Source organism: Chryseobacterium shigense, assembly GCF_014207845.1.
GTDB lineage: Bacteria > Bacteroidota > Bacteroidia > Flavobacteriales > Weeksellaceae > Chryseobacterium > Chryseobacterium shigense_A.
Window position 1 is genome coordinate 461,371 of record NZ_JACHLC010000002.1, and the last position, 184,262, is coordinate 645,632.

The 184,262-nt window shown below is 37.5% G+C and carries 177 protein-coding genes (1 of these 177 running past the window's edge); 71 read left to right on the forward strand and 106 right to left on the reverse strand.

Features of this window, described 5'->3' with window-relative positions; all coding sequences use genetic code 11:
• Together HNP36_RS11930 and HNP36_RS11935 are read right to left on the reverse strand one after the other, a co-directional pair.
• A protein-coding gene (locus tag HNP36_RS11930) for a helix-turn-helix domain-containing protein (RefSeq protein WP_184163578.1) crosses the window boundary here: on the reverse strand, nt 1–148 show its beginning. It extends 617 nt beyond the left edge of the window; the window shows 148 of its 765 coding nt (coding positions 1–148); its start codon is at nt 146–148; its stop codon lies off the left edge, out of view.
• A 9-nt stretch (nt 149–157) separates the two neighbouring features.
• Nucleotides 158–1,954 carry a DUF885 domain-containing protein gene (locus HNP36_RS11935; RefSeq protein ID WP_184163581.1) on the reverse strand — a complete coding sequence of 599 codons (1,797 nt, stop codon included), beginning with the start codon at nt 1,952–1,954 and terminating at the stop codon, nt 158–160.
• 362 nt (nt 1,955–2,316) lie between these two features.
• Here HNP36_RS11935 and HNP36_RS11940 point away from each other — a divergent pair, with 362 nt between their 5' ends.
• The 5 genes from HNP36_RS11940 (at nt 2,317) to HNP36_RS11960 (ending at nt 7,340) form a co-directional block, all read left to right on the forward strand.
• On the forward strand, nt 2,317–4,467 hold the full coding sequence (locus HNP36_RS11940) for a hypothetical protein (RefSeq protein WP_184163584.1): 2,151 nt from the start codon (nt 2,317–2,319) through the stop codon (nt 4,465–4,467).
• A 202-nt stretch (nt 4,468–4,669) separates the two neighbouring features.
• Complete coding sequence (locus tag HNP36_RS11945) at nt 4,670–5,131, forward strand: hypothetical protein (RefSeq protein ID WP_184163587.1); 462 nt, start codon at nt 4,670–4,672, stop codon at nt 5,129–5,131.
• 172 nt (nt 5,132–5,303) lie between these two features.
• Nucleotides 5,304–6,008: a MotA/TolQ/ExbB proton channel family protein gene (locus HNP36_RS11950; protein ID WP_184163590.1), complete on the forward strand. Its 705-nt coding sequence runs from the start codon at nt 5,304–5,306 to the stop codon at nt 6,006–6,008.
• 12 nt (nt 6,009–6,020) lie between these two features.
• Nucleotides 6,021–6,419 (forward strand): ExbD/TolR family protein, encoded by a 399-nt coding sequence (locus HNP36_RS11955; RefSeq protein ID WP_184163593.1) that lies wholly within the window; start codon nt 6,021–6,023, stop codon nt 6,417–6,419.
• 33 nt (nt 6,420–6,452) lie between these two features.
• Complete coding sequence (locus HNP36_RS11960; RefSeq protein WP_184163596.1) at nt 6,453–7,340, forward strand: ferric siderophore ABC transporter substrate-binding protein; 888 nt, start codon at nt 6,453–6,455, stop codon at nt 7,338–7,340.
• A 14-nt stretch (nt 7,341–7,354) separates the two neighbouring features.
• Here HNP36_RS11960 and HNP36_RS11965 read toward each other — a convergent pair whose 3' ends face one another.
• The 10 genes from HNP36_RS11965 to HNP36_RS12010 form a co-directional block, all read right to left on the reverse strand.
• Nucleotides 7,355–7,747 (reverse strand): hypothetical protein, encoded by a 393-nt coding sequence (locus HNP36_RS11965; protein ID WP_184163599.1) that lies wholly within the window; start codon nt 7,745–7,747, stop codon nt 7,355–7,357.
• 52 nt (nt 7,748–7,799) lie between these two features.
• Nucleotides 7,800–8,348, reverse strand: a complete 549-nt coding sequence (locus HNP36_RS11970) for a hypothetical protein (RefSeq protein WP_184163602.1) — start codon at nt 8,346–8,348, stop codon at nt 7,800–7,802.
• A gap of 1 nt (nt 8,349) precedes the next feature.
• Nucleotides 8,350–9,756 (reverse strand): nucleoside recognition domain-containing protein, encoded by a 1,407-nt coding sequence (locus HNP36_RS11975; protein WP_184163605.1) that lies wholly within the window; start codon nt 9,754–9,756, stop codon nt 8,350–8,352.
• Nucleotides 9,757–9,934: 178 nt separating this feature from the next.
• A complete protein-coding gene (locus HNP36_RS11980) occupies nt 9,935–12,097 on the reverse strand; it encodes a peptidase domain-containing ABC transporter (protein WP_184163608.1) in 2,163 nt (720 codons plus the stop codon).
• A 54-nt stretch (nt 12,098–12,151) separates the two neighbouring features.
• Nucleotides 12,152–12,373 carry a hypothetical protein gene (locus HNP36_RS11985; RefSeq protein WP_184163611.1) on the reverse strand — a complete coding sequence of 74 codons (222 nt, stop codon included), beginning with the start codon at nt 12,371–12,373 and terminating at the stop codon, nt 12,152–12,154.
• A gap of 11 nt (nt 12,374–12,384) precedes the next feature.
• The gene (locus tag HNP36_RS11990; RefSeq protein WP_184163614.1) at nt 12,385–12,738 is read right to left on the reverse strand and encodes a hypothetical protein; all 354 of its coding nucleotides are present in this window, start codon (nt 12,736–12,738) and stop codon (nt 12,385–12,387) included.
• Between the two features lie 39 nt (nt 12,739–12,777).
• Entirely contained in the window at nt 12,778–14,013 is a 1,236-nt protein-coding gene (locus HNP36_RS11995; protein ID WP_184163617.1) for a radical SAM protein, read from the reverse strand.
• Nucleotides 14,014–14,082: 69 nt separating this feature from the next.
• A complete protein-coding gene (locus HNP36_RS12000) occupies nt 14,083–14,289 on the reverse strand; it encodes a hypothetical protein (RefSeq protein ID WP_184163620.1) in 207 nt (68 codons plus the stop codon).
• A gap of 141 nt (nt 14,290–14,430) precedes the next feature.
• Nucleotides 14,431–16,809, reverse strand: coding sequence for a TonB-dependent receptor domain-containing protein (locus tag HNP36_RS12005; protein ID WP_184163623.1), 2,379 nt, complete (start codon nt 16,807–16,809; stop codon nt 14,431–14,433).
• A 39-nt stretch (nt 16,810–16,848) separates the two neighbouring features.
• Nucleotides 16,849–17,514 (reverse strand): hypothetical protein, encoded by a 666-nt coding sequence (locus HNP36_RS12010; RefSeq protein ID WP_184163626.1) that lies wholly within the window; start codon nt 17,512–17,514, stop codon nt 16,849–16,851.
• Nucleotides 17,515–17,642: 128 nt separating this feature from the next.
• Here HNP36_RS12010 and HNP36_RS12015 point away from each other — a divergent pair, with 128 nt between their 5' ends.
• A complete protein-coding gene (locus tag HNP36_RS12015; RefSeq protein ID WP_184165206.1) occupies nt 17,643–18,401 on the forward strand; it encodes a response regulator transcription factor in 759 nt (252 codons plus the stop codon).
• A 2-nt stretch (nt 18,402–18,403) separates the two neighbouring features.
• On the opposite strand, the gene HNP36_RS12020 is transcribed toward HNP36_RS12015, so the two are convergent.
• From HNP36_RS12020 to HNP36_RS12055, 8 genes are all read right to left on the reverse strand, one after another.
• Complete coding sequence (locus HNP36_RS12020; RefSeq protein ID WP_184163629.1) at nt 18,404–19,153, reverse strand: ThiF family adenylyltransferase; 750 nt, start codon at nt 19,151–19,153, stop codon at nt 18,404–18,406.
• A gap of 95 nt (nt 19,154–19,248) precedes the next feature.
• Nucleotides 19,249–19,755: a DUF6973 domain-containing protein gene (locus HNP36_RS12025; protein WP_184163632.1), complete on the reverse strand. Its 507-nt coding sequence runs from the start codon at nt 19,753–19,755 to the stop codon at nt 19,249–19,251.
• Nucleotides 19,756–19,808: 53 nt separating this feature from the next.
• On the reverse strand, nt 19,809–20,663 hold the full coding sequence (gene accD, locus HNP36_RS12030) for an acetyl-CoA carboxylase, carboxyltransferase subunit beta (RefSeq protein WP_184163635.1): 855 nt from the start codon (nt 20,661–20,663) through the stop codon (nt 19,809–19,811).
• Between the two features lie 89 nt (nt 20,664–20,752).
• Nucleotides 20,753–21,823 (reverse strand): class II fructose-bisphosphate aldolase, encoded by a 1,071-nt coding sequence (fbaA, locus tag HNP36_RS12035; RefSeq protein ID WP_184163638.1) that lies wholly within the window; start codon nt 21,821–21,823, stop codon nt 20,753–20,755.
• A 72-nt stretch (nt 21,824–21,895) separates the two neighbouring features.
• Entirely contained in the window at nt 21,896–22,762 is an 867-nt protein-coding gene (locus HNP36_RS12040) for an NAD kinase (RefSeq protein ID WP_184163641.1), read from the reverse strand.
• Between the two features lies 1 nt (nt 22,763).
• A complete protein-coding gene (locus HNP36_RS12045; RefSeq protein ID WP_184163644.1) occupies nt 22,764–23,414 on the reverse strand; it encodes a CBS domain-containing protein in 651 nt (216 codons plus the stop codon).
• A 187-nt stretch (nt 23,415–23,601) separates the two neighbouring features.
• The gene (locus HNP36_RS12050) at nt 23,602–24,132 is read right to left on the reverse strand and encodes an RNA methyltransferase (RefSeq protein WP_184163648.1); all 531 of its coding nucleotides are present in this window, start codon (nt 24,130–24,132) and stop codon (nt 23,602–23,604) included.
• A 5-nt stretch (nt 24,133–24,137) separates the two neighbouring features.
• On the reverse strand, nt 24,138–24,758 hold the full coding sequence (locus HNP36_RS12055) for a toxin-antitoxin system YwqK family antitoxin (RefSeq protein WP_184163651.1): 621 nt from the start codon (nt 24,756–24,758) through the stop codon (nt 24,138–24,140).
• Nucleotides 24,759–24,813: 55 nt separating this feature from the next.
• On the opposite strand from HNP36_RS12055, the gene HNP36_RS12060 reads away from it, so the two are divergent.
• Entirely contained in the window at nt 24,814–25,413 is a 600-nt protein-coding gene (locus tag HNP36_RS12060) for a hypothetical protein (protein ID WP_184163654.1), read from the forward strand.
• A 9-nt stretch (nt 25,414–25,422) separates the two neighbouring features.
• On the opposite strand, the gene HNP36_RS12065 is transcribed toward HNP36_RS12060, so the two are convergent.
• Entirely contained in the window at nt 25,423–26,304 is an 882-nt protein-coding gene (locus HNP36_RS12065; RefSeq protein ID WP_184163657.1) for a bestrophin family protein, read from the reverse strand.
• 102 nt (nt 26,305–26,406) lie between these two features.
• Here HNP36_RS12065 and HNP36_RS12070 point away from each other — a divergent pair, with 102 nt between their 5' ends.
• Together HNP36_RS12070 and HNP36_RS12075 are read left to right on the forward strand one after the other, a co-directional pair.
• On the forward strand, nt 26,407–26,568 hold the full coding sequence (locus HNP36_RS12070; RefSeq protein WP_184163660.1) for a hypothetical protein: 162 nt from the start codon (nt 26,407–26,409) through the stop codon (nt 26,566–26,568).
• A gap of 103 nt (nt 26,569–26,671) precedes the next feature.
• Nucleotides 26,672–27,550: a cupin-like domain-containing protein gene (locus HNP36_RS12075; RefSeq protein ID WP_184163663.1), complete on the forward strand. Its 879-nt coding sequence runs from the start codon at nt 26,672–26,674 to the stop codon at nt 27,548–27,550.
• A 166-nt stretch (nt 27,551–27,716) separates the two neighbouring features.
• Here the strand turns inward: HNP36_RS12075 and HNP36_RS12080 are convergent, their stop codons facing one another.
• Nucleotides 27,717–28,247, reverse strand: coding sequence for a GNAT family N-acetyltransferase (locus tag HNP36_RS12080; protein ID WP_184163666.1), 531 nt, complete (start codon nt 28,245–28,247; stop codon nt 27,717–27,719).
• Nucleotides 28,248–28,391: 144 nt separating this feature from the next.
• On the opposite strand from HNP36_RS12080, the gene mutS reads away from it, so the two are divergent.
• The gene (gene mutS / locus HNP36_RS12085) at nt 28,392–30,983 is read left to right on the forward strand and encodes a DNA mismatch repair protein MutS (protein ID WP_184163669.1); all 2,592 of its coding nucleotides are present in this window, start codon (nt 28,392–28,394) and stop codon (nt 30,981–30,983) included.
• 83 nt (nt 30,984–31,066) lie between these two features.
• Here mutS and HNP36_RS12090 read toward each other — a convergent pair whose 3' ends face one another.
• Together HNP36_RS12090 and HNP36_RS12095 are read right to left on the reverse strand one after the other, a co-directional pair.
• The gene (locus HNP36_RS12090; RefSeq protein WP_184163672.1) at nt 31,067–31,219 is read right to left on the reverse strand and encodes a bacteriocin-like protein; all 153 of its coding nucleotides are present in this window, start codon (nt 31,217–31,219) and stop codon (nt 31,067–31,069) included.
• Nucleotides 31,220–31,250: 31 nt separating this feature from the next.
• Nucleotides 31,251–31,547 (reverse strand): hypothetical protein, encoded by a 297-nt coding sequence (locus HNP36_RS12095; RefSeq protein ID WP_184163675.1) that lies wholly within the window; start codon nt 31,545–31,547, stop codon nt 31,251–31,253.
• A gap of 15 nt (nt 31,548–31,562) precedes the next feature.
• On the opposite strand from HNP36_RS12095, the gene HNP36_RS12100 reads away from it, so the two are divergent.
• The 3 genes from HNP36_RS12100 (at nt 31,563) to HNP36_RS12110 (ending at nt 33,270) form a co-directional block, all read left to right on the forward strand.
• Nucleotides 31,563–32,051 carry a TlpA family protein disulfide reductase gene (locus tag HNP36_RS12100; protein ID WP_184163678.1) on the forward strand — a complete coding sequence of 163 codons (489 nt, stop codon included), beginning with the start codon at nt 31,563–31,565 and terminating at the stop codon, nt 32,049–32,051.
• Between the two features lie 10 nt (nt 32,052–32,061).
• Complete coding sequence (locus HNP36_RS12105) at nt 32,062–32,721, forward strand: thioredoxin family protein (RefSeq protein WP_184163680.1); 660 nt, start codon at nt 32,062–32,064, stop codon at nt 32,719–32,721.
• A 150-nt stretch (nt 32,722–32,871) separates the two neighbouring features.
• Complete coding sequence (locus HNP36_RS12110; RefSeq protein WP_184163683.1) at nt 32,872–33,270, forward strand: DUF2809 domain-containing protein; 399 nt, start codon at nt 32,872–32,874, stop codon at nt 33,268–33,270.
• Here the strand turns inward: HNP36_RS12110 and HNP36_RS12115 are convergent.
• Genes HNP36_RS12115 through HNP36_RS12135 form a run of 5 tightly spaced genes read right to left on the reverse strand, consistent with a single transcriptional unit; the run spans nt 33,257 to nt 36,859 of the window.
• Complete coding sequence (locus tag HNP36_RS12115) at nt 33,257–33,670, reverse strand: hypothetical protein (RefSeq protein WP_184163686.1); 414 nt, start codon at nt 33,668–33,670, stop codon at nt 33,257–33,259. The two genes, HNP36_RS12110 and HNP36_RS12115, sit on opposite strands and share 14 nt — an antisense overlap.
• A 10-nt stretch (nt 33,671–33,680) precedes the next feature.
• Entirely contained in the window at nt 33,681–34,598 is a 918-nt protein-coding gene (locus HNP36_RS12120) for a YARHG domain-containing protein (protein WP_184163689.1), read from the reverse strand.
• Nucleotides 34,595–35,233: a DUF2306 domain-containing protein gene (locus HNP36_RS12125; protein WP_184163692.1), complete on the reverse strand. Its 639-nt coding sequence runs from the start codon at nt 35,231–35,233 to the stop codon at nt 34,595–34,597. The genes HNP36_RS12120 and HNP36_RS12125 overlap by 4 nt, the downstream gene beginning before the upstream one ends.
• 4 nt (nt 35,234–35,237) lie before the next feature.
• Nucleotides 35,238–35,657 (reverse strand): energy transducer TonB, encoded by a 420-nt coding sequence (locus HNP36_RS12130; protein WP_184163696.1) that lies wholly within the window; start codon nt 35,655–35,657, stop codon nt 35,238–35,240.
• Nucleotides 35,654–36,859 carry an NAD(P)/FAD-dependent oxidoreductase gene (locus HNP36_RS12135; RefSeq protein ID WP_184163699.1) on the reverse strand — a complete coding sequence of 402 codons (1,206 nt, stop codon included), beginning with the start codon at nt 36,857–36,859 and terminating at the stop codon, nt 35,654–35,656. Before HNP36_RS12135 ends, HNP36_RS12130 begins: the two co-directional genes overlap by 4 nt.
• Before the next feature lie 113 nt (nt 36,860–36,972).
• On the opposite strand from HNP36_RS12135, the gene HNP36_RS12140 reads away from it, so the two are divergent.
• Complete coding sequence (locus HNP36_RS12140; protein ID WP_184163702.1) at nt 36,973–37,464, forward strand: acyl-CoA thioesterase; 492 nt, start codon at nt 36,973–36,975, stop codon at nt 37,462–37,464.
• A gap of 60 nt (nt 37,465–37,524) precedes the next feature.
• Nucleotides 37,525–38,589, forward strand: a complete 1,065-nt coding sequence (gene thiL / locus HNP36_RS12145) for a thiamine-phosphate kinase (RefSeq protein WP_184163705.1) — start codon at nt 37,525–37,527, stop codon at nt 38,587–38,589.
• Between the two features lie 65 nt (nt 38,590–38,654).
• Here the strand turns inward: thiL and HNP36_RS12150 are convergent, their stop codons facing one another.
• The 3 genes from HNP36_RS12150 to pepT form a co-directional block, all read right to left on the reverse strand.
• Complete coding sequence (locus tag HNP36_RS12150) at nt 38,655–38,900, reverse strand: hypothetical protein (RefSeq protein WP_184163708.1); 246 nt, start codon at nt 38,898–38,900, stop codon at nt 38,655–38,657.
• Nucleotides 38,901–39,189: 289 nt separating this feature from the next.
• On the reverse strand, nt 39,190–39,759 hold the full coding sequence (locus tag HNP36_RS12155) for a hypothetical protein (RefSeq protein ID WP_184163711.1): 570 nt from the start codon (nt 39,757–39,759) through the stop codon (nt 39,190–39,192).
• Between the two features lie 5 nt (nt 39,760–39,764).
• Complete coding sequence (gene pepT, locus HNP36_RS12160) at nt 39,765–41,012, reverse strand: peptidase T (protein WP_184163714.1); 1,248 nt, start codon at nt 41,010–41,012, stop codon at nt 39,765–39,767.
• 143 nt (nt 41,013–41,155) lie between these two features.
• Between pepT and HNP36_RS12165 the strand changes: the two genes are divergently transcribed.
• From HNP36_RS12165 to HNP36_RS12185, 5 genes are all read left to right on the forward strand, one after another.
• Complete coding sequence (locus HNP36_RS12165) at nt 41,156–41,572, forward strand: RrF2 family transcriptional regulator (RefSeq protein ID WP_184163717.1); 417 nt, start codon at nt 41,156–41,158, stop codon at nt 41,570–41,572.
• A gap of 82 nt (nt 41,573–41,654) precedes the next feature.
• A complete protein-coding gene (locus HNP36_RS12170; RefSeq protein ID WP_184163720.1) occupies nt 41,655–42,368 on the forward strand; it encodes a phosphoadenylyl-sulfate reductase in 714 nt (237 codons plus the stop codon).
• 12 nt (nt 42,369–42,380) lie between these two features.
• Entirely contained in the window at nt 42,381–43,289 is a 909-nt protein-coding gene (gene cysD, locus HNP36_RS12175) for a sulfate adenylyltransferase subunit CysD (protein WP_184163724.1), read from the forward strand.
• Between the two features lie 115 nt (nt 43,290–43,404).
• A complete protein-coding gene (locus tag HNP36_RS12180) occupies nt 43,405–44,643 on the forward strand; it encodes a sulfate adenylyltransferase subunit 1 (protein ID WP_184163727.1) in 1,239 nt (412 codons plus the stop codon).
• Nucleotides 44,644–44,868: 225 nt separating this feature from the next.
• Nucleotides 44,869–45,717, forward strand: a complete 849-nt coding sequence (locus tag HNP36_RS12185) for a hydroxymethylglutaryl-CoA lyase (protein ID WP_184163730.1) — start codon at nt 44,869–44,871, stop codon at nt 45,715–45,717.
• Between the two features lie 18 nt (nt 45,718–45,735).
• Here the strand turns inward: HNP36_RS12185 and HNP36_RS12190 are convergent, their stop codons facing one another.
• Nucleotides 45,736–46,476, reverse strand: a complete 741-nt coding sequence (locus HNP36_RS12190) for a hypothetical protein (protein ID WP_184163733.1) — start codon at nt 46,474–46,476, stop codon at nt 45,736–45,738.
• Between the two features lie 83 nt (nt 46,477–46,559).
• Here HNP36_RS12190 and HNP36_RS12195 point away from each other — a divergent pair, with 83 nt between their 5' ends.
• Nucleotides 46,560–47,390 carry a sulfurtransferase gene (locus HNP36_RS12195; protein ID WP_184163736.1) on the forward strand — a complete coding sequence of 277 codons (831 nt, stop codon included), beginning with the start codon at nt 46,560–46,562 and terminating at the stop codon, nt 47,388–47,390.
• A 103-nt stretch (nt 47,391–47,493) separates the two neighbouring features.
• Here HNP36_RS12195 and HNP36_RS12200 read toward each other — a convergent pair whose 3' ends face one another.
• The 11 genes from HNP36_RS12200 to HNP36_RS12250 form a co-directional block, all read right to left on the reverse strand.
• The gene (locus tag HNP36_RS12200; RefSeq protein WP_184163740.1) at nt 47,494–47,820 is read right to left on the reverse strand and encodes an SUF system Fe-S cluster assembly protein; all 327 of its coding nucleotides are present in this window, start codon (nt 47,818–47,820) and stop codon (nt 47,494–47,496) included.
• A gap of 3 nt (nt 47,821–47,823) precedes the next feature.
• Complete coding sequence (locus tag HNP36_RS12205; protein WP_184163743.1) at nt 47,824–48,525, reverse strand: 3'-5' exonuclease; 702 nt, start codon at nt 48,523–48,525, stop codon at nt 47,824–47,826.
• Nucleotides 48,526–48,538: 13 nt separating this feature from the next.
• The gene (locus tag HNP36_RS12210) at nt 48,539–48,886 is read right to left on the reverse strand and encodes a tRNA-binding protein (RefSeq protein WP_184163746.1); all 348 of its coding nucleotides are present in this window, start codon (nt 48,884–48,886) and stop codon (nt 48,539–48,541) included.
• On the reverse strand, nt 48,883–49,392 hold the full coding sequence (locus HNP36_RS12215) for a hypothetical protein (RefSeq protein WP_184163748.1): 510 nt from the start codon (nt 49,390–49,392) through the stop codon (nt 48,883–48,885). The genes HNP36_RS12210 and HNP36_RS12215 overlap by 4 nt, the downstream gene beginning before the upstream one ends.
• Nucleotides 49,393–49,504: 112 nt before the next feature.
• The gene (locus HNP36_RS12220) at nt 49,505–50,590 is read right to left on the reverse strand and encodes an alpha/beta fold hydrolase (RefSeq protein WP_184163751.1); all 1,086 of its coding nucleotides are present in this window, start codon (nt 50,588–50,590) and stop codon (nt 49,505–49,507) included.
• Between the two features lie 143 nt (nt 50,591–50,733).
• Nucleotides 50,734–51,744, reverse strand: coding sequence for a trypsin-like serine peptidase (locus HNP36_RS12225; protein ID WP_184163754.1), 1,011 nt, complete (start codon nt 51,742–51,744; stop codon nt 50,734–50,736).
• A gap of 63 nt (nt 51,745–51,807) precedes the next feature.
• A complete protein-coding gene (locus HNP36_RS12230; RefSeq protein WP_184163757.1) occupies nt 51,808–52,653 on the reverse strand; it encodes a caspase domain-containing protein in 846 nt (281 codons plus the stop codon).
• Nucleotides 52,654–52,933: 280 nt separating this feature from the next.
• Complete coding sequence (locus HNP36_RS12235; protein WP_184163760.1) at nt 52,934–53,578, reverse strand: response regulator transcription factor; 645 nt, start codon at nt 53,576–53,578, stop codon at nt 52,934–52,936.
• Nucleotides 53,575–54,345 carry a sensor histidine kinase gene (locus HNP36_RS12240; protein ID WP_184163763.1) on the reverse strand — a complete coding sequence of 257 codons (771 nt, stop codon included), beginning with the start codon at nt 54,343–54,345 and terminating at the stop codon, nt 53,575–53,577. Before HNP36_RS12240 ends, HNP36_RS12235 begins: the two co-directional genes overlap by 4 nt.
• A gap of 15 nt (nt 54,346–54,360) precedes the next feature.
• Complete coding sequence (locus HNP36_RS12245; protein ID WP_184163766.1) at nt 54,361–55,005, reverse strand: hypothetical protein; 645 nt, start codon at nt 55,003–55,005, stop codon at nt 54,361–54,363.
• Between the two features lie 11 nt (nt 55,006–55,016).
• The gene (locus tag HNP36_RS12250; RefSeq protein WP_184163769.1) at nt 55,017–55,553 is read right to left on the reverse strand and encodes a hypothetical protein; all 537 of its coding nucleotides are present in this window, start codon (nt 55,551–55,553) and stop codon (nt 55,017–55,019) included.
• Between the two features lie 458 nt (nt 55,554–56,011).
• Here HNP36_RS12250 and HNP36_RS12255 point away from each other — a divergent pair, with 458 nt between their 5' ends.
• The 6 genes from HNP36_RS12255 (at nt 56,012) to HNP36_RS12280 (ending at nt 63,177) form a co-directional block, all read left to right on the forward strand.
• Nucleotides 56,012–56,593 carry a DUF4840 domain-containing protein gene (locus HNP36_RS12255; protein ID WP_184163773.1) on the forward strand — a complete coding sequence of 194 codons (582 nt, stop codon included), beginning with the start codon at nt 56,012–56,014 and terminating at the stop codon, nt 56,591–56,593.
• A gap of 97 nt (nt 56,594–56,690) precedes the next feature.
• Nucleotides 56,691–57,257, forward strand: a complete 567-nt coding sequence (locus HNP36_RS12260) for an RNA polymerase sigma factor (protein WP_184163776.1) — start codon at nt 56,691–56,693, stop codon at nt 57,255–57,257.
• On the forward strand, nt 57,250–58,644 hold the full coding sequence (locus tag HNP36_RS12265; protein ID WP_184163780.1) for an outer membrane beta-barrel protein: 1,395 nt from the start codon (nt 57,250–57,252) through the stop codon (nt 58,642–58,644). The genes HNP36_RS12260 and HNP36_RS12265 overlap by 8 nt, the downstream gene beginning before the upstream one ends.
• A gap of 38 nt (nt 58,645–58,682) precedes the next feature.
• Nucleotides 58,683–59,645 (forward strand): T9SS type A sorting domain-containing protein, encoded by a 963-nt coding sequence (locus HNP36_RS12270; protein WP_184163783.1) that lies wholly within the window; start codon nt 58,683–58,685, stop codon nt 59,643–59,645.
• Between the two features lie 183 nt (nt 59,646–59,828).
• Nucleotides 59,829–61,364 carry a YifB family Mg chelatase-like AAA ATPase gene (locus HNP36_RS12275; protein WP_184163786.1) on the forward strand — a complete coding sequence of 512 codons (1,536 nt, stop codon included), beginning with the start codon at nt 59,829–59,831 and terminating at the stop codon, nt 61,362–61,364.
• Between the two features lie 382 nt (nt 61,365–61,746).
• Complete coding sequence (locus tag HNP36_RS12280; RefSeq protein WP_184163789.1) at nt 61,747–63,177, forward strand: T9SS type A sorting domain-containing protein; 1,431 nt, start codon at nt 61,747–61,749, stop codon at nt 63,175–63,177.
• Nucleotides 63,178–63,295: 118 nt separating this feature from the next.
• On the opposite strand, the gene HNP36_RS12285 is transcribed toward HNP36_RS12280, so the two are convergent.
• Nucleotides 63,296–63,769, reverse strand: a complete 474-nt coding sequence (locus tag HNP36_RS12285; protein WP_410494183.1) for a DUF1905 domain-containing protein — start codon at nt 63,767–63,769, stop codon at nt 63,296–63,298.
• A gap of 75 nt (nt 63,770–63,844) precedes the next feature.
• Nucleotides 63,845–66,055 carry a S46 family peptidase gene (locus HNP36_RS12290; protein WP_184163795.1) on the reverse strand — a complete coding sequence of 737 codons (2,211 nt, stop codon included), beginning with the start codon at nt 66,053–66,055 and terminating at the stop codon, nt 63,845–63,847.
• 85 nt (nt 66,056–66,140) lie between these two features.
• Between HNP36_RS12290 and HNP36_RS12295 the strand changes: the two genes are divergently transcribed.
• A complete protein-coding gene (locus HNP36_RS12295) occupies nt 66,141–66,575 on the forward strand; it encodes an META domain-containing protein (protein ID WP_184163798.1) in 435 nt (144 codons plus the stop codon).
• Nucleotides 66,576–66,684: 109 nt separating this feature from the next.
• On the opposite strand, the gene HNP36_RS12300 is transcribed toward HNP36_RS12295, so the two are convergent.
• From HNP36_RS12300 to HNP36_RS12315, 4 genes are all read right to left on the reverse strand, one after another.
• A complete protein-coding gene (locus HNP36_RS12300) occupies nt 66,685–67,110 on the reverse strand; it encodes a hypothetical protein (protein ID WP_184163801.1) in 426 nt (141 codons plus the stop codon).
• 6 nt (nt 67,111–67,116) lie between these two features.
• Nucleotides 67,117–69,666 carry a beta strand repeat-containing protein gene (locus HNP36_RS12305; protein WP_184163804.1) on the reverse strand — a complete coding sequence of 850 codons (2,550 nt, stop codon included), beginning with the start codon at nt 69,664–69,666 and terminating at the stop codon, nt 67,117–67,119.
• A gap of 4 nt (nt 69,667–69,670) precedes the next feature.
• Nucleotides 69,671–70,153: a T9SS type A sorting domain-containing protein gene (locus HNP36_RS12310; protein ID WP_184163807.1), complete on the reverse strand. Its 483-nt coding sequence runs from the start codon at nt 70,151–70,153 to the stop codon at nt 69,671–69,673.
• A gap of 161 nt (nt 70,154–70,314) precedes the next feature.
• Nucleotides 70,315–71,022 carry a LytR/AlgR family response regulator transcription factor gene (locus tag HNP36_RS12315; protein ID WP_184163810.1) on the reverse strand — a complete coding sequence of 236 codons (708 nt, stop codon included), beginning with the start codon at nt 71,020–71,022 and terminating at the stop codon, nt 70,315–70,317.
• Nucleotides 71,023–71,226: 204 nt separating this feature from the next.
• Between HNP36_RS12315 and hflX the strand changes: the two genes are divergently transcribed.
• The 9 genes from hflX (at nt 71,227) to HNP36_RS12360 (ending at nt 80,834) form a co-directional block, all read left to right on the forward strand.
• The gene (hflX, locus tag HNP36_RS12320) at nt 71,227–72,453 is read left to right on the forward strand and encodes a GTPase HflX (RefSeq protein WP_184163814.1); all 1,227 of its coding nucleotides are present in this window, start codon (nt 71,227–71,229) and stop codon (nt 72,451–72,453) included.
• Complete coding sequence (locus tag HNP36_RS12325; protein WP_184163817.1) at nt 72,453–73,082, forward strand: DUF4919 domain-containing protein; 630 nt, start codon at nt 72,453–72,455, stop codon at nt 73,080–73,082. The genes hflX and HNP36_RS12325 overlap by 1 nt, the downstream gene beginning before the upstream one ends.
• Nucleotides 73,083–73,104: 22 nt before the next feature.
• Nucleotides 73,105–74,388 carry a cation:proton antiporter gene (locus HNP36_RS12330; protein WP_184163820.1) on the forward strand — a complete coding sequence of 428 codons (1,284 nt, stop codon included), beginning with the start codon at nt 73,105–73,107 and terminating at the stop codon, nt 74,386–74,388.
• Nucleotides 74,389–74,444: 56 nt separating this feature from the next.
• Nucleotides 74,445–75,164 (forward strand): DNA alkylation repair protein, encoded by a 720-nt coding sequence (locus tag HNP36_RS12335; RefSeq protein WP_184163825.1) that lies wholly within the window; start codon nt 74,445–74,447, stop codon nt 75,162–75,164.
• 92 nt (nt 75,165–75,256) lie between these two features.
• Entirely contained in the window at nt 75,257–75,925 is a 669-nt protein-coding gene (locus tag HNP36_RS12340) for a hypothetical protein (RefSeq protein ID WP_184163828.1), read from the forward strand.
• Nucleotides 75,926–75,939: 14 nt separating this feature from the next.
• On the forward strand, nt 75,940–77,967 hold the full coding sequence (locus HNP36_RS12345) for a hypothetical protein (RefSeq protein WP_184163831.1): 2,028 nt from the start codon (nt 75,940–75,942) through the stop codon (nt 77,965–77,967).
• Nucleotides 77,968–79,203, forward strand: a complete 1,236-nt coding sequence (locus tag HNP36_RS12350) for a hypothetical protein (RefSeq protein ID WP_184163834.1) — start codon at nt 77,968–77,970, stop codon at nt 79,201–79,203.
• 25 nt (nt 79,204–79,228) lie between these two features.
• A complete protein-coding gene (locus HNP36_RS12355; protein ID WP_184163837.1) occupies nt 79,229–79,564 on the forward strand; it encodes a DUF6122 family protein in 336 nt (111 codons plus the stop codon).
• A 199-nt stretch (nt 79,565–79,763) separates the two neighbouring features.
• The gene (locus tag HNP36_RS12360; protein ID WP_184163840.1) at nt 79,764–80,834 is read left to right on the forward strand and encodes a calcium:proton antiporter; all 1,071 of its coding nucleotides are present in this window, start codon (nt 79,764–79,766) and stop codon (nt 80,832–80,834) included.
• A 28-nt stretch (nt 80,835–80,862) separates the two neighbouring features.
• On the opposite strand, the gene HNP36_RS12365 is transcribed toward HNP36_RS12360, so the two are convergent.
• On the reverse strand, nt 80,863–81,243 hold the full coding sequence (locus tag HNP36_RS12365; protein ID WP_184163843.1) for a group III truncated hemoglobin: 381 nt from the start codon (nt 81,241–81,243) through the stop codon (nt 80,863–80,865).
• Nucleotides 81,244–81,560: 317 nt separating this feature from the next.
• Here HNP36_RS12365 and HNP36_RS12370 point away from each other — a divergent pair, with 317 nt between their 5' ends.
• From HNP36_RS12370 to HNP36_RS12385, 4 genes are all read left to right on the forward strand, one after another.
• Nucleotides 81,561–83,084 carry a glycosyl hydrolase family 28-related protein gene (locus HNP36_RS12370; protein ID WP_184163846.1) on the forward strand — a complete coding sequence of 508 codons (1,524 nt, stop codon included), beginning with the start codon at nt 81,561–81,563 and terminating at the stop codon, nt 83,082–83,084.
• 463 nt (nt 83,085–83,547) lie between these two features.
• Nucleotides 83,548–84,519: an ion channel gene (locus HNP36_RS12375; RefSeq protein WP_184163849.1), complete on the forward strand. Its 972-nt coding sequence runs from the start codon at nt 83,548–83,550 to the stop codon at nt 84,517–84,519.
• Nucleotides 84,520–85,008 (forward strand): YkgJ family cysteine cluster protein, encoded by a 489-nt coding sequence (locus HNP36_RS12380; protein ID WP_184163852.1) that lies wholly within the window; start codon nt 84,520–84,522, stop codon nt 85,006–85,008. It begins immediately after the preceding gene.
• A 114-nt stretch (nt 85,009–85,122) separates the two neighbouring features.
• Nucleotides 85,123–85,446, forward strand: a complete 324-nt coding sequence (locus HNP36_RS12385) for a hypothetical protein (RefSeq protein ID WP_184163856.1) — start codon at nt 85,123–85,125, stop codon at nt 85,444–85,446.
• Nucleotides 85,447–85,487: 41 nt separating this feature from the next.
• Here HNP36_RS12385 and HNP36_RS12390 read toward each other — a convergent pair whose 3' ends face one another.
• The 4 genes from HNP36_RS12390 to HNP36_RS12405 form a co-directional block, all read right to left on the reverse strand.
• Nucleotides 85,488–85,856 carry an iron chaperone gene (locus tag HNP36_RS12390; RefSeq protein WP_184163859.1) on the reverse strand — a complete coding sequence of 123 codons (369 nt, stop codon included), beginning with the start codon at nt 85,854–85,856 and terminating at the stop codon, nt 85,488–85,490.
• Between the two features lie 129 nt (nt 85,857–85,985).
• The gene (gene gdhA, locus HNP36_RS12395) at nt 85,986–87,344 is read right to left on the reverse strand and encodes an NADP-specific glutamate dehydrogenase (protein ID WP_184163862.1); all 1,359 of its coding nucleotides are present in this window, start codon (nt 87,342–87,344) and stop codon (nt 85,986–85,988) included.
• Between the two features lie 190 nt (nt 87,345–87,534).
• Nucleotides 87,535–88,644: a DNA-processing protein DprA gene (dprA, locus tag HNP36_RS12400; protein ID WP_184163865.1), complete on the reverse strand. Its 1,110-nt coding sequence runs from the start codon at nt 88,642–88,644 to the stop codon at nt 87,535–87,537.
• Between the two features lie 34 nt (nt 88,645–88,678).
• On the reverse strand, nt 88,679–89,446 hold the full coding sequence (locus tag HNP36_RS12405) for a rhomboid family intramembrane serine protease (protein ID WP_184163869.1): 768 nt from the start codon (nt 89,444–89,446) through the stop codon (nt 88,679–88,681).
• A gap of 255 nt (nt 89,447–89,701) precedes the next feature.
• Between HNP36_RS12405 and HNP36_RS12410 the strand changes: the two genes are divergently transcribed.
• Together HNP36_RS12410 and HNP36_RS12415 are read left to right on the forward strand one after the other, a co-directional pair.
• Complete coding sequence (locus HNP36_RS12410; RefSeq protein WP_184163872.1) at nt 89,702–90,628, forward strand: DUF3078 domain-containing protein; 927 nt, start codon at nt 89,702–89,704, stop codon at nt 90,626–90,628.
• A gap of 174 nt (nt 90,629–90,802) precedes the next feature.
• A complete protein-coding gene (locus tag HNP36_RS12415; RefSeq protein WP_184163875.1) occupies nt 90,803–91,723 on the forward strand; it encodes a DUF3078 domain-containing protein in 921 nt (306 codons plus the stop codon).
• A gap of 70 nt (nt 91,724–91,793) precedes the next feature.
• Here the strand turns inward: HNP36_RS12415 and sufD are convergent, their stop codons facing one another.
• From sufD to HNP36_RS12440, 5 genes are all read right to left on the reverse strand, one after another.
• The gene (gene sufD / locus HNP36_RS12420; protein WP_184165208.1) at nt 91,794–93,101 is read right to left on the reverse strand and encodes a Fe-S cluster assembly protein SufD; all 1,308 of its coding nucleotides are present in this window, start codon (nt 93,099–93,101) and stop codon (nt 91,794–91,796) included.
• Nucleotides 93,102–93,215: 114 nt separating this feature from the next.
• The gene (gene sufC / locus HNP36_RS12425; protein WP_184163878.1) at nt 93,216–93,959 is read right to left on the reverse strand and encodes a Fe-S cluster assembly ATPase SufC; all 744 of its coding nucleotides are present in this window, start codon (nt 93,957–93,959) and stop codon (nt 93,216–93,218) included.
• Between the two features lie 18 nt (nt 93,960–93,977).
• Nucleotides 93,978–94,481: a GNAT family N-acetyltransferase gene (locus HNP36_RS12430; RefSeq protein ID WP_184163880.1), complete on the reverse strand. Its 504-nt coding sequence runs from the start codon at nt 94,479–94,481 to the stop codon at nt 93,978–93,980.
• A gap of 8 nt (nt 94,482–94,489) precedes the next feature.
• The gene (sufB, locus tag HNP36_RS12435) at nt 94,490–95,938 is read right to left on the reverse strand and encodes a Fe-S cluster assembly protein SufB (protein WP_184163882.1); all 1,449 of its coding nucleotides are present in this window, start codon (nt 95,936–95,938) and stop codon (nt 94,490–94,492) included.
• A gap of 71 nt (nt 95,939–96,009) precedes the next feature.
• A complete protein-coding gene (locus tag HNP36_RS12440; RefSeq protein WP_184163884.1) occupies nt 96,010–96,339 on the reverse strand; it encodes a HesB/IscA family protein in 330 nt (109 codons plus the stop codon).
• Nucleotides 96,340–96,551: 212 nt separating this feature from the next.
• On the opposite strand from HNP36_RS12440, the gene HNP36_RS12445 reads away from it, so the two are divergent.
• Together HNP36_RS12445 and HNP36_RS12450 are read left to right on the forward strand one after the other, a co-directional pair.
• A complete protein-coding gene (locus HNP36_RS12445) occupies nt 96,552–97,502 on the forward strand; it encodes a GLPGLI family protein (RefSeq protein ID WP_184163886.1) in 951 nt (316 codons plus the stop codon).
• 9 nt (nt 97,503–97,511) lie between these two features.
• Nucleotides 97,512–98,366: a GLPGLI family protein gene (locus HNP36_RS12450; protein ID WP_184163888.1), complete on the forward strand. Its 855-nt coding sequence runs from the start codon at nt 97,512–97,514 to the stop codon at nt 98,364–98,366.
• Between the two features lie 52 nt (nt 98,367–98,418).
• Here HNP36_RS12450 and HNP36_RS12455 read toward each other — a convergent pair whose 3' ends face one another.
• A complete protein-coding gene (locus tag HNP36_RS12455; protein WP_184163890.1) occupies nt 98,419–99,273 on the reverse strand; it encodes a neutral zinc metallopeptidase in 855 nt (284 codons plus the stop codon).
• 76 nt (nt 99,274–99,349) lie between these two features.
• Here HNP36_RS12455 and HNP36_RS12460 point away from each other — a divergent pair, with 76 nt between their 5' ends.
• Genes HNP36_RS12460 through HNP36_RS12470 form a run of 3 tightly spaced genes read left to right on the forward strand, consistent with a single transcriptional unit; the run spans nt 99,350 to nt 101,127 of the window.
• Nucleotides 99,350–99,670, forward strand: coding sequence for a hypothetical protein (locus tag HNP36_RS12460; protein ID WP_184163893.1), 321 nt, complete (start codon nt 99,350–99,352; stop codon nt 99,668–99,670).
• Nucleotides 99,670–99,996, forward strand: a complete 327-nt coding sequence (locus tag HNP36_RS12465; protein ID WP_184163896.1) for a hypothetical protein — start codon at nt 99,670–99,672, stop codon at nt 99,994–99,996. The genes HNP36_RS12460 and HNP36_RS12465 overlap by 1 nt, the downstream gene beginning before the upstream one ends.
• A 3-nt stretch (nt 99,997–99,999) precedes the next feature.
• Entirely contained in the window at nt 100,000–101,127 is a 1,128-nt protein-coding gene (locus HNP36_RS12470; RefSeq protein WP_184163899.1) for a glutathionylspermidine synthase family protein, read from the forward strand.
• Here the strand turns inward: HNP36_RS12470 and HNP36_RS12475 are convergent.
• From HNP36_RS12475 to HNP36_RS12530, 12 genes are all read right to left on the reverse strand, one after another.
• On the reverse strand, nt 101,117–103,195 hold the full coding sequence (locus HNP36_RS12475; RefSeq protein WP_184163903.1) for an LTA synthase family protein: 2,079 nt from the start codon (nt 103,193–103,195) through the stop codon (nt 101,117–101,119). The genes HNP36_RS12470 and HNP36_RS12475 overlap by 11 nt on opposite strands.
• 228 nt (nt 103,196–103,423) lie before the next feature.
• Nucleotides 103,424–103,942 (reverse strand): 6,7-dimethyl-8-ribityllumazine synthase, encoded by a 519-nt coding sequence (gene ribH / locus HNP36_RS12480; protein WP_184163906.1) that lies wholly within the window; start codon nt 103,940–103,942, stop codon nt 103,424–103,426.
• A 3-nt stretch (nt 103,943–103,945) separates the two neighbouring features.
• Nucleotides 103,946–104,653 (reverse strand): tetratricopeptide repeat protein, encoded by a 708-nt coding sequence (locus HNP36_RS12485; RefSeq protein WP_184163909.1) that lies wholly within the window; start codon nt 104,651–104,653, stop codon nt 103,946–103,948.
• Between the two features lie 216 nt (nt 104,654–104,869).
• Entirely contained in the window at nt 104,870–105,406 is a 537-nt protein-coding gene (locus tag HNP36_RS12490) for an adenine phosphoribosyltransferase (RefSeq protein ID WP_184163912.1), read from the reverse strand.
• A complete protein-coding gene (locus HNP36_RS12495) occupies nt 105,406–106,605 on the reverse strand; it encodes a hypothetical protein (RefSeq protein ID WP_184163915.1) in 1,200 nt (399 codons plus the stop codon). The genes HNP36_RS12490 and HNP36_RS12495 overlap by 1 nt, the downstream gene beginning before the upstream one ends.
• A gap of 132 nt (nt 106,606–106,737) precedes the next feature.
• On the reverse strand, nt 106,738–107,757 hold the full coding sequence (locus HNP36_RS12500; RefSeq protein WP_184163918.1) for a hypothetical protein: 1,020 nt from the start codon (nt 107,755–107,757) through the stop codon (nt 106,738–106,740).
• 168 nt (nt 107,758–107,925) lie between these two features.
• Nucleotides 107,926–109,257: a quinol:cytochrome C oxidoreductase gene (locus tag HNP36_RS12505; protein ID WP_184163921.1), complete on the reverse strand. Its 1,332-nt coding sequence runs from the start codon at nt 109,255–109,257 to the stop codon at nt 107,926–107,928.
• Nucleotides 109,258–109,265: 8 nt separating this feature from the next.
• Complete coding sequence (locus HNP36_RS12510) at nt 109,266–109,955, reverse strand: c-type cytochrome (protein ID WP_184163924.1); 690 nt, start codon at nt 109,953–109,955, stop codon at nt 109,266–109,268.
• 1 nt (nt 109,956) lies between these two features.
• On the reverse strand, nt 109,957–110,478 hold the full coding sequence (locus HNP36_RS12515; protein ID WP_184163928.1) for a DUF3341 domain-containing protein: 522 nt from the start codon (nt 110,476–110,478) through the stop codon (nt 109,957–109,959).
• The gene (gene nrfD / locus HNP36_RS12520; protein WP_048501388.1) at nt 110,465–111,862 is read right to left on the reverse strand and encodes an NrfD/PsrC family molybdoenzyme membrane anchor subunit; all 1,398 of its coding nucleotides are present in this window, start codon (nt 111,860–111,862) and stop codon (nt 110,465–110,467) included. Before nrfD ends, HNP36_RS12515 begins: the two co-directional genes overlap by 14 nt.
• 25 nt (nt 111,863–111,887) lie before the next feature.
• Nucleotides 111,888–114,959, reverse strand: a complete 3,072-nt coding sequence (locus tag HNP36_RS12525) for a TAT-variant-translocated molybdopterin oxidoreductase (protein ID WP_184163931.1) — start codon at nt 114,957–114,959, stop codon at nt 111,888–111,890.
• A 23-nt stretch (nt 114,960–114,982) separates the two neighbouring features.
• A complete protein-coding gene (locus HNP36_RS12530; RefSeq protein WP_184163934.1) occupies nt 114,983–116,347 on the reverse strand; it encodes a c-type cytochrome in 1,365 nt (454 codons plus the stop codon).
• A gap of 182 nt (nt 116,348–116,529) precedes the next feature.
• Between HNP36_RS12530 and HNP36_RS12535 the strand changes: the two genes are divergently transcribed.
• Nucleotides 116,530–117,078 (forward strand): SPOR domain-containing protein, encoded by a 549-nt coding sequence (locus tag HNP36_RS12535; protein ID WP_184163938.1) that lies wholly within the window; start codon nt 116,530–116,532, stop codon nt 117,076–117,078.
• Nucleotides 117,079–117,128: 50 nt separating this feature from the next.
• Here HNP36_RS12535 and HNP36_RS12540 read toward each other — a convergent pair whose 3' ends face one another.
• The 5 genes from HNP36_RS12540 to HNP36_RS12560 form a co-directional block, all read right to left on the reverse strand.
• Nucleotides 117,129–118,406, reverse strand: coding sequence for a DUF6080 domain-containing protein (locus HNP36_RS12540; RefSeq protein ID WP_317168970.1), 1,278 nt, complete (start codon nt 118,404–118,406; stop codon nt 117,129–117,131).
• Between the two features lie 86 nt (nt 118,407–118,492).
• Nucleotides 118,493–120,034: a protein adenylyltransferase SelO gene (locus tag HNP36_RS12545; RefSeq protein ID WP_184163941.1), complete on the reverse strand. Its 1,542-nt coding sequence runs from the start codon at nt 120,032–120,034 to the stop codon at nt 118,493–118,495.
• A gap of 85 nt (nt 120,035–120,119) precedes the next feature.
• A complete protein-coding gene (locus HNP36_RS12550) occupies nt 120,120–122,498 on the reverse strand; it encodes a penicillin-binding protein 1A (protein ID WP_184163944.1) in 2,379 nt (792 codons plus the stop codon).
• Between the two features lie 6 nt (nt 122,499–122,504).
• Complete coding sequence (locus tag HNP36_RS12555; RefSeq protein ID WP_184163948.1) at nt 122,505–122,969, reverse strand: gliding motility lipoprotein GldH; 465 nt, start codon at nt 122,967–122,969, stop codon at nt 122,505–122,507.
• Nucleotides 122,962–124,368 (reverse strand): stage 0 sporulation family protein, encoded by a 1,407-nt coding sequence (locus tag HNP36_RS12560; protein WP_184163951.1) that lies wholly within the window; start codon nt 124,366–124,368, stop codon nt 122,962–122,964. The genes HNP36_RS12555 and HNP36_RS12560 overlap by 8 nt, the downstream gene beginning before the upstream one ends.
• Before the next feature lie 278 nt (nt 124,369–124,646).
• Between HNP36_RS12560 and HNP36_RS12565 the strand changes: the two genes are divergently transcribed.
• The 6 genes from HNP36_RS12565 to HNP36_RS12590 all read left to right on the forward strand — a co-directional run bounded on the left by HNP36_RS12565 (nt 124,647) and on the right by HNP36_RS12590 (nt 131,483).
• The gene (locus HNP36_RS12565; protein WP_184163954.1) at nt 124,647–125,885 is read left to right on the forward strand and encodes an OmpP1/FadL family transporter; all 1,239 of its coding nucleotides are present in this window, start codon (nt 124,647–124,649) and stop codon (nt 125,883–125,885) included.
• Between the two features lie 10 nt (nt 125,886–125,895).
• The gene (locus tag HNP36_RS12570; protein WP_184163957.1) at nt 125,896–127,458 is read left to right on the forward strand and encodes a G-D-S-L family lipolytic protein; all 1,563 of its coding nucleotides are present in this window, start codon (nt 125,896–125,898) and stop codon (nt 127,456–127,458) included.
• 85 nt (nt 127,459–127,543) lie between these two features.
• Nucleotides 127,544–128,482 (forward strand): ribose-phosphate pyrophosphokinase, encoded by a 939-nt coding sequence (locus HNP36_RS12575; RefSeq protein WP_184163960.1) that lies wholly within the window; start codon nt 127,544–127,546, stop codon nt 128,480–128,482.
• Nucleotides 128,483–128,537: 55 nt separating this feature from the next.
• A complete protein-coding gene (locus HNP36_RS12580) occupies nt 128,538–129,185 on the forward strand; it encodes a 50S ribosomal protein L25/general stress protein Ctc (protein ID WP_184163963.1) in 648 nt (215 codons plus the stop codon).
• A gap of 285 nt (nt 129,186–129,470) precedes the next feature.
• Nucleotides 129,471–130,691, forward strand: a complete 1,221-nt coding sequence (locus HNP36_RS12585; protein ID WP_184163966.1) for a cysteine desulfurase — start codon at nt 129,471–129,473, stop codon at nt 130,689–130,691.
• A 159-nt stretch (nt 130,692–130,850) separates the two neighbouring features.
• Nucleotides 130,851–131,483: an NAD(P)H-dependent oxidoreductase gene (locus tag HNP36_RS12590; protein WP_184163969.1), complete on the forward strand. Its 633-nt coding sequence runs from the start codon at nt 130,851–130,853 to the stop codon at nt 131,481–131,483.
• Nucleotides 131,484–131,555: 72 nt separating this feature from the next.
• Here HNP36_RS12590 and hemE read toward each other — a convergent pair whose 3' ends face one another.
• The 6 genes from hemE to hemA all read right to left on the reverse strand — a co-directional run bounded on the left by hemE (nt 131,556) and on the right by hemA (nt 136,790).
• Complete coding sequence (hemE, locus tag HNP36_RS12595; RefSeq protein WP_184163972.1) at nt 131,556–132,587, reverse strand: uroporphyrinogen decarboxylase; 1,032 nt, start codon at nt 132,585–132,587, stop codon at nt 131,556–131,558.
• A 66-nt stretch (nt 132,588–132,653) separates the two neighbouring features.
• Nucleotides 132,654–133,325: a uroporphyrinogen-III synthase gene (locus tag HNP36_RS12600; RefSeq protein WP_184163975.1), complete on the reverse strand. Its 672-nt coding sequence runs from the start codon at nt 133,323–133,325 to the stop codon at nt 132,654–132,656.
• 4 nt (nt 133,326–133,329) lie between these two features.
• Entirely contained in the window at nt 133,330–133,986 is a 657-nt protein-coding gene (locus HNP36_RS12605; protein WP_184163979.1) for an N-acetylmuramoyl-L-alanine amidase, read from the reverse strand.
• A gap of 7 nt (nt 133,987–133,993) precedes the next feature.
• Complete coding sequence (locus tag HNP36_RS12610; RefSeq protein ID WP_184163982.1) at nt 133,994–134,575, reverse strand: DUF1287 domain-containing protein; 582 nt, start codon at nt 134,573–134,575, stop codon at nt 133,994–133,996.
• Between the two features lie 45 nt (nt 134,576–134,620).
• Nucleotides 134,621–135,529, reverse strand: coding sequence for a hydroxymethylbilane synthase (gene hemC / locus HNP36_RS12615; protein WP_184163985.1), 909 nt, complete (start codon nt 135,527–135,529; stop codon nt 134,621–134,623).
• Nucleotides 135,516–136,790 (reverse strand): glutamyl-tRNA reductase, encoded by a 1,275-nt coding sequence (hemA, locus tag HNP36_RS12620; protein ID WP_184163988.1) that lies wholly within the window; start codon nt 136,788–136,790, stop codon nt 135,516–135,518. The genes hemC and hemA overlap by 14 nt, the downstream gene beginning before the upstream one ends.
• A 403-nt stretch (nt 136,791–137,193) precedes the next feature.
• Here hemA and HNP36_RS12625 point away from each other — a divergent pair, with 403 nt between their 5' ends.
• The 6 genes from HNP36_RS12625 to HNP36_RS12650 all read left to right on the forward strand — a co-directional run bounded on the left by HNP36_RS12625 (nt 137,194) and on the right by HNP36_RS12650 (nt 143,471).
• Entirely contained in the window at nt 137,194–138,219 is a 1,026-nt protein-coding gene (locus tag HNP36_RS12625; protein WP_034700899.1) for a rod shape-determining protein, read from the forward strand.
• 28 nt (nt 138,220–138,247) lie between these two features.
• Nucleotides 138,248–139,102 (forward strand): rod shape-determining protein MreC, encoded by an 855-nt coding sequence (gene mreC, locus HNP36_RS12630; RefSeq protein ID WP_184163991.1) that lies wholly within the window; start codon nt 138,248–138,250, stop codon nt 139,100–139,102.
• Nucleotides 139,095–139,601, forward strand: coding sequence for a rod shape-determining protein MreD (locus HNP36_RS12635; RefSeq protein WP_184163994.1), 507 nt, complete (start codon nt 139,095–139,097; stop codon nt 139,599–139,601). Before mreC ends, HNP36_RS12635 begins: the two co-directional genes overlap by 8 nt.
• On the forward strand, nt 139,598–141,604 hold the full coding sequence (locus HNP36_RS12640) for a penicillin-binding transpeptidase domain-containing protein (RefSeq protein WP_184163997.1): 2,007 nt from the start codon (nt 139,598–139,600) through the stop codon (nt 141,602–141,604). The genes HNP36_RS12635 and HNP36_RS12640 overlap by 4 nt, the downstream gene beginning before the upstream one ends.
• The gene (gene rodA / locus HNP36_RS12645) at nt 141,601–142,830 is read left to right on the forward strand and encodes a rod shape-determining protein RodA (RefSeq protein WP_184164000.1); all 1,230 of its coding nucleotides are present in this window, start codon (nt 141,601–141,603) and stop codon (nt 142,828–142,830) included. Before HNP36_RS12640 ends, rodA begins: the two co-directional genes overlap by 4 nt.
• Nucleotides 142,831–142,898: 68 nt before the next feature.
• A complete protein-coding gene (locus HNP36_RS12650) occupies nt 142,899–143,471 on the forward strand; it encodes a pentapeptide repeat-containing protein (RefSeq protein WP_184164003.1) in 573 nt (190 codons plus the stop codon).
• Between the two features lie 78 nt (nt 143,472–143,549).
• On the opposite strand, the gene HNP36_RS12655 is transcribed toward HNP36_RS12650, so the two are convergent.
• Both HNP36_RS12655 and HNP36_RS12660 read right to left on the reverse strand, forming a co-directional pair.
• Nucleotides 143,550–144,260, reverse strand: a complete 711-nt coding sequence (locus HNP36_RS12655; protein ID WP_184164006.1) for a C40 family peptidase — start codon at nt 144,258–144,260, stop codon at nt 143,550–143,552.
• Nucleotides 144,261–144,596: 336 nt separating this feature from the next.
• Nucleotides 144,597–146,792 (reverse strand): glutamine synthetase III, encoded by a 2,196-nt coding sequence (locus HNP36_RS12660; protein WP_184164009.1) that lies wholly within the window; start codon nt 146,790–146,792, stop codon nt 144,597–144,599.
• Nucleotides 146,793–147,086: 294 nt separating this feature from the next.
• Here HNP36_RS12660 and HNP36_RS12665 point away from each other — a divergent pair, with 294 nt between their 5' ends.
• The 4 genes from HNP36_RS12665 (at nt 147,087) to HNP36_RS12680 (ending at nt 152,139) form a co-directional block, all read left to right on the forward strand.
• A complete protein-coding gene (locus HNP36_RS12665; protein ID WP_184164012.1) occupies nt 147,087–148,778 on the forward strand; it encodes a DUF6909 family protein in 1,692 nt (563 codons plus the stop codon).
• A gap of 198 nt (nt 148,779–148,976) precedes the next feature.
• Nucleotides 148,977–149,447, forward strand: coding sequence for a DinB family protein (locus tag HNP36_RS12670; protein WP_184164015.1), 471 nt, complete (start codon nt 148,977–148,979; stop codon nt 149,445–149,447).
• A gap of 10 nt (nt 149,448–149,457) precedes the next feature.
• Nucleotides 149,458–150,090, forward strand: coding sequence for a hypothetical protein (locus HNP36_RS12675; protein WP_184164018.1), 633 nt, complete (start codon nt 149,458–149,460; stop codon nt 150,088–150,090).
• A 207-nt stretch (nt 150,091–150,297) separates the two neighbouring features.
• Nucleotides 150,298–152,139 (forward strand): M1 family metallopeptidase, encoded by a 1,842-nt coding sequence (locus HNP36_RS12680; protein ID WP_184164022.1) that lies wholly within the window; start codon nt 150,298–150,300, stop codon nt 152,137–152,139.
• An 89-nt stretch (nt 152,140–152,228) separates the two neighbouring features.
• Here the strand turns inward: HNP36_RS12680 and HNP36_RS12685 are convergent, their stop codons facing one another.
• Nucleotides 152,229–152,831: a hypothetical protein gene (locus HNP36_RS12685; RefSeq protein WP_184164025.1), complete on the reverse strand. Its 603-nt coding sequence runs from the start codon at nt 152,829–152,831 to the stop codon at nt 152,229–152,231.
• A gap of 211 nt (nt 152,832–153,042) precedes the next feature.
• On the opposite strand from HNP36_RS12685, the gene HNP36_RS12690 reads away from it, so the two are divergent.
• From HNP36_RS12690 to HNP36_RS12705, 4 genes are read left to right on the forward strand one after another with little or no spacing between them, the layout of a single operon-like run.
• Nucleotides 153,043–153,801: a type III pantothenate kinase gene (locus HNP36_RS12690; RefSeq protein ID WP_184164028.1), complete on the forward strand. Its 759-nt coding sequence runs from the start codon at nt 153,043–153,045 to the stop codon at nt 153,799–153,801.
• Between the two features lie 19 nt (nt 153,802–153,820).
• A complete protein-coding gene (locus tag HNP36_RS12695; RefSeq protein ID WP_184164031.1) occupies nt 153,821–154,360 on the forward strand; it encodes a GNAT family N-acetyltransferase in 540 nt (179 codons plus the stop codon).
• 47 nt (nt 154,361–154,407) lie between these two features.
• The gene (locus HNP36_RS12700) at nt 154,408–154,983 is read left to right on the forward strand and encodes a hypothetical protein (protein ID WP_184164034.1); all 576 of its coding nucleotides are present in this window, start codon (nt 154,408–154,410) and stop codon (nt 154,981–154,983) included.
• Entirely contained in the window at nt 154,973–156,124 is a 1,152-nt protein-coding gene (locus HNP36_RS12705; RefSeq protein ID WP_184164037.1) for a hypothetical protein, read from the forward strand. Before HNP36_RS12700 ends, HNP36_RS12705 begins: the two co-directional genes overlap by 11 nt.
• A 2-nt stretch (nt 156,125–156,126) precedes the next feature.
• On the opposite strand, the gene HNP36_RS12710 is transcribed toward HNP36_RS12705, so the two are convergent.
• The 13 genes from HNP36_RS12710 to HNP36_RS12770 form a co-directional block, all read right to left on the reverse strand.
• Nucleotides 156,127–156,558, reverse strand: coding sequence for a nucleoside deaminase (locus tag HNP36_RS12710; RefSeq protein WP_184164041.1), 432 nt, complete (start codon nt 156,556–156,558; stop codon nt 156,127–156,129).
• Between the two features lie 2 nt (nt 156,559–156,560).
• Entirely contained in the window at nt 156,561–157,076 is a 516-nt protein-coding gene (locus tag HNP36_RS12715) for an energy transducer TonB (protein ID WP_184164044.1), read from the reverse strand.
• 163 nt (nt 157,077–157,239) lie between these two features.
• Nucleotides 157,240–158,160 carry a helix-turn-helix transcriptional regulator gene (locus HNP36_RS12720; RefSeq protein WP_184164047.1) on the reverse strand — a complete coding sequence of 307 codons (921 nt, stop codon included), beginning with the start codon at nt 158,158–158,160 and terminating at the stop codon, nt 157,240–157,242.
• 284 nt (nt 158,161–158,444) lie between these two features.
• Nucleotides 158,445–158,903 carry a hypothetical protein gene (locus HNP36_RS12725; protein WP_184164050.1) on the reverse strand — a complete coding sequence of 153 codons (459 nt, stop codon included), beginning with the start codon at nt 158,901–158,903 and terminating at the stop codon, nt 158,445–158,447.
• Nucleotides 158,900–161,251 carry a hypothetical protein gene (locus HNP36_RS12730; RefSeq protein ID WP_184164053.1) on the reverse strand — a complete coding sequence of 784 codons (2,352 nt, stop codon included), beginning with the start codon at nt 161,249–161,251 and terminating at the stop codon, nt 158,900–158,902. The genes HNP36_RS12725 and HNP36_RS12730 overlap by 4 nt, the downstream gene beginning before the upstream one ends.
• Nucleotides 161,252–161,322: 71 nt before the next feature.
• Nucleotides 161,323–165,177 (reverse strand): hypothetical protein, encoded by a 3,855-nt coding sequence (locus HNP36_RS12735; protein WP_184164057.1) that lies wholly within the window; start codon nt 165,175–165,177, stop codon nt 161,323–161,325.
• A 24-nt stretch (nt 165,178–165,201) separates the two neighbouring features.
• Nucleotides 165,202–167,502 (reverse strand): hypothetical protein, encoded by a 2,301-nt coding sequence (locus HNP36_RS12740; RefSeq protein ID WP_184164060.1) that lies wholly within the window; start codon nt 167,500–167,502, stop codon nt 165,202–165,204.
• A gap of 15 nt (nt 167,503–167,517) precedes the next feature.
• Nucleotides 167,518–168,876: a leucine-rich repeat domain-containing protein gene (locus tag HNP36_RS12745; RefSeq protein ID WP_184164063.1), complete on the reverse strand. Its 1,359-nt coding sequence runs from the start codon at nt 168,874–168,876 to the stop codon at nt 167,518–167,520.
• Nucleotides 168,877–168,883: 7 nt separating this feature from the next.
• Nucleotides 168,884–169,516 (reverse strand): leucine-rich repeat domain-containing protein, encoded by a 633-nt coding sequence (locus tag HNP36_RS12750; protein ID WP_184164066.1) that lies wholly within the window; start codon nt 169,514–169,516, stop codon nt 168,884–168,886.
• Between the two features lie 9 nt (nt 169,517–169,525).
• Nucleotides 169,526–170,161, reverse strand: a complete 636-nt coding sequence (locus HNP36_RS12755; protein ID WP_184164069.1) for a leucine-rich repeat domain-containing protein — start codon at nt 170,159–170,161, stop codon at nt 169,526–169,528.
• 284 nt (nt 170,162–170,445) lie between these two features.
• Nucleotides 170,446–170,616 carry a hypothetical protein gene (locus HNP36_RS12760; protein ID WP_184164072.1) on the reverse strand — a complete coding sequence of 57 codons (171 nt, stop codon included), beginning with the start codon at nt 170,614–170,616 and terminating at the stop codon, nt 170,446–170,448.
• 233 nt (nt 170,617–170,849) lie between these two features.
• The gene (locus HNP36_RS12765) at nt 170,850–171,887 is read right to left on the reverse strand and encodes a patatin-like phospholipase family protein (RefSeq protein WP_184164075.1); all 1,038 of its coding nucleotides are present in this window, start codon (nt 171,885–171,887) and stop codon (nt 170,850–170,852) included.
• A gap of 190 nt (nt 171,888–172,077) precedes the next feature.
• Nucleotides 172,078–172,578, reverse strand: a complete 501-nt coding sequence (locus tag HNP36_RS12770) for a M15 family metallopeptidase (protein ID WP_184164077.1) — start codon at nt 172,576–172,578, stop codon at nt 172,078–172,080.
• A gap of 273 nt (nt 172,579–172,851) precedes the next feature.
• Here HNP36_RS12770 and HNP36_RS12775 point away from each other — a divergent pair, with 273 nt between their 5' ends.
• Complete coding sequence (locus tag HNP36_RS12775; protein ID WP_184164080.1) at nt 172,852–174,435, forward strand: Na+/H+ antiporter; 1,584 nt, start codon at nt 172,852–172,854, stop codon at nt 174,433–174,435.
• A 173-nt stretch (nt 174,436–174,608) separates the two neighbouring features.
• Nucleotides 174,609–175,880: a Y-family DNA polymerase gene (locus HNP36_RS12780; RefSeq protein WP_184164083.1), complete on the forward strand. Its 1,272-nt coding sequence runs from the start codon at nt 174,609–174,611 to the stop codon at nt 175,878–175,880.
• Nucleotides 175,881–175,948: 68 nt separating this feature from the next.
• Here HNP36_RS12780 and HNP36_RS12785 read toward each other — a convergent pair whose 3' ends face one another.
• From HNP36_RS12785 to HNP36_RS12810, 6 genes are read right to left on the reverse strand one after another with little or no spacing between them, the layout of a single operon-like run.
• Nucleotides 175,949–177,094, reverse strand: a complete 1,146-nt coding sequence (locus tag HNP36_RS12785; RefSeq protein WP_317168971.1) for a DUF6625 family protein — start codon at nt 177,092–177,094, stop codon at nt 175,949–175,951.
• A 40-nt stretch (nt 177,095–177,134) separates the two neighbouring features.
• On the reverse strand, nt 177,135–178,448 hold the full coding sequence (locus HNP36_RS12790) for an HlyD family secretion protein (protein WP_184164089.1): 1,314 nt from the start codon (nt 178,446–178,448) through the stop codon (nt 177,135–177,137).
• Nucleotides 178,438–180,633: a peptidase domain-containing ABC transporter gene (locus HNP36_RS12795; RefSeq protein WP_184164093.1), complete on the reverse strand. Its 2,196-nt coding sequence runs from the start codon at nt 180,631–180,633 to the stop codon at nt 178,438–178,440. The genes HNP36_RS12790 and HNP36_RS12795 overlap by 11 nt, the downstream gene beginning before the upstream one ends.
• A 58-nt stretch (nt 180,634–180,691) precedes the next feature.
• A complete protein-coding gene (locus HNP36_RS12800; RefSeq protein WP_184164096.1) occupies nt 180,692–182,032 on the reverse strand; it encodes a DUF6734 family protein in 1,341 nt (446 codons plus the stop codon).
• Nucleotides 182,033–182,038: 6 nt separating this feature from the next.
• Nucleotides 182,039–182,863 carry a GLPGLI family protein gene (locus tag HNP36_RS12805; protein WP_184164099.1) on the reverse strand — a complete coding sequence of 275 codons (825 nt, stop codon included), beginning with the start codon at nt 182,861–182,863 and terminating at the stop codon, nt 182,039–182,041.
• A 3-nt stretch (nt 182,864–182,866) separates the two neighbouring features.
• Entirely contained in the window at nt 182,867–184,141 is a 1,275-nt protein-coding gene (locus tag HNP36_RS12810) for a vitamin K epoxide reductase family protein (RefSeq protein WP_184429268.1), read from the reverse strand.
• Nucleotides 184,142–184,262 lie beyond the last annotated feature (121 nt).

The window sequence follows — 184,262 nt, forward strand, 5'->3', positions numbered from 1 at the left end:
CAGATAATTTGCCCTTATATTGAAAGCCAATTACAATTCCCGCAGATGGAAACACTTTGTACTCGGACTCAAATTCATTTTCTGAAAGTACGAAGTATTTCACATAAGGCTTAAGCCTGTCTGACGGTGTAAATGTATCGAAACGCATTGCCCGTGACTATTTCTGTTTCTTCGCCCAAAGTTCCATTTTTCTGTTCAGAACATCAAGGGGAAGGCATCCCTGGTTTAATATCTCGTCGTGGAAGCTTGCCAGATTAAACTTATTTCCAAGCTGCTTCTGGTACTGATTTCTAAGTTCACGGATTCTTAAAGACCCGATTTTATAGCCCAAAGCCTGTCCCGGCATTGCCATATATCTTTCCACCTCTGCGGTAGCGCCAGCTTCATCATAAGAGATATTGCTCAGGAAATATTTTATGGCTTCTTCTCTGGTCATGGTTCCCGTATGAATTCCTGTATCTACAACCAGTCTTACAGCTCTCAGCATCTGGTCGCTCAGGTAACCCATTTTCTGATAAGGATCCGTATACAGTCCGAATTCAGGGCCCAGCGTTTCGCAGTAATGTGCCCAGCCTTCACCATAAGCTCCAAACCAGCCAAATCTCATAAACTTTGGAAGCTTGGTATTTTCCTGTTGCAGAGAAACTTGATAATGGTGTCCCGGAATCGCTTCATGAAGGAAAAGAGATTCCATTCCGGAAGTTACATTGAATTTGGAAGGATCGGGAAGGGGAACATAAAATATTCCCGGTCTTTTTCCGTCAGGAGTTCCCTGAATGTATTCTGCGCTGGCACTTGCTTCCCTGAACTTTTCTGTCTGTCTGATCTCAAATTTCGTTTTGGGAGTTACACTGAACATTGTTTTCAGTTTGGGAGTGATCTTTGCTAAAATTCCGTTAAATCCATCCAAAACTTCCTTAGATGTTTTGTAAGGCATTGCTTTAGGGTCTGTTTTCACGAAATTGATGAATTCTTCCAGGGTTCCGGAAAATCCTACCTGCTGTTTTACCTTTTCCATTTCTGCTCGGAGCATAGCCACCTGCTGTAATCCGATTTTATTAATTTCTTCCGGCGTTTTCTTTGTGGTCGTCCAGCTTTTGGCGTAGTATCTGTAAATTTCATTCCCGTTCGGAAGACTGTTGTAGCCGTCCGTATCTCTTGCTTTCGGAAGATATTCCTTCTCCAGGAATGTTCCCATTTTAGTATATGCAGGAATAATTTTCTTGGTAATTGCATCAGCATAAAGAGCCGAAAATTTATCTTTCTGGGCTTTTGTAAAGTCTTTCGGGAAATTTTTAACAGGCCCGTAAAAGATATTTTTATCCATATCTGTTGTGGTAATCTCCTCGGCTTTCATTTGAGGGATCATTTTGACAACCAGTTTTTTAGGAAGAACAAATTTATTGTTGATTCCTTCACGGAAGTTTTCAGTTGCGGCGTTCATCCAGTCCGGGAATTTTTCCATTCTTTTCAGCCAGTCACTATAATCTTTTTCAGTTTTGAAAGGCTGGCTGCCCTGTCCGCTTCCATACAGCGGAAAACTCAGGGGAAGGCCTCCGAACTGTGTAAACGGGATGTATTCCGGATGATAGGCATATGCTTCAATTCTATCTTTTAAAGTATAATCCAGAACATCATAAACTACTTTTTCTTCATCTGAAAGACCTTTATAATTAACATTTTCCAGCTGTTTCTGAACGGAATTGTAGAAAGAAATCTCTCCGGAAATAAAATCCCTGTCGATATTAATAGGAAGCTGGTCATTATATCTTGTATCTCCCTGAGAAGTAGCCTCTAAAGGATACAATTTAAGATACTGCTCATAATAATTGGATGCAATGGAATCCATATTTGTGGGAGTCACTTTCGTTAACGGAGAATCAGCTTTTTTACAGGATGCCAGGCCGATCACCAGCCCCAGTCCTAAAATGCTTTTTAATAAAATGTTTTTCATGTTCGGAAACTTTATTGAGCAAAAGTAAATATTAATTGTTTTAAACGGGTTAAAAGCAATCATTAAAACTACGGAACCCAAAAACTTTTATTTCCACAAAATACTCTTTATGAAAACAGGGTTGAAAAAAAATATTTTTCACACTATTGTTGAGTAATTGAAAAATTTTATATATTAAACAATTGCTAATCAGTAATTTTAAGTGTTGATCGCAATCTGATTTGATAAAATTTGCTAGTGATTTTTGTTCGTAAAAAATCATTTTTGATGGAATTATTTTATCTTAAATCTTTAAAAGAAATTAAATATGAAACAAAAAAATTACAATTAATTAAAAGTCAAATTATTAAAAGCTAATACCTATGAAAAAAAAATTATCAAGTTTGGTAGCAGCAGTTGCTACTTTTTCAACAATTTACGCTCAAATTGGTGTGAACATAGCTTCACCTAATGCCACGTTCGACATCACACCTAAGACCACAGGCTCACAGCCTGAAGGAATATTGATTCCGCGGTTAACAGGAGATCAGATCAAATCAATGGAGGCACAGTTGGGGATCAACCAAAACTCAATGATGATCTATGCTACAAGTGCGGCGACAGTACTGTCGTTAAGCACTATTGATCTTACATCTCCCGGATTTTATTACTATAATTCCGGCTTAACAAAATGGGTAGCGGTAAACAATGGTGGAGTTGCAGCTAAAATACCTATTTCCGGGCTTATTGACGGAACGGCTGTTAACGCTCTTGACAGTAAAAATTTCGCCCAGACCTGGAACTGGACAACTGCAAGTACACAAACACCTTTAACATTAAGGGCAAATGCATTAACAACCGGAACTTTGCTGGATATAGCAACCGCCAGTACAGCTTTAAATTCCACTAACGGGTTGGTAAGAATTATCAACAATGCGGCACCTTCCACAACAACCGGAATTTTTGCAAGATTACAGCCCAACAGTACCTCGGGCAGCGGAATTTCACTTTTAAATAATGGTAATTCCGGGTTTGGAATATTGCTTCCCACAGCAAAAATTCATGCATCGGAATCCGGAACAACAAATCAGCCTGCTGCTATTTTAAGCCAGACAAGCAGTGCTGCAGATGCGGGAAGTATTACAGGCACGGGATCTAAAGGAATGTATATCGATATGGGAGCGGCTACTCTGGACAGAGCTTTGGCAATTAATCAGAATGGGGTGGCCGCCAACTCAAGGGGATTAAATATTACGATGGCTTCTGCCAATAATGCTTTTGCCGGATTTATAAACCACACAGGTACGGGCGAGGGATTTAGAATTCAAAACAATAATGCAGCAAATAATAGTGATGGTATTTTAATCATACATGACGGAAATTCCACCGGAAACGGAATCAGGATACAAATGGAAGCAACCGGCAATACAGGGAATGGCGTAAATGTACTGGAATCAGGTGCGGCCACTTCCATATATGCCACTTCGAGTATTACAGGATCAGTGGATCCCACTACTGCAGTCTCTACAAAAAGAGCTGGTGTATGGGCGGATAGAACCATTGGAAGTGCTGCCGGTAACAATGCCGGAAGTGGTTATTCGGGACCTGCTTCAACGGCGACTACTTCAGCCCACACTTCGCTCTATGGTGTTATGGGAAATGCAACAACGTCCTCAACAACAGATTCTTATATTTTCGGAGTAATAGGTGAAGTATTGTCATCCGGAGGAGCGGCAGCTGTTGACCGCTCCGGAGGAGTGTTAGGAAACGGACAGGTGTCAGGAACCTTTGGTATTTTGGGATATAAAACATCTGGTTCTGCGAGTGTTGGTGTTTATGGAAATGCTGCAATGGCTACAGGTACAGGTAAATCAGCAACCGGTACAACGGCAACAGGATTTGGGGTGATGGGTGTAGGAGATCTTATGGGAGCTGCTTTTAAAGGTGATGTATATGGAATGAATGTAAGCGGGAGCCGTTACGGAATGTACATTGACGGTGCTGCATATACCAATAATGTAATTGCCAACGTAAGCAATACGGAGAGTATGGAAAGAATTGCGACCTATGTTCCCACTTCAACAACTGTAGACGTATATACAAGAGGTACGGCAACGATTGATGCCAATGGAAGAGTGGATGTAAGGTTTGACAAAAATTTCTCAAACTTAGCAGCAGAAAACTCTGTTGTTGTAACCATCACACCTATTGGAAAAAGCTCTCAGATATACCTGGAAAAAGAGCCTACAGCTTCGGGTTTCAGTGCAAAAACAGATGATAATAATCTTGTGAAGTTCTCATATATCGCAGTAGGAACCAGAAGAGGATTCGAAAATGTTTCAGTGCCAAAAGAAATTTTAGCAGGAGATTATGACGAAAAAATGTCTAAAGTTCTGCATAACGAGGGCGATATCAATTCAGAAGGAAAACCTGTACACTGGAATGGGAATGAATTGAAATTTGAAGAATCAGAGAATTTAAAAAGCAATACAAAATTAGATATTCTGCATAAAGCTGCGAAAAAAACAGAATAAATCATTGATATGCAGTTTTATAAGCTTTAAGGAGTGCCGCAGATTTATCTGTGGCATTTTTTATTCTAATATATCCTGTGTGGGAAAATTTAAGCTGATTTTTTAAAAATAATTTTCAAAAAATTTTTCACATTCAATCAATTTTTTATCTTTGTTGAAAACGTTTAACAATCATATTATTACAGTTCTTTTTTAAGAAATAATGAAAGGGATTTTAAAAATTTACCATCCGGAAGAGACGCTAAAATACAATATCAGAAATACTTATTGTAAAGCAGTCTATAGCAACCAGCAACATTTTTTAGAGGTTGAAATCATAACGGATGACAGTTTGGATCATGTAGATGATGATTCATTACAGTACAACTTTCCACAGCTTTCACTTGAAGTTTTTGATTTTCCTATCGAATCTAAGGAGATCGAGGGAAAAACAATCAAAATCAGTGATTCTGATGAAGAAACCTACACAGAGGTAGATTTATTTGATGATGAAGAAGCCTTTATCTACGATAATGAACTTCAGTTTGAGAAAAATGAAGAAGGCGAGCTTCAGGTTATATGGAAAGGAACTATTGACGATTTCTATACAGGGTCAGATACGCCGATCCCATTCCGTTTAAAATGCGAATTTAAGGAGGATGATATTAACGTAGACGAGGACTAACCTTTTTCTCTTCTTTTTATAATAACAAATTTCTTTTCAAAATCTCTTTTGGAAAGAAATTTGCTGTCTCTGAACCATAACAAATTTTAAGTTGTTTTTAAGCAATTTTTAAGAGAGCAATTCATAATATTCCACTACATTTGTCGTTAAATTTTTATAAAAATTCACATTAATGCTGTTAACGGAACTTACTCAGATTTTATTTGCACAGATTACTGCCCCGGCAGTTGCAACAGACGATTTAGAATTTTCATTTTGGAAGATCATGTTCCACGGAGGGGCTTTCGCTAAAATAGTGATGGTTACCGTTTTGGCGTTGGGTGTATTTTCAGTGTATCTGTTTTTTGAACGCTTTTTCTTTATTAAAAGGCTGACTTCAAAAACAGATGCCAATTTTATGGACAATATCGAAGACTTTATTAAAGAAGGAAAGATAGAATCGGCGGCAGATTACTGCAAAAGACAGAATTCTCCGGAAGGAAGAATCCTGGAAAAAGGAATTTCAAGACTGGGGCGCCCGGTTTCAGATATTGTAAGTGCTATGGAGTCTCAGGCACAGGTGGAAGTTGCCAATATGGAGAAAAACCTGAACCTTTTGGCTGTAGTACCAAGTATTGCTCCGATGTTGGGGCTTTTGGGAACGGTTATCGGGATGATCATTGCATTCTTTAACCTTTCGCATGCAACAGGATCTTTCTCACCAAAAACACTTTCTGAGGGTATTTATACAGCATTGGGACAAACTGCGGTAGGTTTGGCCGTTGCAATTCCTGCCAACTTTTTCTACAATATTCTTTTAACAAGAATTGATAAGTTTGTATTGAAGGCACAGAATATGTCGGGAGAGTTTTTAGACCTTATCAACAAACCTTTATAAATCTTTCTTACGATGAAAATTCAGAGAAGAAATAAAGCAAATCCGGAATTCAGTTTAGCAGCGATGACAGACGTTATCCTATTGATGCTGATATTCTTTATGATAACCTCTTCAGCAGCAAACCAAAGTGCTATTGATGTGAAGCTGCCAAAAGCGGGTGCGGTAGAAGATAATATTCCCAATCCTTTAACGGTAAGCATTAAACCGGACGGATCTTATTTTGTAGATGACAGTCCTGTGACAAGAGATCAGTTAGAGCCTTTGATTATCAGTAAATTAAATGGTCAGGCTAACAAATCTTTTACCATCCGGGCAGACGAAAATACGATGCATAAAGATGTTGTTTTTGTAATGGAAATTGCAGAAAAGAATAAATTTAATATTGCTATTGCAACGGTTAAAGATAAATAATGTCTCCGGAACTGCCGGAAAGAATCCTTTAAGATGAGAAGTTACACCGTAAACAAAGATGAGCAGAATAAAGACAGGATAAAAAGTGCTATACTTTCTATCCTTATCTGGTCTGCAATTTTACTTTTTGTTTTTCTATATAAACTGAAGCCGGAACTGGATAAACAGCCGGATGAGGTAATTACAACAATGCTTGTTAACTTCGGGGACAACAGAAATGGAAAAGGCATTGAAGAACCGGCAGACCAGCCGGGGAGCCTAGCTGCAGCTAAAGAAGAAGTAACTCCTGAACCGGTTGAAACACCCGTGCCGGAAACGAAAACAGTGGTAAAACCTGAACCCGCTCCCGAACCAAAGAAAACAGAGGTTAAGGAAAAGGTAATCACAGGAAATAATTCTAAAACAAGCGTTCCTAAGAAAGAAGAATCAAAAAAAACAAATAATAAAGCAGCAACAAGCGCAAGTGCTTCAAAGAGTACTAAAAAAGCAGGGGCAACTACTGCCAATTCCAAAACTGGAAACGGGGATGGAAAAGGAAATGCTGCCATCGGAAACCTGATCAGGGGTAGAGGAACAAAAGCCGGAAGCCAGGGTACAGGTGATGGAATAGGAAATGCAGGAGATCCTTTAGGTGGGGACGGAAATGGTGACAGTAAAGTGGGAATTGACAGAAAACTTATTGGGTACATTCCCGGAACTATGGGAAGAGGAGGTTCCCAGCCTTCACACAGCTGTACAGCAGGAGGATCCATTACTATTGCTTATACAGTGGATAAAGCAGGAAATGTGGTGTCCGCAAGAAGGGCCGGAGGAACTTCAGATCCGTGTGTGTCTTCCACATCAGTAGCATGGGTCAAAAAGTACGTTAAAGCAGAAAAGGCAAGTACCTCTTCTACCGGAACCTATAAAATTACATTCTAAAATACAAAAGCACTTTATTCAAGTGCTTTTTTCATTTCGTTGATTCTGTTGATGACAGGAAGGGCAAAAATTCCGCTGGTCTGGAGATAAAGCTCATAGAATGTCTTTGACTTGTCTAAAAAGTCTTTATTATCTTCCAGTTTGCCCTTATAATAAAAAAGGTTTCCCAGCATCTCATAATAATCTTTATGATCTCTTTCCTGTCTTTCACTGACGATTTCAATGATTTCTTCTTTCGCTTTTGAAGAAATTTCGGTAAAATCTATCTTGAAAATATCTTTCATTAAAGAATCGAAGTCTAGTTCTTTCTGCATTAAACTTTCTTCAGGTTTGTCTAAAATCAGTTTTTCCAATGCTTGAGTTAACTGGCGTATTAATCTTAATGTGAATTCTTTATCTGTGATCATGATCGTTTACTATTTAAAGTTTAAGGTTTTCGCTATACCAACTATTCTATTGTCACTTCTTTTTATGCATCAGCTGAATGGAATCATAATATGCTGAATGCTCGATAGGGTTGTCAAATACTTTTAAGCCTAAAGAATTAAAAAAATCCCGGAAGTTTTTCATGCTTGCCAATGATGGCTTGCTTCCTTTAATTCGATTACATTCAAAACAAACCACAATGTGATTAACCAGCTTATTTTTATTTAGAAATATAATGTTATGTCTTGGGTAAAAACAGTCGGCTATTGCAGCAACAGAATATATTTTCTGATTTTTTCTTCCACTCAGAATATCATTGAGTTCCCTTATCTGAGCCGGATTCAACTTCCTGCTGACAGTATCCTTAAATTTTTTTACATTTAATTCTCTATCGAAATCACCATCATAGTAATCCATTGGGTTTACACTTGCAAAGGCAATCACTTCATCATATTCAAAATCAATATAATCTTTCAGATTTTTATTTTGGGTGATCTTAGTTTTTACAACCTTATTTTCACTGTCTTTTTTACAACCGGCTATTAATAAGCATAAAACGATAAGAGAAAACAACTTTATCATACTATTTCGCAAAAAACAAATATGCCAGTGCAATAGCAGTAATAACACCCACTAAATCCGCAAGAAGCATAGCAATAACCGTATATCTCGTATTCTTTACAGCTACGGCTCCAAAATAAACCGCAATCACGTAGAATGTCGTATCTGAGCTTCCCTGAAGAACTGCTGCCAATTTTCCCTGGAAACTGTCTGCTCCGAAAGTTGACATAGTATCTACCATCATTCCTCTGGCGCCGGATCCGGAAAGAGGCTTAATTAATGCAGTCGGAAGACCGTCTACAAATCTCGGGTCAAATCCGGCTGTATTGGCGACCCATTTCATTCCGTCTATGATAACATCAAAAACACCTGAAGTTCTTAAAAGGGATATGGCAATCAGCATTCCTACCAGGTAAGGAATAATTTTGACGCAGGTGGTAAAACCTTCTTTTGCCCCTTCAATAAACGCATCAAAAACATTGATCTTTTTATAGACGGCTCCAAGAACGATTGCGAGGAAAATAAAGAGAATCAGGCCATTACTTAAAACTTTACTGAAAGTGTCTAATTCATCTTTACTTAACTGAACCAAATAGACCACCAAAAGAGCTATAACAGCTGAAATTCCTCCTACGTACGCAATTACTACCGGACGAAGAAGATTGATCTTTTGATAAAGAGAAACAATAATCATGGCTGCCAGTGTCGCTGCAAAAGTAGCGATCATGCAGGGAAGGAAAATATCGGTTGGGGTTTTTGATCCCATTGAGGCCCTGATAGCGATAATAGAAACCGGAATAAGCGTCATTCCGCCCGCATGAAGACACAGGAACATGATCTGTGAATTGCTTGCGGTATCTTTATTGGGGTTTAAGGTCTGTAAACTTTCCATCGCTTTTAAACCAAACGGCGTAGCGGCATTGTCGAGCCCCAGAAGATTGGCGCTGAAATTCATGAGCATATGTCCGAAGGCAGGATGGTTTTTGGGGATTTCAGGAAATAATTTCGAGAAGAAAGGCTGAATAAAACGGCTTAAAAGATTAATTCCACCTGCTTTTTCAGCAATACTCATGAATCCCATAAACAAAGTCATAATCCCAATCAGGCCAATACAGATCTTTACTGCGGTTTCGGAAGTTCCGATAACGCCATCTGCTTCCTGAACCCTGTAGACCTTGACATTCTGTTTTAAAGAATCTGTCTTGTAATGAATCCTGCTGTCCGCAAAATCATTCTTTTTCATCAGGCTGTCCCTGACAACCGGGGTTAGCATGTTCATGGGCTGTGAAGCGATCTGAACTGTATCGCCACCTTTTCCTACAACCATATCATTATAGATGGTTTTGTAGTGGCTTGATGAAATGTATTTTATACTTGCAATCCCGATAGCAATGATAATAAATGCTGACCAAATTCTGCTGAGAACCATTTGAATTTATTTTGGTCTTAAATGTAGTGAAATTTGATAAATTTGGATAAACCTTTACCAGAAAAATAAAACTTTAAAAGCCAGTATTAATGCAAGGATACTCAGAATAATAATAATAATTCCTAAGCCAGTAAAATAACTGGGAATTTTTCCCATTAGATCTTTTTTGTTTTTCATATTATAATCCCAATTCTAATTGATTCTGTATCAGTTCAAAATATTTCCCTCTTATCATGATTAATTCATCATGTGTGCCTTGCTCAGAAATGACCCCATTGTCTAATACAACGATCTGGTCTGCGTTTTTTACGGTAGACAGGCGGTGCGCAACCACAATCATTGTTTTGTTTTTAAAAAAGTTATCGATATTTTGAACAATGATCCGTTCATTTTTTGCATCTAATGAGTTGGTTGCTTCATCAAAAAACAGGTAATCCGGATCTTTATAGATTGCACGGGCTATGAGTATGCGTTGTTTTTGTCCCTGGCTTATTCCTATACCTTCAGAACCGATAATGGTATTGTTTTTCAATGGAAGACTGTTGATAAAGTTACTGATATTAGAAAGTGAAATAGCAATTTGCAGTTTTTCTTCATCCGGATTTTCTTCAAGAGATATATTGTAGGCAATAGTATCTGAAAATATATAACTGTCCTGGAGTATAACACCACATTTTTGCCTCCAAATAGTATTCTCTACTTCTTCTAAGGGGATGTTTCCAAGAAAAATAGTGCCCTGCTGCGGTTTATAAAATTTTAAGATTAATTTTAAAAGAGAGGTTTTTCCACTACCGCTTGCCCCTACTATTGCTGTGGTTTTGCCGCTTGGGATATTTAAGTTTATATTATTTAAAATATAATTTGAATCGTCATATGCAAAGCTCACATTTTGAACAGAAATATCAGATATTTCATTCAATGAGTCAACTTTACTGATATTTTCTTCGTCATTTTTATTGTGAATTTCATTAAGTCTTTCAAAACTAATTTTAACTAGGTGATAACGCAGGAAGAATGTTATTAATTGGGAAATAGGGTTGTTCATACCACCGATAATGTACATAATGGAAAGCATTGTCCCGATTGTCATGTTCTGATTCATTACAGCGATCGATGATGTGAAGACCACTAAAATATTTTGAAAGAAATTTATAAATTTATAGCTTTCATATTTCTGATTAACTTTAAGTTTTTCGATGTTATTGAGGTAAATGTTAGATTGAATTTCCCCCCATTCATGGCGCTTATAATCTTCGAGATTATTAAGTTTGATTTCCTGCATAGAATTGATGATTTCATAGATCTTGTTTTGATCAGTAGACTGCAGAGAAAATGTTTTTTGATCAAGGATTTTAATTTTTTTGAAAAAATTAAATATCCATGAAAGTTCAAGAGTTGTTCCAATTAAAACAATCAGAAATACAGTGGTATTAAAATAAAATAATACGAAAGAATATATTATAATACTAAATAAAGAGAATACAGTTTGAATCAAATCTTGTGATAAAAACTCTTCGATCCTTTTGTGGTCCTGAATTCTCTGTATCAAATCTCCCGTATTTTTACTGTTGAAAAACTTCAACGGAAGCTTCATAAGCTTTGCTAAAAAATCAGAAATAATAGACAAACTGATTCTGCTGCTGATGTGAATAAATAGCCAGGAGCGGTAATATTCTAACCCTATTTTACTTATAAATAGAACGATTTGGGCAATTAAAATTAGATATATAAGATTGACCTGCTTTAAAGCAACTCCTTTGTCTAGAATTTTTTGGGTAAAAAAAGGAAAAACCAACTCAATGCAAGACGATACTAATAATGTGAGTGCTATGAGAATAAATTGAGTTTTGTGTTTTTTTATATATTGAATGACGTATTCAATGTTCTTGGCTGATTTCTTCTGGTTTTTAACTGATTTCTCATATAATTTTTCCGTAGGATTTAATATTAGAATGACTCCTTCTTCTTTATCCTGTGTCCAGCCTTTTAAGAATTCTTGCTTTGTATATGTGGTTTTGCCAAAAGCAGGATCCGCTACATACACTTTATCTTTAGTAATCTTATATACAACAAGAAAATGATTTTGATTCCAGTAAAATATAGAGGGTAAAGAAATATTTTGAAGGGCATTTTCATAAGTTAGTTTAACGGGTAGTGTTTCAAAACCGAGCTCTTGTGCTGTATGATTGAGATCGGAAATAGTGATTCCTCTTTTTGAAAGATTGATGTCAGAAAAAATAGAATTAGATAGCAAAACACCATAGTACTTACTTATCATTTTGAGGCAGGCTAAGCTGCAGTCTTGGCTATCTAATTGTTTTATAAAAGGAAATTTTTTCATTGATCAGTACAGCAATTTTATAGATTCAATATTTTAGAGTAGGAAATAAAGAAGCTACATGTTGATAACTTTTGAGAAGCCTATTCTGTCAAATACAACCTGGGTATATACTAGTTGGCCATAAAGCGGAGTTTGATTGATATATGAATTGTTTTCTAAAAAATATTGCCTTTCAATTACATTTTGTAGAACAACAGGAAGTTTTTCAATTTCTTTTTTTTCCTTAATTAGATGGATAATTGGTGTCTTTAGATAAAAAAGGTTATTAGTTCTCATATATTTTAATTTTATGGTGTTAGGGTTTCATTTTGAAAGTTAATTGAGGGACATTTTTTACAAATTTCAAGTCCGTCCTGATGATACCATCTACAGTCTTTTCTGATGGGACAGTTTTCTGCCAGATGCATGAAATTCTGATGTATCTTCGTCAATATTTTTTCTGGGACATTACATTTTTTTCCAGTCCAATTGTAACAAGATTTTGTTTCACAAGCGTTTATACTTCTGTAATGTTTTTTATTTCCGCCAAATACTTCATCAATAGAGACCGGAGTACCTAAAAAATTTAATAATCCGTTTTCATAAAATCCAATTATTTGGTCTTTATCATCCCCAAGCTCACTATTAGGACAAATTTTCATAGCTGCAGTTTTTGAATAATTCTTAAAAGATAAAAGAAATTAGTTACTTAAAGCGAAACTCTCTAATTTTTTTGCATAAGCAGGTTCTGGAATGGTAGGAAGTTTCTCTTCAATCAGTTTTACGGCGTCTTGGTATGTCAGTTTTTGTATTCCTGTCTCTTCAATAAGGTTTTCTGGAAGGCTGTCAATAACCCTATTCTGAATGTGAGTAATAAGCATTAATAAATCATCACAGTAGACCGAAGGGTTATTAAATCCATTCTTTGAACTGTATCTGTGAGGTAAATATCCGCCTCCGCACACCTCATTTACAGGGCAGGCCAAACATTTTTTGCACAGCATCTGCTTACTGTTATAATATACATCTATCAGGTCACTTTGGAAGATATCGTCAAATTCATTTGTATGAAGATTAAATTTATGCTTGGTGAAGCTCTCTCCACAGATCTTCAATACATCAAGAGATTCAATATCGCCGTTTGTTTCTATGACAGCTAGCTTATTATAGCCTTTTCCTGCGCTCTCAGAACTTGATTCTGATCCAAAAATAAGATTGATAAAGTCTTCAAATTTAATTATGGATGTTTTTTTATTTCCTTCAAGGTCATACCAATAATTAAACAGTTCAATTAGCCAGTCGGCATTTTTGAGCCTTGGTACCTGATCTATACTATCATAATTTTCATCCAATAATAAGAGATTAATGGTGGAAAAGCCTAAAGACCTGTAAGCTTCATAGAGATCAATCGGGGAGGATTGGAAATTTATAACAGACAGACAGCCTAAGGGAAATTCCATGTGCTCCTTTGCCACATTGATGCCTTGTTTTACTCTCTCGAACGTTCCGTTGCCTTTTTTGTCTATCCGGTACATATCGTTCACCTCTTTGTCGCCATCAAGGCTTATTCCTACACCTACATTATATTTATTAAATAGTTCACAGTGCTGCTTGCTGATCAGCATTCCATTGGTCTGCATTGCAAAAATTATGTTTATTCCATCTTCATGCAAAGAGTGCAGGGTTTCTAAAAAGAAAGCCAGATCTTTTACGCTGGAAAGCAGAGGTTCTCCTCCATGCAGAACGACAAAGAAACTGTTTAAATTATGGGATAAGCAATGGTTTTTGATTTTTTCTTTCAGCGCCTCTACAGTACTTTTCGACATAAACTTGGGCTGGACCAGATAAGATTGATCGGCATGATTATACATATAGCAATATGTACAATTAATATTACATCGGCTGGCAACTTTTACTACTAATGCCTGTATATTCATGGGTATAAGTTTTAATGAGATAATGTAAATTAGAGAGGTATAAATTTTATACCTCTCATAATTTATTTGTTACTCAGAGATAGTAGCTCCTGTAACGTGTCTTGTATATATGATTCTATCATATACTACTTGCGAATAGCCTACTAGGTCACGAGAAGTACCTCCTATTCCGTTTTCTGCTTCAAGCTGTAAAACAGCTTTTTTTAGAACATCATTTTTGATTAAACCTGAATGCTTCGCTAAATTTTTAGCTTCTTTTTTGTTAAATGTAAACATGTTAAATAGTTTTTAAATTAAACGATAGAATCATTGTTTAGAGAGTATAATTCTGTGAGTTTCACTCTTGCTTGCAAGCGTTTTATTTAGTTGCCGCTTATGCTATATGTGCACTATAGTATTTGCGGAAATCAAATCAAATTAATTGACTCTTTTCTTTTCTTCGTCATTACTTAGCTTTCTAGACTGAATCTTTAAGGATTTTCCAAAATTCCAACTTAATGATAATCTTATTTTTTGGGTATCACGGTAATCATAATTCTCCTGCTTTATATTATTAACGATTTGGGTAAATGTCATTTTGTTGGTTTTGAAAATGTCCATTGCATTGAGCGCTATCTGAAGTTTTTTTTCTAATAATGATAGCTTTATACCTGCATTGAAATAATAAAAAGATGATATTTTATAGCTGTTGGCAATTGAAGGAGATTGGTAAGTGAAACCAAGTTCTGCTCTAAGTGTTTTTGAAGAATTCAAAACAAAACTGTTATTTGAGCTTACAGAAACGGTCCAGGCTTCAATATCATTTAATGTATTCGTGAGATCAGATATTGTTTTAGAATAGAAAATATTTGCCTGATTATTGCTTTCCCACCAGCTCCATTGATTCAAAACATAACTTTCCAATATACCCCAGTTTGCCTGTTTAAAAAAATTAGTAGGAATTACAGCCTGAACAGGATTGCTGCTGGAAACATAGGTTACTTGGTCAAACCCATTCGTGATATAGCTCGTATAGACTGCGGTATAATAATTTTTATAGCTATAGGACAATTCAAGATTGTCCGTAAAATAAGGCTGTAAAAAAGGGTTTCCTTCTCCATAATTGTATTTCGTGGTGTAAAATCTGAAAGGATTTAAATCCCCATACGTTGGGCGGTCTATCCGTCTGTTGTAGTTAAGGCCCAATACACTATTCTCACTGATTAAATAATTTAAGTAAAATGTTGGAAAAAGTTTTATATAATTGTTTTTATTCGTTTGATGAAGAGTTTCTGAAAACCCTTTGGTCTGGGTGCTTTCCCATCTTAGCCCCAATTGTGTCTCCCATTTTGAAGATAATTTTTTGTTACCCGAAATATACACGGACTGTGTGTTTTCTTTATAATTAAACCCGTTGCTCTTCCCCAAATCTAAACTGGAATTTCCATTACTTGTATCATAATAGAACACCTTGCTGTCATTATTGATAAAGGATAGTTTTGCCCCAAATGATAGATTAATCCATTTCAGCGGCGTTTCAATATCTATTTTTGATGAGTATATATCAATGTCCTGGCTGCTGAGATTATTTGCTGATAAAAATTGGCTAGGTGTGCTTTCATTAGGTAGAAAGCTGGATGACGAAAACTTATTATCGGCATTAGAGTCAAATTTAAAATAATCTAGATCAAAGGATATCTGTCTTCCTAAAGTATCCAATTTTGTTATTGAATGGAAATTCAGTGCATGATTTTTTTTATTTACTTTTAGGTATGACGGAGTGTAAACCAGAGAATCTAAAACATTCTTTGAACTTCTAATGTAAGATGTATTTGTTCCTTTGCGCATAGGGTTATTTATTCCTCCGAGGTACTGTATACCTATTGTTGTTTTATTAGTGAGAGCATAGTCTAAAGAAAGCCTGCCACTTAAATTATTTCTAAAGTTTCTTGAGTTATTGATTTCAAACCATGTGTAATTTGGATAATGTAAGGTATATTCCTGGTAGGGAGCAATACTTCCATTTTCATAATCTAAGCTCGATGTCAGCGTTACTTTTTTCTTCTGATAATTAATCCCAAGACCGTAATTCCCCAATGAATATTTGGCTTGAGTATAACTAGATTTTATTGTTCCGCTAAGATAATTTTGCTTGGCTTTTTTCAGCTTGATATTTATGATTCCACTATTGCCTTCCGATTCATATTTTGCCGGAGGGTTATTAATGATTTCAATACTTTTAATATCTTCAGACCTTATGCTTTTTAAAAAACTTATTAAATCTGCATCTGAAAGCTGAATAAGCCTGTCATCTACCATAATGGACACTTTATTTTTCCCGACTATACCTATTTGGTCGTTAAGTATTTTTACACCCGGTGTTATACCTAAAGCTTCATATGCGTCTGCGCCTGTGGCAGATACGGAATTCTCTACATTAAATACAAGTCTGTCAATTTTTCTTTCAATTAATTTTTTCCTTACAGAAATAACTACATCCTGAATCTTTGTTTCCTTTAGATCTATGATAATATCCTTTTTCGTTTGATTTAAAATACTGATGTTTTTTTCATAAATCATTCTTCCATCCTTCAGTACAGATATTTTATAATCTCCGTTATGTGGCAATTGCATAAAAAAATTTCCATGCTCGTCACCTATTGCGGAGACTTTTATTTTGTCCTGACTTAAAGAGACTTCTGCATAGCTGATTTCTTCTTGATGGGGGGTTAATAACTTTCCTGTTATGCTCTGCCCGCTTACAGCTGCTCCGGCCAAAAGAATAATTATTTTGAAAAGAATTACAATATTTTTCATCAATGAAATCAAAGGTATAGAATAGGGTTTTTATAGGCACTACACAAAAGTGTAGTATTGATGAGGGGTTGATAAAACTACACTTTTGTGTAGATTTTCTTCATGACAGCTTAGAAAATGGAGATTGTAATCAAGGAAATTTTTTAAAGTCTTATAGGTTAAGATAACGGGTACTGTTTCAGATCCTAAATAATGGATAGAATTTGTAATGGCTGTTGTTTCTATGCCTAGTGCTTTCAGTATTCTTAACAGCTTAACGTCGCATTCTGCTATGGCTAAAGAATTCGTATTAGTGCAGACATCATTAATAGCATGGACCATTAATGTTTTAAACAGACTGAATCCAGATCCTTCAGCTCCTTTTTTTATTGCAAACCTTCCGATGTGCCAGATATCTGTTTTTTTCGTTTCTAGTATGTTTTTAAGATCAATGGCAAACATTTTTTCTATAGGCAGGATATCCAGTGTATTCCACTTTAATGTTCTTATAGATCCTATGATTTTGTTCTCACTGTTTGTTGCTACTAAAACTTTTGAATTGGAAAATTTTGATTCTTCTTCATAAATATATTCAATTTCTTTTTCTATAAAGGCTTGATTATGTGCGGGTTTTTCAACATGGTGTGATAAATTTTCTTCTACTACAAACTTTGCAAGGTGTTTTAAGTCTGATTTTTTTAAAATAGATAATTTGATTGTTTTCATTATTTTGGTTTAGTTTTGATAAATTTATTATGATTTTAATAGTATTTTGCTACACTTTTGTGTAGATTTGATGTAAAATGCTTAAAAATACAAACGGGTGTGGAGGGCGTTTATATAACTGGAATTATATGGAGGAAATCAACAAATTTTTTTCAGAGAAAAATACGGTGCATAATTTATCACAAAATGAATTGATGCAGACGTTTAACTATCTGGAACCTATAAAAGCATTTGCGAGGATCACTTACAAAAGCATATATGTTATAGATTATCAAAAGAAAACGTTTGAATACGTGTCAGATAATCCGTTATTTTTATGTGGCCATAGCCCGGATGAAGTGAAAGAATTGGGGTATGCTTTCTATTTCAAGCACGTAAAAGAAGAAGATTTAGAACTTCTGATCACTATAAATGAAATTGGATTCAATTTTTATGAAAGCATTCCTATAGAAGAAAGAAAGCAACATACCATATCATATGATTTTCATTTGGTGAAAAAGAATAAAAAAAGTATTTTAGTAAATCACAAACTTACCCCTCTGTTCTTAACAGAAGATGGAAAGATCTGGAAAGCAATATGTATTGTATCACTTTCTCAAAATAATTCTTCAGGGAATATCCAAATTTTTAAAGATGGAAGCGATACTATCTGGAAGTTTAATCTTTCTGAAAATGAATGGATAAAAAAGACCAAAATAAAACTTACAGATCGGGAAATAGAAATTTTACTGCTTTATGCACAGGGCTTGACTATCAATGACATTGCAGAAAAAATTTATCTTACGGCTGATACAATTAAATTCCATAGGAGAAAGCTTTTTGACAAGATCGGTGTACAAAATATCACAGAAGCGCTATCTTACGCTACAAATAATAAGCTCATTTAAGACTATTCCATGATGGTATTAAAATAAAAATCGGGGAACTGCTTGACCTTTTTATTGGTAATAATATTATACATTATAGTTGTACAGATCCCTGCGATGATCCAAGAACCAATAGCAAGCTGGGGAGGAGGGAGGGTTTCTTTCTCATCCTTGTAGCTTTTAAGTATTTTCTCAAGCCATAAGTTGGGTTCCATTATATGTTTTAATTGTTCAGCAAAAAATTCAACAACACTCAATTCATTGATACGGGTGCTGCTGTTCAGGCTTTCTAAGGACAAGCCGTCGGGAGTAATGACCATTACCAATCCGCCCCAACCCAGATTGTAAGGGTGTAAAACGGGTATTCTTTTTTCTTTGCAAAGAGTATCGAAATGTAAAGGAATATCAGAAGTAAAATCTAAAGCATTAATAGCAATTGAATGGCCTTCAATTATTTCTCTGATATTTTTTTCTGTTATAAATTCATTGATGTATTTGATTTCAGCTCCAGGATTAATACTTTTTAATCTGTTGTATAACGTTTCGGCTTTAGGCTTTTCTACGTCGTAATAAGTGAAATTTTGGCGGTTAAGGTTTGAAATTTCTATTTTGTCCCCATCTATGACGGTGATGTTTTCAAATCCAAAACGAAGAGCACATTCTGCAATATTGCTTCCGATCCCGCTTCCGGCAATTAATATAGGGTGTTTTTTAATTAAATCCTGTTCATCATTATTTACATATAATCTATTTCTTGAGTATCTTTCTTCCATGGGTTAGTTTATAATGTAAAATTATAATTAGATAACTAGAAATACCCTACACTCAGGTTTAAATTTTATATATAAATAAAATAATCTTAGAATATTTATTTTAGAAATACTAAATGACCTGCAAAATCGTCGTCTAGATTCTGCAACACCTTTGCATCGTCCATTTTTTTTGCCAGATTATCAATAAAAAATCCTTTTTCAAAAAACTGCCGGTGGATTCCCGGAAGGAGTTCCATAAAGTAATCCATACCGATTTTGTTGTTATGAAGATCCATTTTGGTTTCCAGTGGCTCGTTGGGAAAAAGCTCTTCATGCATATCTGTTATTCTTTTACAGAAATCCAATGCTTTTTGGGGAGAGGATACTTTGCAACAGTACATCATAATGAAACTACACCATAAAGCATGTCTGTAGGCATTTCCAATCCCATTGTTAGATGCGGTTTCAGGATACTTTTTCTGGGCAATAGTGAAAGCCTGCACGGTTGCATATAAACTTAATAATGCAAAAACAGGGTGGGGAAGAAGGAGCGATAAAAGACGCATGATCTTTTTCAGGCTCATGCTTTTGATGGTATTAAAAAATATCTTAAAGGTCCTCATAAAAAAAATCTCTCCCTAATTAGAGAGAGACTGTATAATGTTTGTTACAGATCTTAAGCTTTAACGGCTAATAAATTTACTGTTTTGGCTATTGTATCTTTAATTTCAGTTCTTTTTACGATGAAATCCACGAACCCTTTTTCCTGTAGGAATTCAGAGGTCTGGAAGCCTTCCGGAAGATCTCTTCCGATGGTTTCACGGATTACTCTTGGACCTGCAAAACCGATCAGTGCTCCCGGTTCAGCCATAATAATATCTGCTGTCATAGCGAAAGAAGCGGTAATTCCTCCAAAAGTAGGGTCGCAAAGGTAAGCAATGTATAAAAGTCCTGCTTCAGAAAGCTGGGCAAGCTTGGCCTGTACTTTGGCAAGCTGCATCAGTGAATAGGTTGCTTCCTGCATTCTTGCTCCTCCGGACTGGCAGATGATCATGTAAGGAAGTTTGTTGGCAATGCAATAATCTATTGCTCTTCTGATCTTTTCTCCCATTACAGAACCCAGAGATCCGCCGATAAATGCAAAATCCATACAGGAAACTACCATTTCGGTCCCTTTTACGGTTCCTACTGCATTTCTGATGGAATCTGTAAGCTTTGTCTTAGCTTTTACTTCTTTCAAACGGTCTTTATAAGGTTTTGTATCCTTGAAATTTAAGATGTCAATACTTTCAACATTGGCATCCAGTTCTGTAAACTTACCTTCGTCAAAAAGGATGTCAAAAAATTCTGCACTTCCTATTCTTACATGAAATCCGTCTTCAGGAGAAACGTAATTGTTTCTTCTCAGTTCATCATGTTCCACGACTTTTCCTGACGGGGTCTGATGCCATAGGCCTTTGGGAACATCCTTCTTTTCATCAGTAGAGGTTGTAATGTTTTTTGCCTGTCTTTTAAACCACTCGAATGCCATATTGTCTGTATTAGTGTATAATGTAAAATGTATCAGTGTAAACGGTATCCCTGAAGAATATTATTTACACTGATACAAATGTACAGTTCTTATTTTAAAGTATTTACGTTGTTTAAGTCTTCAAACGCTTTAACCAGTCTTGTAGAGAAAGTTTCTTCACCTTTTCTTACCCAAACTCTCGGATCGTAGAATTTCTTGTTCGGTTTTTCTTCACCTTCAGGATTTCCGATCTGAGCTCTTAAATAATCAATATTGTTAACCATATAATCTCTTACGCCTTCTGTGTAAGCGAACTGAAGATCAGTATCAATGTTCATTTTGATAACTCCATAGTCAATCGCTTCTCTGATTTCTTCCAAAGTAGATCCGGAACCTCCGTGGAATACAAAGTTTACCGGCTTGGCAGCTGTTCCGAATTTCTCCTGAACATATTTCTGAGAGTTGTCAAGGATTTTTGGGGTAAGAACCACATTTCCTGGCTTATAAACTCCGTGTACGTTGCCAAATGCTGCTGCAATAGTGAAGTTTTCAGAAATAGCTTTTAATTTTTCGTAAGTATAAGCGATGTCTTCAGGCTGGGTGTATAATTTGGAATTATCTACATCAGAGTTATCTACACCATCTTCTTCACCACCTGTAACACCAATCTCAACTTCTAAAGTCATCTGCATTTTAGCCATTCTTTCGAAATATTTAGCAGAGATTTCTAAGTTTTCTTCTAAAGATTCTTCAGACAGATCCAGCATGTGGGAAGAATAAAGAGACTTTCCTGTCTGCTTGTAATGTTCTTCACTTGCATCTAATAATCCGTCAATCCAGGGCAATAATTTCTTTGCGCAGTGGTCTGTATGTAAAATTACAGTAGCTCCGTAAGCTTCTGCAAGGGTATGAATGTGTTTAGCGCCGGCAATAGAACCTAAAACTGCAGCTCTCTGACCGTCATTGTTTAATCCTTTTCCTGCATTGAACGCAGCTCCACCGTTTGAAAACTGGATAATTACAGGAGAGTTTAATTTCGCTGCAGTTTCCATCACAGCATTTACATTGCTTGAACCAATTACATTTACTGCAGGCAGTGCGAATTTGTTTTCTTTAGCATACTGAAAAATATCGGTAACCAATTGACCTGTGGCAACTCCTGCCGGAAAAATTCTGCTCATGTTTTACTTTGTTATTTTAAATTATTAGGCGTTTTTAAAATTCCTGTAAAGGTAATCATTTTTGAGGAATTACTAATTTCTTTTGTCTCTGCCCCAAAGCAGCTTCTGACGGATCGTTTCGTAGAAGCTCAAATGGTTTGGCTGTACCAGAAGGATTTGAAAATCTGCCTTTTTGATGATAATTTCTTTGTCGGTTTCTATATGGACCAGTCTTGAGTCCAGGGAAAGGGAGTACTGTGGCACTCTGCTTTCCACTTTAAATTTTATTTCCACCCTGTCATTTACAACCAGAGGTCTTACGTTCAGATTGTGTGGAGCAATAGGGGTAATGACAAAATTTTCGTTGTTCGGAGAAATAATCGGTCCGCCACAGCTTAAAGAATAAGCTGTAGATCCTGTAGGGGTGGAAACAATTACCCCGTCTCCCCAGAATACATTTAAAAATTCGTTATTGATATATGAATCTACCGTGATCATGGATGTTGTTTCTTTCCTTGAAACGGTAACATCATTCAACGCATACGGGAAAAAATCATCAGATTCCGGAGAAACCACTTGAATAACTGCACGGCGGCTTGTTTTTACATCACCTTTTAAAATAGCATCAAGTTCTTTGAATGCTTCTTCTTTTGTAAAGCTGGCCAGAAACCCCAGTCGTCCGGTATTTACACCTACAATCGGGATTTCAAGGTCTTCAATAAAGGTTAATGAATTTACAATGGTTCCGTCACCTCCAAAGGTAAAGAAAAGATCTACTTTCTTGTCCAGAAGATCCTGTTTGCTGTTGAATGTTTCAAATATCTTTGAGAACTGAAGCGCTTCAGCCATTTCATCATACAGAACAGATTTTACGCCTCTGGTTTCAAGTTCTGAGATAAACTTGCTTAAATATAAAAAAGTATCGAGGTCTTTTTTCTGAGAATATATGGCTGCCTTCATGTTATATTTCTATGAATTTTTGGAAAAACCCGAATCTGTCCTTAAACAGATCTGATTTTTCGTCAGAATAGTATTTTTCAACAATTCTATAGTCGTAACGGTCAAAAGTGGCGTCTATCGAAGACAGGTTTTCATTGCTGATCTTAATGGTTACATGGATTACCTCATCAGACATAAAGGTGATGAATCCGCCGTAGAACTTCGAGTTGTTGCTTTCCACAATATTGGCAATCTCCGTCATTGAATACTTTCTGGCCGGGGTTTCAATCGTGAGAATGGCCCCGCTTTCTGAAAACAGGGGATAACGGGAAAAATTCTGAAAAATATCATCGCAGGTAATATATCCTAGGTATTTTTCATTTTTATTGATCACCGGAATCACATTGGCATTGAAAGTATAGAAAAGACGGATACTATCCATAATATTATTGTCATCCAGAATAGCAAAACGCTCGATCTGATGTTCAAGATCTTTTAATATCCCATCACCTTCATAAAGGAAATCCTCTGCGATGGCCCCATAAAAGTGGTGAGATTTTTTTATAAAAACATGGGAATAGCCAAAATCCTCTAACATATTCCTTGCTGATTCTATTGAGTCAGTCAGGCTAAAACATGGAAAGTCTTTTGAGATATAATCCTTGATAAACATTGTGCTAATTTATAAAAAATTAAATGAAACTTTTTCTCAAAACATCACTTTTTTTCATGAAAAATAAAAAAAATGATATTAAAATTTGTTTGTAAGGAAAAAAAAGGTACCTTTGTCGCCTTTCATTTTTACTTTTTATTAGATTTATTTCAAACTGCACTGTCTACTAAAGACATATGCAGTTTTTTTATTTTAGGGCTTTTGCAAACTCCCACATCACAATTCCACCGCATACGCTTACATTCAGGGAGTGCTTTGTTCCAAGCTGGGGAATTTCCAGAAAGGTATCAATATTCGGAAGAGCCTCATCACTTATTCCTTCCACTTCATTTCCCAGGATCAGCGCATATTTTTTTGATTTGTCGATGCTGAAGTCTGTTATCATTTGGCTGTCTGTAGTCTGTTCGATCCCTATAATTTCATATCCTCGGCTTTTATAATCGCTGATGGCAGTGTTGATATCACTTTCATGGCTCCATTCTACACTTTCTGTAGCTCCGAGAGCTGCTTTATGGATCTCGCGGTGTGGTGGCTTCGGAGTAATGCCGCAAAGGATTATTTTTTCGATCAGAAAAGCATCTGCCGTTCTGAAAGATGCCCCTACATTATGCATGCTCCTTAGATTATCTAAAATAATGACCAATGGAATTTTCTCAACTTTCTTAAATGTTTCCACATCTATCCTGTTAAGCTCTTCCAGTTTTAGTTTCTGTACCAATTGTTTTATTTTGTTGAGATTAATTTTCCGTCTTTGTAGATTTCCGTTTTTTCAACGCTTCCGTCTTCACGGTAATGAATACGGGTTCCGTTCCATTTATCGTTGGCAAACTCTGTTTCGCGCTGTATTTTTCCTGACGGGTAAAGTGCTTTCCATTTTCCTACGGCAATTCCGTTTTCGTACTGGCCGATCTGCTTTACAGATTTTCCGTCCTCATGGAAAAGTCTGGTTTCACCATTCAGTTTTCCTAATCTGTAGTTGGAAATTTCAGTTATTTTTCCGCCTGGAGAATAAAACGTAGCGAGAGAACTGTCATCATACACATTTTTTTCGCCGTTTCTGAAAACTTCTTTGGATGTAAGAACACCATTTTTGTCGTAGTAAGACCATTCTTTTGCTTTATAACCTTTCTTATTTTCTCCTTTGGCCTGTACTTTTCCGTTATCGTAATAATAAACGGCTTCACCGTCTATTTTACCTTTTTTCCATTCCACTACCTGTTTTACCTGTCCGTTTTCGTAGAAATCTTTACAGGACCCTTCCTGCAGCCCGTCTTTAAATCCGCATGGTTTTTGAGCTATAACCCACGATGATGTGGTTATCAATAGCAGAAAAAAGTATTTCATAGATATTTTTATTTCAAAAATAGCAAATTACTTATATTTGATTTAAATTATTATCATGAAAAAAATATCCGTTTTACTGTTGTTGGTATTCACCTTTATATTTTCACAGGCGCAGAACACGTATTATCCACAGGCTTTTTTTGATAAAAAGATGGCCCGTGAAATGCTCAGCTTCGGAAACTCTACCATAGAAGGAGTAGCTTCCACAAAACAGAAGAACAATTGGGGGATCAAGCCTTTACTGGGGCAAAAGCATTATGCTCCCAAAGGAACTGTAGTGATGCTTTTTCCTGTAACACCTTATTTTGATGAGTTTTACAGAATGAGGAGAAAGTATGAGAATAAGAAAACAACCGTATATATGTCTGAAGAAGCTTTTAAATACAGATTGGAAGCTTTAACGGATGATTACGGAAGATTTAAGTTTGAAAAGCTGAAGCCCGGGAAATATTACCTGGAAACCATTGTTAATTTTACAGCAACAGCAAGTTACCAGCAGCAAACAGGAACATCGGATGCCTATAATGGATATGGGGGATATCTGTATTCCACCCCGATATATCAGACTTTTTTCTACGGATATTCTACAGCAAACCGCGAAAGCAAGTTTGTAGAAGTAAAAGAAGATGGCGAACTCAAAGAAATCAATCTCTAAGGTTGATTTTTATTTTTTCAACCCCATGATCTGATGAACGCTTCTTTCAATATTTTGTGCCAGAGCTTCCATAGGAATATCATTTTCATCATTATTGAACGGGTCTTCAATTTCCTCGGCAATCAGCTCCAGGCTCATCAGGACATAATAAACAAATACGGTAAGCGGAATCATCAGAAGCCCGATTGTAATGACATAGGCAACAGGAAGCGCCAGTACATATAAGATGATGAACTTTTTCACAAACGAAGAATAAGAATAGGGAATAGGGGTATTTTTAATTCTCTCACAGCCACCACAAACGTCCAGGAAACCGGAAAGCTGGGTATCCAGATACAGCAATTCAATATCTGAGATTTTTCCTTCTTTTTTAAGCTGGTTCAGTTTATGGGTTAGCAGAATAACAATTTCACTTGGGCCATGATGCTTCAGTGATTTTTCAATTTCGGAATAATCTTCATCCAATGCCAGCCTTGTAGATTCCTTAGAAAGGTGTTTGGCAAGGAAATGAGGAAAATATTTTAAATACCTTGAAATCTGTTCTGCATTCTGGCGGTCATCTCCTAAAATTGTACTGATTTTTACAGCAAAATTCCGGGTATCATTCACCAGTTTTCCCCAGAGTTTTCTGCCTTCCCACCATCTGTCGTAGGCCGTATTCGTTCTGAAAACAAGCAGTAGAGAAAGTACAAAGCCCAACAAGGAGTGAATCATTCCAACATTACTTACCCCCGATTTTGTGGTAAGGTGGAGATATTCCACTTCCAGATACTGAATTCCCCACGAATAAAGCCCCACAAGAATCATTGTAGGGAAAAGGATCTTCATGGTGTCACTTTTGTGCATGCTGAAAAGAATCTTCAGGAAATGTTTGGTATTGTAAACTCTCATAAATTCGCTTGGTCTTACAAAGATAATTTTTTTCGTTTTAACTGCTCTTTTACGGAAAACCATAAGATTAATAAAGGTAGAGGTAATTTCTTTACGGAAAAAATGAGTTACTACAGAAAAGGACATTTCAGGAACGGAAAATGGGTAAGCGGGCATCGTGTAAATACTTTTGGGAGAAAAAGAAAAAGAGCAAACAGTCCGCAGGGATGTGCTGTCTTGATCTTTGGAGGAATCATTTCTGTTTTGCTTTATTTGCTGGACTAAATGACGTGTAATAGAATTATCAGACTTGTTTTTGCTTTGCATATTTTTACAGATTTTAAAAAAAAGCACTATTTTTATTTCATATTAAATAACAAAAAACAAGATGATCCTCGAAAACGTAGATGTAGTCAGCGATATCAGTAAAGAAGATTTTCAGAAGAATTATTTCAAAAAACATAAACCGCTTCTGATCAAAAATTTCGCCAGCAGATGGGAAGCTTTTGACAAATGGAATCTTGCCTATATCCGGGAAAAAGCGGGTGATCAGGAAGTTCCTTTATATGATAATAAACCTGCTGATGCTTCCAAAAGTTCAGATGCACCTGTGACGCATATGAAAATGAAGGATTATATTGATACCATAAAAAGTAAACCTTCAGATCTGCGGATCTTCTTTTATATTATTACAGACAGGCTTCCTGAACTGCTGAAAAACTTCACGTATCCTGATATGGGAATCAAGTTTTTCAAAAGACTGCCAACCCTTTTCTTCGGAGGAAGTGAAGCTCATGTACTGATGCATTATGATGTGGATCTGGGAGATTTTCTTCATATTCATTTCGAGGGTAAGAAGAGAATATTGTTATTTGACCAGAAACAATCTGAATTCCTATATAAAGTGCCACTTTCGGTACACACAGTATACGACATAGATTATGAAAATCCTGATTATGAGAAGTTTCCGGCTTTACAATATGCCAAAGGCTACGAAATTTTGATGGAACATGGTGATGCGCTTTTTATTCCCGGAGCATTCTGGCATTTCAACAGGTATCTGGAACCGGGCTTTTCCATGTCGCTCAGGGCACTTCCCAATAAACCGGGTGTTTTTGCCAATATGATGTATCACGTTTTCATCATGAGGTATACGGATAAGCTTCTTCGTAAAGTTTTTAAAGCTAAGTGGGTGAATTACAAGCAGAAGTGGGCCTGTAAAAATGGGGCAGCGGCTTTTGAAAAGAAGAGGAATATAAAGAGTTAAAAGAGGGAAGTTTGAAGAAAGAAGATGGGAAAACTAAATCTCACTGTACTTCTGGCAGTAATATTTAATAAATTATAATTAAAAGACATTGAAGATTAATTAAAGCAGACATCAATGATTTCTGTGAACTTCAGAAACCTTCATCTTCCGGCATCCTTTCTTCCATCTACTCATTAATAAGCCCGAAAATTTTTGCATCTACAAATCTTCCTTTTTCGAAGAAATAATCCCGGAGAATTCCCTCATCTTTAAAATTTAAAGAATGTAAAAGTTTTTCTGAAGCAATATTGGCAGGATCTGTGAAAGCATCTATGCGGTGAAGCCTCATGCTTTCGAAACCGAAAGTGAGAATAGGAAGAACAGCTTCTTTCATATAAGAATTTCTCCAGAATTTAGGATTGAGCTCATAGCCGATTTCTGCCCGGAAATGTTCCTGGTGCCAGTTATGATAGCCGCATGTTCCAATAACCTTTTTCTCAGATTTTAATTCCAGTGCCCATCGGAATCCCTTTCCTTTTTCGAATTCACTGTTGAAATGATGGATGATATTGTGGGCATCTTCCAATGTTTTAAAAGTTTCCAGATCATAATATTCCATGACTTCATCCTGGGAAAAATATTCGAAAAGGTCTTCCGCATCACCAGGGGTCAGCTGCCTTAAAAGAAGTCTTTCTGTTTCTAAAACAGGATACATCATAGAATTTTATTTTACTGAAAATTACAATAAATATTTTGTTCCGAAACAGATAAGCGGAAATTTTGATCCCCAGAAAGAGATTAATTGTTCACGAATTTCAATCCCTGAATTTATTTTATTTAAATTTGGGGCTCATTTTTTATTATGGCAAAAGCAGCGAAGAAAGAAACCCCATTAATGACGCAATATAATACCATCAAGGCAAAATACCCTGATGCATTATTGTTGTTCAGGGTTGGTGACTTTTATGAAACGTTCGGGCAGGATGCAGTGAGAACCTCCCAGATTTTAGGTATTGTTCTTACCAAAAGAGCCAATGGGGATGGGCATATAGAGCTGGCAGGATTTCCGCACCACTCGGTAGATTCTTATCTTCCAAAACTGGTAAGGGCTGGGATGAGAGTGGCTATCTGCGATCAGCTGGAAGACCCGAAAATGGTCAAAGGAATTGTAAAACGAGGAGTTACCGAGCTTGTGACGCCCGGAGTTACCTTTAATGATCAGGTATTAAATTCAAAAAAGAACAACTTCCTCCTTTCCCTGCATAAAGAAAAGGAAAAATACGGAATTGCGCTGGTAGATGTTTCTACCGGAGAGTTTCTGGTAAGTGAAGGAAACCTGGAAAAATTGCTGCATATTGTCAATACTTTTGATCCAAGCGAAATTATTTTTCAGAGAAGCGTTCAGCTGCCGGAACAGTTAAAAAACAAAAGTGCTTTTAAGCTTGAAGACTGGGCTTTCCAGTATAATTTTGCCTATGAAAAACTGACATCCCACTTTAAAACGAACTCTTTAAAAGGTTTCGGAGTTGAAAATCTTCCGCTTGCCATTACGGCTGCAGGCGCTATTTTCGCTTATCTTGTGGAAGATACCCATCATAACCTTCTTGCCCATATTACAAAACTTCAGATCATTCCACAGGAAGATTATCTGATGATGGATAACTTTACCCTACGGAATCTTGAAATTGTTTACCCAAGCAATCCACAGGGAAAATCGCTGCTGGATATCATTGATAAAACATCTACCCCGATGGGCGGAAGATTGTTGAGAAGAAGGATCATTCTTCCTTTAAAATCAGTGAATGAGATCATGAGAAGGCTTTCCCTTATTGATTTCCTGAATGAAAACGACCAGTTGAAATATGAAATCTGCCAGCTGCTGAAATCCATCTCCGATCTGGACAGACTGATGGGAAAACTGGCCGCAGAAAAAATATCACCAAAAGAATTGGGTTATCTTCGTCAGAGTCTTATCAATATTCATCATATCAAGGGATTACTCCACCCGCATGCTGATGTTCTGGCATGGCTGGAGCCATTGTTTGATATGGAAGAGCTGATTAAATTTTTACAGAATCACCTTAATGAAGAACTTCCTGTAAACCTTTCCAAAGGAAATATTATCAGAGAAAGCATCTCGGAAGAGCTTGACAGGCTGAGAGGGCTTCAAAGCAAAGGCCGTGGCTTCCTGGATGAAATGTGCCAGAGAGAAATAGAAAGAACAGGTATATCAAGCCTTAAAATAGATTTCAATAATGTTTTCGGATATTATATAGAAGTGAGAAATACCCATAAAGACAAAGTTCCGGCTGACTGGTTGAGAAAGCAGACATTGGTGAATGCAGAACGTTATATCACCGAGGAGCTGAAAGAATACGAAAACCAGATCTTAGGCGCAGAAGAAAAGATCAGTGTGCTGGAAAATGAGCTGTACCGAAATGTATGCTCCGAAACAATGGTGTATATGGATCAGATCCAGGGAAATTCCAATATCATTGCACAGCTTGATGTAGCGGTAGGGTTATCTGAACTTGCTGTTTCTGAGAGTTATACAAAGCCTGTTCTTAACGAAGGTTATGCCATTGATCTTAAAGAAGCAAGACACCCGATTATTGAAAATGCCCTTCCTTTGGGAGAAAAGTATATTCCAAACGATATCTTTTTAGATAAAGATTCCCAGCAGATTATTATGGTTACCGGACCGAACATGGCCGGTAAATCCGCAATTCTGCGTCAGACGGCTATTGTATGTCTTTTAGCCCAGATAGGAAGTTTCGTGCCTGCGAAACATGCCGAAATCGGAGTGCTGGATAAAATCTTCACAAGAGTAGGGGCAACCGACAATATTTCTGCCGGAGAATCTACTTTCATGGTGGAAATGAATGAAGCAGCTAATATTCTTAATAATATTTCGGACCGCAGCCTTATCCTTCTGGATGAAATAGGCCGTGGAACATCCACCTATGATGGGGTTTCCATTGCTTGGGCTATCGCAGAATACCTTCACCAGCATCCTACACAGGCAAAAACGCTCTTTGCAACCCATTACCACGAGCTGAATGAAATGACTGTAAATTTTGAAAGGGTAAAGAATTTCCATGTTTCCATCCAGGAGAATAAAGGGAATATCATCTTCTTAAGAAAGCTTATTCCGGGAGGAAGCGAGCACAGTTTCGGTATCCATGTGGCCAAGCTGGCGGGAATGCCTGCCAAAGTAGTCAACAGGGCTAATGAAATTCTGAAGACCCTTGAAGCAAGCCGCTCACAAACTACAAATACTTCCGAAAGTATTAAAAGGGTAACCGAAGAAAATATGCAGCTCTCTTTTTTCCAGCTGGATGATCCTGTTTTAGAGAATATCCGTGAAGAGCTTACGAAAATAGATATTAATACGCTCACCCCCATTGAAGCTTTAATGAAGTTGAATTCGATAAAAAAAATGATAGGAGGGTAGCTTTACCTTTAAATCAATATATAATTGCATAAAAAATGACCGGATAATTTCCGGTCATTCATATGTATATCGTACTGCAAAAACTAGCAGCAGTATCCGTCTTTACCTCTCGGGCCGATAATCATAAAATGACTGCCCACTCCTCTGAGTTTGCATGGTCCTTCCGTGCAGGCAGCTCCTCCGTTGATCTCTTTCAGTTCTTTTTTACTGAGCTTTTTGATGTTTGAATTTTTCATACAATTCTGGTTTAATATTGATCATCACGTTTTAACAGCAGTATCCATCCTGAACACCGGTAACACCGTATAATTCTACTCCGCTGTCAGGGTCAATACAGCTTATTACTCTTGGGCAGACAGGCCTTGCTCCCTTAATCTCTTTCAATTCCTTTTTTGAAAGTCTTTTTTTCTGAAAATTTAATTTTTTCATAATAATTTTAATTTGGTTGTAGGCTAATTTACATTTTATTTCATATAATTCAATTAAAAGTGATAAAATATTAATGAAAATTCCAATCCCATTAACAAAGTTTAACAGATTGATTCTTAAAGAAAAGGAAAGCATTTGCTACCTTTAAGCATGAAGAATTTGTTAAGCATATTTGCTCTTTTTATTTGCCTGTTAACAGTGAAAGCACAGCAGGCAGAAGTTGCTTCCGTGAAATATGAAGAGCTTGAAAAAAGAATACAAAAAGAAAATGATAAGCTGCTGGTAGTGAATTTCTGGGCTACAACCTGTGCTCCATGCGTAAAAGAACTGCCTCACTTTATGGAAGTTAACAACAAATACAAAGACAACCCGAAATTCAAAATGATCCTTGTTTCACTGGACAGGCTGGTAGATAAAGAACGCGTCATTAAATTTATCAAAAATAAAAATCTTACCGCTGAGGTCATTCTACTAGACGATATTAAAAGAATGAATACCTGGATTCCAAAATTTGAAAAAAACTGGGACGGGAATATTCCGGTGACCATTTTTTATAAAAACGGTGAAAAAGTACATTTTAACGATGGCGAAATGAGTAAGGAAGACCTTGAAAAGACCATCACCGAACATTTAAAATAAAAAATATCATATGAAAAATCTGAAAATTTTAATGGCAGTATTCATTGCAGGATTGGGACTGTTAAGCTTTACAACGCCGGATCATGAGAAAAACAATTCTCCAGAAATCAATTCAAAAACTCCCGTAAAAGGCTATGAAATAGGAGATGAAGCGGCTGATTTTAAACTGAAGAATATAGACGGGAAAATGGTGTCTTTAAGCGATTTTAAATCTGCAAAAGGATTTATAGTAGTTTTCACCTGCAACCATTGCCCCTATGCCAAAAAATATGAAGACAGGATCGTGGAGCTGGATAAAACATTTAAAGAGCAGGGTTACCCGGTGATTGCCATTAACCCCAATGACCCGAATGTACAGCCGGAAGACGGTTACAGCAAGATGATAGAAAGAGCCAGGCAAAAAAGCTTTACTTTTCCGTACCTGGTAGATGAAGGGCAAAAGATATACCCGCTTTACGGAGCTACTAAAACTCCCCATGTTTTTGTTCTGCAGAAAGAAAATGGAAAGAATATCGTAAAATATATCGGCGCTATCGACAATAACTACGAAAATCCTAAGGATGTCTCTGAATACTATGTTCAGGATGCGGTAAATGCACTGATTAAAGGAAATCCGGTAAGCATGACAAAAACAGTAGCAATAGGTTGCACAATAAAAGCAAAGAAATAATATATTTGCTTCATGGTTTACATAAAATCGGTGTTCTCTGAATACCGATTTTTTATGACCTTAATGCTGATTCAATAGGAGCGGGCTTTAGCCCGCTTAAACAAACAATAACCAATCCTCAAAAGGCTTTAGCCAAAACATACATTAGAAATGAAATTACAATTCAGCCTGAAATACCTTATTCTTACAATTATTATTTTCCTGATAGAAGTTTTAATTGCTACAAAACTGGCGCATATTTTCCTTGTAAGGGCCTATCTTGGTGATGTTATAGTTGTGATGCTCCTATACACATTTGTTAAAAGCTTTGTAAAAATAAATAATGAAAAACTTATTTTGGGGATTCTTTTCTTTTCATGTATTGTGGAATTTGCACAATATTTCACCATTGCAGAAAAACTGGGATTCCGTTCTGGAAGCCTGATGTATATTGTAATCGGAAATTCTTTTTCCTGGATAGATATTCTGTGTTATGCGGCAGGATGCTTACTGCTTTTTCTTTGGGTAAAGCTGAAGCCTTCGAAACATCAGCAGACTATTGCAGATTAAATACCAAAGGCTGCCTCATTACATTTCTGACCCTTTTACCATCCTGTTCTGCAGGAACCCATGGGGTTTTTATCATTTTCAGAGCTCTCAGAAATTCATCTTTTACCATTTCAGATTCATAGGATTCTATTTTAATGTTCACCATATTTCCATCCGTATCTACAATAAAACTAGCAACAGCCCTGGCACTCATGACCCCGGCTTTTACCAATGGAGAAGTCCGGAAATTCTTTAAAATTGCGGCAACAAAAGCCTGATGTCCACCGGGAAATTCAGCAGATTTAGTTGGTGCAGATTCAGCATAGACTGATGGCTTTACCGCAGGAACTACATCGGAATCTTTCTGGGCGGCAACAGCTGCAACCCAGAATATCAGAATAAAAACCAGATACTTTTTCATACTATAAAAATTACCTTCCGAAACTGTCATACTTATCTTCCGCATATTGGATAAAGCGGTTAAGCAAAGCCACATTTTCTTTTTCCATTGGGGTAAGATCCTTATCTACATTATTGGCAACGGGGATATACCAGTCAGTTTGTTCAAAGAAATACCTGTAGGTTTCTTTTTTGAAAGAATAGCCGTGCCTTGCGAAAACAGAATTCTTAATAATTTCAAGGTCTAATTTCCTTAAATTCTTCAATTCCTTTTCAGTTAATTTCTGTTTGGAAGCATTCAGGCTGAAAATAGCCTCGGAAGCCACTCTGTTTTTAGAGGTAGTATAGCTTTCGGTTTTTCCGGTTTCTTCATCCGTATATTTTTCTACAAAATCTTTTGGATTAGACCAGTCTACCAGGTCAGAATCCTTATCCAGCATAAAATTCGGGTTATATACGAACTCCTTTTTTGAAAGCTTAATGGTTTTTAAAGGTGATTTTACTGCTGTTTTGTTAAAAGCATTCCATTTTCCGGTGATGCTGTCACCATTTAATTTTATTTCAAACCTGCCATCTGTTTTATCATTTCCAGGTTCATCCAGCACAAAAGACTTTGTACTTTCATTGAAAATACCTCTGAACGGACGCTGGTTACCATTAACAATACTTTGTCCGTAAACACTGTCTTTGGTTATCCTGTTGATCTTCAGAGAAATTCTCTTATTGACATAATCCTCATATTCCTCACCATCTTCAGCTGTAATCTTTTCTTTTCCTGCAAAATTTCCCATGTAAATCCCGTAATATTCCTTATAAATTTCAGGAACAGCCACAGAATCCTTTTTTGCAACCACAGAATCCTTTCCTGTTTCGCTTATTTTTCCATCTTTTTTACAACTCAACAGGGAAACTGCGAGTAAAGAAGCAAGGGTGTAATTTAGAATTTTCATATATGTTTTTTTGTAATTAAATATTCAATCAAAAGGATATTGGGAATCCAGCCCAGCCATGCAATAATCTGGTAAACGTCCATAGGATTCGGGTGGAATAAATATACAATAATTACCTTCCAAATTCTTAAAGTGAGGGCAGATATTGTAAGGGCAAAGCTTCTCCACATCCATTGCTTGTGTTCCTTAAACTTTTTTTGTCTGGCAGCCTGGTATGCTTTATATGTAGAAAACCACCATAAAGAGCCCAGAATAACAAATGAAATTTTTGACAGAAAACCACCATTGGCAAAAAATCCCATATAAATTCCGGAAGGTGCGGCAAGGATCAGGATTAAAAAAATATAAACCTTACCCATATTCCTGTGAAAATTTTTTAAGCCGAAATCTTTCCTGAGAATAGCCAGAAATCCGGAAAGCAGAACAAAAATACTCGTATATACATGTGTATAGAAAAAGGTAAGATATTCCGGTCTTTCCACAACTTCCGTCTGTTTGATCATCAGGAAACTTACATTTGGGTTAAAAGGAATATATTCCAGTGTAATTTTAAGCATTAACCAAAAGAAATATCCGAACCCGGCAATTAGAAGGGTTTTTAATAAAATAGAAATATGTTTTTTAGTTGTAAGCATTTATCTAATCCATGCTTATAGTCATGGGCATTCGAAACGTTGATTCAACTGGTTGCCCATTGCGGGTTGCTGGCTTCCATTTCTTTTTAATTGTTCTCATAACCCGGGTCATTTCTTGATTCATAGCAGGACTATTTCCTGTTGTAGAAATAGCACTCATACTTCCATCGGGAAGAATCAAAAATTTGGTTACAGACTTAAATATTCCTGTGCCTTTAAGATTAGACGTCTTAAACTCATTACCAATATGATTTCTCAGGGCTGATAATCCACCAGGAAACTCAGCAGAAACCATTGTGTCACTAAGTTTTTGAATACCTGAGGCTGAATCTGTTTGTATCTGTGACTCTTCTTTTTGTAATGTCTGAGAAAAGGCAAGCTGAAGTCCTAAAAGTAAAATTAGTAGTAATGTTTTTTTCATCATGATAAGTTATTTAAATGTTGTGCAATGAGCCATCCTTCACTCCAGCATGCCTGAAAATTGAAACCTCCTGTTACGGCGTCTATATTTAAAACCTCACCGGCAATATAAAAATTAGGAAGCAATTTCGAAGACATGTTTTTGAAGTTAATTTCCTTTAAATCAATACCTCCGGCGGTTACAAACTCGTCTTTAAAAGTAGACTTACCTGTTACATTCAATTTCTTTCTGCATAGATTTTCAAGGATCTTCTGCATTTCCTTTCCTGAAATATTGGAGATCTGCTTATTCAGATCAATTTGTGAAACATCCAATATCTTCTGCCAGAACCTGTTGGTAATTTCAAAGATTTTCGACTGTCCGATAGTCTTTTTCGGGTTCAATTGTTTAAAGTTCTGGAAAGCCTGCTCGGCATCCTCTATGGATTTTGAGATAAAGTTCACCTCAATTTCAAAATTATATTTCGCTTTTGCAAGGCTTATGGCTTCCCAGGCTGAAATCTTCAAAACAGCTGGCCCTGAAAGGCCCCAATGGGTAATAAGCAAAGGTCCGTTTTCCTCTGTTTTTAATTTCGGAATTGAAATTTCAGCATTTTCAAAACTGGTTCCTGCCAGATCTTTGAGCAGTTCGTCTTTAATATTGAATGTAAAAAGTGACGGAACAAGATCAATGATTTTATGGCCCAGATTTTCAACAATTTTCAGTGACTTTGGAGAACTTCCGGTGGTATAAACAACATAATCTGCCTGGAAATCGCCCAAACTCGTTTTTACCACATACTTTTCACCCTGTTTTACAACTTCCTTAACGGAACATTTCGTTTTGACCTCTGCTTTTTTATTCTGAATTTCATTCAGTAAAGTATTGATAATGGTCTGTGAAGAATTGCTTTCGGGGAATACCCTGTTATCATTCTCAATTTTCAATGGAACATTACGTTGGTCAAACCATTCCATAGTATCTCCCGGTTGAAATTTAGTGAAAACACTCAGTAATTCCTTATTGCCTCTCGGGTAAAACTGTACCAGTTCTCTGGGATCAAAGCAGGCATGGGTCACATTGCAGCGCCCGCCTCCGGAAATTTTCACTTTCTGAAGTACATCCGAGTTCTGTTCCAGGATGGTAATATTATATTTTTTTTCGTCAATATTCGATGCGCAGAAAAAGCCTGCCGCACCGCCTCCGATAATGATGATCTGTTTCATGTATGGGTAATCCTATGCTGAAGATTATTTTTTCAAAAGTACAATTTTTATAAACCATCTTATTTGAGTAATTTTGAAGATTATAATTTAATCATACTAAAAACGACTTTTACATGATTTTTTACCATAAATTCGAAGTACGCTGGAGTGACCTTGATGCGAACAAGCACTTAGCCAATTCATCATACGTACAGTATTGTGCTCAGTCCAGAATGGCTTTTATGACCAAAGAAAAAATGGGAGTTACCCAGCTAAGCAGATGGGGAATTGGCCCCGTGATCCTACATGAAAGATATTCTTTCTTCAAAGAGATTTATGCGGACCAGACGGTTATCGTAAGCCTGGAGATTGATGGCTGCTCGGAAGATTCTTCCATCTACAGATTCGTGCATAAGTTTTACACACCGGATGGGGTTCACTGTGCTACAGCAGAAGCTACAGGAGTGTGGATCGATATGATGCTGAGAAAAATGACAACTCCGCCGGACGATGTGGTAGAAGCCATGAATAAATACAAAAGCCCGGAAACAGTGGTGATGAGCAAGGAAGATTTCAAAAAACTTCCTTTCCAGCCGAATAATGTGGATCCGGCAGAATTTAATTAATTCAAAGCTCAAAGCTTAATGTTATACATACATTTGCATTAGGCATTAATACAAAAAATTATGTTTGAAGATAAATCACAGGAACTGACCCCGATTTCCAAATTAGGAGAATTCGGCCTTATAAAGCATTTAACAGAAAATTTCCCCCTGTCTAACGAATCTTCGGAACTGGGAGTGGGAGATGATGCGGCAGTTATTAATCCCGGAAGTAAAAAAGTGGTCGTTACTACGGATGTTCTTGCAGAGGGAGTCCATTTTAATTTAGGTTATGTCCCCTTAAAACATTTAGGATACAAAGCAGTAGTGGTGAATCTTAGCGATATTGCTGCGATGAATGCTGTTCCAACGCAAATTCTTATTTCTCTGGCAGTTTCCAACCGTTTTCCGGTGGAAGCTTTGGAAGAAATTTATTCCGGTATCCAGGCTGCCTGTGGAAGATATAAAGTAGATCTTATAGGTGGAGATACTACAAGCTCCAACTCTGGTCTGGTAATGAGCATTACTGCGATAGGAATTGAGAATGAAGAGAATATTGTAAAAAGAAGCGGTGCCAAGCCCAACGATCTTCTGGTGGTAAGCGGTGATCTTGGTGGCGCCTACATGGGACTTCAGATCCTTGAAAGAGAGCACGCTGTTTTCCTTGCAGACCCAAATATGCAGCCGGAAATGGAAGGGTACGACTATATTCTGGAAAGACAGCTGAAACCGGAAGCCAGAACAGATGTTAAAGGCATTCTGAAAGAACTGGATATCCAACCTACATCCATGATCGATATTTCTGATGGCCTGGCTTCAGAGATCCTTCATCTTTCTGACCAGTCGAAAACAGGATTCAGGCTGTATGAGGAGAAAATACCAATGGACAGTCTTACCATTTCCACAGCGGACGAAATGAATCTTAATCCTGTAATGACTGCATTGAGCGGAGGTGAAGATTATGAGCTTCTGTTTACGATTTCACCTAATGATTTTGATAAGATTAAAAATCATCCGGATTTTACCATTATTGGACACGCTGTAGAACATGAAGAAGGAAATTACATGGTAGCAAGAGGTTCTAATCAGTTGGTTCCTCTTACAGCTCAAGGCTGGGATGCTTTTTTAGGCAATCAGCAGAATGGATAAAATTATACTAATTTTGAATATTGTGAAAAACCACAGCAGGAATGCTGTGGTTTTTGTTAGCTATATCAATAAGGCTGCTCTTCACAATTGGAAGGAGGATTACATCCGCCTCCGCCACCACCGGGGTTTCCGCCACCTACTGCAATGCAGGTTCCCGGATTTCCGTCATCAGCCATCTCGCAGGCCTTTCCGAATGTACATTCGCAGTCTGTCCAGCAATAGGCGGAATCACCGTTCATATGACAGCCTCCACTGCCTCCGCCAAGAATCAATGACAGTTCTTTTCTTGAAATTTTCTTGATTTTTTTCATAAAATTGATTTTCTAAAGTTAATGATCTGATGTTTAAGTAAATATAATAAAAAATATTTTCATCCTGAAGGGAAATATTATATGCCAAAACCAGAAAATGAATCAAAAAAATGATCGGAATTTATTTAAGAAGAAGAGTATAGAAAATAATTGATAATCAAATAATTAGTTAGCACACCGCTTAATCAAGGATTAATTCCTCTTTTGCAATTTTAAAATATTTGTGGTGAAAATTGAACTTTGTATTAAAAGGTCAAAAAAAACCGCTGCTCTCACAACGGTTTACTATTTATTTACTAAAATTCATTTGTAAAGGAAGATTAACCACGGATAAAACCGGCCTTCCATTAGATTCAGCAGGTTTCCATTTCCCCTTATCCTTAATTCTGTAGAAAGCAGCTTCTATGAATGTATTGACCGCTTCATTATTACCTTTTACTTTCGCATTGTATACATTTCCTTTAGAGTCTAAAGTAAATTTTAAATTGATCTTATAAGGATTAACCGCAAAATTTAAAAAAGAAAGGTCAACTGCTTCATTTAAAAGTGTTTGAAACGTAGCTTTTCCGGTTGCATACTCAGCTTCTTTGGTGATCTTCGGGGTTATCGGAGGCGGAACATCAGTTACCATTTTCTTTTCCTCCTCAGCTATTTTTTCCAGTGCATTTTGATAGGCTGAAATTTTTTCTTCAGTAAGCAGCCACTCCTGCTTCGTTCTTTCATCATTAGGTTTAGGATACTTCTTGTATAAAGATTTGATCTTTCTTTCATACTTAGAATCCGCTTTCTGAAATTCAGAGACCTGTGCGTTGCTGATACTAAAAATCAATATAAATGCTAATGCTGAAAGTCTTTTCATCCGTATTAAGCTTTTACGATATTAATAATGACTTCAGCTGCTTTTTCCATGCTTTCCAGCGCTACATACTCGTATGGCCCGTGGAAATTGATTCCCCCGGCAAAAATATTAGGACAAGGAAGTCCCATATAAGACAGCTGTGCACCGTCTGTTCCTCCTCTTATCGCTTTGATTTTCGGCTCAATACCAGCTTCTTTCATCGCTTTTGCAGCAAGATCTACAATATGCATTTTGCCTTCAAACTGCTGCTTCATATTTCTGTACTGCTCCTTAATTTCCACTTCAGCAGTGCCTTCGCCATGTTTTTGGTTGAATTCAGCTATTTTTTCCTCCATGAACTTCTTCCTTGCCTCAAATTTATCAGCATCATGGTCACGGATGATATATTGAAGTTTAGCCTCAGAAATATCAGCATTAATGTCCATTAGATGATAGAACCCGTCAAAACCTTTTGTAGTTGCCGGTGTTTCATTGGCAGGAAGCATTTGGGCAAATTCAGTTGCCAGAAGTGCCGCATTGATCATTTTTCCATACGCATAACCCGGATGAACACTTAGCCCGTGGATTTTTACTACAGCTCCTGCGGCATTGAAATTCTCGTATTCCAGCTCGCCAACTTCTCCACCATCCATAGTGTAAGCCCATTCAGCACCGAATTTGGCAACATCAAATTTATGAGCACCTCTTCCAATCTCTTCATCAGGGGTAAAACCTACGGCAATCCTTCCGTGCTTGATTTCCGGGTTGGCTATAAGATATTCGGCTGCTGTTACAATTTCTGCGCATCCTGCTTTGTCATCTGCCCCCAGAAGTGTATTTCCGTCAGTAGTGATCAGGGTTTGTCCAATATATTTCTTTAAACTTTCAAATTTTGAGGGAGAAAGAGTGAATCCTGTAGCCTTGTTCAGAACAAGATCATTTCCGTCATAATTTTCCCAAACCTGCGGTTTTACATTTTCACCACTGAAATCCGGGGAAGTATCATAATGTGAGATAAAACCAATTGTAGGTCTGTCATTATTATCTAAATTAGAAGGTACATATCCCATAATGTAACCGTTGTCATCAATAGAAACATCTTCCAGGCCTATTGTCTTCAACTCTTCGGTAATATATTTTGCAATATCCCATTGGCGGGGAGTAGAAGGTGTTGTTTCACTTTCTGCATCGCTGGTTGAATATATCTTTACATAGGCGAGAAAACGGTTCAGTAATTTCTCTTTCCACATCTGGTTAAATTCTATTGCACTCATCAATTTTAAATTTCAACAAATATACAATGTAAATTTTTCAAATTTGAATTTTAAACGCATTTTCAAAGGGTAATTTAGATTCATTTTTTTATCCGGTGAAGCAATTTCGTTAATCGGATAAATTGTTATAACTTGCATCAATTATGATGTCCAAACGTTGCAAATATGCTTTGAAAGCAATGGTTAGGCTGGCAAGAAACTACAATCAGGGATTTTTGTCAACCAATATTATTGCACAGGATGAGAATATTTCCAAAAAATTTTTAGAACAGATTCTTCTTGAGCTGAAGAGAGCCAAACTGGTTAACAGCAAACAGGGAAACGCAGGAGGATATTATCTTCTGAAGTCGCCTGATGAAATTTCACTGGCGGACATCTACCGTATTTTTGAAGGACCGATTGCCTTAACTCCCTGTATTTCATTGAATTTCTATGAACCCTGCGATGATTGTTTAGACGAAGAAACCTGTTATCTTAGAAATGAGCTTATTATTGTAAGAGAAAAAACAAGAAAGAGCATGATGGAAGCTACCCTTACTTCCTTCATAAAAAACAGCTGATTTTTTTTATATCTTATATCCTAGTAATTTGGTAGGATAAATAGGATTTATATATATTTGCAGGAATTAATTTCAACTCAAAATGGAAAATACGCTGGAAATAGAATTCGAAAATCTGTTGGGAAAGGCCTCTTCAGGTACTTTTGAACCCGATTTTCTGGAAAATCTTGCCAACAGGTTTTCCGGTGAAGTGATCTTTTCTACCAGCTTCAGCTATGAAGATCAGGTCGTAACTCATCTGGTAAAAAACCTGAATATTGATATTTTCACTCTGGATACAGGAAGGCTTTTCGAGCAGACCTATGAAACCTGGGCCTCATCCAGAGCTTTCTTCAAAAAAAATATCAAAGCCTATTATCCCGATCCTGAAGCGTTACAGGAATTCGTTTCGGAAAACGGTCCGGATTCTTTCTATCAATCCGTAGAAAAAAGAAAAGCATGCTGTAATATCCGGAAAGTTCAGCCATTAAAACAGGCTCTTCAGGGATATAAAGTCTGGATCACGGGATTACGCTCGGAACATTCGGCAGGCAGGGGACAAATGCCTCAGTTGGAATGGGACCCGGATCATCAGGTCATTAAATTTCATCCGATCCTTCACTGGACCACTCAGCAGGTTGCGGAATATGTTCAGAACCATCAGCTTCCATACAATTACCTTCATAAAAAAGGATTTGTAAGCATAGGTTGTGAACCCTGTACCAGAGCAATCAAAGAAGGGGAAGATTTCAGGGCAGGCCGCTGGTGGTGGGAAGACGCGGATAAAAAAGAATGCGGATTACATGTTCATCAATAAAGAAATACCAATATGTCATTATATCATTTAAATTATTTAGATCAGCTGGAATCAGAATCCATTTATATTTTAAGGGAAGTAGCAGGGCAGTTTGACCGTCCGGCCTTATTGTTCAGCGGAGGAAAAGACAGTATTGTTCTGGCTCACCTTGCAGCAAAAGCATTTCCCCACGGAAAAATTCCTTTCATATTTGTTCATGTAGATACCGGGCATAATTTTCCGGAAGTTCTAAATTTCAGAGACCAGCTGACTTCAAAACTGAATGTAGATCTTGTAGTAAGAAAAGTGGAAGATACCATTCGTCAGCGAAAACTGACGGAACCGAAAGGAAAATTCCCAAGCCGTAACTGGCTGCAGACCTTTACACTGCTTGATACCATTGAAGAATTCGAATTTGATGCATGCATAGGCGGAGCAAGAAGAGACGAAGAAAAGGCCCGTGCAAAAGAAAGAATTTTTTCCGTAAGGGATGAATTCGGACAATGGGACCCAAAACTGCAACGTCCTGAGCTTTGGAATATTTTCAACGGAAAGATCCACAAAGGAGAAAATGTAAGAGTATTTCCTATAAGCAACTGGACAGAACTCGATGTCTGGAACTACATCCGGAAAGAGAAGATAGAGCTGCCATCCATCTATTTTTCGCATGAAAGAGAAGTGGTAGACCTCAACGGACAGTGGATTGCGAATTCAGAATTTGCCGTACTGGAAGACAATGAAACTATAACAACCAAAAGAATACGCTACCGCACAGTAGGAGATATGACCTGTACCGCTGCCGTAGAATCTGAAGCCGCTACAGTAGACAAAGTAATTGAAGAAATTGTAGCCACCAGAATCTCAGAAAGGGGAGAAACCAGAATTGATGACCGCGTTACAGAAGCAGCTATGGAAGACCGGAAAAAAGGAGGCTATTTTTAATAAGTAATCAGCAATGAGTAATGAGCAATAATGCTGTGTTGGAAATAAAAACTTCTATCAATATTACTCATTATCAATTACTTATTACGCATATTTATCATTAAACTAAAAAAGTGTGGATATATTAAGATTAATAACAGCAGGAAGTGTAGATGACGGGAAAAGTACCCTCATCGGAAGACTGCTTTACGATAGCAAAAGCATTTTGCAGGATCAGCTGGAAGTGCTTGAGAAACATTCTAAAAATAAAAATGAAGACGGCGTGGACCTGGCTCTTTTAACAGACGGGCTTCGTGCTGAACGGGAGCAGGGAATTACCATAGATGTGGCTTACCGATACTTTTCTACATCAAAAAGAAAATTTATCATTGCAGATGCTCCGGGACACGTACAGTATACCAGGAACATGATCACCGGAGCTTCCAATTCAGACCTGATGATTATTCTTATCGATGCCCGAAAGGGAGTTATTGAACAGACGAGAAGGCACTCCATCATAGCTTCATTGCTTAAGCTGAAAAAAATAGCTGTTGCCATCAACAAAATGGATATGGTAGATTATTCAGAAGATGTTTTTGAAACCATCAAAGCAGACTATTCCAAAATTGCTCAAGAACTGGAGCTGAATGAAGTAACCTATTTCCCGATTTCCGCATTGAAAGGAGATAATATTGTTTCCTTATCATCTGCTACAAATTGGTACAGAGGCAGTTCCCTTCTGGAATACCTTGAGGAAGTACAGCTGGATCAGGAACAGAACATTGGAAGCCGTTTCCAGGTACAGTATGTGATCCGTCCGCAGACCGAAGAATTACATGATTACCGTGGTTATGCCGGGCAGGTGATAAGCGGAAGTTTTCAGAAAGGAAGTAAAATTGCCATTCTTCCCGCTGAAATTATAACAGAAATTACATCTATAGAAGTGAATGGTGCTGAAGTTCAGGAAGCTTTTGAAGGACAACCGGTCCTGATTCAGGTTAAAGAGGATATAGACATCAGCAGAGGAGATTTCTTTACATCGGCAGAAGAACTTCCGAACGTTGAAAAAGAAATTGAAGTTTTGTTGTGCTGGCTTGACCAGAAAGGGCTTCAGCCTGGGAATAAATATATTCTGCAACATCACAGCAGACAGCTAAAAGCCATAGTAAAACAGGTAGATTACAAAATCAACGTAAATACACTGGAAAAAGAACCTACAGAAGATGGAATAAAGCTTAATGAAATTGCGAAAGTAACAATAAAAACCGCGCAGCCTCTGGTGTTTGATGATTTTGTAAGCAATAAAAAAACAGGATCGGCCATTTTGGTAGATGAAACCTCCAATGCCACAGTTGCAGCATGTATCATTCAATAGGAAAAATATATATTGATGAGTGGAGCCATTATAGACTTTTTTATCATATTCTGAGTTGCAAAATCTCAGAATTGATGTACAGGACAGCTTATCAGGGTATACATATAAGTTATCGAAATTTTAAATGAGATATAAATTATTGAAAATCAAAATAATATTAGCTTTGTATAAAGCCTGTACAGAATAGTATAGTTTTATTATATTTGAGAAAATCAAAAAGTAAAAATGTTTCTAACAGAATGTCCCAGAGATGCCATGCAGGGTTGGGGAGAATTTATCCCTACCGGTAAAAAAATAGATTATATCAACTCACTGATGGAAGTCGGGTTTGATGTATTGGACTGCCTGAGTTTTGTTTCCCCGAAAGCAATTCCACAGATGGCTGATTCCGATGAGGTGGCTGAAAATATTGATAAATCTTTATCCGGAACAAAAGTTTCAGCAATCATCGGGAATTACAGAGGGGCGGAAAAAGCATTAAAGCACCAGTCGGTTGATATTTTAGGATTTCCGTTTTCTATTTCAGAAACATTCCAGCACAGGAATACCAACAAGAATCAGGAAGAAGCTTTTGACGAGATTCTCAAAATGCTCGAGCTGGTTAAAAGTGAAGGAAAACAGCTGAATATCTATTTTTCTATGGCCTTTGGTAATCCTTACGGCGAAATGTGGAAATGGGAAGATGTAGATTTCTGGGCGAAAAGATTTTCAGAAATAGGCATTAAAGACATCCTACTTTCTGATACTACAGGCGTTGCAACACCGGAAACTATCGCGCTTTTATTCGAAAAAATTCCGTCAAAATATCCTGAAATCAATTTTGGAGGACACTTCCATAACCGATATGAAGATTCCTATTCAAAACTTAAGGCTGCTTATGATCAAGGCTGCAGAAGATTCGATAGTGCGATCAAAGGAATTGGCGGATGTCCTATGGCAAAAGATGACCTGGTAGGAAATATGCCTACAGAACAGGTGATTAATTTTATGAGCGTTGAAAAGGTAGATCATAAACTGAATCTGCTGAACTTTGAAAGCTCCTACAACAAGGCAAAAGATATCTTTCACTTTTAAAATAAAGCCGTTTTAGCTTTACTGTATAGAATCATTTTCTGCATCTGAAGCATCTTCCTCATCATAATGCGGGTTTTTCATGTCGTTGAGTTCCTCTGCTGTGTATTGATGAAGTTCTTCAAAATTTTTAGTTCTTGTATCATAGACAAGAGCATTTTTCTGATATTTGAACTTGATAATCAGCCCGTCTTCAGGGGAAGGCTGTAATTCAGATGAGTCCATGAAAATTTTGCTGCCCTTTTCAAAAGAATTGATAACGGGCAATTCACCATCATATCTTTTCTTGAAAAGAAGGTCTCCGGTACTGGATATAATGAACAGAATGCTGCTGCTTGAGTCTTCATTTTCCACTAAAAATGCAAGGTCCGGTTTATTTTCTTCACTTTGTCCGGTAAAATTGCCAAAGGTAAATACCTTTTTTGCCCTGTCTTTAATATTCGTCAGGTGAAACTTTTCAGATACATCTTCAGGTTCATAAAACTTATTGTTGATGAATGTCTGAACAATTCCCCTCTTGTATTCATCAGGAATTTCATCATATTCTCTCACTTTGAAAGTTATTGTTTTCAGGTATTCAAAATTCTCAATAGCAATAATAGGAGTAGCGTATGCATCGGCCTGCATGGTTTCATCTTCAGCAAAATAACGCTGCCAGTTATATAAAAATGAAAATGCAATTAAAAGAAGAATGACTAGGGATATAGATATAATCACCCATTTTTTCTTTGATTTTTTGGGTAGCTCAGGGCTGGAATTCATGATTGTGTTTTTAAATGCGTAAATTTATGCAAAAATATTTCTCAGAAAAATAATTTTTACTTCAAAATTTATAATTATCCACTATGAAAACCAGTCCATTTACAAAGAATATTGAAATTTCGGAAAACATAATCATTTTAGATGCAAGAACCGGAAAAGAAGCAAAGCAGAACTATCTGGAAAAGCACATTAAAGGAGCGAGATTCATTGATCTGGATACACATCTTGCAGAAATAGGAGAAAATGCCGCCTTTGGAGGAAGGCATCCGCTTCCTTCTGTTGGAAAATTTGCGGAAACACTTTCAGATCTTGGAATTACAGAAGATTCAGATATTGTGGTGTATGATGATAAGAACGGATCCAATGCTGCAGCCAGGGCATGGTGGATGCTGAAATCTTTTGGATTTGATAAGGTTCAGGTTCTTGACGGCGGAATCCAGGCAGCAGAAAAGAATGGGATAGAATTTTTTTCGGGAGAAGAAACATTTGAAAAAGCGGCATTGATAAAAAAAGATCATTGGCTTTTACCTGTTTCAGGTCTGGAAGTGGTTGAAAATGAATTGATAAACGGTAATTCGACAGTAATCGATGTAAGAGATGCTTACCGTTACAGAGGAGAATCCGAGCCGATAGATCTTGTAGCCGGACATATCCCCGGAGCGATCAATATTCCTTTTTCGGAAAACCTTGATGAAAATGGAAATTTCCTTGACCCTGAAATCTTAAAAGAAAAGTATACGAAACTTTTAAAAGATAAACCTCAGCATCTTATTATCCATTGCGGTTCCGGTGTTACAGCCTGTCATACTATTCTGGCACTGGATTATGCTGGCTTCCCGATTCCTGATCTTTATGTAGGCTCATGGAGTGAGTGGAGCAGAAGAGAAGGAAAAGAGGTTGCAAAGGAAATTTAAAATATTTTGAACCGTTAAGCCCTGATTTAGGATCTTGGAATAGATGTTTATAAAGAATAAAAGGCTGCCAAAACTGGCAGCCTGATTTATTTCAGTGGAAATTTTAAAGCATTCCCAGTTCAAACTTAGCTTCTTCGCTCATCATATCCTTATTCCAGCTTGGTTCAAAGGTAAGCTCCAAATCTGTACTTTTTACACCTTCTACTTCGGATACCTTGTCTTTCACCTCCTGAGGAAGCGTTTCTGCAACCGGACAGTTTGGGGTAGTAAGGGTCATGATAATTTTTACATCACCTTCATCGGAGATCTGCACATCATATACAAGCCCCAACTCGTAAATATCCACCGGAATTTCAGGGTCATATACGGATTTCAGGACCTTAATGATTTCCTCACCAATGTCAGCAATTTGATCGTCTGTAAATTTCATTTTTTAATCTAGATTGATATTCCTTTTCAACAAATCTTCCTGACGCATACGCCGGAAAACATTTGCCAAAGTTAAGACATCTTTTTCACAATAGTCAACAATTCGCTGCAAGTCTTTCTCTATGTAGTAGATTGATGAAACCATTGAGCCGTCTATATCATCTTTGGGAGTAGGAATTCCGAAGACATGGGCCAGCAATTCCAGGGAAACAAAACTTTTATAATCCCCGAATTTCCAAAGCTCCATAGTATCGATATGTGGAATTTCCCAGGGCTTTTTCCCAAACATCTGAAACGGAACCGGAGGCTGTATTCCGTTGATGAGGTATCGTCTGGCAATCCAGGGAAAATCAAATTCTTTTCCGTTGTGGGCACACAGGATCACATTATTCAGTCTGGGACTGTTAAAAATTTCTCCGAACTCCTGAAGTATTTTTTTCTCATCGTGGCCGGAAAAGCTTTTGATTTTTAATGTATCATTCTTTTCTACCATTCCGATGGTAATGCAGATGATTTTACCAAACTCAGCCATAATGCCGGCACGTTCATAAAAATCTGCGGCACTAACGTCTTCTTTTCTCTGAAATTTTGTTTTCTTGTCCCAGAGTTTCTGTTCGGCTTTAGGTAATGTGTCCCATGATTCCGATCCCGGAACAGTCTCAATATCAATAAATAAAACTTTTTCTAATGGAATGTGTTGTATCATATGTGTTTGTGTTTTATCCTATCGGCATCCCGTTTTTTACAGGCAATGAAGGGGTTAAAAGGGTGACGTCTTTTTTGTCTTCACCATAAACTCCCATCACAAGGCATTCACTGAAAAAATTAGCGATTTGCTTTTTGGGAAAATTCACTACAGCCATTACCTGTTTTCCTATGAGTTCATCTTTTTGATAAAGGGAAGTAATCTGTGCTGAAGATTTTTTTATTCCGAGGTCTCCGAAATCTATTTCAAGCTGGTAAGAAGGGTTTCTTGCTTTTTCAAAATCATCTACTGAAACTATTGTTCCGCACCGTATGTCTATTTTTTCAAAATCAGCCCAGGATATTTCCGGTTTTATCATCATGGTAAAGAGTTGATTAAGTGTTCTACTTCTGCTTTTTCTGCTTCATATTTTTTCTGAAGCTCAGATCCTTCGCTCATTCTTCTGTAGTATTCCAGTGCCTGGCCTCCGAAGAATTTTTTATAATGATCCGAAACTTCCGGAATCTGTGGGAAAACTTTATGAAAAAGCATTTCATAATAGGCCTGAAATTCGCGCTCGTTTTTGTCTTCAATAACCTGTCCGGGAGCTTTCTGCCGAACATGGAGCATTTCATGGGCTACCATATTCAGGACAAGACTCAGGTCAAAATCAAATAAGTTCTTAGGAATCATTACGGTTTGTGGTCCGCCTAACACTCCTTCAGCCGTCAGGAGCATAGAAGTGGGAGACAGCTCTTCCCGGAATCCGAAACCGGCAAAGTTTTCATGTTCCAGGTCGAAGGAATGGATTAAAAATCTCGCGGCATCCAGAATCTGGTCGTGTTCCTTATAAGCCTCCAGATGTAAATTGATCTGCTCTAAATTCATTCAGAATATGTTTTAAACAAATGTATTAAAATATTTGTAGTGTTGTTTGTTTCCTAAACTATGTAGGTCGATACAAATTAAAATCTTATTTACCAGTTATTCAATAATAATATCAGGGGATAAGTTTATTTTGGGTCAGAAATGTTTTGATATCTTTCACAACCTCACTGGGTTTTTCGTCTTTCACGCCATGCCAGGTTTCTTCATAAATCTTGTGTGTAATATAAGGCTGATGAGTTTGTGCAAGTTCAGTATTTTCATTTTTAAAATCAAACCAGTCATTTTTACTGATCGGATCGAAAATAAGCAGGGGTTTATTGAGATTACGGTAAATAATTTTAGGATTTAACTGATGTGTGGTTGCTCCAAAACTATGTTTTGCTGTAAATGGAGTATAAATAATGGCAATATTCTGTTCTGCAGTATTCTCTCCTGTAAGCTCTTCTGCTCCCGGGTTAATTTCATACTTCCCGGTTGCATTTTTTTTAATTCTGGCATATGATGTGAAGATTTCTTTCTTCAGGCTTTCATTTTCTTTACCCTTTATCCCCCAATTATTATACATATACCAGTAAGCTTCAAATTCAGTGTCAAATACAAGTGTCTTCTTGCTTTTATAATATTGTTTTGTTTCCTCGATATCTTTTGTGATTTCAGATGATTTTGCATGAATATCCCAGGCTACAGAACCGCCATCTTCAAGAATGAGTGCCTGAACCATGTCTGGATAAGTATCATAAAATGCGGTGGTGATACTGCCTCCTCTTGACCAGCCTCCAATGATTGCCTTTCTGATTTTCATTTTATCTAAAAGAAACTTTATATCATCTGCAACATGATAAATAGAGACATCTTTATTGGGAATGGCGGTATTTCCATGACCATAATAATCAATGGCAACAACATGTAGATTCATCTTAACTAACTGGTCAATAATTTCATAAAGCTCATAAGCATTACTATAAGTGCCATGGATCCAGACAAGAGTAGGATGGGCATCGTTTCCCCATTCCAGATAATGCATTTTTGTATTATCGGTTTTTATATATTTTCCATGCTGCTTTTCATATTTTTCATATTCAGGTTTGAATTTATTGAATAGATTTACCTGATTTAATGAATCTTTTGAACCAATTGACTGCCCAAATATTGTATTGAAAATAGGCAATATTAGAAATAGAGTAATAATTCTTTTCATTTTTTAATTGATGGTATACTTAAATGTATCAGGCATAAAAATATATAAAATATTCTTTGATTTCATTATCCAATCAATTTAAATAAAGCATTAAAAGAGCCTGGCAAAAAAGCCAGGCTCTTCATGATTAGTATAAAAATTGGTTAAGGATGTTCGTTTCTCGCTCTTATCACGAGATTCACAAGATCTGAGCCGCCACTCGCAAAATTCTCGCTCGGATTATGGGCACTTTGTGTAGCAACAGCATAAGGGGCTCCATCCCAATAACCCCAGAATGGGCCGCCACTTTGTCCGGGCCAGATATCTGCTTTATGGCTCATGCTTTCATTATCATCGGCACTCCAGAAGTCTCCGTCCAATGCAATACCAGTCTGGTAAGTTGGCCTCTGCGTTCCGGTAAGGTCCCCGGGATAGCCTGCATGTGTCCAGTAGGCCCCGCCATCCCATGAATCAGAATATGATTTTGCACCCAGCCAGCCTGTACTGTTTCCGATAGGTCTGTCAAGGACAATAACTACATAATCATATTGAATTTCTGTTGAATCAATAGTAGGGCCTGCCACTTTGTATTTATAATAAGTTAAGGTACCCCATGCACTTCCGTAAGGAGCACTTCCGTTATAGTACATTGGGGTGAATTTTAGCCAGCCTGTGGTGTTATTAGGCTGCCAGTCTACAATATGGGCACAGGTAAGAAGATGTCTCGGACCAATCATTACTCCGCTGCCTGAGCCCAATGCGCTTTCCACTCTGCCCACGCATCGCCACGGGTAGGCAGTAGAATTATATACTTTTCTCTGATCAGGACCGAATATAGTTTTTACCCCTTCTGCGGTTAAGAAAGATTCTCTTTCAATGAATTTTGGTTTACGGTCTTTTTTTGCTTCCAGTTTAGGCTGGTATTCAAAATCTGAATAGGTAGGATAGAAGTGATCGGTTTCCAGTACTTTTCCGTCTGCGGCTTTTTCACCGGCAGGCATTCCGATTGATTTCATTCCTTTAGGGAAAGACCGTCCGTTAATGGTTTCCATGGCTGGTCTTTGGCTAGTTAGTTTTTCGGCATCCGCCGGTTTCTCAGTTGATTTTGCTTTAACGGTTCTAAGTCTTGATACTTCTTCTGCCGTCATTGGTTGATTACTTTCAGGTTTAGACATGATTGTTAGTTTTTATCAGTTTTTCCTACTCTTTGGATGGCTTTTCGGATTCCGCCAGTGGTTTTATGAAAATATTTTCTGAGAGAATTCTGCTGTGATACTTTCTGTCTGATTAATTTGGGCTGCCCCCATAGCTGCCAGTGCTATGGCAATCTGCCTGTCAAGTGTTTTTCTGATGATATTTCCATTGGTGGCCCGCAGTATTTTACAGAAATGATAAGTGAAATATCCTCTTATCTGGCCACTCATATTTCCTTCCATAGATACCTGATTGTCTTTGGATGCAGCCCATAAAGTATGGTTCATTCCCGCAACAGGAACCAGTGCTTTGGTCATGGTGATGGCTTTTTTAGAGCTTTTAGGCTCCTGCATTTCGCTTGCATAGGTCATATAAAACTCATCTTCAAGCATAGGCGGAATAAAACGGGGCGCTTCATATGATAGCTCTAAGTCGAGTCCGAGCTCCATTTTTCTTGTTCCCGTTCCAGAATGACAGCAGTCGAAAATAACTTCCAGATTAACACCTGCTTTCAGTTTACTGAAAACGGCTTTGAAATCATCATCCCTGATCACCCCGGCACTCGCATAATCGTGAGGGCAGATAGCTTCATCCAGGCCATCTATTTCCAGATCTGTTCCGATGTTGGCCACTCTGGTTCCGTGCCCGGAATAATAAAATACCAGTGAATCTCCTTTTACACTGCTGTTGACAAGTGATTTCAGGTAATTTAAGATGTTGGCTCTTGTTGCGTTCTGATTGGTCAGAATTTTAATCTTTGCAGGACTAAAACCACAAATGACAAGGGTATTGGCCATATCTCTGGCGTCATTTACACAGCCGTTTAAGTCCGGTCCTCCTGATCCTATTGGTGCATAGTCGTTAATTCCTACTATTAATGCTTTTTTCATTGCTATTAGTTTTTAATGGTCCCTACTCTGTTTGGGCTTTTCGGGTTCGGCCTTCATGGGTTATTTTTACAGGACAAAGTTCTGTTATTCAATAGTATAAAAACAGAGGGAAAGACCTAATTATGAGGCGGGAAAAACACCTTTTTTGATGAGTTTTATTAAGATAAAACCGGTGGAGATCACAAAATGGATAAGAGCAAAAAGAATCCGGCAGATTTGAAAAATCTGCCGGATCGTGAAGGCCGTAAATATCGTATTTTAATAATTTGATAATATCAATTTAGCATAAGTCATGCTTTAAAGCAAAAAGAACCAGGCCAACTCTGTTTTTTATTTCCAGTTTCATGAAAACAGAATCCCTGTAACCGTCAATGGTCTTGGGACTGAGAAACATTTTATCCGCTATTTCTTTATAAGTCAGTTCGCTGCAGGCCCATTTTATGAATTCTTTTTCCCTGTCTTTTAACTCGGAAAGGAGGGACGCATTTTTGATGTCTTCTGATTTTACCTTAAGTAATTTCTGGGCAACAAAATCTGTATAAAAGCTACCCTTATCGAATACAGTATCTATTGCCTGGAAAAGGATAGACGGCTGCATATCTTTCAACAGGTAGCCTTTTGCTCCCGCTTTCAGCATTTTGATGAGAACTTTTTCATCATCTTCCATAGTCAGGGCAATTACTTTTACATCGGGACGATGTTCGGTTAACCATTCGGTGGTCTCTATACCGTTTTTATAGGGCATATTGATGTCCATCAGCACAACTGCAGGTAATTCTGACGCTTTTTCTATGGCGGCAATAAAATCTTCACCATTGGGATGATTCATGATTACACTGTACTGAGGGTTTTCCATGATCATATTTTCCAATGCCTTAGACATCAAAGTATGATCATCAACGATAGCTATGGGAATAGTTTTCATGTTAAGTGTTTATAATAGGTTATTGAAGTCTGTGTTCCTTTATCAAGTTCCGACTGTATGGAAAATTCTGCATGGATTAGTTTTGCTCTCAGTTCCATATTCTTCAATCCGGAACCGTCCTGTATTTTGGAGGTATTAAAGCCTTTTCCGTTATCTGAAATACTGATCCGTAAAATTTCATGGTCATCTTCCAGCCGGATAGATACATTTTTGGCCCTGGAATGTTTTAAGATATTATTGATGCTTTCCTGGATAATCCTGAAGAGAATCAAGCCATGTTTGGGAGAAATATCAACATCCTGTTTCTGGGTAATGAATTCTATCTTTAATAATTTCAGCTTCTGTATCCTTTTTACCTCTCTTTCGATGGATTCCGTCAATCCGAAATGAATGATCTGTTCAGTAATTAATGTTTTGGATAAATTTCTGATGTCCTGAATACATTCTCCCAGAAGTTCACTAAGCTCATTCAGTTCTTCTTTTTCTGTATTTTTCAGCTTGGAAACAAGTTGGTTTTGCCGTAAACGGACCACAGAAAGCTTTTGTCCCACATCATCATGAAGCTCCTGCCCGATATAGTTTAATGTCTGCTCCTTTATTTCTACCTGCGAAGTGGCCAGTTCCTTTTCAAAGCGCATGTCTTTTTCTTTCTGTGCGATCAGTAGGGTTGTTTTCTTTTTGATAAAAACCACATAGATAAAGATCATCATCAAAACGACAATAAGTAAAGTAATTGTAAAGGTAATAACCAAATTATTTTCTTCCATACTTTAAAAGAATGTTTATCTGAGCCTGTCCTGTCTGTTCAAAAATAATCCTAACATAAGTATTCCGTTACTGATAAGGTTAAGCATAAATAAAATAAAAAAATAAATATGCTCTGAAACCGTTGTCCTGAAATATAAAATAGGAATACTTCCGATGAATAAAATCAGTAGGGAGACTGAAATCCAGAATGGCAGGTAATTATTGAGTCCCAGTATTTTATCCGAATTAAAGGTCTGATATAGAAATAAAATAATGGAAAACAGTAACAAGAGGATATCAACATACAGCATATTAAAGGAAAAATGATGCAGAAGATCATCCTCAGTATAAAACATTACAACAATATTGACGATAAAAAGGATCAATAAAAGAAGTTGTAATTTTCTAAGAACAGGCCAATACAATAACTGGAAATAATACAACAGGTACATGAAAAATACAATCATTAAAAAGCCAATCACATAAAACATCTCGGTAGACCTGTTGGTAGATTTAAAATGGAAATAACAAAAAATATCAATCAGGGAAGACAATATATAGGCTGTAATAAAAAATAAATTCTCTTTCCCGATTTTTCTGTATTTAATCATCATCAGGGCCATTACCACAACGTATATGACCATAGTTATCTGCTTTCCTGTTTCTATGTTCCAGTTCATGACTTTACCTTTTACTGCATCTCTGCTGTGGACACCTTAGGAGGAGGAGCCAGATTGGTCATATTCAGGGATTGCATAGACTGTACATCTGTATTCTCGTTTGATGATCTCATCATTCTGGACATTACTCTGGTACTGTCCTTTCCCTGGTTTTGAGAAGTAGGCACCAAAAATATAGTCTGATAGCCGGCGTATTCCGGTTTTGCCATTTTGTTTTTAGGATGATTTATAGGGTATTTTCCCATATAAATCCTGATCCCCGGATTTTTCAGGTTTTGCTTTTTGGCAGTTTCTTTTACATATTGAATATATCCTTCCAGATCCTCTACAGAAAACCAGTACCAGCGCGAATCCGGCTCTCCGTTTCTGTATTTGGTAAGAATCATGTTGTTAGTCCGGGAATATTCATCATAAAGAACCCTGCCTTCACGGTAGCTTATCAATCTCTTTTTATAACTGTCACTTACAGGTTCCTTAGGCGGTTCGGAGCAGCGCGTGCAGCTTAACATACAAAAACTTAAGATAAGCACAGCAAAAAGTGGGCTCATTGTTTTTAATAAAGTAGGAGTTTTCATTTTTATGGTATTTAATTTTATAAAACAAAATTAGGTAACAGCTTAACTTTATAAAAGGGGGAAAACACTGTTTTTACAAATACTAAATTTACGATAATTTGTTTTGAAATTCAGGAGAATACGAATTATTTATTGATGATGTTTATCTTTAAAAAGAAATATTATAGGCCTTAAGTTTTATATTCAGCTAAACTTTCCTCCATACTTTATTTTTTACAAGAAAAAATCCTTACTTCTACAAAAAAAGGCTTCATAAACTGATTGTTTCATCTTTTTACTCCAAATAAATATGAAATCTTATCCACAGAAAACCAGAACATTACAATAAAATTCCTTCCTTTTTCCAAAATCCCATGCAAGATTTCCAAAAAACCGGATTTTACAGATGAGTACTCACTACAATTAATGTTTAATGTTAAAAAAATAATGAAATGAAGAATTTAATAGTACTTAAAGTTATTACCGCTGTTTTGGTCATCTCGGTTATCTTCTCCCTGTTCTCATGTATGAATGAGGACAGGATAGAAGTACCGCCGGTAAAATTGGAAGATGTCAGCGGCAATTATAAAGGAAGACTGATTACAGTACGGGGAGAACTCAGATCAGAGAAGATTGTGGATTTCAAAGTGAAAAAAGATACCCTTGCATTTCCGGAATTTCCTCTGAAAGAAATAGTAACAGCAGTTGTAAAAGATCCGGTAAAAGTGCAGGATGCCCTTACAGCAATGGGAAAAGTAAAATATAATCTTAATTATAAATCTGTTTTAAACGCAGAAAAAAACTGGGTAGAACTTACTTTCTCACCTAAAGATCTTGAACTTCAGATCCCGGTAGACGGAGTGAATAAAAAAACAGTTGTCACCATTACCGCAATGCAGAAAGGTTATTTTATAGGACTGGATCATACATTAAGGTTTGTCCTTGCGGCAGAAAAGATCACTGTAAATGGGACGGTATTGAGTCCGTTTGAGCCTGTTTACTATAATTTTCCTTACTGTATAAAAACGAATTGATATACATAATAATATAAACAATAGATTGTGGTTTGCCGGATGCAGTCTATTTTTGCTTTAAAATTTTAATCGGTGTTACACCGGATCTCAGCCATACATGGAAGAAAACAAGGAGCAGATTTTGATAAAGCGTCTTCTCACAAAAGAAGAAGCTGCCTGGAAAGAACTTTTCGGAAACTATTCCGGAAATCTTGCCGGGGTCTGTTCCCGTTATCTTTCGGGGAAAGATGATATTCATGATGTTCTTCAGAACAGCTTTATTAAAATGTTCCGCTCTATAGAAACATTTGAATACAGAGGAAATGGCTCATTGAAGGCCTGGATGATCCGCATTACCGTAAACGAGGCTTTAAAGCATATCAGACAGCATTCCGGCATAACAATCAATGATGACCTCACGGAGTTTCCGGATATTCCCAATGATGAAGAGCCTGATCTTGATGAAATTCCACAGGCAGCCATTATGAAAATGATAAGATCGCTTCCGGATGGTTACAGAACTGTTTTTAATCTGTTTGTATTTGAGAAAAAAAGCCATAAGGAAATTGCCGGGCTTTTAGGAATAGCAGAGAATTCTTCCGCCTCTCAGCTGCATAGGGCAAAAGGACTGCTGATCCGGAAAATTAAAGAATTTAAAATGTCAAAAAAAGCACAATATGAATAATCAGTGGCTGAATGATCTGCACAGGAAAATGGAAGACCACGAAGAGGATATTCCGGATGGGCTGTGGGAAGATATTAAAGATGAACTTTTTTCCGGAGAGGAAGAAAACGGAATTGCCGGAAGTATGCCGCTTGGAACGGATGATGAAAAAGACGGTAAACCTGTTTCTGCAGATAAAAGAAATTCTCTCTGGTTTCGTGTCGGAGGAATTGCGGCGGCAATTGTTATGCTGTTCTTTACGGGAAAGCTTTTACAGGAAATGAATTCAGATAAACCAGGGGTTAAAATAACAAAAAACTCCGAAAATGGTAAAATTAAAGATAGAGACAAAAATATCACAGAATCACTGAAAATAAATACAGAAGAACAATTCAATACAGAAGAAAGTAAAAAATATAGTATTCAGGAAAAAATATGGAAAGATAAAAACAGTATCAATACTGTTCTAGAAAATGTATTTAGCAGAAAAATAACTGATCACGGAAAAGCATTATCAAAATTCATAGAAAAAGAAACCGGCTTAGAGCTTTTAACCAAAAAAGAACTGCCTTTTTATAGTCCACCTTCAGTTAATGAGAATCCGCTGCCGGAAAAAGAACAGGAATCCCGGGAAATTTTTGACGGAAATGAAAATAATCTTCCGGAAAAATATGCTGCTCATGATAAACCTAAAGCTTTAGTTCAACAGCCTGAAAAATGGATGCTGAGTATGCTTACAGGAAATGTTTCCCCGAACTCTTCAGATCAGAAATTCCCAGGTTATACCTCTATGAGCGGAAGTCCCATGACTTTTAGTGATGTGTTAATCGCCAGTACGGAAACTGATCCCGTTACAGAAGTTCTGCTGGCTAACCAGAGCAAAGAAGTTGAAGCAAGAATAAGACATAAAGTTCCCGTAACATTTGGAGTATCCATGTATTATAACATTGGAAAAAAATGGGGAATAGGTACAGGAATTAATTATACCAAACTTACCTCTGAGCTTCACTCAGGAAGCAATTCAAATTATATAAAAGGAGACCAGAGTGTTCATTATATAGGCATTCCGGTGCAGGTAAACTACAATGTAGTTCAAAAAGGACGCTTTACAGGATACGTTACCGGGGGAATACTTGCAGAAAAAGCAGTGGCAGGAAAGCTTAAGACACAATATATAATAAATGATGAGGTACAGGAAACACAGGAAGAACGCATTGATGTTAAACCAGTGCAGTTTTCAGTGAATTCAGCAGTAGGGCTGCAGGTGAAAATTATTGATAAGATCGGTATATATGCAGAGCCGGGGATTGGCTATCATTTCAAAAATGAAAGTCAGCTCAATACCATTTATAAAGAAAAACCTTTAAACTTCAATATGAAATTCGGGATCAGGATTTTGTTAGACTGATACCCTTTTAATACCGCCCAACCATTAAATATTTATATATGAAACCCAAACTTATTTTTTTGGCTCTCCTTTTCATGCCCTTACTGAATATGAAAGCACAGTGCAATCCTACTATTACAAGCCCCAGGCTAGGCGTACAGTTTCCGGATAAAATACTGTTCTGCAATACCGAAACAGAAATACTTTCTACCCAAACATCCGGAACATACCAGTGGTACAAACAGGAATGGACCTGGCAAACGCCTAATACCAATCCCTGGACTGCAATTCCCGGGGCAACTTCACAAACATTCGCGATCAATGGAAATGACGATCAGCTTTATTATTTTAAAGTAGTAGTTACACAGGGAGACTGTACCGCAGAAAGTCCTGTTGTAATGGCAGACGGGTTTGTGTATGCACTTCCTGCAATGATCAGCACAATGACGCCCGGAACTTTTGAGATTGTAGGAGCAGGAGAGCTCAATGTATGTACAGGTGCTTCCGTAAAATTTGATGATGCCTTTCCGGATCTGTACGGAACCCATGTCTGGTACAGGTGTATTCCCGGCAGTCCACCCCCTTCTGCCGGGGATCCATGTATCATTAATGGAGTAACGGGAGATTCTTACATTGCTACACAATCGGGAGAATATGGATTTTATGCCTGTACTGCGTATTGTCCGGATCAGTGTGAATTTTTGGGAACCGGAAACTTTGTAAAAGTCAATTTCGGGAGCTGGGAATTCTGCAGCCTGGGAACAGATGAAACGAAACGTAAGGAGAATAGCCTGAAAGTGTACCCCAATCCTACGGCACAGTTCCTTTATATTGGAAAAGAATCCGATAAGGTTTATAAAGAAATTTCGATTATTGATATGTCCGGAAAAATGGTTCTGCAGAAAAAAGAACACCGTTTTAATGATGCTGTTGATGTAAGCAGGCTCGTTCCCGGAAATTATATCATTATTTCAAAAGATTCAGGAGGACATACCTATAAGAACAAATTCATAAAGAAATAAATGGTTTATATTCCTTAGTTAGTTTTTTTTAATCACTGATAAGCCGGTGCAGAAACATTCTGTATCGGCTTGTCTCTTTTACGAATAATTTCTTCTAAAGTATATTTTAAACCGGAAAATTGTCCATATAAAAACCGATTTTTTAAAATAAGATATTATTTATTTTTACCAAAAACACCAATCATGTTAGTTAAAATTTATGGAAGTGCCATCCACGGAGTAGCTGCGCAAACCATTACCATTGAAGTGAATGTAGACACCGGAGGAGTGGGGTATCATCTTGTAGGGCTTCCCGATAATGCCATCAAAGAAAGCAGTTACAGGATCTCTGCTGCACTGAAGAATGTGGGTTACAAAATTCCCGGTAAAAAAATCACCATTAATATGGCTCCTGCAGATCTCAGGAAAGAGGGAGCTGCTTACGATCTTTCCATTGCTATAGGCATTCTTGCCGCATCAGATCAGATCCGTGCCGAAAATATCTACGATTATGTTATTATGGGAGAGCTTTCCCTTGATGGAAGCCTGCAGCCGATAAAAGGGGTACTGCCTATAGCCATTCAGGCACGGGAAGAAGGCTTCAAAGGAATTATACTTCCCATGCAGAATACCCGGGAAGCTGCTATTGTGGACAATCTGGATGTATATGGAATAGAAAATATCAAAGAAGTCATTGATTTTTTTAACGAAGGAAAACCTATCGAAAAAGTTATACTGGACACGAGAAAAGAATTTCAGGAGAAAATAAATGATTTTCCGTTTGATTTTTCTGAAGTTAAAGGCCAGGAAACAGCAAAAAGAGCAATGGAAATAGCAGCGGCGGGAGGACATAACATCATTTTAATCGGACCACCCGGAAGCGGAAAAACCATGCTTGCCAAAAGAATACCCGGCATTCTTCCTCCTTTGACATTGAAAGAAGCCCTGGAAACAACAAAAATACATTCTGTAGCAGGTAAAATGGGAGCGGAAACTTCTCTCATGACTGTCAGGCCTTTCAGATCACCACATCACACCATTTCGGATGTGGCATTGGTAGGTGGGGGAAGTTATCCCCAGCCCGGAGAAATTTCACTTGCACACAATGGTGTTTTATTCCTTGATGAAATGCCGGAATTTAAAAGAACAGTTCTGGAAGTAATGAGGCAGCCTCTTGAAGACCGGGAAGTAACAATTTCCAGGGCCAGATTCACCGTAAATTATCCTGCCAGTTTTATGCTGGTTGCCTCTATGAACCCAAGTCCCAGCGGTTTTTTTCCGGATGATCCGGGGAATACTTCATCTGTTTATGAAATGCAGAGATACATGAATAAACTTTCCGGGCCTCTATTAGACAGGATTGATATTCATATCGAAGTACAGAAAGTTGAATTTGAACAGTTGGCAGAAAAAAGAAAAGGAGAGAAAAGTTCAGATATAAGGCAGCGTGTTTTGAAAGCACGCAGTATTCAGAATGAGCGATATAAAAAACTCAATATCAGTTATAATGCTCAGATAGGTCCTAAAGAAATTGAAGCGTTTTGCAGTTTGGATGAAACCTCTATGAACCTCATCAAAATGGCAATGGAAAAACTGAATCTTTCAGCAAGAGCCTATGACCGTATCCTGAAAGTTGCCAGAACCGCTGCTGATTTGGAAGGAACAGAAAATATTCTTTCCCATCATATTTCAGAAGCCATACAGTATAGAAGCCTGGACAGGGAATTTTGGAATGTATAATTCTGATAACTCTTAAAAAAAACAATTATTGAGTATAAAGCCGGAAAATAAAACCTATCGAAAGAATTATACTGGACATGAGAAAAGAATTTCAGGAAAAAATGAATGATTTTCCATTTGATTTTTCCGAAGTTAAAGGCCAGGAAACAGCAAAAAGAGCGATGGGATAGTTATGTAGAGCGGTCACAGGTTCCAGGGCGTGGCAGAAGTCGAACCCCAAAGACAGAAAATCATTAAAAATCTATTATAAAGGCTTAAAAAAGGGAAGAAATAAAAGAATATTTTTTTCAACTGTTAAAATCGGCTTCGTAAGAAAAGGTTTTAGACACCTTTTGGTGACTTTAATTAAAAATACTATTTTTGCTACGAAAAACACATTTTTATGAAAAAAATTATCACAACAGGCTTCGCCTTTTTTTGTGCATTATGTTCCGCACAAATTACCCTCACAAAAGATTTAAGTTTCGGAAATAATGGTATTGTACAATTAAGTACAGGCAATCCTTCCTCTTATCAACTATTTCATTACAATACACCAACATTTCAAGGTGATAAACTGTTTATTAATCAACCAGTTTATGATGCTACTCGAAAATTTTCCAGACTTAACCATAATGGGAGCTTAGATACAACATTTGGAACTAATGGAGAGGTTACTTTCCCAACAACCCCAACAACAGATTATCGTTTTCTTAGTTTTTATGCAGACGCAAATCAATTTTATTTGGATTCGGGAGAAAAATATTTTTCTAATGGATTGCAAGATACAGGATTTGGAAATATTAATACTCCTTTAGCCGACAATTATTTATCGCATTATAAAATAATTCTTCCAGATGGTAAAATAATATCAAGAAATCCACAAAATATAAAAAAATATCTACCAACAGGAGCTCCAGATACAACTTATGGAAATAATGGAGTTGTAGCTCTTGATCCATCATTAGAGTTTACTTTAGATAAACATGGAGATCTTAAACATTTTGATCAAAATTTTTTGTATGAAGTTGTGTACAGTTCTTATAATCAACTCCCATACATTAGAAAAATAAATATAGCCACAGGTAATTTAGATTTGTCTTATGGACAAAACGGCTATTCATATTTTTTTGGTACATTAACACTTCCCCAAATTTATTATGGAAGTTCATTTGTTCCTCAAAGCAATAATTTATTTATACATAATACCTATAATTCTACAGATGGGCAAATTACCCGTACTAACGCTGCTGGTATTTTAGATAGTAGTTTTGGAATAAATGGGGAAATAAACTATCCTGCTTCTCATATACTTAATGGGGATCAATATGAGATTACGGAAAATAGTCCTATCTTATATGAGGATTATGTTTTTTTGGTTTTTCATTTTGTTGATACAAATGGAGTAGAAAAATTTGAGTTTAGGGGGTATGATTATTCAGGGAATCCAATTACAATTAATAATAATCTTCACTATATATTTCAAGATCTTGATCCATTTGAACAATTAATTTTTCTAATTAAAGATAATTATTTATATGCCTTTTTTGACAACAAAATTTCTAGATATATTATTGGTGAATCAACACTTTCTACCCAGGAAAATGTGGAAACAAAAGAATTGTTTCAGTTTATAAACCCTTTTCACGATGAGTTGAATTTTAAAACTTCAGAAAAAATAAAATCTATAGAGATTTACGACGAAAGTGGACGCTTGGTTTTGAAGGGTAAAGATTCAGCAATAAATACTTCTACACTACAAAAAGGAGTTTACCTCATTACAATTACCACACAATCCAATAAATTAATTTCTAAAAAAGGAATTAAAAATTAGATTTTTGATAAATTGCAGAGGCTGTACTAAAAGTTTAGATGTAGCCATTATAAATGATAATGCAGGTATGATGTAAACTATTATCTCAGAACTCTTTTATTTAGAGTTCTGAGTTTAACTAAACTCCCTTTTTCCCGTTCAAAATCATTTCAATCATCCTGATCTTTCTGTTTTCTCTGGTTTCAGGTTTCTTGGCTTCTTCGATCCAGCGGATGTATTCTTTCCTGTGGGTATAGCTCATTTTATCAAACAAAGACTTTGCTTCAAGGTTTTCATTAAATACAACAGCAATATCATCAGCAATTTCTACGGTTCTTTCCTCTTTATCTTCAGTAAGATTTACAGAAACCTCATCCCCGAAACTTTTTCCCAGTTGCTTTCGTATGTTCTGGGTTAAACCTAAAATATGACAGTCGGATTTCATTTTAGAAAGGCTGCCGCGATATTCCACTTTATCGTCAAATATAGCTTTAATTTTTACCTGTCCTTTTTTACCAAACAATTCTTCCGCAGAAAAAGGAAACTCTACAAAAGCAGCATTCATGTCTCCGTTTTGCTTTATAATTCCGGTAAATTCTATTTTCTGTTTCATCATAAAGAATTAATATTCAAAAATAAAAAAACCGTGAACGTAAATTCACGGTTTTAAAAAATATATCAGAAAAGATTATTTTACTTTTTTTGTTTTCTTAGGCATTTGAGTAGTTCCTGAATTTTTAGTTTTTGTATCAGGAGGTGTGTTTTCTCCTCTTACAAGCTTTAATTCATCAACCAGTCTTCTTGCTCCTGCATATTTGTCGATAGTCCAGAGAACAAAACGCACATCTACGTTGATTGTTTTCTGCCAATCCTGTTCAAATACGATATCACCGCTTAATGCTTCGCTGTTTCCGTCGAACGCAATACCGATAAGGTTTCCGTCCCCGTCAATTACCGGAGAACCGGAGTTACCTCCTGTAATATCGTTGTTGGAAAGGAAGTTTACAGGCATATATCCTGCAGCATCAGCATACTGTCCGAAATCTTTAAGGTTATAAAGATCAATCACTCTCTGAGGAAGATCGAATTCTTCATCACCTTTCTTGTATTTTCCTACAAGACCTGTCATATCAGTATAATAGTTGTCAGTAACACCAAAGTAGTTTCTGTCATTTCTAACAGGAAGTTTATCTACAGTTCCGTAAGTTAATCTCATGGTAGAGTTAGCATCCGGATAGAATTTTTTCTCAGGCATAGCTTTCATTAATCCGGCTAAGAACAAACGGTTGTTCTTGCTGAAGTTATCATCAACCTTCGAATATTTCTCTGTCATCATTTTCTGATCGGTAACAATTCCGTTTGCGATTTTCCAGAGCGGATCGGCATCAAGTTTCAATGCGTCCGGGCTTAGTAAGAAATTCGTAGCAGAAGTCTTGTTCGCGAAAATTGAAGAGTAAGCTACATTAGAAAGCGTTTTGGAGTCTAATTCTAAAATAGTAGGAGATGCCACTTCTTTATTTTTTACTCTTGACTGGTAAAGTCCGGCCATAGAAGCAAGCATTTCTCCTTCAAGAGACGGGTTGAAGTTTTCATAAGCAGCTTTGATGGCAGCTTCAGTTTTAGCTTTCATTGCCAGTCTTCCCTGCATATCCTGTGCAGCATAAGCTTTAAGTACAGATCCTACCTGTAGGGCAAGAGTGATGTATTTTGCATTTCTTGAGAATTGTGTAGCATAGTTTCTTTCAACATTTCTGTCTGAAACCTGCTTGTAATATGCTCCGATATCTTCTAAAACACCATCATATTCAGCATTCCCAGGTAGTGCAGACCATTTTCTGTAAGTATCCTCAATCTTTTGTTTGTCAGAGATGGTTCCGTTTTTGTCTACGGCATCAATAGTTCCCTGTCTGTTTTTCCAGTAGTTTGCTACAGAAGCATATTGGGAAGCATAGTTAAGCTGAGTTGCTTTATCCTTGTCCATATACTTTTTCATAACGTCCATAGCCAGTTTGGAAGCTTCTACCCAAGCCGGATAGTCTTTGTTTACCATTTGCTGGATTCCGTAAGAAGTAAGGTAACGGTTTGTTCTTCCAGGGTACCCTAAGATCATAGAAAAATCCCCAGGCTTGATTCCTTTAAGAGAAACCGGAAGGAAGTGCTTAGGCTTCAACGGAACATTGCTTGGAGCGTATTCTGCAGGGTTGCCTGCTGCATCTCCGTATACTCTGAATACTGTGAAATCCGCAGTATGTCTTGGCCATTCCCAGTTATCTGTATCACCCCCGAATTTACCCAATGATGAAGGAGGTGCACCTACCAATCTGATATCTTTGTAATCCTGGTATACGAAATAGTAAAATTCGTTTCCGTTGAAGAAATCTTTTACCACTACAGTATATTTCCCGTTTTCAGAGTTTTCAGTCTGGATTGCTTTTGTTTCAGCATCAATAACTGCTTTTCTCTCTGCCCCGGTCATATTGTTATTTAGCTTGGAATTGATTCTCTGTGTAGCATCATCCATTCTAACTAAAAATCTTACATAAAGATCTTTTGCATTGAATTCATCTTTCTGCTTCATAGCCCAGAATCCGTTTTTCAGATAATCTTTTTCCGGAGTGGAAGCTGCTGCAACAGCACCGTAACCACAGTGGTGGTTGGTAAAGATAAGTCCTTTATCAGAAACAATTTCTCCGGTACAGAAGCCTCCGAAGCTCACAATAGCGTCTTTTAAGCTTGAGTTGTTTACCGAATAAATTTCTTCAGGTGTCAAATGCAGTCCTTCTTTTTGCATATCGACCCCGTTAAGTCTTTTGATGAGCATTAACAGCCACATCCCCTCATCCGCCCTCATCTGAGCAAAGCCAAGTAAGAAAGTGAACAGTAGAAATAGTCTTTTCATTTTATAAAAAATTTTTGTGTCGCTAATTTACTAATTTTTACGATATTCTGTTCCGGAATGGTATGAAAATGGGAGGATAAACCGTATGAAAAAAATACTCCTGTCTTTTTTTGCAATTTTACTTTTAGGAACCGTAATCAGATGTTCTTCGGTTCCGGAAAAAAATCCGGGACTTCAGAGACAATGGATGCTTGTTTCTTTTGATGCATTTTCTAAAGATGAGCTGATTAAAAATAAGGCAGAAATTAATCTCACTGGCAATATGGAGAAAGGGAAAATTAAGGGTAAAGCTAATATGGGATGTAACAGTATATTTTTTACTTCCGGGTTTAAAAATGGAGGAAAAATAAAGATTTCAGGAGTTGGGAGCACATTGAAAGCCTGTCAGAATATGGATCTGGAAAATGCTTTTATTCAAAAATTTGACAAAATGAATCATTATTCTGTAGATGGGCATTTTCTTACATTATCCGATAACAGCGGAAATTCTATGAAATTTGTAGCTGCAGATTGGGACTAAAAAATACATTCTGGAACGAAAATTTAAAGATGTAAATAAGTTATTGAATCTTGAAAAAATAAAAAGTCCGCGCTGGAGCGGACTTTCTGTTTGAAATCTGGTTTTGTTATCAGTTTTTTGGAATAGTCTTCTTTATTTCTTCCAGGGTTGCCGTATTAGGAAGACCTACAACGTTGCTATTTGTGTTCCTAGAATGTACTGTGCCGGTTCTGGTTGCCTGTCTGTTGGGAATTGAAGCTTTCAGTTCAGCTAAAGTTGCCGTATTGGGCAGTAATTTTCCCGAAGCATTATTTGAAGTAGAAGCTGGAGCTTTTGTGTCCTGTTTTTTTACTTCAAGCCCCTGTTCTGAGGCTAATGTGGTTACAGTCTGCTTTTGGGGAGCATTTTCCTGTGCTGATTTTGCAAGTTGAGCCTCCCTCTCTCTGAGCTGTTTTACAACCTGTGCCTGATCTTCAGATTCCGGAGTTTTCTTGTTTTCCTGAGCATAAACAGATATGCTTACTGCTAAAAACGCGATGATATATAGTGATTTCATGATGATTTATTTAATGTTTACCAATACTTTAATTGTACCAATAGAGTTTTGGTCGTAGTCCTGAAGCGCTTTGCCAATCACTTGCCCTATTTTCACTTTTTTAGGATTGGCTCTCATGGCTGTTCCCGCTTTTGATGAAGTAACTAAAAGGTCTCCTCTTTTAATTTTACCGCCTTCAAGGCAAACTTTTGTAGGGATGACTCCAATAACGCCCATCGGAACTTTTCCTGTAAGCTCAGAATCTATATTCTCTTCAGTGAGAAGCACGCCTGGTTTTGTTGCATAAACTCCGGCTACGAGGTTAGAATAAGGTTTGGAAGACTTTTCTACTGTACGGTCTGAATCTGTTGAGATAATTAAAATATCTCCAGGCTCATATTCCGAAGTATTTCCTTCTACGTCAAAGGCTTCTGCAACGTCTGCACCACTGGTTTGGGTTCCGCCATTAAAGAAACCTCTTCCTGCTTTATTAATACGGGCTACGTTTACTGAAGCACTCTGAAATACTGAAATATTACCTGATGGCCCCTGATGGTTAATAAGCAGTGTAGAGCCTGTACCGGTAGTCGTTACATGTACTACAGGCTGCCCGTTGGCATTATTAAAGTTGGCAAATCTACCGGCTTTACCAGTCCCAAAATTAGGAATAAAGCCTGAGACCGCATTACCGGTTCCATCACATGATGCTTCAATACCATCACCACTACCTCCGGCATTGGCGGTAATACCATTTCCATTGCCTTCTGTAAGGGCCAGTAGGGCTGGCCCGTTGCCGCTGGCATTAGAGGAATAGAATAATCCTCCGTATCCTCCTGTACCAGATGAAAGACCAAACACCCCTGCAGTACCGAAGTTGGCAAACATAGAATTCACCTCACCCTTTACGGCAGGCGAAGTACCGGTAGTACGGTTAACTATGAAGTTACCTGCGGTACCGTTACCAATAGTTTTTACAGATATTACATCGCTTGTATTGTCTTCATTGAAAATCTCGAATCTGCCTGCGCGTCCGGTTGCAAAAGAAGGTACCCATGCATACAGGGCATTTCCTGCTCCGTCAATATTGGTTTCAACTCCGTTTCCGTCCTTACCGGCATTGGCAGTGATGGCATTTCCGTTTCCATCAGTTAAAGCAATTAATGCTGCTCCGTTTCCAGTAGGGTTTGATGCATAGAATAATCCTGCCCGTCCTCCTGTTCCTGATGAAATCCCAAAAATACCTGCTGCACCAAAATTTCCGAAAATAGTATTTACTTCACCTCTTACTGCTGCTCCCACACTATTTGTGTTGTCAACAAGGAAAGATGCTGCATTGCCCTGAGTGTTATCCGGAATATTTCCGTTACCGTTAGTCTCTACCTCAAATACATTATTGATCTCATTGGAGGCATTAAAATTTTCAAAACGTCCTGCACGTCCTTTGCTGTTATTTAATCCTACCTGGCCCAGAACACCTACGGCTGTTCCGGTTGTATTGGTGGCAACAAAGCCTCTTACACCATAACCGCCACCATCATTTCTCCCTACTACAGCTCCGGCAATATCACTGGTGGTTCTGCCCACTACTGCTTCACCAGCTCCGCTATTGTCACCAATAATACCTGCAGATGTCTGTGCAGAGGCAATCCCGTGTACAGCAAATCCGCTGCCTGTTGAGCTGAAAACACCTGCACCATTTCCGGAAGAAGAAACATTAATAACTGTTCCGTTTCCGACTGTATTGGCATTGAGGACATTATTACTGTTGGCATTATTGAAAATAGACATGCTTGCTGCAATTCCATTATTACTGGTAGCCGTAAGACCTGTTCCTGTATTGCTGTTTGCATAAACCCCGGTTCCGTTTGCAGATGAATTTCCATAAACTCCGAGGCCGTTAGGAGTAACCCCATAAACACCCCATCCGCTCCCGTTCTGGCTTCCCCAGGCGCCAATACCTAGGCCACCGGTTCCATTATTGATACCGCGAACGGCACTGGAAAATCCGCCCGGAGCTGTATTATTTACAATTCCGCGAACTGAGGCAATGCTGGAAGTAGTTGTATTGTTAACTCCTTCTACAGAAGTTCCGTCCCCGTCATTAATCAGAGAAAATAATGTAGAAGCATTGTTTACTGTGTTGGTATAAGGAACAACGAAGCTTCCGCCGGTTCCGCCTGCAGATTTGGCATACATGGCATAAGGAACACTTAGCAATTGGCTTGTTCCTGTTATAGTATAATTAGTCCCTCCGGCAGGGTCGGTTTCAGTTTTTAGATAGTAACTTCCTGTTGGCCAATTTATGGTGGAGAAAGTTCCTGAAAGGACGGTTCCTGTTCCTATTTCCATGCTGATCAGTCCATTAGGGTTTGTATTTCCGGTTAGCCTTTCAGAATAAACCAGTGTTCCGGCTGGTGAACCCTGGAGTATACTTACTCTAATAGCTATACTTTGGTTGGCCAGTAGTTGGCCGGATCCGTTTCTTATGATAGCCTGGTAGCTCATTTTTTCCGGGGCCTGTGCGTGCCCCATAAAGAGGCCCAGCATAATTCCCAGTGATAGTAATATTTTTTTCATGGCGTTATTTTTTTATGACTTTAAATGTTTTTAGATTTTCCCCATTCTGGTTAACGCGGATGATATAGACCGCTGACGGAAGAGAAGAAAGATTAAGTTCGGACTTTGGCTGTGAGATCATGTCTTTTTTGATCAGTTTGCCCTGAGCGTCGAACAATTGATATTCCGATCCTTTATACGGAACATCAGAGAAATCTATATACAGATAATCTCTGGTAGGATTCGGATAAAGTAAAATGCCTTCCTGCTTTGATGTGGTTTCGCTGGCAGAGAGTGTTGTAATTTCATAGCCTTGCTGTAGGCCTTCCAGTATTTCGGAATTTACTCCTTTGTACAGATAGGCTACCTGGCCTACACTGTAAGAAACCGAGCCGTTGCCTGCTGATGCATTCGTTCCCGTGGTCAGAATTGCCGACTGAGCATTCAGAAGGCTGACGGAAAAGGTAAACAGAATGAGAAAGAAGCAGTGAATAGATGTTCTTTTCATGTAAAATAATTTTGTGGTTATTAATTGGTTATACAAACTTTCGGGCGAAAATTTGTGAACACTAAATTACCACATATCGAAACCGGATTGAAGGAAAATAGACTAACGTCAAAAAAAATCGACCAACGACATTTTATTGCAAAAATGTTGGTATTCAATGATTAAGGGTCAAGAAAAGAAAGATTTCCTTTGTAGGTTCTGCCTATGGGAAGCTTGATCTTATGGATCAGTTCTATTTCATGCCGGTTTTTTCCGCGGATGAAGTGGCGGGGAACGGCATAGCTTCGGTGTATCCTTATAAAAGAGCCGAAAAAGCTTTTATGAAGAAGATTTCCCAGGGAATCCAGGATACAGTGTTTTTTTTCATGTGTAACAAGCCGTGTATAATCTTTTAAAGCTTCAAGATAAAGAATATCAGTGAGCCTGACCTGGGAGATATTGCCGTTTTCTTTTATTTTAAGACAGTTTTCGCCAAGAAGTGCGTCTAAACATTCACATTTCTCCTTCATTTCAAAAAAACTGAAGACTTTTTCCATAGAATACTGGAGGCGTTCAGGTTTAAGGGGTTTTGCGATAAAGTCCAGTACATCAAGTTCAAAAGCATCTGCAGCCAGTTCAGTATGAGAACTTATGAAAATACAGACCGGTATTTTTTGAGCTAGTTTCCTGAATTCCAATCCGTTTATTCCGCTTAGATCAGTCTCGCAAATAAGCAGGTCTATCGGAAATTCCAGGTAAGGGATAGCCTTTTCCGCCGAGTTAAAAGACGCAATAATTTCTATATTGTCATATTGTCTGATATGATGCTGAAGAACCAGCCTGTCCAGTTCATCCCCATCAATAATCATACATTTAATATGGGAATTCATGATCTTGGTGTTAGTTTTTTGCAGAATTTACAATTTTAATTGTTTATTATTTGAAAATCTGCTTTATAAAGATATTGATTTTTTACAAATGAACAGTATTGTAAACTTAAATTAACATTAAAATACCTCCGGATTAAAAAATGATTTTGTTTTTTTTCCTGAAAATTGGTATCTTGTGAAAATCACAAACATAGACAGAAATTAATGCTAGAAAAGAAACAACATAATTACGAAAAAGCAGTTTTAGTAGGGGTTATTACCCAGAATCAGGATGAAGATAAGCTTACGGAATATATGGATGAACTGGAGTTTTTAGCTTTTACAGCAGGCGCAACAGTTCAAAAACGATTTACTCAGAAATTAACCCAGCCGGATTCCAAAACCTTTATCGGAAGCGGAAAAGCGCAGGAAATAAAAGAATATGTAAAGGAACACGAGATCGGAACCATTATTTTTGATGATGAACTATCTCCTTCCCAGCTTAAAAACCTCGAAAGAGAAATAGAGGTAAAAATCCTGGACAGAACCAATCTTATCCTTGATATTTTTGCCCAGAGAGCCCAGACCTCTTATGCAAGAACACAGGTTGAACTGGCTCAGTATCAATATCTTTTGCCCCGTCTTACGAGGATGTGGACCCACCTTGAACGTCAGAAAGGGGGAATCGGGATGAGAGGGCCCGGAGAAACAGAGATTGAAACTGACCGTCGTATCATCCGGGACAGAATTTCCCTGTTAAAAGAAAAGCTGAAAACCATCGATAAACAGATGGCTACCCAACGTAACAACCGTGGAAAAGTAGTACGTGCTGCTTTGGTAGGCTACACCAACGTAGGAAAATCTACGCTGATGAATGCACTTTCCAAGTCTGAAGTTTTTGCAGAGAATAAATTGTTTGCAACCTTAGATACTACCGTGAGAAAAGTAGTTATTGGAAATTTACCGTTTTTACTTACGGATACTGTAGGATTTATCAGAAAACTTCCAACGCAGCTTGTAGAATCTTTTAAATCTACGCTGGATGAGGTTCGTGAAGCAGATCTACTGATTCATGTGGCGGATATTTCCCATGAAAGCTTTGAAGACCAGGTAGAATCTGTTAACCAGACATTAATGGAGATCAATGCCCATCAGAAACCAATGATCATGGTTTTTAACAAGATTGATGATTTCAGCTACGACAGAAAAGATGAAGATGATCTTACTCCGGCTACAAAAAAGAATATTTCCCTGGAAGAATGGAAAAAAACCTGGATGGCCAAATCCAAGTACCCGACTGTTTTCATTTCTGCCTTAACAAAAGAAAATTTCCCGGAAATGAAGAAAATGATCTATGATGAGGTAATGAAGATCCATATCTCCAGATTCCCGTACAATGATTTCCTTTTCGAGTATTTCGACAACGATGAGGAAGAAGAAAACAACGATTAATGAAATATCACTTTTTCCTGTTATTGGTTTTATTTTCGGTTTTTGGGTTCAGCCAGAAATCTAAGATTGATTTAAAAAACATTGAGAAAAGCCTTAAAAATTCAGATTCTCCTTACAATTACGAGAAACTGATCTTTAAATACAAAGGATATCCAAAATCCCTGGACAGTATTGAAGCTCAATACCTTTACTATGGAAGAAATTTCAGGGATGATAAGGTTTCAACGCTTGATGACGGTTTCAAAGGGCTGGCAGATGCTTTTAAACAAGGTAATTTTGAAGCATGCATCAAACTGGGCAAAGTTCTTTATGATAAAGACCCTACCAACCTGGATATTCTTCTCATCCTTCTCAGGGCCTATGATTCCCAGAAAGACGGAACCAATTTCATGCATCATCTGAACCAGTTCCGTTTACTTACTGAAAGAATAAAAAATTCCGGGGACGGAACCTCCGAGAAAACAGCCTATCTGGTGAATTCCGTCGGGGACGAGTATATTCTCCTGAACATCCTGAATATCGGGAAAGATTACACAAGAGGATCAAAACCCACCAAAGACGGCATGTTTGATATCTGGGAAAAAGAAGGGCGTAAGCTGTACATTAAAATACTTTATTTAAACCTATAAGATTAATTAAAAAAAACACTTAGTGGAGTTATATTATTCATTTTCAGCCTTAATAGTATTAGCATCGATTTTTGCCTATCTTAACTACAGATTTCTGAAACTTCCGAGTACCATCGGAATCATGGTAATTGCCATTGTAGTTTCCATTTTTCTGGTAATGTTTGGAGAAACGGTGCTCCCAAGAACTTTTGGACATCTTAACAAGCTGATGAACAGTATAGACTTCACTGAAGTTCTGATGGGCGCCATGCTTAATTTCCTTCTCTTTGCGGGTGGAATCCATATCAATATCAACGATCTCAAGGAGCAGTTCCGGCCTGTGCTTGTATTTTCAACAGCAGGGGTTGTTATTTCTACATTTATAGTGGGATTCGGGATGTTTTACCTGCTGCCTTTCCTGGGAATTCAGCTTCCGTTTATCTATTGTCTGGTTTTTGGAGCGCTTATTTCGCCTACCGATCCGGTTGCTGTTCTGAGTATCCTGAAACAGGCCAATGTTTCCAAATCACTGGAAACGAAAGTAGCCGGGGAATCTCTTTTCAATGACGGTATGGCTGTAGTGGTTTTTACAGTTGTGATGCAGCTTGCTATCGGGAAAGAAGTAGATCTGGGTGTTGAAAGCATCGGATTGCTTTTAATGAAAGAAGCCGGTGGAGGAATCCTGCTTGGTGTTCTGCTCGGATGGATAACTTCCAGGCTGATGCGCGAGGTAGATGATTATATTATTTCCGTTCTGGTAACCCTTTCTGTGGTAATGGGAGGCTATCTTATCGCAAGACAGCTGCATATTTCCGGACCGCTGACGATGGTTGCTGCAGGGTTATTCATGGGGAATTTCAATGTAAGATTTAAAATGAAATCCATTACCCAGGATTACCTCATCAAATTCTGGGAATTAATTGACGAAATCCTGAATGCCGTATTATTCCTTTTCATCGGATTTGAACTCCTGATGATCAAAGACCTGAAGCACTTCATGGTTCCCGGTTTACTGGCAATTGCAGTAGTTTTAATTGCCCGTTTTATTTCCATATGGGTCCCTACGAAATTCATGTCCTTAAGAACAAGATTCAGCCCGCAGACGGTGAAAGTGCTGGTTTGGGGAGGAATCCGCGGAGGGGTTTCTATTGCATTGGCGATGTCTATCCCTAAAAGTGAATACAGTGAAATTATTCTGAGTATAACCTACTGTGTAGTTGTATTCTCTATTATTGTTCAGGGACTTACCATTGCCAAGGTAGCCAATCCCAATGCGATTGCCAAAGAAGAAAAAGAGCAGGAGAGTATTGTGGACGAGCATGCTTAAAATGCCATCATAATTGGTTAAAAAAATCATTAAACTTCATAAAATAACACATCTGCATGAGCACTATAATTAAAGAAATACAAGAAGCACTGGCGGTACTTTCTATCCCTGAAAAAGCAGAGTTCTTTCCGAGATTTTTCAAAACGGGAAAAGGGGAATATGGAGAAGGAGACCTGTTCTTAGGTGTTAAAGTTCCGGACCAGAGGTCTGTAGCCAAAGAATATTATTCAAAAATAAGCCTGCAGGATTTAAGTACGCTGCTATCTTCAAAATACCACGAACACAGGCTTACCGCGCTTTTCATGCTGATCTCTAAATTCGAAAAAACGAAGGATAAAGCTGTAAAAGAAGAGATCATTCAGTTTTATCTGGATCATCTTCCACATGTGAATAACTGGGATCTGGTAGATTCAAGCTGTTATAAAATCTTAGGCAGGTATGCTTTCGAGAACGGAAAAGAGGAACTGCTGAGAAATCTTTCGGATTCTGAAGAAATGTGGCACAAAAGAATTGCTGTGGTAGGAACGATGCATTATGTGAAAAAAGGATCTTTTGAACTCACCAAGGAATTCGTGATCAAAAACCTGAAGCATACCCACGATCTGATGCATAAAGCAAACGGATGGCTGCTTCGTGAAATGGGGGAGAAGAATGAAACGGAACTGGTTAATTTTCTGAACAAGCATTATCAGGAAATGCCGAGAACAAGCCTGAGATATGCCATTGAAAAGCTCGATGAGGAAGTGAGACAGGATTACCTGAAGGGCAGGATTTGATAAAAAACAGGATTTTATTCGCTAAATAACTCAAAGCGTAGGGTATTTTAAGGCGGGAATTGAGTAATTTTGTCTTTCTTAAAAACTCAATTATGAAAAACCTTCTGAAACTGCTTGTCATGCTTTTTCCGTTACTGTTACTGACCAGCTGTTTTGATATTTTGGATAAAGTCAATGTCAAGGCTGATGGAAGCGGTGAATACACGATTATTCTTAATGCCAGTAAAAGTAAAACGAGGCTGGCTTCCATCTCTAAAATGGAGACCATTAACGGAAAAAAAGTCCCTAAGAAAGCTGAAATCGAGAATAAAATCAATGAAGCGGCAAAAATTTTCAAAGCAACTCCGGGAATCAGTAATGTAAAAACTTCCATGGATTTTGATAACTATATCATCAAACTGAGCTGTAATTTTAAAAGAATTGAAAATATCAATGCCGGACTGGAGCAGCTGAAAGCTAAAAATATCCTCGGGAAAATGGTTCCTACACAAATTTACAGTCAGAATCTTGAGAAAAAACTATTGACAAGAAACAAAGTCAATACTTTCAAAGCCGATTACGACAAAATGGGAAAGGCAGATAAAGAGATCTTTAACAATGCAAGATATACGTCCATCATGCAGTTTGAAAACACTGTAAAATCCCAGACCAACAGCTCTTATGCGCTGGCTCCGAACAGAAAGGCCATGAAGCTGGAAGCAGATATTTTAGACCTTATTTTTCAGAGAAAACAATTACAAAACACTATATTATTTCAATAATTCTACACTTAACCATGAAATCTATATCATTAAAAACGCAAACAATTATTTTCGTATTTTTTGGTTTTATGCTCACTTTTGCACAAAGAAGCATGAAGCTTCCTGCCGATGCCGTATTTTATATGGAAATCAACGGGAAGCAGCTCAACCAGAAGATCAACTGGCAGAAACTTAACCCTTTATTGCATGAACTGAGCAAAAACAGCAAAGAAAAACCTTCGTGGAATGATTATTCAAAGACGGGGATTAAATATGATGCCACACAGTATCATTATGCCAGCTTTAATGATTCTATACAAACCTATACCACCCATTTCATTGTAGATAATAAAGAGAAATTCCAGGAATTCATCAATTCTACCAAGAAAAAAGGGCTGGAAATCTCTAAAAAGAAGAACTATTCTTACGTTGACATCAATGATAATGTTTTTGTTGCCTGGAACAATGACCGTGCTGTTTTGAGTATGGTGAACTATACCAAACCCTATAAAGATATCTGGTCTGATGATGTTGTAATAGATAGTGCTGTGGCGGTGGCTGACAGTGCTGCCGTAGTTGTGGACAGTGCTTACATAGAACCGGAAAAGCCTTTCGACTACAAAGAAGAAATAATCAGTCTGAAAGAGGATATTAAATATCTGAAAGACAATGTCAGGGAAAGTAATAAAGAGATTGCCAGAATTCAGAAAGACATCAAATACCTGGAAAAGAATCACAAATATCCTAAGGAAAATGTAGATACCCAGCATCCGGGAGGTGAAAAAGAAATGTATCCAGAAGAGGAGGAGAATTGGGGGGACGCGGAGACTGAAATAGATTCAGCCTACCAGAAGGAGCTGGATTCCATGAAGATTGAGAATTTCAAGATCGTAAAGAAAATTGCAGAAGACCGTTTTGACCAGTATTTCAGTTCAAATTTGGAGATTGAAGTTTCGAAGGTTATGCTCAGCTTCAGGGATCCCAATGCTGATGCATATGTCTACACAGATTATGGAAGAATGGTAAATGACGGGATCTACGGAAAGATGATGAAGCGTTTTGAATTCGGACAGTTTTTTAGAAATGCATATAACTCGAATTCATATTACAACCTGTACTTTGATAAGGATAAAGTAAAGCTGGTCAATAATTATCAGCATAATAATCCGAACATTCAGAAAACGGTTGAATCTGTTTACAAAGGAAAGAAAAACAAAAAGCTTGCAGCGCTCATCAATGATAAAAGTGTTGGTTATTATGTAGTTAACCTGAATGGAGCAAAATGTTTTGACATGATGTATGACCTGCTTCAGGATTCCGGAGATGGTGAATATAAAAAAGAAATGGAGCTGATGATGGAAACCATGAAAATTGTCCTGGATGAAGAAGCTATCACCAAAGTTGCACCAGGAAACGGAATTTTTGTCCTTAATGAGCTAAAGTCCAAAAAAGTAGATTACACGGATTACGAATATGATGATGATTACAACGAAAAAGAAGTAAAGAAAACCAAAGATATAGCGGTTCCTGATTTTACATTTGCTTTTGCAACAGAGAATGAAGGGTACTGGAACCGTGTTTTTAATGCATTATCTGCCAATAAACATTTAGCCAAGAAATTTTCAAAAAAAGGAGACATCTACTCTTTCAAAAATGAAAAAGGAGATGGGTATATGGATGAACTTTATTTCATTGTAAAAGACGGCATTGTTTATCTTACCAGCTCTACGGAAAACCTTATACCACATGGCCAGTCCGATGTTTCCAAGCAATGGGCAAAAGATTCATCCAGATATCCGCTGTCCGGAAGACTGGATGTTCAGAAGCTTCTGATAGGTCTGGATAAAGAATTTAAAACACCTTCAGAAAGAAAATCCCTGGACCTGTTCAGAAAAAATGTAGGGGAAATGTATTACAAAACAGAAGTAAAAGGAAACAGCATTGAAACAGAAATAGATTATAAGATCAGGAATTCTTCGGAAAACAGTTTAATGTATTTCTTTGATCTGTTCGATGAAATTTATAAAATTAATGAAGCCGATAAAAAGCCTCAGATACTTTAAATGAAAAGAAAGAAACTTATTGTCCCGTTAATTCTTTTGCTCGCAGCAGCGTTCTATTTTGTATTTCTTTATAAAAACAAAACATTAAAGTTTGTTCCTGAGAATGCAGATGTCGTTGTTTTAATCGATGTGAAAAAATTAACGGGACAGTATATTTCAAGCTTAATAAGCCATCCTTCAAAATGGTCGGAAAGCAAAACAAAAGATAAAAAGAAGATTTCTTTAAAAAATTCAGGAATCAGAATCCCGGATTTCTTACAGATCTTCCACCTTAAAGACACTAAGTTTTCAGAATGGTACAGTGTAGTTGAGCTTAAAGATCCGCAAAAATTCTCAGCTTTCTTAAAAAGCAATCAATTTATCAGCAAAGGAAAAAATGTATTCCAAAAAGATCAGATTTTCATTAAAATAGAAGGTGAAAACTGCATTCTGGGAACCTCAGCTTTAGCTTTTGATCAATTAAACCAACAACTGCTGCAATCTCCGGGAAAAAATACATTCAGTGCAGACCGGTTAATCAATAATTCTTTGGGAAGCATTTCTTTTATTTCAGGTCAGAAAACCCGGAATTTTTCTATTGAATTAAAAGATGACCGGCTTGAAATAAAAAATACACCGCAAACAGCAAATTATACCCAGCTTATTTCTAATGCCGGCAAGGAAAATCATTTTTTTGAAGCAGAACTGGATGCAGCCAACATAAAAAACTACGCCCATTTTTTTGATAAAAGCTTTGCAGACTCATCACAGGTCAGCCATTTTAAAGCAACCATTGAATTAGAACAGGTAAATGACACCATCATCAGTTATGAGTACGATGACAATTTTAATGAGATTGAGAAAAAGACTTATCAGAAAATTGTTCAGCCCAGGTATATAATTAACCTTAAAAGCCAGACTCCGGAAAAAACATGGACTTATTTCCAGCATAAAAAATGGATCAATGCACAGGATCAGTTTACCGCGATTCCGTTTCAGCCTAACCGTATAGACAGAAATAATGGAGGGTTTATTGTGAAATCTACCACGAACCCAATTGCCCGATCAATAAACCAGGAACAGAACTATATCTTCATCAAGAATGATCTGCTGTTTTCTTATTTAAGTATTTTTACCCCGGAGGAAAAAAGAATTCTTTCTGAGATAGACTATATATTTTACGGGAACAGCGGAGACAATTACCTGGTAAAGATTCAGGCCAGAAAAGGTATATTGCCTTTAATTTTAAGATGGTAAATCTTCAATTCTAAATTAAGTAGTAATGAATTTTGATGTTGCTTTACTGAAAACATTCACCCATTATTTTTTACACCTGGTTTTCCCGGTTTTCATTGCCCTTCTCTTTTTTCGGGAGAACTGGAAAAAGGCTTACTTTATTATGCTGGCAACCATGCTGGTAGATCTGGATCATCTTTTTGCCAATCCTGTTTTTGATCCGTCAAGAAATAGTATTGGTTTTCATGTTTTTCATTCCTATTATGCCATTGCGGTGTATTTTTTGCTGCTCTTTTTTAAAGGAAATATCAGAATTATAGCTATTGGTCTTTTGTTTCATATGCTGACGGATTTTCTGGATTTTAACCTGTGGATACATTAAGTTGCCAAAGGCGGAAAAACGGACTGGAGTAATATCGCCTCTGAGAAGATAAAAATGATGTGATTGTTTTTCCGGTCCCAATAACTTCCCTCTTCCAACTTCCTGCTTTCTTACTAAAGGTAATTCAGATTAAAATGTGATTAATATTTTCTTTTGATATTTCAAATTCCATAGATTTTTTGTATTTTGTAGACACTTTATGAAATTAAAAGAACTTTTACATTATACCTATATTTTTCCTGTTCTTGCGGTTGGGTATTACTTTTCCGGATTAATGGGGACAGGAGTTTTCTATGATGTTATTGCAGGTTTACTGCTTACCGGAAGTGTCCTTTCCGCGGTACATCATGCAGAAGTAGTTGCACATAAAGTAGGGGAGCCTTTCGGAACCATTATTCTTGCGCTTTGTATCACTATTATTGAAGTTGCACTCATCATCTCACTGATGGTAGCCGGCGGAGATCAGGCGATCACTCTGGCCAGAGATACCGTTTTTGCCGCCGTAATGATCATTCTTAACGGAATTTTGGGGATTTGTATCCTGGTAGGGGGAGTAAAATACCATGAGCAATTCTTTGCAAGGACTTCTGCAACTACTTATCTCGTAAGTATTGTTTCCATTCTCGTGCTTACCCTTGTTCTTCCCAATTTTACTTCAAGTGTCAATGGTCCTTTCTATAATGAAGCTCAACTTATTTTCATTTCCATCGCCTGCCTTGTCATCTATGGCGTTTTCCTGATGGTGCAGACAGTACGCCACAGAAGCTATTTTATTGTTCCTGATGAGCATCCGGAAGAGCATTATATTCCTTCACTGAAAAAAACACTGATAAGCTTCGGATTTCTGGTGGTATGTCTGGTCATTGTTGTATTAATGGCAAAAGGTCTTTCCGGAACCATAGAAGGTATGGTACAGAGCATAGGAGCTCCAAAGTCTTTGGTAGGGGTAATTATTGCAGGTGTTGTTCTTCTTCCTGAAGGTGTGGCCGCTATACGTGCGGCAAGAAACAATCAGATACAGTCCAGCTTGAATCTGGCATTAGGATCTGCGCTGGCAAGTATTGGTCTTACGATCCCGGCAGTATCTACCGTTTGTATTGTTTATGATATTCCGTTGGTACTGGGGCTTGATAAAAAAGATATTATCCTTCTGTCCCTGTCCGTGTTTATTGTAATGCTGTCCTTAAGCCGCGGAAAAACAAATATTCTTTACGGAACTGTTTTATTGGTCAATCTTGCAGCTTATATTTTTACTGTAATCGTCCCGTAAACCCGCATCCCGATAACTTGAAACCCAATTAAAGCCTTCTCGCAAGCTCCATTTTAAAAGCCATCAGCTTGGCAATGTTTTCCGATTTGTAAACAGCCATGTCAGCATTTTCACCGACAAAATTTTCTTCAATTGTAGTTCTCCAGAGCTCGAGCCAGCGGTCAAAATGTTTCTGTTCCATTGCCTGGATCTCATTGATAGGAAAATGCACACCCATAGGATTTCCTTTATAGCTCATCTGTCCAAAAACAATTGATTCCCAGAACGAGTACATTTTAGGAAGATGCTTGTCCCAGTCTACTTTGGCTATATCATTAAAGAAAAAGCCAATTGTTTCATCTTTAACTACTTTCGAGTAAAATGAGTTGACAAGATGCTCAATATCCTCTCTTGATTCCAATTTTTTCATATTTCAAATGTACTGCAAAATCAAATTGAAAATTCAATCGGCGACGTGATAAATTTCATAATCAAAACTTATTTGTAATCAAAAGTGTAGATAATCTGATATATCACGTATAAATTGGAAAAGTCCAATATTTCAGCACATTCCTGCCATTCCGAAAACACTGAAGTACTTAATAATTTTTGAAAAATACATTAATCAGCAAAGCCGATTTATGCACAATAATACGACGAGTTTTGTCGCTTTCAGTCTATATTTTTGTTTCAATAAATTTCTTGCAAGAGTTTATACTGCTAATTATTAACATTTAAAAACAAATTATGATTTACACAAATGATTTCTTTAGTATAGGAAGTACTTTTCCTAGTGATGATTTTGTTCAATTAGTTGACAGTAATACTTTGGAAAATGTCAATTATATAAAAACAACAACCTGGATTGATGGAACTTCAATGGATGATAGTAAAAAAGATTCTGCTATTTATAGAAAGAAAGGCACGGAATATTATGTTCGTGATGTTATTTTTAGAGAAAACACTATCAACGTAAAATGGTTTGGCGCGAAAGGGAATCTTAACAAAGAAGATGTAGGTGATGATGATACAGCTGCTTTTTTAGAAGCGATAAAAACGGCAACGAAAATATTTCCTACAAGACATGATAGCAATGCTCAATTTGGAGGATTCACATTATATATCCCTAACGGAAAATATAAATTAACTGAAACTTTAGTACTTCCTCATAATACTACCCTATTGGGGGAAAGCAAAAAAGGGGTAATTATTCATCAACAAAACCCTAAAGCAAATGTTACCAACATTACGGGGAGAGATCCAATTACTCAGGTTGTATCTATGTCCGAATCTGTTATTATCAAAAATATTACATTTTCTCAAGGTGGTATTGTTTTGCAGGGCGCAAGTGATTCAATTATTGATGATGTTACCGTAACAAGGCTTTGGGGAGAAGTAACAGATTCTTATGGCAATATATCTAGTACTGGTTTAAGTATAAAACTACCTGTAAATTTAAAAATCTCAAATTTTATCGTTAAAAATTCTTCAGGAGTTGGGATTTTATATGAAGATTCCGCTGGAACTGGCCCAAGTACGACAGTCACTTTTAATAACATCTGGGTCAAAGGATGTAAAACAGGAATGTTAATTAATGGTTTGTTAACAGGCTCTCATGGTATTTTAACCTCTTGGATAAACAATTCTATTTTTGAATATAATGAGACTGGAGTTGAAATAAAAGGGATTACCAGAAATTTATCTTTTAGGGATATTCATTTCGAACAAAATAAAAAATATGCTTTGATAGCATCTGAAAGTGCATCATTCTCCTTAGAAAATATTTGGGCTGACGGATTAACCGCAGGCATGGCTAATACTAACGACTTTTTAATTAAATACAATGCTGGTTTAACTTCAAATAATATTGTACACTTAAAAAACCTTTTCATAGAATCCGGAATGCTAGTTGAAGATAATTATGAAGGCACTGTGTATGTAGATGGTTTTGTAAATGATTTTAAATATTACGATCAGAATATTAAAATTTATAAAACATTTGATGATATTGGACCTAATTATAAAAGACCGATTGCTCCAATATCCGGTTACCAGTTTTATAATTCCGGTCATAGCAAACCAGAATTCTTTGATGGCGGCTCATGGAGAAATGCTGATGGAATGAATGCAGATCTGAAGAGATACGGAACAACCTCGGAAAGACCTTCAAATAATTTAGATTATGGATTTACCTACTTTGATTTAACCATAGATAAACCAATCTATTGGCAAGGAACAAAATGGGTAAAAGCAGATGGAACTAATGCTTAATTAAAAATCACAGCCCTGTCAATTGACAGGGCTGTGATTGTATAGATATTTTACAAAAAGTAAATAAAGTTGCTACTTTAGATGTAAATTCCAGTGATATTGACCATCTCCATTTTTGAAAAATACATGAGTAGGCGAACCGACTTATGCGCAATTAATTAAAACTCTGCTTCTGTACTTGCTATTCCAGAGATTGACCAGGATAAAAATTTTTATCCATTGTAAATCCTTTAATAGTCGGAAAAAACATTTATTTCTTTCCTTTTTGAGAATCTTCATATCCTTTATAATAAATACTGAGTTCTTCGCTGTCTTTAGAATTGGATTTCGGCCTTACTTTATCGCAAGATTTTGATAAATTTCATGAAAACAATATTTTATCTTTGCATTGTAAAAAAGAGGAATTGGTAAAATCAGATCTGCTTATTTACAGTCTGCATTAACAAAAAACAAATGATATAGAATGGCAAAAGGCTTCAGACAGAAGATCCGTCAGAAAAATACCGAAAACAGTGGCTTTGGAAGCAATGCATCCGGAAGGTTCATCAATAAGGACGGGCTTCCCAATGTAAAACGGAGAGGAGTAAACGTATTCAACAGGCTGAGCTGGTACCATACCATGCTGAACCTCTCTACATTTCGGTTCTTATCCTATCTCGTGATTGCTTATATTCTTGTAAACCTGGGATTTGCCTTGATCTATTATCTGATTGGGGTAGAACATCTTACCGGAATTGATAAAAGTGATCCGCTAAATGAATTCATTGACGTATTTTTCTTCAGTTCCCAGACCTTTACAACGGTAGGTTATGGAAGAATTGCCCCTGTAGGTTTTACAGCCAGTCTTGTGGCTACTTTTGAAGCTTTTCTGGGATTGCTTACCTTTGCCATAGCAACCGGGCTTTTTTACGGGAGATTCTCAAGACCAAGAGCTTACCTCAGATTTTCAGATATTGCCGTGATCGCTCCCTTTAAAGAATCAAGAGCCTTGATGTTCAGGCTGGCTCCTTATAAAAACAATGCTTTAACGGATGCTGAAGTGATTGTTTCAACAGCTATTGAAGTGATTGAAAATGGAGTTCCGAAAAGCAATTTCTATTCTTTAAAGACCCATTTAAGTAAGATTAATACCCTTGCGCTGAACTGGACGGTTGTTCATGAGATTAAGGAAGACTCCCCTTTCTACGGTTTTTCTGAAGAAGATTTTAAAAATACGGATATTGAAATCATTGTTCAGGTCCGGGCATTTGATGAAGTGTTTTCCAATACAGTGGTTCAAAGGTCTTCTTACATTTCGGCAGAAATTGTTTACGGGGCAAAATTTACCCTGATGTATTATCCGGACAATAACGATCTTACAACGATTCTGGATCTTGATAAAATTAATGGATATGAAAAAGCAGATCTTCCGGCTATAGCTGAAGATAAGAAATAAATGAATTTGGATCTCTATAAAAAACAGGCTTTACAGAAGCAGAAGGAACATAAGAAATTTCTGGACGGATTGAAAAAGAAACCGCCCAAAAACCTTGATTATGTGGTTCAGGAAACCCATGATGAAGTTTTTGATGAAATAGACTGCCTGCAATGCGCGAATTGCTGTAAAACCACCGGGCCTTTATATACTGAAAAAGACATCGAACGTATTGCCAAACACTTACGGATGAAACAGGCTGATTTTGAAGCCAAATTTTTAAGAACAGATGAAGATAACGATAAAGTACTTCAGAATCTTCCGTGTTTTTTTCTGAATAACGACAATACCTGTTCTATTTATGAAGTAAGACCGAAAGCCTGCCGGGAATATCCTCATACAGACCGCAAAAAGATCTACCAGATCAATAATTTAATGTTGAAAAACACAGTTATATGCCCGGCTGCATTTGAATTTGTAGAAAGAATGATGAAAAATATTTCAAAGTAAACCCCTGTTGTAAAATGTCTTAAATAATTATAAAGTACGTTAAATAAGACCATTGCACATAATTTAATAAAAAGAGTGGCGTTTAAATTAAACAATCATTTAAAATATTACATTATGAAAAAATTAGTTTTTACAGCAGCATTTACATTAGTCGGCGTAATTGCAGTATCGGCCCAGACTCAGACACAGAAGCCAACCGATACGACTACTAATAACCAGACCACTCAAACTCAACAACAGAATACAAGCACTACAGCTGATGTCAGTGCTCAACAACAAAATACCACAGCAACTGCTGCAGTAGATGCAGCGGCTCCGGCTGCAACAGTGGATGCCGCAGCAGCAGCGAGTGCTGAACCTGCTACAGATGCTGTAAAGCCTGGAGAAGCAACAAAAGAAGAAAGAAAAGCTAAGAAAAAAGCAAAGTCCTCAAAGTAAATATTGAACAAAGTAGAAAGGAAATCCTGAAACATAACGTTTCAGGATTTTTTCTGATCTATCTCGCTAATTCTGAATTGCACAATCTTCTGAACCAATTCCACAGGAATATCCTGATCTATAGGAAACTGAACGGCTCCTTTTGAAAATTTATAATTCTTTTCCCGGAAATCTTTTTCAAAAATCCTGATCCCTTCAGCACCGGGATAAAAGCCTATGTGGTTTTTATAACCGGCAAAATATACCAAAGGCTTTCCTTTATACCTGAATGCCGGCATCTGATAGCCAATATATTCTTCCAGATCCGGAATTTCGGCATGAATGGCCTCTCTTAATTCAATAAGTTTCTGCTGGATTTCATCAGGAAACAACAGAATATATTCATTACTGTTTTTGAAGGTGTTTTTCATCTTATAAAAATAAAAAAAGCACTGCATTTATGCAGCGCTTTTTCCTTTCACTTTTTACTTTTTTCCCCATTATCCCGGGAACAGGCTATATCAAAAAAGGCTGGGAATTTCCCAACCTTTGTTTATTTTTTATACTACTCCCTGAGCCAGCATTGCTTCTGCAACTTTCACAAAACCGGCAATATTTGCCCCTTTCACGTAGTTTACATAACCATCTTCGTCTTTTCCGTAGTCTCTACAAGCTTTGTGGATTCCGATCATGATTTCTTTCAATCTTGCATCAACTTCTTCAGAAGTCCAGTTAAGACGGATAGAGTTCTGTGTCATCTCAAGACCTGAAGTAGCAACACCTCCTGCGTTGGAAGCCTTACCTGGCGAGAATAATACTTTATTGTCTAAGAAATAATTGATTGCGTCTAGTGTAGAAGGCATATTAGCTGCTTCAGTAACACATATACATCCGTTTTCTACCAAAACTTTAGCATCTTCAAGATCTAATTCATTCTGGGTTGCAGAAGGGAATGCTACGTCACATTTTACACTCCAAGGACGTTTTCCTGCGTGGAATTCTGCAGAAGGATATTTTTTAGCATAATCTTCAGCTCTGTTGTTTCCTGAAGATCTTAATTCTAATAAATAATCAATCTTTTCACCGCTGATACCGTCTTTATCATAGATATATCCATCAGGTCCGGATACTGTTACAACCTTGGCACCAAGCTCAGTTGCCTTTTTGATAACTCCCCATGCCACGTTTCCGAAGCCTGATACTGTTACCGTTTTATCTTTGAAATCCTGTCCGATTGTTTTAAGCATCTGCTCTGCGAAGTATACTACACCATATCCTGTAGCTTCAGGACGGATTAATGAACCTCCGTATGCAAGACCTTTTCCTGTAAGTACTCCGGTAAATTCGTTTCTGATTTTTTTGTATTGTCCGAAAAGATATCCGATTTCTCTTGCTCCTACACCAATATCACCTGCAGGTACATCTGTTTCAGGACCTACGTGCTTGCATAATTCAGTCATGAAAGCCTGGCAGAAACGCATTACTTCCATATCAGATTTTCCTTGAGGATCGAAATCCGAACCTCCTTTACCTCCACCCATCGGAAGAGTTGTCAGTGAATTTTTAAATACCTGCTCGAAAGCCAGGAATTTAAGAACTGAAAGGTTTACAGTAGGATGGAAACGGATTCCTCCTTTGTATGGACCGATCGCAGAGTTCATCTGGATTCTGAATCCTCTGTTTACCTGGATCTCTCCTTTATCATCAACCCATGGAACCCTGAAAATGATAATTCTTTCAGCTTCAGCCATTCTTTCCAGAAGCTTCATTCCTGTATATTCCTTTTTGGTCATAATAAACGGAATTACAGTTACAGCTACTTCTTTTACGGCTTGTAAAAATTCTGGTTCGTTAGGATTTTTTGCTTCAATCTTGGCAATAAACTCCTGGATTTTCTGGTCAATATTATATTGTTCCATATATTAGGGTTGAATATTATTGTCAACAAATTTAATTTTTTTTTCAAGATTCACAATACTGTATTTCAACATTGTTAAAAATTAAATAATAATGTTTCGAAATATTATTAAATTGATAATTTATGATTAAATTTTATTAAAAATTAAAAGTTAAGTCTCAAATGATGCAATATTAAGAAATCGTTAATTCTCAGATTGCCATAAATTGTCTCCCGGAAAATGATTTTACTTTCCCCAAAAGCTCCAATTCTAAAATTATGGGAAGAATTTTATAAGAAGGGGTGGAAATCATCTCTGCAAGATCATCCAGGGCCACTTGTGGATTGGCTTTGATAGACTGATATACGGCCTCCTGACCGTCAGTGAGTTGTATACTGGTTTCACTGAAAGGGAAGAGTTCTCCGATTTTTTGCTTTGAAGGATTAAGCGCTAGTAAGTCTATAAGATCTTTAATGGTGGAAATAGCCGTTGCTTTATTCTGGAAAATCAGCTGGTTGCATCCCTGACTGTATGGATCTGTTATTTTCCCCGGAAGGGCGAACACTTCACGGTTATAGTCGTTGGCAAAGTGTGCCGTACTTATTGAACCTCCGCCAAAACCGGTTTCTACAACTATTGTGGATGGAGAAATTCCTGCAATAATCCTGTTTCTCTGAATAAAATTTTCCCGGTCCGGCTTCCGGGATGAATTAAATTCTGTGAGTAATGCTCCTCCTTCCTGAAGTATGTTTTCTGCCAGTTTTTTATTTTTGGAAGGATATAATGTATGAAATCCGTGCGCAAGTATGGCAACTGTAGGGATGTTTTGCTGAATAGATTGTTCATGGACTTCTTTATCTACTCCTAAAGCTAATCCGCTGACAGATATGTATTGGGAAGCTCTGGTGGTTTCAAAGAATTCTCCGATGAACCTCTTGCCGTAAGAAGTCATATTCCGGGTTCCTACGATGCTTACTTTCTGCAAACTGTCATCAAAATTACCTTTTTGGTATAAAATGGCGGGAGCATCATCGCATTCATTAAGAAGACCGGGAAGTTCTTTAAGATGTCTTAACCTGATCCGGATATTATTCTTTTCACAGAAATGTATTTCTTTTTCCGCAAATTCCAGATATGTTTCGTTACCGATATCAGCAACAGTTTTTTTGCCTATCCCGTCTGTTTGAGTGTATTCTTTTTTTGCTTTTTTCCAGGCTTCTTCAGCACTTCCGAAAGTCTTTACCAGTTTGTGAAAATTAATATCGCCTATGAGGTTACATTCACGCAGGGCAATTGCATAGAGGGATTCTTCAGGGATCATGTGTGTTTTTTACCAAATGTAATGAAATAAGTTTTTATTTTCTTCTTAATTCATCCAAACGGTCCCAGATGTCGTCATTTTTTTTATGGGGCATTTCCAGGAAGTCATCAGGGTGGTTTTCTTTGTATGCCTGCCATAGTTTGTCATCTTTTTCACTATAATAATTGGGGAATTCCCAGATGTATTTCTTTTTTCGTTCACCTACATTTTTAAAAGCAAAAGCAATAATACTTCCTACAACAGCTCCGGAAAGGTGGGCCTGCCATGAGATTTTGCTTGGCTCCTGAAGATTGTAGAATAATTCTTCGGGAAACATTCCCCAGACCAAACTTCCGTAATATAAAACAACCAGAAGCGATATGGTGAGCAGTTTCATATTCCATTTGAAAACTCCACTGAAGAACAGGAAGAATGCAAGAACATAAACTACTCCGCTGGCTCCAATGGTGCAGGTGTACATATAATCTCCGGTGAGTATATCGATTGGTGGTAAAAGCCATACCAAAAATCCTGTAGCCAGCCAGCCGATAATAAATACCTTATTGGCAACCAGGGGATAAAACTGGTATAAGAGAAACAGGAGAACTGTTATTGGGATGGAGTTACTGATGATATGATCCATATTTCCATGCAGAAGGGGAGAAGTAATGACTCCCAATAAGCCTTCCGGTAACAGAGGTATAATAGCCCCAAAACAACTTTGAAAAAAGCCCTGCGTCTGCAGAAAGTAGCCGGACCACATTGCTGAAAGCATCAGCAGAGGGATTATAACAGCTCTTTTGGAAATTATATTTTTAAACATGTGGATGTTACGTCAAATCAAAAGCCAATGATAAATTTCGGAAAATTTGTCGATGTATTGGAAGAAAGGGTATTCATTTTAAGACAAAAGGTATCAATTTTCAGTTTTGAAACTTAATATTTTGAAATTGAATGTATTAAAGTGGCCTGTTTTGTTATAGTGAAGAACATTAAGTCTTTTTAAAGCTTTTTTATAGGTTAATATTCGCGTTAAAAAAATTATATTAATATTTTTGTAATGAAAATCGTGTAAATAATGAAGAAGTTTTTATTGATTCTTTCCTTTTTTATGGGGATTTATGCAAGTGCACAAGAAGAATTGAAAAAAGATTCAGTAATCGTAGATACGGTAAAATATTGGTCGGTATTGGGGAAAAATACTCTGATGATCAATCAGGCTGCCTTTTCAAACTGGGTAGGCGGCGGGGCCAACAATGTAGGCTGGCTTGCCGGAATAAATTACAATCTTACTTATGAAAAAGATAATGATCTCTGGGAGAATATCATTATTCTGGATTATGGGCAGAATGATACCAAAGGGCTTGGAGTCAGGAAAACTCAGGACGGGATCAATGTTTCTACCAATTACGGGCGGAAGTTTTCCAAAAGCTGGTATTTCTCTCTTGGCGCCGGTTTGCAGTCACAATTCACTACCGGATATGAAGACGGAAACAATCCGGCAGCTAAAAAGATCTCTAATTTTATGGCTCCGGGTTATCTGAACCTCGGTATGGGTATTACGTACAGGCCTAATGATAACCTGACTGTAACCATGCGTCCTACCAACGCAAGATGGACTTTTGTACTAGATGAAGACCTGCAGCTTGCAGGAAATTACGGTTTGAAAAATGATGGGGATACTTCCCTTATACAGTTCGGTTTCCTGGGAACGGCTTTATATAAGGTAAAACTGATGGAGAATGTTCATATCACCAACACAGCTTCGGTATTTTCCAATTATCTGGACCATCCGGAAAGATTGGTTCTTGCTTATGGAGCTATTTTAAACTTTAAAGTCAATAAATTTATATCATCTAATGTTACTGTAGATCTGCTTTATGATCATAACCAGATCCAGAAAACTCAGCTTAAGCAGACACTTGGGATAGGATTCGCCTACACCCTGAATAATGGTGTAAAGCGTTCTGACCGCAAAGACAACCAATGGTGGATTAAAAAATAGTGGTTTTTTTGTGGAAGACTGTGAAGCTTTAAGTTGAGATAAGTTCATTCCGTCTGTTTTATATGTATTTTTCAGTCTTTTAATGTATTGAATAACAATTTAGTATTTCAAAAGCAGGTGATTAGTTTTTTAACAAAAATTATATGTATATTTTTGTAGCAAAAATCCTTACTTATGAAAAAACTTTTATTGGCCGCTTCCATTTCTTTTGGAATTGGTGCAATGGCTCAGGAGGCCAACACTGATGCTGCTAAAACAGATACCGTAAAAGCATGGTCTATCCAGGGACAGAATACATTAATGCTTAATCAGGCTGCTTTCTCAAATTGGGTTGGTGGTGGAGCTAACAACGTAGGCTGGCTTGCCGGTGTCAATTATAACCTTACCTATGAAAAAGGGAAAGATCTCTGGGAAAACATCATTATTCTGGGATACGGGCAGAACAATACAAAAGGCATCGGGACAAGAAAAACGCAGGACGTTATCAACCTGTCTACTAATTATGGACGCGAATTTGCTAAGAACTGGTACCTTTCAGGCGGAATGAGCCTTCAGACACAGTTCGCCGGTGGTTATGAAGACGGAAACAATCCGGATGCAAAAAAGATCTCCAATTTTATGGCTCCGGGATACCTTAATATAGGTGCCGGTGTCACTTACCGTCCTAATGACAATTTCACGATGACGCTTCGTCCTGCCAATGCAAGATGGACTTTTGTACTGGATGAAGACCTTCAGACAGCGGGAACATACGGTCTTAAAAATGACGGCGATTCTTCCCTGTTCCAGTTCGGTTTCCTTGGTACGGCTATCTATAAGATCAAGATCATGGAAAACATCAACCTGACGAATACGGCTTCGGTATTTTCAAACTACCTTGATCATCCGGACCATTTGGTACTGGGATATAGCGGAATTCTTAATATGAAAATCAATAAGTTTATTTCAACTAATATTACTCTTGACTTGTTGTACGATCATAATCAGATCCAAAAGACACAGCTTAAACAGACTTTAGGTGTAGGATTTGCTTACAACATTGATAACGGAAGAAAACGTTCTGATAAGAAAGATAATCAGTCCTGGATGAAATAATTCCGGCCGGAATAAAAAATAAAAAGCACTTCAGATTGAAGTGCTTTTTTGGTATCAATTTATATTAGTCTTAAAATTCTATATCAACCTGAAGCTTTTCAGCTAAAAGTTTTGAGATTTTTTCTTTAAGCGGTTCAATATCAATGTTCTGCATGGCATCATTGGCAAAAGCATACAGAAGTAAGGCCTGAGCTTCTTTTTGGGAGATTCCTCTTGCTCTTAAATAAAACAACGCATCTTCATTCAGCTGGCCAACTGTACAGCCGTGGGAACATTTTACATCATCAGCAAAGATTTCCAATTGAGGCTTAGTGTCAATAGTAGCTCCTTCACTCAGCAATACATTGTTGTTCTGCTGATAAGCATTGGTTTTCTGAGCAATTTTATTTACAAAAACCTTTCCGTTGAAAACTCCGTGGGCATTTCCATCAAAAATACCTTTATAATTCTGGTAACTTTCACAGTTCGGGAAATTGTGATGAACAGCCGTATGGTGATCTACAAGCTGGTCTTTTCCAATAATGGTAATTCCGTTCATAAACGAGTTGATATTGCTTCCGTTATGAATGAAATCCAGATTGTTTCTTACCAGCTTTCCTCCGAAAGAGAAGGTATTTACAGTCGTTAAGCTGTCTTTTTCCTGTCTTGCGAAAGTACTGTCGATAAGATATGACGTATTGTTGTCATTCTGAAGTTTATGCCAGTCTGCTTTAGCGTTGGGATAGGTAAAGATTTCAGTCACAGAGTTTGTCAGTACATAAGTGCTGTCAAAATTGTGGTGGCTTTCTATTACTTCCACTTTAGCGCCTTCTTCTACAATCAGTAAATTTCTTGTGTTGTAGAAAGTGTTTTCTTCCTGATTCTGAGAGATGTAGAAGATGTGAATCGGTTTTTCGATCACTACATTTTTCGGAACTTTAAGAAAGAAACCGTATTTGCAGTAAGCAAGGTTTAAGTTCGTGAAAGCAGTATCTTTAGAAGCAATGGTATTGAAATACTTCTCGAATACTTCTTTATGCTTCTCATCATTCAAAGCATAGTTGAATGAAAGAAATTCTACATTTTCGATAGAAACTTTTGAAAGTTCTTTATGAAGTTTACCATTCACAAAAACAATCCAGTCGAAATTTTCTTCACCCAGATGAAGCTGATCCAGCTGCTCTTTAGTGATATTATGACCTTCTTTAGGGAAAAAATTGTAGTTTTTCTCCGTAATTTCTTTTATGCTGGTATATTTATATTCTTCGTCTTTTTTGGTTGGAAAACCTATGTTTTCGAACTTTTGAAGAGCAGATTTTCTTTCTCCATCCAGAAACCTGTGACGAAGACTCTCCAAAAATTCACCGTGATTGTCAATAATCTGATCGTATAAAGCCATTACTGATATTTCGGCCATCACACCTTATTTTATATATTTAAAAATAATAATTTACCGCGGGTTTTCCGCATGTTCAGAAAGGATTGATAAAATTCCTCCCGAAAATATTTCTTCTTAGTTAAGAAGCCAGTCGTACCCTTTTTCTTCCAGTTCCAGGGCAAGAGATTTATCACCGGTTTTGATGATTTTCCCGTTAGCCAGAACGTGAACAAAGTCAGGCTGGATATAGTTAAGCAATCTCTGATAATGGGTAATCAGAAGAACTGCATTTCCTTCATTTTTAAAAGCATTTACGCCGTCTGCAACAATTCTCAATGCATCGATGTCCAATCCTGAATCTGTTTCATCAAGAATGGCCAGTTTTGGGTTCAGCATCATCATCTGGAAGATCTCGTTTCTTTTCTTTTCACCTCCGGAGAAACCTTCGTTCAGTGATCTTGAAAGGAAATCTTTTTTAATACCTAATTTCTCAGATTTTTCACGGATAAGAGCAAGCATTTCTTTTGCCGGCATTTCCTCAAGCCCGTTTGCTTTTCTTGTTTCGTTTAGAGCAGCTTTGATGAAGTTGGTTACAGAAACTCCCGGAATTTCTACCGGATACTGGAAAGAAAGGAATATTCCCTTGTGTGCTCTTTCTTCAGGAGCATCCTCGATGATGTTCTCTCCACCGAAAATGATTTCTCCGTCTGTAACTTCATAGTCTTCTTTTCCTGCAATTACGGAAGAAAGGGTAGATTTTCCGGCTCCGTTCGGTCCCATGATGGCATGAACTTCACCCGGCTTTATTTCCAGATTGATACCTTTTAAAATTTCTGCGCCATCTTCAATTTTGGCGTGTAGGTTTTTTATTTCTAACATTTTTATTTGCTAAACAAATTATTTTTGAATTCTATATACTAAACTTTCAGGCTGACCGGGAACGTCATTAAGTGTCCCGATTTGCGTCATGCCTGCCTTTTCCAAAACTTTAACAGAAGCTATATTATCAGGGCGGACAACTCCAAATATTTCTTCTTTATCAAGACTGGTAAATCCGAAATCTATAGCCTTTTTCGTAAACTCTGTTGCATATCCTTTTCCCCATGCTTCCACTGCAAAACGATAGCCAAGATTGAGTTTTTCATCCTCTCCATATTTTTTATAGCTCAAGCCTCCGAAACCCACAATGTTTTCATTTTCTTTCGCTATAATGGTCCATGCCCCGAAATGGTGCTGATCCCAGTGTTCCTGCATTCTTCTGAATGTATCTTCAGCCTTTTCAAAGCTCATCGGGCCACTTGGGTTGTACAGATTCGTCTCCGGATCTTTATTAATTTCAAAAAACCTTTCGAAATCTTCTTGTTCAGTTCTTCTTAAAATTAATCTTTCCGTGACTTCCATACATAAAATTATCCTACTGAACCTTCCAGGGAAATTTCCAGTAATTTCTGAGCTTCAATAGCAAACTCCATAGGAAGCTTATTCAGTACTTCCTTGCTGAATCCGTTAACAATCAATGCAATAGCTCTTTCTGTGTCAATTCCTCTCTGGTTACAGTAGAAGATCTGATCTTCCCCGATTTTAGAGGTAGTAGCCTCATGCTCAAGTTGTGCGGTAGGATCTTTGATCTCAATATAAGGGAAAGTGTGTGCACCACACTCATTACCCATCAACAGGGAATCGCATTGGGAAAAGTTTCTTGCTCCTTTGGCAGAAGGCATTACTTTTACCTGTCCTCTATATGAATTCTGGGATTTCCCTGCAGAAATACCTTTTGAAATAATCGTTGATTTCGTATTTTTCCCGATATGGATCATCTTTGTTCCGGTATCGGCATACTGGTGATTGTTGGTTACAGCGATAGAGTAGAACTCTCCGATTGCACCGTCACCTTTTAATATACATGAAGGATATTTCCATGTTACGGCAGAACCGGTTTCAACCTGCGTCCATGAAATTTTTGCATTTTTTTCGCAAAGCCCTCTTTTCGTTACAAAGTTGAATACTCCTCCTTTTCCTTCTTCATTTCCAGGATACCAGTTCTGAACGGTGGAGTACTTGATCTCTGCGTTATCCATGGCAATCAGTTCCACCACTGCCGCGTGAAGCTGGTTTTCATCCCTTGATGGTGCTGTACATCCCTCAAGATAAGACACATAACTTCCTTCATCGGCAATTACAAGCGTTCTTTCAAATTGTCCTGTTCCTGCCTGGTTGATACGGAAATAGGTTGAAAGTTCCATCGGGCATCTTACTCCTTTTGGAATATAGCAGAAACTTCCGTCAGAAAATACTGCGGAATTCAGTGCTGAATAAAAATTATCTCCTCTTGGAACTACTTTTCCTAAATATTTTCGTACTAAATCAGGATGGTTTTTAATTGCTTCAGAAATGGAGCAGAAAATAATTCCTTTTTCCATTAAAGTATCCTGAAACGTAGTCTTTACAGAAACTGAATCTATTACAATATCTACCGCAACTCCGGAAAGTCTTTTCTGTTCTTCGATATTGATTCCCAGTTTTTCGAAAGTTTTTAACAGCTCAGGATCTACCTGGTCTAAACTTTCCAGTTCAGGCTTTGCTTTTGGAGCCGCATAATAACGGATTGCCTGGAAATCGGGTTTTTCATATTTAATGTTGGCCCATGTAGGTTCTGTCATTTTAAGCCAGATCCTGAAAGATTCCAGACGCCATTCTGTCATCCATTCAGGCTCTTCTTTTTTAGCAGAGATTGCACGGACGATATCTTCATTTAACCCGGTAGGAAAGTCTTCATAGTCTATCTTCGTTTCCCATCCGAATTCGTATTTTTTATTTTCTAGATCGACTCTTAAATCGTCTTCAGTATATTTACTCATTGTTTTTTAATTTCAGATATTAGACTTCAGATCTCAGAAACAGGTCTGATATCTGGTATCTAATGTCTTTTCTATAAAGAAAAACTCTCTCCACAACCACACGTTCTGGATGCATTAGGATTGTTGAAAACAAACCCCTTCCCGTTTAAACCTCCTGAATACTCAAGAGTTGTTCCTGCTAAGTAAAGGATAGATTTTTTATCGACAACAATTTTTACATTATTGTCCTCAAAAAGCTGATCAGTATCTGTTTTTTGGTTGTCAAACTTTAAAACATATTCTAAACCAGAGCATCCTCCGCTTTTTACCCCCACTCTTATATAATCTTCAGCAGGGTTAAAGCCTTCTTCCGTCATCAACTGGATGGCTTTTGCCTTTGCTTGGTCTGATACTTTTATCATTGTATTTATTTAGAATGATTTAATGATGCAAAAATACGAACTAATTTCCGCAATCTCAAATTGATGGTGTCTATTTTCATGATTTTACATGCTGACCGGAATCCGGATGTTAAAAATTAGCCAATATTATCTTAAGAAATAAGATGATTCTGTTTTTGATTTAACTTTGAATCATATTTTTTATCCTAATGAAACAACCACAAGGCGTAATAATGAAGAAAAAATTGATTGTCTTTTTTTCGTTGCTTTTAGTAACTGTTACCTACGGACAAACCGTGAGGTATATTTATGACACTGCGGTGAATCCGGACTCTATCAATCTGGTGAGTTTGAAGCATGAAAGAACGTTTCTGGATGTGAAAGGAATTAAATCTTTATTTATCAGTGAGAATAAACTGATAAAAGATTCTTTATTCACAGCTTTCAGGGCGGAATATAAGGAAGACCATAAAAAAAGAGATAAGGATTTTAAAAGCCTGAACGCAAAGAAAGAACTTGAACCTTCCTTTTTTGAAAATTATATTGTTAAAGATATTCCCGGGCAGAAAGTTTATTATTATGATAAAGTGGCCGGCAGGGAGATTTTTTATCAGGAAGACAGACCTCTGAAATGGGAAATAACCGATATTAAAGAAAATCAGAACGGTTATCCTGCACAAAAAGCAGTTGCAAATTTTGGAGGAAGGATCTGGACAGCCTGGTTTACCAAAGATATTAATATTTCTGACGGCCCGTATAAATTTTCCGGACTTCCGGGACTGATTGTGAAACTGGAAGATGAGAACGGGGACTATAAATTCGATCTTGTTAAAAAGATCAAAATTCAGAATGCTTTTGAAAAACCGGCTGATCCCAATGCAAAACAAAGCACCAGGATCGCTTTTAACGGAGATAAAGCAGCATTGATGCTTGAAGCGGGTAAAAACAGAAGACTGCCGGAAGGTTATGAAAAAGGAGACAAAAATTTTGGAGGTAGCGGACATGATGGTATGAGAGGCGGCGGAATGGGTGAAGGCAGAATGGGTGGTGGAAAGATGGGCGGAGGAAGAGGCATGCACCCGGGCGGAAATAATGATAATGGAACTTTTTCCATGCCTGCCGTTGGTTTGGGGAGCAGCCCTTTAAGAAATAATGAAAGTCAAAATCCAATTGAATTAAAATAAAATCCAGAAATGAAAAAAATAGGAATTCTTGCTTTAGCGTTGTTTATGCAGCATATTTCTGCACAAAGCAACCGTTTTGTTTACCAGGTTACGATGAAACCAGATGCAGAAAATAAAAGCGATATTAAAACTGAAAATGCATATTTAGATATTTCCGCTGAAAAATCTCTTTTTTATTCTGAAAACAGGTATAAAAGGGACTCTATCCTGCAGAAAGCTTTCCAGGGCGGAGGAGGAAGAGGCTCTATTAACAGGGAGCAGATGGAAGGGGTAAGAACCAATATCAACTATTCTGTTGAAAAAGATAAAACCAGTCAGAAAATGCTTTTTAAGGACAGAATCGGAAGAGATATCTATTCTTATGAAGAAGACCGTCCTTTAAACTGGAAAATGTCTTCTGAAACAACCAAGATAGGAGATTATAAAGTTCAGAAGGCCACAACGGATTTTGCAGGAAGACAATGGACCGCATGGTTTACAACGGATCTTCCTTATCAGGACGGCCCATATAAATTCGGAGGTCTTCCGGGACTCATCGTTAAAGTGGAAGATGATAAGGGAGATTATTCTTTTGACCTGATGAAGAATTATAAAATCCCTGAAATTGCTGCTTTGAACCAATTTGGAAATACATTAAAAGTAAAAAGAGGTGATTACCTGAAACAGCAGGAAAAATTTAAAACAGATCCTATGTCATTCATGCAGAATAGTGGCGGCGGGGGAGGTGGCGGTTTCCCTTCAGCACCAAGGTCCAATGGCGGCGGAAGAGGAGGAAACCAGAATCCCGGAGATATGAGGAAGAGAATGGAAGAACGTGTAAAAGAGGAAGCTAAGAAAAACAGCAACCCGATTGAACTGCAATAAAAAAATAAACCCTGAAGAATTTCTTCAGGGTTTTAAATATTATAAAAAGAGTTTATCTCAAAAGTTGGTTGAAAGTATCTCCCTGCTTAATATCTCCTGTATTGTAACCTTTCATAAACCATTCTTTACGCTGGGCAGATGAGCCGTGGGTAAAGCTTTCCTGGTTTACATAACCCTGGGATCTTTTCTGGATATTGTCATCACCTACTGCTTCCGCAGCTTCTATAGCAGACTCGATGTCGCCAGGCTCTAAAATGTGTTCTCTGCTGTCAGTTTGTTTAGCCCAAACCCCTGCATAGAAATCTGCCTGTAGTTCTGTCGCTACGGAAACTCTGTTCAGATCAGCTTCAGAATATCTTCCGCTTCTTCTTAAGGCATCTACTTTCTGGGTGGTTCCTAAAAGAGTCTGTACGTGGTGCCCCATTTCATGAGCCATTACATAAGCAATGGAAAATTCTGTAACCTGTGCACCAAATCGCTGCTGTAATTCTTTAAAGAAGCTCATATCCATATACACCTTTTGATCTGCGGGACAGTAAAATGGCCCCATAGCAGCTTCCGCAGTTCCGCAGCCGGATTGTGTGGTGCTTTCAAATAAAACAACTATAGCAGGACGGTACTGCATACCGTTTTCAGCAAAAATCTTGGTCCAGGTCTGCTCATTTTCGGCAGTAACCATTTCTACAAATTCACGGATTTTAAGCTCATTGGCATTTAATTCTCTCTGTTCTGTAGGAGTGGAGCTTCCGCCTCCCGAAGAAAGTAAAGATGAAGGGTCGCCCCCTAAAAAGAATATAATTGCAGCAATGATCAGGGTTCCCAATCCACCGCCTACAATAGCGCCTCCGCCTCCGCCAGATCCACGTCTGTCGTCTACGTTTTCGCTTCTATCGTCTGTCCATTTCATAATAATTTTTTTTGCTTTGTAAATTTAAAATAATATCATTACTAAATTGCTACTTTTGTGAAAAATTACTATTTACGTGAAAAAAATTAAACTTTGCCTTTTATCAGTTGGAATATTGGCATTTACAGCCTGTAAAAAAGAAAAAGAAGATGAAGTAAAAAGTGTAGATAAGAATGGTTCTATTGAAACAGAACTTTCCGTTGAGCATCTTGATACTGCCGATGTTCTTACTACAAAACATAAGATCTGGAAAAATAAAAAGCTTTTTAAAGAGATCGTTAAAAAAGATACTATTCCGAGTTTGGGAGATACTCTTGTAGGAGGAGAAGACAGTGATGGCATAGATCATATTGCCAAGACTAAAAAAGACTATGAATTTTTTATAACGGTTCAATAATGAAAAAGTCAGGTTCTATAAAATTACTATTTGTAACAGGGATATTGGCTGCCTGTTCCCAGGAAAAACCTAAAAATCAAAGCGAAAAGAAAGTCTATATGAGATCTGATACTACAGCTTCTTATACGAGATCGCATGGTTTTATGACGGGGCTTCTCCTGTATCATGCATTCAGGCCGTACGGAGCATACAGTTATGGATCTTACCAGAAAGCTGGTTATTACAGTGATGCGATAAGTTCCAAATCCAATATAGGAAGAAATAATTTCAAAGGAAATGTAGTAAGAGGCCAGCTGGGAAAAAGCGGTTTCAGTGCATCATCATAAAATATGGAAAGAATTCAGTCACAGTTCAGGAAAAACTGGCAGCATAAACTTGAAAATCTGGGCTTCGGATATCATTCTCTTGACGGGCTTTATTGGGATGAAAGCCATTATTACCAGTTCAGCACAGAAGAAATTGATAAGATAGAAAGCGCCACTGCAGAACTCTGGCAGATGTGCCTGGAAGCGGTAGATTATGTTATAGAGAAAAACCTTTGGGATAAGTTCAGTATTCCTGAATGGTTCCGCAATTACATCATCACAAGCTGGGAAGAAGATCATCCTTCTGTTTACGGAAGATTTGACTTTGGTTTTGACGGTAAGAATCTGAAATTACTGGAATTTAATGCCGATACCCCAACTTCGCTGTATGAAGGTTCAGTGATCCAGTGGTACTGGCTTCAGGAGATGTTTCCGCACAAAGATCAGTTTAATTCAATTCATGAAAAACTGTTGGGCTGTTGGAAGCATCTTAAAAACTATATGAACCCGCATCATATTTATTTTGCCTCCCTTACCAATATTGAAGATGTTACGAATGTGGAATATATGCGTGACTGTGCTTCCCAGGCGGGTTTTGATACGGAATTCATTCCTGTTCAGGATATCGGCTGGGCTGAAGATATCTCTGAATTCATTGCCGGTGACCGTTCCATTATGGAATATATTTTCAAGCTTTATCCTTATGAATGGATTCTTGCAGACGGTTTTGGAGAAAAGCTGGTGAAAAACGGTTTCAGATCGCAATGGATTGAACCTGCGTGGAAAATTTTACTTTCATCAAAAGCTATTCTTCCTGTTCTTTGGGAAATGTATCCCAACCATCCGTACCTTTTAGAATCTTATTTTGAACCGAAACATCTGAAGGATTTCGCTAAAAAACCAATTTATTCGAGAGAAGGAGCCAATGTAATCCTTCATAAAAATAATGTTCCGGTTGAAGAAAATGATGGAGTATACGGGAAAGAAGGCTTTATTTACCAGCAGTTATTTGATCTTCCCAATTTTAATGGCAATTATCCGGTAATTGGCAGCTGGGTAATAGGGCAGGAGCCTGCCGGCATTGGCATCAGGGAAAGTGTTCACCTCATCACCAATAACCAGAGCCGTTTTGTTCCGCACCTTATCGGTTAAGCTTCTTTTCTTTAAGCCAGAATGAAGTTGACTGATAAACTGAAATAACGTCGTTGACCAGTTTCTGCTCAGGATTCTTCACCTGTTTTTCATCATAATACAGCTTAAATTCAGGAGCGAGGCTGCTGGATTCTAACTGTAAAGAGTATTGCTTTACTTTTTTTACCGGAGAAATGATCGTTAAATATCCATTTTTTATCAGGCCAAGATCCTGGTAAGTTGCAATATAGGCTTTCGGCTGGAATTCTTTTTTGAAGACATCCTGACCGAGAAATTTAGACTGATAGCTGAAATTCAGCAGACCGAAAAGGGTCGGCATAACGTCTATTTGGGACATCAGCTTATCAAACTTCTGAGGTTCTATAAAACCTTCTGAGAAAATCATCGCTGGAATCCTATATTTATCCATAGGAAGTTCGGTTTTTCCTGCGCTGGATGCACAATGGTCGGCAATAATTACGAAGACCGTATTTTTATACCAGTCCTGCTTTTTAGCCATTGCAAAGAATTTTCTGAGTGAATAATCAGTATATTTTACGCCTCCGTCACGGGATTTTGCTGTTCCGGGAATGTCTATTCTTCCATCAGGATAGGTGAAAGGCCTGTGGTTGGAAACCGTCATCCAGTGATTGAAAAACGGCTTTCCTGATTTAGCCTCTGCATTCATGGTCTGAATTGCTTTCTTAGCCATATCTTCATCAGCAACGCCCCAAACATTGGCAAAGGTGATTTCTTCAGGTTTAAAGTTATTCCTGTCAACAATATCATAACCGTTTCCTGCGAAGAAGTCCTGCATATTATCAAAATAGCTGTATCCTCCGTACAGAAATTTTACATCATATCCTTTGGATTTGAATACGCTTCCGGTAGTGAATTTATTTTTATTGTCGTCCCTTTTAATGATACTTTCACCTGCGGTAGGAGGAATGCAGAGTGTAAGTGCTTCAAGCCCTCTCACAGTTCTGTTTCCGGTAGCATACAGATTGGTGAACATCATTGAACGGTCTGCCAGACTGTCAAGAAAAGGAGTGATCTTTTTAGTACCACCATAATGCTCCATGAAATCGGCAGATAAACTTTCAATAGAAATCAGAACTACATTTTTCTTAAGCTCCGGTTGCTCTGAAACCACATTTCTTGGCAGTGCCGGGTCTGAATATTGGCTCAAAAAATTCTTTTCAGCTTCCTGCTGGCTAATCTGAGGGTAAAATTTGAAATAATCCAGCTCATTGTGGGTAAAGGCCCAATAGAACTTCGGAAGGCCGTTGCTTTCAATTTCATCGGCAAAAACATTGTCTGACCTGACTTCCATCAATGAAGATACTCCTAAAAGGCTTAGGCTTACCAGAACAATAAAAGTTCCCAGCAATACCATTTTCTGTTTAAAATTCGGAAGATCCAGCAGTTCGTCTTTTGTCTTTTTATAGGTCAACCATGTAATGGCTAACGTAACGATAAGGATGGCAGAAAATAAAGGGATAACCGGATAACTTTCCATAATGTTTCCGATGACCTCATTGGTATATATCAGGTAATCTACAGCAATGAAATTATAGCGTACCCCGAACTCATTATAGAAAAAATATTCGCTTACAGCATTAAAGATAATAAGAAGAACATACAACAGCAATGTAATGAAGTATAATACATTGCGGATTTTGATCCTTTTTGAAGGAAGGAAAAGCATCAGTCCGAAGAGCAGGGTTTTGATTCCTACAAAAGCTAAGGCTATTTCGGAAACAGATCCTCCATACTGATTAAAAATATTATTCGGAATGAGTAAGATGTAAAGAAAAAACAAAACCAATGCTCCAAAAATAATATACCCGTAAGGCTTTTTATATTTAGAATCGGACAGAAATAAAAAATAAACAGCTAGTAATGTACTGGCTAGAGTGAAAACAAAAATATCGTTCAACAAGCCGATGGATAAAACCTTTACAACGTCAAAAAATCCAAAACTGGCCGTTGTGATAGGGTGGAATAAAAATATGATCCGTACAATGAACGAAATGATAAGGTAGAAGATCCCTAAATATAAGAAAGGTTTTATTTTATTCGGAAACATGCACGTTATGTATAAGTTAATTTTTCGCAAAGATAGTTGTTGTATACAACTTTTGGAGTAAAAAAATAAAAATATGATATTTCTTATAACTTTTTTGAATTATCCTTGAATAATTAACGTATTATGTAATGATATAAATTGGCGGGAAATGGGTTATGAAAGCCGGATCAATAAAAAAGGACTATTAAAAAAAATAGTCCCTGTATACTGTTAAGATGTATTAATTGGTTAAGAGTGCCCGAAACCGATACTTCCCTTTTTACCGGAAAGATTCTTTTTAAAATCAATCATTCTTAAGGCTGTTACGGCTGCTTCTACTCCTTTATTCCCCAAATCTCCGCCACTTCTGGCAATAGACTGTTCCTTATTGTCGTCTGTAAGTACGCAGAAAATAGTTGGAGTATCTGTTAGGATATTACAGTCTTTGATTCCCTGTGCTACTGCTGAGCAAACATAGTCAAAATGAGGGGTTTCGCCGCGGATCACACATCCTATAGCAATTACTGCATCATATTTCTTTTCTTTGCATAGCTGCATGCTGGCATAGTTCAGCTCAAAAGCCCCAGGAACAGGGAAAAGTTTAATGTTTTCTGGTTTTACGCCTTCTTTTTCAAGAATTTCCAATGCTGCATCACGAAGATTGTAAGTTACAAAATCATTCCACTCAGAAAAAACAATGCCGATAGAAAAATCTTCGGCATTGGTTATATGAAGTGGCTTGTAATCGGAAAGATTAACTGTTGCCATTTTTTAAAAATATTTAGTCATTTCAATATAAGAATCAGACATTCCGTTGTCGTAGTCCTGATATTTCTCGTCAATTGCAGAGAAGTATTTTTTAGCTTCTGCATTCTTTTTTAATCCTAATGCTACAATACCTGCTTTTCTTGTGAAATAGTAAGTTGTATAAGGATCATCGGAAGCTGTTGATGCTTTGTCTAATAAAGATAAAGCTTCGTCGTTTTGGTTAAGACCGGATTTCGCATCTGCCATAGCGCCATATTTCAGTGCCATCAACGTTTTATTGTCAGATGAAAACTTGTCTAAAAGATCATAAGCTTCCTGGAATTTTCCTTCTTTGAATTTTAGCAGTCCTGCATTGTAAGCCGCAAGCTCACCTACCTTCGTTCCGGAATACTCGTTATATGTTCCTAAAAAACCTGGGTTTGCTGCAGATTTTCCACCTAAAGCTTCTTTATCTTTACCTTCCGTCTGGTTTTTCTGAGCAGAAAGGAAGCCTTTTACAGCCTCAACGTTTTTAGGAGCTACTACAAACTGCTTGTAAGCAAAGAATCCTAAAACCCCTAAAACCAATACCCCGAATATAATACCCAATTGCTTTGAATATTTTTCAAGGAATCTTTCAGTGTTTAAAGCCTCTCTGTCAAGGTCTTTAAAGAACTCAACCGTTTCTTTACCTTCTTGCTCGTTCTGAGCATTCTTTCCCAATTTTGCCATAAATTCTTAAAAATTGAAATGCAAATTTAATTGTTTCTGAATGATTTACAAAATACTTTGAAGTATTATTGTGAAAATGTTGTGAATTGTTAAATGTTAGTGGTAAAAATGCTTCGGCTCCGCTCAGCATGATATCTCTAATACTATTATTTTACAGTTTTAAAGCAGGTATCGTGCTGAGCGGAGCCGAAGCATTTTTATATTATTCCGTTAGGATTAAAATTCTAAGATGTGATAGATTTCGGCATTGAATTTTTTCAGCTTTTCATCACCGTTTAATCCCTTCAATGCGGTTAAGAAACTGAACTGTGCTACCGTTGCTCCTTGTTTTTCCACAAGTTTGGCTGTAGCCTCTGTAGTTCCGCCAGTTGCCAGAAGATCATCATGGATCAGTATTCTTTGGCCTTTTTTAATCTGTCCTTCACGGGTTTCTATTTCTGCGCTTCCGTATTCAAGGTCATATTTTTCTGAAACAACCGGAGGCGGAAGTTTCCCTTTTTTACGAACCAGGATAAAAGGAACTTCCAGTGCTACTGCAATGGCAATTCCGAAGAGATAACCGCGGCTTTCAATCCCGCATACGGCATCTACTTTTCCTTTGCTGAAAGCTACAAGGTCTGCAATAACTTCCTCATAAAGTTTCGGGTCCAGGAAAATAGGTGAAATATCTTTAAACTGGATTCCCGGGATAGGAAAATCAGGAAAGTTTTCAATGGTTTCTTCCAGTTTTTTGATCAGTTCTTGTGAAGCCATTATGGGTTTATTTTATAGCTGGAAATTTTCCAGTCTCCATTTACATTTTTAAGTCCGAAAGTTACCTTTAAAGAAGTTGTTTTCCCGTTCTTATCCGTTACATCATAGGTTGCATTTACGCTTGCTCCGTTGGCTGTTGTACCATTGGTGGTAATGTTTTTTACGCTTACGTTTTTCACAGACCCAAAACCTGAAGTAGGATTGGAGAATGATTCATAGCTTCCCCAGTTAGGGTTACTTGAAGTGTCATATGCTGCTTTAAGATTTTGAGAGCTTACGCTGCTTAAAAATTTGCTTACCGTATTTTTAGGATCTGCTGCCGGTTGTTTTGGAGCGGCAGGCGTAGCGGTTGTTACATTTGGATCTGCAGGTGTGGTTGGTGTCGTTGCAGGGTTACTAGGATCAATTACTGCATTCGGATCCTGTGTTACGGTTGTAGAATCTGTTTTTGGTACAGCAGGAACTTTTAAAGCCGATGGGTTAACATCAAGCCCGATCTTGGACATTTTGAATGTTTTTGCTGTGGTTTTTACCGAAACGGTAATATCTATTTTGCCATCTACCACTTTTGCTGCCGGAATTGAAGAGAATTTTAAATTGAATCCTTTAAAATTATTATCCTGCATAAGGTTTTTGGCGGTTGAAAGTTTTACACCGTTACTGAATACTTCTAAAATAGCTTCTAAACCTGCTCCGGTAAATGAAACAGGGTTTCCTGCAGCATCCACAAGTCTTGGAATTACCTGGATTGCCGTAGGTGCTCCGGTTCCGTCATCGCCGGTAGGTCTGGTGATAATGCTCAGTGAACTTGCTTTTACATCATTGGCATCAGTTTCTTTCGCTTTATCGTCCCCGAAGATATTCATTTCTCCAAGAGAAGGCGGAGAGGTGCTGGCCCATTCAATTCCGTTTTTCTGGGCAACTCCGTCGGCCATTGTAAGGATTTCAGGAACTTTTTTCCCGTCAATGAGCTTTCCGAGAGCTTTAAGTTCTTCCACATCACCATCTGCCTCTACCCCGAATGTCTTCAGGATATAAAGCGCTTCATTGAATTTGATCTGTTTAATTGTTGAAAGGCTTGCCGTCATGTCATTAATGCTTGACTGCAGCGTTTTAGTATTCGTAGCATCTACATGATCTTTCTTGCATGCCGTAAAGAGCAACAGACTGAAAATAAGTAGAAAAGAAAACTTTTTCATTTTTATTTGGTTTGTTGCAAATTTAATAAAACCTTTATTAATAGTAAGTTTTTATTTTTCTTTTGTTCGTTTTTAAATTATTTTTCTGTTGTAAAGGAATAATGTTGAGTTTTTTTAGCCCTGATCCAAAACTTAGTTTTTGGTTTTGTTTTGCTGCTCTTGCAGGTCATCTTTGAAAAATGAGCTGAAGATGGTCTGCATATTCGGGAAAGAAGATTCCTGCCAGTATTGGGTTTTATAATTGCTGATATCTTTATCGAACTTCACGTTGTCTATATCATTGTCATTACTGAAGCTGAGTTCCGTAGGATAGAAATTATTGTAAAGGATAATCTGGTTGTAATGGGATTCGCTTTTATGTTTGAGCTTTACAAATGCGACTTCATTGTATTCAAGAAAATCTCTCAGTGTTTTTCCCGATCCTTTTTCAAAAGACATATTAAGGATTGTCCTGATATCAAAGAATCTGTATCCGAATAAAGAAAATTCTTTCTCCTGAAGAGCGGCCCCGGATACTTCAATCTGATCGTTACGGTCACCTTTTAGTTCTTTAATGGTATTTCTTTTAGTTTTGTATTCTTCGGGATTTCCTACGTTTTTCAGTTTGGGAAGCTGTAAAGAATTGCCATAATCCCATGTTGAGGTTTCTTTTTTTTCATTTTTAGAATCGAGTCTGAAAACCCTGTATTGCTCAACATTTGTACTTTTCAGCTTTTTGGTTTTATTGTCGAAAATATAGGTAACGATTCCGTCTGCGTAGCTGTTTAGTTTATTGTTTACAGTTACATATGCGTTAAAGTTGCCTTTGATAACAATATATTTTGCAGGCTTTGTATTCCTGATAACCACTGTTTCTATTTCCTTGACCTGATCGTTAAGTTTAATAACATCCTGATTAATTTCCGAATAGGAGAGGAGAGCTACAGGAAAGTTGTTGTAAACGATTTGAAATTTTTCCTGGGAAGGAGGTATTGCCTGTTTATCAATTTTGCCGTCAATATCAGAAAAAGCAAGAATACTTCCATCTTTTCCGAAGACTGAAACTTTAGGCAGAGGTCTATCCGTATGTTCTGAAATGAAAGTAATGGTTTGTGCCTGCATGAGGCTAAACAGAAAAATGAATAAGATGCAGATCTGAAAACTTCTTTTCATAATGATATTTTGTTTTGTCGGTTTTACGGAAATAATTGCACAATCTTTATTATGAAGACACACAAAATTTAAAATGGTTGCCTGAGGAGTTTAAAATATTCACTTATTTGCATAAAAAAAGACCGATCATATGATCAGTCTTTTTTATTTTATCTCTGTTACAAGTCCTTAGAAAGGATACTCATAAATTTCAGATTCATGTAAGAATGGGTTACCTGTAGGAATCAGTTTTAATTTAGATAAAGCTGTTAATACAGTGAACATAAATAATCCTACAACAAACAGAACAGCTCCAAGGATTAAGATGAATACTTCAGGAGTTTTCCAGTAAGGTCCTACCGTTCCAGGCATTACCATGTTGAAGTAGTCTAAAAGGTGACCTAGGATAACTACTACAGCCATTGTTGTTACTACTTTGTAGTTTCTCTTGATGCTGCTGCTTACTAATACCAATAGAGGTAATAAGAAGTTAATGATCAGCATTGGTAAGAATGTAGGGCTATAGTGCTGGAATCTTCCGAAGAAGTAGTTTACCTCTTCCGGAACGTTTGCATACCAGTAAAGCATGAACTGAGCAAACCATGTATACGTCCAAAGCATACTTGTAGCGAAAAGGAATACTCCTAAATCGTGTAAGTGGTTGTCATTGAACTGAGGCAAGAACCCGTTTTTCTTCAGGTAAACACTTAGAAGAATAATCACGGCAATACCACTTGAAAGGCAGCTAACCATTGAATACCAGATATACATTGTAGAATACCAGTGAGGGTCAATAGACATTAACCAGTCCCAAGCCCATGCAGCAGAAGCAAATCCGAAGAATGCAATATATCCTACCGCCCATCTGTAAAGCATCTGATAATCTACTTTAGATTTAGTTTCGTCTACCAATTTAGACTGAGCTTTCAGTTTCCACGCAAAGAAAGAAGCTCCTAATACATAGATGAAAGTTCTGATAGCATAGAAAGGGATGTTCAGGAATCTTTTCTTTTCGAATAGGATTACATCGAAATGAGCAGAGTTAGGGTCTGTCAGATCCGGATCCATCCAATGGAAAAGGTGTCCCTGGTGGAAGATATTCAGTAGCATTAAAATGATCAAAATAGCTCCTCCGTATGGAATATAAGAAGCAATAGCTTCCATTACTCTTGTAATAATAATTGGCCAACCTGCATGTGCAGCGTGCTGTATAGAATAAAAGAACAATACGCAGCAGCTAACTCCGAAGAAAAATACCGCTACAAAATGTATTGCCGCCAAAGGCTGGTTATGAACCTGTAGGGTTGCATGCTCCAGGTGAGCCGTGTGATCCTGGGGTCCTACCATTTCACTTGAATGGGTAGGTGCAGTATGACCGGAAGCATGAACGGCTTCCATCATGTGCTCTATTTTCTCAGTAGAAATTCCTTTATTCATAAAGAAACCGATAGCAAATAGAACTAAACCTACAACAAGAAGGATTAAAGAAGTTGATTTTAATTTTGGTGAAAAACTATACATTTCTTTTCTTATTTTTTAGTTTCAGTAGTAGTTTCTGGTTTTGCTTCAGTTGTAGCTGCCGCCACTGCTGGTGCTGCCGCTGCTTTTTTGAAAGCACTCATCACATACATTGCAACTCTCCATCTGTCTCCAGCGTTAAGTTGTCCCGCATAAGATCCCATTGCATTTCTACCGTTAGTTAATACATAATGAACAGATCCTACAGTAATTTCTCTGTCAGCATAGTTTGGTACACCGGAGAAAGCTCCTGTCTGAACAATTGGTCCCTGTCCATCTCCCCCTACACCGTGACAAGCAGCACAGGTTTTATCGAATAACATTTTTCCTCTTTCAATATCTTTAGCTGCATTAGCCGGATTTAAAGGGGAAGCTGTAATGCCTTTTGATGCATCGTAACCAGCGTTATATTCATCTACATTTTTAGGAAGTAGGCTTTCTTCGAAGATTCCGTCTTTATTTTGAGGAACTGATCCTTCTACGGGAGTAAGACCTGTTGCAAAACTATTTTTAACGAAAGCAGGGATTTCATTTTCATGATCTGAGTACGCATCCTGAGCTTTCATCAACGGATCATAAGCTACGGGAAAGTACATATCAGGAAAATATACTAATGGTGTATTTTCTTTTGGTCCGCAAGAATTAAGTAAAACCGTTGTTAAACCTAAAACAGCTGTAATTTTTAGTACATTCTTTTTCATTTTAAGCGTCTTTAACAGTTATTTCTTCAACTCCGGTTTCAATCAGCAACTGTTTTACAGACTCTACGTCATCAGTTACAAATTCCATCATGAATTTATCATCAGTAGTTCTAGGGTCCGGATTCTGAGCTGGAGCTCCCGGATACATTTTATTTCTTACCAAGAAAGTTAATGACATCATGTGAGCGGCACAGAATACCATCAATTCGAACATGGGAACTACGAATGCAGGCATGTTGTGTGCCCAGTCAAATGCAGGTTTACCACCAATGTTCTGAGGCCAGTCGTGATTCATCACATACCATGTTACAGTAGCACCAATGGTAACTCCATAAAGAGCATAGAAGAATGCGGCATCAGAAATTCTGGTTTTCTTTAACCCTAAAGCTTTATCAAGTCCGTGAACCGGGAATGGAGTATAAACTTCGTTTATAGCGATCCCTTTATCGTTGAATGCTTTAACGCCGTTCATTAAATCGTCGTCGTCAGCATAAAGTCCGTATACAATTTTAGTGGTGCTCATCTCCTTCTTTTGCTTTATAAGTTTCACCTGAAATTTTCAGAATCGATTTTAATTCAGCCTGTGCAATTACAGGGAATGTTCTTGCGTATAATAAGAATAATACAGAGAAGAATCCGATTGTTCCTAAGTATACACCCACATCAATGATGGTTGGTTTAAACATAGTCCAAGATCCAGGTAAGTAATCTCTTGAAAGGTTGATAACGATGATATCGAAACGCTCAAACCACATACCGATGTTGATGATCAATGCAACGATGAAAGTCCAGATAATATTCGTTCTTAGTCTCTTGAACCAGAATGAAGCAGGAATAACAAGGTTACAGATAATCAGTGACCAGAATGCCCACCAGTAAGGTCCTACAGCAGCACCCGGAGAAAGATATGTAAAGTCTTCAAATCTTGAACCGGAGTACCATCCGATGAAGTATTCAGTAGCATAAGCTACAGTTACCATACCACCTGTAAGGATGATTACAATGTTCATAATTTCAATATGATACATGGTGATGTATTCTTCAAGGTGACAAACTTTTCTTGCTACAAGCAATAGGGTCTGTACCATTGCGAATCCAGAGAAGATCGCACCGGCAACGAAGTAAGGAGGGTAGATTGTAGAGTGCCATCCTTTAATAACCGAAGTTGCGAAGTCAAAAGATACCGTAGTGTGTACCGAGAATACAAGTGGTGTTGCCAAACCTGCAAGAACCAAAGAAAGTTCTTCGAATCTCTGCCAGTGTTTTGCTTTTCCACCCCATCCGAATGCAAGGAATGTATAAATTTTTCTCGTCCAAGGCGTTTTAGCTCTGTCTCTGATCATTGCAAAGTCAGGGATTAGTCCCATGAACCAGAATACTGTTGATACTGAGAAATACGTAGAGATTGCAAATACGTCCCAAAGTAGAGGAGAGTTGAAGTTCCCCCAAAGAGAACCGAACTGGTTTGGAAGAGGGAATACCCAATATCCTACCCAAACTCTACCCATGTGGATTACAGGGAAGATTGCTGCCTGTACAACCGCAAAGATCGTCATCGCCTCTGCAGATCTGTTTACAGACATTCTCCAACGCTGTCTAAATAATAATAATACTGCGGAGATTAGGGTCCCGGCGTGACCGATACCTACCCACCATACGAAGTTGGTAATATCCCAACCCCAGTTAATAGTTCTGTTAAGCCCCCATGCTCCAATACCTGTTCCGATAGTATAAGCGATACAGCCAAATCCGTAGATGAATAGAACTAAGGCTGCGTATAGTGAAATCCACCATAATTTACCTGCTCTTTCTTCGATAGGTCGTGCAATATCTTCTGTGATATCGTGATAAGTTTTGTGACCAATAATTAGAGGTTCCCTTATCGGAGCTTCGTAATGTCCTGACATTTTTTACCTATTTATTATTTAAACTTTATTTTTCTACTCTGTTTCTTACTTTAGTGTGATAGAACACGTTTGGTTTTGTTCCGATCTCTTCAAGTAAATAATATCTTCTGTTGCTGGAGTATAGTTCTCTCACTTCAGATTCTTTGTCATTCATGTCTCCGAATGTCATTGCTCCGGTAGAACAGGCAGCAGCACAGGCACAAGAGTTCTTGAACTCGTTATCTGTTACTTTTCTGTTCTCTCTCTTAGCTGCTAAAATAGTAGCCTGAGTTTCCTGGATACACATTGAACATTTCTCCATAACCCCTCTGGTTCTTACAACTACGTCAGGGTTAAGTACCATTCTTCCTAAATCATTGTTCATGTTGAAATCGAACTTATCATTCAGGTTATAAGTAAACCAGTTGAAACGTCTTACCTTGTACGGACAGTTGTTTGCACAGTATCTTGTCCCGATACATCTGTTGTAAGCCATGTGGTTCTGACCTTGTTTACCGTGTGAAGTAGCCGCTACAGGACATACAGTTTCACATGGAGCGTGGTTACAGTGCTGGCACATTACCGGCTGGAAGATTACGTCCGGATTGTCTGCTGGGTGGTTTAATGCACCTCCGTCTCCGAATGCAGTACCGTATAATTCTGGTACAGCCATTCCTTCTTTTAATCCTTCGTATACTTCTACTTTCTGTCTTGAAGAATAGTAACGGTCAATTCTTAACCAATACATATCTCTGGACATTCTGATTTCTTGTTTACCTACAACCGGAACGTTGTTTTCTGCCTGGCAGGCAATGATACAAGCCCCACAACCTGTACAAGAGTTCAAGTCGATTGAAAGGTTGAAGTGTGGTCCGTCCGTATCATCGAAAGCGTCCCAAAGGTCGATCTTTCTTGCAGGAAGGGCTCCACTGATGGTGTGATATTCCAAAGGCTTGTTCCATCCTTTGTGCTCATCATCAAATGCAACGTTTAAGAATTCTGCCAAAGGAACTTCTTTAGCGATTTCATAACGTCCCATTAGTGTATTTTGTAGCTGAATACCTGCGAATTCGTGATCTTCTCCTGTTTTTTCAATTTTAGCTCCTGAAACAGTTAAGTTGGAACCGTCAAACAGCGGATAAGCATTTACTCCGGTATCAGCAGTAGCTCCTGAATCTTTTTTACCGTATCCAAGCGCAAGACCTACAGATCCTTCTGCCTGTCCCGGCTGGATGAATACAGGAACATCTTTTATTGTTACTCCGTTTACAGTAAGGTTTACAATAGAACCATCCAGCTGCATTCTTGCGTTAAGATCGTTATCGATTGCAAACTTCTCTGCGTCTTTTGGAGAAATTGTCAGATAGTTATCCCAAGACATTCTTGTGATAGGGTCCGGTAATTCCTGAAGCCAAGGATTGTTAGCCTGAGTACCGTCACCCATTGAAGGCTTGGTGTATAATACCAGCTCCAGTTCAGAAGGTTTGAAGCTTCCTAATTCAGCAACAGCCTGAGCTGCATTACCTCCAGCATATGCCAATGAAGTTGCATTGCTTGAAGTAGTGAATCCGTTATATAGAGCTTTGTTGAAAGAAGTACCTCCTAAGACAGAAGCTGCACTTGCTTTCAGATAGTCATAATAATTGTTGGCAGCATTGTTTTTTCCGTTCTTCCAAACCAATAGGGATTCTTCAATCTGTCTTGATTTGTAGATTTTCTGGATCGTAGGCTGCATTAATGAATATACTCCAGTCTGAGGTTCAATATCACCCCAGGATTCTAGCCAGTTAGCAACTGGAATTACAGCATGTGCTGCTTTGTACATTTCATTTTTCTTGTCAGCAACAGCAACTACACATTTAACTTTTTTAGATGCCAGTGCCTTTTTGAAATCTTCTCCTTTTGGATGAGAGTAGATAGGATCTACGTTATTTGCGATCAATACGCCAACCTGACCTGCATTTACCCATCCTAAGAATTCCTGGTATCTTGCTTTATCAAATTCTTTAAGGAAGTTTGCTTTACCTGTGAAAGCAACTGAACCTAATTTTTGGTTGATTAAGTGTGCTAAAACCTGTGCTCCTTTAGAACCGTCAGCTAAAACAACAGCTTTGCTGCCTTTTGCTTTAAGTTCGGCTGCAATTTCAGAAGCAGTTTTATCTGAAGTACCACCACCTACGATGGCGTTGTAAACTTCAACTAAAGTTTTGTTTACTGCACTTGGTTTTAATCTGTATCTTGAGTCGGCATTAGCACCTGTTAATGACATGTTTGATTCCACCTGAATGTGTCTCAACATGCTTGCTCCAGGCTTTCTTGCTGCTGCATAAGAAGTTTCTAAGCTTGCTGCATTGTAATCTCCTAAGAAATCAGCCTGGAAAGAAACTACCAATTCTGAACCTTTAAGATCATAAACCGGTAATGCTCTCTGCCCAAATACTTCCTGAGCTGCATCTAACGCTGCAGAGTGAGGATAGGCGTCATATGTTACAAGTTCAGCAGTCGGATATTTAGCTTTGAACTCTGCAAATAACTTTTTGAAAGTAGGGGAAGGTAAAGAATGTGATAAAAGCACAATCTTTTTACCTGCTGTATTTGCATCTGCCAGACCGTTAAGAATAAAACTATCTACTTTGTCGAAAGTTTCGTCTTTTCCGTCCAGTTTAGGCTGCTTTACTTTATCATTGTCATAAAGAGAAAGTACACTTGCCTGAGCTCTTGCGTTAGTTTTTCCTAAATCACCTGCTGCCGGGTTCGGATCTATTTTGATAGGTCTTCCTTCACGGGTCTTTACTAAAACGCTTGCGAAGTCGAATCCGTCAAAATATGTTGAAGCGTAATAATTCGGAACCCCCGGAATAATGTCATGCGGTTTTACCACATAAGGAATCGTTTTGATTACCGGTGCTTCACAGGCAGCTAATGTTACTGCTGCTGTAGAGAATCCTAATAGTTTTAGGAAATCTCTTCTTGAAGTACTGGATTCGTTCTGTTCAGCATCTCCAAGGAAATCTTCTACCGGAATTTCTTCCTGAAACTCTTTCTGAGCCAGCTTATTGTTCAAAGCCGGATCTTTAAGTTCATGAATACTTCTAAATTGTATTTTGTTTGAAGCCATTTATACTTCTAATTTTTTAGTTATTAATAATGACATTTACCACACTCAAGACCTCCAATTGCATCTACAGTGATCTTACCGCCATCCTGAGGATATTGTTTTTTCAACTTGTCATGTAGATTCTTGAAGTATTCTTTATTATAACCGTTGTTCATATCAACCTCAGTAGTTCTGTGGCACTCGATACACCATCCCATAGTGAAGTCATTAGCCATCTGAACAACATTCATTGTATCAATTTTTCCGTGACAAGCTTTACATACAACATCAATTTTGTTGTTAGGATTCTTTTTGTTGAAAGAATTGATGATTGCCTGCTCACCTGCTACTACGTGCTGAGAGTGGTTGAAGTACACGAAGTCCGGCATATTGTGGATTCTGGTCCATTCAACAGGCTGTGTTTTTCCAGTGTACTGCTGTTTTGCAGGATCCCAGCCTGTAGCAGCATAGATCTTCTGGATTTCACCGTCGTAGAATGCTTTATCTTTTCCTGGCTCCATGTAGTGGTCTGCATTGTACTCAGAAATGGTTCTGTGACAGTTCATACAAACATTCATTGATGGAATTTCAGATACTTTTCCGTATTTGGCACTGGAGTGACATAACTGACAGTCAATTTTCTGCTCTCCAGCGTGAATTTTGTGTGAGAAGTAGATTGGTTGTTCCGGCTTATATCCTTTGTAAACCCCGATCCACATGATCCAGTTCCAAACTCCATAAGTTGCCAGAAGGGCAAGAACAGCCAATAGTCCTTTACCTACGTAATGGTATTTCTCGTAAATTTCACTGAAAGATTTAACTCTTGTTTCGTTTAGTCCGGCTAAGTCTTCAGACTGGCCTAATTTAACCAATTGTCTCAGTTTAATTAAGATCCAAACTAATAAACCTGCGATAGCAATAAGTGAAATAATTACAACGCTAGTTGTTGTGTTGTTTGCCGGTGCTGCTGATGTTGCTCCTGCTCCTGCAGCTGCTTTGTCATCAGTTTTTGCTGGCTCGGGAGCCGGAGGATTAGTGGTAAAAGCTAAAATGTCATCAATATCCTTGTCTGTAAGATTCGGAAACTGTAGCATTTCAGTTTTATTGAACTTCTCAAAAATCTCATTGGCGTATTTGTCCCCAGAAGCTCTTAGAGCTTTGTTGTCTTTGATCCACTTGTGAAGCCAATCTTTGTCTACTCCGCCTTCTGTCTTTACTCGTTCTACAACCCCTTTCAAAGGAGGTCCTATTACTTGTTTGTCCAGCGCGTGGCATGCAGTACAATTCGCTTTGAAAAGTTTTTCGCCGTTTTTAGGATCGCCGTCTTGCCCGTAAATTGAAGCACTGGTTGATAGCAATAAGCCTATCGCGATCAACGTTTGTTTATAATGCTTTCTCCAACTAATCATTTAAATTATCTTATGTTAGTAAAATATTGAACCAATCAATTCCGCAAAAATAATATTTTTAACAGGAATTTAACGGTATATGGAAAAGGGAAAATATCATTTAAGTTTAATTTGTATTGATTCTAAATAGTGTTGTTTGGTATAATTTTTTAATTTGTATAAATTTGCGGAAACAAGTTTAAATGAGAAATTTAATCAAAATATTTTCAATATTATCTTTATTTGGGTTTTATAGTGTTGAGGCCCAGCAGGTTGTTAAGAAGGATACTTTATCCGGAACGGAGTTGGTAATGACCATGGACCCCAAAGTAAGTGCTGCTTTGGAGGGAATCGAAGGTAAATGTTCCAGAACAACTGCGAATAATCCTGTAAGAGACAATAATACAGACAGCGGAATTGTTAGTGCTCCCAGGCCACCGAAGATTTATGTTCCGAGCAGAGAGCTTACCAATGCAGAGATCTGCCGTAAGAATCCAAGAATTTTAGGGTTTAAGATTCAGATTACAACGGTGAAAAGTAATGAGGAGGCTAATGAGGTGAAAGCTTATTTCAGAAAAAGGTTCCCTAACCTGAAAGTGGAAACGGATGCTTCTTTAAGACCTAATTACAAAATTTTGGCAGGAAGTTATTTTACAAAACAAAGTGCGGCTGCAGATTTATCAAGAATCAGAGAATATTTTAAATCAGCAATTGCTGTACAGTATAGAATTTTCTGTTCTGAAGCAAAGTAACATCATAACAGGGCATTAAAGTAAAAAGCTGAGAATTTTCTCAGCTTTTTTTATTGGTAGTAAGTTTCTAAGAACCGGAAGAAATCTGACATTCTGAAAAGGTTGTTGGTAAGCAGGAAAACAAATAATATGCCTGTTATAACCATCAGAATTGAGGTAATTACCGGTTTTGATCTGTACGCATAAAACAGCCACCCTAAAAGCAGCGGGTAGACAAAAACAAAATGCCCTCCGTAGATGTATGAAGTGTGAAGTCCGAATCTCATAATACAGTGTATCACAATGTCAATAAAGAATGAAATGGCAATAACCTGAACAAATTTATTTTTGAAATTCTTAATATAACTCCACAAAATAAGTGTTAATAATATTGCCACAAATGCATAGCAAAACGGGGATGAATAAGGCTCCATTAAAAGACCTTTGAAATGAAAACCTTTCATATTATGCTTATCCGCAGCCATAAAACTCGGGAATAAAATACTGCCTCCAAAAAAATAGGAAAGCATCATGTCCCAGTTAGGAATTGATTCTACATTGGAGAATCTTTCGTACTGCTGGTTGGTTTTTGAGAGTATATTTTCATACTTAAAATCAATCCGAAGCAGATAAAGAAATATAAAGCATGCTATGGCCAGTATCACACGGAAAGCTGCGTTTCCAAACTTTTTCCAGCTTCTGAATAGTCCTTTTTCAAATAACAGGGGAATAAAAACTTTGGCCAGATTGGTAATGGTAATACCGCCAATTGTAATTCCGGCAAGGGTAAGGGCAGATCCGGGTATTTTCTCATCTTTTCTGAGTTTTACAGCTGCATAATAATTGTAGATGCTGAGTAAAAGAAGGGTATAGGTGAAGTTTTCCGGAGTGAAAGACAGGAGAATTGCTGTTGAAAAGAATCCGAAAAACAAAACAAGCAGTAAACTAATCTTTAAAGGCAGTCTGATGATGTTCTTCAGATATTTGAAAATCTGCACAATACATAAACTTATTGCAATATTACTAAGCCATGCCAGGGTAAGCCGGAATGTGGCATCCATTTTTCCTCCTGAAACGAAAAGGGAAAATTCTCTGATCCAATTAAAGAAATAGTAAGCCAACGGATGTCTTTCGAAGCTTCCGCCGGTCATTACAATTGCTTTGTTGTCGAAACTGAAATAAGCATCCCAGGGAATCCTGCTGTCAAAAATAATGCGATAATGAAGAGCAATGTAGGTTCCTAATGTTCCATAGCAGAAGAGAAAGAGCATAAAAACTACCAGTTCTGTATATGAAGATGGAAATACCTGTTTTAAGAGGGTAATGATTTTTTTTCTGATCAAAGACACGTGTTAATTTTTTACAAAAATAGAATAAAAAAACTCATCGGATCTGATGAGTTTAAAGATTATGATTCTGTAATTATTATTTGACACTAAGAACTGCAGGATAATGTGGAACAGCCGGCAGTATCATCATAGATGTCCGGTCTTTTTGCTGAAAACTCAGGGTAGAGTTCTTCGTAAGGATTTTCTAAAGCATGAGTGAGTTTTTCCAGCATTCCGTTTTTTCCGGTATTTATTTCCTCAATGCATTGATAAAGGAGATAATTTCTCAGTGTGAATTTCGGATTCGAATGTTTCATAAGGGATAAAGATTCTTCTTTTGAAATGGTGTTGGATGATAATCTTTCTTCATATTTCTTTATAAAATCTTCCAGCTTTCCCGTTTTTTCATCATCCAGAGCGGAATAGGAAATGTTTTCGAACAGAGCTTTGATATCACTGGCTAGGTTTAACTTTTCCAGCTGATTGAAAAATAAGGTGTAATCCAGGTGAAGTTCCTGCATCAGGCCCTGCCAGCTAATGAAGAATTCCTCATCAGTTTCTCTAAGTTCATCGAATCCGAATTTTCTGCAGAGCATTTTATCGTGGGCTTCCCAGAAATAAGTTCCGTAATGATTCAGAGTATCTTCTAAGAATTTTTCGTCTTTAATTAACGGATGAAGGGCGTTGGCAAGCTGCCAGAGATTCCATTGTGAGATCTGGCCCTGTTTTCCAAAGGCATACCTTCTTCCCGGAAGATCAGTGGTATTCGGGGTGAAATTCAGGTCATATTCGTCCATCATCGAATAGGGTCCATAATCTATGGTTAAGCCTAAAACGGACATATTATCGGTATTCATAACCCCATGAACAAATCCTACCCTAAACCATTCGGTCATGAGGTCTGCTGTTCTGGTGCATATGTTTTCAAAGAAATCTTTGTATTTCTGAATGCCGTCTGAAATAATTTCCGGATAGTAATTGTCAATGGTAAAATCAACAAGATTCTGAAGGGTTTTGTATTCTCCCTGGGCAGATAGCAGCTCAAAATGCCCGAAGCGCAGGAAACTTTCAGCGGTTCTGATGACTACAGCACCTTTTTCCAGCTGTGGATTTCCGTTGTACATGATATCTCTTACCACATCTTCACCGGTAAAAGCAAGGCTTAAAGCTCTGGTGGTAGGAACTCCGAGGTGATACATGGCTTCACTCATCAGGTATTCGCGCACTGATGACCTCAATACGGCTCTTCCGTCTGCATGTCTTGAATATGGTGTTGCACCGGCGCCTTTCCATTGGATTTCTGTTTTTTTTCCATCTCTGCTTGTGATTTCCCCGGCAAGAATAGCTCTTCCGTCTCCAAGCTGTCCGGCCCAGTTTCCAAACTGGTGACCGGCATAGGCTGTTGCGTAGGTTTTTATATTTTCAGGAAGGTTGTTTCCTACGAGAAAGTTAAGGTCTTTTGCTTCATATTTTCCCAATCCGATCTCCTGGGACAGGCTCTCGTTAAAAGCAATCAGCTTTGGACTGTCAAAACCTGCCGGTTCTATCGTTGCAAATAAAACTTTGGGTGTGTTTCTCTGCATCGGGTTACCGGAATAATCTCCCGGAAATATATCGGTAAAAGGTTGTCTGATCTGTTCAATATTCATAGGCCAAAGGTATTAATTAAACGGGTCATTATAAAAAAAGACCTTCCAAATTATTGAAAGGTCTTGTGTATTTCTAAAAGAGAATTTATTTATTGAAATCTACCTCATCATTAGAATGAAGATTTTCATTAACGTTTTCTTCTTTTTTCTCTGTATTGTTTTTAGGTGTTGGTTCTACCGGTCTTGGATTTTTGATCTCATCGATAGTCTGAAGCCCGCCATCATCTCCATATCCTTCACCCAGGCCTTTCAGGTTCGAGCATCCGTCTTTCCAGTCTGATGGTCTGACGAACTTATCGTCAGGAGTAATTCCCAGAGATTTGTCCGCCCATACTTTCTTCATGAAGATAGCCCAGATCGGCAATGCCATTTTCGCACCCTGACCTTCACCGGTTCCGAAGAAGTGGGTTGCTCTGTCTTCCCATCCTACCCAGGCTCCTGTTGCCAGTTTTGGAGTAATTCCCATGAACCAACCGTCTGAGTTGTTCTGTGTGGTACCTGTTTTACCTGCAATTTCCACTGCTTTTGAAATTCCTTTTCTTCCCAGTTCTCCTGATGCGGTACCGAATTGTGCAACCCCTTTCATCAGTTCAATCATAGTGTAGGCGTACATCGGGTTCATTACTTCTTTTGGCTCTACATTTACTTCTTTGATCACTCTTCCGTTGGCGTCTTCAATCCTCCAGATCATTTCCGGTTTATTGTAGTTTCCATAGTTGGCGAAAGTACTGTAGGCTCCAAGCATTTCATAAATGGTAATGTCTGATGAACCTAAGGCAATGGTATTGTTTCTAGGAATGTCTTCTGTAACTCCTAAGTCTCTTGCAGTCTGGATAACGGCATCTACACCTGTCATTTCAATAAGACGTGCGGCTACCGGGTTTTGGGAGTGGGCTAATGCATCTTTTAAAGTCAGCATTCCTCCTCTTCCCGGAACATGCCATCCTTTATGGTCATAAGTTCCGTTAGAAACTGCAGAACAAGGGGTCATGCCAAGTTTCATAATAGCAGTAGCGTATACGAAAGGCTTGAAGGTAGATCCTACCTGTCTTTTACCCTGTTTGATGTGGTCATACTGGAAGTGCTGCCAGTCTATACCTCCTACCCATGCTTTGATCTCGCCACTTCCCGGAACCATAGACATTAGGCCTGCCTGTGCAATTTGCTTGTGATATCTGATGGAATCCCACGGTGACATTTCAACTTCTTCTTCGCCAGCCCATGTAAAACGGGAGGTTTTGATTGGCTTATGGAATTCCAGTAAAATAGAATCTTCGGAAACTCCGGCAGCCTTCAGTTGTTTGTAACGGCCGGTTCTCTTCATTGCCTGGGTCATTACGCTGTTTACCTGCTTATCCGTCAGATAGTAGAAAGGTCTGTTTTTTCTGCCTCTCTGCTCGGCATCAAATCTTTTTTGAAGGTCTGTTAAGTGTTCCTTGATAGCTTCTTCCGCATATTTCTGCATTTTTGAATCAAGGGTTACATATATTTTTAAACCGTCTTTGTATAGATTAAGTTTCTTGCCGGTCTCTTTTTCATAACCTTCAAGATATTTATCGATCTCCTTTCTTAGATAGAATTTATAATAGGCAGAGTAGTCATCATTAATATTCTTGATTGGATGATAATCTACTTGAACAGGAGTATTGATTGCTTTGTCATAGGTTGCCTGATCCAGGTAACCTGTTTCAAACATCTGTTGTAAAACAACATCTCTTCTTCGTTTTGCACGTTCCGGATTTCTCATCGGGTTGTTGGCAATCGGAGCTTCCAGCATAGCTACAAAAACTGCTGCTTCCGGAAGGGTAAGTTCGGAGGTTGTTTTATTGAAATAAATCTTGGAGGCCATTTCAATACCGTTCGCATTGTATGTAAAGTCGAACTTATTGAAATATAGCGTAATAATTTCTTCTTTGGTGTATCGCTTTTCCAGGCTTACCGCAACAGACCATTCTTTTAGTTTTTGAATAACCCTTTTGATTGGGTTTTTAGATGGTTCCTTGGTAAATAGCAGTTTAGCCAGCTGTTGGGTGATTGTGGAACCTCCACCTCTGTCTCCGCCGTATCGTACGGCTCTCAGAATGGACTTTAAATCAATCCCTGAATGTTCTTTAAAACGCTCATCTTCTTTTGCCTGTAAAGCATATATAAGATATGGAGGTAACTGTTTATAGGTAATTGGCTGTGTTTTTTCTTTCTCAAATTTCCCCAGTAAAACACCGTCCGATGAAATGATTTCAGAAGCTACATAGATATCAGGGTTTTCCAGTTCCTTTACATCCGGCATTTCTCCAAGAAATCCCTGGGAAACAGCAAAGAAAAGTCCGGAAATACCTAAAACTACCGCAATGAGGCCGATCCAAATGAATCTAACCCATTTTTTCCAGGAGGTATCTTTCTTTTTTTTGGGAGGAAGGGGGAAGGTTTTTCCCTTGTTTCCTGCATTTTGTCTGTTGTCTTCCATTTATGGTTACGGTTTAGCCGTTTCTACTTTTACTCCAACGTCTTCAATTCCCGGAAGGTTGTCATTTCTCATCGCCTGAATCAGGCTTATTACATATTTCCCCTTTCCCGGAAATTTATAGTTCAATTTATACTGAAATAATGTTTCCTTCGTATCACCAAAACCTGTACCAAGCCATTCTCCGTTTGGTTTTGCCAGTACATAGTTCAGGGTATCTGTTTCCTTCTTTTTGTTCTGGAGATTGGTGAAGTTTACAATAAATCTTATATTACTGTAAGGATAAGTATTGTTATTTCTTACGACAAATATAATATTTTTAGGATTCTGCGGATCTGAAACTTCAAGATTAAATTTTTGCTCACTTTTCTTATTCCATTTGTTGTTAACGGAATTCATAATGACATTCTCTCCTGAAGAGGACTGGCAGCTAAAGAAAAGGATAAGAGGTAATAATCCTGAAATTTTACGCATTTTTATCTTTTTTTGGAGGATATTTCTTTTTAAAATTCTTTTTGTTCGGGTTGTTTTGTTTTTTCTCAGGATCAGAAGAGGCATCAGAAATATCAGTTTTTTCCGTTTGTGCTTTTGGCTGCGGTTTAGGTTGTGGTTTTTGTTGCTGTCTCTGCTGATTTCCTGTATTGGCGTTAGGATTCTCAGATCTGTCCGGTCTTTCGGTTCTTTCAGGTCTGTTTTTCTTTGGTCCCTGTCCTTGCTGTCCCTGGGATTGTCCTCCGTTATTGTTTGGCCTGTTCTGGTTTCTGTTCCTGTTGTTGCCTCTGTTTTTCTTTTCGAATCTGTCTACATTATTTTCCTGAATCAGGTCGATCGTTTGAACAGGAAGGTCTGGCTGTTTAAGATCTTCTAAAGGAAGGATTTTTTCACCTCTTTTATTTTTGGCGATCAACTTTTTAACAAGGTCGATGTCAAAATCATACCATGCCATAGAGCTGTCTACATAAGCAAACCACATTTTCTTTTTGAAAACGTCTATTTTGATGCAGAATGCTCTTCCTTTTTCTGTATCCAAAGTTGTTGAAGAAGAAGGGAAGTTGCTTAATGCATCCAGATAACTGTCCAGTTCATAATTCAGACAGCATTTCAGTTTACCGCATTGTCCTGCCAGTTTTTGAGGATTAATACTTAACTGCTGATATCTGGCAACATTGGTATTAACAGATCTGAAATCCGTAAGCCAGGTTGAGCAGCACAGTTCTCTTCCGCATGATCCGATGCCTCCTACTTTGGCAGCCTCCTGTCTGAACCCGATCTGTTTCATATCGATCTTTGTTCTGAAAGCTCCGGCGTATTCTTTTATCAGCTGCCTGAAATCCACCCGGTTGTCAGCTGTGTAATAGAAGGTGATCTTAGAAGAATCGCCTTGGTATTCCACATCGGTAACCTTCATTTCAAGGCCTATCCTGTGAGCAATTTTTCTTGCTTCCAGCTTTACGCTGTCTTCTTTTTTTCGGGCTTCCTGCCAGACTTCAAGGTCTTTCTGGTTGGCCTGTCTGTATATTTTAAGGGTAGATTCTTCAGAAAATTTCTTCTTTTTCATCTGAATCTTTACTAATTCTCCGGTAAGGCTTACAACACCTACATCGTGTCCCGGGCTAGATTCTACTGTTACTATGCTACCTATATGTAAAGGAATATTATTTACATTTTTATAAAACGATTTTCTGTCATTTTTAAATCTGACTTCTACAAGATCGCACCTGTTCGATGCGGGATTGTTAATGTCAGAAAGCCAGTCAAAAACACTTAATTTATAACTATTACCACAGGTATTTACATTTTCACAGCCATTCGCGGTTTTTTTTGGTCCGCAGGAATGGGCAGAATCGCCGGATGTTTTGCATCCACAACTCATATAACTATTTTTTATAATCTTGCAAATTTATGTAAATTTATCTTTATGCAATTCTAAAATACTTAAATATTCAATATCGTTATTGTTTAACATTAAACATGGAATGCATATTATATATCAAAAGTTTATAAGTTGCTATTGTATATAGGTTTAGGCTAATATATTTTTAAAGTGTTATTTTAAACATAATTTTCTTTTAGGATATTGTTTAAAATATTAAGAAATATTAACAGGTGTATCCAAAATAATTTTATATTTGGGTTATATAATAATAGTCTATGAAAAAAATATTAGTATCAACTGCTTTATTGGCGGGTGTTTTATCTTACGCAGGAGGCTTCAGGGTATCTCTGCAGGGAGTAAAACAATTGGCAATGGCGCATACTAGTGCTCATGCCGAAGACGCAAGTGTGGCGTTCTTTAACCCGGCGGGTATGTCATTCATCCCTTCAAAACTGAGTATAGTAGCAGGAGGGTTCGGTGCAAGTAATAAAGTTACCTTTCAAAACTTGAATACTTTACAAAGTACAGAAACAGATAACCCTATTGGTACTCCGTTATATGCTGCGGTTGCTTATAAACCGATAGAAAATTTATCTATTGGTTTCAGTTTTACAACTCCGTTCGGAAGTACAATTGAGTGGCCAAGTGACTGGGAAGGAAAAGAAATGGTTCAGAAACTTGAACTTAAGAGCTTTTATTTTCAGCCTATGGTATCTGTGAAGCTGGCTCCATGGGTGTCATTCGGGGCAAGCTACATTTATGCAAAAGGAAAAGTAGACTGGGATAAAGCGGTAACACAGTTTGGCGGTGAGCTAAATATTAAAGACGAAAAGGCAAGCGGTAGCGGCTATGGATTCGGATTCTATTTCAGACCTGATCCAAAACTGGATGTAAGTATTGCTTACCGTTCACCTATAGATATGAAAGCTAAAAAAGGAACAGCTACATTCAAGTTCCCGTCTGCAGCTATTTATCCGTTATTAGGATTGGACCCAAGCACAGGGCAGGACAAATTTACAGCAACACTTCCTTTGGTAGAAGAATATACAATTGGTTTAACCTATAAAATAACTCCAAAATGGTTGGTTTCAGCTGACTTCAACTATCACGGATGGGAAAGATACAGCAAGCTGACTTTGGATTTTGCTAACGCCCCGGTTGGGAATCAGGCAGATCCTACGGTATTGGTAGCTCCTAAAAACTTCAGAAACTCCAAAACATTCAGATTAGGAACTCAGTATGCCTTCACAGATATGATCTTCGGACGTCTGGGAGCTTACTATGATGAATCTCCTTATACTGACGAAAACTTCATTCCGGAAACACCTTCATTCAATACCTATGTAGTTACCGGAGGTCTTGGCTTTAAACTAAAACAGTTTGGAGTTGATATAGCAGGAGGATATGCAATGCCTCAGGCCAGAGATGTGAAAAATGCGACTCTTGGCTTTAACGGACAGGCAAAAGCCAGAGCGTTTTACTTTGGTTTAGGTTTATCGTATAACCCTTTTTAATTGAAAGACTATGAAAAAAATTATAATATCAACACTTGCCGTTTCCGCACTTCTTTTTACAACAAGCTGTAATAATGATTTCGATACTGATGTAAAAGATATCCAGGTAACGAAAGGGGACGCAGATTTTTCCAAATATATTTCCCTGGGGAATTCCCTGACTTCCGGATACAGAGACGGAGCGCTTTACAGCAGCGGACAAAGTGAATCTTATCCAAGCATCATCGCAGCTCAGATGCAGCTTGCTGGTGGTGGAGCATTTAAACAGCCTTTAATGCCAAACGATGTAGGAGGATTTATCGGATTGCCTGGTTTTCCTGGTAAGCTGAACCTTCAGGTAACAGCCAGCGGAAGTCTTAGCCCTGTTGCAAGCAGTCCTGCTGCAGCATTAGATAATGTAACTGCCGGTGGCCCATACCAAAATATGGGAGTTCCCGGAGCAAAATCTTTCCATCTGGTTGCGCCAGGTTACGGAAGTGCTGCTAACCTTGCTATAGGAGCTGCCAATCCATATTTTGTGAGATTTGCCACTTCAACAACAACGAGTGTTTTAGAGGATGCAAAAGCTCAAAAAGCGACATTCTTCTCTCTTTGGATTGGCAATAATGATGTATTGTCTTATGCTACCAACGGAGGAACTAATTCTCAGACTGTGGGCGGCGTTACTACTTACACTCCTGCAGTTGTACAGACCAATAATGTAAACCCAACGACTTATAAGTCTAACGATATTTCTGACCCTAATCTTGTAGCAGGATCTATTAAAACTGTCTTGGATGGTCTTAAAAGTGTAGGAACAACAAAAGGAGTTATTGGAAATATTCCTTATGTTACAACCATTCCTTTTTTTACGACAGTTCCTTACAATCCTTTAACGCCAACAACTTTAGGAGCAAATTTAGCAACCCTTAATACAAGTTTGTACGGGCCGTTAAAACAGGCGCTTACTGCTTTTGGAGCTGGAAACAGAATTAATCTGCTTTCTTCTACTTCCGCAAATCCTGTTTTGATAAAAGATGTTTCTCTTACGGATCTGTCCGCGCAGCTTACCGCCGCACTTACACCTTCTTTAGGAGCACCTACCGCTGCCGCATTTGGACAAATCTTCGGCCAGGCAAGACAGGCTACATCAGAAGACTATATTCTTCTTACAACAAGTTCTCTAATTGGAACTACTGCACCTGGGGCACCGTCTCCTGTAAATGTTTACGGAATTTCGTATCCGCTGCAAAATCAGCATGTACTGACAAAAACAGAAGCGGGTTATGTAAAAACTGCTGTAGATGCCTATAATACTTCTATAAAATCACTTGCTGATTCTTATGGATTAGCTTTTGTAGATGGTAATACCAAAATGAGTGAGCTTAATGGAAAGTCAGGTATTATATATGATGGTGTAAGATACACTGCCAAATTCGTGACTGGAGGAGCTTTCTCTCTTGATGGTGTTCACCTTACAGGAAGAGGTTATGCAGTTATTGCCAACGAATTTATCAAATCTATCAATGCAAAATACCATTCTACCTTACCACAGGTAGATCCTAATAAATATTCAGGGGTAAAATTCCCGTAAGAATACAGGAAAATAAAAACTTAGAAACCACAAGAGCAATTCTTGTGGTTTTTTTTTAAATTTGCAAAATCTTTAAAAAGTAAAAATGGCAGATCAGTTAAGTTATCTATTTTGTACAAGAACCAGTAAGGACTTGGCAGAAAAAATTGCCCAATATTATGGGAAAGAGCTAGGAAAAATCAACTTTCAGGAGTTCAGCGACGGGGAATTCGAACCTGTTTTGGATGAGTCAGTAAGAGGAGGAAGAGTTTTCCTGATTGGATCTACCTTCCCGCCGGCAGACAATCTTCTAGAACTTCTATTGATGATTGACGCAGCGAAAAGAGCCTCCGCAAAGAGCATTACAGTTGTAATCCCTTATTTCGGACTTGCGAGACAGGACAGAAAAGACAAGCCGAGAGCCCCGATAGGTGCAAAGCTGGTTGCTAATCTGTTAACAGCTGCAGGAGCAACAAGAATAATGACAATGGACCTTCACGCGGATCAGATCCAGGGGTTCTTCGAAATTCCTGTAGATCACCTTTATGCGTCTACCATCTTTGTAGATCATATCAAATCTCTGAACTTAGATAATCTTACCATTGCTTCTCCGGATATGGGAGGTGCAAAAAGAGCGAAAAACTATGCCGGTCACTTAGGTGCGGAAGTAGTAATTGCTTACAAAGAGAGAAAAAAAGCAAACGTTGTGGAAGAAATGTTCCTTATAGGTGATGTAGTTGGTAAAAATGTAATTCTTATTGATGATATGATCGATACTGCAGGTACACTTTGCAAAGCTGCAGAGATCCTGATCGAAAAAGGAGCAAAATCAGTAAGAGCAATGGCAACTCACGGAGTGCTTTCCGGGAAGGCTTACGAGAATATTGAGAAGTCCAAATTACTGGAAGTTATTGTAACTGACTCAATTCCTGTTAAAAATAATTTGTCATCCAAAATAAAAGTGCTATCTTGCGCCCCGTTATTTGCAGACGTTATGAAGATGGTTCATGAGCATCAGTCAATTAGCAGCAAGTTTGTTATTTAATTGATTTTTAGCGGATTGCAAAATTAAACTGAAACAATTTTTTAAATTTTTATAAATGAAATCTATTACAATTCAAGGTACAAAAAGAGAAAGCGTGGGCAAAAAGTCTACAAAAGCTTTACGTGATGCTGAATTAGTTCCTTGTGTTGTTTATGGAGGTGAAGCACCTTTAAACTTCTCTGCTGAAGAGAAAGCTTTCAAAGGTTTAGTATACACTCCTGAAGCACACACGGTATCTATTGAGCTAGATGGGAAAACAATTCCTGCTGTTCTTCAGGATATTCAGTTCCACCCGATTACGGACAAAATTTTACACGTAGACTTCTATCAGTTATCTGACGATAAGCCGGTAGTTATGGAAGTTCCTGTAAGAATCATTGGACGTTCTAAAGGTGTTGTAGCTGGTGGTGTTTTACGTCAGTCTTTCAGAAAGCTAAAAGTAAAAGCTATTCCTGCAAACTTACCGGATGAAATCGTTGTTGATGTTACTCCGTTAAGAATCGGGAACAAACTTTATGTTGGAAGCATCAAAGCTGAAGGTTATACTTTCGTTCACCCTGACAATGCAGTTGTAGTAGCTGTTAAGATGTCTAGAAATGCAATGAAAGGTGGTGCAGCAGCAGCTGAAGATGATGAAGATGAAGAAGTTGCAACTGAAGAAGGAGCAGCTCCGGCAGCAGAAGAAACTACTGCAGCAGAATAATATTTGCTTATTCAAAAACAATATAGAACCTGTCAATTTATTGGCAGGTTTTTTTATTGTTTGGCAAAAGTGCAAGACAGCTGAGAGATAAAATACCTTTAGAGTAAATTTGTGAAAACTTTAAAGACTAAACCTGTTGGTTTTATTAAACTGAATAATGAATTTACTCCCGGCCTTTTGCCATTTTGCCTTTCTGCTTTCTTTGCCAATAAATTTTATTCTCAGAAAAAAGACGTAAATTTGAAGTGTTCTAAATAAGAGCCATCTAATTTAAAAATTTAATAAATGTTTGACATTCAACAAATAAGAAGTCAGTTTACTATATTAAACCGCGAAGTGAATGGTAAACCTTTGGTTTACTTAGATAATGCAGCAACATCTCAGAAGCCGGATTCTGTTTTAAAAATCTGGAATGATTACTATACACAGCTTAATGCCAATGTTCACAGAGGAATCCATACATTAAGCCAGTTAGCTACGGAAGAAATGGAGCTTTCAAGAAGGAAAATCCAGAAATTCATTAATGCTGAACATGACTTTGAAGTTATATTTACAAAGGGAACTACAGAAGGCCTGAACCTCATCGCTTACATTTTAACGCAGAAGCTTAAAAAAGATGATGAGATCATCATTTCCTATCTGGAGCATCACTCCAATATCGTTCCGTGGCAATTGCTTTGTGAAAGAACCGGGGCTAAACTTAGAGTAATCCCTATCGATGAAAATGGTATTCTTCAACTTAACTATCTGGATGAATTTTTGAGCGAAAAAACGAAAGTTGTTTCTGTAAACCAGGTTTCCAATGCATTGGGAATTGTAAATCCAATAGAAGAGATCATTGCCAAAACAAGAAAAAACTCCGATGCTTATATTGTGATTGATGGTGCACAGTCTGCCCCTCACTTCGAAATTGATGTACAGAAGATGGATTGTGATTTCTTTGTGTTTTCGGGGCATAAAATGTACGCCCCAATGGGAACCGGGATCCTTTACGGAAAACAGGAGATCCTGGAAGAACTTCCGCCTTTTCATGGAGGAGGGGAAATGATTGCAACCTGCTCTTTTGACGGAACTACCTATGCCGGACTACCTTTTAAATATGAGGCAGGAACCCCTAATGTTGGAGGTAATATCGCATTAGGTGCAGCTGTTGATTTTATTGATAGAATTGGAAGACAAAACATTCAGAATCATGAGAATGCATTACTGGAATATGCACAGAGAAAGCTTTTAGAGCTGGATAATATAAAGATCTATGGCGAAAAGGCAAAAAGGACAGGTGTAGTATCCTTTAATCTGGAAGGAGTGGGAATATCTTCCGATGTAGGGATGATCCTTGATAAAATGGGTGTTGCTGTAAGAACAGGGCATCACTGTACACAGCCTATTATGGATTTTTTCAATATAGCAGGAACCGTAAGAGCCAGCTTTGCGGTTTACAATACCTTTGAAGAAATCGACAAGCTTGTAGAAGGAGTTAAAAAAGCTCAGAAAATGCTTGGATAAAATATAAAAAGCAGTTGATAATCAACTGCTTTTTTATTGACGGGTAAATTGTTTAAAGAAATTTATAAATAATAGAATTTTCCAATCTTTGAAATAGCAATTTTTGTGGTACATTGTTCTTATTCTTGATTTAATTTTGCAGGGTCTAAATTTAATTTTATGGAATTAATTGAAAAACTGAACTGGAGATTTGCCACCAAAGCAATGAACGGTCTGAAAGTACCACAGGAAAAAGTGGATAAAATATTGGAAGCTGCAAGACTGGCACCTACATCCAGCGGGCTTCAGCCTTTTGAGATCATCGTGATCACCAATCAGGAAGTAAAGGAACAGATTAAGCCTCATGCATGGAACCAGCCGCAGATTACGGACTGCTCGCACCTTTTGGTATTTGCCGCATGGGATAACTATACGGAAGAAAGGATCAACAAAATGTTTGATCTTACCAACGAAATCAGAGGCTTTAAAAATGAAGGCTGGGAAAATTACAGGCAAATGCTGTTAAGTACTTATCCGCAAAGATCTGCTGAAGAAAACTTCACCCATGCCGCAAAACAGGCTTATATTTCTTTCGGAGCTGCGATAATTGCAGCGGCTTTTGAAGAAGTGGATTCTACACCAATGGAAGGTTTCTCTCCTGAAGCGGTAGATGAAGTTTTAAACCTGAAAGAAAAAGGCCTGAAAAGCGTACTGTTGTTGCCGATTGGTTACAGGGATGCTTCAACCGACTGGCTGGTTAACCTTACGAAAGTGAGAAAGCCGAAAGAAGCTTTTATTACCGAAGTGAATTAATTACTAATTTTTTCTCATAGAAAATCCCTTTCAATTGTTTTTGAAAGGGATTTTATTTTTATAAAATGAATTTTAAATATTCGGTTTCCAGTCTACAACCGCTCTGATGAACGCTTCTGCATTTTCCACAGGAATATTCGGTAAAATTCCGTGCCCGAGATTGGCAATGTATCTGTCTTTTCCAAAACGGTTAATCATCTCAGTTACCATCTTTTTAATGGTTTCAGGGGTGGAGTGTAATCTTGCAGGATCAAAATTCCCCTGAAGCGTCATCGTATGGTTGGTTAATGTTCTTGCAAATTCAGGAGTGATGGTCCAGTCAACACCCAGAGCAGAAGCCTTGGACATCGTCATATCTTCAAGGGCAAACCAGCATCCTTTTCCAAATACCACCACATGGGTAAGAGGGCTCAACGCCTCAACAATCTGGTTGATATACTGCCATGAGAATTCCTGATAATCCGTAGGAGAAAGCATTCCTCCCCAGGAATCAAAAACCTGAACGGCAGAAACGCCTTTTTCAACTTTTCTTTTTAAATAAGCAATTGTAGTATCTGTAATCTTCTGAAGAAGTAAATGAGCGGCTTCCGGTTGCTGGAAACAGAATGATTTCGCAATATCAAAAGCTTTGCTTCCTTTTCCTTCCACACAATAGCAAAGGATCGTCCAGGGAGAGCCCGCAAAACCAATCAGCGGAATTTCATTATCTAATTTCTGAAGAGTAAGTTCAATAGCATCAAAAACGTAACCCAATGTGTCATTTACATCAGGAACTTCAATATTCTGAACCTGTTCCGTTGTTCTGATAGGGTTGTCCAGCCACGGGCCAACTGATTCTTTCATTTTGAAATCAATTCCCATTGCCTGGGGAACTACTAAAATATCAGAAAACAGGATTGCAGCATCCAGGGGAAACCTTCTGATCGGCTGTATGGTGATCTCGGCAGCTAGCTCAGGAGTCTGGCATCTTGTAAAGAAATCATATTTATCTCTGAGAGCAATGAATTCAGGAAGGTATCTTCCGGCCTGTCTCATCATCCATACGGGGGGCCTTTCTACAGTTTCTCCGCGAAGTGCTTTTAAATATAAGTCGTTTTTAATCATAATTTATTTAAACTAATAGAACCGTTACCGGCACTCATTATTTTTACCAGCCAGGCTTGCAGCTGTTTATAGTTTCTTTTTTATCAGTCTGAAAATAGAAGCCAGGTTATTTTCTTCTGATGTGAAGATTTCTCCTGCAGTGTACTTTCTAAGTTCTCCCGATGTAGTTTCTCCGATTGAAAAAATCTTTATTCCTTCCAAAGGATTGAGTTTTGCAAAACTACGAACTCCGCTTGGACTAAAAAAAACTGCAGCATGATATTTTTCAGGTACGGAAGGGTAAAGCTCTTCCGTTGTATAAATTGTGATCTTTTTGTAGCTGATGTTCTGTAAAGGAAGATTCTTATCCAGCACGTCAATGGCAAGATTACCACAGAAATGGAGAAACTTTTCGTCCTGGCAGTTTCCGATGATAAACCTTGAAAGTACTTCGGCATTCTTCAGCACCTTAAATGTTCCGAAACCGTATTTTCTCAGTTCACGCTTTGTTTTTTCGCCGATGCAGTATATTTTGTTGTAGTTTCTTGCAGTAAAATCCTCGTTGGGTTTAAATTGATTCTCAAAGAATGAGCGTACTCCGTTGACACTTGTGAAGATCAGGGAATAGTTTTTTAAATCAAACGGAACAGTTCTTATAGGTTCTGTTCTGATTACCTCAACGCATTCAGCCGAGATATCCGATCCTAATTCTTTGGATAATAATTCGGCAGCTATGATTTTGGTAAACAGGATTTTCATTACATTAAGGTTTGTCTTTTAAGTGCAGATCGGTAACTAACAGTCTTACCTTTTTCATAAAATCTTTTCCGGGATCATCTTTTATGGTGAAATAATTCGGATCCGTTTCTTTCCAAAGCTTAGAACCCCTGAATACACCATATTCTGAATGTCCTATCAGGTATTCTATTTTATACTTTTTAGTTAATTGCCTTACCAGCTGAGCATTTGCCAAAACCTGGTTTTCTGTCAGAGGCTGGCTTTTGCTTCCTATATTTTCAATACCAATAGCACAGTAATTAAGTCCTATGGTATGTCTTGCGAACATATCGGATTCCATAAGCTGGTAAATGGTGCCGTCCCTGTCTACAATAAACTGGGAAGATACATTTAAAGTACTCTGCTTCTTCAAAACATTTCTGGCCGATTCCAGATACGTTTTATTGAAATATCTATAATTGGTTTCAACAGTTCCTCCCGCGGTATAATGCAGTACAATTATTTTGGGTGAAATAGCAGGTGTATTTTGCACGATATTGTAATGATCTTTAAGGTACTCTAAACTTAGACGCACTCTCTCCTTTGAGTAATCAATGGGTTTGTTGATGGTTTTAAATTCGTTAGTCTGAGCTTCTGTATAGCATGATACCAATATAAATAAAGCATAGATAAGGTTTTTCATAAGCAGCTTATTTCCGGTATTGATAATGTCCTGTAATGGTATATGTAAAAAGACAGTCTTCTAAAACCTGTCCGCCTCCTATATTATGAACGATCAGGAACCTCTTTCCGTCAGCAGATTTCTTATTGACAACAATCCCGATATGGGTAAGGTTTCCGGGTAAAATCCAGGTAACAATATCTCCGGGAATATAAAGTTCAGGATTGGTTTCAGTAGATTTTATTTTTCCGAATTTAGAAAAGAAAACGGCAAGATTCGGAACCCTTCTGTGGTCAATATTGGTGTCAGGTTTTTTTAATCCCCATGTTTTCGGGTATTTTGAAAAGTTTTTTCCCATGTCCTCATGAACTTCTTTCTGAAGATCTATGCCAAGCTTCCTGTATGCCCTGATAATAACATCCGTGCAGACTCCTTTGTCAGCAGGGATATCTCCGTTAGGATATTTAATCACGAAATAAGCAGGATCATACCTTATTGTATTATCTATCAGGCTCAAAGCGGAATTGGATAGCTGAAGTGCAAATTTATCCTGTGCATTTGCAGCAAATACACAAAAAAGGAATACAAATAAAAAAAAGGATTTTTTCATTGCTCTGCATTGGGTATGTAAAGATACAAATCTGCCTGGGATTTCTTAATAGGAGTTTTTGATCTCGGTCATCAGCTCTTTTCCTCCGTTTTCAAGAACTATTTTTGCGAATTTTTTTCCAAAGTTCTCGTTTTCATTGTATTCGAAGTTCTCATCGGTGGCAATACAGTTTTTACCATCCAGAGAACAAAGTGCAGCTTTGAAACGGACCTGGTTTTCGATGATCTCTGCAAAAGCTCCGATTGGGGCAGTGCATCCGCCTTCCAGTGTGCTCAGGAAATTTCTTTCGATCTCTACACAGATCTGTGTTTTCTTATGATTGATCTGGCTTAGAATTTCATTGATTTCCGGTTTGTCAGAATGTCCGGCAACGGCAATTACTCCCTGAGAGGCAGCCGGAATCATTAACGGAAGCATTTCATAATCAATGTCCATTTTCATTCTCTTGATTCCTGCCAGAGATAGGATCGTGGCATCAAAATCCCCTTCTTCCAGTTTCTGCAGACGAGTCTGGATATTTCCACGGATATCTGAGAATTCAGCGTGAGGATAATTCTTTAGCCAGAATGCCCTTCTTCTCAGGCTGGATGTAGCCAGCTTCAGCTCGTGGAATTCCTTATTTCGTGCAGATTCTTTTCTTATCAATACGTCCTGTGGAAAATCTCTTTCCAGATAGGCAATGATCTCAATATTTTGTGGAAGCTGTGTGGGTACATCTTTTAAAGAGTGTACAGCGATATCAATTTCGTCATTCAGTAAAGCTACATCAAGGTCTCTTGTAAAAACCCCGGTGATCCCCAAAGAATAAAGCGGTTGATTTAAGTTCTTATCGCCGGAAGAGACAATAGGAACAATTTCCGTTAAATAATTACGGTTTTGAAGGTTCCTCGCAACCTCTCTTGCCTGCCAAAGTGCCAGTGCGGAATTTCGTGTCCCGATTCTAATGCTTTTCATTGAATTCGTTGTTTGGTTGTTCAACTAATATTTCGTGCATTAATTTACTAATTTCTTCGGCTTTCAAAGGGTTGTCTATGATAAATTTTGCAAAACGGTTGGTAATTTTCTGGATCATTTTATCAGAAAGCTCCATGTCCGTGATGTTTATGTATTTATTTTTCTTATAAAAATTATGCATTTCATTACGTTCCATATTTTTCAGGACCGCTTTGAAATGGTGGATATTGGGTGCCAGCTTTCTCTTTTTTTCCCATTCCAGGAAGTCTTTCATCAGTTCTTTGATGATTTTTTCAGCTTTTGGAATTTCTTTTTCCCTTTGCTGAATTGTTTCCTGAATTTGTTTCGAAAGCTCATCTACATCAATAAGGGTTACATTTTCATTCTCGGTAACGTTCTTTTCAACGTTATGAGGAATAGAAAGATCAATCACCAGTGTTTCCTTTCCGTTCGGGAAGTGGGATTTGTTAATGATAGGATGTTTTGCCCCGGTTGCCACAATCAGGATGTCGGTGTTTTTTAATTCCTGGTCAACATCAGAATAATCAACATGAGGAATACTGTATTTCTGGGAAATTTTCTCAGCCTTCTCCTGTGTTCTGTTGGCTATTTTAATTTTCGGCTGATACACATGTTTTACCAGGTTTTCAACCGTATTTTGTCCGATCTCGCCTACACCTAAAAGAAGAATGTTCTTTTCAGTGATTCTTTTCTGGTTATTCAGAATATAATGAACAGCAGCATAAGACACGGAAGCGGCTCCATTGGAAATTCCGGTTTCATTCTTGATCCTTTTTGAAATCTGGATCGCGGCATTAATTGCTCTTTCCAGATACGGATTAGAATTCTGTCTCTCTTTTTTAAAACGGCTGTATGCTTTTTTGATCTGTCCGATGATCTCAAAGTCTCCAATGATCTGGCTTTCAAGTCCTGCTGCTACTCTGAACAGATGGGCAAGGGCTTCTTCCTTGGTAAGAATATTGGCAAACTGGAGAAAGTCCGTAAGCTGTACACCAATGGTTTTGCAGTACTCTTCCGCTACCAGGAGATAATTGGGAGAAGTAGTATAGATCTCGGTTCTGTTACACGTAGAAACCACAAATGCATCCCCTAAATCCACACTGTGGATCCGGCTGACAAAATTTTTGATGTTCTCATCAAAGAATGCAAATTTCCCTCTTGTTTCTACATCAGCCTTCTCGTAGCTGATGGAAAGCACAGCGAAATTAGACGTCTGATGAATGTTGGAATACTGTAACATAAGCAGTCGCAAATTTACGGATTTTTTAATTAACCATCCGCTGATAATGTATATGATAATTATCGTAAAAAACTATAGTAAAGTGTTCATTTTGATTTTTAGATTTTAAAAAAATATTGGAAGGTATAAATGTGAAAAATCTAACAGAAATAAAGAAAAATTTACAGATAATTATACTTGAATTCTCTTTCTTTTTTATTCTTTGGCTGTTTTATCTTTCAGTAAATCCGATTTTTTGCCTCATCCCGTTAATTTAGTTTAAATCAGGCTCCATAAATGATTAAATCAAAAGTTAATAAACAATTGTGAATTTTAATAAAATTTTAACCAAATTATGTGTACGTTAAGTTTCTTTAGTAGTGTTAAATTCATATCTTTGTAAACTTAAAATCAGAAGAAAAATATGAGTTTATTCGATATGTTTACGCAAGAAATTGCGATAGACCTTGGTACTGCCAATACCCTTATTATCCACAATAACAAAATTGTTATAGATCAGCCGTCAATTGTTGCAATTGAACGTTCTACGGGTAGACCTATTGCGGTCGGTGAGCAGGCTAAGCACATGCAGGGTAAAACTCACGAAGATATCAAGACCATCCGTCCGCTGAAAGATGGGGTAATTGCAGATTTCCACGCTTCTGAACATATGATTAAGGAATTTATCAAAAAAATTCCCGGGATCAAGGGCAGGTTTATTCAGCCGGCATTAAGAATCGTTATCTGTATCCCTTCCGGTATTACGGAAGTTGAAAAAAGAGCAGTAAGAGATTCTGCTCAGAAAGTAAATGCAAAAGAAGTAAGGTTGATTTATGAACCAATGGCAGCTGCAATAGGAGTTGGTATTGATGTTCAGAAACCTGAAGGAAATATGATTATCGACATAGGCGGAGGTACCACAGAAATTGCTGTTGTAGCGTTAGGAGGAATTGTATGTGATAAATCTGTGAAAATTGCAGGTGATGTATTTACTAATGATATTGCGTATTATCTGAGAACTCACCATAACCTTTATATTGGAGAAAGAACTGCTGAAAGAATCAAAATTGAAGTAGGTTCTGCAGTGGAAGATCTTGATGTTGATATTGAAGATATCCCGGTACAGGGTAGAGACCTTATCACAGGAAAGCCAAAAGAGATCATGGTAGGATATAAGGAAATTGCACGTGCATTAGACAAGTCTATCATTAGAATTGAAGATGCCGTAATGGAAACACTTTCTCTTACTCCACCGGAACTGGCTGCCGATATTTATAAAACAGGTATTTATCTTGCCGGAGGAGGTGCTTTATTGAGAGGCCTTGCGGATAGGCTGCACAAAAAAACCGGTCTTCCTGTATTTGTTGCAGAAGATCCGTTGAGAGCTGTAGTTCGCGGAACAGGTATTGCCCTTAAGAATATGGATAAGTTCAATTTCTTAATTAAATAATTCTAACCTTTTACGACTATATATCTGAATGGGATTTTTGCTGAGATTATTTTCGAAGAATGCTCTTTTTGTCTTCTTTATATTCCTGCAGATTGTTGCTCTGGTTCTGATATTCTCTAAAAATGCCATGCAGAAATCATGGATAGCCGGCCAATCCGCTGCGCTGAATTCATGGGTTTCAGGCTATATTGATGAAGGAGTTTCCTATCTGAAACTGAAACAGATCAATGAAGACCTTGTGGCGCAGAACAAGTCCCTGATGACTCAGCTGTATGGTAAGGAAGGAGCAAAAAATCCTGTATTCAGAAAAGTTCATGATACATTGGGAGGCGGTCAGATCTACACCTTTGTAGATGGTGAGATCGTATTCAACAGTATCAACAGAAGAAATAATTACTTTACCATCAACCGTGGCCGCAGAGACGGTGTTTTCCCTCAGATGGGGGTAATGGCGCCTAAAGGGATTGCGGGAATTGTAATTAACTCAACAGACAGTTACGCTTTGGTTCAGTCAGTATTAAGTGTAAATACAATCAGAATTAATGCTTCCCTTAAAAATTCCGGATATTTCGGAACATTAACATGGAATGGAGATAATTCCAGGGTGATGCACCTTGCAGATATTCCCAAATATGTTGCTTTGAAGATTGGTGACACCGTTGTAACAGACGGAAAATCAGCTATTTTCCCTAAAGGTGTAACGATTGGGACTATTGCAGGATATTCAGTAGATAATAAAACAGGTTTTTGGGATATTTCAGTAGAACTCAGTGAGAAAATGGGTGCTTTAAGCAAAGTATTCGTTGTGAAGAATCTTAAAAAAGCTGAAGTACAGAGAATTCAGGATACATTACAGGCCGTAATAAAAAAAGAAAATGATTAGCAGGACTTTATTTACCGATATATTGATCATGATCTTCCTGGTTGCATTACAGATTTTTGTACTGAACAGGATTACTATTTTCGGAAAATATACACCGGTTCTTTACCCGGTGTTTGTCATGTTTTATCCTTTCTTCAGAAATAAATTTCAATTTTTAGCTTTAAGCTTTTTAATAGGGCTTTCTGTAGACGGGTTCCTCAACACATGGGGAATCAATGCTTTTGCAACAACACTCATTGCGTATTTCAGAACATTGATCTTCAGAACTTCCACAGATACTTCCACCGATTTTTTCTCTTTTCAGTCCCTTCAGTGGGCGCAGTTTTTACTGTTCCTTTTTTCAAGTATCTTCCTGCACCAGCTTTTAGTGCAGTACATCGAATTCTTTAAATTTAGCCGTTTTTTCGAAATATTACTTAATGTAGTGATAACAAGTATAATTTCCTTTATATTTATAGTTATTTACGCATTAATATTTAAAATCAAACAAAAAGTTTGAACACACGTTATTTAAAAATCTTTTCTATCCTCGCAGTAATCGCTCTTATTTTTGTGGCGAGGCTTGCTTATTTACAGCTGTTTACAGACCGTTATGCATTAAATGCTGCGAATACATCCATTAAAATCGAATACGTTATCCCTCAGAGAGGAGTGGTTTTCGACAGGAACGGAAAAATCCTTGTAGGAAACCAGCCTGCTTACGAAATATCCTTTACCCAGGCCTTAATGAAGCCGGATTTTGATACCATTGGTTTTTGTAATCTGATGCAGATCAGCAAACCGGATTTTATAAAAAAGATTAATATTATCAAAAAAGAAAAATATTATTCAAAGCTGACTCCTATGACCTTTTTAAAGGACCTCAGCAGAGAAGATATTGCCAGGGTGCAGGAAATCATTTTCAAATATCCTGCATTCAGTATTGTTTCCAGGCCTCAGCGTCAGTATGAAGTGGGAACTTCCGGAAACCTTTTAGGATATACCAGTGAAGTAAACGAGAGAGAAATTAAAAAAGACTCAGCCTATTATCTTCCTGGCGATTTTATCGGGAAAACCGGTGTTGAAAAATCCTATGAAAAAGATCTTCGGGGTATAAAAGGAATGAAGTATATCCAGAAAGATATCAAACTTCGAAATATTGGATCTTATAAAAACGGATCACTGGACAAAGATGTTGTTACCGGTAAAGATATTACCCTGACAATTGATTATGATCTCCAAAGAATTGCAGAAGAAATGCTGGTCGACAAACATGGAGCAATTGTAGCAATAGACCCGAATAATGGAGAAATTCTGACTATGGCAACAGGCCCGGATATTGATCCGAATTTATTTACGGGACCATACAAATCAAAAAACCTTTACGCCTTATCAAAAGATACCCTATACGAGAATAAGCCAACCTTTGACAGATCTGTTCAGGCAGCTTATCCTCCGGGTTCCACCTTCAAACTGCTTACCGCTCTTGCAGGAATGCAGATGGGAGTAATGGATGAAAATACCGTTTTCCCTTGTGGAGGAGGCTTTTATTATAAAGGTTTAAGAATTAAAGGGCACGGCGGGGCAGATCCGCTTATTCCCGCCATCCAGGTTTCCAGCAACTGTTATTTCTCCCATGCATTTATCGCCATTATGAATAAATACCCGGGAGATCCTTCCAGAGGTGTAGATGAATGGAAAAAGATCATGAGCAGCTTCGGAGTAGGAGAATACCTGAATAATGATATTGCAGTAGGTTCGCCGGGAAGAATTCCTACAGGGAAATTCTACGAAAAAAGAAGCGGTAAAAAGAACTGGAGTACAGATTATACAATGAACGGTTCCATTTTTAACGGAATGGGGCAGGGAGATGTTTTGGTAACTCCTCTTCAGTTGGCAAACTATGTTGCAGCCATTGCCAATAAAGGCTGGTTCTATACTCCGCATATCGTTAAATCTATTGATGGCAAACCTAATCCTGATCCGAGATTTAAAACAAAGCATAAAACCCTTGTAGACCCTAAACATTTCGAGCCCGTGCTGAAAGGGATGGAAGCCGTGGTGTTAAGAGGTACAGCAAGAAGCTTGAAATCCAATGATTTTACCCAGCTTGCAAAAACCGGTACCGCACAGGTTCCCCAGGGAAAAGATAACTCTATCTTCGTGCTGATTGCTCCTGCGGACAAGCCAAGAATTGTGGTTGCGGCAGTAATGGAGCATGCAGGATTTGGGGCAACATGGGCAGGGCCAGCCTGTACCGTGATCGCTGAAAAATATATAACCGGTGACCTGAAGAGAGAAAACCTCTACAAAAAAATGACCGGAGCCAGCTTTATGCCGGAGTACAAAAGACAATGGATTGCAGATCTGAAGCGTAAAGGACTTTACAAAGACCCTAAAGCAGATTCAGCAACGCTGAAAAGAAAACAGGACAGCCTGAACTTTATCAAAGAGCAGAAAGCAAAACTGCAGAAAAAAATAGAAGAAGAAACAAAGAACAACGCTAAAAAAGTAAAGCCATGAAGTGGGCAGAAGGAATAGATAAACTAGGTCTTGGGCTGTATTTTATGCTTTGCATTTTTGCTATTGCAAATATTTACAGTGTTGATCAGAAATTAGGGGAAAAACAATTGATTTTCTTCTGTATCTCTTTATTTGTAGGACTGGTGATATTCGTTGGAAGAAGTAAATTCTTCGAAAATATGTCCGGTATTATTTATATTGGTGGAGTTTTGCTTCTGGTTGGGTTATTTCCGTTCGGGAAAGAGATTCTCGGTCAGAAAAACTGGTATAAATTCGGAAGCTTTACCATGCAGCCTGTTGAATTTGCCAAAATAGGAACAGCCCTGATGCTCGCCAATTATGTTTCCGGACCGGATTTTAATCTGAAAGTTAGAAAATCACTCTGGACAGCTTTAGCCATTATCGGGATTCCGGCAGTAGTTGTTCTGGCAATTCCTGATGTAGGTTCCATGCTTGTATTTATTGCATTCTTTATTGCTTTATACAGGGAAGGTTTAAGCGGTCTTTTATTTGGTGTGGGATTCGTCTTTGCGGCTGTTTTTCTGGTCTCTCTTGCCGTACCGCCATTGTATGTGGCATTAACGGTTGTTGTCATTGCCGGCGTTTTAATCGCTCTGAATTATCACAGAATGTCCTGGGATGTTATTTCTATTTCAGGAATTGCGGGATCAGTTCTTTTGCTTTGTGGTTTGGCTTTCGGTTCACCATATGTATTAGAGAAGCTTCCAAAACACCAGAGAGAAAGAATTGAGGTTCTTTACAAAGGAGAAAAAGCATTCAGAGATACCTCCGGTTACAATTTATTATATTCAAAAACAGCTATAGGATCAGGCGGACTTTTAGGAAAAGGATACCGTGAGGGGTCAGTGACACAGGGAAAATTCGTTCCAGAGCAGGAAACCGATTATATTTTCTGTACCGTAGGTGAAGAGTGGGGATTTTTAGGAAGTGCCATTCTTGTCTTATGTTACATGGTTTACATCGGAAGAATCTACTACCTCGCAGAACAGCAGAAATCTACATTTAACAGGGTATTTGGATATTGCTTTGCTTCCATCCTTATGATGCACTTTACCATCAATTTAGGGATGGTTATGGGGCTTTTTCCAACCGTAGGTATTCCGCTTCCTTATTTCAGTTACGGAGGAAGCTCGCTCCTTGCTTTTTCTATGATGACTTTTATTTTCTTTAAGCTGAATTATTCTGATAAGAATAGCCTGGTTTAATAAAAGCGGACCGCATCAAAAAATCTCAGTTTTAACCGGAGAAAATTCCATTTAAATCATAAAATAATATGAAAGAAGCATACACTGTGGATGGAAATTTTGAAAACACAGACTTTTCCCACCTCGCAAAAGGCGAATACGAGAACTGTACATTTAGGAATTGTAACTTTGAATATGCAGATCTCTCAGGTTTCAGCTTTACAGATTGCGAATTCCTGGGGTGCAATTTGAGTATGGTAAAACTGCTTAAAACAGCTTTCAGAAATACTGTTTTCAAGGAATGCAAGATGCTGGGCATACAGTTCAGCGAATGCAATCCGTTCGGGCTTTCCTTTACATTTGAAGAATGTTTGCTGAATAATTCAGTCTTTTACAAAACCTCAGCCAGGAAAACCCTCTTCAAAAATTCCAAATTAATTGAGACTGATTTTTCTGAATCTGATTTATCAGGTTCGGTATTTTCAGGCTGCGATCTTTCTGGTGCTGTTTTCGATCAGACAAACCTTGAAAAAGCAGATTTCAGGACTTCTTTCAGTTATTCTATAGACCCTTCGTTAAATAGGCTTAAAAAGGCCAGATTTTCAATCTCGGAAGTTTATGGATTGCTTTATAAGCTGGATATCGAAATCGACAGGGGTTAGAAGCCGGAAATTTGTGGTGAAAAATAAAAAAACCATCAGATTCCTGATGGCTTCATTATTTAAATCAATTATTTAAAATTAAAAATTTGTCGCTGCGGATGGAGTAGAAGCTGCTAAATTGTTGTAAGCTTCTCCGTTTTCGTTGATCACTCTTTTGGCAAACCTGAATTTCGGTCCCCAGTAAGAATCATTCAGCGATGAGATCATTACCCCTTTAGAAGTGGCTGCATGGATGAATTTGATTTCACCTTCTTCAGTAACACTTTCTACGATACCTACGTGAGAGATTCTTCTTCCGTGAGAAAAGAAAATTAAATCTCCTTTCTGAAGCTCACTTTTATCAATACTTTCACCCTCTTGAGCCTGAGAAGCTGCTACTCTTGGTAAGCTAAGCCCTGCTGCTGCCCCGAATACGGAAAGAACGAAAGCTGAACAATCAATACCTCTTCTTGTCATTCCTCCGTATCTGTATGGAGTTCCAAGGTATGTTTCAGCTTCTGTTAGGATATTGTCGATCGTTTTATTGTATTTGACTGCCTTTGCAATCTCGGAATTTTTAATAGCTTTTTTCGCGTTGGCGATAGATGCTGCCTTTTCAGCCAGAAAAGAATCGATAAGTCTTTGCTTATCCTGCTCCATTTTCTTGTTGTCAATAGAAGCTAGTTTGGCATCTGTTTTGTATTCTTTAGCGTAAGTTGCTGGTTGTGAAACTACATAATTTGTAGCGCAAGATTGGATAGAAACTGTAGACACTAAAGCAACTAAATAAAACAAAACTCTTTTCTTCATATATATTTGATTATCCGTGTTAAAAGGAATATTTATTTTCAAAAGCATTACAAAAGTAGAGATTCCGAGTAAAAGACCCCTGATATGATTATTGTCAGGTTCTTTATTTAACACATTTTAACATATTATTTAAGTATGTTAAAGAAAAACAAACCGCAACCGCCTATTTTTGGTGAGTGTGCGGTTTTTTTTATTAAGATTCTTTAACATAATGAGTGGTTTTTCCTTTGTTAATGGGATTTCGTTATTTAAAACTCCACTTTTCACTGCTGTTAATAAAACAAAAAAACTCCCCGGAAAACCGGAGAGCTTAACTAATATGGAACTTTACAGATGTTATTTTGTAAATAACATTTCTCTATATTTAGTCATTGGCCAAAGTTCATCATCAACCATCATCTCAAGATCATCAGAAGCTTCTCTGATTCCTTCAAATAACGGAATTACTTTGCTGCAGTAAGCTTCTGCCTGCTTTTGACTATCTGATACAGCCTTGGCTGCTTCTCTTGCTTTGATAAGACCTTCAACACCTAATTTGATCTTGGAAACATTTTCAGAAATATTGGTGATCAGGCTCATTTGTTCTTTCGCCAATGTTTTGAATTCTTTATCCCCGAATATTTCTTTAAGACCTTTTACGTTCTCGATCAGTCTGTTCTGGTAATTTAAAGCAGAAGGAATGATGTGGTTTCTTGCGATATCGCTTAAAACTCTTGCTTCAATATCTATAACAGTTGAATATTTTTCTAATTTGATCTCATTTCTTGCCTCTACTTCTCTGTGGGTAAATACTCCGATTTCTTCATAAAGATCAAGGAATTTTTTATCCATTTCCTGCTTAAGGGCTTCAGGAGTGGTTTTTAAGTTATTCAAACCTCTCTTTTTGGCTTCTTTAGCCCAGTCGTCAGAATATCCGTCACCTTCAAACATAATGTTTTTACACTGCTTGATGTATTCTCTCAATACATTGAAGATTGCTTCATCTTTCTTAAGACCGGTTTCAATTAAAGCATCAACTTCTTTTTTGAAGTCGTTTAATTGTTTTGCAGCAATCGTGTTCATTACAGTCATGGATTCTGCACAGTTTGCAGAAGAACCTACCGCTCTGATCTCGAATTTATTTCCTGTAAATGCAAATGGAGAAGTTCTGTTTCTGTCGGTATTATCCAGAAGAATTTCAGGAATTTTTCCAACCACATTCAGTTTAAGATCTGTTTTTTCGTCCGGAGAAAGTTTTCCTTCAGTTACTTTTTCCAGCTCTTCCAATACTCTGAACAACTGGCTTCCGATGAATACGGAAATAATTGCCGGAGGAGCTTCATTGGCACCCAGTCTGTGGTCATTGCTTGCAGAGGCGATGCTTGCTCTTAAAAGATCGGCATATTCATAAACAGCTTTAATGGTGTTCACGAAGAACGTTAAAAACTGTAGGTTTTTCTTAGGATTTTTCCCGGGGCTTAATAGGTTTTCCCCTGTATCTGTTGCTAGAGACCAGTTGTTATGCTTTCCGCTTCCGTTTACTCCCGCGAACGGTTTTTCATGGAATAAAATATGGAAATGGTGTTTGTGAGCAATTCTCGCCATGATGTCCATCAACAAAGAGTTGTGGTCTACGGCAACGTTTACTTCTTCAAACATCGGAGCAAGCTCGAACTGGTTAGGGGCTACCTCATTATGTCTTGTTGTTACAGGAATTCCCAGCTTCATGCATTCAATTTCCAGCTCTTTCATGAAGTTCATTACCCTTGTAGGAATGGAACCGAAATAATGGTCGTCCAATTGCTGTCCTTTTGCGGGAGAATGTCCCAACAAAGTTTTACCTGTTAATACAAGATCCGGGCGGGATTGGTATAATGCTGAATCAACTAAGAAATATTCCTGCTCCCAACCTAAAGTAGGGGTTACTTTTGTTACGTTTTTGTCAAAATACTGCATTACATTGGTTGCAGCTTCATCTACAGCATTCAAAGCTCTTAAAAGAGGTGCTTTATAATCTAAAGTTTCTCCTGTGTAAGAAATGAAGATAGAAGGAATACACAGGGTAGTTCCCATAATGAATGCAGGGGAAGTAGGGTCCCATGCTGTATAACCTCTCGCTTCAAAAGTGTTTCTGATACCACCGTTCGGGAAAGAAGAGGCATCCGGCTCCTGTTGGATCAATAAGTTTCCGCTGAATCTCTCGATTGCTCTTCCTCCTTCAATTGGAGTGAAGAAAGAATCATGCTTTTCTGCGGTAGTTCCTGTCAATGGCTGAAACCAGTGAGTGTAATGCGTTACTCCTTTACTCATTGCCCAGTCTTTCATGGCTACAGCCACCTGGTCTGCAATGTGTCTTTGGATTTTAGTTCCTTTTTTCATTGCATCCAAAATAGACTGGAATGCTTCTTTTGTTAGATATTCTCTCATGGTTTCTTCTGAGAAAACATTCTGACAGAATAATTCTGACAGTTTTCCGGGAACCTCAACGGAATTATCTCTTCTGAAGTCCTTAAATGGTAAAGTTTCTAACGCTTTGAATCTTAAAGTTGACATAATAAGGTTAATTTTTACAGGGCAAATTTACAAAAAAAATGAATTGAAAATGTTTTACCCCTTAAAATTTTAGGGGTGTTTTGAAAAATATTTAAAATCAAACAGGGGTTTAGCGTTTTTGATAGGGGACTGACTGATGTTGTAAGCTAATACTTCAGCCCTATCATAGCCTTATGAATGCGTAATGCAATGTTGTAACACTACAAATCTAAAGATATAAATTTAAACTGCTTGTTAAAAGATACTTAAAATAAGTTGAGCGGAGATTTTGTATATTTGTGTGAAATTTATTTTATGACAAATTCTAGAGCTAGAGAAACAACGGAAGCAATTGAAAGATTGTATATTTCTATGAGACACCTCTTTTACAGAGGTTTTTTTAAACCTGCCGGTGTTTCTGGGGAAAGTATCAGAAGTTTGTTAAAGACGATCAATCCAGAGATTTATGGTACCATGAATATTCCCAACAAAATGGAATTGGATGGTTTGATGTATGTTTTAGACAGACTTCCGGAGGGAATTGAAGAATGTGCTTTTATTCATCTTACATCAGATGAGGGGTTTGATAAAGGAAGTTTCGAACCCATTGTACCTAAAAAGAGAAGAAGAAACTGCTACAGAATAGACGAACACCAGATGAATATTGAAGTTCTGTTGGGACGTTCGGAAATCTACGACATTCTTACTCACTTAACATTCTTATTTATAGAAGCGGATAAAGTGAGAAACCTTGCTTTCATTCAGGATGAAAACTGGAAACCGACACGTGCTTTCAAAATTATTGAAGAAGTAGTAAAAGGTGAAAAGAAATTCAGCAGAAAAGAAAAAGAAGTTGCCCTTATTCATTTATCTTCATTAATAGGAAGAACCTTTGAAGAAACCCTGAATGCTTACAACTCTTTCGGAGATGATAACAATCCTGACCGTTTATTCAAAATCATCTACAACTTAGGAAAAGTAAGTCTGGAAGATGCAAAACAGACGAGAGAAAGAGAAATTCATTTCAGTGCTATATTAAAGGAAAGAGTAGGGCATCACTATTTTGGTGAAAAATGGGCCAACAAAGTGAAAGAGGTTTTATTTGAAAACGATCTTCACATGAGACCGCTGCACATTATTTCTGCCAATATGCACTCGGTAAAAAATATGCTGTACGGAAATGATGCACTAAAGAAAAAAGACCACAAAGAAGTAGATTATAAGCTTTACGGAGATATTTCCGACAAAAAAGAGCTTCGCGACAAAGTTTCCAAATATGCTTTGGAAGAAGGATTAATCTATATTAATGATAAGAGCGGAAGTAACATTGATGTTCAGATCATTGATTTAAGCAAAACAGACCTTAAAAACACTCCGTTCAGCGGTATAAAATACAACGGAGATGATGTGATCATGGTTTTCGACTATGCTTTCGGAGAGCAGGCTTATGAGGTAATGGATGAATTATTGAGACCTTATGAGCATCAAGGAGAAGTCTATATGATGAAGGTAAAATCTGTCTCCATTATGGGGAAAGCAGGAATTCTTGCCGGAGGAAAAGGAGATATCATGATCCCTACTTCCCATATCTTTGAAGGAACCGCAGATAATTATCCTTTTGAAAATGCCTTAAAGCTGGATGATTTTAAAGATGATGAACTGAAAGCATTTGAAGGTCCGATGATTACCGTATTGGGAACTTCGCTTCAGAACAGGGATATCCTTTCCTATTTCATGAATACCTCATGGAAGGCAATTGGTCTTGAAATGGAAGGGGCGCATTACCAGAAAGCAATTCAGGTAGCTTCCAAGATCAGGCATCACATTTCACCGGATCTGTTTGTTTGCTACGCCTACTATGCTTCGGATAATCCTCTGGAAACAGGAAGTACGCTTTCTTCGGGAGGGCTTGGGCTTACGGGGGTAAAACCTACTTATTTTATCACTTTAAGAATCCTTGAAAAAATCTTGCAAAGCGGAAAAAAAGAAATTCCGGCTAAAAAATAACTTGATTTTAAATCATATTGAAACCTCAGATGTTTTTGCATTTGAGGTTTTTACTTTTATCAAACCACAAATTTCACAATCTTTTCACGAATGTCACTAATTTTATTTGTGTTTAAAATTGTGTCCCCATTAGTGTTATTTGTGGTTTGAAAAAATCTACGAGAGAAAAAATAATTATCTTTAAGAAAATTAAAAACAATGAGCACCGTTTCACAATTAGCCAAAAGATTCAGAGAAGTAATACTGGACGGTTTATGGATCGCCAATACCAATTTTAAAGCACAGCTGTCGGACATTACCTGGGAACAGGCAACAACACGGGTTGGCTCTTTAAATACCATCGCAATGCTTACTTTTCACATCAATTATTATATTGCAGGATTGGCCAATGTTTTTGAGGGTGGGAATCTGGAAATCAGGGACAGGTACAGCTTCGATCTTCCGTCCATTCAATCAGCGGAACAATGGGAAGAATTATTGAATAAACTTTGGAGCAATTCAGAAAAATTCGCAACCTTATTAGAACAAATGCCGGATTCTAAAATGGATGAGGTTTTTGTAGAGGAAAAATACGGAACTTATCTCAGGAATATCGATGGAATGATTGAGCACAGCTATTATCATTTAGGACAAATTACCCTGATTAAAAAACTGTTGGCTAATCAATAATGTAAAAACAATGAGAAACTGTTTCCTTTTCATACTGATGCTGCCTTTTTTCTGCTTCTCTCAATTCAGAATTCCAAAAGGGTTCTCTGAATTTACCGAAAGTCCTTCCAATGGTAAGGAAATGAAGAGAATTGTTGCAGATTTTGATAAAGATAAAAAAGATGATGTTATCACTGTAATTAACCAATCGGAATATGAATTGCATTCTGCCAAAAAATATCTGATCATTTACCTCTCTTCAAAAAACAAAACCTTCTCTATTGATTTTGATCTGTTCAATGGCGTATTTGTTATACCGTTACAATATAAAAATGATGTTCTTGAATTTCTTGTTTACCAGGAAGGAACCGGGGTTTACGGACACGGCTTAAAACTGAGATTTAATCAGAAAGTGAAAGATATTCAGCTTATTGGCTATGATTACAGTTACAGAACTCCCGGCGGGCATTGTAATAAGACCTATAATTTACTCACAGGTGATTATAATGTAACAAATGACTTTTACAATATGAAAACAGGCAAAACAGAAGTTGAAAGTTTCAAAGGAAATAAAAAACAGCCCAAACATATTTTCATTAAAAATTTTTCCAGTCAATTATTTGAAAATTTAAGTTCAGTCGGAAAAGAATTTGAATTGGAATAAAAATATCTCATAAATTCAGCCATCATATCTTTTTAAAAAAATTGCGTTATCTGAAAAATCTGCGAGAGAAAAAATCTCAAAGAAATCTTTTTAACAATAAGAATTAAAATCCATCTAAACTTATAATTAATCACCAAACCCTTTAAAATAACTCCACATTTGAGGGTTTTGCATAAATTACCTACCTTTAAAAAAAATAAATTTTAAATGAAAAAATCGGCTGCAATCCTTTTTGCGTTTATCATTTCACAATTTCAGGCTCAGCAGGGAGCTTATTATCAGCAGGCTGCAAAATATAAGATGGACATTGATGTTAATGCTGAAAAATTTACCTACCAGGGAAACCAGACTCTGGAATATACCAACAACTCACCCGATGAGTTGAATGTAGTGTATTTTCATCTGTACTGGAATGCTTTTAAGCCTAATTCAATGATGGATCAGAGAGTTGCCGGTCAGGGGAAAAACGGAGATTACAGACTGCAGAAAGACGGAGTTTCAAGGTTAGCATCTATTCCCAAAGATCAGGAAGGAGCCCAAAATATCCATTGGATCAAACAAAACGGAAAAGATCTGAAATTTGAGATCCAGGAAACCATTATGAAAGTATATCTGGCAGAACCGATTAAGCCAAATTCTACAACAACCTTTACGATGGACTGGGATGCCGTAATACCTCAGCAGATCAGACGAAGCGGAAGAAACAACAGGGAAGGGGTTGATATGACCATGACCCAATGGTATCCGAAGATTGCAGAGTACGATTATGACGGCTGGGCAACATTTGATTATATCGGAAGAGAATTCCATGCACCGTTTTCAGATTTTGATGTAACGATTAAAATCAACAAAGATTATGTAGTTGGAGCCGGAGGAATTCTTGAAAACCCGGCAGAAGTGAAAGGTTATGATACAAATGCCAAGATTATAGCAGATAAAAGTAAAAAAGCGGTCTGGAAATGGAAAGCTAGCAATATGTTGGACTTTGCCTGGAGCGCAGACCGGGATTATGTTATAAAAAGCTTTGATGTTCCGGAAGGACCAAAAGTATTCCTTGTTTACCAGCAAAATGACAAAACAAAAGTTTGGGAAGAAGCCCAGCCTTATGTTACCAAATATTTCCAGCTGATGAACAGTCATTTCGGAAAATATGTATATCCTACCTATGCATTTATCCAGGGTGGTGATGGCGGTATGGAATACGGAATGTGTACTATGATCCTTGGTGAAGCCAAAGATATTAAAGGTTTAATGGGATTAATGGCTCATGAAGGTGCGCACTCATGGTATCAGCAGATGCTGGCCACCAATGAATCCATGCGTCCGTGGATGGATGAAGGATTTACCAGCTACGCAGAGAATTATGTAATGTATCATCTGTTTCCCGAAGAGCTTCCGAATCCTTTTGCCAATACAGTAAATGCTTACAGGAATTTCATTAAAAAAGGTATTGAAGAGCCTGCCGTATGGTTAGGAGATCACCACGATAACGGAACTTCTTATACCTATGCTTCTTATGTAAAAGGAGAATTATACCTTGTAGAATTAGGCTACATCATGGGTGAGCAGAACCTCGCCGAAACCTTAAAACAATATTACGACCAATGGCATATGAAGCACCCGTCCGACAGAGATTTCCTTCACATTGCCCAGAAAGTTTCAGGAATGGATCTGAAATGGTTTCAGAATTATTGGATCAACACCACAAAAACAATTGATTACGGTATTAAAGATGTAAAGTATGATGCAAAATCTACAATGGTTACTTTGGTCAATAACGGGCAGGTTCCCATGCCAATTGATTTCAACGTAATGACGGCAGATAAAAAGATTCTTACCTACCAGATTCCTTTAAGTATGACCCATACATGGAAGGAAAAGGATGTCTACGGAGAATTTAAGACCATGCCTTACTGGCCGTGGACCCAAAAAGAATATACCCTGACGATTCCTTATACAAAAGCACAATTATCTGTTTTAGGAATAGATTTCAGCCAGAGAATTGCTGATGTAAATATGGATGATAATATTGTTGAGGTAAAACAATAAACCCCATAAAATAAAAAGACAATCCCACAGAATTTTCTGTGGGATTTTTATTGGTATTAACGCTGTATGTTTACCAGTTGCCTGTTTCTCTATTTTATTCCAAACTGCTGTACCATCCAGTGATTCGGATGATTCTTTACAAGATCATTTCTTAAAACCTCATTTTTTGTATTGAGGTAGCTGTATACTTTTAAGGGAACAGAATCCGGATATTCTTTTAGTCCCTCAGCTAAAGTGGTCTTAGCATCCTCTTTTTTCCCCGCACCGTCCAACGCTTCAGCTTTGTAGATAAAAATAATAGCAGGTACCTTTCCATAAATTTCGCGGGTTTCATTCTCGAGGAGTGTCATAGCTTCAGTCTGAAATTCCGAATCAGGTTTTTTGCCTGCCATGGAAGTGCGGCTGATGTGCTGCTGATACATCAGGAAGAGCATCAGGATGTGGAGGTTCTTCGTATCGGGATTTGAAGCGGTCTTTTCAATTCTCTGAACTGTTTCGGGAGTGAGCTCATCATTGTCTGCCTGAAGGTTTTTATTGTAAAATTCATCCAGGATATCATAAACAGCCCTGTCATTCCCATCAATTTTTGATTCCTGTTTGAGTTTCAGGAAGATGTCTTTTACCTGATTTCCCGTCTGAGCAAAGATGTTCAGGCTGATACAGAAGAAGATAGCTAAAATCAGTTTTTTCATGGAAACAGGATAAAATATTTCTGTTTTTAAAGGTAATTAATTGTTTTTAAAATAGAATAAAGTTAAGCTCAAAAATAATAAATGGAATGCTGATACAGACTTCAATTCACTTCCCGGAATTTTCTTTAAATTAGTCAGATATTGTTCATTTTTGAGGATAAAACCTTATTTTTACAACTGTTTTTTAACCCCAGAATAGCTTAAAAAATAAATGAATTCAATTGTAATCAACGTAGGGAACAGCAACATCAGATTCGGACTTTTTAATGGAGATAACTGTGATATTTCATGGGTAATCAATACAAAACCATACAGAACAGTAGATGAACTGTATGTTCAGATTCTTATGCTTTATCAGACCTACAAAGTAGAACCGGAAGACATCAGCAAAGTTATAATAGGATCGGTGGTGCCACAGCTTACCAAAGTTATGAGTTCGGCGATTAAAAAGATCCATGGAATCCAGCCTGTGATTGTAGACAGATCTACGCCATCAGGAGTTCAGGCCAAATCCAAGCAGATGGGAACTGATATTTATGCGAATCTTGTGGCTGCCCATAATCTTTATCCCAACCAAAAAAAGATTATCATCGATTTTGGAACGGCACTTACTGCGAGTTGTGTAACAGAAACGGGAGAAACATTGGGTGTAATTATTGCGCCGGGCATCGTGACATCTTTGAATTCCCTGATCAGTCAGACTGCGCAGCTTCCTGATATTGAGCTTAAAAAACCTAAATCCGTATTGGGGCTGGATACAGTAACCTGCATGCAAAGCGGTATGGTATATGGATTTCTTGGAATGGTGGAAGGTTTCATAGACCGAATCAATGATGAGGTGAATGACGATTGTTTTGTGGTGGCAACAGGCGGTGTTTCCCATGTTTATAAACCTCTTACAGAAAAGATTCATGTAATGGACAGGCTGCACACACTGAAAGGACTTTATTTTTTAGGAAAAGATTTATAGGCATAAGATTCAATTTGTCATGAGAGAATTAACAGAATTCCCGATCATAGAAACAGAAAGACTGATTCTCTCACAGCTTGAAGAGAAAGATATTCCTTTTGTTATTGAATACCTTCAGGATAAAGTTTTCTCCGATCTTACTTCCAATATACCTCATCCTTACACCATAGAGCATGCAGAATTCTGGCTGAAAATATCGAAGGAATCTTTTGAAAATAATACAGGATATACTTTTGCAGTCCGTAATAAAGAAAAACAGATTATAGGAGCTATTGGCCTTCATGACCGTGGAGACGACAAAGCTGAACTGGGCTATTGGCTGGGAAAACCCTTCTGGAATAATGGATATATTACGGAAGCTTCTGCTGCCCTGGTTGCTTTTGGTTTTAAAGAATTACAGCTCAATAAAATCTATGCAACCTATTTTTTACACAATCCGGCATCCGGAAGAATCATGGAAAAAATCGGAATGGAAAAGGAAGCATTGTTAAAACAGCATCTTAAAAAAGATAACGAATACTTTGATGTTCTGATGTATTCTGTTCTAAAAAACAAATAATGATTTAACTTTTCACGGAAGAAGGCATCAAAAACCTAAATACCTCCATGAAAACCACCTTTAATTTTTTGGCTTTACTTATAAGCATCTCCTTTTTTTCTCAAACCAAACTCATTGCTTTTAAAAGTCATAGCGGACATTTGGAAAACTTTAATACGGCAGTTTCAGAAAATCTTTTTGATACCAATACTTCAAATCTTGGCGTAATTCCGCAGAAATTTGTGAAAGATGCCAAACTGGATTCCGTAATTATCCTCAATGAAGAAGAAAGTATTCTGGTGACCAGCTCGGCGCATAAAAGAGTACTGAAAGGAGCAACCAGGGAATGGCGGCCGGGAAGGGAAACTGTATATAATCACGGACTTTTTTCAAAGAAAAATATTGACAGCGTAAAAACGGTTCTGAAAAGAGATTACCACTTTGTTAATGATATGGATAGTGTAGTTTTTATGGAATATGACAAAGAAAGTAAATCGTATAAAAAGTTCAGACCTTCCACAGCAAAACCGGAAAAAGAAAGATCAGGAAAAACAAAAGGAGGACTTCTGCTAGGCATTTTGATGATTTCAGGAGCTTCAGGTTTTTACAGCTGGAAACGGAATAAGAAAAACAATGGGAAATAGATTTTTGCCCGGTGCGGGAATTTTTTTCCTGTTTTTTATGCTGTTTTTCCCATTGGACTTTCTTGGTGATTCTCAGAAAAAAATATCACTGTTTGTATTTGGAAATCTTACAGAAAGGATTTCAAAAGACATATTTAACACAAATAATGCAAGAATAGATTTCTCTTCCGACAGTATTTCTATGTTTGTTCTGGCGATAGTGCTGCTGATAATCTCACTTTTAATGGCTTTATTATTAAACAGGAGATATTCCCGGCAAATTCTCTTTTTTTCTAAAGAAATTGTAATTATATATCTGGCTGTAGTACTGATGAAGTATGGATTTGATAAGGTTTTTAAGACCCAGTTTTACCTCCCTGAGCCTAATATCCTGTATTCCCGGTTTGGAAACCTGGATAAAGACATCTTGTTCTGGAGCACAATGGGAACCTCCCGTTTTTACTCAATATCTACCGGAATTCTGGAGCTTTTAGCTGCCTTGATGATCCTTTTCCGTAAAACACGGGTATTGGGATTATTGGTTTCTATTGGTATCCTGATCAATATTTTATTTATCAATCTCGGGTTTGATATTTCGGTTAAATCTTTCTCCCTGATTCTTTTACTAATGGCCGTTTTTGCACTAAAAGATGAATGGCTTCAACTGTACCGGTTTTTAGTTTTAAAACAGAAAATACAGTTGGAAGAAGAAACAGAGCCGGGCACAAAAGTTCTTCCATTATGGATTTCTTTTAAGACGGCTTTTGTTGGATTATCATTAGCTGCCATACTTTTTCCTTACGTTAATGACGGGAATTATAATGATGATCTCGTAAAAAGACCCTTTCTTCACGGAGCTTTTAAAAATAGGGGTGAAAATTCAGACATCCGGTATATTTTCTTTCATAGAAAGAATTATATGATTTTGATGGATAAGGATGAGAAAATGACGGACTTTCATTATAATCAAGGCTCAAAAGATCAGCTTATTCTTGAAGATTACAGTGGCAGAAGGATGAATGTCCGTTTTTTTTACAAGAAAAAAGACAGTCTTCTTACACTCAGTTTTGGAAAATATGTGATAAACGCCAAAGAATTAAATTGGAAAAAAATGAATGCGCTGCGTCCTCTTTTCCATATTGCAATAGAAAGCCGGAAATAAAATTATCTTTTGTTTTTAAAAAACTCTTTAACAATAGATGAGCATTCATGTTCCATTATTCCTGTTACCATTTCTGTTTTAGGATGTAGAGATAGGTGCTTGTTAATAAACCCTCTCTGTTCATCTCTGGCCCCAATTACAACTTTAGAGATCTGTGACCATGAAAGGGCTCCCGAGCACATTACACAGGGCTCCATAGTTACGTAAAGCGTACAGTTAATAAGATATTTGCCTCCCAGAAAATTCGCGGCAGAGGTAATAGCCTGCATTTCTGCATGGGCAGTTACATCATTCAGTGTTTCTGTAAGATTGTGGGCTCTTGCGATGACACGGTTATTGGAAACAATTATACATCCAATGGGAACCTCATCCTTTTCCAGTGCGGCTTCTGCTTCCTGCAGCGCCATTTTCATGTAGTATTCGTCTGTAAACATTCTTAATCTTCAATTGTTAAAGTTAAAGGCAGTTTGAGATGATATCTTACGGGGTCTCCTTTTACAACAGCCGGAGAAAATTTTTCAGAAATGGAATACAGCGCAATTTCAGCCTGCCTGTTGAAGGTAAAATTGTCTCCCTGAGCATGTACATTACTGATGCTGCCATCTTTTTCAACAATAAAACCCACATTTGCTTTTACCGTTTTTGTTTCGGTATAAACCCCACCGGTATAAAAAAGATTGGCAACTTCCTGTCTCAAAATATTGAACCCACCGGGGTATTCAGCGGATCTTTCGCTGTCTGAAGTTTTAGTTATGCTATTTGTATTGTTTTCGGTTTTTTTTAGAAATTGAAGGTCTTCAAGGTTTCTTACCTTTAAAAGTGCTCCTATCATGGCTACATTTTCAATGCTGTCCATCTTTTTCATGAAGAAAAGGAAGTCATTTTTTATTCCGACTTTTTTAACGATATTGGGCTCGGCATCAAATTTCTTTTTAAACTCTGTGTTCAGCATGCTTCTATGATGGTTATAATAATTTTTAACCTGCCGGAATTCCTCCTTCTGCTGCGAAAAACAGAAAGAGAAAAGAAGAGAGCATATGCAAAGGAATAAAGCTTTCAAAAGAGTATATTTATGTAAATATAATTAAAAAATATGAGCTTTTTATCCTTTGAAATCAGCTTTCCAAATAGCGGTTCAAAGATTCCTGAAGATGGGTGCGGATATCATCAACTAAACATTTCGGTTCCAGAACGGTTACTTCTTTACCATAAGAAAGAATTTCCTGCATAAAATCGTAAGTAGGGTGGAGAAAAAACTCAAAATAGATCTCTTCCGGTGTTTCCTTGGTTTCTTTCTGAGACTGGTGAAGCGGAAAGCTTCTGATATATTCTCCCTGATGTCTGCTGCATTTCATGACAATTTTCTGCGGATTCTGTTCTGCGAGATTCATGACACCGAAAGCATTTTTAAAATGTTCTCTAAAGTTATAGTTGTATTTTTCCCGGAACTTGTTTTTGCTTACATCCAGATAGTTCACTCTGTCCAGCCCGAATGATTTCAGGGTTTTGTCTTTGGTGTCTATGGCGATCAGGTACCATCTGTCCTTCGATTCTTTTAAAGCCAGCGGATGTACTTTGCGTGAGGTCATGATCTTATTTTTGTAGTTGTAGTGCTCAAAACTCACAACTCTCTTGTTACGGATCGCAAAGAAAAGATCATAGAAATGCTCTATTCCGGTTGGTTTTCTGCTTTCAAAAAAGATAAAATCTGAAAAATCCGGATGAAGATTTAAAGCGTTGCTGACCTGGAAAGATTCCAGAAGCTTCTGGTTATATTCATCCACTTCCATGATCGGGCGGCTTTCAATATAGTATCTGTTATCACCCTTTTTCTTATTGTGAATGGAAAGGTTAAAAAGATCGGAAATTTCACGGATATCCCTCTGCAGCGTACGGATAGAATAACTCTTGATCCCCGCATCCTGGAATTCAAATGAGTTTAAAAGATAGTCCTCCAGCTGGGTATAGGTAGCCGGAGAACTTTCTAATCTTTTGATAATTAAGGCATATCTTGTCAGATAAAAATCTTTTTTCATTCGTCTGTATTTTATGTGCAGCAACGCTGCGTTTCATGGTAAAATTTTATAAGACAAATATATATGCTTAATGCGACAAAATGTGTCGTGTTTTATTTTTTCTTTTTAAGTTTTAACGCAATTTTTAAATCTTCAGTCCCTTTAATTGTTTCATCACTATACACAACAATTTTCACTTTTTTGCCTTGGGTTCGCGGATAATCTTCCAACATTACAAATTCCCGTTTACAGCTTCTACAGGTTTTGAAAATAAAAAACCGCTCAAGAAATTGAGCGGTTTAAATTTAAAAAGAAATATTATTCTTTACTCTTCTTATACTTTCATTAACTAAAGCTGTAAAATCCCAGCCATTGGGTTTTAATAACGGCTCTGATCCTCCTTTTGCAAGAAAAGGCATTAAGAGATAAACTTTAGGATCTTCATTAGTTTCGTCCAAAAGAATTACACTATACATACTATCTAATACATCAAATGCAAAAAAAGCTTTATTTAAAGTTTGCCCGGCCATTTCCATATCTTCCTTGGCATATTCTTGAAGTTTTATAATCCCATCAATGTCATCAAATCCAAAATTATTAAAATCTCCGGCTAAAAATAAAAACTCTCTAAATGCTTTTGGAAACTCTTTATTATTATTGAATTTTTGTTCAATTTGTTTAATTTTATCTAAAGAAAATCCTCTATTTACAAAATTTCTTAATTGATGATTTTCTTTTACTTGAGTCAAATATTGTATATTCATTTTATTTTTAATTTATCTTTTAACATTCTTGTACCCTCAATACTTTCGTCCGAAAATACTATAATTTTCACTTTTTTGCCTTGGGTTCGTAGATAATCTTCCAGCATAACAAATTCCCGTTTACAGCTTCCGCAGGTTTTGAAGATGTTCCTGGTTTCTATTACAAATTCATCTCCTTTATTCATATGGTTTTTCAGGAAGTTGAAAATGTACTTGATCTCGCTGTCGTATTTTCTTGGTCTGTTTGCAAAATCGACCGCTCCGTCTACAAATTTCTCGAAATTTTCCCAATCGTCCAATACATTTATTGTATTAGGCGGCAATTCAGGAGGGTCACCAAAACTTCCCAGCCATTTATCCTTATCTCCTGAAACTGAAAATTCTTCTACTTCTTCTATTAGTTTACCTTTTTTCTTTATAGTGGTTTTAAATTCGGCTTGGTTAAAACCTCTTTTCAACGCAGGGAATTCTTCTAAATATTTGAAGTAAAGTTTTTTAAGGTTATTTGGAAAGAGGAGTTTAGTTTCAATTTTTTGTTTCCAAAGTTGCTCTACTAAATCCATATTGTGGAATTTATTTCTTGTTTGCAGATATTTTTGTAATTCTTTCCATTTTGCCTGATTAAAATTTTTTCTAACATTCTTAAGTTTCTCAAATACATCTTCTATTAATTTCGTTAATGCTCCTTCTTTTCTCAGAAAGCTTATAACTTCTTGAAATCCCTTGATTATATCTTGTATGGTCTTAACAACAAATTTTGCAAATGTTCTTACTATTTTTGCTGTTCCTTTTATGAGGGCCCAGCCCAAGCGAAATATTCCTAAAATGAGCTCTGTTATTGCATTGGCAATAGCTGCTATACTTAAGCTTCCCCCACTTATTATTGTTCCAACAATGATTTCAATGATCAATGATATAATAAAGCCATAAGCATATCCAACAAAATAACCACAAGCTACTGGATCAAAAGTAAGACTAACTTCTTTTAATTTTTTATAAATAGATTTTGCAATTTCTGTAAAATCAATATCTTTGATAGACTGAATCACTTCATCAAACTGTTCCAAAAGAGTAGGGAGATATTTTTCAATATTCTGAGCAAAATCTTTACCCAACGTGATGCCGTCATAAATCATTTTTACCATTGCAAACAAGCCGGATACCGCATCTACAAGGCCATTCCATATGCCACAAAGTAAAGCGTTGTATACTTTTGTTCCATATTTCAGAATTTTCATATCTGATATGCTTTCCAAATTGGAAGCTACATTATGCATAATATAGTAAGCATCTAAATAAGCTTTATATAAGATCTCCAAAAAGCCTTTGGGCTGGTCATTATACTTAAAATCCTTTTTGATATTCAATAATAGCTTTACAAAATTGTTTTGCTCTGTAAGCATTGTTTTTAAGTGCCGACTTATCTCCGTAAAGTTTACTGTTCCGGAAACATCTTTTCCGGATGAAAGAAGAGGATTGTACTTATAATTTTCATCAATTTCTCCATTTTCCAGTCTTGCTGGTTTGGGCTGCCATCTGTTTTCCTCAAGTCTTGCTTTTTCAATAAATACTATAATTTCTTCAAGAACGGCACTGGTTGCTGCTCTCAAAGCATCATTGGTCAGAATACCAAGACTGGGGTGAATAAAAGAAATTCCACTGGAAAAAAAAGAAGCTACTTTGAAGTATGTTTTGGCGGCATTGATGCGAAAATCCTCAATATAGCCATTCGTTAAAAGACCTTTGATCTGATCGTCTGTTAATTCCGGGACTACAGCTCTGACCTCTTTGTAAATTTCTGTATTATCATATACATCATATGCCAGTCTTTTTTTTGAATTTAGGAAAGATAATACTTCCTCTGAGATTTTCATTGCTCCATAAGTTCCACTAACATTGTCTTTAGAGTTATCTTCTACGAAAATCAATATTTCTCTGCCTCTGGGCCTTGAAATTTCAAAGCATTCTTTAAGTTTTGTGGCTTCTGTAGAAGAAAATATAATGACCTTAAATGCAAAATTTTTTACATCTTTTACTCCATAATAATAAAAATCTTTTACAGTAGTTTTAATTACAGATGTTAAATCGCTTCTGTTATCAGGAATGTATGTAAAAGTGCCTTCAACAGGAGTGTCTCCATCAGGATAATATTTATTCTGTATATCTTCAGCAGACTGATTAAACAGTTTTACAGTAGCCAACGGGCTCACATTACTCATTCCTCTGATATTTTCACCCATTGTAAATGGGTTTTTTAAGGAAGGAAATGCAGGAACAACGAATTTGTTATCTACCGATAGAGCCTCGTTGCCGATATCAAACACATCTTTATATTCTGTATTTTTCATTTTAATAATTTTAAAGATTAATAAAAAAGGCAGAGTTTTTCACTCTGCCCATAAAATATGCTTCAACAGAATTATTGTAGTGCCTGCTTTAAATCAGATAAAGGAAGTGATGCAATAATTTCTTTAGGATTATCATCTGTAGTCAGTTCAAGGAATCCGTTGTTTAATTCAATATTATCTATGAACTTATCGTCTCCGGAATTCAGTTGTGAATCAACAATAGAGAATTCAGTTTCAGTCACAACATCTGAAGGAACTTCAAATTCTTCAGGGTTTTCTTTCGTAAACGGAAGTGCTGTAAGGGTTTTCAAACCTGCAGAATCCTCTTGTAGAATGTTTAAGGAAGTTGGAAGGGTAGTGATCCATGGTTTTCCTTGTTTCATGCCTACCGGCTCACGCATTTCATCTACTATACTTAGATACATAGGATCTCCGATTACCGGTACTTCACCTCCGTTCCAGATTTTTCCTGTAGACATAAAGAACTGTACAGCATCTTCAAATCCTGGTTTTACCGTAACAATTACTCTGGCCATACCTGCCTGTAGGAAGCTTCTGAATAATGGATCTGTATTTTGTGAAAGATACATCTCCTGCCATCTTTTTCTTTCTCCCCAATAATATGGATAGAAAGTATAATCCATGATACTCCATTCGAAAGCCTGTTCCATAAATTTGGCTAATGATGTATATTGTTCAAGTTCTTCACCAAGAATTACTTCAAAGTTGCTCATTTTATCACCTACAGTAAATGCTTTTCCTAAAGGAGCAATATAATTTTGCAGAAGATAGGCAATACAGTTATGTTTCAGAATTACTGATTCCATATCACGGTAGAAATTGGCAAGACCGTCTTTTTTCTCATTGGCTGCTTCAGATTCCTCTTTTGCTTTGTCATCCAGCTCCTTCTGCTTGACAAGGAAGTCAGCATAGGCTTCTTCATATGCTTTAATGATCGCATCAAAGTTTTCTTTTTTCCATGACTCAATGAATTCGTCAGAAAGCGTACAATATTTTGTCACTTTAAAAGAAGCAATATCAATATAATAAATATAAAAAGTAAGGGTAAATGTTCCTGTAGTATTGGCAGGAAAGCTTCTGTCTCCCTCATGATCAGTTAATTCACCGGTATTATTAATTTTGATCTTCCCTTTTTTACGTTTTTCTTTGTAAGAATAATGAACATTATAATGGGTACATTTATAATTTTGAGGAACTGACATTGCGACATTTCTCATTTCCCAGTCAGAAGCCCCTGAAGTATCGTCATGATACTGATCTTCAGTGATATTAGCCTGAGGCATCGATGTTAAAGTAACTCCATAGATTTCGGCCCAGTGCTGAAGCTGCTCTTTTGTTGCTGTTTTGAAATCCGGCATTTTCCATTCGCCATCTGCTTTTCTTGGATCAACCGGAGCTTTCAGCGTATCCGCTTTTACAGCTGGAGTTGCGAGGTTATGAAGTCTTGCAGGTTCAGGGATCATAAATTCAAACATGGTACGTTTACCATAGTTATAGATCTGATTTTTCATCTTTTTATCTACCCATCTGTATACACCAACTACATGTTTGTTTCCGTTTCTGTTATCAAAGCCATGAGCATTGTTTTCTTCAAACTCTTCAATAATTTTTTCAATTCTTTCTTCAGCTACTTTGGTCAGAATTCTTTCTGTGGCCTTTTCTGTAATTTCCTGGGATTTTTCCATAGCCTGTCTGGTGCTGTTCTCTTTAGAATTATGAGCTGCAAAGCTTCCTCCTACTTCAAAAGATTTTCCCATTCCACCATATCTGAAATGTGCTTCAGTATTGATATCCTGCTGTATAACGTTGGCTACTTCAGACTGCATATCATTTCTTGTCGTCGTCGTTGTATCGCTTAGTGTTTCTCTTTCTGTAGACTTTGATGTTGTGGTTTGGATTTCACTTCTTCTGAGCCTTCTTGTAGATTTTTGTTTAAACTCCTTAGCCATTACGTTTTCTATATGCGTAACTTCTCCGGGGATATAGGCATGTGTTGATTGTACGACTTTAAGGTAATCTGCAATACCAAGTCTTTTTACACCAAAGTGTTTAGGGATAAAGGTTCCGGGTTGAGGATTGGTAGTTCCTCCAGGATTTTCACCCCCTTCGCCAGGATTTTCACCTCCGGGGTTTTCTCCTCCTTCACCATCGTCCACCATCGTTTTGAATGAGAATTTTCCGGTATATTCCTGATTTCGTGCAATATCGTGTTCAACTACAGTATGTTCTCCATTCTTAAAGTATAAATTGATTTTTATTCTTGTTATACTTTTCATGAAATTTACAGTAGGAGGAAAAACTACTTTTCCATCAACAATATCAATAGCTGGAACGCTTACGTTTTGCTGTCCGTCTCCTGAGATTTCCATAATGGCAGAAGAGAGGGCTAAAGAATCACTATCGGTATTATAGTAGAAGATAATGGCATTGCTATAGGTAAAAAGTGCTTTTACGGACATTACCTTTAAATAATAAGTTCCCGAAATTTCTACGTAAGTGACCTTATTGGCTACAGGTACTAAAACACTTCCTATTTTTGCGTACTCTTGTTGCTGAATCGGTGAATTGGTAAATAATTCCTGAGTTTTAGACGATGTCAGTTCATCAAGGACTTCAAAGACTTCAATGAATGTGTCATATTCTTCAGTAATTGTAACAGGGACTTTATCAATAAGGATTTCTTTATCAGATACAAATTCAATCTTTGTAAGATCCAATTCCCCTTCTACATCATTGCCATTGTTTACAAGTGCAAAATTTTTAATGAATACTTCAAATAAATCTTCAGAAAGCTTTGCTTTAAGATCCTCAAAGTTAAGTTCATTTTTATATTCAAATTTGAATTCAGGAACACTCAGTCTTTCCAAAGCATCATATAATGCATCAATTTCTTCCTGATTGAGTCCTTCTTTATCGATCTGAGCATTGATTTTTTCAAGCATTGCATTATAAGCATCAATACCTTCCTGATTGGCACTAAGATATTGTTTGTTGGCCGTATCATATGCTTTTGCTCTAATTGTATAGAACAGTTTCTGCATTTTTTCAAGTTCGGACCTTAGCTGTACCAACCGGTCTCTTTCAAAGTTGAGAAGTGATAGGTCGGAAATTTTCTGTCCATCCACTTTAAGCTGTTGTTTAACTGCTGATGGAAGAACTGTTTCTTTTGTCACTCCACTTCCAGTCTGGGACATATTCGCCCTTAAAGATGCAGCTGGAGTTTGCCCTTCGCCTTCTAATCCATCTCCTAATAACTTCATGGGTAATACTACTCTGGCATCAAGCGCTTTAGCTTTTAAATCTGTACCATTAATTTTTGTTAGTTCTGGTGTAACCGGCAAATCTGCAACATATCCAAAGTGTAGAGCCTTTAAAATATGAACCAACGCTTCTTTTACGTAAAAATTCTCTTGAGTAACGGTTTGATAAATTAAATTATCCCATATCTGTCCAACTTTACTTTGGATGGAGCTGTTATTATATAAGCTTTTGGCTGTATTTTCATCATCGGTAGAAATAGTTTCTCTTTTAGCAATTTTTCTTCCGATATTAAGTGCCTCAGAAAGAGGGCCTTCCTCAATTTCTACTTCGCTTTGATAACCAGTGGTATTGAATTCTTTTGCTTTACGTTCCAGGGCTTGAAATTTAACGAGCGCTGAATCTCCAGGGTTGATTACTGAATCAAAGGCACTTGCTAATTCGGAAGGTTTTTGGACGAAGCCTAAATTCTGTTTTTTAGTTTCTGTTAATTGTGGGTTTCTCAAACTCACAAATCTGAAAAGTGTCTGGGACGTATTGTTTGTTGGTGCTATGCTATCTGTTTCTTTATAGTTAATAATACCTTCTCCTACTAAGGATCCTCCTACAGTAAATGCAGTTTTTGTTGGTGTATTGTTTGTTGCCATTTTAATATTTTGTTTTTTAATGATTTATTTTTTTGTGTATTCTAGGGTTAGGGTAAATGAGTTAATGACAGAATAATCATAATCAGGCTCACCCAACAGTTCAATTGTAGCTTTATCTCTTTCTACGGTGATGTAGATTTTTGTTCGCCATTGGTTACCTGCAAACGCTGTATCCAGGGCGTACCATTCTGTAAACATCTCGTTGGAAATAATGGTTTCAAGATCAGGGAATTCAGATCTGAGATCAATTTCTCCGGTTCTCGGGATTTGGTCTAAATACAGGGTTTTTTTGTAAACAGGTTTACCATTGATCCATGTTCCGCCTGTTAATTCTTCTTCACGGGTATAGGAATGCTGCTTGTCTGCATATTTCTTTTGAATAAAAGAGTTGTCATCATAATTATTACCAAAATAAACATTACTTGTTATACCTTTTGAATCAGCAAAACTTGATGTAAAATTCAACTCTCTCGCCTGAGAAATACTTAAGACAAAGGTATCTGATCCAGAACCTCCGGTACCTGTAAATCCAAAACCACCATCTTCTAGTGCAAATCTAGAGTTATAAGAAGGGCTAACGTAATTAATAAAGCTAACGCTCTCATTTAAGTGAAGATCTCCCGTTATAGGTTGGCCCGTTACGGTTCCTGTTCTAGGTATAAATCCTGAAGCGTCAACCATTCCGGATAGCTTATCCCATCCTGGGGTGCCGGTATTATTCAAATTATCAACCCAAACATAGTTTTCACCTGTATCAAGTACATTCCACACGTCACCTATCGTTTGCCCGGTTGTGGGTAAAGTTGCAAAATTCGCAACAGATCCCTGGACACGATAAGTCCTGCTTAATAATGAATTAATTTGAGTCTGGTTATAGTAATTGTTGAATACCCAGCCGCGTTGAACATAATCGTTATTACTTGTAGGGTTGTATAATTTTGCTGCTGTTATTCCTGTTGTAGGAATTATGGTGATATCATCGGCATTTGAAGCGGGTGATCCGATTTGTAAATATCCGGCATTCATTCTCACCCAACGGTCTACAAAATCCCCGGTAATTAAAGCTCTGTTTAACTGACCTTGCTGGAAACTTCCGAAATTTCCTTCAGCAGTATTTGAATATCCCGTTAATGTTTGATTACCATGGATAATTAATTTATTACCGATTGCTCCATCATTGAATCCTGCTCCTGTACCAATTAAAACATTATTATTACCTGTAACACCTGACCCGGCTGAGGCTCCAATCATAATGTTTTTATCACCTAAATTTGATTGGTTATTGGCTTTCCAGCCTATCAACGTATTAAGATTACCTGTAGTATTGGCGTAACCCGTTCCTACTCCTAAAAAAGTATTTTTAAATCCTGTGGTGGTTTTATTTCCTGATTCATCACCAATCATTGTGTTTTGGTTTCCTGTGGTTGCGTTCTCACCTGCTGCCGTGCCAATGAATACATTATATTCACCTGTCGTTAATTTGGAACCACTTAATACGCCCACTGCTGTATTCCATTTACCAGTTGTTAATTCAGAAAAAGAATAAGATCCGAATGCTATATTATTTCCGCCTGTGGTCACTTTTGGCAAAGCATTATAACCAATAGACATATTGTAATAGCCGGTCTGAGACGGGTTAATATTACCAAAGTAATGAGAATAAAGCGTTTTATTAAAATTCAATTCTCCCGCCCGGCCTGCACTGGCATTAAAAACAATAGCTTTTGTGGACGAATTATCCCTGTCTATAACTGATTGTAATGTGTCGTTTCCAGTAAAATTGGGTTTATCAATCAGATCATTATAGCTACCTGAAATACCTGCTTTATGTATTTTTACTTTTTCGGCGCCTTCCTGAACCAGTGAAACACTTCCATCTGCATTTACAGTTGGAATAATACTGAATTCCGAAAGATCAATATGAAAGACTGAGCCGTCATTTTGGGTAATTGTGATAATGTTTTGAGAGGTATTATACTGTGTATCCTGAATACCGATGTTGTTGGTTGCCAATCCGCCTAAATCTACGGATTTACTTTGCTGAACACCATTTTCGCCTGTGTAAAATACCGTGAGAATATTTCCGTTCAATTCAGGGCTCTGAATGGATGTTTGGGTTTCGATTTTGTCTTTCCAAAGCTGGGCATCTTGTGCTGTCAGGTTGGAAGCATCTACATCTGCTTTTTGAGAAAAATCGTAATCTAGTTTATCGGACGGGATTTTTTCATTTTTGTGCCAGTAGGATTCCTGCCATTCCCAGAACTGCTCCTGGACAGGAATATCTCCGTTCTCAAAAAATTGTTTTAGTTCTTGTTTTGTTTTCATTTTTTAAATTTTTGTTTAGCCCATCATATATCCTCCGGTTACTTCAACATTGGAATCAAAAGAGGATTGATAGTATCCTGTATTTTCACTCAAAGTGACGTTGGATAACTGATTGTTGATAAAGGCAAATTGATTAATATAATAAACAGTATCAGGAATGTTTACTGATGTTAGGTTGTTGTTTCTGAATGCGTTATAATCAATGATTTGTACGTTTTCAGGGATATCTACAGAGGTCAAAAGGTTATCTGCAAAAACAGATTCCTTAATAGCAGTAATACTTTTCGGAATTTTTATAGATGTTAACCTGTTGTTTTGAAATGCAAATGACTGAATACTTGCCACATTGTCCGGGATCTCTACTGATGTCAGTCTGTTATTCTGAAAAGAAGCATAGTCAATATTGTTTACATTTTCAGGAATCTTTATGAATTCCAGATGATTATCTGCGAAAACAAGACGGGGAATGTTTGTCAGATTATCAGGAAGATTTACTGATGTTAACTGGTTGTTCCTGAATGCACTGTCTCTGATGACCGTTACATTTTCCGGAATGCTTACCGAAGAAAGGAGATTATCTGCAAAAACAAATTGGTTAATAGTTTTGATGCTATCAGGAATATTTACAGACCCCAGTTTGTTGTTTTGGAAAGCACCGGCTCCAATGGATGTTACATAGCCGGAAATATCTATTGAAACTAATTGATTGCTTTGAAATGCGTAGTCTCCAATACTGGTAACACTTTTAGGAATTTCTATTGATTTTAACTGATTATATTGAAAAGTTGATGCTTCAATCTGGGTAATCGTATCAGGAATATGTGCTGAGGTGAGCTGGTTGCTGATAAAAGCTCCCGCTCCAATATGTGTAATGTTTTTAGGAATGTCTATTGAGGTCAGCTGATTATCACCGAAAGTCGCGGGCTTAATCTCCGTCATATTTTCAGAGATATTTACCGAGCTTAACCTGTTACTTTGAAAAGCACTATCTCCAATATCAGTAATATTATTTGAGATGGTTACGGATTTCAGTAAATTACGGGAAAAGGCTCCTATTCCAATACTTTTAACGCTATCGGGAATGGATACTTCCGCGATAGACATGTTGTAAGCAAAATCGTTAGGAATATTCAAAGTGCCTGGCTTTATAAAAACTTTCTTTTCTAAATAAGATTCTAAAGAGGCGGTACCTTCTTCATTTGTATCGGCATAGATATGGTTAGGGTTGGGCAGGCCATTTTCTAACCCTGTAATTTTGTTCATTTCTATTTTCTCATTTTTGTGCCAGTAAGAGTCTTGCCAGCCCCAAAAATGCTCCTGCGTAGGCTTATCTCCGTCTTCGAAGTAGAGCCTTAATTCTTCTTTTGTTTTCATAGTATTGTTATAAATCTACATAGCGTAGTATTGTTGCTGTTTCCGGAATACCGGCATTACTTAAATCTAATCCATCGGGTGCGGATACGGTTTTAAGTGCAGGAATATAGAATGCGCTTTGTCCTACCGATTTTACTGATTTGGGAATATACAGATCGGTTAAATTTTTACATCCAAGAAGTTGGAATGACCCATCTGCAATAGTTTCTATACCATTTTCTAATACTAACTCTGATAGATCTGCAACAGTACTGTTGAATGCATGTGCTTCAATAACTTTGCATGATCCCGGAATTGTTAGAGTTCCTCTCAGGTACTGGGCACCAAAAGCATTGGCTCTGATTATCTCCAGAGACTGAGGAAATTGAATTTTTGTAACACGGTTTTGTAAGGTTAAGTTAAACCTGAAGCCTCCGATAATCTTAATGCCTTCCGGGAAAACTATAATAGAATCATTACCGGTAATTTCTGTATTATCAGTTGGAGAATATCTAAATTCCTGATAAGTGATTAAATCCAGGGCACTATTGCCAAGTTTTTCACTTTTATGCCAGTAAGAGTCCAGCCATTCCCCAAAATTTTCTTGTGTTGGCTTATCTCCGTTTTCGAAATAAAGCTTTAATTCTTCTTTTGTTTTCATCTTTTATCTTTATCTATAGGTGATTGTAGCTGTAGCAGGAATTCCTGCAATACTTAAGTCTAGGCCTGCCGGAGCAGAAACCGTTTTTAGCGACGGAATTGCAAATGAATTTTGTCCCACAGTTGTTACTGTACTGGGAATGTATAGATCTTCAACATAGGATGCTCCACGACAGTAAAATGCTTGTGACTCAATGGTTGTCAGACCTTCATTAAGAATGATTTCTTCTAATGCATCCGAACCATTAATGTTATTTCTTTGATCATAAAAAGCTTGTCCTTTAATGATTTTTAATGTCGAGGGGGTTTTGATACTCTTGATATTTTGTCCCAAAAAAGCACTGGATCCTATTTCTTCAAGTCCTTCATTAAAAATTACTTTTATGATTTGATATGACATTCCTGTAAACGTGAAGCCTGAATCAAGTATCTTTTTGGTACCTGCAGGAATAGTAAGTACTGCTGCTGAGCTAAGTAGTAATCCTTCCCCATTAAAAAATGGGACAATCTTCTCATAGTTTTCAATAGAGCTTTCAGGAATTTTTTCATCCTTGTGCCAATAAGATTCCAGCCATTCCCAGAAATTTTCCTGCATTGGCTTATCTCCGTTTTCGAATAAGAGTTTTAGTTCTTCTTTTGTTTTCATAATAAAAATTGTGTGATTTTGTTTTGATTAATTAATAGGTTATTTTTGAAGAGTATAGCTCTTCAGATTGACCTTTTTCAGTGGTTGCAGGCCAGATTTCCACGTTACAAATTACTTTTTCATAGTTTTTACAGATTTTTAGACATAGTTCTGGCTGTCCGGCATTTTGTGAATGATGAATTCAAAGGTGTTTTTGAATAATTATAGGGTGTTGTCGGGTATTGTGATTGGGTGTTTCAAAGGTAATTCCGGGCAGCGTCAGAACTTGTCGTGTTACAATTTATTTAGTATATATCTTCTTCAGGAACTGCATCCTCGAAATCTTCCCTGAAAAAACTTTCAATGTCATTGAGGTAATTCTCATAGTCCATCTCTGCATTTTCGATATCGCTCCATTCAATAGTATAGAGATCTTCATCAAAAAGTATGTCCGGGTTGTGATCTGGTGTTTCCATGTGTTGTGTTTTAAGGTTGAGGTTGTGTTTTGAACATATTTCTGGCTGTCCAGCATTGATAAATGTTGAATTCAAAGGCTTTTTAAAATTTTAATGATTGTTTTTTTTGTGTCTTTATTTATACTCCAAAAGTAGCAGGAGAAGACGACAAAACTTGACGTGTTTAAAAAACTTTTTATAAATTTTTAATATTATCTTTTAAGCTTATATTAAGTATTTATAAGGTGAAAAGCTTATATTTTATTTTTGATCAGTTTCTGTACAATCTGGTTCAGGGTTTCCCTGTTGTCATCAATATAGCTCAATCCTGCCTGGATCAGGTTTTCAATATTGGATCTTTTTACATTGTCCATCGCGGGAGAAGCATTTTTCAATGAAGGATTCAGCCGGTAATAGTTTTTCTGGTTTCGAAGTCCCAAAGTCTGAAACATCTGGCACAGCTGGTAATCTACAGTTTCTGCATTGGCAGACATCAGTATATCAATAATCGGGTTTACCCAGCCTATTTTCCCGGATTTTTCAAGTTTTTTAAATGAATAAGGTTTCGCCTCAATACCTGTTCCGATAGATACAATAATCATATCATTTACGCCGGGATTATTAGCTTTCTGATGATTTTTCAATACTTCCGCAAAAGGAATTTTTCTGGCTTCTGCGTAAGCACATAAAGCAGGATTGTTGGCAAACATACCGCCATCAATCAGGCTGAAAATCTGCCCGTACATCGATTTGATCTGTACCGGACTGAAATAAGTAGGAGCTGCCGATGTGGCCCTGCAGATATCTTTTACATAAAAATTATCTGTGCTGAGGTTGGCTTCCCAGGAATTGAAAAGCTTTGCTCTTCTGTTTTCTATGTCATAACTGGTTATTAAACATGGTTTTATAAATTCTTTAAGTTCTAAAGTTCCAAAAAAGTCATTCAAATTTTTTTCAAGAGCTTCCTGGGAAATTTTTTCATTAAGAAGGCCAAACGGATTGACCAGTTTTTCCCAAAAAGAAACCTGAAAGATGTCTCCCCCTTTTTCAGCGTATAATTCCAATCCTTTCTGGATAGAATATTTCGCTTTCCGGTGTTCATCGGGACACAGAATAATAGAAGCAATCAGTCCGCCTGTACTGCTTCCCGCAACCAGATCAAAATAATCACCGAGTTTTGCCCCCGGATTATCATGATGCTGAAGCTGCTCTTCTATGTAGCGGAGAATAATGCAGGTGATGATACCTCTTATTCCGCCCCCGTCCAAAGAAAGAATGGTTGTCTTTTTCATGTGATGTTTTGTTGGTTTTTAAAAGAAAACTTAAAGTCCTGAGACAACTGAAACCAACTTTCTGCCTTTAAAAACAGATGCTGGTTTCAGTATTGAGATCTCAGTTAACTAACATTTTCTTATAAAACAAAGGTAGGCCGGAGAAGCGACAGAACTTGTCGTATTATAATTATTTTCAAATAAAAGAGAATTAAAAAAGAATATAATTCTGCTTGTCTCTTGGCATTTTGGAAAATGTTCTCCAGCTCGTTTTTACCAGCCCTTTTTTAGTCTGAATGTTCTTTTTTTCGAAGTGGGGAAGGTCCTTGAAGGTTTTCCAGTTTCCACCCCAGTCCCAGCCATGTTTTGCGAAAATCTTCACACATTCGTACCAGTCGGCTACCTTATCATTATCCCAGTCTTTTACTGTGTCCCAGCTTGCAGTTTTTCCATCGACCATCAGGCAGATATCAACAGCAAGTCCGTAATTGTGGATGCTCTGTCCGGCCTTGGCATTGGTTACTTTTTTTCCTGCAGTGATTCTTCCTATGGCATATAATTTTTCCTGCTCTTCAAAAGATCTCAGGCCCTGTGTAATTCTTACTTTAGCCTTTCCGGTGAGGGCTTCATCGCATTCTTTGATAATTTGTTTTACTTCATCCCTTACAGAAGGGTGAAGCTTGTTTATTCTTTCTGACGTTACTTTATCCATGATTCCATTATTATTTATTTTGTAAAGCAAAAGTATAAGGTGAGGGCGACGGAACTTGACGTGTTTAATTAAAATATGTTCCTGAGATAAAACTTTCACATAATCTGATGAATAAAGGCAATGACCAGGGAATTCCATTAATCATTAAAATTAAGTTCAAATACGATCAGAAAAATTAATACAAGAAAAGCAGATTGACTGTATATTTGTAAAAAAACAGCTCATAAAAAGTTAAAAATTTAATGAAGCTGTCATAAAAAACACAATATTTCAATGCATAGTAATTTACCTTTTTTCCTGGCAATGATAGCTGCTATCGTTTTGCTGAATATGTGGGCGACCAAACTGAAAATCGCTTATCCCATTCTGTTGGTGGTATTTGGTTTGCTGGTAAGCCTTGTACCCGGACTTCCTGTTGTAAAGGTAGATCCGGATCTTATTTTCTTTATATTTTTACCGCCTTTACTTTTTGAAGCATCCTGGGCGATTTCCTTTAAAGAAATGAAAAGATGGTGGCGTATTATAGGCAGCTTTGCATTTTTGGTTGTCTTTTTTACAGCGCTTTCTGTTGCAGTGGCAGCCAATTATTTTATTCCCGGATTTACAATCGCACTTGGATTTTTACTTGGAGGAATTGTCTCTCCACCGGATGCTATAAGTACCGGAGCTATTATGAAATTTGTAAAGATCCCCAAAACCACTTCGGCCATTCTGGAAGGGGAAAGTTTACTGAATGATGCTTCATCGCTTATTATTTTCCGTTTTGCATTGATAGCGGTAGGAACCGGACAGTTTGTGTGGCAGGAAGCTTCACTGAGCTTTTTATGGATGGTTATAGGAGGGGCAGGAATAGGGCTGGCTGTCGGGTGGATTTTTGTTCAGGCACACAAAAGGCTGCCTACAGATGCTTCTTCGGATATTGCCTTAACATTTATAGAGCCTTACCTCATGTACTGGATTGCAGAACAGCTTCACAGTTCCGGTGTACTTGCCGTAGTATCCGGTGGTTTATATATGTCTACAAGACGCTTGATATTTTTGAACAGTGCCAGTAGAATAAAAGGGCACAGCGTATGGGAGAGTGTTGTATTCATATTAAACGGTATCGTTTTCTTACTCATAGGTCTTGAACTTCCTGAAATTGTCGGGGGGCTCCGTTCCGAAGGAATTCCTTTAGGTACGGCCGTTAAATACGGTGTTATGGTAACAGTTGTTCTTATTCTGGCCAGGATAATAAGTGCTTATGCTGCTATGCTGGCTACACTGGTTTTTAGGCCGGGTGTTGCTCCGCGGGCATCCACAAGAAGGAGAACTCTCATGATGCCTCTTTTTCTCGGATGGACAGGAATGCGGGGTGTAGTGTCTCTGGCTGCAGCTTTGGCTATCCCCGTTACACTTGACAACGGAATACCTTTTCCTAACAGGAACCTGATACTGTTCATCACCTTTGTTGTTATCCTGCTTACTTTACTGGTTCAGGGGCTTACGCTTCCTTATTTCATCAATAAAGGGCATGCATTTCAGGATTTTATGAATGAAGAAGAGGAAGAACAGACAAGGCTGAAAATAAAACACGAACTGAGACAGCATATTTATCATTTCCTGAAAACAAAACATGAAAACGAACTGCAGGGGCATTCCGGTATAGAAAGGATGCTGCAGCACTGGGAGGAAAAAAACAAGGTGAATGATGAAGGCTGGATGAATGAAAAGAACAAGGTAATTTTCGTTGAAATGCTCGAAAGCCAGAGACAGTATCTTTCTGAGCTTAATAAAGATATATCCATTAATGAGGAGGTCATCCGTCAGCATTTATACCAGATTGATCTGGAGGAAGAACGTTTAAAGATGATCTGATACAGCTCAATTGGGGCTAGCAAGTTATTGCGGTAATGCGACAAAACATGACGTGTTTAAAATAAATTAACTATATCATATTCAATGTGTTAAATATGATGTTAATTTTATGATAAGAAAGAATATTTACCTTTAAAAATGATAATTTTGTATTAAAATATCATCTTTCTGTCATGTATGCTTTAGTAGACTGCAATAACTTTTTTGTTTCCTGCGAGAGAACCCTGGATCAGTCTCTTGAGGGAAAACCTGTTGTGGTACTTTCCAATAATGACGGATGTGTTGTCTCCAGAAGCAAGGAAGCTAAAGACCTGGGTATTCCTATGGCAGCTCCGGCTTTCAAATATAAAGAACTCTTCAAACAGCATGATGTAAAAAGCTTCTCTGCGAAATTTGAACTCTATAATTACAAAAGCCAGCAGGTAATTGATATTTCAAAGTCATACGTTATGGACTATGAAATTTACAGTATTGATGAGCTGTTTCTGGATCTTTCAGGCTTCAAATATGTAGACATTCATGAATACTGTTTTAAAATTAAAGATGACATCTATAATAAGGAGAATATTCCCGTAAGCATAGGAATTGCTCCCACCAAAACACTTTGTAAAGTGGCAAACAGGATCGTAAAAGATTTTCCGGAGCAGTTTAACGGAATTTATATCCTCGATACTCCTGAAAAAATTGAGAAAGCCTTAAAATGGCTCCCTATAGAAGATGTCTGGGGAATAGGGCGCAGACTTGCCGTAAAAATGCATGACAGCGGAGTTTACAAAGCCTGGGATCTTCTTCAGAAACCGGAAATGTGGGTTCGGAAAATTATGGGAATTCACGGGGTAAGAATGATTAATGAGCTGAAAGGAATCCGCCAGCTGGAATTGGATTCCCCATCTCCAAAAAAATCCATTGCGGTTACCAGAAGCTTTATGGAAATGCTTACCGCAAAAGAAGAGGTTCGGGAACGTGTGGAAACCTTTGGAATGTACTGTTCAGAAAGGCTCCGTAAACAAAATACATGTTGCAGGATGGTTACTGTTTTCGTTCAGACCAACCGTTTCAGAAAAGACCTGCCCGAATATAGAAATGCCATAACGCAGATTCTTCCCAATCCTACCAATTCCTCTATTTTAATAGGCAGGGTGGTGAATGAGCTTTTTGAAGCCATTTACAGGGACGGATTTCATTATAAAAAAGCAGGAGTTATCGTCAACGATTTTGTTCCTGAAGATGAAAGACTCATCAGTCTTTTTGAAGAAGATACCCAAAACCAGCATCTCCCGGTTATGAAAGCAATGGATGCGATGAATAAAAAATTCGGAAAAGATAAAGTACGTCTCGGAAGCATGAGCGGGGAAAATACATTCGGACGGGCCCAACTCTCTCCGGAATATGAGGCATTTTTAAAAAGCAATACACTTCCGGAAGCTAATTTCAGATTTCATTGATATTTAAAATTCTCAAGCTGCAGGAATAGCGGTTAACATACCGGATAAAATTGCTTCTGTATTGAAATCTATCTCTTCTGAAAAAAAGTTACATGCCCGTTTTTTTCAATCAGGTCAATTCCAAATTCATTTTTCGAGAGGTAAGAATTAATTGAATCGAGATAATAATAGTCTTTAAACAGTACAGATTTATATATTGAACCGTTAATTGTATGAAGCCTGAATTTATCCTTATCAATATCAATACATTGATGCATATAACTATAGGTTCCGTTTTCTATTTTAATTGGTTGATCTGGAGATAACTTTGTGAGTATCCTGTCTATTTTACTTGACAAATTGAATTTCATTACGGCCCAATTGTCTTTTAAGTTTCCCAGTACTGCGGGATTAAAGCTTCCGGTGTAAATTTTGTATTTGGATATAAAGAATGTTTTTGAAGGGTTTAAATACTTTTTTTCAGTCAGTATATTTTTCTTATAATCACTTAAATGGTACAGCAAAACTTCATACTCACCTTTATAGGATAGTACTCCGTTATTATACCTGACATCTCCGGGAAGTCCTTCAATTGAAAAAAACTCGAATAAGGGGTTGATTTCTTCTTCATTTCTTACAAGCAGATGATGTAAAGAATCCAAATTATGTTCTATATCCAGAATATTTCTTCCCAAAATAACATCTTCATACAATCCCGCACATTCATCAAACATACAGTTTTCATCAGATTGAAAAATAGCCTCAAAATAATCGCTTGTCCTATATAGCCTATTCATCGTCTGACTATTCTTAAATAGCGAAAAAAATCCGGACGGATATTCCGGTTTTGCAGATATATAATCGAAATTGTCTAAAATATCATCGGTAATGAAGTTCCTGATATTTCCTAAAACGATATCACAGTCGCAGTATCCCCAAAAATCATATCCCTCCGTATATTCTGCAAATATTTCTCCGAATGCAGGCCTGAAATCGCAGATTTTATAAGCTTTTTTAATATTGATGTCTAAATTTAATTTATCCGAAGCCAAACTATTGAAATCACTGAGACCGACTTTTTTTATAATAATATTGTCTGATTGCGTTAACCCGTCCAATTCATCACCAACAAATAAAAAATCTACACTTTTATTCATTATGCAAGAATTGTAAAACAGACTGAAATACCAAGGTAATTCACCAATGTATATTACGATTAATAAAATTTTTTGCATAATTGTTTTGATTAATTGTTTTCTGTATAAAAATATCTCATTAGCTCTGATACCCTAATAATTCCCGGATCTGGTAGAAGAAACGTTCTATAAGCCTTAAGTCCCGGGTTACGATTTCGGCATTTCCTTTAAGCTCTTTATCAAAAGGAAGGTTCTTATTATAAGATGTTTTTAAGCCTTTGGGAAGAACTACATCTACATAGTAGTAATAATTGCCTTTGTCGTCAACACTTGGGGCCAAAGCAACATGGAGGACTTTGCCCTCTACAATGCCATATTCCTGGAAACGGTAATTATCCAGTTTAATCAGAACTTTCTGTCCTTCTGTTACTTTCCCTGAATTTACTGCAGGAATAGACATCCTGCCCACCAGCTTCTCTTTGTTTCTGGGCAAAACAGAAAGAATAGCTTCCCCTGATTTCACAAACTGGTTTTCACCAAAAAACTGCTGAAAACTGGCAGTACCATCTGTAGAAGAAATTATAAGATAATTTTGTTCCCATTGCTTAAGCGATTTTCTTAACTGTTCAAACAGCTGAAGCGTTTTTGAGGAATAGGATATCTTATCTTTCTCCGTATTAATGGCGGCCCCGCTTTTTGTTTTATTGACATTGGAAATATTCTCCTCCATCTGGGATAAAGAGATGTTAATGTTCTCGAAATTCTGCTGAGCCTGAAGATATTTAATTTTTTCATTTTCAAGTTCCACAGCAGAGATTACTCCCTGGTTAAAAAGATCCTGGGAACGCTGATAGTTTTTCTTTGTAAGTTCATATTTGGCCTGCTCAAGACTTTTCTGTTGCTTTAAAGTAATAATCCTTGTTTTATACTCAGAAAGACTCTGATTGGCAGCCAGATTTTCGGGAGCATAAGGCTGAAGCCTTGTAAAAAGCTCCTCATCCTGGAAAGCACTGGCAAAACTGTTATAGTCGCCCTGAAGCTCACCTAATTTGAAATGAGAGGTGATATGAACCGGGAAGGATGCTAACCGGCCGGGAGTAATAGAATCCACCAGTTTTTTTAGTTCCAGAACATCTTTGTAATTAGCTGTGGATTGTATAACCATCAGGATATCATTTTTTTTGACTTCCTGATGGTCTCTGATAAGAATTTTTTCAATTTTTGAATTAGTTCTGGCTTCTATTTTTTCCGGAGGGTTTTGTGATGTAACGGTAATTGGAGCGGGAATAAATTCCGGATATTTAATAATATAGCTCATTATTAAAATAATTGCCAGTATAATGAGAATAACGGTATTTCCCCAGCGGATCATCCAGTGGGGAGGCTGCGTAAGAATGTCCTGAACACTTTCAGAGCGCAGTTCAATATTATCTAATATATCTTTAGTTTCCAAGTTCTAACTGATTTTTTACAAGTCTGTAATATTCACCTTTTAAGGCAACCAGCTCTGCGTGATTTCCTTCTTCAACTACTCTGCCTTTATCCAGAACAATAATCTTATCGGCATGCCTTACTGTGGAAAGCCTGTGAGCAATAACTACGGCTGTTTTTCCTTTAAAAAACTGCTCCAGATTCTCCATAATAACTTTTTCATTGTTCGCATCCAGAGCGGAGGTAGCTTCATCAAAGAAAATATACCCGGGAGATTTATATACAGCTCTTGCAATAAATAATCTTTGCTTTTGTCCGCCGCTTACACCTATTCCTTCATTACCGATCTGGGTATTGTAGCTGAGAGGCAGACTTTCTACAAAATCTTTTATATTGGCAATTTCCACGGCTTTTCTTAGTTTATTCTTATCAATATAATCTTCACCAATGGAAATATTGTTGGCAATCGTATCATTAAAAATATATCCTTCCTGCATTACCACGCCGCAATGATCTCTCCAGTATTTGGGAGAAACATTCTTTAAGCTGACATTTCCTATTTTGATGTCTCCTTCATTGGGTTCATAGAATTTCATCAGAAGTTTCAAAAGGGTGGTTTTTCCGCTTCCGCTGGCTCCTACAATGGCTGTTGTTTTCTGATAGGGGATGGTTAGTTCCAGATTTTCAAATACAAAAGAGTCTGAACCAATATACCTGAAAGACATATTATGTATTTCCAGATCTTTTTGAGGCACTTCGGAAACATACAGGTCATCTTTGTTTTCTTCATCATCCTTGTCATGGATCTCACCTAATCTTTCCAGTGAAATTTTTGCATCCTGGGTTTGTTTGATAAAATCAATTAACTGCAATAGCGGGCTGTTTAACTGTCCAATGATATATTGTACGGAAAGCATCATTCCCAGGGTAAGATTTCCGGATAAAACGAGCTTTGCGGACAGAAAGCTTACCAGAATATCTTTCATCTGATTGATAAAGTTACCTCCTACAGACTGCCACTGCTCGATCGAAAGAGATTTGATCCTGAGCTTGAATAACTTAACCTGTAAAAACTCCCAATCCCAGCGTTTTTGTTTTTCTGCATTATGCATTTTGATTTCCTGCATCCCGTTGATCAGTTCAATAACCTTGCTTTGTTCCTGGGAAACCTGGGAGAATCTTTTATAATCAAGCTCTTTTCTCTTTTTCAGAAAGAAGCTGATCCAACCAATATACAGCACGGCACCCACCAGATAAACGATAAAGAGCCTGTAATCATAAAACAGCAGAACAATGCTGAAAATAATAAGGTTTACCAGTGAGAATAATGTATTCAGGGAGGAACTGGTAAGGAGCTGCTCTATTCTATGATGGTCATTGATTCTTTGCATGATATCTCCGGTCATTCTTGTATCAAAGAAGCTGATTGGCAGTTTCATCAGTTTGATAAAGAAATCAGAGATAATGGAAATATTGATTCTTGAAGAGAGATGGAGCAAGATCCAGCTCCGTATCACTTCAATTCCCATTCTTCCTATAAAAAGCATTATTTGAGCGAACAGAACAAGATAGATGAAATTCAGGTCCTGATTCTGTATCCCTACATCTACAATGCTCTGGGTAAGAAAAGGAAAGATAAGCGAGAGTAAACTTGCTGCCAAAAGCCCTACAGTGAGCTGTAAGACAAGAGATTTATATTTCAGGAGATATTTGGACAGGAAAGAAAAGCTTGCCTTACTTTCATGATCCTCAAATTCTGTCTGGAAAAATGCGGGAGTAGTTTCCAGAACCAATCCTATCCCTTCTTCTGTATCAGACTGGGCATTTTCGCCTATCCAGAATTTGATGAATTCCTCTTTGTTATAGGTAATTAATCCGTAACTGGGATCTGAAATGTATACTTTATTGGTTTTATCAATTTTATAAACAACAACGAAATGTACATTATTCCAGTGTACTATACAGGGTAAAGGCATTTCTTTTGCAAGGGTATCGAAATCTATCCGTACCCCCAATGAGCGGAAACCCAGGTTTTCTGCAGCATCGCTTAATCCCAATAAACTGCTGCCTTCCCGGGTGGTCTCGGAAAAGTTGCGGATATGCTGCAGTGAGATGGTCTTACCATAGTATCTGCTGATAATTCTAAGACAGGTAGGGCCACAATCTTTGCCATCCGGTTGTTTATAAAAGGGGAATTTTTTATTCAAGTTTATTGTGAAATTATAATATTAGTCCTGGCAGATGAGGTTTGCGATCCGAAATAAATCAGACTGAATAGACCACTATTAATTTGTTTTTTAAATAATAATTTAATCTTTCCTGGATCATTGTGATGAATTCATCTTTTAGTTCTGCGGCTTCATCATCCAGCATTTCAAGAATCTCTGATCTTAAGGAATAATATGTTTTTTCAACTTCTGCTTTATCAAGGATCAGCTGGTCTATTTCATCAATAGGGATAATTGTTTTCTCTTCATTTAATTCCCTTATCGTTAATATGGCCTGATCTTCTTCCTGTGAATAGATGCTTCCTTTTATTCGCTTGATATTGAAGTTTCTATCATTATTAAGGCATTCAAATAAAAACGGATGTAAGTTTATACATGTCAGATCCCTGTTAAAAAGATAAACTTCATCAAAAATTTCATTATAGGTATCCTGCCGGGCATCTTCCAGAAACCTTTCTCTTCTTTCTTTGTTTTCGAGATGAGAGAATGTGTAATTAACAGTACCCAGAAGCGGATATTCGTCAGGGAACATTTCATATATTTTACTGAAAAGTGAAGGATAGTTATTGATGAAAAATGTTTCCATAAGCTTACAGACAGAATAAATACGTTTGTAATGGCCCAGCAAATGAAGGTAGGTTCTTTTGAAAGGAACTTCATCAAAATTTCCAAACCCGATATAATCATTGTCCAAAGGTACTTCCTGAATTAAAAAAGCACTGTTTTTCTTTTCTTCAGTCATCATTTCGAATAATAGAACCTGCTCGAAAAAAATATTGAAGTTTCCACCGGAAATTCCCTGATGGAGGTCACTGTTTTTTGCAGCGAATTCAAAGGATTTCTGGGAATATCTGTTAATGAAATTAATGTCATTTCCTCCGAAAATACCCATATTACAGGCATAATTGTTTACTTTTGAAATGTATTTTTCCATTTCTGCCGGAATGAATTTCAAATGCGGGAAAATTTCGTCCCACATTTTACTGTAGTATTCGGTGGTTATTTCGAGATTTTGAGAAATCAGGCCTTCGCTCATAAGGTTATCAGGGAATGGTTCCCATATAAATACATCTCCGTCAACGTGCAGAAAAGGCTCATTCTGCAGCATGTATGCTTTGATTTTAGGCAGAGCCCAGAAATCACGATGAAATGTATTAAGCTCGTCCATAACGACATGAACTTTCTTATAGGGCAGACCCAATTTTGTTATCAAGAGGTCATATCCGTTTTTGTCCGTATATAGTTCTACATCATAAAATTTTGATAGCTGCAAACAGCTTAATGCCCAGCCAATAACATGAAATCTGGGATATAACCAGCCAAAGCTGTTCATTTGAAAATCCTGGGACGCTGTCCAAAAAGATTGTATAATTTTCATTATTAATTATGGGTATTTAATAATATTTGATAGTTCAACAGGGTTATTGTATTTTTTGATCAATGCTCTCTGTTTTTCGATTTCCTGTCTTTTATTGTCTTTTGTAATTTTGGTACCGTCATTTAAAAAAACAGCTTCATACTTATTAAAATCGACAGAGCCGTTATTGATGAAAATCAAAGGATCATAATAGTAATCTGTTTTTAATTTTTTATACCGGGCTTCATCAACTAAAATGGCCTGTTTAAAGGGGTACTGAAAGAAATCGATTTTTTGGGTTATGCTATATGATTCTGTTTTGATTAATTTAAAATGATAATTTTTTTCAGTGTCATATACCTCAAATATGAGTCCCGGTAATCCTCTGAATTTATATGGCCCTTCCGTTATCGGCGATTCAGGATAAAACCATGCAATCCATTCTCTTCCGCCCCATGTGCAGGTGGCCTGCTGCAATTCAAAATCGTCAGTTTTTTTCAAAATTTTGGATAGTGTCCACACTTGTCTGGGCTGGGTCTCACGTTTGATCACATCATTTCCTAAAAATTCATATTCAGTAAAATTTCCGGAATCATTATCCATTGTTAAAAGGTTTGTGAGCTTAGGAACGGATGATAAATTATTATTTGCTTTGTTTAAAGAATCCGAAACATAAAAATCTCTGTTATAATAAATTTTTTCAGTTTTATTCAGATCTGCATGATAAAATTCTTTTGTAAGAACAGTATCCTGGACTGTTTTCCTGTATTTTACCTCATAGATTACCCTTTTTGTCTGAGAATAAAGACCCGAAAATACGATCAGTGAAAGAAAAACAGATAAGTTTTTCATAAATTATAAATTATTGCTTTCTATTAAATCCGGAACAAAGCTTTCCAAATACTTCCGCTCCAAATTATCAGGATACTGGTACTGGTTAATATAAAAATTAGGAGTAAAAAACAGTCCTTTCTCAAAATTCTCATCTGAAATTTTCAGCAGATCCCGAAAGACAGTTTCCGGGTCATTTACTTTAACACTGTACTTTTCCAGCCATTTATTTATATTTTTTTCATGATACCATGATGATAGGGCATCTAAAAATGCTTTGTCTCCTTTGGTGATGTAAATATGATATAATTGAATGAAAAATTCTTTGGTAGAAGCGTCCGGTCTACCGGAAAAATTGAATCTTATATTAATTCCGATATCATTTGAATGTGAGTCATATATAGAATGCAGTATAGAATGGGCTTCTTTGCAAAAAGAGCAAAACGGACTTGTAATAGCTGTAATTACTACATTCGATTCCGGATTTCCCAAAAAAATACCTTTTGTACTAAATGTGTTTACAGTACTGTTTTTCAGAATACTTTCAAAGAAAGAATAATTCTTCACATACCTGGAATTGGTAATGTTTTCTTTTTCAGTACTTTTTAGTTTGGTCAAAGTTTTTTTAATTATTCTGTAGCCGCATACGGAGATAACAGCACTGATAATGATAATAATGAAGTCGCTGATTTGTAATCCTTCATAAGACAGTTTACTGTAGTATAAATTATATACGGTTAAAAACAATATTTCCAGATAGAGAACAGCTATAATGCTTAAACAAATAGGGCACCATTTTTTTTCAACCTTCCACTGGAAAAATATGGAATATAAAGTTAATGGAACTGAACAGTAAAGTAACATATTCATCATAGAGAAATATTCCGGAGCCCTGAAACTTAATAAGAGTATTCCCAATAACTGTGATGAAAAGAAATAGATACTCAGGTCACTGAATTTCAGGTTAATGATGTTTTTTTGAGAGTTGATGACCTGGCTGCAGTCCGCATTTTCCATAATAGAGCAAAACTGTTTTGAGAGTGAGGATTGGAAGCCCATTTCCGTTTTGATCGCCTCCACGGATAAGAATACTCCTAAGAATATAATGACTCCAAAAACAGCAGGTAATAATCCGGCTGTAATGTATAGGTAGGAAATGCATGCTACAATTCCCGTTAATAAATATATTTTATTATTTCTTTTAGCCGCTGAAACTTCCTTTACATTATCATCCTTCTCGATCAGAAGAACAACGTCTGACCATATTGCTTTAAGTTCCTGCAGGGTTATTTTCTGCATTTTGCCTTCATTGTCCGTATGAATATTATAATACTCCCCAAAATTAAGACAGTAATTTAAGATATGAAATTAGCAAAAAAAAGTTTAATTTTAACATCAAATAAGTTATGTCAACAAGGAG

Coding starts and splice junctions, on each gene's coding strand:
- HNP36_RS11980 (WP_184163608.1), bottom strand. CDS start 12,097: ATGAAAAAATTTCCTTTTATAAAACAATTAGATAGCCAAGACTGCAGC.
- HNP36_RS12210 (WP_184163746.1), bottom strand. CDS start 48,886: ATGATGATAAAACCGGAAATATCCTGGGCTGATTTTGAAAAAATAGAC.
- HNP36_RS12055 (WP_184163651.1), bottom strand. CDS start 24,758: ATGAAATACTTTTTTCTGCTATTGATAACCACATCATCGTGGGTTATA.
- HNP36_RS12430 (WP_184163880.1), bottom strand. CDS start 94,481: ATGGAAGTCACGGAAAGATTAATTTTAAGAAGAACTGAACAAGAAGAT.
- HNP36_RS12550 (WP_184163944.1), bottom strand. CDS start 122,498: ATGGAAGACAACAGACAAAATGCAGGAAACAAGGGAAAAACCTTCCCC.
- HNP36_RS11935 (WP_184163581.1), bottom strand. CDS start 1,954: ATGAAAAACATTTTATTAAAAAGCATTTTAGGACTGGGGCTGGTGATC.
- hemC (WP_184163985.1), bottom strand. CDS start 135,529: ATGAAAAGCATTAGAATCGGGACACGAAATTCCGCACTGGCACTTTGG.
- pepT (WP_184163714.1), bottom strand. CDS start 41,012: ATGAGTGCAATAGAATTTAACCAGATGTGGAAAGAGAAATTACTGAAC.
- HNP36_RS12470 (WP_184163899.1), top strand. CDS start 100,000: ATGGAAAGAATTCAGTCACAGTTCAGGAAAAACTGGCAGCATAAACTT.
- HNP36_RS12440 (WP_184163884.1), bottom strand. CDS start 96,339: ATGATAAAAGTATCAGACCAAGCAAAGGCAAAAGCCATCCAGTTGATG.
- HNP36_RS12155 (WP_184163711.1), bottom strand. CDS start 39,759: ATGAAAAGACTTTCAGCATTAGCATTTATATTGATTTTTAGTATCAGC.
- HNP36_RS12100 (WP_184163678.1), top strand. CDS start 31,563: ATGAAGAATTTGTTAAGCATATTTGCTCTTTTTATTTGCCTGTTAACA.
- HNP36_RS12390 (WP_184163859.1), bottom strand. CDS start 85,856: ATGAAAAACACCTTCAAAAACAGTAATGAATATATTCTGTTGTTTCCT.
- HNP36_RS12600 (WP_184163975.1), bottom strand. CDS start 133,325: ATGAAAATCCTGTTTACCAAAATCATAGCTGCCGAATTATTATCCAAA.
- gdhA (WP_184163862.1), bottom strand. CDS start 87,344: ATGGAACAATATAATATTGACCAGAAAATCCAGGAGTTTATTGCCAAG.
- HNP36_RS12125 (WP_184163692.1), bottom strand. CDS start 35,233: ATGCTTACAACTAAAAAACATATTTCTATTTTATTAAAAACCCTTCTA.
- HNP36_RS12650 (WP_184164003.1), top strand. CDS start 142,899: ATGAAAGAAGCATACACTGTGGATGGAAATTTTGAAAACACAGACTTT.
- HNP36_RS12040 (WP_184163641.1), bottom strand. CDS start 22,762: ATGAAGGCAGCCATATATTCTCAGAAAAAAGACCTCGATACTTTTTTA.
- HNP36_RS12735 (WP_184164057.1), bottom strand. CDS start 165,177: ATGGCAACAAACAATACACCAACAAAAACTGCATTTACTGTAGGAGGA.
- HNP36_RS11990 (WP_184163614.1), bottom strand. CDS start 12,738: ATGAAAATTTGTCCTAATAGTGAGCTTGGGGATGATAAAGACCAAATA.
- HNP36_RS12810 (WP_184429268.1), bottom strand. CDS start 184,141: ATGCAGAAAATAACCCTGCAGGAACTTAAAGCAATATGGTCAGACGTT.
- HNP36_RS12020 (WP_184163629.1), bottom strand. CDS start 19,153: ATGGAAGAAAGATACTCAAGAAATAGATTATATGTAAATAATGATGAA.
- HNP36_RS12335 (WP_184163825.1), top strand. CDS start 74,445: ATGAGCACTATAATTAAAGAAATACAAGAAGCACTGGCGGTACTTTCT.
- HNP36_RS12560 (WP_184163951.1), bottom strand. CDS start 124,368: ATGAGTTGTGGATGCAAAACATCCGGCGATTCTGCCCATTCCTGCGGA.
- HNP36_RS11945 (WP_184163587.1), top strand. CDS start 4,670: ATGAAAGGGATTTTAAAAATTTACCATCCGGAAGAGACGCTAAAATAC.
- hemA (WP_184163988.1), bottom strand. CDS start 136,790: ATGTTACAGTATTCCAACATTCATCAGACGTCTAATTTCGCTGTGCTT.
- HNP36_RS12205 (WP_184163743.1), bottom strand. CDS start 48,525: ATGATACAACACATTCCATTAGAAAAAGTTTTATTTATTGATATTGAG.
- cysD (WP_184163724.1), top strand. CDS start 42,381: ATGTCATTATATCATTTAAATTATTTAGATCAGCTGGAATCAGAATCC.
- HNP36_RS11940 (WP_184163584.1), top strand. CDS start 2,317: ATGAAAAAAAAATTATCAAGTTTGGTAGCAGCAGTTGCTACTTTTTCA.
- HNP36_RS12255 (WP_184163773.1), top strand. CDS start 56,012: ATGAAGAATTTAATAGTACTTAAAGTTATTACCGCTGTTTTGGTCATC.
- HNP36_RS12310 (WP_184163807.1), bottom strand. CDS start 70,153: ATGAAAAGAACATCTATTCACTGCTTCTTTCTCATTCTGTTTACCTTT.
- HNP36_RS12135 (WP_184163699.1), bottom strand. CDS start 36,859: ATGAAACAGATCATCATTATCGGAGGCGGTGCGGCAGGCTTTTTCTGC.
- HNP36_RS11995 (WP_184163617.1), bottom strand. CDS start 14,013: ATGAATATACAGGCATTAGTAGTAAAAGTTGCCAGCCGATGTAATATT.
- HNP36_RS12090 (WP_184163672.1), bottom strand. CDS start 31,219: ATGAAAAATTCAAACATCAAAAAGCTCAGTAAAAAAGAACTGAAAGAG.
- HNP36_RS12285 (WP_410494183.1), bottom strand. CDS start 63,769: ATGAAACAGAAAATAGAATTTACCGGAATTATAAAGCAAAACGGAGAC.
- HNP36_RS12225 (WP_184163754.1), bottom strand. CDS start 51,744: ATGTCTAAACCTGAAAGTAATCAACCAATGACGGCAGAAGAAGTATCA.
- HNP36_RS12250 (WP_184163769.1), bottom strand. CDS start 55,553: ATGAGCCCACTTTTTGCTGTGCTTATCTTAAGTTTTTGTATGTTAAGC.
- HNP36_RS11965 (WP_184163599.1), bottom strand. CDS start 7,747: ATGATCACAGATAAAGAATTCACATTAAGATTAATACGCCAGTTAACT.
- HNP36_RS12580 (WP_184163963.1), top strand. CDS start 128,538: ATGAAATCTATTACAATTCAAGGTACAAAAAGAGAAAGCGTGGGCAAA.
- HNP36_RS12680 (WP_184164022.1), top strand. CDS start 150,298: ATGAAAAAATCGGCTGCAATCCTTTTTGCGTTTATCATTTCACAATTT.
- HNP36_RS12120 (WP_184163689.1), bottom strand. CDS start 34,598: ATGAAAATTCTAAATTACACCCTTGCTTCTTTACTCGCAGTTTCCCTG.
- HNP36_RS12770 (WP_184164077.1), bottom strand. CDS start 172,578: ATGGATAAAGTAACGTCAGAAAGAATAAACAAGCTTCACCCTTCTGTA.
- HNP36_RS12605 (WP_184163979.1), bottom strand. CDS start 133,986: ATGAAAAACCTTATCTATGCTTTATTTATATTGGTATCATGCTATACA.
- HNP36_RS12450 (WP_184163888.1), top strand. CDS start 97,512: ATGAAAAAAATAGGAATTCTTGCTTTAGCGTTGTTTATGCAGCATATT.
- HNP36_RS12625 (WP_034700899.1), top strand. CDS start 137,194: ATGAGTTTATTCGATATGTTTACGCAAGAAATTGCGATAGACCTTGGT.
- HNP36_RS12385 (WP_184163856.1), top strand. CDS start 85,123: ATGAAAAAATTAGTTTTTACAGCAGCATTTACATTAGTCGGCGTAATT.
- HNP36_RS12690 (WP_184164028.1), top strand. CDS start 153,043: ATGAATTCAATTGTAATCAACGTAGGGAACAGCAACATCAGATTCGGA.
- HNP36_RS12715 (WP_184164044.1), bottom strand. CDS start 157,076: ATGCTGAACACAGAGTTTAAAAAGAAATTTGATGCCGAGCCCAATATC.
- rodA (WP_184164000.1), top strand. CDS start 141,601: ATGAAGTGGGCAGAAGGAATAGATAAACTAGGTCTTGGGCTGTATTTT.
- HNP36_RS12740 (WP_184164060.1), bottom strand. CDS start 167,502: ATGAAAACAAAACAAGAACTAAAACAATTTTTTGAGAACGGAGATATT.
- HNP36_RS12290 (WP_184163795.1), bottom strand. CDS start 66,055: ATGAAAAGACTATTTCTACTGTTCACTTTCTTACTTGGCTTTGCTCAG.
- HNP36_RS11985 (WP_184163611.1), bottom strand. CDS start 12,373: ATGAGAACTAATAACCTTTTTTATCTAAAGACACCAATTATCCATCTA.
- HNP36_RS12075 (WP_184163663.1), top strand. CDS start 26,672: ATGATCCTCGAAAACGTAGATGTAGTCAGCGATATCAGTAAAGAAGAT.
- ribH (WP_184163906.1), bottom strand. CDS start 103,942: ATGGCAACAGTTAATCTTTCCGATTACAAGCCACTTCATATAACCAAT.
- HNP36_RS12300 (WP_184163801.1), bottom strand. CDS start 67,110: ATGAAATCACTATATATCATCGCGTTTTTAGCAGTAAGCATATCTGTT.
- HNP36_RS12215 (WP_184163748.1), bottom strand. CDS start 49,392: ATGAATTTAGAGCAGATCAATTTACATCTGGAGGCTTATAAGGAACAC.
- HNP36_RS12340 (WP_184163828.1), top strand. CDS start 75,257: ATGAAAAACCTTCTGAAACTGCTTGTCATGCTTTTTCCGTTACTGTTA.
- HNP36_RS12525 (WP_184163931.1), bottom strand. CDS start 114,959: ATGGCTTCAAACAAAATACAATTTAGAAGTATTCATGAACTTAAAGAT.
- HNP36_RS12405 (WP_184163869.1), bottom strand. CDS start 89,446: ATGTTTAAAAATATAATTTCCAAAAGAGCTGTTATAATCCCTCTGCTG.
- HNP36_RS12535 (WP_184163938.1), top strand. CDS start 116,530: ATGAGAAATTTAATCAAAATATTTTCAATATTATCTTTATTTGGGTTT.
- HNP36_RS12305 (WP_184163804.1), bottom strand. CDS start 69,666: ATGAAAAAAATATTACTATCACTGGGAATTATGCTGGGCCTCTTTATG.
- mreC (WP_184163991.1), top strand. CDS start 138,248: ATGGGATTTTTGCTGAGATTATTTTCGAAGAATGCTCTTTTTGTCTTC.
- HNP36_RS12730 (WP_184164053.1), bottom strand. CDS start 161,251: ATGAAAAATACAGAATATAAAGATGTGTTTGATATCGGCAACGAGGCT.
- HNP36_RS12455 (WP_184163890.1), bottom strand. CDS start 99,273: ATGAAATGGACAGACGATAGAAGCGAAAACGTAGACGACAGACGTGGA.
- HNP36_RS12700 (WP_184164034.1), top strand. CDS start 154,408: ATGAAAACCACCTTTAATTTTTTGGCTTTACTTATAAGCATCTCCTTT.
- HNP36_RS12060 (WP_184163654.1), top strand. CDS start 24,814: ATGAAAAAAATATCCGTTTTACTGTTGTTGGTATTCACCTTTATATTT.
- HNP36_RS12745 (WP_184164063.1), bottom strand. CDS start 168,876: ATGAAAACAAAAGAAGAATTAAGGCTCTACTTCGAAGACGGAGATAAG.
- HNP36_RS12380 (WP_184163852.1), top strand. CDS start 84,520: ATGAATTTGGATCTCTATAAAAAACAGGCTTTACAGAAGCAGAAGGAA.
- HNP36_RS12010 (WP_184163626.1), bottom strand. CDS start 17,514: ATGAAAACAATCAAATTATCTATTTTAAAAAAATCAGACTTAAAACAC.
- HNP36_RS12585 (WP_184163966.1), top strand. CDS start 129,471: ATGTTTGACATTCAACAAATAAGAAGTCAGTTTACTATATTAAACCGC.
- HNP36_RS12765 (WP_184164075.1), bottom strand. CDS start 171,887: ATGAAAAAGACAACCATTCTTTCTTTGGACGGGGGCGGAATAAGAGGT.
- HNP36_RS12410 (WP_184163872.1), top strand. CDS start 89,702: ATGAAGAAGTTTTTATTGATTCTTTCCTTTTTTATGGGGATTTATGCA.
- HNP36_RS12095 (WP_184163675.1), bottom strand. CDS start 31,547: ATGCTTTCCTTTTCTTTAAGAATCAATCTGTTAAACTTTGTTAATGGG.
- HNP36_RS12705 (WP_184164037.1), top strand. CDS start 154,973: ATGGGAAATAGATTTTTGCCCGGTGCGGGAATTTTTTTCCTGTTTTTT.
- sufB (WP_184163882.1), bottom strand. CDS start 95,938: ATGAGTAAATATACTGAAGACGATTTAAGAGTCGATCTAGAAAATAAA.
- HNP36_RS12415 (WP_184163875.1), top strand. CDS start 90,803: ATGAAAAAACTTTTATTGGCCGCTTCCATTTCTTTTGGAATTGGTGCA.
- HNP36_RS12505 (WP_184163921.1), bottom strand. CDS start 109,257: ATGTATAGTTTTTCACCAAAATTAAAATCAACTTCTTTAATCCTTCTT.
- HNP36_RS12170 (WP_184163720.1), top strand. CDS start 41,655: ATGGAAAATACGCTGGAAATAGAATTCGAAAATCTGTTGGGAAAGGCC.
- HNP36_RS12750 (WP_184164066.1), bottom strand. CDS start 169,516: ATGAAAACAAAAGAAGAATTAAAGCTTTATTTCGAAAACGGAGATAAG.
- HNP36_RS12780 (WP_184164083.1), top strand. CDS start 174,609: ATGTATGCTTTAGTAGACTGCAATAACTTTTTTGTTTCCTGCGAGAGA.
- HNP36_RS12165 (WP_184163717.1), top strand. CDS start 41,156: ATGATGTCCAAACGTTGCAAATATGCTTTGAAAGCAATGGTTAGGCTG.
- dprA (WP_184163865.1), bottom strand. CDS start 88,644: ATGATCCCTGAAGAATCCCTCTATGCAATTGCCCTGCGTGAATGTAAC.
- HNP36_RS12555 (WP_184163948.1), bottom strand. CDS start 122,969: ATGCGTAAAATTTCAGGATTATTACCTCTTATCCTTTTCTTTAGCTGC.
- mutS (WP_184163669.1), top strand. CDS start 28,392: ATGGCAAAAGCAGCGAAGAAAGAAACCCCATTAATGACGCAATATAAT.
- HNP36_RS12005 (WP_184163623.1), bottom strand. CDS start 16,809: ATGAAAAATATTGTAATTCTTTTCAAAATAATTATTCTTTTGGCCGGA.
- HNP36_RS12200 (WP_184163740.1), bottom strand. CDS start 47,820: ATGAAATTTACAGACGATCAAATTGCTGACATTGGTGAGGAAATCATT.
- sufD (WP_184165208.1), bottom strand. CDS start 93,101: ATGGCTTTATACGATCAGATTATTGACAATCACGGTGAATTTTTGGAG.
- HNP36_RS12245 (WP_184163766.1), bottom strand. CDS start 55,005: ATGAACTGGAACATAGAAACAGGAAAGCAGATAACTATGGTCATATAC.
- HNP36_RS12665 (WP_184164012.1), top strand. CDS start 147,087: ATGACAAATTCTAGAGCTAGAGAAACAACGGAAGCAATTGAAAGATTG.
- HNP36_RS12350 (WP_184163834.1), top strand. CDS start 77,968: ATGAAAAGAAAGAAACTTATTGTCCCGTTAATTCTTTTGCTCGCAGCA.
- HNP36_RS12195 (WP_184163736.1), top strand. CDS start 46,560: ATGAAAACCAGTCCATTTACAAAGAATATTGAAATTTCGGAAAACATA.
- HNP36_RS12070 (WP_184163660.1), top strand. CDS start 26,407: ATGAGTTACTACAGAAAAGGACATTTCAGGAACGGAAAATGGGTAAGC.
- HNP36_RS12355 (WP_184163837.1), top strand. CDS start 79,229: ATGAATTTTGATGTTGCTTTACTGAAAACATTCACCCATTATTTTTTA.
- HNP36_RS12570 (WP_184163957.1), top strand. CDS start 125,896: ATGAAAAAAATTATAATATCAACACTTGCCGTTTCCGCACTTCTTTTT.
- HNP36_RS12710 (WP_184164041.1), bottom strand. CDS start 156,558: ATGTTTACAGACGAATACTACATGAAAATGGCGCTGCAGGAAGCAGAA.
- HNP36_RS12500 (WP_184163918.1), bottom strand. CDS start 107,757: ATGAAAAGAAGTTTTCAGATCTGCATCTTATTCATTTTTCTGTTTAGC.
- HNP36_RS12565 (WP_184163954.1), top strand. CDS start 124,647: ATGAAAAAAATATTAGTATCAACTGCTTTATTGGCGGGTGTTTTATCT.
- HNP36_RS12575 (WP_184163960.1), top strand. CDS start 127,544: ATGGCAGATCAGTTAAGTTATCTATTTTGTACAAGAACCAGTAAGGAC.
- HNP36_RS12510 (WP_184163924.1), bottom strand. CDS start 109,955: ATGAAAAAGAATGTACTAAAAATTACAGCTGTTTTAGGTTTAACAACG.
- HNP36_RS12240 (WP_184163763.1), bottom strand. CDS start 54,345: ATGGAAGAAAATAATTTGGTTATTACCTTTACAATTACTTTACTTATT.
- HNP36_RS12080 (WP_184163666.1), bottom strand. CDS start 28,247: ATGATGTATCCTGTTTTAGAAACAGAAAGACTTCTTTTAAGGCAGCTG.
- sufC (WP_184163878.1), bottom strand. CDS start 93,959: ATGTTAGAAATAAAAAACCTACACGCCAAAATTGAAGATGGCGCAGAA.
- HNP36_RS12685 (WP_184164025.1), bottom strand. CDS start 152,831: ATGAAAAAACTGATTTTAGCTATCTTCTTCTGTATCAGCCTGAACATC.
- HNP36_RS12345 (WP_184163831.1), top strand. CDS start 75,940: ATGAAATCTATATCATTAAAAACGCAAACAATTATTTTCGTATTTTTT.
- HNP36_RS12115 (WP_184163686.1), bottom strand. CDS start 33,670: ATGAAAAAGTATCTGGTTTTTATTCTGATATTCTGGGTTGCAGCTGTT.
- HNP36_RS12015 (WP_184165206.1), top strand. CDS start 17,643: ATGGAGGAAATCAACAAATTTTTTTCAGAGAAAAATACGGTGCATAAT.
- hemE (WP_184163972.1), bottom strand. CDS start 132,587: ATGATTAAAAACGACTTATATTTAAAAGCACTTCGCGGAGAAACTGTA.
- HNP36_RS12045 (WP_184163644.1), bottom strand. CDS start 23,414: ATGTTTATCAAGGATTATATCTCAAAAGACTTTCCATGTTTTAGCCTG.
- HNP36_RS12485 (WP_184163909.1), bottom strand. CDS start 104,653: ATGGCAAAATTGGGAAAGAATGCTCAGAACGAGCAAGAAGGTAAAGAA.
- HNP36_RS12230 (WP_184163757.1), bottom strand. CDS start 52,653: ATGAAAAAAGCATTAATAGTAGGAATTAACGACTATGCACCAATAGGA.
- HNP36_RS12295 (WP_184163798.1), top strand. CDS start 66,141: ATGAAAAAAATACTCCTGTCTTTTTTTGCAATTTTACTTTTAGGAACC.
- HNP36_RS12140 (WP_184163702.1), top strand. CDS start 36,973: ATGATTTTTTACCATAAATTCGAAGTACGCTGGAGTGACCTTGATGCG.
- HNP36_RS12515 (WP_184163928.1), bottom strand. CDS start 110,478: ATGAGCACCACTAAAATTGTATACGGACTTTATGCTGACGACGACGAT.
- HNP36_RS12110 (WP_184163683.1), top strand. CDS start 32,872: ATGAAATTACAATTCAGCCTGAAATACCTTATTCTTACAATTATTATT.
- HNP36_RS12105 (WP_184163680.1), top strand. CDS start 32,062: ATGAAAAATCTGAAAATTTTAATGGCAGTATTCATTGCAGGATTGGGA.
- HNP36_RS12065 (WP_184163657.1), bottom strand. CDS start 26,304: ATGAGAGTTTACAATACCAAACATTTCCTGAAGATTCTTTTCAGCATG.
- HNP36_RS12655 (WP_184164006.1), bottom strand. CDS start 144,260: ATGAAGAAAAGAGTTTTGTTTTATTTAGTTGCTTTAGTGTCTACAGTT.
- HNP36_RS12265 (WP_184163780.1), top strand. CDS start 57,250: ATGAATAATCAGTGGCTGAATGATCTGCACAGGAAAATGGAAGACCAC.
- HNP36_RS12375 (WP_184163849.1), top strand. CDS start 83,548: ATGGCAAAAGGCTTCAGACAGAAGATCCGTCAGAAAAATACCGAAAAC.
- HNP36_RS12800 (WP_184164096.1), bottom strand. CDS start 182,032: ATGAAAATTATACAATCTTTTTGGACAGCGTCCCAGGATTTTCAAATG.
- accD (WP_184163635.1), bottom strand. CDS start 20,663: ATGGCATTCGAGTGGTTTAAAAGACAGGCAAAAAACATTACAACCTCT.
- HNP36_RS12610 (WP_184163982.1), bottom strand. CDS start 134,575: ATGAAAAAATCCTTTTTTTTATTTGTATTCCTTTTTTGTGTATTTGCT.
- HNP36_RS12465 (WP_184163896.1), top strand. CDS start 99,670: ATGAAAAAGTCAGGTTCTATAAAATTACTATTTGTAACAGGGATATTG.
- hflX (WP_184163814.1), top strand. CDS start 71,227: ATGCTAGAAAAGAAACAACATAATTACGAAAAAGCAGTTTTAGTAGGG.
- HNP36_RS12775 (WP_184164080.1), top strand. CDS start 172,852: ATGCATAGTAATTTACCTTTTTTCCTGGCAATGATAGCTGCTATCGTT.
- HNP36_RS12530 (WP_184163934.1), bottom strand. CDS start 116,347: ATGATTAGTTGGAGAAAGCATTATAAACAAACGTTGATCGCGATAGGC.
- HNP36_RS12190 (WP_184163733.1), bottom strand. CDS start 46,476: ATGAATTCCAGCCCTGAGCTACCCAAAAAATCAAAGAAAAAATGGGTG.
- HNP36_RS12360 (WP_184163840.1), top strand. CDS start 79,764: ATGAAATTAAAAGAACTTTTACATTATACCTATATTTTTCCTGTTCTT.
- HNP36_RS12755 (WP_184164069.1), bottom strand. CDS start 170,161: ATGAAAACAAAAGAAGAACTAAAACTCTTATTCGAAAACGGAGATAAG.
- HNP36_RS12545 (WP_184163941.1), bottom strand. CDS start 120,034: ATGAATATTGAACAGATCAGACAACCTTTTACCGATATATTTCCGGGA.
- HNP36_RS12270 (WP_184163783.1), top strand. CDS start 58,683: ATGAAACCCAAACTTATTTTTTTGGCTCTCCTTTTCATGCCCTTACTG.
- HNP36_RS12490 (WP_184163912.1), bottom strand. CDS start 105,406: ATGGCTTCACAAGAACTGATCAAAAAACTGGAAGAAACCATTGAAAAC.
- fbaA (WP_184163638.1), bottom strand. CDS start 21,823: ATGAGCAGAATTTTTCCGGCAGGAGTTGCCACAGGTCAATTGGTTACC.
- HNP36_RS12000 (WP_184163620.1), bottom strand. CDS start 14,289: ATGTTTACATTTAACAAAAAAGAAGCTAAAAATTTAGCGAAGCATTCA.
- HNP36_RS12260 (WP_184163776.1), top strand. CDS start 56,691: ATGGAAGAAAACAAGGAGCAGATTTTGATAAAGCGTCTTCTCACAAAA.
- HNP36_RS12275 (WP_184163786.1), top strand. CDS start 59,829: ATGTTAGTTAAAATTTATGGAAGTGCCATCCACGGAGTAGCTGCGCAA.
- HNP36_RS12675 (WP_184164018.1), top strand. CDS start 149,458: ATGAGAAACTGTTTCCTTTTCATACTGATGCTGCCTTTTTTCTGCTTC.
- HNP36_RS11960 (WP_184163596.1), top strand. CDS start 6,453: ATGAGAAGTTACACCGTAAACAAAGATGAGCAGAATAAAGACAGGATA.
- HNP36_RS12805 (WP_184164099.1), bottom strand. CDS start 182,863: ATGAAAAACTTATCTGTTTTTCTTTCACTGATCGTATTTTCGGGTCTT.
- HNP36_RS12185 (WP_184163730.1), top strand. CDS start 44,869: ATGTTTCTAACAGAATGTCCCAGAGATGCCATGCAGGGTTGGGGAGAA.
- HNP36_RS11975 (WP_184163605.1), bottom strand. CDS start 9,756: ATGGTTCTCAGCAGAATTTGGTCAGCATTTATTATCATTGCTATCGGG.
- HNP36_RS12445 (WP_184163886.1), top strand. CDS start 96,552: ATGAAGAAAAAATTGATTGTCTTTTTTTCGTTGCTTTTAGTAACTGTT.
- HNP36_RS12235 (WP_184163760.1), bottom strand. CDS start 53,578: ATGAAAACTATTCCCATAGCTATCGTTGATGATCATACTTTGATGTCT.
- HNP36_RS11950 (WP_184163590.1), top strand. CDS start 5,304: ATGCTGTTAACGGAACTTACTCAGATTTTATTTGCACAGATTACTGCC.
- HNP36_RS12670 (WP_184164015.1), top strand. CDS start 148,977: ATGAGCACCGTTTCACAATTAGCCAAAAGATTCAGAGAAGTAATACTG.
- HNP36_RS12150 (WP_184163708.1), bottom strand. CDS start 38,900: ATGAAAAAAATCAAGAAAATTTCAAGAAAAGAACTGTCATTGATTCTT.
- HNP36_RS12365 (WP_184163843.1), bottom strand. CDS start 81,243: ATGAAAAAATTGGAATCAAGAGAGGATATTGAGCATCTTGTCAACTCA.
- HNP36_RS12495 (WP_184163915.1), bottom strand. CDS start 106,605: ATGAAAAAGTTTTCTTTTCTACTTATTTTCAGTCTGTTGCTCTTTACG.
- HNP36_RS12695 (WP_184164031.1), top strand. CDS start 153,821: ATGAGAGAATTAACAGAATTCCCGATCATAGAAACAGAAAGACTGATT.
- HNP36_RS12280 (WP_184163789.1), top strand. CDS start 61,747: ATGAAAAAAATTATCACAACAGGCTTCGCCTTTTTTTGTGCATTATGT.
- HNP36_RS12635 (WP_184163994.1), top strand. CDS start 139,095: ATGATTAGCAGGACTTTATTTACCGATATATTGATCATGATCTTCCTG.
- HNP36_RS12720 (WP_184164047.1), bottom strand. CDS start 158,160: ATGAAAAAAGATTTTTATCTGACAAGATATGCCTTAATTATCAAAAGA.
- HNP36_RS12130 (WP_184163696.1), bottom strand. CDS start 35,657: ATGATGAAAAAAACATTACTACTAATTTTACTTTTAGGACTTCAGCTT.
- HNP36_RS12025 (WP_184163632.1), bottom strand. CDS start 19,755: ATGAGGACCTTTAAGATATTTTTTAATACCATCAAAAGCATGAGCCTG.
- HNP36_RS12660 (WP_184164009.1), bottom strand. CDS start 146,792: ATGTCAACTTTAAGATTCAAAGCGTTAGAAACTTTACCATTTAAGGAC.
- HNP36_RS12590 (WP_184163969.1), top strand. CDS start 130,851: ATGGAATTAATTGAAAAACTGAACTGGAGATTTGCCACCAAAGCAATG.
- HNP36_RS12325 (WP_184163817.1), top strand. CDS start 72,453: ATGAAATATCACTTTTTCCTGTTATTGGTTTTATTTTCGGTTTTTGGG.
- HNP36_RS12370 (WP_184163846.1), top strand. CDS start 81,561: ATGATTTACACAAATGATTTCTTTAGTATAGGAAGTACTTTTCCTAGT.
- HNP36_RS11955 (WP_184163593.1), top strand. CDS start 6,021: ATGAAAATTCAGAGAAGAAATAAAGCAAATCCGGAATTCAGTTTAGCA.
- HNP36_RS12475 (WP_184163903.1), bottom strand. CDS start 103,195: ATGTTTCCGAATAAAATAAAACCTTTCTTATATTTAGGGATCTTCTAC.
- HNP36_RS12725 (WP_184164050.1), bottom strand. CDS start 158,903: ATGAATATACAATATTTGACTCAAGTAAAAGAAAATCATCAATTAAGA.
- HNP36_RS12220 (WP_184163751.1), bottom strand. CDS start 50,590: ATGAAAAGAATTATTACTCTATTTCTAATATTGCCTATTTTCAATACA.
- HNP36_RS12315 (WP_184163810.1), bottom strand. CDS start 71,022: ATGAATTCCCATATTAAATGTATGATTATTGATGGGGATGAACTGGAC.
- nrfD (WP_048501388.1), bottom strand. CDS start 111,862: ATGTCAGGACATTACGAAGCTCCGATAAGGGAACCTCTAATTATTGGT.
- HNP36_RS12760 (WP_184164072.1), bottom strand. CDS start 170,616: ATGGAAACACCAGATCACAACCCGGACATACTTTTTGATGAAGATCTC.
- thiL (WP_184163705.1), top strand. CDS start 37,525: ATGTTTGAAGATAAATCACAGGAACTGACCCCGATTTCCAAATTAGGA.
- HNP36_RS11970 (WP_184163602.1), bottom strand. CDS start 8,348: ATGATAAAGTTGTTTTCTCTTATCGTTTTATGCTTATTAATAGCCGGT.
- HNP36_RS12785 (WP_317168971.1), bottom strand. CDS start 177,094: ATGCAAAAAATTTTATTAATCGTAATATACATTGGTGAATTACCTTGG.